The 230,686-nt window shown below is 32.2% G+C and carries 194 protein-coding genes, 2 tRNA genes and 2 riboswitches (2 of these 198 cut by a window edge); of the genes, 96 read left to right on the forward strand and 100 right to left on the reverse strand.

The features are described 5' to 3' along the window. The 8 genes in view from AC1EUV_RS10525 to AC1EUV_RS10560 are tightly spaced (at most 45 nt apart) and all read right to left on the reverse strand, a layout consistent with a single transcriptional unit that may run on beyond the window. Nucleotides 1–447 carry the 5' portion of an acyl-CoA dehydrogenase family protein gene (locus AC1EUV_RS10525; RefSeq protein ID WP_480198666.1) on the reverse strand. Its footprint begins 1,362 nt before the window's first position, so the window shows 447 of its 1,809 coding nt (coding positions 1–447); the start codon lies at nucleotides 445–447; the stop codon falls past the left edge of the window. A 3-nt stretch (nucleotides 448–450) separates the two neighbouring features. Continuing rightward, nucleotides 451–1,362 carry a tRNA (adenosine(37)-N6)-dimethylallyltransferase MiaA gene (gene miaA, locus AC1EUV_RS10530; protein WP_480198667.1) on the reverse strand — a complete coding sequence of 304 codons (912 nt, stop codon included), beginning with the start codon at nucleotides 1,360–1,362 and terminating at the stop codon, nucleotides 451–453. Then, nucleotides 1,352–2,179 (reverse strand): ion transporter, encoded by an 828-nt coding sequence (locus tag AC1EUV_RS10535; protein ID WP_480198668.1) that lies wholly within the window; start codon nucleotides 2,177–2,179, stop codon nucleotides 1,352–1,354. The genes miaA and AC1EUV_RS10535 overlap by 11 nt, the downstream gene beginning before the upstream one ends. 45 nt (nucleotides 2,180–2,224) lie before the next feature. Beyond that, nucleotides 2,225–3,586, reverse strand: a complete 1,362-nt coding sequence (locus AC1EUV_RS10540; RefSeq protein WP_480198669.1) for an exonuclease domain-containing protein — start codon at nucleotides 3,584–3,586, stop codon at nucleotides 2,225–2,227. Then, complete coding sequence (locus tag AC1EUV_RS10545; protein WP_480198670.1) at nucleotides 3,587–4,648, reverse strand: M28 family metallopeptidase; 1,062 nt, start codon at nucleotides 4,646–4,648, stop codon at nucleotides 3,587–3,589. It abuts the gene before it with no gap. A 37-nt stretch (nucleotides 4,649–4,685) separates the two neighbouring features. Next, entirely contained in the window at nucleotides 4,686–5,483 is a 798-nt protein-coding gene (locus AC1EUV_RS10550; protein WP_480198671.1) for an ABC transporter ATP-binding protein, read from the reverse strand. A 2-nt stretch (nucleotides 5,484–5,485) separates the two neighbouring features. After that, nucleotides 5,486–6,514, reverse strand: a complete 1,029-nt coding sequence (locus AC1EUV_RS10555; protein ID WP_480198672.1) for a FecCD family ABC transporter permease — start codon at nucleotides 6,512–6,514, stop codon at nucleotides 5,486–5,488. Nucleotide 6,515: 1 nt separating this feature from the next. After that, nucleotides 6,516–7,676, reverse strand: a complete 1,161-nt coding sequence (locus AC1EUV_RS10560) for an ABC transporter substrate-binding protein (RefSeq protein ID WP_480198673.1) — start codon at nucleotides 7,674–7,676, stop codon at nucleotides 6,516–6,518. A 100-nt stretch (nucleotides 7,677–7,776) separates the two neighbouring features. Next, nucleotides 7,777–7,979: riboswitch (cobalamin riboswitch) on the forward strand. A gap of 90 nt (nucleotides 7,980–8,069) precedes the next feature. On the opposite strand from AC1EUV_RS10560, the gene AC1EUV_RS10565 reads away from it, so the two are divergent. Continuing rightward, complete coding sequence (locus tag AC1EUV_RS10565) at nucleotides 8,070–10,022, forward strand: TonB-dependent receptor plug domain-containing protein (RefSeq protein WP_480198674.1); 1,953 nt, start codon at nucleotides 8,070–8,072, stop codon at nucleotides 10,020–10,022. Between the two features lie 55 nt (nucleotides 10,023–10,077). Here AC1EUV_RS10565 and AC1EUV_RS10570 read toward each other — a convergent pair whose 3' ends face one another. The 6 genes from AC1EUV_RS10570 to AC1EUV_RS10595 are packed head-to-tail and all read right to left on the reverse strand — an operon-like array spanning nucleotide 10,078 to nucleotide 13,898. After that, nucleotides 10,078–10,794, reverse strand: coding sequence for a Dph6-related ATP pyrophosphatase (locus AC1EUV_RS10570; RefSeq protein ID WP_480198675.1), 717 nt, complete (start codon nucleotides 10,792–10,794; stop codon nucleotides 10,078–10,080). Nucleotides 10,795–10,801: 7 nt separating this feature from the next. Further along, nucleotides 10,802–11,281, reverse strand: coding sequence for a thioredoxin family protein (locus tag AC1EUV_RS10575; protein ID WP_480198676.1), 480 nt, complete (start codon nucleotides 11,279–11,281; stop codon nucleotides 10,802–10,804). Nucleotide 11,282: 1 nt separating this feature from the next. Further along, a complete protein-coding gene (locus tag AC1EUV_RS10580; protein ID WP_480198677.1) occupies nucleotides 11,283–11,708 on the reverse strand; it encodes a DUF2147 domain-containing protein in 426 nt (141 codons plus the stop codon). Further along, nucleotides 11,705–12,619, reverse strand: coding sequence for a YihY/virulence factor BrkB family protein (locus AC1EUV_RS10585; RefSeq protein ID WP_480198678.1), 915 nt, complete (start codon nucleotides 12,617–12,619; stop codon nucleotides 11,705–11,707). The genes AC1EUV_RS10580 and AC1EUV_RS10585 overlap by 4 nt, the downstream gene beginning before the upstream one ends. Nucleotides 12,620–12,625: 6 nt before the next feature. Beyond that, complete coding sequence (locus AC1EUV_RS10590) at nucleotides 12,626–13,153, reverse strand: KdsC family phosphatase (RefSeq protein ID WP_480198679.1); 528 nt, start codon at nucleotides 13,151–13,153, stop codon at nucleotides 12,626–12,628. Further along, the gene (locus AC1EUV_RS10595) at nucleotides 13,137–13,898 is read right to left on the reverse strand and encodes a Rossmann-like and DUF2520 domain-containing protein (protein ID WP_480198680.1); all 762 of its coding nucleotides are present in this window, start codon (nucleotides 13,896–13,898) and stop codon (nucleotides 13,137–13,139) included. Before AC1EUV_RS10595 ends, AC1EUV_RS10590 begins: the two co-directional genes overlap by 17 nt. A gap of 107 nt (nucleotides 13,899–14,005) precedes the next feature. Here AC1EUV_RS10595 and ccsB point away from each other — a divergent pair, with 107 nt between their 5' ends. Together ccsB and AC1EUV_RS10605 are read left to right on the forward strand one after the other, a co-directional pair. Then, nucleotides 14,006–17,170 (forward strand): c-type cytochrome biogenesis protein CcsB, encoded by a 3,165-nt coding sequence (gene ccsB / locus AC1EUV_RS10600; protein ID WP_480198681.1) that lies wholly within the window; start codon nucleotides 14,006–14,008, stop codon nucleotides 17,168–17,170. Between the two features lie 4 nt (nucleotides 17,171–17,174). Next, nucleotides 17,175–17,756 carry a glutathione peroxidase gene (locus tag AC1EUV_RS10605; protein ID WP_480198682.1) on the forward strand — a complete coding sequence of 194 codons (582 nt, stop codon included), beginning with the start codon at nucleotides 17,175–17,177 and terminating at the stop codon, nucleotides 17,754–17,756. Here AC1EUV_RS10605 and AC1EUV_RS10610 read toward each other — a convergent pair. From AC1EUV_RS10610 to AC1EUV_RS10650, 9 genes are all read right to left on the reverse strand, one after another. Continuing rightward, entirely contained in the window at nucleotides 17,753–18,211 is a 459-nt protein-coding gene (locus tag AC1EUV_RS10610; protein WP_480198683.1) for a GNAT family N-acetyltransferase, read from the reverse strand. The genes AC1EUV_RS10605 and AC1EUV_RS10610 overlap by 4 nt on opposite strands. Before the next feature lie 29 nt (nucleotides 18,212–18,240). Beyond that, a complete protein-coding gene (locus tag AC1EUV_RS10615) occupies nucleotides 18,241–20,085 on the reverse strand; it encodes a cystathionine beta-synthase (protein ID WP_480198684.1) in 1,845 nt (614 codons plus the stop codon). Between the two features lie 81 nt (nucleotides 20,086–20,166). Then, nucleotides 20,167–20,628 carry a VOC family protein gene (locus AC1EUV_RS10620; RefSeq protein WP_480198685.1) on the reverse strand — a complete coding sequence of 154 codons (462 nt, stop codon included), beginning with the start codon at nucleotides 20,626–20,628 and terminating at the stop codon, nucleotides 20,167–20,169. Between the two features lie 143 nt (nucleotides 20,629–20,771). After that, nucleotides 20,772–21,218 (reverse strand): SRPBCC family protein, encoded by a 447-nt coding sequence (locus AC1EUV_RS10625; protein WP_480198686.1) that lies wholly within the window; start codon nucleotides 21,216–21,218, stop codon nucleotides 20,772–20,774. Continuing rightward, entirely contained in the window at nucleotides 21,202–21,534 is a 333-nt protein-coding gene (locus tag AC1EUV_RS10630; protein ID WP_480198687.1) for an ArsR/SmtB family transcription factor, read from the reverse strand. Before AC1EUV_RS10630 ends, AC1EUV_RS10625 begins: the two co-directional genes overlap by 17 nt. A gap of 109 nt (nucleotides 21,535–21,643) precedes the next feature. Continuing rightward, complete coding sequence (locus tag AC1EUV_RS10635) at nucleotides 21,644–23,068, reverse strand: hypothetical protein (RefSeq protein ID WP_480198688.1); 1,425 nt, start codon at nucleotides 23,066–23,068, stop codon at nucleotides 21,644–21,646. Between the two features lie 540 nt (nucleotides 23,069–23,608). Continuing rightward, the gene (locus AC1EUV_RS10640; RefSeq protein ID WP_480198689.1) at nucleotides 23,609–24,391 is read right to left on the reverse strand and encodes a M12 family metallo-peptidase; all 783 of its coding nucleotides are present in this window, start codon (nucleotides 24,389–24,391) and stop codon (nucleotides 23,609–23,611) included. A gap of 18 nt (nucleotides 24,392–24,409) precedes the next feature. Continuing rightward, a complete protein-coding gene (locus AC1EUV_RS10645) occupies nucleotides 24,410–25,555 on the reverse strand; it encodes an endonuclease/exonuclease/phosphatase family protein (RefSeq protein ID WP_480198690.1) in 1,146 nt (381 codons plus the stop codon). 160 nt (nucleotides 25,556–25,715) lie between these two features. Beyond that, nucleotides 25,716–26,291, reverse strand: a complete 576-nt coding sequence (locus AC1EUV_RS10650) for a nuclear transport factor 2 family protein (RefSeq protein WP_480198691.1) — start codon at nucleotides 26,289–26,291, stop codon at nucleotides 25,716–25,718. A gap of 182 nt (nucleotides 26,292–26,473) precedes the next feature. On the opposite strand from AC1EUV_RS10650, the gene AC1EUV_RS10655 reads away from it, so the two are divergent. From AC1EUV_RS10655 to AC1EUV_RS10670, 4 genes are all read left to right on the forward strand, one after another. Continuing rightward, nucleotides 26,474–27,940: a pyridoxal phosphate-dependent decarboxylase family protein gene (locus AC1EUV_RS10655; RefSeq protein ID WP_480198692.1), complete on the forward strand. Its 1,467-nt coding sequence runs from the start codon at nucleotides 26,474–26,476 to the stop codon at nucleotides 27,938–27,940. A 153-nt stretch (nucleotides 27,941–28,093) separates the two neighbouring features. Then, nucleotides 28,094–29,503, forward strand: coding sequence for an MATE family efflux transporter (locus tag AC1EUV_RS10660; RefSeq protein WP_480198693.1), 1,410 nt, complete (start codon nucleotides 28,094–28,096; stop codon nucleotides 29,501–29,503). A 258-nt stretch (nucleotides 29,504–29,761) separates the two neighbouring features. Further along, nucleotides 29,762–30,910: a trans-sulfuration enzyme family protein gene (locus AC1EUV_RS10665; protein WP_480198694.1), complete on the forward strand. Its 1,149-nt coding sequence runs from the start codon at nucleotides 29,762–29,764 to the stop codon at nucleotides 30,908–30,910. Beyond that, nucleotides 30,907–31,344, forward strand: coding sequence for a GNAT family N-acetyltransferase (locus AC1EUV_RS10670; protein WP_480198695.1), 438 nt, complete (start codon nucleotides 30,907–30,909; stop codon nucleotides 31,342–31,344). Before AC1EUV_RS10665 ends, AC1EUV_RS10670 begins: the two co-directional genes overlap by 4 nt. A 7-nt stretch (nucleotides 31,345–31,351) precedes the next feature. On the opposite strand, the gene AC1EUV_RS10675 is transcribed toward AC1EUV_RS10670, so the two are convergent. After that, a complete protein-coding gene (locus AC1EUV_RS10675) occupies nucleotides 31,352–31,534 on the reverse strand; it encodes a CPXCG motif-containing cysteine-rich protein (RefSeq protein WP_480198696.1) in 183 nt (60 codons plus the stop codon). A 55-nt stretch (nucleotides 31,535–31,589) separates the two neighbouring features. Between AC1EUV_RS10675 and bshB1 the strand changes: the two genes are divergently transcribed. After that, on the forward strand, nucleotides 31,590–32,306 hold the full coding sequence (bshB1, locus tag AC1EUV_RS10680; protein ID WP_480198697.1) for a bacillithiol biosynthesis deacetylase BshB1: 717 nt from the start codon (nucleotides 31,590–31,592) through the stop codon (nucleotides 32,304–32,306). 2 nt (nucleotides 32,307–32,308) lie between these two features. Here bshB1 and AC1EUV_RS10685 read toward each other — a convergent pair whose 3' ends face one another. After that, a complete protein-coding gene (locus AC1EUV_RS10685) occupies nucleotides 32,309–33,541 on the reverse strand; it encodes a mechanosensitive ion channel family protein (protein WP_480198698.1) in 1,233 nt (410 codons plus the stop codon). A 113-nt stretch (nucleotides 33,542–33,654) separates the two neighbouring features. On the opposite strand from AC1EUV_RS10685, the gene AC1EUV_RS10690 reads away from it, so the two are divergent. Beyond that, nucleotides 33,655–33,730 (forward strand) — tRNA-His (locus AC1EUV_RS10690). 119 nt (nucleotides 33,731–33,849) lie between these two features. After that, the gene (locus AC1EUV_RS10695; RefSeq protein WP_480198699.1) at nucleotides 33,850–34,545 is read left to right on the forward strand and encodes a tetratricopeptide repeat protein; all 696 of its coding nucleotides are present in this window, start codon (nucleotides 33,850–33,852) and stop codon (nucleotides 34,543–34,545) included. Nucleotides 34,546–34,594: 49 nt separating this feature from the next. On the opposite strand, the gene uvrA is transcribed toward AC1EUV_RS10695, so the two are convergent. After that, a complete protein-coding gene (gene uvrA, locus AC1EUV_RS10700; protein WP_480198700.1) occupies nucleotides 34,595–37,378 on the reverse strand; it encodes an excinuclease ABC subunit UvrA in 2,784 nt (927 codons plus the stop codon). Between the two features lie 271 nt (nucleotides 37,379–37,649). On the opposite strand from uvrA, the gene AC1EUV_RS10705 reads away from it, so the two are divergent. After that, nucleotides 37,650–38,234, forward strand: a complete 585-nt coding sequence (locus AC1EUV_RS10705) for an RNA polymerase sigma factor (RefSeq protein ID WP_480198701.1) — start codon at nucleotides 37,650–37,652, stop codon at nucleotides 38,232–38,234. A gap of 57 nt (nucleotides 38,235–38,291) precedes the next feature. Next, nucleotides 38,292–38,435: a hypothetical protein gene (locus AC1EUV_RS10710; protein ID WP_480198702.1), complete on the forward strand. Its 144-nt coding sequence runs from the start codon at nucleotides 38,292–38,294 to the stop codon at nucleotides 38,433–38,435. 22 nt (nucleotides 38,436–38,457) lie between these two features. On the opposite strand, the gene AC1EUV_RS10715 is transcribed toward AC1EUV_RS10710, so the two are convergent. After that, nucleotides 38,458–39,120 (reverse strand): endonuclease III domain-containing protein, encoded by a 663-nt coding sequence (locus AC1EUV_RS10715; protein ID WP_480198703.1) that lies wholly within the window; start codon nucleotides 39,118–39,120, stop codon nucleotides 38,458–38,460. A gap of 33 nt (nucleotides 39,121–39,153) precedes the next feature. Between AC1EUV_RS10715 and bcp the strand changes: the two genes are divergently transcribed. Further along, on the forward strand, nucleotides 39,154–39,609 hold the full coding sequence (bcp, locus tag AC1EUV_RS10720; RefSeq protein WP_480198704.1) for a thioredoxin-dependent thiol peroxidase: 456 nt from the start codon (nucleotides 39,154–39,156) through the stop codon (nucleotides 39,607–39,609). A 314-nt stretch (nucleotides 39,610–39,923) separates the two neighbouring features. Here bcp and AC1EUV_RS10725 read toward each other — a convergent pair whose 3' ends face one another. Further along, entirely contained in the window at nucleotides 39,924–41,378 is a 1,455-nt protein-coding gene (locus tag AC1EUV_RS10725) for a TonB-dependent receptor (RefSeq protein WP_480198705.1), read from the reverse strand. An 87-nt stretch (nucleotides 41,379–41,465) separates the two neighbouring features. On the opposite strand from AC1EUV_RS10725, the gene AC1EUV_RS10730 reads away from it, so the two are divergent. Together AC1EUV_RS10730 and AC1EUV_RS10735 are read left to right on the forward strand one after the other, a co-directional pair. After that, the gene (locus AC1EUV_RS10730; protein WP_480198706.1) at nucleotides 41,466–42,227 is read left to right on the forward strand and encodes an MBL fold metallo-hydrolase; all 762 of its coding nucleotides are present in this window, start codon (nucleotides 41,466–41,468) and stop codon (nucleotides 42,225–42,227) included. Nucleotides 42,228–42,243: 16 nt separating this feature from the next. Then, the gene (locus tag AC1EUV_RS10735) at nucleotides 42,244–43,092 is read left to right on the forward strand and encodes a phosphatase PAP2 family protein (RefSeq protein ID WP_480198707.1); all 849 of its coding nucleotides are present in this window, start codon (nucleotides 42,244–42,246) and stop codon (nucleotides 43,090–43,092) included. 95 nt (nucleotides 43,093–43,187) lie between these two features. Here AC1EUV_RS10735 and AC1EUV_RS10740 read toward each other — a convergent pair whose 3' ends face one another. The 5 genes from AC1EUV_RS10740 to AC1EUV_RS10760 form a co-directional block, all read right to left on the reverse strand. Then, nucleotides 43,188–43,820, reverse strand: a complete 633-nt coding sequence (locus tag AC1EUV_RS10740) for a DUF2490 domain-containing protein (protein WP_480198708.1) — start codon at nucleotides 43,818–43,820, stop codon at nucleotides 43,188–43,190. Nucleotides 43,821–43,887: 67 nt separating this feature from the next. Beyond that, the gene (locus AC1EUV_RS10745; RefSeq protein WP_480198709.1) at nucleotides 43,888–44,541 is read right to left on the reverse strand and encodes an alpha/beta hydrolase; all 654 of its coding nucleotides are present in this window, start codon (nucleotides 44,539–44,541) and stop codon (nucleotides 43,888–43,890) included. 58 nt (nucleotides 44,542–44,599) lie between these two features. Further along, complete coding sequence (locus tag AC1EUV_RS10750) at nucleotides 44,600–44,929, reverse strand: DUF4870 domain-containing protein (RefSeq protein ID WP_480198710.1); 330 nt, start codon at nucleotides 44,927–44,929, stop codon at nucleotides 44,600–44,602. A 41-nt stretch (nucleotides 44,930–44,970) separates the two neighbouring features. Continuing rightward, a complete protein-coding gene (locus AC1EUV_RS10755; RefSeq protein ID WP_480198711.1) occupies nucleotides 44,971–46,227 on the reverse strand; it encodes a dihydroorotase in 1,257 nt (418 codons plus the stop codon). Further along, nucleotides 46,224–48,167, reverse strand: a complete 1,944-nt coding sequence (locus AC1EUV_RS10760; RefSeq protein ID WP_480198712.1) for a BatA domain-containing protein — start codon at nucleotides 48,165–48,167, stop codon at nucleotides 46,224–46,226. Before AC1EUV_RS10760 ends, AC1EUV_RS10755 begins: the two co-directional genes overlap by 4 nt. Before the next feature lie 130 nt (nucleotides 48,168–48,297). Between AC1EUV_RS10760 and AC1EUV_RS10765 the strand changes: the two genes are divergently transcribed. Then, nucleotides 48,298–48,792, forward strand: a complete 495-nt coding sequence (locus AC1EUV_RS10765; RefSeq protein ID WP_480198713.1) for a type III secretion system chaperone family protein — start codon at nucleotides 48,298–48,300, stop codon at nucleotides 48,790–48,792. Here AC1EUV_RS10765 and AC1EUV_RS10770 read toward each other — a convergent pair. Continuing rightward, a complete protein-coding gene (locus tag AC1EUV_RS10770; protein WP_480198714.1) occupies nucleotides 48,789–49,607 on the reverse strand; it encodes a sterol desaturase family protein in 819 nt (272 codons plus the stop codon). The two genes, AC1EUV_RS10765 and AC1EUV_RS10770, sit on opposite strands and share 4 nt — an antisense overlap. A 107-nt stretch (nucleotides 49,608–49,714) precedes the next feature. Further along, nucleotides 49,715–52,153, reverse strand: coding sequence for an endopeptidase La (lon, locus tag AC1EUV_RS10775; protein ID WP_480198715.1), 2,439 nt, complete (start codon nucleotides 52,151–52,153; stop codon nucleotides 49,715–49,717). A 248-nt stretch (nucleotides 52,154–52,401) separates the two neighbouring features. Here lon and AC1EUV_RS10780 point away from each other — a divergent pair, with 248 nt between their 5' ends. From AC1EUV_RS10780 to AC1EUV_RS10805, 6 genes are all read left to right on the forward strand, one after another. Beyond that, complete coding sequence (locus AC1EUV_RS10780) at nucleotides 52,402–52,950, forward strand: RNA polymerase sigma factor (protein WP_480198716.1); 549 nt, start codon at nucleotides 52,402–52,404, stop codon at nucleotides 52,948–52,950. Next, nucleotides 52,940–53,482: a hypothetical protein gene (locus tag AC1EUV_RS10785; RefSeq protein ID WP_480198717.1), complete on the forward strand. Its 543-nt coding sequence runs from the start codon at nucleotides 52,940–52,942 to the stop codon at nucleotides 53,480–53,482. The genes AC1EUV_RS10780 and AC1EUV_RS10785 overlap by 11 nt, the downstream gene beginning before the upstream one ends. 29 nt (nucleotides 53,483–53,511) lie before the next feature. After that, nucleotides 53,512–54,621 carry a hypothetical protein gene (locus AC1EUV_RS10790; RefSeq protein ID WP_480198718.1) on the forward strand — a complete coding sequence of 370 codons (1,110 nt, stop codon included), beginning with the start codon at nucleotides 53,512–53,514 and terminating at the stop codon, nucleotides 54,619–54,621. Between the two features lie 27 nt (nucleotides 54,622–54,648). Then, on the forward strand, nucleotides 54,649–55,365 hold the full coding sequence (locus AC1EUV_RS10795) for a head GIN domain-containing protein (protein ID WP_480198719.1): 717 nt from the start codon (nucleotides 54,649–54,651) through the stop codon (nucleotides 55,363–55,365). 373 nt (nucleotides 55,366–55,738) lie between these two features. Then, on the forward strand, nucleotides 55,739–56,203 hold the full coding sequence (locus tag AC1EUV_RS10800) for a hypothetical protein (RefSeq protein WP_480198720.1): 465 nt from the start codon (nucleotides 55,739–55,741) through the stop codon (nucleotides 56,201–56,203). Nucleotides 56,204–56,386: 183 nt separating this feature from the next. Next, the gene (locus AC1EUV_RS10805) at nucleotides 56,387–57,130 is read left to right on the forward strand and encodes a hypothetical protein (RefSeq protein WP_480198721.1); all 744 of its coding nucleotides are present in this window, start codon (nucleotides 56,387–56,389) and stop codon (nucleotides 57,128–57,130) included. A gap of 50 nt (nucleotides 57,131–57,180) precedes the next feature. Here the strand turns inward: AC1EUV_RS10805 and AC1EUV_RS10810 are convergent, their stop codons facing one another. Beyond that, nucleotides 57,181–58,356, reverse strand: a complete 1,176-nt coding sequence (locus AC1EUV_RS10810) for a GlmU family protein (RefSeq protein WP_480198722.1) — start codon at nucleotides 58,354–58,356, stop codon at nucleotides 57,181–57,183. A 94-nt stretch (nucleotides 58,357–58,450) separates the two neighbouring features. On the opposite strand from AC1EUV_RS10810, the gene AC1EUV_RS10815 reads away from it, so the two are divergent. Then, nucleotides 58,451–60,250 carry a M61 family metallopeptidase gene (locus AC1EUV_RS10815; RefSeq protein WP_480198723.1) on the forward strand — a complete coding sequence of 600 codons (1,800 nt, stop codon included), beginning with the start codon at nucleotides 58,451–58,453 and terminating at the stop codon, nucleotides 60,248–60,250. 17 nt (nucleotides 60,251–60,267) lie between these two features. Here the strand turns inward: AC1EUV_RS10815 and AC1EUV_RS10820 are convergent, their stop codons facing one another. The 3 genes from AC1EUV_RS10820 to rpmH form a co-directional block, all read right to left on the reverse strand. After that, on the reverse strand, nucleotides 60,268–60,954 hold the full coding sequence (locus AC1EUV_RS10820) for a hypothetical protein (RefSeq protein WP_480198724.1): 687 nt from the start codon (nucleotides 60,952–60,954) through the stop codon (nucleotides 60,268–60,270). 25 nt (nucleotides 60,955–60,979) lie between these two features. Beyond that, nucleotides 60,980–63,829, reverse strand: a complete 2,850-nt coding sequence (gene carB, locus AC1EUV_RS10825; protein ID WP_480198725.1) for a carbamoyl-phosphate synthase large subunit — start codon at nucleotides 63,827–63,829, stop codon at nucleotides 60,980–60,982. Between the two features lie 148 nt (nucleotides 63,830–63,977). Next, nucleotides 63,978–64,139 (reverse strand): 50S ribosomal protein L34, encoded by a 162-nt coding sequence (rpmH, locus tag AC1EUV_RS10830; RefSeq protein ID WP_480198726.1) that lies wholly within the window; start codon nucleotides 64,137–64,139, stop codon nucleotides 63,978–63,980. Nucleotides 64,140–64,437: 298 nt separating this feature from the next. On the opposite strand from rpmH, the gene AC1EUV_RS10835 reads away from it, so the two are divergent. The 7 genes from AC1EUV_RS10835 to AC1EUV_RS10865 are packed head-to-tail and all read left to right on the forward strand — an operon-like array spanning nucleotide 64,438 to nucleotide 69,919. Continuing rightward, entirely contained in the window at nucleotides 64,438–65,238 is an 801-nt protein-coding gene (locus AC1EUV_RS10835; RefSeq protein WP_480198727.1) for a ParA family protein, read from the forward strand. Further along, nucleotides 65,204–66,100 (forward strand): ParB/RepB/Spo0J family partition protein, encoded by an 897-nt coding sequence (locus AC1EUV_RS10840; protein ID WP_480198728.1) that lies wholly within the window; start codon nucleotides 65,204–65,206, stop codon nucleotides 66,098–66,100. Before AC1EUV_RS10835 ends, AC1EUV_RS10840 begins: the two co-directional genes overlap by 35 nt. Next, complete coding sequence (locus AC1EUV_RS10845) at nucleotides 66,100–66,687, forward strand: DUF5683 domain-containing protein (RefSeq protein ID WP_480198729.1); 588 nt, start codon at nucleotides 66,100–66,102, stop codon at nucleotides 66,685–66,687. Before AC1EUV_RS10840 ends, AC1EUV_RS10845 begins: the two co-directional genes overlap by 1 nt. Continuing rightward, nucleotides 66,688–67,386 (forward strand): 4-hydroxy-tetrahydrodipicolinate reductase, encoded by a 699-nt coding sequence (dapB, locus tag AC1EUV_RS10850; protein WP_480198730.1) that lies wholly within the window; start codon nucleotides 66,688–66,690, stop codon nucleotides 67,384–67,386. A 20-nt stretch (nucleotides 67,387–67,406) separates the two neighbouring features. After that, the gene (lepB, locus tag AC1EUV_RS10855) at nucleotides 67,407–68,984 is read left to right on the forward strand and encodes a signal peptidase I (RefSeq protein ID WP_480198731.1); all 1,578 of its coding nucleotides are present in this window, start codon (nucleotides 67,407–67,409) and stop codon (nucleotides 68,982–68,984) included. Nucleotides 68,985–68,987: 3 nt separating this feature from the next. After that, the gene (locus AC1EUV_RS10860) at nucleotides 68,988–69,602 is read left to right on the forward strand and encodes a WbqC family protein (RefSeq protein WP_480198732.1); all 615 of its coding nucleotides are present in this window, start codon (nucleotides 68,988–68,990) and stop codon (nucleotides 69,600–69,602) included. Next, on the forward strand, nucleotides 69,602–69,919 hold the full coding sequence (locus AC1EUV_RS10865; protein ID WP_480198733.1) for a DUF6122 family protein: 318 nt from the start codon (nucleotides 69,602–69,604) through the stop codon (nucleotides 69,917–69,919). Before AC1EUV_RS10860 ends, AC1EUV_RS10865 begins: the two co-directional genes overlap by 1 nt. Here AC1EUV_RS10865 and AC1EUV_RS10870 read toward each other — a convergent pair. From AC1EUV_RS10870 to AC1EUV_RS10885, 4 genes are all read right to left on the reverse strand, one after another. Continuing rightward, nucleotides 69,909–71,354, reverse strand: a complete 1,446-nt coding sequence (locus tag AC1EUV_RS10870; RefSeq protein ID WP_480198734.1) for an amidohydrolase — start codon at nucleotides 71,352–71,354, stop codon at nucleotides 69,909–69,911. The two genes, AC1EUV_RS10865 and AC1EUV_RS10870, sit on opposite strands and share 11 nt — an antisense overlap. 195 nt (nucleotides 71,355–71,549) lie before the next feature. After that, the gene (locus AC1EUV_RS10875; RefSeq protein ID WP_480198735.1) at nucleotides 71,550–72,305 is read right to left on the reverse strand and encodes a DUF6090 family protein; all 756 of its coding nucleotides are present in this window, start codon (nucleotides 72,303–72,305) and stop codon (nucleotides 71,550–71,552) included. A gap of 117 nt (nucleotides 72,306–72,422) precedes the next feature. Next, nucleotides 72,423–75,329: an FAD-binding and (Fe-S)-binding domain-containing protein gene (locus AC1EUV_RS10880; protein ID WP_480198736.1), complete on the reverse strand. Its 2,907-nt coding sequence runs from the start codon at nucleotides 75,327–75,329 to the stop codon at nucleotides 72,423–72,425. Beyond that, on the reverse strand, nucleotides 75,330–75,668 hold the full coding sequence (locus AC1EUV_RS10885; protein WP_480198737.1) for a tRNA-binding protein: 339 nt from the start codon (nucleotides 75,666–75,668) through the stop codon (nucleotides 75,330–75,332). Nucleotides 75,669–75,711: 43 nt separating this feature from the next. On the opposite strand from AC1EUV_RS10885, the gene AC1EUV_RS10890 reads away from it, so the two are divergent. Beyond that, on the forward strand, nucleotides 75,712–76,266 hold the full coding sequence (locus AC1EUV_RS10890; protein WP_480198738.1) for a thioredoxin family protein: 555 nt from the start codon (nucleotides 75,712–75,714) through the stop codon (nucleotides 76,264–76,266). An 11-nt stretch (nucleotides 76,267–76,277) separates the two neighbouring features. Here AC1EUV_RS10890 and AC1EUV_RS10895 read toward each other — a convergent pair whose 3' ends face one another. The 7 genes from AC1EUV_RS10895 to aroC form a co-directional block, all read right to left on the reverse strand. Continuing rightward, entirely contained in the window at nucleotides 76,278–76,823 is a 546-nt protein-coding gene (locus AC1EUV_RS10895; RefSeq protein WP_480198739.1) for a YfiT family bacillithiol transferase, read from the reverse strand. Between the two features lie 3 nt (nucleotides 76,824–76,826). Further along, on the reverse strand, nucleotides 76,827–77,516 hold the full coding sequence (locus AC1EUV_RS10900; protein WP_480198740.1) for a hypothetical protein: 690 nt from the start codon (nucleotides 77,514–77,516) through the stop codon (nucleotides 76,827–76,829). A gap of 127 nt (nucleotides 77,517–77,643) precedes the next feature. Beyond that, nucleotides 77,644–78,576 carry a peptidylprolyl isomerase gene (locus AC1EUV_RS10905; RefSeq protein ID WP_480198741.1) on the reverse strand — a complete coding sequence of 311 codons (933 nt, stop codon included), beginning with the start codon at nucleotides 78,574–78,576 and terminating at the stop codon, nucleotides 77,644–77,646. Nucleotides 78,577–78,684: 108 nt separating this feature from the next. After that, on the reverse strand, nucleotides 78,685–79,506 hold the full coding sequence (locus AC1EUV_RS10910; protein WP_480198742.1) for a T9SS type A sorting domain-containing protein: 822 nt from the start codon (nucleotides 79,504–79,506) through the stop codon (nucleotides 78,685–78,687). A gap of 12 nt (nucleotides 79,507–79,518) precedes the next feature. Beyond that, nucleotides 79,519–81,135 carry a hypothetical protein gene (locus AC1EUV_RS10915; protein ID WP_480198743.1) on the reverse strand — a complete coding sequence of 539 codons (1,617 nt, stop codon included), beginning with the start codon at nucleotides 81,133–81,135 and terminating at the stop codon, nucleotides 79,519–79,521. A gap of 87 nt (nucleotides 81,136–81,222) precedes the next feature. Continuing rightward, on the reverse strand, nucleotides 81,223–82,299 hold the full coding sequence (locus AC1EUV_RS10920; protein WP_480198894.1) for a PA0069 family radical SAM protein: 1,077 nt from the start codon (nucleotides 82,297–82,299) through the stop codon (nucleotides 81,223–81,225). 76 nt (nucleotides 82,300–82,375) lie between these two features. Continuing rightward, the gene (aroC, locus tag AC1EUV_RS10925; RefSeq protein ID WP_480198744.1) at nucleotides 82,376–83,437 is read right to left on the reverse strand and encodes a chorismate synthase; all 1,062 of its coding nucleotides are present in this window, start codon (nucleotides 83,435–83,437) and stop codon (nucleotides 82,376–82,378) included. Nucleotides 83,438–83,523: 86 nt separating this feature from the next. Between aroC and AC1EUV_RS10930 the strand changes: the two genes are divergently transcribed. Continuing rightward, entirely contained in the window at nucleotides 83,524–83,799 is a 276-nt protein-coding gene (locus AC1EUV_RS10930) for an acylphosphatase (RefSeq protein ID WP_480198745.1), read from the forward strand. Here AC1EUV_RS10930 and AC1EUV_RS10935 read toward each other — a convergent pair. After that, entirely contained in the window at nucleotides 83,796–84,548 is a 753-nt protein-coding gene (locus tag AC1EUV_RS10935; RefSeq protein ID WP_480198746.1) for a sulfite exporter TauE/SafE family protein, read from the reverse strand. The genes AC1EUV_RS10930 and AC1EUV_RS10935 overlap by 4 nt on opposite strands. A gap of 141 nt (nucleotides 84,549–84,689) precedes the next feature. Between AC1EUV_RS10935 and AC1EUV_RS10940 the strand changes: the two genes are divergently transcribed. Together AC1EUV_RS10940 and AC1EUV_RS10945 are read left to right on the forward strand one after the other, a co-directional pair. Beyond that, nucleotides 84,690–84,777 (forward strand) — tRNA-Ser (locus AC1EUV_RS10940). Nucleotides 84,778–85,109: 332 nt separating this feature from the next. Beyond that, on the forward strand, nucleotides 85,110–85,958 hold the full coding sequence (locus AC1EUV_RS10945) for a CPBP family intramembrane glutamic endopeptidase (RefSeq protein WP_480198747.1): 849 nt from the start codon (nucleotides 85,110–85,112) through the stop codon (nucleotides 85,956–85,958). 413 nt (nucleotides 85,959–86,371) lie between these two features. On the opposite strand, the gene AC1EUV_RS10950 is transcribed toward AC1EUV_RS10945, so the two are convergent. Next, nucleotides 86,372–86,851: a GNAT family N-acetyltransferase gene (locus tag AC1EUV_RS10950; RefSeq protein WP_480198748.1), complete on the reverse strand. Its 480-nt coding sequence runs from the start codon at nucleotides 86,849–86,851 to the stop codon at nucleotides 86,372–86,374. Between the two features lie 184 nt (nucleotides 86,852–87,035). On the opposite strand from AC1EUV_RS10950, the gene AC1EUV_RS10955 reads away from it, so the two are divergent. Beyond that, on the forward strand, nucleotides 87,036–87,209 hold the full coding sequence (locus AC1EUV_RS10955; protein ID WP_480198749.1) for a hypothetical protein: 174 nt from the start codon (nucleotides 87,036–87,038) through the stop codon (nucleotides 87,207–87,209). 162 nt (nucleotides 87,210–87,371) lie between these two features. Here AC1EUV_RS10955 and AC1EUV_RS10960 read toward each other — a convergent pair whose 3' ends face one another. From AC1EUV_RS10960 to AC1EUV_RS10980, 5 genes are all read right to left on the reverse strand, one after another. Beyond that, a complete protein-coding gene (locus tag AC1EUV_RS10960) occupies nucleotides 87,372–87,788 on the reverse strand; it encodes a DUF6196 family protein (protein ID WP_480198750.1) in 417 nt (138 codons plus the stop codon). Between the two features lie 5 nt (nucleotides 87,789–87,793). Further along, nucleotides 87,794–88,129 (reverse strand): avidin-fold protein, encoded by a 336-nt coding sequence (locus AC1EUV_RS10965; protein WP_480198751.1) that lies wholly within the window; start codon nucleotides 88,127–88,129, stop codon nucleotides 87,794–87,796. A gap of 66 nt (nucleotides 88,130–88,195) precedes the next feature. Continuing rightward, the gene (locus AC1EUV_RS10970) at nucleotides 88,196–88,693 is read right to left on the reverse strand and encodes a GNAT family N-acetyltransferase (RefSeq protein WP_480198752.1); all 498 of its coding nucleotides are present in this window, start codon (nucleotides 88,691–88,693) and stop codon (nucleotides 88,196–88,198) included. 141 nt (nucleotides 88,694–88,834) lie between these two features. Then, nucleotides 88,835–90,394, reverse strand: coding sequence for a CRTAC1 family protein (locus AC1EUV_RS10975; RefSeq protein WP_480198753.1), 1,560 nt, complete (start codon nucleotides 90,392–90,394; stop codon nucleotides 88,835–88,837). Between the two features lie 186 nt (nucleotides 90,395–90,580). Next, a complete protein-coding gene (locus AC1EUV_RS10980; RefSeq protein ID WP_480198754.1) occupies nucleotides 90,581–91,405 on the reverse strand; it encodes a helix-turn-helix domain-containing protein in 825 nt (274 codons plus the stop codon). A 586-nt stretch (nucleotides 91,406–91,991) separates the two neighbouring features. On the opposite strand from AC1EUV_RS10980, the gene AC1EUV_RS10985 reads away from it, so the two are divergent. From AC1EUV_RS10985 to AC1EUV_RS11000, 4 genes are all read left to right on the forward strand, one after another. Further along, complete coding sequence (locus AC1EUV_RS10985; RefSeq protein WP_480198755.1) at nucleotides 91,992–92,486, forward strand: helix-turn-helix domain-containing protein; 495 nt, start codon at nucleotides 91,992–91,994, stop codon at nucleotides 92,484–92,486. 166 nt (nucleotides 92,487–92,652) lie between these two features. Further along, nucleotides 92,653–95,793 carry a SusC/RagA family TonB-linked outer membrane protein gene (locus AC1EUV_RS10990; protein WP_480198756.1) on the forward strand — a complete coding sequence of 1,047 codons (3,141 nt, stop codon included), beginning with the start codon at nucleotides 92,653–92,655 and terminating at the stop codon, nucleotides 95,791–95,793. A 19-nt stretch (nucleotides 95,794–95,812) separates the two neighbouring features. Beyond that, nucleotides 95,813–97,270, forward strand: a complete 1,458-nt coding sequence (locus AC1EUV_RS10995; protein WP_480198757.1) for a SusD/RagB family nutrient-binding outer membrane lipoprotein — start codon at nucleotides 95,813–95,815, stop codon at nucleotides 97,268–97,270. Nucleotides 97,271–97,284: 14 nt separating this feature from the next. Then, nucleotides 97,285–98,208: a hypothetical protein gene (locus AC1EUV_RS11000; RefSeq protein WP_480198758.1), complete on the forward strand. Its 924-nt coding sequence runs from the start codon at nucleotides 97,285–97,287 to the stop codon at nucleotides 98,206–98,208. An 818-nt stretch (nucleotides 98,209–99,026) separates the two neighbouring features. On the opposite strand, the gene AC1EUV_RS11005 is transcribed toward AC1EUV_RS11000, so the two are convergent. From AC1EUV_RS11005 to AC1EUV_RS11025, 5 genes are all read right to left on the reverse strand, one after another. Further along, a complete protein-coding gene (locus AC1EUV_RS11005) occupies nucleotides 99,027–99,161 on the reverse strand; it encodes an avidin-fold protein (protein WP_480198895.1) in 135 nt (44 codons plus the stop codon). 165 nt (nucleotides 99,162–99,326) lie between these two features. Continuing rightward, nucleotides 99,327–99,689 carry a hypothetical protein gene (locus tag AC1EUV_RS11010; RefSeq protein ID WP_480198759.1) on the reverse strand — a complete coding sequence of 121 codons (363 nt, stop codon included), beginning with the start codon at nucleotides 99,687–99,689 and terminating at the stop codon, nucleotides 99,327–99,329. After that, nucleotides 99,664–100,650: an alpha/beta fold hydrolase gene (locus AC1EUV_RS11015; RefSeq protein WP_480198760.1), complete on the reverse strand. Its 987-nt coding sequence runs from the start codon at nucleotides 100,648–100,650 to the stop codon at nucleotides 99,664–99,666. Before AC1EUV_RS11015 ends, AC1EUV_RS11010 begins: the two co-directional genes overlap by 26 nt. A gap of 37 nt (nucleotides 100,651–100,687) precedes the next feature. Next, complete coding sequence (locus AC1EUV_RS11020; RefSeq protein WP_480198761.1) at nucleotides 100,688–101,752, reverse strand: serine hydrolase domain-containing protein; 1,065 nt, start codon at nucleotides 101,750–101,752, stop codon at nucleotides 100,688–100,690. Further along, a complete protein-coding gene (locus AC1EUV_RS11025) occupies nucleotides 101,739–102,281 on the reverse strand; it encodes a nuclear transport factor 2 family protein (protein ID WP_480198762.1) in 543 nt (180 codons plus the stop codon). Before AC1EUV_RS11025 ends, AC1EUV_RS11020 begins: the two co-directional genes overlap by 14 nt. A 654-nt stretch (nucleotides 102,282–102,935) precedes the next feature. Between AC1EUV_RS11025 and AC1EUV_RS11030 the strand changes: the two genes are divergently transcribed. The 9 genes from AC1EUV_RS11030 to AC1EUV_RS11070 all read left to right on the forward strand — a co-directional run bounded on the left by AC1EUV_RS11030 (nucleotide 102,936) and on the right by AC1EUV_RS11070 (nucleotide 111,108). Beyond that, nucleotides 102,936–103,859 carry a TolB family protein gene (locus AC1EUV_RS11030; protein WP_480198763.1) on the forward strand — a complete coding sequence of 308 codons (924 nt, stop codon included), beginning with the start codon at nucleotides 102,936–102,938 and terminating at the stop codon, nucleotides 103,857–103,859. 89 nt (nucleotides 103,860–103,948) lie between these two features. Next, complete coding sequence (locus tag AC1EUV_RS11035) at nucleotides 103,949–104,593, forward strand: DUF998 domain-containing protein (protein ID WP_480198764.1); 645 nt, start codon at nucleotides 103,949–103,951, stop codon at nucleotides 104,591–104,593. Then, nucleotides 104,590–105,522, forward strand: a complete 933-nt coding sequence (locus AC1EUV_RS11040) for a GNAT family N-acetyltransferase (protein WP_480198765.1) — start codon at nucleotides 104,590–104,592, stop codon at nucleotides 105,520–105,522. The genes AC1EUV_RS11035 and AC1EUV_RS11040 overlap by 4 nt, the downstream gene beginning before the upstream one ends. A gap of 38 nt (nucleotides 105,523–105,560) precedes the next feature. Beyond that, complete coding sequence (locus AC1EUV_RS11045; RefSeq protein ID WP_480198766.1) at nucleotides 105,561–106,190, forward strand: methyltransferase domain-containing protein; 630 nt, start codon at nucleotides 105,561–105,563, stop codon at nucleotides 106,188–106,190. 41 nt (nucleotides 106,191–106,231) lie between these two features. Next, nucleotides 106,232–106,777 (forward strand): nucleoside deaminase, encoded by a 546-nt coding sequence (locus AC1EUV_RS11050; RefSeq protein ID WP_480198767.1) that lies wholly within the window; start codon nucleotides 106,232–106,234, stop codon nucleotides 106,775–106,777. A gap of 255 nt (nucleotides 106,778–107,032) precedes the next feature. Continuing rightward, nucleotides 107,033–108,010: a LuxR C-terminal-related transcriptional regulator gene (locus AC1EUV_RS11055; protein ID WP_480198768.1), complete on the forward strand. Its 978-nt coding sequence runs from the start codon at nucleotides 107,033–107,035 to the stop codon at nucleotides 108,008–108,010. Nucleotides 108,011–108,197: 187 nt separating this feature from the next. Beyond that, a complete protein-coding gene (locus tag AC1EUV_RS11060) occupies nucleotides 108,198–109,124 on the forward strand; it encodes a glycoside hydrolase family 16 protein (protein ID WP_480198769.1) in 927 nt (308 codons plus the stop codon). Between the two features lie 116 nt (nucleotides 109,125–109,240). Next, on the forward strand, nucleotides 109,241–109,963 hold the full coding sequence (locus AC1EUV_RS11065) for a class I SAM-dependent methyltransferase (protein ID WP_480198770.1): 723 nt from the start codon (nucleotides 109,241–109,243) through the stop codon (nucleotides 109,961–109,963). Between the two features lie 284 nt (nucleotides 109,964–110,247). Next, on the forward strand, nucleotides 110,248–111,108 hold the full coding sequence (locus AC1EUV_RS11070; RefSeq protein ID WP_480198771.1) for a TolB-like translocation protein: 861 nt from the start codon (nucleotides 110,248–110,250) through the stop codon (nucleotides 111,106–111,108). 320 nt (nucleotides 111,109–111,428) lie between these two features. On the opposite strand, the gene AC1EUV_RS11075 is transcribed toward AC1EUV_RS11070, so the two are convergent. The 6 genes from AC1EUV_RS11075 to AC1EUV_RS11100 form a co-directional block, all read right to left on the reverse strand. Beyond that, nucleotides 111,429–112,394, reverse strand: a complete 966-nt coding sequence (locus AC1EUV_RS11075) for a Gfo/Idh/MocA family protein (protein ID WP_480198772.1) — start codon at nucleotides 112,392–112,394, stop codon at nucleotides 111,429–111,431. Nucleotides 112,395–112,402: 8 nt separating this feature from the next. Further along, complete coding sequence (locus AC1EUV_RS11080; protein WP_480198773.1) at nucleotides 112,403–113,137, reverse strand: phytanoyl-CoA dioxygenase family protein; 735 nt, start codon at nucleotides 113,135–113,137, stop codon at nucleotides 112,403–112,405. Nucleotides 113,138–113,148: 11 nt separating this feature from the next. Next, the gene (locus AC1EUV_RS11085) at nucleotides 113,149–114,246 is read right to left on the reverse strand and encodes an acyltransferase family protein (RefSeq protein WP_480198774.1); all 1,098 of its coding nucleotides are present in this window, start codon (nucleotides 114,244–114,246) and stop codon (nucleotides 113,149–113,151) included. A 2-nt stretch (nucleotides 114,247–114,248) separates the two neighbouring features. Next, nucleotides 114,249–116,087 (reverse strand): sodium:solute symporter family protein, encoded by a 1,839-nt coding sequence (locus tag AC1EUV_RS11090; protein WP_480198775.1) that lies wholly within the window; start codon nucleotides 116,085–116,087, stop codon nucleotides 114,249–114,251. 290 nt (nucleotides 116,088–116,377) lie between these two features. Next, the gene (locus AC1EUV_RS11095; protein ID WP_480198776.1) at nucleotides 116,378–117,091 is read right to left on the reverse strand and encodes a LytR/AlgR family response regulator transcription factor; all 714 of its coding nucleotides are present in this window, start codon (nucleotides 117,089–117,091) and stop codon (nucleotides 116,378–116,380) included. Next, on the reverse strand, nucleotides 117,091–118,113 hold the full coding sequence (locus tag AC1EUV_RS11100) for a sensor histidine kinase (RefSeq protein ID WP_480198777.1): 1,023 nt from the start codon (nucleotides 118,111–118,113) through the stop codon (nucleotides 117,091–117,093). Before AC1EUV_RS11100 ends, AC1EUV_RS11095 begins: the two co-directional genes overlap by 1 nt. Before the next feature lie 207 nt (nucleotides 118,114–118,320). Between AC1EUV_RS11100 and AC1EUV_RS11105 the strand changes: the two genes are divergently transcribed. The 6 genes from AC1EUV_RS11105 (at nucleotide 118,321) to AC1EUV_RS11130 (ending at nucleotide 131,057) form a co-directional block, all read left to right on the forward strand. Beyond that, on the forward strand, nucleotides 118,321–121,341 hold the full coding sequence (locus AC1EUV_RS11105; protein WP_480198778.1) for a carboxypeptidase-like regulatory domain-containing protein: 3,021 nt from the start codon (nucleotides 118,321–118,323) through the stop codon (nucleotides 121,339–121,341). Nucleotides 121,342–121,359: 18 nt separating this feature from the next. Next, nucleotides 121,360–122,955: a RagB/SusD family nutrient uptake outer membrane protein gene (locus AC1EUV_RS11110; protein WP_480198779.1), complete on the forward strand. Its 1,596-nt coding sequence runs from the start codon at nucleotides 121,360–121,362 to the stop codon at nucleotides 122,953–122,955. Between the two features lie 232 nt (nucleotides 122,956–123,187). Further along, a complete protein-coding gene (gene nagB / locus AC1EUV_RS11115; RefSeq protein ID WP_480198780.1) occupies nucleotides 123,188–125,119 on the forward strand; it encodes a glucosamine-6-phosphate deaminase in 1,932 nt (643 codons plus the stop codon). A gap of 3 nt (nucleotides 125,120–125,122) precedes the next feature. Next, nucleotides 125,123–127,177 (forward strand): beta-N-acetylhexosaminidase, encoded by a 2,055-nt coding sequence (locus tag AC1EUV_RS11120; RefSeq protein ID WP_480198781.1) that lies wholly within the window; start codon nucleotides 125,123–125,125, stop codon nucleotides 127,175–127,177. Between the two features lie 4 nt (nucleotides 127,178–127,181). After that, a complete protein-coding gene (locus AC1EUV_RS11125; RefSeq protein WP_480198782.1) occupies nucleotides 127,182–127,730 on the forward strand; it encodes a LacI family DNA-binding transcriptional regulator in 549 nt (182 codons plus the stop codon). A 51-nt stretch (nucleotides 127,731–127,781) separates the two neighbouring features. Continuing rightward, on the forward strand, nucleotides 127,782–131,057 hold the full coding sequence (locus tag AC1EUV_RS11130) for a VCBS repeat-containing protein (protein WP_480198783.1): 3,276 nt from the start codon (nucleotides 127,782–127,784) through the stop codon (nucleotides 131,055–131,057). Nucleotides 131,058–131,246: 189 nt separating this feature from the next. Here the strand turns inward: AC1EUV_RS11130 and AC1EUV_RS11135 are convergent, their stop codons facing one another. Next, nucleotides 131,247–131,885 carry a Crp/Fnr family transcriptional regulator gene (locus tag AC1EUV_RS11135; RefSeq protein WP_480198784.1) on the reverse strand — a complete coding sequence of 213 codons (639 nt, stop codon included), beginning with the start codon at nucleotides 131,883–131,885 and terminating at the stop codon, nucleotides 131,247–131,249. A gap of 152 nt (nucleotides 131,886–132,037) precedes the next feature. Here AC1EUV_RS11135 and AC1EUV_RS11140 point away from each other — a divergent pair, with 152 nt between their 5' ends. From AC1EUV_RS11140 to AC1EUV_RS11175, 8 genes are read left to right on the forward strand one after another with little or no spacing between them, the layout of a single operon-like run. Then, a complete protein-coding gene (locus tag AC1EUV_RS11140; RefSeq protein ID WP_480198785.1) occupies nucleotides 132,038–134,416 on the forward strand; it encodes a heavy metal translocating P-type ATPase in 2,379 nt (792 codons plus the stop codon). A gap of 59 nt (nucleotides 134,417–134,475) precedes the next feature. Further along, on the forward strand, nucleotides 134,476–134,655 hold the full coding sequence (ccoS, locus tag AC1EUV_RS11145) for a cbb3-type cytochrome oxidase assembly protein CcoS (RefSeq protein WP_480198786.1): 180 nt from the start codon (nucleotides 134,476–134,478) through the stop codon (nucleotides 134,653–134,655). Nucleotides 134,656–134,658: 3 nt separating this feature from the next. After that, on the forward strand, nucleotides 134,659–136,854 hold the full coding sequence (gene ccoN / locus AC1EUV_RS11150) for a cytochrome-c oxidase, cbb3-type subunit I (RefSeq protein WP_480198787.1): 2,196 nt from the start codon (nucleotides 134,659–134,661) through the stop codon (nucleotides 136,852–136,854). 5 nt (nucleotides 136,855–136,859) lie between these two features. Further along, nucleotides 136,860–137,045, forward strand: coding sequence for a CcoQ/FixQ family Cbb3-type cytochrome c oxidase assembly chaperone (locus AC1EUV_RS11155; RefSeq protein WP_480198788.1), 186 nt, complete (start codon nucleotides 136,860–136,862; stop codon nucleotides 137,043–137,045). Further along, nucleotides 137,042–137,881: a cbb3-type cytochrome c oxidase N-terminal domain-containing protein gene (locus AC1EUV_RS11160; RefSeq protein ID WP_480198789.1), complete on the forward strand. Its 840-nt coding sequence runs from the start codon at nucleotides 137,042–137,044 to the stop codon at nucleotides 137,879–137,881. The genes AC1EUV_RS11155 and AC1EUV_RS11160 overlap by 4 nt, the downstream gene beginning before the upstream one ends. Before the next feature lie 23 nt (nucleotides 137,882–137,904). Further along, entirely contained in the window at nucleotides 137,905–139,323 is a 1,419-nt protein-coding gene (ccoG, locus tag AC1EUV_RS11165) for a cytochrome c oxidase accessory protein CcoG (protein ID WP_480198790.1), read from the forward strand. Between the two features lie 3 nt (nucleotides 139,324–139,326). Next, the gene (locus AC1EUV_RS11170) at nucleotides 139,327–139,776 is read left to right on the forward strand and encodes a FixH family protein (protein WP_480198791.1); all 450 of its coding nucleotides are present in this window, start codon (nucleotides 139,327–139,329) and stop codon (nucleotides 139,774–139,776) included. Continuing rightward, the gene (locus AC1EUV_RS11175) at nucleotides 139,777–140,484 is read left to right on the forward strand and encodes a sulfite exporter TauE/SafE family protein (protein ID WP_480198792.1); all 708 of its coding nucleotides are present in this window, start codon (nucleotides 139,777–139,779) and stop codon (nucleotides 140,482–140,484) included. Between the two features lie 6 nt (nucleotides 140,485–140,490). Here the strand turns inward: AC1EUV_RS11175 and deoD are convergent, their stop codons facing one another. The 10 genes from deoD to AC1EUV_RS11225 form a co-directional block, all read right to left on the reverse strand. Further along, nucleotides 140,491–141,189 carry a purine-nucleoside phosphorylase gene (deoD, locus tag AC1EUV_RS11180; RefSeq protein ID WP_480198793.1) on the reverse strand — a complete coding sequence of 233 codons (699 nt, stop codon included), beginning with the start codon at nucleotides 141,187–141,189 and terminating at the stop codon, nucleotides 140,491–140,493. A gap of 37 nt (nucleotides 141,190–141,226) precedes the next feature. Continuing rightward, nucleotides 141,227–142,009, reverse strand: a complete 783-nt coding sequence (locus AC1EUV_RS11185; protein WP_480198794.1) for an ABC transporter permease — start codon at nucleotides 142,007–142,009, stop codon at nucleotides 141,227–141,229. Continuing rightward, nucleotides 142,002–142,709, reverse strand: a complete 708-nt coding sequence (locus AC1EUV_RS11190; RefSeq protein WP_480198795.1) for an ABC transporter ATP-binding protein — start codon at nucleotides 142,707–142,709, stop codon at nucleotides 142,002–142,004. Before AC1EUV_RS11190 ends, AC1EUV_RS11185 begins: the two co-directional genes overlap by 8 nt. Beyond that, the gene (locus tag AC1EUV_RS11195) at nucleotides 142,706–143,938 is read right to left on the reverse strand and encodes a nitrous oxide reductase family maturation protein NosD (RefSeq protein ID WP_480198796.1); all 1,233 of its coding nucleotides are present in this window, start codon (nucleotides 143,936–143,938) and stop codon (nucleotides 142,706–142,708) included. Before AC1EUV_RS11195 ends, AC1EUV_RS11190 begins: the two co-directional genes overlap by 4 nt. A gap of 3 nt (nucleotides 143,939–143,941) precedes the next feature. After that, a complete protein-coding gene (locus AC1EUV_RS11200) occupies nucleotides 143,942–144,229 on the reverse strand; it encodes a cupin domain-containing protein (protein WP_480198797.1) in 288 nt (95 codons plus the stop codon). A gap of 1 nt (nucleotide 144,230) precedes the next feature. Further along, complete coding sequence (locus AC1EUV_RS11205) at nucleotides 144,231–144,671, reverse strand: nitrous oxide reductase accessory protein NosL (protein ID WP_480198798.1); 441 nt, start codon at nucleotides 144,669–144,671, stop codon at nucleotides 144,231–144,233. A gap of 1 nt (nucleotide 144,672) precedes the next feature. Next, entirely contained in the window at nucleotides 144,673–145,263 is a 591-nt protein-coding gene (locus AC1EUV_RS11210; RefSeq protein ID WP_480198799.1) for a hypothetical protein, read from the reverse strand. 104 nt (nucleotides 145,264–145,367) lie between these two features. Next, nucleotides 145,368–147,332 carry a Sec-dependent nitrous-oxide reductase gene (gene nosZ / locus AC1EUV_RS11215; protein ID WP_480198800.1) on the reverse strand — a complete coding sequence of 655 codons (1,965 nt, stop codon included), beginning with the start codon at nucleotides 147,330–147,332 and terminating at the stop codon, nucleotides 145,368–145,370. A gap of 21 nt (nucleotides 147,333–147,353) precedes the next feature. Next, nucleotides 147,354–147,881 (reverse strand): c-type cytochrome, encoded by a 528-nt coding sequence (locus tag AC1EUV_RS11220; RefSeq protein ID WP_480198801.1) that lies wholly within the window; start codon nucleotides 147,879–147,881, stop codon nucleotides 147,354–147,356. Nucleotides 147,882–147,901: 20 nt separating this feature from the next. Then, nucleotides 147,902–148,480, reverse strand: a complete 579-nt coding sequence (locus AC1EUV_RS11225; RefSeq protein WP_480198802.1) for a fasciclin domain-containing protein — start codon at nucleotides 148,478–148,480, stop codon at nucleotides 147,902–147,904. A gap of 111 nt (nucleotides 148,481–148,591) precedes the next feature. Between AC1EUV_RS11225 and AC1EUV_RS11230 the strand changes: the two genes are divergently transcribed. Next, nucleotides 148,592–149,023, forward strand: coding sequence for an RrF2 family transcriptional regulator (locus AC1EUV_RS11230; protein ID WP_480198803.1), 432 nt, complete (start codon nucleotides 148,592–148,594; stop codon nucleotides 149,021–149,023). 1 nt (nucleotide 149,024) lies between these two features. Here AC1EUV_RS11230 and hemN read toward each other — a convergent pair whose 3' ends face one another. Together hemN and AC1EUV_RS11240 are read right to left on the reverse strand one after the other, a co-directional pair. Beyond that, nucleotides 149,025–150,389, reverse strand: coding sequence for an oxygen-independent coproporphyrinogen III oxidase (hemN, locus tag AC1EUV_RS11235; protein ID WP_480198804.1), 1,365 nt, complete (start codon nucleotides 150,387–150,389; stop codon nucleotides 149,025–149,027). Between the two features lie 75 nt (nucleotides 150,390–150,464). Then, complete coding sequence (locus AC1EUV_RS11240) at nucleotides 150,465–151,307, reverse strand: universal stress protein (protein ID WP_480198805.1); 843 nt, start codon at nucleotides 151,305–151,307, stop codon at nucleotides 150,465–150,467. 677 nt (nucleotides 151,308–151,984) lie between these two features. Between AC1EUV_RS11240 and AC1EUV_RS11245 the strand changes: the two genes are divergently transcribed. From AC1EUV_RS11245 to AC1EUV_RS11280, 8 genes are all read left to right on the forward strand, one after another. Continuing rightward, nucleotides 151,985–152,932, forward strand: a complete 948-nt coding sequence (locus tag AC1EUV_RS11245) for a hypothetical protein (protein ID WP_480198806.1) — start codon at nucleotides 151,985–151,987, stop codon at nucleotides 152,930–152,932. After that, entirely contained in the window at nucleotides 152,929–153,825 is an 897-nt protein-coding gene (locus AC1EUV_RS11250) for a TolB family protein (protein WP_480198807.1), read from the forward strand. Before AC1EUV_RS11245 ends, AC1EUV_RS11250 begins: the two co-directional genes overlap by 4 nt. Then, complete coding sequence (gene pafA / locus AC1EUV_RS11255; protein ID WP_480198808.1) at nucleotides 153,822–155,495, forward strand: alkaline phosphatase PafA; 1,674 nt, start codon at nucleotides 153,822–153,824, stop codon at nucleotides 155,493–155,495. Before AC1EUV_RS11250 ends, pafA begins: the two co-directional genes overlap by 4 nt. Before the next feature lie 17 nt (nucleotides 155,496–155,512). Continuing rightward, nucleotides 155,513–156,712, forward strand: coding sequence for an MBL fold metallo-hydrolase (locus tag AC1EUV_RS11260; RefSeq protein ID WP_480198809.1), 1,200 nt, complete (start codon nucleotides 155,513–155,515; stop codon nucleotides 156,710–156,712). Nucleotides 156,713–156,724: 12 nt separating this feature from the next. Beyond that, complete coding sequence (locus AC1EUV_RS11265; RefSeq protein WP_480198810.1) at nucleotides 156,725–158,140, forward strand: serine hydrolase domain-containing protein; 1,416 nt, start codon at nucleotides 156,725–156,727, stop codon at nucleotides 158,138–158,140. Between the two features lie 46 nt (nucleotides 158,141–158,186). Beyond that, nucleotides 158,187–159,305, forward strand: a complete 1,119-nt coding sequence (locus AC1EUV_RS11270; RefSeq protein WP_480198811.1) for a helix-turn-helix domain-containing protein — start codon at nucleotides 158,187–158,189, stop codon at nucleotides 159,303–159,305. A gap of 69 nt (nucleotides 159,306–159,374) precedes the next feature. Then, nucleotides 159,375–161,057: a TPR end-of-group domain-containing protein gene (locus AC1EUV_RS11275; protein ID WP_480198812.1), complete on the forward strand. Its 1,683-nt coding sequence runs from the start codon at nucleotides 159,375–159,377 to the stop codon at nucleotides 161,055–161,057. 66 nt (nucleotides 161,058–161,123) lie between these two features. Then, nucleotides 161,124–162,113, forward strand: a complete 990-nt coding sequence (locus AC1EUV_RS11280; protein WP_480198813.1) for a tetratricopeptide repeat protein — start codon at nucleotides 161,124–161,126, stop codon at nucleotides 162,111–162,113. Nucleotides 162,114–162,499: 386 nt separating this feature from the next. Here AC1EUV_RS11280 and AC1EUV_RS11285 read toward each other — a convergent pair whose 3' ends face one another. The 10 genes from AC1EUV_RS11285 to AC1EUV_RS11330 form a co-directional block, all read right to left on the reverse strand. After that, a complete protein-coding gene (locus AC1EUV_RS11285; RefSeq protein ID WP_480198814.1) occupies nucleotides 162,500–163,930 on the reverse strand; it encodes an alpha-amylase family glycosyl hydrolase in 1,431 nt (476 codons plus the stop codon). A gap of 6 nt (nucleotides 163,931–163,936) precedes the next feature. Further along, nucleotides 163,937–165,598 carry an alpha-amylase family glycosyl hydrolase gene (locus AC1EUV_RS11290; protein ID WP_480198815.1) on the reverse strand — a complete coding sequence of 554 codons (1,662 nt, stop codon included), beginning with the start codon at nucleotides 165,596–165,598 and terminating at the stop codon, nucleotides 163,937–163,939. 6 nt (nucleotides 165,599–165,604) lie between these two features. Next, nucleotides 165,605–167,911 carry a glycoside hydrolase family 65 protein gene (locus tag AC1EUV_RS11295; RefSeq protein ID WP_480198816.1) on the reverse strand — a complete coding sequence of 769 codons (2,307 nt, stop codon included), beginning with the start codon at nucleotides 167,909–167,911 and terminating at the stop codon, nucleotides 165,605–165,607. Then, nucleotides 167,908–168,561, reverse strand: coding sequence for a beta-phosphoglucomutase (pgmB, locus tag AC1EUV_RS11300; protein ID WP_480198817.1), 654 nt, complete (start codon nucleotides 168,559–168,561; stop codon nucleotides 167,908–167,910). The genes AC1EUV_RS11295 and pgmB overlap by 4 nt, the downstream gene beginning before the upstream one ends. Nucleotides 168,562–168,659: 98 nt before the next feature. Beyond that, nucleotides 168,660–169,685, reverse strand: coding sequence for a LacI family DNA-binding transcriptional regulator (locus AC1EUV_RS11305; protein WP_480198818.1), 1,026 nt, complete (start codon nucleotides 169,683–169,685; stop codon nucleotides 168,660–168,662). Nucleotides 169,686–169,760: 75 nt separating this feature from the next. After that, nucleotides 169,761–171,419: a glycoside hydrolase family 13 protein gene (locus AC1EUV_RS11310; RefSeq protein ID WP_480198819.1), complete on the reverse strand. Its 1,659-nt coding sequence runs from the start codon at nucleotides 171,417–171,419 to the stop codon at nucleotides 169,761–169,763. 41 nt (nucleotides 171,420–171,460) lie between these two features. Continuing rightward, nucleotides 171,461–172,897 carry a Gfo/Idh/MocA family oxidoreductase gene (locus AC1EUV_RS11315; protein WP_480198820.1) on the reverse strand — a complete coding sequence of 479 codons (1,437 nt, stop codon included), beginning with the start codon at nucleotides 172,895–172,897 and terminating at the stop codon, nucleotides 171,461–171,463. A gap of 25 nt (nucleotides 172,898–172,922) precedes the next feature. Further along, entirely contained in the window at nucleotides 172,923–173,726 is an 804-nt protein-coding gene (locus AC1EUV_RS11320) for a 3-keto-disaccharide hydrolase (RefSeq protein ID WP_480198821.1), read from the reverse strand. Nucleotides 173,727–173,732: 6 nt separating this feature from the next. Next, nucleotides 173,733–174,299: a gluconate 2-dehydrogenase subunit 3 family protein gene (locus AC1EUV_RS11325; protein WP_480198822.1), complete on the reverse strand. Its 567-nt coding sequence runs from the start codon at nucleotides 174,297–174,299 to the stop codon at nucleotides 173,733–173,735. Nucleotides 174,300–174,303: 4 nt separating this feature from the next. Beyond that, entirely contained in the window at nucleotides 174,304–176,001 is a 1,698-nt protein-coding gene (locus AC1EUV_RS11330; protein WP_480198823.1) for a GMC oxidoreductase, read from the reverse strand. Between the two features lie 241 nt (nucleotides 176,002–176,242). On the opposite strand from AC1EUV_RS11330, the gene AC1EUV_RS11335 reads away from it, so the two are divergent. From AC1EUV_RS11335 to AC1EUV_RS11365, 7 genes are read left to right on the forward strand one after another with little or no spacing between them, the layout of a single operon-like run. Then, nucleotides 176,243–177,214 (forward strand): sugar phosphate isomerase/epimerase family protein, encoded by a 972-nt coding sequence (locus AC1EUV_RS11335; RefSeq protein WP_480198824.1) that lies wholly within the window; start codon nucleotides 176,243–176,245, stop codon nucleotides 177,212–177,214. Nucleotides 177,215–177,230: 16 nt separating this feature from the next. Beyond that, nucleotides 177,231–178,457, forward strand: a complete 1,227-nt coding sequence (locus AC1EUV_RS11340) for a nucleoside permease (protein WP_480198825.1) — start codon at nucleotides 177,231–177,233, stop codon at nucleotides 178,455–178,457. Nucleotides 178,458–178,459: 2 nt separating this feature from the next. Then, nucleotides 178,460–179,605 carry a Gfo/Idh/MocA family protein gene (locus AC1EUV_RS11345; RefSeq protein WP_480198826.1) on the forward strand — a complete coding sequence of 382 codons (1,146 nt, stop codon included), beginning with the start codon at nucleotides 178,460–178,462 and terminating at the stop codon, nucleotides 179,603–179,605. 6 nt (nucleotides 179,606–179,611) lie between these two features. Then, nucleotides 179,612–180,664 (forward strand): sugar phosphate isomerase/epimerase family protein, encoded by a 1,053-nt coding sequence (locus AC1EUV_RS11350; RefSeq protein WP_480198827.1) that lies wholly within the window; start codon nucleotides 179,612–179,614, stop codon nucleotides 180,662–180,664. Nucleotides 180,665–180,672: 8 nt separating this feature from the next. Continuing rightward, nucleotides 180,673–181,956, forward strand: coding sequence for a 3-keto-alpha-glucoside-1,2-lyase-like domain-containing protein (locus AC1EUV_RS11355; protein WP_480198828.1), 1,284 nt, complete (start codon nucleotides 180,673–180,675; stop codon nucleotides 181,954–181,956). A gap of 26 nt (nucleotides 181,957–181,982) precedes the next feature. Further along, nucleotides 181,983–182,708 (forward strand): 3-keto-disaccharide hydrolase, encoded by a 726-nt coding sequence (locus tag AC1EUV_RS11360; RefSeq protein ID WP_480198829.1) that lies wholly within the window; start codon nucleotides 181,983–181,985, stop codon nucleotides 182,706–182,708. A 39-nt stretch (nucleotides 182,709–182,747) separates the two neighbouring features. Next, nucleotides 182,748–184,397 carry a solute:sodium symporter family transporter gene (locus tag AC1EUV_RS11365; protein WP_480198830.1) on the forward strand — a complete coding sequence of 550 codons (1,650 nt, stop codon included), beginning with the start codon at nucleotides 182,748–182,750 and terminating at the stop codon, nucleotides 184,395–184,397. Nucleotides 184,398–184,421: 24 nt separating this feature from the next. Here the strand turns inward: AC1EUV_RS11365 and AC1EUV_RS11370 are convergent, their stop codons facing one another. The 9 genes from AC1EUV_RS11370 to AC1EUV_RS11410 form a co-directional block, all read right to left on the reverse strand. After that, on the reverse strand, nucleotides 184,422–185,729 hold the full coding sequence (locus AC1EUV_RS11370) for an MFS transporter (RefSeq protein WP_480198831.1): 1,308 nt from the start codon (nucleotides 185,727–185,729) through the stop codon (nucleotides 184,422–184,424). A gap of 78 nt (nucleotides 185,730–185,807) precedes the next feature. Next, the gene (locus AC1EUV_RS11375; protein ID WP_480198832.1) at nucleotides 185,808–187,169 is read right to left on the reverse strand and encodes a vanadium-dependent haloperoxidase; all 1,362 of its coding nucleotides are present in this window, start codon (nucleotides 187,167–187,169) and stop codon (nucleotides 185,808–185,810) included. Next, the gene (locus AC1EUV_RS11380; protein WP_480198833.1) at nucleotides 187,156–190,428 is read right to left on the reverse strand and encodes a VCBS repeat-containing protein; all 3,273 of its coding nucleotides are present in this window, start codon (nucleotides 190,426–190,428) and stop codon (nucleotides 187,156–187,158) included. The genes AC1EUV_RS11375 and AC1EUV_RS11380 overlap by 14 nt, the downstream gene beginning before the upstream one ends. A gap of 2 nt (nucleotides 190,429–190,430) precedes the next feature. Next, nucleotides 190,431–193,700 (reverse strand): VCBS repeat-containing protein, encoded by a 3,270-nt coding sequence (locus AC1EUV_RS11385; protein ID WP_480198834.1) that lies wholly within the window; start codon nucleotides 193,698–193,700, stop codon nucleotides 190,431–190,433. A 12-nt stretch (nucleotides 193,701–193,712) separates the two neighbouring features. Continuing rightward, the gene (locus tag AC1EUV_RS11390; protein ID WP_480198835.1) at nucleotides 193,713–194,306 is read right to left on the reverse strand and encodes a hypothetical protein; all 594 of its coding nucleotides are present in this window, start codon (nucleotides 194,304–194,306) and stop codon (nucleotides 193,713–193,715) included. Then, nucleotides 194,290–197,541: a VCBS repeat-containing protein gene (locus AC1EUV_RS11395; protein WP_480198836.1), complete on the reverse strand. Its 3,252-nt coding sequence runs from the start codon at nucleotides 197,539–197,541 to the stop codon at nucleotides 194,290–194,292. Before AC1EUV_RS11395 ends, AC1EUV_RS11390 begins: the two co-directional genes overlap by 17 nt. Nucleotides 197,542–197,761: 220 nt before the next feature. Continuing rightward, nucleotides 197,762–199,366 (reverse strand): RagB/SusD family nutrient uptake outer membrane protein, encoded by a 1,605-nt coding sequence (locus AC1EUV_RS11400; RefSeq protein WP_480198837.1) that lies wholly within the window; start codon nucleotides 199,364–199,366, stop codon nucleotides 197,762–197,764. A gap of 18 nt (nucleotides 199,367–199,384) precedes the next feature. Continuing rightward, entirely contained in the window at nucleotides 199,385–202,384 is a 3,000-nt protein-coding gene (locus AC1EUV_RS11405) for a SusC/RagA family TonB-linked outer membrane protein (protein ID WP_480198838.1), read from the reverse strand. 236 nt (nucleotides 202,385–202,620) lie between these two features. Beyond that, nucleotides 202,621–203,511 carry a carbohydrate kinase family protein gene (locus tag AC1EUV_RS11410; protein WP_480198839.1) on the reverse strand — a complete coding sequence of 297 codons (891 nt, stop codon included), beginning with the start codon at nucleotides 203,509–203,511 and terminating at the stop codon, nucleotides 202,621–202,623. Nucleotides 203,512–203,737: 226 nt separating this feature from the next. On the opposite strand from AC1EUV_RS11410, the gene AC1EUV_RS11415 reads away from it, so the two are divergent. The 18 genes from AC1EUV_RS11415 to AC1EUV_RS11500 form a co-directional block, all read left to right on the forward strand. Further along, nucleotides 203,738–204,964 (forward strand): MFS transporter, encoded by a 1,227-nt coding sequence (locus AC1EUV_RS11415; protein WP_480198840.1) that lies wholly within the window; start codon nucleotides 203,738–203,740, stop codon nucleotides 204,962–204,964. Beyond that, complete coding sequence (locus tag AC1EUV_RS11420; RefSeq protein ID WP_480198841.1) at nucleotides 204,964–206,835, forward strand: trehalase family glycosidase; 1,872 nt, start codon at nucleotides 204,964–204,966, stop codon at nucleotides 206,833–206,835. The genes AC1EUV_RS11415 and AC1EUV_RS11420 overlap by 1 nt, the downstream gene beginning before the upstream one ends. 335 nt (nucleotides 206,836–207,170) lie before the next feature. Beyond that, complete coding sequence (locus AC1EUV_RS11425) at nucleotides 207,171–208,214, forward strand: porin (protein WP_480198842.1); 1,044 nt, start codon at nucleotides 207,171–207,173, stop codon at nucleotides 208,212–208,214. A 19-nt stretch (nucleotides 208,215–208,233) separates the two neighbouring features. Continuing rightward, complete coding sequence (locus AC1EUV_RS11430) at nucleotides 208,234–208,572, forward strand: P-II family nitrogen regulator (protein ID WP_480198843.1); 339 nt, start codon at nucleotides 208,234–208,236, stop codon at nucleotides 208,570–208,572. A gap of 21 nt (nucleotides 208,573–208,593) precedes the next feature. After that, nucleotides 208,594–209,835, forward strand: a complete 1,242-nt coding sequence (locus tag AC1EUV_RS11435; protein ID WP_480198844.1) for an ammonium transporter — start codon at nucleotides 208,594–208,596, stop codon at nucleotides 209,833–209,835. Nucleotides 209,836–210,010: 175 nt separating this feature from the next. Further along, nucleotides 210,011–214,519, forward strand: a complete 4,509-nt coding sequence (gltB, locus tag AC1EUV_RS11440) for a glutamate synthase large subunit (RefSeq protein ID WP_480198845.1) — start codon at nucleotides 210,011–210,013, stop codon at nucleotides 214,517–214,519. A 2-nt stretch (nucleotides 214,520–214,521) separates the two neighbouring features. Next, complete coding sequence (locus AC1EUV_RS11445; RefSeq protein WP_480198846.1) at nucleotides 214,522–215,985, forward strand: glutamate synthase subunit beta; 1,464 nt, start codon at nucleotides 214,522–214,524, stop codon at nucleotides 215,983–215,985. Nucleotides 215,986–215,994: 9 nt separating this feature from the next. Next, the gene (locus AC1EUV_RS11450; RefSeq protein WP_480198847.1) at nucleotides 215,995–218,502 is read left to right on the forward strand and encodes a phosphoenolpyruvate carboxylase; all 2,508 of its coding nucleotides are present in this window, start codon (nucleotides 215,995–215,997) and stop codon (nucleotides 218,500–218,502) included. Nucleotides 218,503–218,692: 190 nt separating this feature from the next. Next, nucleotides 218,693–218,806, forward strand: a riboswitch (SAM riboswitch). Nucleotides 218,807–218,918: 112 nt separating this feature from the next. Continuing rightward, nucleotides 218,919–220,211 (forward strand): O-acetylhomoserine aminocarboxypropyltransferase/cysteine synthase family protein, encoded by a 1,293-nt coding sequence (locus AC1EUV_RS11455; protein WP_480198848.1) that lies wholly within the window; start codon nucleotides 218,919–218,921, stop codon nucleotides 220,209–220,211. Nucleotides 220,212–220,223: 12 nt separating this feature from the next. After that, complete coding sequence (gene thrA / locus AC1EUV_RS11460) at nucleotides 220,224–223,622, forward strand: bifunctional aspartate kinase/homoserine dehydrogenase I (protein ID WP_480198849.1); 3,399 nt, start codon at nucleotides 220,224–220,226, stop codon at nucleotides 223,620–223,622. 4 nt (nucleotides 223,623–223,626) lie between these two features. Beyond that, a complete protein-coding gene (locus AC1EUV_RS11465; RefSeq protein ID WP_480198850.1) occupies nucleotides 223,627–224,796 on the forward strand; it encodes a trans-sulfuration enzyme family protein in 1,170 nt (389 codons plus the stop codon). Nucleotides 224,797–224,811: 15 nt separating this feature from the next. Continuing rightward, on the forward strand, nucleotides 224,812–225,219 hold the full coding sequence (locus AC1EUV_RS11470; RefSeq protein ID WP_480198851.1) for an RrF2 family transcriptional regulator: 408 nt from the start codon (nucleotides 224,812–224,814) through the stop codon (nucleotides 225,217–225,219). A 126-nt stretch (nucleotides 225,220–225,345) separates the two neighbouring features. Further along, nucleotides 225,346–225,969, forward strand: a complete 624-nt coding sequence (locus AC1EUV_RS11475; RefSeq protein ID WP_480198852.1) for a phosphoadenosine phosphosulfate reductase domain-containing protein — start codon at nucleotides 225,346–225,348, stop codon at nucleotides 225,967–225,969. Between the two features lie 3 nt (nucleotides 225,970–225,972). Continuing rightward, a complete protein-coding gene (locus tag AC1EUV_RS11480; RefSeq protein WP_480198853.1) occupies nucleotides 225,973–228,060 on the forward strand; it encodes a HEPN domain-containing protein in 2,088 nt (695 codons plus the stop codon). Continuing rightward, nucleotides 228,061–228,834, forward strand: a complete 774-nt coding sequence (gene cobA / locus AC1EUV_RS11485; protein WP_480198854.1) for a uroporphyrinogen-III C-methyltransferase — start codon at nucleotides 228,061–228,063, stop codon at nucleotides 228,832–228,834. Further along, the gene (locus AC1EUV_RS11490) at nucleotides 228,828–229,406 is read left to right on the forward strand and encodes a precorrin-2 dehydrogenase/sirohydrochlorin ferrochelatase family protein (RefSeq protein WP_480198855.1); all 579 of its coding nucleotides are present in this window, start codon (nucleotides 228,828–228,830) and stop codon (nucleotides 229,404–229,406) included. Before cobA ends, AC1EUV_RS11490 begins: the two co-directional genes overlap by 7 nt. Nucleotide 229,407: 1 nt before the next feature. Further along, a complete protein-coding gene (locus AC1EUV_RS11495; RefSeq protein ID WP_480198856.1) occupies nucleotides 229,408–230,457 on the forward strand; it encodes an NAD(P)/FAD-dependent oxidoreductase in 1,050 nt (349 codons plus the stop codon). After that, nucleotides 230,457–230,686, forward strand: partial view of a 2Fe-2S iron-sulfur cluster-binding protein gene (locus AC1EUV_RS11500; protein WP_480198857.1) — the 5' portion only. It continues 91 nt past the right edge of the window; the window shows 230 of its 321 coding nt (coding positions 1–230); its start codon is at nucleotides 230,457–230,459; its stop codon lies beyond the right edge, outside the window. Before AC1EUV_RS11495 ends, AC1EUV_RS11500 begins: the two co-directional genes overlap by 1 nt.

Genomic DNA, 230,686 nt, shown 5'->3' on the forward strand with positions numbered 1-230,686 from the left:
CACATACGCATCTTTTAAATACTGGTTGCCAAATGATACAATAAGATTTGCAGAACCAGCAGTAAGACCTAAATAACCTGTTACATGATTATTGGCTGCTTCCATAATTAAATAGGCTGCATGAAAAATGCTAGATGGCATTTGTAAACCTCCATCTTCAAAGCTAAATAGACTACTTATTAAGCCCATTTCTCCAGCTTTTTTGAAAATTTCTTCAAATTGAGGATGAATAATGATATTACCATTATCAAAACAAGCTGGCATTTCATCCATTTCTTTAATGAATGGAAATAAGGAATTGTCAGAAAATGTTTTAACCGAATCTATAAATATATCTATTGAAGTCTTATCATATTCACTAAAACGATCAGTTGTAAGTAAATTTTGAATTTTATGTACGTCATATAATAAGAACTTTAGTGTATCTATATCTATGTACTCATTCATTTATCAACTTTTTAAGATACTATCAATATAGTCAATTATTTGTTCTTTGTTGTCTTCATAATCAAACCATCTAATTTCAGTATCTTTTCTGAACCAAGTACCTTGCCGTTTAGCAAACCTTCGCGTATTCTTTTTAATTTCTGATACTGCAAAATCTAAATCCCAAATATTATCTAAGTAATTAAATAATTCTTTGTAACCAACTGTTTGTAAGGAGTTTAATTCTTTGTGTTTATGTAATTCTTTTGCTTCTTCTAATAGACCTTCATCCATCATTAAGTCAACACGTTGATTAATTCGATCATATACAATTTCTCGATCGGCAGTAAGTCCTATTTTTATAAAATTAAAGTTTCTTTTTGATTGCTTGTCTGTTAAAAAAAAAGAGTAAGGTCTACCAGTACCGATACAAATCTCTAAAGCACGAATGATACGCTGATGATTTTCAATATCTATTTTTTCAAAGGTTTTTTTGTCTAGTTCTTTAAGTTGATTTTGTAAAGACGCTATTCCTTCTTTTTCTAATCTATTCTTTAAAGTTTTTCTAATATTGGAACCTACTTTAGGAAAATCATCTAATCCTTTTAAAACAGCATCAACATATAATCCGCTACCACCAACCATAACAACTATATTGTGTTTTTGAAAAAGCTCTTCCAGTTTATTGATAGCATCCTTCTCAAAATGACCAACACTATAATCATCAAAAATTGATCGATCTTGTATAAAGTGATGAGGTACATGACTTAATTCTTCTTTGCTGGGTACTGCTGTGCCAATAGACATTTCTTTATAAAACTGGCGAGAATCGCACGATAAGATTTGAGTATTAAAATGTCTGGCAATTTCTATACTCAACGAAGTTTTGCCTATTGCTGTAGGGCCTATAATTGTAATTAGATATTTATTCTTCATTTAGAATATGGCCACATTTATAGCAAAATTCGGCATTATCTTTATGCCTACCTGCACTACAGCTAGGACAACTCTGTGTGTTCGTATCTACTTCTTTATTACGTGAGTACTCTGCGGTTACAATACCGGTTGGTATAGCTATGATGCCATAACCTAAAATCATGATAAAAGCTGCTATAAATTGCCCAAATGCGGTAACCGGTGCAATATCTCCATAACCAACAGTGGTTAAGGTTACAATAGCCCAATAAACACTGCGTGGAATACTGGTAAAACCACCATCTTTACCACCTTCTATGAGGTACATTATAGTACCTAAAATGATACAAAGTATAACCACAAAAAATAAAAACACAAATATTTTGGCTCGGCTGGCCCTAAGAGCAACCAGCAATCTATTGGATTCGCCTACATACCTAGCCAGTTTTAGTATTCTAAAAACCCTTAAAAGCCTTAGAGCCCTTAATGCAGCTAATGCATGTGTACCAACAAATAATAATGAGAGGTATTTGGGTATTGTCGATAGTAAATCAATTATTCCGTAAAAACTAAATATATATTTAGATGGTCGTTTAACTGCAACTATTCGTGCAATATATTCAATTGTAAAAAGAATAGTAATTACCCATTCAGCACCATTCAAAAAGTTATGGTACTTATTATCAAATTCATCAACAGTTTCTAACATTACAAATACAATACTAGCTAGAATAGCTATTAATAAAATAACATCAAAGAGTTTACCAGCTGGAGTATCTGCTTCGTAGATAATTTCATGGAGTTTAGAACGCCAATTCGGTTTATTGTCTTTTGTCAATGTGTAGAATTAATTTTTTCTAAAGTTATTAAACTCTTTTGAGTTTTAATAATTTATAATTTTTAGTTTTTTATTTTTTCGCAAATAGGTTTTTATAATATGATGCACATCTCTATTATCTTCCATAGGTGTAACCAATGACCTTAAAATATCAATATTATTAATTTGAAAGTTTAAATTAAAATAGCAAATGCCTTTAAAAACACCATTGTCAATTAAAATAGCACTACGTTCATCTACCTCTCGACCTCTATCTATTATAACAAAACTTTTATTTTCAAAGCTGTTTTTTGTTATTACTTCTTGCACTCTGTTATTATAGTCTTCAGTCGACTCTTCTTTAATACATGCTCCATTACACAAATTTATGGTGTAATTAAAACAATTACTTTTAGAAGGATATATGCCAACTAGTTTTTGACAAAGTTCATGTTTTTCGATTGAATTATATAAGAAACTCTTAGCACTTTGTCTATTAGTAAAAGTGGTTATTGGGTTTTTTCTATAACCTACTTTATCAACAGTTAAATTAGTATATCCGTTTTCATCTGTAAAATTATACAATGCATGTGTAAAAATAGTTCTACGTAAGGCTCTATTAAAAACAGGTTTATTATGCTTTATTTCTTCACTTTCCTTTAATAAGGCTACCAATTCACTACCTGTAGTTTCGAAGGTGACAGCAGCAACTTGCAGTTGTATTTTTTTTGATTTATGCGTAGTACTGGTAAAATGCTGATTAATACGTTTACGAATGTTTTTACTCTTGCCAATATAAATAATATCACCATTGGCTTTATGGATGTAATAAATACCTGTAACGGCTGGTAATTCTTCTAGAATTCGCAAAAGTTTTGAATCCAGTTGATTTTTAGGGATGTCTCTAACCGTTTGTGTAAGGATGGTTTTCTGAACATCTTTATCTAATAGCAATTGAAATAACTTAGTAGTGGCAATGGCATCACCATTGGCACGATGTCTATCTGCTACTGGTATTCCTAAAGTTCTACATAATTTTCCTAAACTATATGATTCTAAGTCAGGAATTAGTTTTTTACTCAGCTCAACTGTACAAAGGGTTTGTCTTTCAAATTCAAAACCCAAACGTCTGAATTCTGTCCGTAAAATGCGATAATCAAAATTAGCATTATGAGCAACTACTATACAATCTTTGGTGATTTCTACAATGCGTTTAGCAACTTCATAAAACTTGGGAGCGTTTCTAAGCATATTATTATCGATCCCGGTAAGATTAACCACAAACGGTTGAATCTTACGCTCGGGATTCACAAGACTTATAAAAGTATCTATAACACGATGCCCATCAAATTTGTGGATAGCTATCTCAGTAATGCCTTCTTCATTATACTTTCCACCAGTGGTTTCTATGTCTAGAATAGCATACAATTAATTTTTATCGACTACTATGCGCTTATCTCTATTAGCAATTTCCCAAGCGGTATAAAAGACCAATTTTGTACGTTTTTGTAATAGGTCATATCGAATTTTATCTGCAGTGTCCGTTGGTTTATGATAATCTTTATGTACTCCGTTAAAGTAGAAAATAATTGGAATATTATTCTTTGCAAAATTATAGTGGTCTGATCTGTAATAAAATCTATTCGGATCATTTTCATAGTTATAGGTATAATCTAAATCAAGATTTACATATTTTTTATTCATTTCTTCAGATAAATTATGTAGTTCAGAGCTTAACTTATCTGCACCAATTAAGTACACAAATTCAGGATTTTCAGCATGCTGTTTATCAAAACGACCAATCATATCAATGTTAAGGTTTGCTACTGTTCCATCAAGAGAGAAGGTTGGATTCTCAGTATAATATCTAGAACCGAATAAGCCTTCTTCTTCACCAGTTACATTTAAAAATACAATTGAACGCTTTGGTCCATGACCAGCATCTAAAGCTTTTTTAAAGGCTTCAGCAATTTCTAACACTGCTGATGTTCCAGAAGCATCATCATCTGCACCATTATATATTTTATCACCTTTTACACCAATATGATCGTAGTGACTCGAGATCACAATATATTCATCAGGTTTTTCAGAGCCCTTTATAAAAGCTATTACATTTTCTGAAGCATCTTTAGATTGACCTCTAAAGTATTCTTTTGCAATTGGTTGTAGATAATCTCCATTATCATTGGCGGCTTTTATATCATGCGATTTGTAATAACTTACTAAATACTCGGCAGCCATTTTTTGCCCTTTTTCACCGGTTCTTCTACCTTCAAATTCATCTGAAGCCAACTTGTATACCAACGTTTTTAAATCGTCTTGGGTAATTGTATTTGCATATTTTGTTGCTAAATCTACTTTTGATGTAACGGTGGACTGACTTTGAGTTGTACTAGAAGCATCGTTACTTGTCGTTGTTTGTGAATTCGTTTTTGTTGAGCCACAAGAAATAAAAATAATAATTGAAATAAAGGAAATTATATGTTTCATGAGTTGTTTATTTTACTAAAAAACCAAAAGTAAAAAATTACTCGTGATTAATAATGAATTGTTTTGATTTTGAATCAAATTTAACTAATTGAGAATCGAATAAACTTGAAACTTTGTCACTGATAATTAATTTTTGTGTTTGACCACTTATAAATGAAGTTTCATTCATTAACCATAACTCATCAGAGAGTTGTAAGGCTAATTGCACTTCGTGTGTAGAAATGATGACTGTTTTATTAAATTTTGCCACCAATGTTTTAAGTAGATTAAATACTTCAATTTTATGATGAATGTCTAAATGGGCGGTTGGTTCATCAAGAATAATAATTTCTGTATTTTGAGCTAGTGCTCTGGCTATCATTACTTTTTGTAATTGTCCATCACTTAGTTCGTCACATTTTTTAGTGGCTAACTTCTCTATATTGGTGTTTTTAATAGCGTTATCAATATGTTTTTTATCCGTTTCGGTTAGTGTGCCTATCCAGTTGGTGTAAGGTTGCCTGCCCAAAGCAATCAATTCGTAAACAGTTAAGTTACTTTCTGGAATACGCTCTGTTAATACTAGGCTTATTTGTTGTGATAATGCTTTCGCGGAAGTTTGCTTTAAATTTCTTCCATTAAGTGTAATTTCTCCTGATAATTCATTCTGTACTTTAGATAAAGTTCGTAACAACGTAGATTTGCCAACACCATTTTTGCCTAATAAGCTTACAAGCTTTCCTTTTTCTAAATCTATATTAATATTAGATGCTATGACAAGTTGCTCTCTCTTTGATTTATAACCAATCGATAAATTTTTAGTTTTCAGAATGATATGTTTCTTAACTTCAGTCAAACTTAAAAATGAATTTTGCGTTTTCTAATTAATAGCCAAATTACAATTGGCGCTCCAAAAATTGAAGTTATTGCATTAATTGGTAATGTGTATTCACTAGTTGGTAACTGAGCAATAGTATCGGCAATTAGCATAGCAATAGCACCAATAATTGCAACAGCAGGTATTAAAATTTTATGATTTGAAGTTTTAAAAACCAATTTAGTTATATGTGGTATTGCTAAGCCTACAAAAGCAATTGGTCCAGAAAAGGCTGTGATAATTCCTGTTAACAATCCAGTTGCTATCAAAGTAATATTTCTGGTTTTTTTTAAATTAATACCCAAGCTTTGTGCATAATTTTCACCTAATAGCAAACTGTTAAGTGGTTTTATAATCGTTATTACCATACCAATAGCAAAAAGGAATACAACAAATAATAGTAACAATTCTGCCCAAGATAAATTACCTAGATTTCCGAACCCCCAAAAAATGTATTGTTGTAAAAGTTCTGCACTGCTAAAATAACTCAAAATACTAATTACTGCTGCCGTTAAACTACCAAACATTAAACCTATAATCAATATAGACATGGTATTTTTTAACTTTCTAGCCACAATCATAACAGCAGAAAGTACTAAGAATGCTCCTAAACTTGCAGCCAGTGCTATTCCGAAATTTGAAAAGGCTAATGAAGCTAAACTTCCACCCAATAATGATGTTCCTAAAATTAAAATCGCTACACCTAGGCTAGCTCCAGAACTAATACCCAGTACAAACGGGCCTGCTAGCGGATTTCTAAAAAGAGTTTGCATTAATAGACCACTAATTGACAAGCCTGAGCCCACCAAAATAGCTGTAAATGATTTTGGTAAGCGGTAGTTAGTAATAATGTAACTCCAAGATTCTTTTGTTTCTCCACCAAATAAGCCACTGTAAATTGATTTCAATGGTATCGAAACAGAGCCCAAGCTAATATTAATAAGCCAACAAAGTATTAGGCTTAATAGTAGTACTATAAATGTAAGATTGTATGTTTTTGTCTTACTCAATTTAATCTTGTAGCTTTTCTAAAAAATAAGGTTGATAATCTGGTAACAATTCAGGATGAGCAACTTTTATAATATCTTTTAAAACAATATGTGGCTGAATTGGAGCAAGTTCAAAATAAATAACACCACCATTTTCACCTTTTTTTAATCCGTAGGTGTAGATATTTTTATTTTTAAAAGCACCGAATTGATCATAATGCTGATTTGCTTGTTGCATTTGGCTATAGCTGGTAAATTGCCCTGGATCTATCCAAATATCGGCATGTTGCGCTTTTTCGAACACAGACTCAAAATTTAAAGATAGGCTTCCTTTACCTTTACTATCATACCACATATATGTGGTGTTAGCATCTTTTAAATACTGAGCTACAAAACTATCGCCAGCAGGCACATTCCAGACTTCATTAAATTGTATACCAGATAGTATAGTAGGCTTATTAGTGGCTTTTTTAGTGATTTCTTTTGCTTCATAGTATTCTTCTTCTATATGATTAAAAATGCTGTCTGCTTCTTTTTCTTTATTGAATAAAACACCAAAGAACTTTATCCATTCAGCTCTTCCAAGAGGTGTTTCTTCTAGCCAATCACCATTCAATAAAACGGGAATCCCTGCTTTTTCTATGTTAGCAAACATTTTATTATTACTACTCAAAGCAAAACCAATCACAGCTTGCGGATCTAGTTCTAATAAAACTTCCGTATTAATACTTTGTTCTTTACCAAGTTCAGTAATAGCGCCTTTTTTAATGAGTTCATTGGTCCTTTTGGAAGAAATGTAGTTGAGGTTTGGGAAACCTACCAAACTGGTTTCTTCTTCTAACAATTCTAACATTGGTATATGTGTGGTTGAAGTAACTACTACTTTTTCTAAAGGAGTATTGATGATTTTTTGAATAGGTATTTTAATCTCTAATTCGCTATCCGTAACTTCTTTTACTACTTTATTTTCTGTTAAAATATAAAACTCTTGGGCCTCTTTTGCATTAGGATAGGGTGATTTAATAATTAGTTTTATGTAATTATTAAAATACTGAATATCAAACCCTTTAGCATGTTTTATTAAAGTTTTTTGTTGAGTTTTTATTATTTCTTTTTTTTCTTGTTTACATGAAAAAATCAGAAAAATAGCAAGGAAAAGGAGAAGGATTTTTTGATGCTTCATTTAAAAATGATTTTGACAAAAGTATCAATTTTGTTTAACACCTTTTTCAAAAGCATTCAACAAAATCTAAAATTTATATGGTGGCTATATTTTAATGATATACATTTGCCACGATTTTGGTTTTGAATCCGCGAAAGCGTGTTCAAATTAAAAGGGAATCAGGTTTAATGCCTGAGCTGTCCCCGCAACTGTAAGCTAAATTCACTTTGTGAATGTTTGTTAATAGTTCAACCACTGTTCTAATGAATGGGAAGGAATTAACAAGACGCGAGCCAGGAGACCTGCCAAAACAATATTAATCATCGCTTTCGGAGGAAAAGTATAGGTTTATGATATCACATCATACCCCAACTTTCTTACTGATAGCCCATATTCATTTAAAAAATTTAAACAATGAAAAAAAGGTTATTGTATATAGGAGCTTTACTAACCACAGTTTTAGTAAATGCCCAACAAAAACAGGATTCAACAAAAGTTGTACAATTAGAAGAAGTAGTAGTAGTATCTGATTCTCGATTTCCACTAAAGCGAGAAAATTCAGGTAAAACAATTATTAAAATTTCGCCAGAAGAAATTGAAAGAAATCAAGGTCGTACTGTAGCCGATATTATTAATACAAAGTCAGGAATTACTATTAATGGTAGTTTAGGCAATGCAGGTCAAAATTTAAGCACGTTTTTTCGTGGTGGCCAAAATAGACAAGTATTAGTTCTAATTGATGGGGTAGCTGTAAGCGACCCTTCGCAAATTGAGAATAATTATGATTTACAATTGCTGGCATTAGACCAAATTGAATCAATAGAAATTTTAAAAGGAGCGTCTAGCGCACTTTATGGTAATAGAGCCTCTACAGCAATTATAAATATTACCTTAAAGAAGGCTTCTAAAGATAGAATTAAAGCTAGTCTTGGTACATATATTGCTACAAACAACTCCCAAGACGACTCTCGAATTGATATAACAGATTTTACGCATGTATTAGGCGTAAATGGAACTCTTGGTAAATTCAGTTACTTGACTAATTTTAGTACTAAAAATACAAATGGTTTATCGGCTGCTAATACACCAAATAGCGATGTTAAAAATGATAGTGATAGATTTTCTAAAATAACTACAAATGTTAAGTTAGGATATGAATTTTCGAAGAAATTTGATATTACTTTTTTCGGAAATTATGATAAGTATACCTCAGAATTTGATGATGGTTTTTCTTTTGTAGATCAAGATAATAGCTCAGAAAATGAACAATATCGTTTTGGGCTAGGGGCGAATTATAATTATAGCAATGGAAGTATACATGTTAATGCCGCTATAAATAATATAGATAGAGAATTTGAATTTGAATTTTTTACAGGCTCTATTTCAGAAGGAAAATCATATGTTTTAGATTTATACAATAAATACAAATTCAACAATCAGTTATATAGCATTATAGGTGTAAACTATATTGATAATGAAATAAATACATTTAGCGTACCTTTTGGTGAAACTAATTTTGCACCAGCTATTACAGCAAATAATGCAAATGACCAAATAATTGATCCTTATGTTAATATCACATATTTATCAGGTTTCGGATTAAATCTTAACGCTGGAATACGTTTAAATAACCATAGTGAATATGGAAGCCATGTTGTTTACAATATAAACCCATCATATGTATTTAAATTCGACGAAGCTAATAATTTAAAAGTACTATCCTCTTATAGTACTGCCTATATTACACCGTCACTTTTTCAATTGTTTTCTCCTAGCTTTGGTAACACAAATTTAGAGGCTCAAGAAGATACCACTATAGAGGCAGGTTTGGTTTTGAGTTTAGGGAATAACTTTAGTTTGAGTACGGTATACTTTAATAGGGATCAAGAGAATATTATAGAGTTTGTAACTTTAGATTTTGACACTTTTGAATCTGAATACCAAAATGGTTTGGGGGAATTTAAAGTTAATGGAGTCGAGGTAGAGCTGGAGTCTAAATTAGCTGAAAAATTAAATTTTAATGCAAACTATACTTTTACTGAACGAAAAGATGGGGTTATTTTTCGTGCTCCAAAGCATAAAGCAAATGCTACCTTAGACTACGCTATTAATGATAATAGTTATATATCATTACATTATCAATATACCGGCGTACGTACAGCTACAGCTTTTAATGCAGATTTTACCGAGCGTTTGACATTAGATGATTATAGTTTGGTAAACCTGAATTTTAACCATACCATTATTAAGGATAAATTGAAGTTGTATAGTTCAATATTCAACATTTTCAACGAAGATTATCAAGAGGTTTATGGTTTTTCTACATTGGGTAGAAACTATAGATTAGGATTGAAGTTTGATTTTTAATTGTAAAATGATTTAATTTATAATAGCCTGTTAAATATTAGTTTAACAGGCTATTCTATTTAGGTATTAGGTCACAGTACCAAACACCATACTTTTCTCTTTTGTTAGCTGAAGAATCAGATTTAGGAGCATCATATTCACGATAGACTTTTTCACCTATACTAAAGTCAATAGCTTTTTTGAATATTGGCCCGTCAAAACAAAATGTATGAAATTCTCCATTCTCTCCACAAGGATCAACTTCAGGTGGTAAATTGTCAATAAAATGTTGATCTATAGTTGTGCCTACAAAATCTTTGTCAAAGTATTTTGAACTGGCACTAACTACAATTGTTTTAAAACCTACATCTAAAAACTTTTTAATAAGCTCTGCAGTATCTTTTTTCCAAATTGGAAATACAGCTTTAATCCCCTGTAATTGTAATTGTTTTTCACGGTATGAACGTAAATCTTCTAAAAATATATCACCAAATGCAGCATGTGTAAACCCTTTATTTTTTAGTTTTAAAACAGCTTTTAGCATTATATTCTCATAAATTTCCATGCTTGGCATTTCGGGTAATTCTATAAGGCTCGATTTAATATTTATGGCATTTGTCTGTTCAACTAGTAACTCTTTGCGTAATCCATGCATAGAAACGCGGTTGAAATGTGAGTTAATGGTAGTAACCAACTCATCAACTTGGTATGATTTATTTTTTAATAATTGAAATAGCGCAAGCGAAGAATCCTTACCGGAACTCCAATTAAAAAAGGTTTTGTGCTTATTCAAGATAAACTTATTTCTTTAGTTTATTCTTTATGGCGGTATTTATAAGATTGTAATGTTTACTAGTATCGTGCAGATAATTATAGCTTTCTATCATACCCATTTTCTTGCCATTTACATTAGTCAGAACTACTGTGGGAATGACTTTTTGCCCATATTTATCACTTAGTCCTTGGTTATTGTCTTTTTGCAATTTTGAAATCAAATCTCGCCTTCTGGGCATATTTATTCTTAGCAAGATTAAATTTTTGTCAGCTAATTTTTTAAATTTCTCGGTATAAAAGAAATCTTCATTTAATTTTTTACTAGCTGCGCTATCATCAGAACTTGTAAAGTAGATCAATATTAATTTATTGTCTTTTTTAGCCAAAGTTTGCGCTTGCTCAAAGTCAGATTGCCAATTAAGATCAAATCCTTTTTTCTGGGCATAAATCTGCGAGCCTATTAATAGCGCTATAATAATTACTATAATATTTATTCTTTTCATCATCTTAACCTTCAACTTTATACCAATATTCTGTTCTACCAATTAATGAAATACCAATATAACCTCTCAGTTTCAATTTATTTTTATTCTCTAAAGTTATATAGCATTTATAATACTTTCCGTTTTTAGGATCTAATATTTTTCCACCATTCCATTCGTCACCATCTTTTTTTAATCCGTTAAGAATAACTAATCCTACTATAGGCTTGTCTTTATTCTTTCCTTTACAATTAACGCAAGTTTTATCTTTATCAGCTTCGTTTAATATGCTTAAAATCTTAGCAAATGCTTTACCGTCTTTTTTATAGACTTCTATTATAGATTCTTCTTTACCAGTTTCTGAATCTACAGATTTCCATTTTCCGAAGATTGATTGTGCTTGCGTAGAAATAACTCCTAACAATAATAAAAAAACTAAAAATCGTTTCATTTACATCTTTTCTTTAATCTAATCATAGCGGCGTTCAACTCAAACCCTAATAAAAGGATTATTGAATTTAACCATATAAACAGCATTAAAATTAACAAGGTTCCTATAGAACCATAGAGTTCATTATACTGTGCAAATCGCTTAACATATATTGCAAATATTCTAAAGTTAATTACGATTAGAATAGTTGTTAAAATGGCACCGGGTGAAAAGAAAGAGATTTTTTTACCTTCTTTAGTTCCCAAATAATAAAACATAGCTACTGTTATAAATATCATTAAAAATATAATAATGTATCTACCAGTTTGTATCCAAAAAAGATCATCAGATACATAGCCTTGCTTCATTAAGTTGCCTACAGCAATTTCAAAATAAATAATAACTCCAACTGTTAGAAACAATAATAATGCCAATATAAGTGATACTACTAGTGATACTAAGTATTGCTTTATAATAGATCTGGTTTGCAATTTATGATATGTGTATTCAAATCCGCCAAAGAGTGAATTAATGCCATTTGTCATTAAGAACATTGAGAGAATAAAACCAAAAGATAATAATCCACCATATCTATTCTTTGCAATATCAGCTAGTACGGTATCTACGGCATCATATGTTTTTGGAGGCAATGCTTGATTGACAAACTCCATAAAGATTTGATCAAAATTTTCAATAGGAACGTACGGAATTAAGGTCAATACAAATAAAGCAAATGGGAATAATGCCATAAAAAAACTAAAAGCCACGGCACCAGCTCTTGAAGTAAGTGCACCTTGAACAATACCAATTACATACATTTCTAGAACATCATATAAAGACATACCTTCTAAGCCAGGTACTTTGATTTTTTTAAAAACCTTTACAAACCAGCTTATTACAGGAATCTTCAATAGACGTTCTTCGGGAGTCATGTTGCCTTAATCATATTTAGCATCAAAAGTACTATTCCAATTGTCTTGAACTTTCAGCACTTGTTCAATAACATCACGTACACAGCCATTACCACCTTTCTTTTGAGAAACATACAGTGATACATCTTGTATTTCGGGTACAGCATCTTTTGGGCATGCTGGTAAGCCTACCAGTTTCATTACTGGGTAATCTGGTATGTCATCACCCATATAAAGTACATTTTCTGGTTTAATATTATAGATGTCTAAATATTCGTCTAACTGTTCAGTCTTATTATGAGCACCTAAATAAATATCGGTTACACCCAACCCTTTGAGGCGAGATCGTACGCCTTCATTTGTTCCACCAGAAATAATACAAACATTATAACCTTTATCAACAGCAGTTTTTAGCGCGAATCCATCTTTTGTGTGCATCTTACGTACTAATTCTCCGTTAGGAAAAATAGTAACAGTTCCGTCAGTTAAAACACCATCTACATCAAATATAAATGTTGTTATTTGAGGCATAAGTTCTTTATAACTTTTTTCCATAGGTGTCTTTGATTGATTGAGTTAGTAATTTATATATTTTTTGATGTTCTTCAGATAGCATTGATATATGTGCTTTTATAGTTTTATTATCGTCGCGTTTTGCTGGACCAGTCTGCGCATCTAAAGGATTAATTGTTTCAATTTTTTTTGCGGTTTCTAGAATAAGCGGCTTTAATATTTCGAATGGCACTTTGTTTTCGTCACATAATTCATGCCCGATTTGATATAAATGGTTTGTAAAATTATTTACAAAAACGGCTGCAACATGCAAATTTTTACGTTGTTTAGAATCGATAACATAACTATTATTAGAAATGGCTGATGCCAGTTTTTCTAATAGCAACAGATCATCATTTTCTTCAGCCTCAATACAAATAGGAATTTCATTAAAATCTACTTTTTTGTTTTTAGTAAAAGTTTGTAATGGGTAAAAAACACCTTTTCCAAACTTACCATGTAGTTGGTCCATAGAAATGCTACCCGATGTATGTACAACTAAAGAATTTCTAATACGCAGTTTTGATGAAAATTTAGCAATCTCATCATCAGAAATGGCAATAATATAAATATCAGCTTCTTTTAAATCATCTACATTGCAAGTTGTATCAAGTTTACTACCAATATTTTTTAATGATTTTTTTGTTCTACCATAAACTTGAACTAATTCTACATTTTGCACTTTAGAAAAAGCGTTTGCTAAATGTGTAGCCACGTTTCCAGCGCCCAATAAAACAACTTGAATCATAAGGCGAATTTACATAAGTTTTAGCTATTTAAAAAAGTGTTAATTACAATAAAATCAACGCTTTTTTGAGTAACTTCGCGCTGAATTATTTCAAGGCAATTTGTTTGATGGAAAAACTCAAAAATTTCTTCTTTTCTACGCGGCTTACGGGTGTTTTATTTTTAGTCTTTGCGGCTGCAATGGGTATAGCAACATTTATAGAGAATGATTATGGTACACAGGCCTCTAAAGCACTGGTATATAATGCTTGGTGGTTTGAACTGATTATGATCATTTTTATGATCAATTTTATAGGTAACATATTTCGATATCGATTATTTCGAAGTGAAAAATTAAGTGTCTTAATTTTCCACTTAGCATTTATTTTAATATTGATTGGAGCTGGTATTACAAGATACATCAGCTATGAAGCAATGATGCCAATTCAGGAAGGCGAAGCCACAGATAAAATGCTTTCTGAGAAAACATATTTTACGGCTGTAATTGATAATAATGAAGTACAAAAACAAATAGAAAAGACTTATTTATTTTCACCAGAAATTGGATCAGATGTAGGGTTTGTAGCCTTAGTTTCTAAGTTCTTAAATCTGATTAGAGGAAGTAATGACTTTTCCATAGAAACCGAATTTAAAGGTAAAGATGTAGCTGTAAATTATGTAAACTACATACCAAATGCTTATGAAAAATTTGAAGCTGATAATAGCGGTTCAGAATTTTTGCATTTTGTAGAGTCGGGTGGAGGTTCGCGTCATGATCACTACATTAAGAAAGGAGAAATAGCCAATGTGCACAATGTATTAGTCGCTTTTGATAAGCAAACTCAAGGTGCCATTAATATCCTTTCTAAGAATGATAGCTTATTTATAAATACACCGCACAATGGTAATTTTATGGTAATGGCAACACAACAACAAGGTGTTGTTAAAAGAGATTCACTACAAGCATTCAATTTAAGAGCATTATATAGTTTAGGTAGTATGCAATTTGTTGTGCCAGAGTCTCCAATGAAAGGAAAAATGACAATTGTATCTGGTGATAAAGATGAGCACCCAGATGATTATTTAGAGATAGAGACTATAGTAGATGGGCAGAAAGAAAGCACCTCATTTTTTGGCCGTAAATATTTAAATCAACCTCCAAAAACATTTAGTTTAAATGGATTGAATTTCAGATTAAGCTATGGTGCAAAGCAGCTAACATTACCATTTACTATAAAATTGAGAGACTTTCAGTTAGAACGCTACCCAGGCTCTAATAGCCCTAAGTCTTTTGCTAGTGAAGTAACGGTTATTGATAAGGACAAAACTTTTGACTTTAGAATATTTATGAATAATATTTTGAACCATAAAGGTTTTAAATTCTTTCAATCTAGTTATGACGATACTGGAGCTGTAGAAGAAACACATCTTTCAGTAAATCATGATGCTATAGGTACAACGATAACATATATTGGTTATGTGTTGTTATTTTTTGCTATGACATTTATCTTGTTTTTAAGAGGCACTCGCTTTGCTGACCTTAATACTATGTTAGATAAGGTAAAAGCAAAGAAAAAAACTTTAACAGCGATACTAGTATTATTATCTTTAACTGGATTCGCACAGCATAACCATTCTACAGATGCTCAGATAGATTCTATACTACAAACAGATAAAGTACCGCAAGAGCATGCAGAACGTTTTAGTCAATTGGTGATTCAAGATGCCGGTGGACGCATGAAACCAGCACATACTTTTGCTTCTGAATTGCTACGCAAGGTTAGTAAAAAGGATAATTACAAAGATTTAGATGCAAATCAGATTGTAGTTTCTATGGCTACAAATCCAAGAATGTGGTTGTCTGCCCCAATTATTTATATGACAAAAAATAATACCAAAGCACGTGAAATGCTTGGTGTGCCATTAGATAAAAAGTATTTAAGCTTAACAGATTTGTTAACTGAAAGAGGTGAGTATAAATTAAGTGGAGACTTAGAAAAAGCTTATAAAAAACGTATTAAAAATAAATATGAACAAAGTATTATAAGTGTACACGAACGTGCAAGTCTGTTGTATGGTGTTGTTTTTGGCGAAATTTTTAAATTCTTCCCTCTTCAGGGTGATCAAAATAATAAATGGCATGCTTATGTTGAACACAAAACAGCAGGCTATAAAGGTACTGATTCATTGTATGTAGCTAATATTTTGCCTTTATATGCTGGTGCGCTGCGTGATGCACAGCAGACAAAAGATTATACTAAAGCAAATGAATATTTAGAAAGCATACATAAATACCAGCAGAAGTTTGGTAATGAGGTGATGCCCTCTAAAAGGAAAATTGATTTAGAAATTTTCTATAATAAGTATGATATTTTTAGAAACCTGTTCTGGCAATATATGCTGGCGGGTGTATTGATGCTAGTGTTTTTAATTGTTCAAATATTTAGAGATACTAAATCTTTACGTTTTTTAATCAAGGTATTTAAAGCTATTATTTTTTTATTATTTGTGTATCACCTGATTGGATTAGGTATAAGATGGTATATTTCTGGACATGTACCCTGGAGTAATGGCTACGAATCTATGATCTATGTTGCCTGGGCAACAATGGCTTTTGGTTTAGCATTTGGTAGAAAATCGAACTTAACAATTGCAGCCACAGCCTTTGTAGTATCAATGATATTAATGTTTGCCCACTTAAACTGGATGGATCCAGCGATAGGTAATTTAGTACCAGTTTTGGATTCGTATTGGGTAATGATACATGTGTCTATTATTGTAGCAAGTTATGGTCCATTTACATTGAGTATGATTCTCGGTCTAATCGTGCTAATCTTATATGCCTTAACTAACAGTAAGAATAAAAAGAGAGTCAATTTGCAAATAAAAGAATTAACTATTATTAACGAAATGTCTATAACAGTTGGTTTGGTAATGCTTACTATTGGTAATTTTTTAGGTGGTATGTGGGCCAACGAAAGTTGGGGGCGCTATTGGGGTTGGGATCCTAAAGAAACATGGGCTTTAATTAGTATTATGATTTATGCATTTGTATTGCATATGCGTTTAATACCAGGTTTACGAGGTAGGTTTACCTTTAATATGTTAGCTTTCTTTTCTTTTGCGTCTATATTAATGACCTATTTAGGTGTAAATCATTTATTATCTGGTTTACATAGTTATGCAGCAGGTGAATCTGCACCTATACCATATCAGATTTGGGCATGGTTGGGCATAGGTTTAGTATTTACTATCTTAGCTTACATAAAGAATAAAAAGTTTTATAAAAAATAATCTCATGAGAACCGTTTTAATTACACTTATTATGTTTTCACTTTTATCTTGTTTTAATAAAAAATCTAATAATGATAGCGAAGCTATAGCTGAAAATCTGCAGCAATCGAAGAGTTTACATGATTTTAAAGTGGAAGCCTTAGATGGTTCTGAGTTCGATTTCTCTACCTTAAAAGGGAAGAAGATTATGGTGGTTAATACAGCGTCTAAATGTGGGTTAACGCCTCAATATGAGCAATTACAAGCACTATACGAAGAGTATAAAAATGATAACTTTGTAATAGTTGGTTTTCCGGCAAATAACTTTTTATGGCAAGAGCCAGGGTCTAACACGGAGATCGCTGAATTTTGTCAAAAGAATTACGGTGTAAGCTTCCCCATGATGGCTAAAATTTCTGTAAAAGGTGGCGATAAGCACCCAGTGTATGAGTATTTAACTACAAAAGCTCAAAATGGTTATAAAGATTCTAAGGTAAAGTGGAATTTTCAAAAATACCTAGTAAATGAAAATGGTATGGTAGAAAAGATCATTGCGCCAAAAACATTACCTACAGACAAATCTGTAAAGAATTGGATTAAAAGTTAGTCGATTACTTTAACAAAAAATACTTTATCTACCGGGTTGCTAAGAAAACCATTAGGTAATTTACTTTCAGGTATTTCTATAAATCCATTTTTTTTATAAAAATATTGCGCAGCTTTAAACTGATGCATGGTACCTAGGTATATTTTAGAGATAGCATTTTGTCTACACCAATTTTGGGCCGTTTCTAATAATAACTTAGAAATACCAAATTCTTTACCACGGTAGGCTTTACTAAGCATCATTTTCTTTAAAATGGCATAGTTGTTTACAGTAATTAAGGCAACCGTACCAATTACTATGTTATTACTAATTGCTACCCAATAATTATCTGGTACAATAGGCGTATTTTTAGTAGGGCTTGAGTAAATAGTCTCACTGAATTCTGCTGCAATTTCTTGCATCATCTCATCAATGCCAATTTGATGAACGCTGTTATAGTGTACAATTTTAATCATCTTGCTAGCTAAATTTAGCTAAAAATTACTCAAATGTTTTGAGCAAAACCTAAAAAGACTTTTTTATGAAGTTCGAGATCTAGATCAGGCGAAACTGCTACACGTGCAATATAATCTTTGTCTCCTTCTTTTGTGGTTCCTTGAGTAGAGGTTGCGGGTATGGTCCAATAGCATCCTTTTAACTGTCCGTAGCTAACACAGTATTTGCTTTCATTCGGAATCTTAGTGATCATTAAATTGATCAACTTCAAGTTCAAAGCTCTTTTATACGCCTCTCTTTCTTCGTCTGTGTTTCCTTTTGTTGGTAAGTCTAATGAAAATACCGAAGGCGTAAATCCTTGTGCTGCTAATTCTTCTGAAACAAAATTAATGTTTGCTTCTGGCAAAGTCTTTTGTATAAAATTGACGAATTCGCGTGTGTTGCTATAGGCATCTTTAATTCGTTGAATCATAGAAGGCATTTGACTTGCCAAGATTTCATATTGCAGATCGGTAGCTTCGTTATCGCATAATTCTAAATGCAACGCCATTTTATCTAGCAAAGTGGCTGCTTTTTTATTTGCTACGCAATAACCAGCAGTACATTTTCCCCCACTAGGGAATTTAGAACCACTTACATACGATATCGCTTTTACAGACGAGAGCACATCATCATCGCCTAAAAAAGGCGTATTTGGGCAAAATGTTTGATCTAGAATAAAGACAGACTCAATTGCTTTCTCTCCACTAGCAGTGTAGCGTTTTTTAGCTAAGACTTCCTTTAATTTTATAAGATTAGGTACTTCTACTCTGGGGTTGGTAGGTATTTCTGCAATAATATAGGGTACAGCATCTTCTCTGGCAATAGTATCTAAAATGAGATCGATGCTATCAACCATATCGTAACCACCGTCTACGTGTAGGTCTACAATTGATACATTATCTAAAGTAGCGGCAACACGGCGCGCCTGATCATTAGTACCACCATAACAATTAGGTGGAACCATAATTTTAATAGCCTTATTTGTGTGTTGCTCTTGTGCTTCATGTATAAGACCCATAACAATGGTGTATTGCATCGATAATCCGCTAGAGGCGACGAGCGCATTGCTATCTGTACCAGTAATCTTTTTAATGGTATTTAGCACAAGTGATTTGTTAGCTTTTAGATTGTTTGCCTTATCCTCAACAAAAGATGTATCTGTTAGTTGTTTTAAAGCAATAAGACAATTTGTTGGTGTCATAGCAATGCTTTCTCTCCTTCTTACATGTTGAATTGCCGAAACATACTTGCTGTTTTGTTCGCCATTTATTAGAATTACACTACCTAATTGTGCATTGTAATTCACATAAAAATCTATGTTTACGTTAAGCTCTATGTTGCTAGTAGTTTCTTGTTCTGAAACAAAAATAATACTACCATTAAATGATTCAATATCAGATACTTTATCAATCTTTTTTAACTCAAAACTATAACCGTAAATATTCTGTAGCATTTCGGTATTAAATGCTTCTGGTAACTTGTCTTTATATGCTATTTGAGTCTTTTTGTTAGCCAATGCATTTTCACGTAGCACTGCATAGATAGGTATGGTCTTAGACGAAAAACTAATTACATTTTCTGCATTTGTGTTATGCAGTTTGCCAATGGTCCATTCTAATACACACGATAGCGGATGACCTAAACGGATATAGTCATACGCAGTAGGTAATTCATTTAGCGTAGAAGCATGTGTAATATTGTTGTTAAAAAGCGTTTCAAAATGTTCTAAAAACTGTGTTTTTGCCTGAGCTTCGTTATAAATATCTAATCTATGAGTAGTTAAACGTAACCAGTCTTTTGGTGTTTTTTTTAATACCTCTTTAAGGTAAGCTAGAACTTTTGTATTCTCCATATTCTATACGCATCTATTGGCACGCAATTATACGTAAAATTTAAGAGTTTTAAGGTGCAGTTAATAAAGGTTTGTACTGTTTTATTCATCCTTTATTTTAAGCCATTCTTCGTACGTTACAACTCGTTTCTCTTCGTTTGGTTGCGTTTCTCCGGGCAAGACTCCAATGAATTCAAGGTAATGCCCATCTGGATCGCTAAAATAAATTGAGATTGCCGGCATCCAACAAAACACCATAGGTTGTTCTTTATCATCTTGTAGAAAATTCCAGAAGTTGAGCTTGTGAGATTTTAAAAAATCGACCGATTCGTTTAATATCCATTCTGGATCACATTCAAAAGCAAAATGCCGCAGATCAATTTCTTCTTTAGGTTTTTCCCATAAGCCAAGCATAGCTTGTTTGTCTTTACCAATCCAAAAAAAGGCAGTTCTACGCTCTTCGCCAAAACGACATTGTTTTAAGCCAAGAACTTTAGTGTAAAATTCAATCGAATTTTCTAAGTTCTCAACATATAAATGTGTTTCATATAATCCTTTAATCATTGCCTATTTTTGTTTTCTTTAATGCTATACCATTGTCTTAGTTAAGATTTTCAATGTAAGAATCAAAACATGTAAATTTATACAAAATTAAAAGGTTAACATCGTGTCAAGCGAAGAATTATTACCACTGTTATCTGAAGTTATTACTTTTCTACAAATACCTGCAACCTATCAAATGCTGAGCCCCAGCCGTTATAAATACCTATTTTTTCTTGCTGTATTTTATACGCTTCTGTAGCATGTATTACGTTAAACGTAAAGTTGGTTTTACCATCTACTTCTTCTAAGTGTACTTCTAATTCTACACCTTCGGTCATAGGCTTAAAATCCGCTGAGGTTCTTAGTAGTTTTGGTGCGTCTATTTCTAAATAAGTGCCTTCAGAAATAAAGTCATTACCATCTGGCATTGCCATAGCAAATTTCCATTTACCACCAACGGTAAAGCTGTGTTCTAGCACATGGGTTTTCATTCCTTTTGGGCCCCACCAATTGGCAATATGTTCTGGCTGTGTCCATGCTTGCCAAACGAGGTCTATGGGTGCGTTGAATGTTCTTTCTATGGTTACAACTCTATTATCTGTTTTGCTCATCTGTTTTGTTCTTTAAAGTGTTTAAATAAGTTTCGAAATTGTCTATACGGTTCTCCCAAAGATTTTTATATTGTTCTATCCATAAAAAAGCCGGTAATAGATTCTGTGGTAAAATTTGACAATAGCGTTCTCTGCCTTGTTTATTAAAATCTATAATACCACATTCGTTTAGAATTTTTAAATGCTTAGAAATAGCAGGTCTGCTTACTTCGAATTTTTTGGCAATATCATTAATGGTTAATGATTCTTCTGCTACTAATTCTATAATATCTCTGCGTATTGGGTCTGCAATGGCAGTAAACACATCTCTTTTCATAAATAAGTAACCGTTTGGTTACAAATATATGTGTAACTTTTTGGTTACACAAATTAAATATTAAGAAATGCAGTAAAAATTATTAGTGAAGCATTACCTTTCTCCTTGATTATTCGAGATTTAATAATAGTCTTTTCCTGAGTATTCCGGATAGCATAACTTGTTTATCATCCATAGTTAAACCACCATTTAAATCTAAACGTACTTTAGAAATATCTTTATGCTTTAAAATAATTTTTTGATTCGTTGATCCGTTATCCAGATTCCATTGAAAGTCAACCAAGTTTGCAGTGTTGTTATTCGGGCTGTCGTAGAATATAAAATGCGCTAGGTTATTAGATTCGATAAAATGATGGCCATTTAATCTCATATTTGGCCTTTTAAATTTTGTTATCAATTTCGACGATTTTATAGACATATCATTGTTCAGATGGATAGCAACAATGGGCCCAGAAAAGATATAGCCAGTATTTAATTTTTGAATTAACAGAACACCTAGCGTTGTTGGTTCTGGCAAAGACGTTGCGTATTCAGCAATGAGAACATGCTCTCCATTGGCAAGTGTTTTAAAATTTTTAAAGAGCAATTTATAAGTAGAAAACGGACCAGCAGCACCTTGTAAATAGGATAAATTTATATCTTCTTCTTTGTTCTTTACTATTTCAAGATTATCATCTAATAACTTGTATTTTAGTTTATTAAGGGTATTTTTTCTTGAAACAACATACATGTAAAAAAAGTAATTGCCGTCTTTATTGATAAGAATATCAGAATATGTTTGAAACTTCTTATCACCCTCATCACTATCCGTATACTTTTTAATATCTCCAGATTTAACTGAAAAAACCGATAATACATTTTTATTATCTGTACCTGTAAAAATTAATTTTCCATCATTGGTAAGCAAAGCAGATTTAAGCTTAAAAAAATACGAAGAGTTAAAAGAAGTTTGAACAGTTTCTTTATAAATGCTTTGTAGTCCTTGATCAAAGACTTCAACATTAAAGGCCAGCTTTTTTTCTTTAATTAAAGGTTGTAAAATTGCAAACTTGGTAGAGTCTTTTGAGAAATATATTTCAGGAAATATATAATCGTTTATTTTTTTTGGCTTAGCCTTTTTTGAATTTAGTTGTAAAAGAGTAGTAGTAGGATTCTCATTGCTCAAGTTTTGAGGATTAAGATTAACAAATTTTAATTTTCCACTGGCATCTGTAAAAAAAAGGTTTGGTTTATTACCTAGTTGGCTTACTTTAAATATAATAGTGTCTTTTATATCTCTTACCTGTCTAAGAAGATTATCTTTTGACACTCTTACTAATTGTTGCGGATATTGATTCTGCTTAAATATGTCTACTATAGTTTCTCCCTTTCTTAAAATAATATCGCCATTGTTTAAGCTTATCTTTTCTTTGGCTATAAAATGTCTAATCAATTTCTCATCTTCTAGACCCAAATCATATGTAAAGCTTTGAGAAAGTACACTGGTGATTGATAAGAAAAATAAAAGAATAAATTGGTAAAATCTGAGACTCATAGAGTTGATAAGCTTTGGTTAAACTTTACAATTATACTAAAGAAAATAATTATTACCCAGAATTTTTTTAATCTATTGTATAGTTAAAAATTATCAATATGCTTATATAAAAGCACCCGCCTCAAGCATTTAACTCCTATTTATCCCAAACCTAGAAATGGCTAACAGAGTTGGGTGCCGGAATGTTTAGATGCCATTAGTTAGTTGTTAATTATAAAAAAGCATCCTTCTATAGCATTTAATTCCGATTAACGCATTTTTATAAAGAGGCTAATAAGAAGGATGCGCACCCTAAATAAAAGATGTATTCAGTTTCGTTTTTTGATTGATTTTTGGTTTGCGTTTCTCAAATTTAACTAATAGCAAAGCGCTATCAAAACAGTTCATACAACCAAAAAAATTAAGAATCAAGAGGCTTTTTCCTGTTTTTGTAGGGGCTTTTTCCTGTTTTTATTAACAAAAAAAAGCCGAAACGATAGTTTCGGCCATTTAGCTAAGCTAGGTTCTACGATAGTACCAAGGTACAATGCTTAGCGTAAGTTAAGTTATACATACATCACCAATTACATGATAAGGTAAAAATGTAACAATACGCGTTCCGTTTATTTCGGTTAACTCGCCGCTCCAAACCTTTTGGTATAATGCTTTTAAGTCGTTTCTATCATTATCTGTCATTACAGATTTAGCACCATAATTCATTATAGAAAATGGATTATGCTCGCCAAACTTTACTGAAGGGTACGCACTTTCGCTCAATTCTGCAAAGAAATGTCGTAACCCAAAGATATGCCCAAGCTCATGTGCCATAGTTTCTATGCGCTCTTGTTCACTTTGCTCAAACATTTTGGGATAAATAACCAATTGATGACGCCCACTATCAGGAAAGAATGCACTTGCTAGCGTACAACCTCTATGATCACAATTATCTTGTTTTACTATAATTTCAAAATCCCATGCATCATCTCGCTCGCTAAATTTTATGGGCACTGCATCACCCCATTCAAGTAATCCTTGAGCTAGTAGGTCACGAATGCCTTCCATAGCTAAGTCTGGAAACCTAAAAAAATTATATAAACTAGGGCTAAATCGCCAACGTAACGTAACATTCTCTTTCCATAACGGAATAAAACCTTCTGAGGCATCTAACACTATTTCTAGAGGATTTCTATTCTTTGGTGTTGCATACCCTCTAGAATCGGTATCGCATTTCATTTCTTTTTTACCATACACATGTACAGCCGAGTCTGCCGGTGCATACGGATCATTTTTTCTCCTTACCGAAAAAATATTCTTTTTGCTTTTACTTGATGTTTTTGTTGTCATAATACTAAGATTATTAAGTTATAAGTCTAAATCGATAAATAATAAAGCATGGTCTGAAGCTTGCTCTTTAGATTCTGTCATTTCTACATATGTATCCCAATTTGTTGGTCTTGTTTTTCTAGATCCCCATAATCCCTTTCTAAAAATTTCTCCTCCTGAAAAGAAGGGTAATAAGCTTTCAGAAATAAATATATAGTCTAATCGGTTGTGAAGCCCACAAGCGTTAAAAGTGCCTGGTCTATTTCCTAGATCGAAATTGTTTAATGAGTATACATCAATTAGTGGACTATTATTGTTATAAAGATGCTCAAGATTCTCAGCAGAAACAGTTCCAGTTTTTGGACCTTCATTTAAATCACCAAGCACCACCACATGTTTATTTTGGCTTACAAGTTCTTCAACAATTCTTCTTACCTCTTTTGCCTGTCTTGTTCTTTTAGAGCCACCACCACCAGATTGTGATTTAAAATGATTTATTAACACATATATTGTATTTCCGCTAGGTGTTTTTACTTCATATTGAGGGCAGTCTCTACTAAATATAATACCTGTATTATCTTCTGCGTTTACATTTGAATGTATAGAACCAATGGGGAAATCAGAAGTTGTTAGAATACCAACATCTATTCCGCGTTCATCATTACCATCTACTAGCATAACATGTTTATAGAAGTTATTTAGTAATTCTTTATTAAATCTTACTAAAGATGGTCTATTCTCTGCTTCAACTATTCCAAGAATATTAGCACCAACATCTTCTATTACGCGGGCAGTCATTCTTGTACTTACCTCATTAGTTGGTTCTACTGCTAGCTCTATCCAGCCTATCCAATCATTTCTCCCATTTGCTATAATTTCTAAACTTTTTGTTGTATCTCTAGGTTCTCTATCAAACTTTCCTCTGTTTTTTCTAAGCCATGCCCACTTAGGGTGTTGACTTCTTTTTCTGCGAATAGCATTGTGGTTATTTTTAGTATAAATCTCTAGCTCTAGTAACAATTCTATAATTCTATTTTTATCATTTGTAGTATATGCTAGTTTAGCTATTAAATCACTTACTTCATGATAGCTATCTAAAATAGGTTCGTTAAAATTGACATCTGTTCTAAACACTCTGGGTCTAGCAAATAGATTTTCGACATTGTATGAAGCTATTCGTATCATTTTTTAAATTTTTAATTTCCTAACTAAAATCTGATTTATATGATTGCAAGTCAAGAGGATAAATCCTGTTTTTAATAGGGGGTTTTCCCTGTTTTTATTAACAATATTGCATAAAAAAAGAGGTCAATTTATTTGACCTCTTTTACATTTTTAGTTTATGCTATTCTTTGCTTTCTTGAGCAGTTAGTTGCGCTGCTATCCCATTTACATCAAAATAATCGGTAAACATTACTATTTTACCATCATCATTTACCCAACCTATACCATACCATTTAACACCAATTGGTTTTTGAGTTTCGGTATGTGTAGCTGTCCAAGTACCATACATTCTAATGGCATCTGGAGAAGATGATGCACTTTCTTTTGGGAAAACAGACCCGGAATATACACCACCAACAATAGAATCTTGTAAAACAATACCTTCAGTAAATTTAATATTTTCAAAGTTATCTTGGTACCCTTTTAATGCTGCTAGCAATTCTTCTTTACCCATCCATTTATTACCATTATATGCTGGCGGACTCCATTGTAAGGTATCAGATAGCATCGCTGCTTGAGCGTCTTGATCTTCATTACCATGTGCTTTGAAGAATGAGCGTAGTACCTCAACTTTTTTGTCGAATGCGGCATAATCTGGGGTTGCTACTTTTTCAGTTACCTCTGTTTCTGCAGGTTTTTGGCAAGCTACTAGTGTTAAAATGGCGATAGCCATTAAACTTAAAACATAATTTTTCATTGTTCGATAGTTTAGTTAGTATTTGTTGTGCATTATAAGGTACGAAATTTTTAATAAATAACTTAAAAATCAATGCTTTACATGCTTTTTAAATTAAACTTTCAAAAGATTTTTGTTAGAATTGGTTAAACTTTTTTTGATCTAGTAAAGACTTTTTAACTTTGTTATCAATCACAGAACCTATGAGCACATCTACTAATTATAGTAACGAGTTTCAAAAAATATATAATTCTGAAGATTTTAGATCGCTTGGTCATAAAATGGTTGATCTCTTAGCGGATCAATTAGAACATATTCAAACAGATATGACTGAGCCCGTATATCCGCATCTAGAGCCAGAAGATCAATTATCTTTTTTTAAAGATGATTTAGAAATAAAAGCTGAACCGTTCGACACCTTAAAAAATATTGTAGAACACTCAATACAATTGCAGCACCCTAGATTTATGGGTCATCAAACGGCTAGCCCAGCACCAATAAATGCCTTTGCAGGTTTAATAGCAGATTTTTTAAATAATGGAACGGGTGTATACGAAATGGGACCTGCTTCTAATGCCATGGAAAGAACCATTATAGATTTTACGGCCAAGCATATTGGTTATACAGAAGGCTCTTCAGGTTTTATTACTTCTGGTGGTACATTAGCAAATTTAACTGCATTATTGGCCGCTAGAAAAGCAAAAGCACCAAGCAATGTTTGGGAAGAAGGTCATAAGCAAAAGTTGGCCGTTATGGTTTCTGAAGAAGCTCATTACTGTATAGATCGTTCGGCAAGAATAATGGGCTTAGGTGATGATGGTATTATAAAAGTACCTGTGGATAACGATTTTAAATTGAGAACAGATTTATTACCGAAATATTTAGAAGAGGCAAAGAAAAAAGGATTGCATGTATTTTGTATTGTTGGTTGTGGTGGTTCTACTGCAACAGGATCTTATGATGATTTAGATGCTATAGGAGATTTTTGTAAGATTAATAATTTATGGTTTCATATAGATGCAGCTCATGGCGGAGGTGTAGTATTTTCTAAAAAATATAAGCATTTAGTTAGAGGAATAGAAAAGGGAGATACCGTAGTAATTGACTATCATAAAATGTTAATGACTCCAGCTTTGAATACTGGCTTGGTATTTAAAGAAGGTAGCGAAAGTTATAAGACATTTGCGCAAAGAGCTCAATATCTTTGGGATGCGCCAGACAAGGAAGAATGGTACAATTCTGCTAAGCGCACCTTTGAGTGCACTAAGTCATTATTATCTGCTAGAGCCTATATTATTTTAAAAACTTATGGTACCGATATTTTTGAGAAGAATGTAGACCATCTTTATGCTTCTGCTCAAAAGTTGGCATCGCTTATAACCGACCACCATAATTTTGAATTGGCAATAAAACCAGAAAGTAATATTGTTAATTTTAGATACTTGCCCAATGATGAGGCTACAAATGATGACATTAATACTTTAAACTCATACATAAGAAAGGAGCTGATAGAATCTGGTAAATTCTACATAGTACAAACTATGATTAATGATAAGCGATATTTACGTTGCTCCATTATGAATCCGTTAACATCAGCTAACGATTATTCCGCATTATTGCAAGAAGTTGAAACTATTGCAAAGCAATATTTAGAAGAAAAAGTGAATTAATTATTATGACATTTTATTTTTTATATATTTGTCGCTGATGATTGTTTAAAATACTTCCGAAAATAACAAATTGCCTACCATATTGTGCGCTATTTGTTCCAAATTAAGAAATAGTACTGCTATTTCAATTTCCATATACAATTAAATACAATCATGACATTCCCAAATACAAATACATTTAAAAAATTCTTTCAATATTTCTGGCAAGCTGTAAAAGGTAAAGAACAAAACTTTACATCTGGTAGCATTCGAAAAGCGATCTTTATGCTAGCTATTCCCATGATCCTCGAGATGATGATGGAATCCATCTTTGCTATTGTAGATATTGCTTATGTTTCCCGCGTAAGCGTAAATGCAGTTGCAACAATTGGCCTTACAGAATCTGTTATTACATTGGTATATGCAGTAGCTATTGGTTTGAGCATGGCGGCAACAGCGGTGGTAGCTCGTAGAGTGGGCGAAGATGATATTAAGGGCGCTTCTCAAGCCGCTGTACAAGCTATTATTCTTGGTGTTGGTGTCGCGACCATTGTAAGTGTTATAGGTATACTATATCCTAAAGAGATTTTGGCATTAATGGGTGGTGAGCCAGACCTTATTGAAGAAGGTTATGGCTATACGCAAATATTACTTGGTGGTAATGTAACCATTATGTTATTGTTTCTAATCAATGCTATTTTTCGAGGCGCAGGTAATGCCTCAATAGCTATGTGGACGCTCATCGTATCAAACGGATTAAATATAATTTTAGATCCCATATTTATTTTTGGTTTCGGGCCGGTACCAGCATATGGAGTTGAAGGTGCAGCAATTGCAACTACTATCGGCAGAGGTTCTGCCGTGGTATTTCAGCTATTTATTTTGTTTTATGGCTGGGGTAAAATTAAAATTGCTTTTAAAGATTTAATCATTCGTACCAAGATTATGTTTAATCTTATTAAAGTTTCCCTTGGCGGGATTGGGCAGTTTTTAATCGGTACTTCTAGCTGGGTATTTTTAATGCGTATAATGTCTGAATTTGGTAGCGAAGTATTGGCAGGATATACCATTGCTATCAGAATTATGATGTTTACCATGATGCCTGCTTGGGGATTAAGTAATGCAGCTGCTACTTTGGTAGGTCAAAATCTTGGTGCAAAACAACCTGGTCGTGCAGAAACATCTGTTTGGAAAACAGGAAAATACAATGCTTGGTTTATGGGCTTGGTTTCTGTAATCTATTTAATTTTTGCACCTCAATTATTAGGCTTATTTACCAATGAAACTAAGGTTATTGAATATGGTGCACTTTGCTTACGAATTATAGCAGCTGGCTATGTCTTTTACGGATATGGATTGGTTGTAATTCAATCTTTTAATGGAGCAGGCGATACCAAAACACCCACATATATCAATTTTGTATGCTTTTGGTTATTTCAATTACCATTTGCATATCTAATGGCCATAACCTTAGATTTTGGGCCTTCTGGCGTTTTTTGGGCAATTACTTTGGCAGAAGTTTCCATAGCGATTATTGGTATTCTATGGTTTAAAAAAGGGAAATGGAAAGTTGTACAAGTTTAAAAAAGTAAAGACCCGAAGCAGTCGCTTCGGGCCTTTTAAATGACGGTTTTATAATGTATATGGTTGATTTTACCCTTCTTAATATTACAACCTATTATGTTTAACCGTCTAACAACTAACTAAGAGCAATGCATTTAAACATTGCCAAATTTCTGTTTGTACTTATAAGACACAAGTTATTTAAAGAAGTCACATCTAAATGTCTAAATAAGAATATTCATTTTTGTTTAGTAAATTAGAAGCTCCTTATAATAAATAATGAAAAAGAAAACATTAGGCCTTAATACCATCTGTACACATGTTGGTGGTATTAAAGATGAGCAGTTCGGTGGTTCTGTATCCCCAATTTTTATGGCAAGCTCATACCCGTATATGGATGTTGAGAAAAAGAGATATCCGCGTTATTTTAATACACCAAACCAAGAAGCTGTTGCAATTAAGATTGCTGCCTTAGAACATGCTGAAGCCGCTTTACCATTTACGTCGGGTATGGCAGCTATTAGTACAACTTTATTGACTTTTTTACGAAAAGGAGATCATATAGTTTTACAAAACGAAATTTATGGAGGTACCTTTAATTTTATTATCAAAGAGTTTGAAAAAATGGATATAGAGTATTCATTTACTGATGGTGTAGAAATAGCAGATTTTGAAGCTAAAATTCAAGAGAACACAAAAGCTATATATTTTGAAACACCATCGAACCCATTGCTCACAATAACCGACGTAAAAGGTATTGCAGAATTGGCTAAGAAACACAATCTACTATCGATGATTGACAATACATTTGCTTCGCCAGTGAACTTAAATCCAATTGATTTTGGTATAGATGTCGTACTACATTCTGCTACAAAGTATTTAGGCGGACATAGTGATATTTCTGCTGGTGCAGTTGCTTCTACTTTAGAAAACATTGATAAGATTTGGGAAAAGTCTAAAAATCTAGGTGGTAACCTAAGTGATTTTATGTGTTACCTTTTAGAGCGTAGTATAAAAACATTAGGCATTCGTATGGCTCAGCATAATAAAAATGCTCAAGTGCTAGCTGATTATTTAGAACAACATGTAAAAATTGCCAATGTGTACTATCCTGGGTTACCAAATCATAAAAATCATGCCATAGCAAAAGAACAAATGAATGGTTTTGGTGGTATGTTAGCTTTTGAACTAGATGTTAGTATAGATGCTCTCAAGTTTAAAAACTCACTAAAATTGATAAAGCCATCAATGAGTTTAGCAGGGGTAGAGTCTACAATCATTTTTCCATCTATGGCTTCACATGCATTATTAACACCAGAACAACGAGCAGAGGTCGGCATAAGTGATCAATTGATTCGTTTTTCTGTTGGTATAGAAGATGCAAACGATCTAATACAAGATATAGAACAAGCAATAAATATGTTATGAATTTAGAATTAGTTAAAGCACAAAAAGAAGACATTGATTTTCTGTTTGATCTTAGAATGCAAACCATGTCTGAACATCTTAAAAAAGCAGGAGTTCACCTCTCTAAAGAAGAACATTTATCTAGAATTGATCATCAATTCGATGAATCTTTTTTAGTTATGCAAGCTGAACAAAAAGTAGGTATGCTAAAATTAGCTGAAGAAGATGATAGTTTAGAAATTACTCAAATACAGATATTACCAGAATTCCAAGGTGAGGGCATAGGTAAACAACTACTCGAGCAAACAATTAGTAGAGGTAAAGCAGAAAATAAAGAGATTAAATTAAAAGTGCTAAAACGAAATCCTGCCAAGTTCTTATACTTAAGAAACGGGTTCAAAGTTGTAGGTCAAGACGATTTAGAATTTCACTTGCGACATAATATAGATATCTAATAGCTAATTATTGATCAATATCTTCTGCAGAAAAACCTGCAAATTCTTTATTGTTAAAAGAATAATTTATTTGGATGGGTCTGCAACATACTTCACAATCTTCTATATAAGAGGTGTTTTCTAGAGAAGTATCTAGTAACATTGAAATTTGTTCCCAACAATAAGGACATTGAAAAAAATGCTCGAACATTGTCTTAATTTAGTACCATAAAAATAACATATATTTGGGTTTCTAATTTGATATTATGAAACTAGATATACTTGCTATAGGGGCGCATCCAGATGATGTAGAGTTAGGCTGTGCAGCTACTATCGCTAAAGAAATTTCGTTAGGTAAAAAAGTAGGCATTTTAGATTTAACACGTGGTGAGCTGGGAACTCGCGGTTCTGCTGAAATTCGTGATAAAGAAGCTACAAAAGCAGCGGAAATTTTAGGTGTTTCGACTCGCGAAAATCTTGCTTTTGCAGATGGATTCTTTGTAAATGATAAAGAACATCAATTAGAAGTCATAAAAATGATTCGCAAACACCAGCCAACTATTGTGTTATGTAATGCTATAGAAGATAGACATATTGATCATGGTAAAGGGAGTAAGTTAGTAAGTGATGCCTGTTTTTTATCGGGACTACGAAGAATTGAAACTGAATTAGATGGTAAGCAGCAAGATCACTGGAGGCCAAAGCATGTATATCAGTATATACAGTGGAAAAATTTGCAACCAGATTTTGTTGTAGATGTTTCAGGATTTATAGATAAGAAAATGGAAGCTGTGCAAGCATATAGTTCACAATTTTATGACCCAACCAGTAAAGAACCTGTTTCTCCGATTACCAGTAAAAACTTTTTAGATAGTATTCGATATAGGGCTCAAGATCTTGGTAGATTGATAGGAGTAGAGCATGCAGAAGGTTTTACAGCAGAACGTCATGTTGCTGTTAATAGTTTAGAAAATTTAATCTAGGCTTAAACCTTAGTTGGCAACTCAAAAATTTCCAAATCAAAATATTTTACTGCTGCTAATAAGTGATCAAAGATATCTGCCATAATATATTCGTAATTTTCCCAACGTTTATCAACACTAAAAGCATAAATTTCTATTGGTAATCCTTGTGTGGTTGGTGCTAACTGACGTACCATAATCATCATGTTTTTATTAATACCAGAATGATTGTTAATATATTCTTCAGCATATTTTCTAAAAACGCCAATATTAGTTAAATTTCTTCCATTTAGAAGTAATTTCTTATCTATTTTATTTTCGGAATTGTATTCATTTATTTTGTTCTGACGAGACCTTAGATACTCAGATATTAATTGAATTTCCTCCAGGTTTTTAATCTCACTTTCTGATAAATATTTGATACTATCCATTTTAATATTTAATGACCGTTTAATTCGACGACCTTGTGAATTCGTCATTCCTCTCCAGTTCTTAAAAGAGTCTGAAATCAATGCATAGGTAGGTATAGTTGTAATGGTTTTATCAAAATTCTGAACCTTTACTGTCGCCAACGTAATCTCTGTTACATCACCATCTGCACCATATTTTTCGAAAGTGATCCAGTCACTAATACGTACCATATCATTTATAGAAACTTGTATACTAGCTACAAATCCTAAAATGGTATCTCTAAATACTAGAATAATTATTGCTGAGGCAGCGCCAAGAGCTGTAAAAAAACTTAACACAGATTGACCAGTTAAAATTGCGAATGCCAAAATTAAACCCGCCATCCAAGCGAAAATCATAAAGACCTGTATATAACTGGCTATAGGTTTATCTTTTAAGTTTGGTAATGTTTTTAGATAATCTTTTATTGAATGCAATATGCTTCTAACAATCCATAATGTTAGAATGATGCCAAAAATCTCTAATCCTTTTTCAATGATGTTTTCAGCATAATCAAAATCAGAAAACACAATAGGAACAAATTCTAATGCTAAGATCAAAGGAATAATATGAGCGAAATTTCGAGGCGCTTTATTAGTGATTAAGATATCATCAAAATTGGTTTTTGATTTTTTGGCAATTCGATAAGAAATACCTCTTAATATTCTTCTAACTACATAATCGATTATAAAGATTATCACCAGGCAAATTGCTAATAAGGCAACCATATTAAGGTATTTAGCAGTTGTATCTGCCATGCCTATTTTAATGAGATAATCGTATATAAAATGGGTAAGGTTATTCATAAGATCAAAATTGAATTGCAAAAGTAGTTATAAGTAGTATTAAGCAACAATAATTTTATTTTTTATTTGCCTAAATTTGTAAATAGATTATATTTGCATCCGCGAAAGCACATGGTGGTTGTAGCTCAGTTGGTTAGAGCATCGGTTTGTGGTACCGAGGGTCGTGGGTTCGAGCCCCATCTTCCACCCAGATGGCAAAGCTTCTCAATTGTTGAGAGGCTTTTTTTGTACTCAATTTTATTTATGAAAACTTTACCTTTTAATTTTCAATATTTTAAATAAATTTGCAAGCATTAAAAATTAGGATTATGAAGAATTATATTTTTGGAATTACATTATTACTTACCGTAATTACTATAACTGCCCAAGATCAGAAAGACACTTCGCTTGATAGATTGATTATGAAACAAGCTTTGGCTTATGGTGATAATTCTGTTGCTGTTAATAGTATCTATGAAATCATTGCAAAAGAAGGTGTTACAAGTACTTATAAGGATAGCCTTGCTTATTTGTATTTTAATGGAAGAAGATATTCATCTTGTTTTATGGTTTGTACAGATATTTTAAGTAGAGATAGTGGTAAACAAGATATTTTAGAAATGCAAGCTGTTTCTTTAGAAGGTTTAGGTGCTTATGACAAAGCTGCGCAGTCTTATGCAAAATTGGTAACTAAATCTAATAATAATTACCATGCGTATAAATTGGCGAATATTTATTATTCGATGAAAAAGAACAAGGAGGCGCTAAATGCAATTGAAAAAGCTGAGTCGTTAAATGACACCGGTAAAGTAAAAATATCTACACCCATTAACAAACAACATAGTCAAGAAGTTTCATTAATGTCAGCAATTGCTAATTTAAAAGGATTAGTTCAATTTGCAATGGATGATGTTGCTTCGGCTAAAACAAGTTTTCAGAAGGCAATTAGATTAGAACCTGAATTTGTATTGGCTAAAGAGAATTTAGAAGCTGCTAATGCAGGAAAGAAAAAAGAAGAAAAATAATTATCTGATATTCAAAATGTTAAAAAATCGAAGTGAAAGCTTCGATTTTTTAATGCATTAATTTTTCTTTCAAATATTCAGCTGTATAGGATTCTTTAGATTTTATCAATTCTTCTGGTGTGCCTTCAAAAAGTAATGAACCACCATTTTTTCCTCCTTCTTTACCTAAATCAATAATATAGTCTGCACATTTAATTAAATCAATATTGTGTTCTATAACAATGATTGAATGTCCTTTGCTTAATAAAGCATCAAAAGATGCTAACAACTTCTTAATATCATGAAAATGTAATCCAGTTGTTGGTTCGTCAAAAATGAATAGAGTTTTATCTTTGGTAGTGCCTTTTACAAGGAAAGATGCCAGTTTAATACGCTGAGCTTCACCTCCTGAAAGTGTAGAAGACGATTGTCCTAATTGAACGTAACCTAAGCCTACATCCTGCAAGGGCTGCAATTTGTTAATTATCTTCTTTTGTTCATACTCTTTAAAGAAGGTAATGGCTTCATCTAGAGTTAACCGTAGAACATCGTCAATAGATTTATTTTCGAATTTTACTTCTAAAATTTCCTTCTTAAAACGTTTTCCTCCACAGGTTTCACAGGTTAGGTGTACATCAGCCATAAATTGCATACTAATAGTAACTTTGCCATCGCCTTTGCATGTTTCACAACGGCCTCCATCTACATTAAAGGAAAAATGCTTGGCTTTATATCCTCTAATTTTTGATAATTTTTGAGTAGTAAATAAAGCACGAATATCGTCATACGCTTTGATATATGTTACTGGATTTGAACGACTCGAACGCCCTATAGGGTTTTGATCTACAAATTCAATATTGCTTATGGCTTCATATTCTCCTACTAGTTCTGTAAACTGCCCTGGTTTGTTACCGTAATTAAATAACTTTTTCTGAAGAGCAGGATAGAGTATATCCTTAATTAGCGTACTCTTACCACTACCAGAAACACCTGTAACCACTGTCAAGGCATTTAATGGAAATCGCACATTAATATTTTTTAAATTATTTTCTCGAGCTCCTTTTATCTCTATAAATTTTTTGGAATTTTTTCGTTTTTCTGGAACTTTAATTTGTAAGCTGTTATTTAGGTAATTTGCAGTTAAGGTTTTTTCCTTTAGTATTTTCTTAAAATCTCCCTCCGCAACTAATTCTCCACCAAAAGTACCTGCCTCTGGACCAATATCTATAATATGATCTGCAGCTTTCATAATATCCTCATCATGTTCAACTACAATTACCGTATTGCCAAGATCTCGTAATCCTTTAAGAACTTTTATCAAACGCTCGGTATCTCTAGAATGTAATCCTATACTTGGCTCATCTAAAATATACATAGAACCAACTAAACTACTACCAAGAGAGGTTGCAAGATTAATTCGTTGACTTTCGCCACCAGATAAAGTATTAGATGCTCTGTTTAATGTTAGATAGCTTAAGCCAACGTCAGATAAAAACTGCAAACGATTATTAATTTCTTTCAATAACCTCTTTGCAATGTTTTCGTCATGCTTAGAAACTTTTAATCCGCCAAAAAAATCTAAAACTTCATTGATTGGCATTTCTACCAAGTCTGTGATAGTTCTATCATTAACTTTTACATAATTTGCTTCTTCACGGAGTCGTTTACCATAACAAGTTGTACATTTAGTTTTACCACGATAGCGTGAAAGCATTACGCGATATTGAATTTTATAGGTTTTTTCTTCTAGATGTTTAAAAAATGTATTTAAACCATAAAAGTGATCATTTCCCTCCCAAAGTAATTTCTTCTGTTTATCAGTTAGTTTAAAATATGGCTTGTGAATAGGGAAATCAAATTTATATGCATTGTCAATAAGTGTGTCTTTATATTCCCTAAATGATTCAGATTTCCATGGTACAATGGCATTTTCATAAATTGATAAAGATGTATTTGGTACAACTAGATCTTCATCAATACCGATTATATTACCATAGCCATCACAAGTTGGACAAGCACCATAAGGATTATTAAAACTAAATAAATGTGTATTAGGTTCTAAAAAGGTTATACCATCCAACTCAAACCTATTATTGAATGTTCTTTGCTTAGTATCTGATAGATTTTCTATAATACACTCACCTTTACCTTCAAAAAATGCAGTTTGTACCGAATCAGCTATTCTATTAAAAAAGTCATCGTCATCATTTTTTACAACAACTCTGTCTACAACTAAATATATTGTATCCTTTTGATTTACTTTATAATCACCGATTCTTATAACTTCATCGTTTACCTTGACTCTGGCATATCCTTGTTGTGCTAGTAATTCAAGTACTTTATCTAATTTTCTTCCATTATCTAGAACTATTGGAGCTAATAGGAGTAATTTACTATCAATTTCAAAGTCTTTTATATAACTAATAACATCAGAAACGGTATGTTTTTTAACTTCTTTACCAGAGATTGGTGAAAAGGTTTTACCAATTCTCGCAAATAATAACTTTAAATAGTCATAAATTTCGGTAGAAGTTCCAACTGTAGAGCGCGGATTTGTACTATTAACTTTTTGCTCAATGGCAATAGCTGGAGCAATTCCTTTTATATATTCTACTTTAGGTTTGTTTAATTTTCCAAGAAATTGACGTGCATAAGAAGATAGACTTTCCACATATCTACGTTGGCCTTCTGCATATAAAGTATCAAAAGCCAAACTTGATTTTCCGGAACCCGAAAGGCCAGTAATAACTACTAATTTGTTTCTTGGTATGGCAACATTTACGTTTTTTAGGTTGTGTAATGCTGCTCCTTTTATAATAATATAATCCTTTGGATTTAAGTTATCTATCTTCACGGAAGCCCTTTAAAATAAGAAATAGTTGCAAAGATAATGACTTGTTTTCTGAAAAAAAATTTAACTCTAAATAAAATTTTTTGCAAAAAAACTTGTTTATATAAAAAGTTTGTGTTTATATTTGTCCCGATCGACTCATAGCGATCAAAATTAAAAAAGGAGCTAGTCTCCCCCTAACTTTAAAAATTAAACGCTTATAGTATAGTTCTACTTTTTTATCAAAAATTAATTAAGAAGTCTCATAGCTTCGAAAAATTAAAAAAAGGGAATTATGCAAACAAATCAATTAAACGACAGCGTTTTAGTAAGCAATTACATTAGCGGTAACGAAAGATCATTAGAAATTCTTATTGGTCGTCACAAACAACGTATTTACAGTTTTATTTATTCTAAAGTTCTAGACAGAGATATCTCAGAAGATATTTTTCAAGATACTTTTATTAAAGTTATAAATACATTAAAGAGAGGTAGGTACAACGAAGAAGGTAAGTTTTTACCTTGGGTAATGCGTATTGCACATAATTTAGTAATCGATCACTTTAGAAAAGATAATAGAATGCCAGCATTCAAAAATACTGATGAATTCGATATTTTTTCTGTGTTAAGTGATTCTTCTTTAAATGCTGAGAAAAGAATTATTAAAGATCAAATCCATATGGATGTTCGTAATTTAGTTGATGAATTACCTGAAGATCAAAAAGAGGTATTAATGATGCGTATTTATAGAGATATGAGTTTTAAAGAAATCTCTGAACAGACAGGTGTTAGTATCAATACTGCCTTAGGTAGAATGCGTTATGCATTGATCAATTTGAGAAAAGTTATTGATAAGAATAAAATAATTTTAACTAACTAACAATAAAGTAAGTTTTTCTGCGTTATCTTTTAAAACCCCAACAAATTAAAAGATTTTATGGATAAACTTTACACTGAGGAATTGCTGAATAAGCAATTCAACCCAAAAGAAGAAACTGTTTCATTTTTACTAAACTACTCTAAGTCAATTAAAGTAGTTAGAAACAGAAAAGAGAAACCTATTATGTTTCATTTGAATTAGTTGAAAAAGGCTTCTGAAATTTTCAGAAGCCTTTTTTGATTCTATAATATTCGTTGATTACACTTTTTCTACCCACAGTTTTTGTAATAATATCTTTTTCTAAATCCCATCCTCGTGCTGGACTGTACTCTCTACCGTAATATATAATTTGAAGATGTAAATCATTCCAAATTTCTACAGGAAATAAACGTTTAGCGTCTTTTTCTGTTTGGACTACATTTTTACCGTTACTTAAATTCCATCTATACATTAAACGATGGATATGTGTGTCAACTGGAAAAGATGGTACACCAAAAGCTTGACTCATTACTACCGAAGCAGTTTTATGACCGACAGCTGGTAGTTCTTCTAAAGCTTCTATATTTTTTGGTACTTTCCCGTTGTGTTTATCTATTAAAATATGAGACAACCCGTAAATACCTTTAGATTTCATAGGCGAAAGACCAACAGGTTTGATAATTTCTCGAATTTCATCTACAGACAGTTTTATCATATCATAAGGATTATCTGCTTTTTTAAATAGGAGAGGAGTTATGGTGTTCACTCTGGCATCAGTACTTTGAGCTGATAATAAAACAGCAATTAATAAAGTATACGGATCTTTATGATCTAACGGAATTGGTGGGTTTGGGTATAGTTTACTTAGTATATTAGTTATAAAATCTACACGTTCTTTTTTGGTCATAATTCATATCTTAGCGTAGCTAAAATACAAATAATGACAACATTAAAAATAGGGGATAAAGCACCGGAATTTACTGTAAAAGATAATGCTGGGGTATTAAGAAAATTAGAAGATTATAAAGGAAAAAAACTAGTTTTATTCTTTTACCCTAGGGCAAACACTGAAGGATGTACTTTTGAAGCTTGTAACTTGAGAGATAACTACAAACGATTTCAGTCGCTTAATTACGAGTTACTTGGCGTAAGTGCTGATACAGCTAGAAAGCAACAAAACTGGATTAATAAGCATGATTTCCCGTTTCCATTATTAGCTGATGTTGATAAAGAGGTTATCAATACATATAAAGTTTGGGGGCCTAAAAAATTTATGGGCAGAGAATTTGATGGTATTTATAGAACAACATTTGTAATCGATGAAAATGGTGTTATAGAAGATATTATTACTAAAGTAAAGACAAAAGAGCACACTACTCAAATATTGGATAAATAAAAAGCGAATCAAGTTAAGATTCGCCCTTTTTAATTCGGGGATTTAAGTAAGATCAAGTTTATTTAATTTTTTCTACGCTTGTTAACTCTAAATAACAATAACTGATTAATATTAATTAATTTTTATGTAGAGATAAAACTAAACAGCTATAAACTAGAAATTTGCAATAATCTTTATTTGATGTGAACCTCAAACATTGAAAATTAGAACTTTAAAATCTGTAGATAGCACTTGAACGTAAGCAAATATAGGAAAATATTTTTGCCAGTGTTAGTCTTTAACAGTTTTAGAAGTTTTGTAGATGTGTTGTGAGCTTACTTTTTCCCTACTATGCGTCTACGGGAGAAACCAAATAATCTATGTTCTTTGATAATATCTGGCACACCATCTGGTAACATATCTTCCCAACCTTCTTCTCCTTCGGCAATCATCTTTAATACTTTTCGTGAAAAGATATCAAGAATATCAGGATCAAAATCTTTAATATCTAACATTTTTCCATTGTATTTAAAGAACTTATATAATTCTTTCATACGTGGATGTACTTTTAAATTTTCACTTGTAATAAAGTCACCACTATCTTGATCTTTAAGCGGGTATAAATAAACTTTAAGATCTTTAAAGAATAGTTTACCAAATGCCTCGAGTATACCACCGCTTAAGTGGCGATAGTATTTTTCGTCAAAAATTTGAACTAAATTATACACACCCATAGCCAATGCCATACGCGCCTTTGTGAATTCAGAGAAGTATTCTACCAACTTATAGTATTCCTGAAAGTTAGTAATCATAACTGTCTGACCAAGAGAGCATAAAAGTTCTGCTCTATCTAAGAAGTCTCGTTCATTTATTTTGCCTTCAGCTCTTAAATTTGCTAAGGTAATTTCAAAGATTACTCGACTTTTTTCTTCGTCTACAGTGCGCTCTTGCAAAAACATATCATATGCTTTTTCATACATATCCATGTTAACCTTTGTAACAGGTCTAAAGCTTCCACGTAAAGCGAGAATATTTTTCTTGTACAATTCTTGAGCTGGCAATAAATTATTACCATCAGGCCCAAACATTACGGCATCGGTCATACCATTACGAACCAACTGTAAACTCATCAAACGATTGTCTACATACATAAATCGAGGACCCGAAAAGTTAATCATATCGATCTCAATTTGATCCTTGTCTAAGTGATCATAAAATGATTTCAATAAATCTTTTGGCCTATCATTCATGTAAAAAGCCCCGTAAAGAAGATTCACACCTAAAATACCTAATGTTTCTTGTTGCTGTCTTGCATCTGTTTGCTTAAAACGAATATGCATTACAATTTCGTTATAATCTTCTAAAGGATCTAACTGAAATTTTACACCAACCCAACCATGACCTTTAAATTTCTTTGCAAAATCTATGGTAGCAACAGTATTGGCATATGTAAAGAATAATTTATCTGGGTGTTTATCTCTACTTAAACGATCTTCCATGAGTTCAATCTCATGCGAAAGCATCCTTTTTAATCTGGGTTCGGTTACATATCGCTTATCTGCTTCTATACCATAAATAGCATCAGAGAAATCTTTATCGTAGGCTGACATAGCCTTTGCAATTGTACCAGATGCACCACCAGCTCTAAAAAAATTACGAACAGTTTCTTGACCTGCACCGATCTCCGCAAAAGTACCGTATAAAAACTCATTTAGATTAATTCGAAGGGCTTTTCGTTTAACCGAAGGAATATTTTCAATTTCTTTATCTCCTTTAAGAGTAATTGACATTTTAGTGGTGTTTTGTTTGATACAAATGTACTAACAATGATTAATTTTATTAAATAAATTAGCTTTATTTTTGAGAAATTTTTTTGAATGATTGTTACTTTTTTAGGTACTGGAACGTCACAAGGAATACCGATTATTGGCATCGATCACCCAGTTTGTCGATCTAATGATTCAAGGGATAAAAGGTTACGTAGTTCTATTATGCTTGAATGGAATGATTTTCGGTTTATAGTTGATTGTGGACCAGATTTTAGACAGCAATTATTACGTGAGAATGTAGATAGTATCGATGGTATACTTTTTACACACGAACATGCTGATCATACAGCAGGATTGGATGATATTAGGCCATTTACTTACAAAATGGGAGATGTACCATTATTTGTACCTGAACGAATTACTGACAATTTACAACAACGTTTCTATTATATTTTTACAAGGGTCAATCGATATCCAGGCGCTCCTAGTGCCTCGATAGAAATTCTGTATAACAAGCCCTTTAAACTAGGTGACAAAGAAGTTATTCCTGTTGAATATATGCACGGTAAGATTCCTATTTTTGGATATAGAATAGATGACTTTGCCTATTTAACGGATTTCAAATCGATTTCAGATCAAGAAAAAGAAAAGTTAAATGATCTAGATGTGCTTGTTATTAGTGCATTACGGTTAGAATCACATCCAACACACTTAAATTTAGATGAAGCTTTGGTAATTGTAGCAGAATTAAAGCCTAAAAAGGCATATTTTACGCATATTAGCCATCGATTAGGATTTCACGCTGAAGTAGAAAGAGAGTTGCCAGAAAATGTACTTTTGGCCTATGACGGATTAAAAATTAATGTTTAATTGTTTTTATAAATACATGATTACCAATTTTAAAAATTTAATTGCGATTTTATTGTTGCTATGTGTATTCGTTGCAAATTCACAACAGCAACAGCGAGATAGCTTAGAGAGAAAAACCATTTGGCAGATGATGAAGTATGATGGAAAAACTGCTTTTGGCGGGTTGAAACATGCCTATACACGACCATTACATTGGAAAGGCGATGATTTTTTGAAATTAGGAGGTGTAGTACTTGGTACCGCTATTTTATACAGTTTTGATGAAGAGGGCTCGGAGTATTTTATCAATCAAGAAGAGGACGCACCTCAAATTTTAAAAGAATTTGGTTGGTATTTTGGAGCACCGCAAAACAACTATATGATTTCGGCAGGTATTTATGGATTTGGTTTGTTGACCAGAAATGAAAAAGTTAGACATACAGGTGTTTTATTGATAGCTTCAGCCACAGCAGCTGGTTTTATACAAACAATATCTAAAAATGCTTTTGGTAGAGCAAGACCTACTACTGGGCTTGGTAAAGATGTTTTTGAACCATTTAGTAAAGAAGGTGCTTTTCATTCTTTACCATCTGGGCATGCCATTTTATCATTTACCACAGCACATGCTATTGCCCGGCAATTTGATAATTTATGGGTAAAAGGAGGCATTTATGCTGCAGGTTTGGTAGCACCAGTATCTAGGCTTTGGTCTGGTTCACATTGGTTAACAGATGTAGGTCTTGGCATTGCATTAAGTGTTTTTATTGTTGATAGTATAGATAACTACCTAAAAGATAATAATAAGTACAAGTTTAAAAAGAAAAATAAAATTTCTTGGAGACTGAACGTTACACCCAATAAACTTGGTTTTGTAGGCACTTTTTGACTTTTCGTTTATAGTTTAGATATCGTTGCGTTTTTTTTATTATATCGGTCAATAAACGAAGTTCGTTCAAAAAAAATAGAGAATCAACAATAGTGTTAAATTTTTACCAACAAGTTTACCAACCAGATATTAGTATTTACTTTTGGTTCTAAGTTAATACTATCTTCTTTCCAATAAGTAAAGGATAAAGAATAGGTGTCGTTTATTTTCCAGTTTACACCCGGCATATAACGTACGCGTTGCCATTGCTCAACTCCATTTAAACGAAACCAAGGCTCAATGCCTATAAAAGGCTTTACTTTACCCTTGTTATAGGTAAGTTGAATAACATATCTAATAAAATCTGGGTCTTTACGGTCATTTATATCTAAAGCTAAATGATATCGAATTCTATTATCTATTTTAAAATTTCCTTTAGTAAAACTATAAGCTAAATCTGGCCAAATAAATTGTCTATTCTTTTGATCTGGTATAAACCATGTTCTAGATAGTAATTGAGCAGACCAACCTTTACCTAAGCTATATTTAGCAAAAATATCTATTGAAGCATTTTGAAAGTTTGAAAAGTCTTCATTAAATCGAAAGATAGGTTTAACGTTAAAAGTAATCTTTTCAGAAAATTTGGTTTGCAATTGTACTGAACTCCAGTTGATATTGTCGTTTTGTGCAAAAAAAGTTGTTACACAAAGTAATGTAGATATAAGTAAGTGTTTTCTAATATTTTTCATTTGTAATAATATAAACTTCTCGATACAATTCCGAAAATCATCGAGATCATTTGAAGTGACATTTAGTTTAAATTCGTTTTTCTATCCAGGTTTTTAATGCATAAAAATTTTGAGGTGCTACACCATGACCCACAGGGTATTCTTGATAGCTGTTTTCTATATTCAGATTATCTAAAAATGGCTTGGCTTTTCTACCCCAGTCAACAGGAAGTACCTGATCTACACTGCCATGCGAAATAAAGAAATCTAAATTTTTGAAATTAGTTGCATTTAAATTTTCAGGAAGTAATTCATTATTGATGTAGCCACTTAGTGCTACCACATGTTGTACCTTTTCAGGATAATTTAAAGCCACGGCATAACTTAAAATGGTTCCTTGACTAAATCCTAATAAAAAAGTATTATCATTATTTACGTTAAATTCTTGTTTTATCTCATCTATAAATTTAGCAATTGTTTCTCTTGCAGTTTTTGCTTGAGGGATATCAGAAAATTTTCCATCTGTATTGTCAAAATGTATCTCATACCAAGCATAACTACTGGGCATTAATGTTAGAGGAGCACGTGCGCTCACAATTAATAATTCATCTGGCAATTCGTCAGCAAAAGAAAATAGATCTTGCTCATTACTACCATAACCATGTAATAAGATAAGTAAAGGAGAGTTTTCTATATCTATTTTAGGCTGTCTTACTAAATATTCTAACGATAATTGTTTCATGTTTTAAATAAAAAAATCGCACAATTTGTGCGACCCAAAAATATATGTTTCTAATGTTTTATCCTATTCCTTTAAACCATTCTTGAAATTGATCTCCTAACAAAGGCACACTTTTCTCTTCACCTTGTACCGCGCCAATAAAACCGATAATCCATAAAACTAACAAACTAATGCCAATAACGCTAGAAGCTCCATAGCCAATAAATTTATAAACTACAAAACTATTTACAATAGATAATAAGCTTAACCCAATCATTTGTCGAATATGAAATGCTGCAAAGGCATTCTTTTTGTCATTATTCATAATAAAAGCAACTAATGTGCCTATCCAAGTAATATAGCTAATAATTGCCATTGTTTTACCTTCATTTACAGTTACATTCTCCATTTGTTTTAATTTTGGTTAATTGTGTGTTAAAGATACTAATATTAATTAATAGCTAATTTGTTATTTGCTACAATTCCATAGATTTTACCTTTTAAGGTTTTATTTAAAAATATTGAATTTTTTGATTTTGAAAGGATGTGATCTTCATTAAAAGTATACTCTTCAGAAGGATCAAACAATGTAAGATTTGCCTTTTCTCCTTTTTTAATTGAAAGTGGCTCTAAACCAAATCGCTTTCGCGGAATCTCGCTAAGACATTTCACAGTATCATTTAATTCTAGAATCGAGTTTACAGCACCGAATAGGCTTTCTAATCCTATTGTGCCATCTAATGCATTTTCGAATTCTAATTTTTTATTTTCTATATCGATAGGATTATGATCTGAAGTAATAATTTCTATTGTTCCATCTGAAATCCCTTTTCTCAAAGCTTTACAGTCTTTTTCTGTGCGTAGAGGAGGAGTAACCTTATAATTGGCATCAAAGGTTGCTAATTCATTATCTGTTAAGTTTAAATGATGAGCAGATACACTACAACTCACATCTAAACCTTTCTTCTTGGCTTCTTTTATCAATTTTACCGAGCCGGCTGAGGTAATGGTTGATATGTGCAGTTTCCCACCTGTATATTCTAATAAGAATAGATCACGAGAAATTTGTAATTCTTCCGCTAAAGCGGGATTTCCTTTTAATCCTAATTTCGTGCTGTTATGTCCTTCATTAGCTAGCCCATTATTGGCTATTTGATTGTTTTGAGGATAGCTCAACACCAGTCCATCAAAATTTTGTGTATAAAGTAATGCAATCTTCATCAGATTTGCGTTGTCAATTGATTTGTTGTAATCACCAAAAGCAATGGCTCCAGATTGTTGCATATCATATAATTCTGCAAGATCTTTTCCATCAGAATTCTTAGTTAAACTTGCAATTGGATAAAGGTCAATATTAGAGCTGATTGCCGAATTTATTAAAAATTCAACTGCAGACTTATTGTCTACAAACGGATTTGTATTAGAATTAATGGCTACAGCTGTAAAACCGCTCCTTGCAGCCACTTTTAAACCATTTTTTATGGTTTCTCGTTCTTCGTAACCGGGCTCACCAAATGAAACGCTTGTATCAAACCAACCACATGAAACATGTAAGTTGTCTAGTTTTAATTCTTTGATTTTAGTAGAGTTAGAAATGGTATTAGCTATTTTAGTAATACTACCGTTCTCTATTAAAATATCTTTCCTTTGCCCATTGTGCGGACTATTAGAATCAATAATTGTTGCTGCCTTTATAAGAACATTCATGATTTTAGAAATTTAAGTAAACCTATTTCTATTAGTAAGAATAGTATTGCTAACAATAAAAATGTTTGCCAAAGATTACTTGTTTGATATTCTTTATTTATTGTATTCAATACTTTTTGAACTGAATCAAAGTATGCTGCATTTGACTTCTCTTTAACTAATGACTCAATATCACCATAGTTTAAGTCACTTTCAGTTCTATCGTAATTGAAAGCAATATTCTTAATCAACTGATCTTTGTTTTTCAATTGATAGAAACCGCTTTTTAATGGCTGATCGTTAAGAGTGATTTTTACTGAAGAGTTCCCTATTTGCTGTAAAGGGATAAAACTACCTGAATCATTTGTTATTTGTAAGATGTCATCTTTATTAAGATTAGCTTTTACTTCAATAATACTATTTCTGCCAATAGTATAATTCAACTCAGAATGTTTGTAACTGTTCTTTCCAAAATTATAGAAAACAGGCACAATTAGAGGTGAATTTTTAAAGTTAGAGTTGTCTTTACTAATTGCAGATGACACAAAGTATACACTTCCGTTTTTAACTCTTGACTGGGAAATAAATGGAGACTCGTTTTCGAATTTTAGAATAGACGAGCTATTTCTCAGGGAGGTATTATAATATGATTTTACGGTCGGATATTGAAAATTTTTGATTTGTTTTTCAAACACATTATTTAATATAGGATGTGAGAAATTAATATCAGTAATAGAAACTTCATTTTCTATTTTACTTTTTAAGCTACCTACACCTAGAGTGTTTAATAAAGAATTATAAGAGTTATTATCACTATTGGTATTTGGAATAATTACTAAACTACCTCCATTTTGCAGAAAACTTGATAGGTTATTTATTAGAGAATTCGGTATATTCTCTAACTCATTAAGAATAATCAAATTTTGACCTGTTATATAGCTATAATTTAATTGCTCAAGTGAAGTAGTAACATAATTAAACTCATTTTGAGTATAAATTCTTGATAAATACTCTGTATTATTACCAATTGCAAGCACATTGATTTTATCTGTTCTATTTATTGAAAAATAAAGATTATTATCAAAACTGAGATTAGAATCATCTAGAACTAACCGACCATTAAAAGCGTCGTTATTAGGGACAACAAACTCGATTGTTTCAGTATCTTTTTGGGTAAACTCTAGGTTAGACTTGCCTTGTAAAATAGTATTGTTGAACAAAGAGACACTAGCGTTTTCAATATTAGAATTATAGCTTTTTACTATAACTTTTAACGTTATATTTTCATTATTCTGGCTAGAAATATACACACTATCTATGCTAATATTTCCTTGTCTTACAGGTTTTAATTGAACAAGATTATATGAATTAACACTATCAATATTTATTTCTATATCATTTTGAAAATCAGAAATTAAAACTATTTCATTTAAAGTGTTTTTATCACTTTTTAATTCATTTCTAATTTTAAAGAGTGTGGCATTCACATCCTGTTTTATGGGATGATAATTAAGTTCTAAAAGCTCCTTTTTTAGATCGTCTATAGAAACACTTTTTAAAAATTTATCATTCGTAATTAAGTTGACATTCTTTGTGTCATTAAAATTTTCTATAATATCTTGACTTGCTCTTTTCAATAATTCACCTTTACTACCTTTTGCTTGCATACTATAAGAATTATCAAGGTATATATAAGTATTTTGAACTTCATCTTTTTTAAGATTGCTTAAGTAGGGTTGAGCAAACGCAAAAATCAATCCCGCTAAGGCTAATAAACGTGAGCAAAGAATCAAGAATTTCTTAAGTTTAGAACTTTTACGTGTTTGTAGTTCTACCCGCTTTAAGAATTTTACATTGGTAAATGGAACTTTTTGGAAGCGTCGTAATTGAAATAAATGAACAATGATAGGAATGAGTAGCAAAAATAAAGCGTAAAGAATCTCCGGGTGCTTAAATTGCATTGTTCAAATTGATTTATCAAAAGTAATAATTTAAATAGAAGTACAAAAAGGAAAATGTTAATGTAAAATTAAAACTGTATTTTGGTAAGGAAAACCATATTAAACTGTCGAAATTAGAAACATTTAGAGTATGAAAAACTTTTTATCAATTTCTGTAATTATCTTTCTATCATTTAACTTTAGTACAGTTAAGGCTCAAGAGATGAGTAATGAAAAACTTGGTGAAATTATTTATGTCGTAGCTGATAGCCTTAGAGGTAAAGAAGGTAATTGGCAATTTATGATAAAAGATAGGCTATTACTATGCGTGACTGATCAAAATAATAATAGAATGCGAATAATGTCACCTATAATTGAGCAAAAGAAATTAGCATATACAGATATGCTAAAAGTTATGGAAGCAAATTTTCATTCAGCCTTAGATGTTAAATATGCAATCTCTAATGATCTACTATGGTCAGTTTTTATACATCCATTAAAAGAACTTGATAGAGAGCAAGTCGTTAGTGCCATACAACAAGTTTATACGGCAGCACATACTTATGGAACAACTTATAATAGCACTGGTTTAACTTTTCCTGATAAGAGGAAAGAAAAACTTGAAGAAAAAAAGAAAAAGATCTAGTAATCTGTTTTTATTGAATTGTCGAATGGTACTTTAAATTGATACAATACATCTTCATCTAGACTACCATCTAATACATCTAAACCATACTCTACTTTTTTAGGATCATCGTAAACTAATGTTCCGAAAATACGATCCCAAAAGGAAAATATGTTACCAAAATTGGTGTCTGTCCAAGGTCTTTCAAAATGATGATGGAACTTATGCATGTTTGGTGTTATAAACACAATGCTTAGAGGCTTATCAATCCATTTTGGCATGTTTACATTCGCATGAGAAAAATAGGTAAAAAAGATCGAAGCTATCTTATACACTACATAAAAAGCAAAAGGCATACCTAAAATTACAACCGCAATTAGAGCAAAAACTTCACGTAACACGTAATCACCAGGATGATGACGTGTACCAGTAGTAGCATCTACTTTAGTATCACTGTGGTGGATCATATGGAATTTCCACATCCATTTTACTTTATGAAGTAGATAATGTACTACATACTGAGCAACAAAATCTAAAAATAAAATTGCTATTAATAGTTCAACCCAAATCGGTAAATCGACTAAATATAATAGCCCTAATTGATTTTCTGCTAAGAAATGAAAGACACCTACAGTTGCTAAACCGAATAAAATATTTATTGCTAAACTACATGCTAAGAAAATAAGATTGACACCAGCATGCAACCATTTTTTATAATTAAAATTTACCAGCGGAAACCCACCTTCAAATCCCCAACTAATACTAAGACAAACAAAAATCCAAACTAATTTTTGCCAAGAAGGCATCTGCTCAAAAAATAATAAGAAACTTTCCACTATGCTTCAATTTTCGGTTTTACAAAAGTAACAAATGATTCTAAATACAAAAGCCTGTATTTTAATTAAAATACAGGCTTTTAGAACTTTAAATTTATATGAGATTATTATTTTACTTTTTGCTTTAACAAAGCTATATCTATTACTTCTTTCATAGTATCAACAAAATGGAATTTTAATCCTTTTAGATATTGAGGTTTAATTTCCTTGATATCTTTTTCGTTGTCTTTACAGAGAATTATTTCTTTAATATTGGCTCTTTTAGCCGCTAATATTTTTTCTTGAATACCACCAACTGGCAGTACTTTTCCACGTAAAGTGATCTCTCCAGTCATTGCTAAACGTGATTTTACTTTTCTACGTGTATAAGCAGAAACTAAGGAAGTTAACATAGTAATACCTGCACTTGGTCCATCTTTAGGTGTGGCACCTTCTGGTACGTGAATGTGTACATTCTGTTTTTCCATCTCTTCAACCTTGATACCAAAATCATCTGCATTAGCTTTGATAAATTCTAAAGCGATAGTTGCAGATTCTTTCATCACTTTACCTAAATTACCAGTAATGCTTAAGGCACCTTTCCCTTTAGAAAGAATTGATTCTATAAATAAAATATCACCACCAACACTTGTCCATGCTAACCCGGTAACTACACCAGCAACATCATTATTTTCATATTTATCACGCTCTAATCGCGCAGGGCCTAAGATTTCGGCAATATCGTTATTAGTCAATTTTTTATTATAATCTTGCTCCATGGCAATCGATTTAGCAGCATAGCGAACCACTTTCGCTATCTTTTTATCTAAACCACGAACACCAGATTCACGTGTATAACCTTCAATAATTTTTTCTAATTGAGGTTTAGCAACTTGTAAATCATCTTTTGTTAAGCCATGTTCTTTTAATTGCTTTGGCAGTAAATGTTTTTTAGCAATTTCTATTTTTTCTTCTATAATATAACCATTGACGTTAATGATTTCCATTCTGTCTCGCAATGCCCATGGAATAGAACCCAAATTATTAGCAGTGGCTATAAAAAGCACCTTAGAAAGGTCGTAACCTACTTCTAAATAGTTATCATAGAAAGAAGTGTTTTGTTCTGGATCTAATACTTCTAACATAGCCGAAGAAGGATCACCTTGATGACTATTTGATAATTTATCAATCTCGTCTAAAACGAATACAGGATTTGATGTTCCGGCTTTTTTAATGTTCTGAATCAAACGACCTGGCATAGCACCTATGTATGTTTTTCTGTGTCCTCTAATCTCAGCCTCATCACGTAATCCACCTAAAGACATGCGTACATATTTTCTACCCAATGATTCCGCAACAGATTTACCTAATGATGTTTTACCAACACCAGGAGGACCGTATAAACAAATGATAGGCGACTTCATATCACCTTTTAGCTTTAGCACAGCTAAATGTTCAATTATACGCTCTTTTACTTTGTCTAAACCAAAATGATCTCTATCTAATATTTTTTGTGCTTTTTTAAGATCAAATTTATCTTCGGAATATTCATTCCAAGGTAAATCTAATAATAGATCTAAATAATTACGCTGTATTGAATACTCTGCTACTTGAGGATTCATTCTTTGTAATCTTCCTATTTCTTTAGTGAAAGTATCTGCAATTTCTTTAGACCATTTTTTCTTTTTAGCACGCGCTTTCATTTCTTCAAGCTCTTCATCATAAGAAACACCACCCAACTCTTCTTGAATGGTTTTCATTTGTTGATGTAGATAATATTCGCGCTGTTGTTGATCCATATCTTCGCGAACTTTAGACTGAATATCATTGCGTAGCTCTAAACGCTGCAACTCAACATTCATTTCTTTCAAAGTATCTAAAGCTCTTTGCTTTAAGCTGCTAGTATTTAATAGATCTTGTTTTTTGTCAACACTTAGATTCATGTTAGATGAAACAAAATTTACTAAGAACGAATTACTTTGTATGTTTTTTATAGCAAATGAAGCTTCACTAGGTAGATTAGGATTTTCTTTAATGATCTTTAAAGAAAGGTCTCTAATCGATTCTATAATTTCTTTAAACTCACTACTTTTTCTCTTAGGCTTCTCTTCAAGAATTTCTTTAGCAGTAGCTTTTATATAAGGTTCTGTTTGTATAAATTCACCAACTTCAAAACGCTTCTTACCTTGAATAACAACCATTGTGTTACCATCTGGCATTTTTAAAATGCGCAAGATTCTAGCAACGGTACCAATTTTATGAACATCGTCGGCAGTAGGGTTTTCTACTAATTCATTTTTCTGTGCTACAACACCAATAGTTTTATCACCACTGTTAGCCTCCTTAATTAATTTAATAGACGCATCTCTACCAGCGGTAATTGGTATTACAACTCCGGGGAATAATACAGTATTACGTAAAGGCAAAATAGGCAATACTTCAGGTACATCCTCATTATTAATCTCTTCTTCATCTTCAGGCGTCATTAAAGGTATTAACTCCGCATCTTCATCTAATATATTGTGAAGTGACAAACTGTCAATATTTAAAAATTTTGGATCACTCATAGGTCTTTCTAAGTCAATATGACATTAAACGTTTTATTCTTTAAAATAATATGCATTCATTCTTTTCCTAAAAAATTCATTTTCAGTGAAATACATATTTACATTATTCTTTTCATCTGTTGTAGGACAATTCTTATGCCAATAGATATCAATTAAAATTTATTAACACAATTTAAAAATTGTACATTTATTTTTAGAAAAGTGTAACACTTTATAAACTGTATTGTCTTTCTAACAGAAACGATTCATTGCAAGCTAAAAATCAACATATTACAAACCTTTTGGAGCGCTGTAAAAGCGGTGAGTCTAGTGCCCAATCCGAAATCTATAGGTTGTACTATAAAGCAATGTATAATATAGCTGTAAGGATTTTAAAGGACAGCTTTGAAGCTGAAGATGTTATGCAAGAGTCGTTTCTAGTAGCATTTACAAAATTGGGCACTTTTAAAGGCGAAGTTGCTTTTGGTGCATGGTTAAAGAGAATTGTAATAAACAGAAGTTTAACTCAATTAAAGAAGAATAATAGGTTTGATGAGGTTAAACTGGATGTAATCCCTGAAAAGGTAGAAGAAACTGTTGAAGCTGATTATGCAATGATTAAGGCAAAAGAAATTTCTGAAGCTATTAATCAATTAAAAGATAATTATAGAGTCGCTTTAACGCTAAATCTTATTGAAGGATACGATTACGAAGAGATTGCCGAGGTTATGAATATTACATATCAAAATAGTAGAACAACAATCTCTAGAGCAAAGAATAAATTACGTCAATTATTAGTTGTGAGTTATGAAGGATAATTTAGAAAAAAGATTTAAAGAATTAGAGGGTCAATTCGACTTAGAAGAACCATCAATTGGTCACTTTAATCGATTTGAAGCCAAATTAGCAAGACATTCTAATCAAGAGAATACTGTTAAATGGAACCCTAGTACTTGGAAATGGTTGGCAGTGGCCGCTTCGGTTGTATTACTAATAGGAGTGTGGTTCGGTACACCAACTAATACACCTGGTATGCAATTAGCAGATGTATCGCCAGAAATGGAAGAGACACAAAGCTTTTTTGTTTCAACAATTGAAAAAGAATTACAAGACATTAATTTACAACGTGATGATAATAATAAAGAAATAATAGATAACGCTCTAATACATTTAAAAGAGTTAGAAAAAGAATATAATCAATTAACCTTAGAACTTGAGAATAGTGATCAAGATAAACGAATTATCTATGCTATGATCAACAACTTTCAACAGCGCATTGAAGTTTTACAAACCTTACTACAACAATTAGATGAAATTAACACCTTAAAAAGTGAATTAAGTAACGCTTAATTAACTACCAAACTATTAATTATAAAGTCATGAAAACAATATATATGAAAAAACTATTACTACTTTTAATAATGATTCCAGCGTTAGCAATGGCATATGATTGCCCTAATAGTTGTAACAAACACCATTATCATAAAGGGAAATATGAAAAAAGTAAGACGGTTAAAAAAGAGTTTAGCGTAAATGCCGAAGCATTATTAAAAATCAATAATAGATATGGTAATGTAGATGTAACTTCATGGAACCAAAATCGTGTTGTGATAGATGTTAAGATTACTGTAAGCGGAAACAATGAGGAAAAAATTGAAAAACGCTTAGACATGATTGATGTAGAATTTGAAGGCAGTAACAGCTTAGTATCAGCTAAAACTGTTATTGAAAAAAAGTCTTCTAGTTGGTCTTGGAGCTGGGGTAAAAAAAGCAATGTACATTATAAGATCAATTATAATGTAAAAGTTCCAGTAACTAATAGTGTAGATTTAATGAATGACTATGGTAGTATTTCATTAAATGAAATTAAAGGTGATGCTTCTATCAATTGCGACTATGGTAAGATTACTATTGGTGAATTGCATAGTAAGAATAATAAGATCAATATAGATTATTGTAATTCGTCTACTATTGGTAAAATTAACGGAGGTTCTATATATGCTGATTATTCTAAGTTTACAGTAGAAGATGCTGGTAATATAAAATTGAACGCTGACTATACTACCTCAGTTTTTGAAAATATAGGTGACATGGATTACAACTGCGACTATGGAAGTTTGAAAATTAATAATGGAATAAGTGTTGTAGGTAATGGAGATTATTTAACAACTAGGTTAGGAAGCATTTCTAAAAAAGTGGCAATTCAAGCTGATTATGGGTCATTGCGAATAGAAAACTTAAAATCAGGATTTGATTCTGTTAGTGTAGATGGAGATTATTGCGGAGTAAAGATTGGTGTACCAGATGCCCCTTTTAACTTTGAATTAAAATTAAGTTATGGCGGATTTAAAAGAGAAGATGGTAAATATGAATTCTCTAAACAAATTGTAAAATCATCTTCTAAATACTATGAGGGTTATTTTAAGAATAAAAGCTCAGGTTCTACCATAAAAATTAATTCAGACTACGGAAGTGTAACCTTCCACTAAAACTAAACAAACTATAAATCTAGAACAATGAAAAAACTAATCACATTATTAATAACGATAACATTTGTATTTAATGTTAATGCACAATGGCTTAAAAAGAGAGTTAAAGGCAACGGTAATATGGTTACTAAGACCAGAACAGTTGGTGAATATGATAAGATCGGAATAGGAGGGTCGTTCGATGTTAAATTAGTTGCTGGCACCGAAGGTAAATTAACTTTAAATATTGATGAGAATCTTTTAGAACATTTAGTTACAAAGGTTGAGGATGGTAAACTAAAGATTAAATGGAAGAAAGGTGTAAATGTTTCACACAAAAAAGTGTTGATAACAGTTCCATTTAGAGATATTGAATCTGTAGGGTTGGCAGGTTCTGGTGATGTATATTCAGAAGATGTTATTAAAGCAGATTCTTTTAAAGCCGCTTTGGCGGGATCAGGTGATTTAAAGTTAAAAGTCGACGCAGATCATATTAAATCAGCAATTTCTGGCTCTGGAGATATTCATTTAGAAGGTTCAGCTAATACAGTTAAGGCAGCTATAGCAGGCTCAGGCGATATTGAAGCCTATGGTTTAAGCTCAAAAGATGCTGATGTATCTATTGCAGGTTCTGGCGGAGTAAAAATTAGCGTGAAAGATAACTTGAAAGCCAGAATTTCTGGTTCTGGAAATATTTACTATAAAGGTAACCCGGCTAAACAAGATGTGAGAGTAAGCGGATCTGGTAATGTAAGCTCTAGATAAGTAGCATTAAGTTTTATAAAAAATAAAAAGAGCAGTTTTTAAAACTGCTCTTTTTTTGTACTTAACTATTAATTATTTTAATAGTTTTTGTAACATTTTTTTCTAATTGGCGTCTATATTATAACAATTTGTACTTCAAAAATAACAGTTCAGTTATTCTTTTTTGAAACTCCTTTGAAATTTTCGAAATATTTGTAACGTAATTAAAGACAATTGATTACAATCACTTTTAAAAGTAAAATTTAAAAATATTTTAGATAAAGTGTAACAAAAAATATTATTGATCGTCATATTGTAAAGTACTTGGTAAAACATAGTACTTAAATTAAAAAACAAACAACGAGACAACACATAACCAAAAAACCTAAAAGAAATGAAAAAATTAATTTTATCAAGTATGTTAGTCATTAGTTTTATGACGGCTACTGCAACTCAATTATCAGAAAGTAAATTGTATACAATTAATGATACAATTACAACGATCGAAACTAAAACAACTACAGAAAATTATCCTGTTATAGTTAGTGAAGAAGAACTAGACGAGCCTTTTGATTTTAATACTAAAGATTATTTACCTATTGGTTTTGATGCTACCTTAAGTGTAGAACAAAAGTTCGGTATAGAGTTTGGTATTGTAAATGAAGAAGCAGATGAGCCTTTCGATTTTAATACAAAGGATTATTTACCATTAGCTTTTAACTTGAATAAAGATATTTTAAACTCTATAGTAGAAATATCTGTTAATGAGGCCGACGAACCTTTTGAATTTGATACTAAAAAGTATTTGCGAAAAGATTTTAATCCTAATAAAACGAGTATAATAACCAACGAACTTTAAACCTAATTGAAGCCTCGGTTACCACCGAGGTTTTTTTATTCACATATATTTAACGATAGACCTAGTTATGTGTTAAATAATTCTTAACTATCACTAATTAGGGTAACAAAACAAAATAAACATCGTCTTATAAGTGTAACAATTTTTTAAAAACAAAAACTCAAAATTTAAAAACATACAACCATGAAAAAATTATTTTTAAGCCTTAGTTTATTGATCGCTTTCAGTACTTCGGCACTTGCTATCGAATATGAAACCGATCTTACATTATCAAATAATACAAACAGTGTGCCAAACTATGAAACTATTGATTTAGAGGGTGTTGATGAATGTTTCGAATTTAATACGGCGTCTTATTTACCAAAAGGTTTTGATGCATACCAAGGAATGTTTGAAGAGATAGTTCTTAATGTAACTGATGAAGCTTTTGAATTTAACACCAATGATTATTTACCAGTAGCATTTAATGCTTACGCAGGAATGTTCATAGATTATGGAGTAGCAAGTGAATTGGACGAAGCATTTGAATTTGATACTAAAGAATATTTACCTGTAGGGTTTAATCCTGAGTTAAAATTAGATGAGATTTTTGAAGTAGCTGTAGAAGAAGTAGATGAGCCATTCGATTTTAATACTAACGATTATTTACCTACCAATTTCGATGCATTTAAAGGTTTATACACTGAATATGCTACTTTAGAAGAATCAGACGAAGCTTTTGAGTTCGACACAAAAGAATATTTGCCAGTAGGGTTTAATGCTACTTTAAAATTAGAAACTATTTACGAAGTAGCAGTTGAAGAAGTAGATGAGCCATTCGATTTCGATACTGCTAAATATTTACCTGCTACATTTTATGCATATGCTGGTTTAGATACAGAAGAAAGAATTGAATTTTTAAATTGTATTAGCTTTCCAGCAATCTAGATATTTGAATTATTAAAAGTAAAACTCCGGCAATTGCCGGAGTTTTTTATTTAGAAATTTCTATACTTTTCGGTTAATTCAAAAACATGATTTAAAATATTTTGCTCCGCTTCATTATATTCTAAATGTTTACGTTTCATTACCGCCTTTACTACTTCATTTACTTTATTCATTCTGTAGGTCATAAAACCTGAAGAACCTCCCCAAGCAAAAGATGGAATAAAATTTCTCGGAAATCCACTACCATAAATATTTGCACTAACCCCAACAACAGTACCTGTATTGAACATGGTATTAATGCCGCATTTAGAATGATCTCCCATCATCAAACCACAAAACTGTAAACCAGTTTTTGCAAAACCTTCAGTTTCATAACTCCATAAACGTACTTCTGCATAATTATTCTTTAAATTTGAGTTGTTTGTGTCTGCTCCTAAATTGCACCATTCACCTATTACAGAGTTACCTAAATAACCTTCATGCCCTTTACCAGAATATCCAAATATCACTGAATTATTTACCTCTCCACCAACTTTACTCATAGGCCCAATTGTTGTAGCTCCATAAATTTTAGCACCCATTTTTAATACTGCATCATGCCCCATTGCAAAAGGACCTTTAATAAGGCATCCCTCCATAATAATTGCATTCTTACCAATATAAATAGGACCTTTAGAAGCATTTAAAGTTGCGAATGTTATATCAACACCTTCTTCTAAAAAAATATAATTTTTGCCAATACAATTTACAGTATCTGGTATAGGTTCTGACTTTCTACCATCAGTCAATAGCTCAAAATCAGCTTTAATTGCTTCCTCATTTTTAGAGAAAATATCCCATGTATTTCTTACTTGAAGAATAGTATCAGTAAATTCTATCTTAGTATAAGCATCAAAATCGGTTTCTTCTTGAGCATCGGTAGCAAAAAATGCAATGATCTCTTCGCCTTGTATAATAGCTTCGTTATTTTGAAGTCTTTTTATTTTACCGACTAGTTTAGGATTAGGCAAAAAGGAAGCATTGATCATTATGTTTTCTTCTAGCTCTACCATCGGATATTTTTCTTCCAGATATTCTTCCGTTAAGGTGGTAGTGGTAAAGCTCAGATATTTTTCCCATTTTTCACGAATGGTTAAGATTCCAATGCGGATATCTGCAACTGGTCTTGTATACGTAAAAGGCAATAACGCGTTACGAACAGTTCCGTCAAATAAGATGTAGTTCATTGATTAGCTTTTAGCAAATATAAGTTTTGTAGTTCAATAGCCAAATGTCATATTTATTAATAAATTTGGAAACTTACAAAATCATCTTTTCTCAATGAAAAAACACATTCTTTCTACTCTAGCTTTCTTTTTCTTTGCAACATTAACTTTTTCGCAAACAAATACTATTTATTCCATTTCATTTAATAATGCAACGCATCATGAGGCAACTATAGAAGTAGTTTTTACTAATTTAGAAGATAAGGTGCTAGAGTTGCGAATGAGTCGAACTTCACCAGGACGTTATGCCTTACATGAGTTTATAAAAAATGTATACAATCTAAAAGCATTTGATGCTGATGGAAATGAGCTGAAGGTGACTAGGCCTAATCCTTATCAATGGAATATTGCTAATCATAATGGTTTTGTTAAGGTAGCGTATACCTTATTTGCTAATAGAGGAGGTGGTACTTATTCTCAGATCGATGAAACCCACGCACATTTAAATATTCCAGCAACATTTGTGTATGCTAAAGATTATGAACATCGACCTATAAATATAACATTTAATGTTCGTGAAGACTTGGATTGGAAAGTAGCTACACAATTAAAACACCTAGAAGGAAATACATATTATGCACCAGATTTGGATTATTTAATGGATAGTCCAACAGAGATAAGTAATCATGCTGTAAGGAGTATTAAGATAAATGAGAATGGAAAAGAAAAAACAATCAAATTTGTATTGCATCATAATGGAACAGAAGAGGAACTAGACGAATATTTTGATGGTGTAAAAAAAGTGGTGCTACAACAAAAAGCGGTCTATGGTGAACTACCAGATTTTGATTATGATGAATACACTTTCTTAGCTTGTTATATACCAAATGCTTCAGGTGATGGTATGGAACATCGTAATTCCACAATTTTAACAAGCACACGAAGCTTAGCTAATGGTGGGTTAAAACAAAATATGGGCACCGTATCTCACGAATTTTTTCATGCTTGGAACGTAGAACGTATACGACCACAAAGTTTAGAGCCTTTTAACTATGAAGAAGCCAATATGTCAGGTGAATTATGGTTTGCAGAAGGCTTTACTAGTTATTATGCAAACTTAATATTGTGTCGTGCCGGGTTACTTTCGCAAGAAGATTATATAAAAGGTTTAGCGAGTGGTCTCAATTATGTTTGGAATTCACCGGCACGAAATTATTTTAATCCAGTTGAAATGAGCTATCAAGCGCCTTTTGTTGATGCTGCTCGTTCGGTAGATCCAGTGAATAGAGAAAATACTTTTATATCGTATTATACGTATGGTAATGTGCTAGGATTGGCGTTAGATTTATCGCTAAGAAACCACTATGGGAATAAAAATCTAGACGATTTTATGAAACTTGTATGGAATGTTTACGGAAAAACAGAGATACCATATACTATAAAAGATTTGCAAGAATTGCTAAGTAACTATGCAGGGAAAGAATTTGCTACTGATTTTTTTAACAGTTATATTTTTGATAGTAAAATGCCTAATTATAAAACTTTATTTGTTTCAGTTGGTGTTTCTTTTGAACAGCCTAAACAAAATGAAGCGAGTTTAAGTGCAACATTAAATGAACAATTTATTCTAATTACTAATCCTTTTCAGGGAAGTGCAGCTTACAAGGCAGGATTAGATAATGGAGATCAGATTATTTCTATAAATGATACTACAATTACACCAGATGTAAAACCTTCTGATTTTTTAAAGCAATTTAAACCTGGTCAATCTATAAAAGTTGTTTTTATACGTTTTGGTAAACAAAAGGAAACACAATTAACGTTTGATACTGATAATTCTTATGTAACTTCTTTAGTTGAAAAAGTAAAGAAAAGTATTCAATTAAATAGAGAAAATTGGTTAAAAGAAAAATGAATTAGCCTTTAAAGATTTTAAAGTTTCACAGGTAGTGTTCTCCATACTCCTACTGGGATATTATCTTGTTTTGCAGGAGTCCATTTAGGCATACTTAAAATTAGATTAATCAAGTAAGAATCAATATCTATATTTCCACTTGATTTTGATAAAACAGGTTCTAGAACATTACCTGTGCTATCAATATAGAATTTTATCTTTATAACTGTCTTACCATCTAACTGTCTAATATTTCTGCTCAAATATTTTACGAGCTCATCTTGACCACCTGGAAATTTTGGTTGCACTTCAAATGGAAAATATTGTATTTCGTCACCAGATTCATTCCAGCAAGTACCAAGTATTAGTTTCCCTTTTTTATGGGAATCTTTTCTTTTTACTTTTCCTTCTTTCCAGTATACTACCCTATTTCTTTCCTTTTTCTTGTGGTTATAATTTGATTCAATATATAACTCTCCACTATCATACCAGACACTATGTTTTATAGGTTTCTTTTTCTTATTTGTTTTATAAATGGTTTCATATTTTAGATTACCATTTAGGTTGTAAATTCTCTTAATGTTTTCGTTAGTATTATTAAGTTTAAAGTATAACGCGTTATCTTTTATAGTTTTCTTTTTATTTGAGTCTAAGTAAATGGTATCTTGACTAAATCCAAAATTAACCGCTATAAGTAATGTTATGAAATTTATTAAGTTTTTCATGTGAGTATTTGATGTTCTTTATGTATTATTTACTCAAATACATTTTCCTTCTAGAGTACAACTCGTAAAATTGATCATCTTTAAGATCATCTATAAATAAAATACTTTCACCGGTTGATTTCATTTCTGGTCCTAAACGTTTATCTACATTAGGGAATTTATTGAATGAGAACACAGGTTGTTTGATTGCGTATCCATCTAATTTAGGATTAAAATTAAAATCCTTCACCTTATTCTCGCCCAGCATCACTTTAGTCGCATAATTAACATATGGCTCTCCATAAGCTTTTGCAATAAACGGTACAGTTCGTGAAGCCCTAGGGTTAGCTTCTATAATATAAACTATGTCGTCTTTAATAGCGAATTGTATATTAATTAGGCCAACAGTTTTTAATGCTTTAGCAATCTTTCTGGTATGGTCTTTTAGTTGTTGCATTACAAACTCTCCTAAATTAAAAGGTGGTAGCGTAGCATTAGAATCACCTGAGTGTACACCACAAGGCTCAATATGTTCCATAATGCCAATTATCTGCACATCTTCACCATCACAGATTGAATCTGCCTCAGCTTCTATAGCACCGTCAAGATAATGGTCGAGTAGTAGTACATTATTTGGTATTTTTCTAAGTAGATCTACAACATGCTCCTCAAGTTCTTCTTTATTGATAACGATCTTCATTCCTTGTCCACCTAATACGTAAGAAGGTCTTATCAGAATAGGAAAATCGAGCTTGTCAGCTACAGCCAATGCTTCTTCTGCTGTAGTTGCGGTATCAAATTTTGGGTAAGGTATATTCAATTCTTTTAATAAAGTTGAAAAACGACCTCTATCTTCAGCAAGATCTAATGCTTCAAACGATGTTCCAATAATCTTAATACCATATTTATCTAGTTTTTCAGCAAGTTTCAATGCTGTTTGCCCGCCAAGCTGTACAATAACACCTTCTGGTTTTTCATGCCGGATGATATCGTAAATATGCTCCCAAAAGACAGGTTCAAAATAAAGCTTGTCTGCTGTATCAAAATCTGTTGATACAGTTTCTGGGTTACAGTTGATCATAATTGTTTCGTACCCAGCTTCTTTAGCTGCTAATACGCCATGTACACAACAATAATCAAACTCGATTCCTTGACCAATTCTATTTGGTCCAGACCCCAAAACAATAATCTTTTTCTTATCAGAAACTAACGATTCATTATCCGCGTAAGCGTTCCCGTTAACAATCATATTACTCTCAAATGTAGAATAGTAATACGGTGTTACAGCTTTAAATTCGGCTGCGCAAGTATCTACTAGTTTATATACCCGGTTGATATTAAATTCTTCTCTCTTTTTATAGACTTGACTCTCAAGACAACCCAGCATATGTGCTATTTGACGATCTCCATACCCCTTTTGTTTTGCTTCTAATAATAATTCTTTTGGTAGTGTGTCTAGTCCATAAGTTGATATCTCTTTTTCAATAGCATGTAATTCCTCATACTGCTTTAAGAACCACATATCAATCTTAGTGATTTCGTGTATTTTACTCAACGACATACCAATTTGAATAGCATCATAGATTGCAAAAACGCGATCCCAACTAGCGTTTTTGAGCTTATCTTTTATCTTGTCGTAATCTTTATAACTTTTACCATCTGCCCCAATGCCATTTCGCTTAATTTCAAGTGATTGAGTTGCTTTATGTAAAGCTTCTTGGAAAGATCTACCAATACCCATCACTTCACCTACAGCTTTCATTTGTAGACCTAATGTACGATCACTTCCTTCAAATTTATCAAAATTCCAACGGGGTATTTTTACAATAACATAATCCAAGGTCGGTTCAAATAATGCAGAGGTAGATTTAGTAATTTGATTATCTAGTTCATCTAAACTATAACCGATTGCTAGTTTGGTTGCCACTTTAGCAATTGGGTATCCTGTTGCTTTACTCGCCAATGCTGATGAACGAGATACACGAGGATTAATTTCTATAGCAATTATATCTTCTTTTTCATCCGGGCTTACCGCGAATTGAACATTACAACCGCCTTCAAAATCACCAATAGAACGCATCATATGAATCGCCATATCACGCATTTCTTGGAAAGTTTTATCAGAAAGTGTCATAGCCGGAGCTACCGTAATAGAATCACCAGTATGAATACCCATTGGGTCCATATTTTCTATGGTACAAATAATGACTACATTGTCATTTCTATCTCTAAGCAATTCTAACTCATATTCTTTCCACCCCATCATTGCTTTATCGATCATAACCTCATGAATAGGTGATGCCTCAAGCCCTCTTCTTAATAAATCATCAAAATCTTCAGCTTTGTATACGATTGATGCTCCAGCACCACCAAGTGTATATGATGAACGTATTACTAGAGGGAATCCGAATTCTTGTGCTATCTCTTTTCCTTTTAAAAATGAAGTCGCCGTAGCTTGTGGTGCCATTTTAACCCCAATTTTACCCATCAATTCACGAAATTGTTCTCTGTCTTCCGTGATATTAATAGCATCTATATCTACACCAATAAGCTTAACATCAAAATCTTTCCAAATCCCTTTATTATCAGCTTCTATACAAAGGTTTAAAGCAGTTTGCCCACCCATTGTTGGCAAAACAGCATCAATCTGAGGATGCTCTTTTAAAATCTTAATTATAGATTTTGTTGTTAGTGGCAACAAATACACATGATCTGCCATAGAAGGATCTGTCATAATTGTTGCCGGATTAGAATTTATAAGAACGGTTTCAATTCCTTCTTCTCTTAAAGATCTCAAAGATTGAGAACCAGAGTAATCAAATTCACATGCTTGACCAATAATAATAGGACCAGAACCTATGATTAAAACTGATTTGATGTTATTGTTTTTTGGCATTTTTTACGAGCGTATTTTTAAAATTGAATGCAAATATTTTAATTTTTGGTTTTTGATTTTAAGCGATACAAAAAAACTTATTAAAAAGATATAAAAAAAGGTGTTACTAAATTTAGTAACACCTTTCATACTTATGAATGAATAATCATTATTTTTTCGGTCTCGCTTCAGAAGAAACAGTTAATCTTTTTCTTCCTTTAGCTCTTCTTCTAGCTAAAACTTTTCTACCGTTAACACTAGCCATTCTTTCCATAAAGCCGTGCTTGTTTCTTCTCTTTCTTTTCGATGGCTGAAACGTTCTCTTACTCATTACTTATATCTTTAAAAATGTATTTGTCAATTTTGTATTAACGAAAGTTGCAAAACAGCTCGCTAAAATCGTGCGCAAATATACAAACCTTTTTGTGTTTAGCAAATAGAATTTTTATAAAAATTTTAAAATTATTTTAATGAATAATTTTTATCCTTTTTGGGTGATGAAATTTTGTTTATTTATTATAATTTTTTGGAAATGAATTTGTTAAGAAAGCATCCAGTTTTGTTCAAAACTTCATTTTTATTAGTGCTAAATAATCGTATTTTTACAGCTTAAATTATCATAAAGTTTAATGGGTAAAATTATAGCTATTGCTAATCAAAAAGGGGGAGTTGGTAAAACTACTACTACTGTAAATTTGGCTGCTGCCTTAGGTGTATTGGAACAGAAAGTTTTGCTGATTGATGCTGATCCACAGGCCAATGCAACTTCTGGTTTAGGTATTGAGGTAGAGAATGTAATTTATGGAACGTATCAATTACTTGAACATACTGCAACAGCAAGAGAAGCAATAGTACAGACTAATTCACCTAATGTTGATATTATTCCTGCCCACATTGATTTAGTGGCAATTGAAATTGAATTGGTCGATAAAGATGAACGTGAGTATATGCTAAAGCAGGCAATTGCTCCTGTTCAAGATGAATATGATTACATAGTAATAGATTGTGCTCCTTCATTAGGATTGATAACACTAAATGCATTAACAGCTGCAGACGCAGTAATTATTCCTATACAATGTGAATACTATGCATTAGAAGGTTTAGGGAAACTATTGAATACCATAAAAAGTGTGCAGAAGGTTCATAACCCAGAATTAGATATTGAAGGCTTATTGCTAACTATGTATGATTCGCGTTTACGCCTGTCTAATCAGGTTGTTGCAGAAGTAAAGAAACATTTCCATAGTATGGTATTTAAAACCATTATTCAGCGTAATATACGTTTAGGTGAAGCTCCTAGTTATGGTGAAAGTATTATTGCTTATGATGCAACTAGTAAAGGTGCCGTAAATTATATTAATTTAGCGCACGAAATTCTAAAAAAGAATGTAAATAATGGCGAAAGCAGTAAAAAAGCAAGCGTTAGGTAGAGGATTATCCGCTTTATTAAAAGATTCTGTAGAAGATATCAATTCAATTAAAGATAAAAATGCCGACAAAGTTGTTGGCAATATAGTTGAAATTGATTTAGATTCTATTGAGGTTAATCCTTATCAACCACGTACTTATTTTAATGAGGAAGCATTACGAGAATTGGCAAGTTCTATAAAAGAACTTGGTGTAATTCAACCAATTACTGTTAGAAAACAAGAAAATGGTAAATTTCAACTAGTTTCAGGTGAACGTAGATTTAGAGCTTCTAAATTAATTGGGCTAGAAAGAATACCTGCATATATAAGGCTGGCAAATGATCAAGAAATGCTAGAAATGGCGTTAGTGGAAAATATTCAACGTCAAGATCTTGATCCTATAGAAGTAGCTTTATCTTATCAACGCTTGATTGATGAAATAAAGTTAACGCAAGAACAATTAAGTACTAGAGTAGGGAAGAATAGATCTACAGTTACTAATTATTTGAGATTATTGAAGCTTGATCCAATTGTACAAACAGGCATGCGAGATGGATTTTTGAGTATGGGTCATGGTAGAGCTTTGATTAATATTGAGAATCAAGATGATCAATTAGATATTTACGAAAAGATAATCAAGAATAAATTATCTGTACGTCAAACAGAACAACTGGTTAAAAGTTTGCGTGAAGGTTCAACGACAGAATCAGTTGATGTTTCACCAAAAGAACTGCCAAAATTTATTCGCAAAGGAGTAAAGGATATTAGCGAATATTTTGGGCATAAAGTTGATGTAAAAATATCTGGTAGAGATAAAGGAAAGATAATTATCCCGTTTCATTCTGAAGAAGACTTTAATCGTATAAAAAAATTACTACAATAGTGCTTCAAAAGTCTATTTATAGCATCTTTTTTTTTCTTTTTATTCAATGTGTATTTGCGCAGAGTGATGATGATTTAATAATTAAGAAAGATTCTGTTACAGTAAAGGGAATCATTTTGAATCAAGGTATCGATCCATTATCACCAGCTCGAGCAGCATTTTATTCTGCAGTGTTGCCAGGTCTTGGACAAGCTTATAATAAAAAGTGGTGGAAGGTTCCTGTTGTTTGGGCGGCTATCGGAACTGGTGTATATTTTTACGTCGATAATGATAAAGAGTTTAATCGTTTTCGAGATGCCTATAAGTTAGATTTGGCTAATAGACCACATGAGTTTGATGGAGAAGATGGACGGCCACTATTAACACAAGATGCTTTAATACGATCACAAGATGTATTTAAAAAGAATAGAGATCTATCCTTATTTATTACATTAGGTTTGTATGCCCTTAATATTTTAGAAGCTAATGTTGATGCACACTTGCCAGATAAGGCATTAGATACCAATCTAACGTTACGCCCAGCAGTGTTTACGGAACCTATGACTAATAGAGCTTTGGCTGGAGTCACTTTTAAATATGATTTTTAGATGAAAATAGCCTTGTTTGGATATGGAAAAATGGGTAAAACCATTGAACGTTTAGCAGTTGAAAGAGGTCATGCAATTATAGCTAAAATTGATAAGGATAATCATGGTAGTATAGTTAATGCGGATGTGGCCATAGATTTTAGTATTCCGAGTTCAGCTTTTGAGAATATAAGCAGATGTTTTAATGAAAATGTTCCAGTGATTTCTGGCACTACTGGTTGGTTAAATAGATATGATAGTGTTGTTGATTTATGTGAGCAGAAAAATGGTGCATTTATCTACGCATCGAACTTTAGCCTTGGTGTTAATCTATTCTTTGAATTAAATACACAATTGGCAAAAATGATGTCTAAGTTTGATGCTTATAAAGTACGTATGGAGGAAATTCATCATACACAAAAATTAGACGCTCCTAGCGGAACAGCCATAACATTGGCAGAAGATATTATTAAGAATTCAACTAAAAATAATTGGATATTAGATGTAACAAAAGAAGAAGATGAAATACCAATTGTTGCAAAGAGAATAGAAAATGTGCCTGGAACACATAGTATTTTCTATGATTCTATAGTTGATGAAATTGAAATTAAGCATACTGCTAAAAACAGAGATGGATTTGCTCTAGGTGCTATTGTTGCGGCAGAATGGTTGGAAAACAAAAAAGGAGTTTACACAATGAAAGATGTTTTAGATTTATAGCATCTTATAAATAGAATAGAATGACATTACAAGGTTGGTTTATAATATTTTTAGTAATACAAGTAATTCACTTTTTAGGTACTTGGAAACTATATGTAAAAGCAGGAAGAAAAGCTTGGGAAGCGACAATACCGGTTTATAATGCAGTGGTTTTAATGCAAATTATAAATCGCCCAAAATGGTGGGTAATCTTATTGTTCTTACCTGTAATTAACCTATTTATGTTCCCTGTAATATGGGTAGAAACCATCCGTAGTTTTGGTAGAAATTCTAGACCAGAAACTTTTTTAGTCATTCTAACTTTAGGTTTTTATATCTACTATGTAAATTATATTTTAGATGTAGAATATGTTAAAGATAGAAGTCTAAAACCGCGCTCTAATGCGGGTGAATGGGTGAGTTCTATAGTTTTTGCAATTGTAGCAGCTACATTGGTGCATACATATTTTATGCGACCATATGTAATACCATCTTCGTCTTTAGAAAAAACCTTATTAGTTGGTGACTTTTTATTTGTAAGTAAATTCCATTACGGAGCTAGAGTACCAATGACTACTGTTGCTGCACCAATGGTGCATGATACATTACCAATAATAAAAAAGAAATCATATTTATTTAGTGATGATTTTGAAAATAAAGAATCATCTTGGATGAATAAGTTGCAATTACCTTATTTACGACTTCCTGGATTTCAGAAAATTGAAAGAAATGACATTGTAGTATTCAATCAACCAGCAGATACGTTGTTGGATATGAATGATTTCCATCCGGATAGAAACTATTACAAGCCAATAGATAAAAAAACAAATTTAGTTAAGCGTTGTGTGGCTATCGCTGGTGATTCAATGGAAATTAGAGATGGTTATATCCATATTAATGGTGAGCGTACTACCTATACAGATAGAGCTAAACCTCAATATAATTTTATTGTAAATACCGGTGTTCAGGCAATTAGTCAATCATTACTTACCAATAGATATAATGTTAGAGAGGGTGGTAGAATGCAAGATGGAAATTATTATCTTACATTAACTGATAAAGAGGCTGCTCAGATTGCTAAAAATCCTGCCGTAAAAAGTGTTACAAAGCAATTGCAACCTAAAGGACAAGGGGAAGATTTATTCCCACATGTACCTAGTTTAGGATGGAACATGGATAATTTTGGTCCAATTTATATTCCTAAAAAAGGAGTGACAGTTAAACTAGATAAAAAATCATTGCCTTTTTACAAACGTATAATTTCTGAATACGAGAACAATAATTTGATTGTAAATGGAGATGAAATTATGATTAATGGCAAAATAACTGACGAATATACTTTCAAACAAGATTATTATTGGATGATGGGTGACAACCGTCAAAACTCTTTAGATGCTAGAGCCTGGGGATATGTACCTTTTAATCATGTTGTAGGTAAACCGGTATTTATATGGTTTAGCTGGGAGAAGAATGCTAGCGGTATCAATAAGATACGTTGGAATCGCCTATTTACAACCGTAAAAGGAAATGGTGAACCAACCTCATACTTCAAGTTCTTTTTAATTGCATTAGCAGGGTGGTTTGTATTTGATTATTTTAGAAAACGTAGAAAAGCTTAGTGTTTGTTGTTTTATCCTACTTATTTTTCACCCATTGCTCAATATGTAGCTATTGCTAATTCGGATAAAATTATTTTTGAGGTAGCTGATAATTTTCAAAAGCAAACTTATAGAAATCGTTGTTATATTTTCGGAGCCAATGGTAAGCAATTATTGAATATTCCGGTAATAAAAGCTAATAGTAAGCAGCCTACTAAAGATGTATTAATTGATTATACAGAAAATTGGCAACAGCAGCATTTAAAATCACTTGCTTCGGCATATAATTCTTCGCCATTTTATGAATTTTTTGATTTAGAATTAGAGACTTTATATTCAATGAAGGAAAAATACTTGTTAGATTTCAATTTTAAATGTCATGAATTTATCGCTGAACATACTCAACTAGAAATTACCGATTATAATAAGACCGAAGAATTCGCAAAAGACTATAAAGACGATAGAGATTATCGTTTTTTAGTTGATGCGAAGTCAAAACTGGAATTTGGTTTTGGTTCTTATTTCCAAGTTTTTTCAGAGAAGTATGGTTTTATAGAAAACCTAAGTATCCTTGATTTACTTTTTATGGAAGGTGGTAATACTTTAAACTACTTAGAAAACCAAACGTTAAATATATAATGGAAACCACAAGATTCATTATACATTATGGATTACATTTTTTATTTCCTGGTTTACTAGCTTATTTATTTTTTAAAAAGCAATGGAAACAAGCTTGGATATTAATGATAGCTACAATGTCAATCGATTTAGATCATTTATTAGCAACTCCAATTTTTGATGCCAATAGGTGTAGTATTAATTTTCATCCATTACATACTTATTATGCTTTGATAGTTTATGCTGCCCTTTTCCTGATAAAGAAAACAAGAGTAATCGGTTTGGGGTTACTCTTGCATTTAATTACAGATTATATAGATTGTTTATTTATTTCTTAGCTGGAATAGGAGGAGGGCCTTCAGGTACAATAGCCTTATAGACTGCATCTCCTTTTCTCTCTTTATATTCAGCTTTTACCTTTTCTACCAATTTAGGATTCTCAAAAAGATCAGCCATGGTCATTGCCATTGCTTTAGATGCATAGATCATTCCTTTATGACCGATACTCATGCCACCACAAGCAACAACAGCCCATGAGTGCCAAGGCGTATCTTTTGGTGCTGTAGTAACGCTTAAATTTATATTTGGCACATTCCAACTTACATCACCAACATCTGTAGAACCACCACCAGGATGTTCTTTGGTAGCTTCCATTGGCTTAATAGCACTATCCATACCTACTTGCTTTTTTCCTGTTACTTCTTGAATCTTCTTGCCAAAAGCAATTTCTTCGTCGGTATAAGTAATTGGACCTAACAATTCTAAGTTTTGTTGCATAATTTCTCCACCAGCACGATTTACTAAAACCTCATAGATGCCAGAAATTAAAGATATTTTATAATCTACATTAGCCATAATAGCCGCACCTTCAGCCATTTTTTGTACACGTTCATAAACGGGCATCATACCTTCTCGCTTTGTATCACGTACGCGTACCCATAGCTTGGCATAATCTGGTACAACATTTACTACTTGCCCACCATCTTGTATATGGTAATGTATACGCACAGTAGGTTTTACATGCTCACGATAATAATTAATTCCTGTCGTGTATAGTTCTAAAGCATCTGAAGCACTTCTACCATTCCAAGGATCTCCAGAAGCATGCGCTGCTTGTCCGTAAAATTCTACTTTGAAATCTACTAAGGCTAATGAAGTTTGTACATCGGCTTCAATACTAGCACTTGGGTGCCAGCTAATGTTTACATCTACATCATCCCATAAGCCATTTTTTACCATCCATATTTTACCAAAGAATTTTTCTTCAGAAGGTGTACCAAAGAATTTTATAGTACCTTTTAATTTACCTTGTTCAATTAGTTCTTTTATGGCTATAGCAGCACCTAGACTACCAGCACCAAATAAGTTATGACCACATCCATGACCACCAGCACCTTCTTGTAACGGTTGTTTTGTAGGTTCTGCTTTTTGAGAGATACCAGGTAAGGCATCAAATTCACCTAAAACACTAATTACAGGTTTACCTGTACCGTAAGTAGCTACAAAAGCTGTTGGCATATCAGCTACACCCCGTTTCACTTTAAAGCCATTATCTTCTGCATATTTGGCTAAGATTTCTGCAGATTCATATTCTTCAAAAGCGGTTTCTGCTTTTGCCCAAATTTCATCGGAAATCTGTATAAGGTTTTCTTTATGTTTTTCTACAGATGCTTGAAGTGCAGTTTTAGTTTTTGAAAGTTTCTTTTTCTTTTGCGGAAATGCTAAAAAGCAGCATAGTAAACAAACTGCTAGTAAAAAATGTTTGGTGTTCATTGTATTTGAATTTGAGAAGAATAAAAGTACAAAAGATAATTGAAAATTTTTAGAGATGCTCGCTTATCGGTTTTGTGTATGGCTCGTTACGGAAAATCAGCTATGATTTTCCACCATAACCGAAAGATAGTAAATTGCAATGAATTCCGATTAGGAATTCAGCCGCAATAAGCTATACACGTTGTTGTGCTTTCGTTATTTATTTTTCAGTTCTGGATATCCAACTTCCATAAAACTTATCAATTGCAAAGCCTCATCTTTAAGTTCCTTAAAAAAAGTGGTATTATAATGACAAGTCCTTAAAATGGATAGTAAGTTCTTATATATGACCTCATTATTTAGATACTCTTTGATAAATGCTGATGATAATTTAGAGTTTTGTATTTCATATTTAAAGTCATTCATATTCCCAACCGGAAAATTAGTTCGTCTTAAATCCATTCTAATTTGCAGCGGATATTCTTTAAAGTTAGAAATACGTGTGTCAAAATTTTTATAAAACTTGTCTAATAAGTTAGAAAGTGAATCATTTTTAAGTAAACCGCTTTGACCAGAACTCTTTAGTTTATCAAAGGTGTTTAAGTCCCTTTCTATAATAAATAATCGTCTAGGTTCCCAATGATTTTTAGTAAACAGTACTGTGTCTTTAACTACTTTATTTTTAGATTCAAAAACATTTAGAACATACTCAGTTCCATTATATTGGTCACTTAAACTATTAAGGATTTCATTAATGTTTGATATCTCAATTTTTAAATCTTTATATATTTCTTTTATATACTCTTTAGCACTTTGCTCAATCTTTCTATTTTCATTCCAATTGTTTATTTGTAACGCGATTAAAATTCCAATCACTACAAGTATAATTTCTCCAATAGCATATTTCAAATACTTTCCAGTTTTACCTTCTGAAAGCAATTTTTGTCTAATTTTTCTAAAGAATTTTATCATTGGTTAGTGGTTTGTTATAATGAAGCACAACAGTTGGGATATGATCTTGTTTTAATGAGTTATATCCATCGATAAGCGAAGTTAGCAGAAAACAAGTTAAGAATCAAGCTTAATTATTTAGCTTAAAGCTTCTTTTAAAATAGTAATTGGGTGTTGTACTAAGCGTTTTGTGCCGTCATATATCTGGTGTCTACAGCTAGTACCTGCAGCTACTAAGGCGATATTATTTTCTAGTTTTCGCACTTTAGGGAATAAGGTGTCTTCACCAACTTGCATACTAATGTTATAATGTTCTTTTTCGTACCCAAAAGAACCAGCCATACCACAGCAACCTGTATTTAAAATAGTTGGTTTATAATTTTCCGGAATATTCAACATGGTAAAGGTTGGATGCATATTACTTAGTGCTTTTTGATGGCAATGCCCATGCACTTTAATAGCCTTTGGCTGTTTGGTAAAAGCCTCTTTGCGAATATGCCCTTTTTCGCATTCATTAGCTATAAATTCTTCAATAGTAAGAGTATTGTCAGAAATATTTTTAGCTGCTTTTTTATCATCGGTTAAGCGAAGATATTCATCACGAAAAGTAAGAATAGCCGAAGGTTCAACACCTATGAGCGGTGTGTTTTCGGTAATAAGATCTTTAAAGACTTCAATGTTTTTATCGGCATGGACTTTAGCTTCTTTTAAAAAGCCTTTAGAGATGGCACTACGTCCACTTTCTTCGTGATCTATGATTTCAACTTTATAGCCTAGCTTTTCTAACAAGATCACAGCATCTTTACCAATTTCAACATCATAATAATTGGTAAACTCGTCACAAAACAGGTAAACAGTTTTACTATTGGTTGAGTTTTGTTGCCGCTGATACCATTGCCTCAACGTTTGATTAGCTAGTTTAGGTACAGTACGTTTTTTCGCAATACCCATTATAGATTTAGCAAGGCTAGTATTGTTGATAAAATTGGTGAAACCAGGAAGTTTACTGCCGATTTTATTATACTTAGCATTATTAGCAAATAACTTATTTCTAAACGAATAGCCATTAGTTTCTTGATAATGATATAGAAATTCAGCTTTTAAAGTTGCTACATCTACATTACTTGGGCATTCACTTGCACAAGCTTTGCAACTCAAACAGAGACCAAAGACTTGTTTTAGTTCACTATGATTGAATTTATTGGTCTCGTTAGAGTTGGTTAAGAATTCACGTAAAGTATTGGCTCTCGCTCTTGTTGTATCTTTTTCATCTTTAGTTGCGCGATAACTTGGGCACATGGTTCCACCTGCTTCAGCGGATTTTCTACAATCACCCGAACCATTACATTTTTCAGCTAAACGTAAGATGCCTTCACTATCCGAAAAATCGAATATGGTTTCAACCTCTGGTTCTTTGCGATCAATAGCATAACGGAGATTTTGATCCATAGGTTGTGCATCAACAATTTTACCTTTATTGAAGATGTTGTTAGGATCAAACGCTTTTTTAATTCGTTGTAGTAAATCATAATTTTTTTCACCAATCATTAACGGAATAAACTCAGCACGTACAATACCATCGCCATGCTCCCCACTAAATGAGCCTTTATACTTTTTTACCAGCTGTGCAGTTTCAGTAGTTATTTTTCTAAAGAGTGTTACATCTTCAGCTTTTTTAAGATTTAAAATAGGACGGAGGTGGAGCTCACCAGCACCAGCATGCGCATAATAGACCGCTTGCTGCTGGTATTTATCCATCAATTGAGTAAAATCTTCAATATAATTGGGTAAGTCATTTAAATCTACTGCTGTATCCTCTATACAAGCAACAGCTTTTCTGTCACCAATCATATTTCCTAAGAGTCCAAGCCCAGCTTTACGTAAATCGAGCGCTTTATTTATATCTTCACCATATAGCTTAGGATGATGGTAGCCAAAATTTTGTGTTTTTAAATCGGAAATTAAATTATCTGCCTTTTCCTCCGCTTCAGCTATGGTGTCAGCTTTTACTTCAAGCATTAGTACTGCCTGCGGATTACCTTGTATAAAAAATCGATTTTTAGCCTGTTCTCGATTGTTCTTAGTACAATCGAGTATTACCTTATCCATTAACTCACAGGTATACAAATGATGCTTCATAGCTACTACTGTAGCAACTAAACTTTGATTAACACTTTCAAAGTGTGAAGCCACCATAATACTATGTTGTGGAGGTAGGTTATCTAATTGTAAAGTAATTGCTGTTGAAAAAGCTAAGGTACCTTCACTACCACAAAGTAGTTTGGCTACATTGATTTTAGAATTTTTACCACCAAACAACTCAAAATCTAATAGAGCATCTACAGCATACCCTGTATTACGTCTATGGATAGATGGTTTTGGAAATTGAGTTTTAATTTCTTGTTGTGTAGATTCCTGTGATAATTCTGAATAAAGCGACTTGTAGATTTTTCCTTCTAAAGTAGTTTTTCGTGTTTTCTTTTTAAAATCGTCTGAAAAGATTTCTGAAAAAGTGGCTTCACTACTATCGCTCAAAATCGTTTCAATGTTTAAAACCTTATCCCGTGTAACACCATAACGAATGGAGGTACTACCAGAAGAATTATTGCCTACCATACCACCAATCATACATCGATTTGAAGTAGAGGTATTTGGCCCAAAGAATAAGCCATATGGTTTTAAGAACTGATTAAGATCATCTCTAATAATTCCAGGTTCTACAGTAATTGTCTTTTTTGTTTCATCAAATGCCAAAATTTTCGTGAAGTGTTTAGAAACATCTACAACTATACCATCACCAACACATTGCCCAGCTAAGGATGTTCCTGCTGCCCTAGGGATTAATGTTGTGTTATTTTTATTGGCAAATGCAATGAGTTTTTTTAAGTCCTCAATATTTTTTGGGTAAGCCACAGCCAGCGGTAGTTTTCTATATACTGAGGCATCAGTAGCATACATACTTTTATGTAGCTGGTCAGAGAAAAATTCTCCCGACAAGGTATTAGATAAGTCAGCTAGAACTATGTCATTCGAATTTATAGGCATCTAACTAATTTGTTCGCCATTTTTAATAGCATTAGAAGCTTGTAACAGAACAATTTCATCTTTGTCGTTAGCAACACCTAAAATCAAACATTCACTCATAAAATTTGCAATTTGTTTTGGCTTAAAATTTATAATAGCTGAAACCTGTTTATTTAAAAGTTCTTCTTTATTGTAAAGCTCCGTAATTTGTGCACTAGAGTTTTTAATGCCTAAATCTCCAAAGTCTATTTTGAGCTGATAGGCTGGTTTTCTGGCTTTTGGAAAATCATTTGCTTCTATAATTGTACCTATGCGGATATCAACTTTTGTGAAGTCTTCAAAACTAATAGTATCTGCCATTTATTTTGTAATTTTATAGGATAAATCTACAAATAAAATCGGTATGGCAAGAACACCTTCTAATATGGTTCCGCTAGGAAAAATTGCCCCAGGTTTTACACTTTATGATACAGTTTCTGGGGAGGATCTAACACTTTTTGAATTGCGTGGAGAGACAGCTACGGTAATCTACTTTATTTGCAATCATTGTCCATTTGTAATTCACGTAAACGATGAACTTGTGAAAGTGGCTCATGATTATAGTGATAAGAAAATATCCTTTATTGCTATTTCGTCGAATGATATTAAGAATTATCCTGATGATGCGCCACATTTAATGCGAAAAAAAGCTCAAGAACTAAAATATCCTTTTCCGTATTTATACGATGAATCTCAGGAAGTAGCCATGGCTTATGATGCTGCCTGTACACCAGATATTTATGTGTTTGACAAGAATTTGAAGCTCTCTTATAGAGGGCAATTAGACGATTCTAGACCAGGAAATGGATTGCTTGTTAACGGTAAAGATTTACGTCATGCCCTTGATTGTTTAATAGAAAATAAGGAAAATATAGAATTGCAAAAGCCAAGCATAGGCTGTAATATAAAGTGGAAATAAGAAAAGTAAGATTATTTCCAGCCTTTCCGAATCATTAGGCTTTCTATATGTGCATAATGATGATTGCAATGCCATGCATAAATACCTATGTTTTCTGCTAAACTAACTTCTTCATTACCATCTGGATGAATAAAAGTCTTTTGTAAATCTTCATAAGATAATCCTTTTAAAAGGTAAACCCATTTTGCATGTAAAGAAGCTAAATTATTTAAAGAGAGAAGAATAGGAGCTGATTTTGAGTCATGTAATTCTGCCCAGAGATCTTCATAATAAGCTTTTATAGTCGGTTTATCTTCGGTTAATGACCATTTAAAACGAGTATAACTATTATGATGACTATCACTTACATGATGAACCACTTGTCTAATCGTCCAACCACCATCTCGGTATGGAGTATTTAATTGCTCTTCAGAAAGGTTTTTTACTAAATCACTTAGTCTTTTAGGAAATTCTTCGAGAATAGTTATCCACTTTTTAATATGGATTTCAGTAATACTATTAGGAATTTTCGGTCCGCCGATTGGATATTTAATCTGTTGTAAGGTAGGTTGTTGCATTATTTAATTACGGATGATTCCTAATGTTGCGTTTTGACTTGTTTCTAAATTCCAAGCTTTTGCAGTAATTAGTTTCCCTTTATCATCATAAACTAAAAAAGCCGCTGTATTTGGACCATAACGACCTTGATTTAAAGCTTGAAAGTCAATTCTATTATAGCCTTTGTTCATTTTTAGCTCAATAAAAGCAGACAAACCTAAAAGCATAATGTTGGCGTCAACCACCTTTTCATTTAAAAAAATACGTACACGATCTCCATCGACTAATCCGTGATCTCTAAACTCAATACGAACAAATTTAGTAGAACCTTCAAAAGTACCTAAGTCAGCATGACTATCTAGTTCTTTAATACTGGTGTCTTTCCCATTAAAGTGTCTCTTAACTAATATGTCAGAATCTATATTGCTATTAGAAGACATAGATTGTAAATCCTTTGTTTTTGAAGCTTTGCCTAAGTTAAGATAATAATCAAGACTTTTTAAAGGAACTACTTCTTTCTTTTTTAAACTGAAAATCGGATTTATTTCTTCTTTTTTACCTATAACAAAACCATTTTGACTTTTTCGACCATCTAAGATAGTTTTAAACTCAGAAGTTTTTTTCTTTTTAATAGTGTCATTTTGGGCATAAACTCCTTGAAAAAGAAAAAATGCTAGAGCTATTAATATTATGTTATAGTTTTTTTTGATCATCAAATTTTCTATTGAAGAAGATGCATCAAATATAATGCCTTAATTAATATATAAGACATGCTAAAAGTTAATTAATTACAAAAAAGCCTCAAGAATTTCTTGAGGCTTTTACTATATTTTGGTTTTATTATTTTACATTAACTAACTCAACATCAAATAGAAGAGGAGCATTTGGAGGAATAACGCCACCAGCACCTTGAGAACCATAAGCTAAATTTGAAGGAATTACAAAGCGAGCTTTATCACCAACTTTTAATAATTGAATACCTTCATCCCAACCAGAAATGACTTGACCAACACCAACAGCAAAATCTATTGGTTGCTTACGCTTATATGAAGAGTCAAATACTGTTCCGTCTAATAATTGTCCTTTGTAATGTACGGAAACCATATCACCTTTATTTGCTTTTTTTCCTTCGCCTTCTTGAATCATTTTATAACGAAGTCCACTAGCTGTTTTTTCAAAACCAGCTGAAACCTCATTCAAAGCATCTTCTTGAGCTTGTAGTTCAGCGGCTTCACGATTTGCACGAGAACCTTCAAAAGTTCTAAATGCTTCAATTGCATTAAAATTTTCTGCTAAGTCACCTTTTCGGATAATTTCGAGTGAATCTATAGTATCACCTTGCTGAACAGAGTCTACAATATCTTGCCCTTCTACAACATGACCAAAAACAGTATGTTTATTATCTAACCATGGAGTTTCTACATGAGTTATAAAAAATTGGCTTCCATTTGTACCCGGTCCAGCATTAGCCATTGATAATACACCAGGTTTGTTATGTTTTAAATCTGGATGAAATTCATCATCAAATTGATATCCCGGGTTACCAGTACCGGTACCTTGTGGACAACCACCTTGAACCATAAAATCAGCTATAACGCGATGAAATTTTAGACCATTGTAATATGGCGAACCCTGCGGTTTAGCTTTATTCTCTAAATTTCCTTCAGCTAAAGCAACAAAATTACCAACAGTGCCGGGAGTTTTTTCAAACTCAAGATTTACTAATATCTCTCCTTTAGAAGTATTGAACTTCGCATATAATCCGTTTTCCATGTATCTTATTTATTTTAAGGTTGCAAAGATACTCGTTTCCTTTTAAAATTTAATCAAAAAAGGGCTCTCAATTATGAGAACCCCTTTATCACACAAAACAATTTTTGTTTACTGCTTTAGTACTTTAAAAGTACCTTTCTTTTCACCAATAGCAACATTTACTATATAGGCTCCGGTTGGTAGATTTGTCATTTGCAATTTAGAGTTGACTTTATTTGGTTTTGACTCTAAAAGCTTTTGACCTAGCATGTTATACACTTTTACATCACTTATATTTTCGTTAGCGTTTAAGTTTAAATTATTCTCTATTACGGGGTTTGGATAATAACTAAACCCAGCACTTAATAATTCTTCAACTCCTGCTGTAGCTGTATTTAAAAGCTTATAATGATCGATACCTAAACTCCATGACCTATCACTCTCATCATTATAAATAAACTTAACCTTAAATGCATTGTTTATAAATGCAGATACGTCAATATTATCTACAATAGAATTTTGTCCTGTATTATCTTCTGGACTATCTATATTTGTGTTAAATACGTTTTGCCAAGCGCTTCCGTCCCATACCTCGATCATAAATTCACCAAACCCGAAAAACTCTTGTAAATTATACGTAATTTCTATTCCTAAACTAGATACACTTGTTGCATCTACTGCTGGCCCTTCTAATTCAATGAGACCTGCGTTACTCTTATCTGTGCAACCGTTATCGTCAAAAACAGCTCCACCTGTTGCAAATGATGCTTGCGGAGTACCACTGCCAGGTATTTTAGCTGTAAAACCATATTGCCAAGTACACCCATTCGGTGATGCGTTTGCTGCCCAACCTGTAGGTATGGTAGCTCCATCAAAGCTTTCTTCTTGTAACTGTGCATATATTGATATACAAGTCGCAAACATTAAATATATATGTATAATTTTTTTCATTTTATAGCTTTTTTATTCGTATTCAACTCGTTGTATAAAGACATTCATATTTCCTGCGGCATCGGTTACAATCCATTCTCTAACTAATAAGTTCGCTCTCTTAACAACACATTTGTTATCACCGAGTGATGCATACATATCTATATGTTGTTTATTTTCACCCCCAACTTGTTGACCATTAACAGTCCCTTCATAAGATATCCAAAATCCCATTCCATAATCTCCATAATGATCTCTCGGGCCTATATCCATATGATGATATTCGGTATTATTTAAAAGTATAAGGTTTGAGTTTTTATAATCACCAAAACCTTCTAATTTATTTGACTTGGTAAAATCTACATTTGCAAATCTTCTTTCTGATTCTTGATCATCTCCTTGTAAATAACCTCCTGAAGAAACCCAGGTAGTATAGTCTACTAATTGTTCAAAGAATATTTCAACAATCCAACCTGAAGATGAATCTGAATTATTTACTACACGACCGTGAACTTTTGCGGTACCATCTTCAAACTGTTGAAAGTATCCATTTTCCCAATGATGCCACATATCGAATGGAAAACTATGGAACCATATATTTGAATCTGGATAGGTTGGACCAAAATCTACCCAGCAAGACTCTAAAGCTAAGTATTCATTGTATTCAACAGTTACAGCTGAACAATTATCACTAAAGGTAACTATTGGTAATTGATTTGGGTCTTCAACTAAAGTATGATCAACCAGATTATCAGCAGTAGGTGGTTCTTCGTCAAAATCGATACAGGTGCAAACCACATTTGTTTTTATAGCTCCGCCCATTACCCAAGACTGTCCATTTACTGTTTGACCATTCTTTTTATTTCTTGTATCAATGGTGATTTTAACTTCATTAACACTACCACCGACACCTTCCAATCCTAAATTAAATACTTTTATACAACATTTTCCTGATGGAAAATCATTAATATTTTCAATGATTTCATCTATTTTTCCATCAGATGTTTCTGCGGTAATTTTAATATAGCGCCCATCTGGTGTTAATTCTGAAACTGGTAATTCTATTTTTACATCTCTAGGTCCAGAATCAGTAATAATAGGTATAGTCATTGTCTCAATATTATTATAGCCACTTAAAGCGGTAAAGACACCAGAACTAGATATACCAGTATTCGTTTTTCTAAAAATATAGGCTAAAATTGACTGTGCTTTGTTTTGATTTGTAGTGTTATTGTAATTTATAACTGTGGTTGCTGGTAATTCGGCTCTATAATACCATACATTTGAGCTTCCTCCAGTTGGTATTTCTCGATTTGCAGTATAAGAATTTCCATTACCATCTTCAATTTCTATGGTTTCACCAGGATTATTTCCTTTATAAACTATTTCTACAACAATTCGATCGATGCTTTCTACATCAGTTACCGACAAACTTACAGGAATATTATTCTTTATACCAGAACTTATAAGGTCAACTTCAATACCATCTTTACATGTATATGACCATCCAGGATCACTAATACTAGTAAATGTATTTGATTTTATCTCAATTTTTTTAACCGATAGTTTTTTGTTATCGGTAGCATAAGAGGTTGAGAATGTAAAAATTAAAGCAAAAAGTATTGCTTTTAGAAAGTAGCTTTTCTTCATACACATTTTTATTTACTTAAAAAAGAAATCCCTAGCAGTAAAAACTGTTAGGGAGAACCTTTATAACGCAGACATGTAAAAATTATTTCAACCGAAAAGATTTAATTGGGGGTTTCTATTCTTTTCGAATAACGAATAATCATATGGAGGTAAACACGAATCTGCTAAGAATTTTTTTCTCGCAATATTAAACTGAAGAGCTACTTGTTCAGCAATTTTTCCTTCACCACGCATTCTTTTTCCAAATCTAGAATCGTTTAACTGTCCATTATGGCAATCTTGAATTTGATGTAATATTTTGTTAGCCCTTTCGGGGAATGTTTTCTTGACCCAATCAGTAAAAATATCACCAATTGCACCATTTAATCGAACAATAGTATAAGCAGCTGAAAGTGCACCGAGCTCACTTACTTTTTTTACTAAGTCAAAAATTTCGTGACTATTTATAGCAGGAATAATAGGTGCCATCATAACATTTACAGGAATGCCATTTTCAGAAAGGATTCTGACAGTTTCTAATCGTTTTTTTATGGATGCTGTTCTGGGTTCTAGAATTCTTCGAGTTTCTTCTTGTAATGAAGTGATCGAAATACTTACATGAACTAATTTTAACTTAGCCATTTCAGTAAGAATATCTAAGTCTCTTAAAATCAATGCATTTTTTGTTATAAAACCTACAGGATGTTTATACTTATAAAGAACTTCGAGCATCTTACGAGTAATCTTAAGTTTTTTTTCAATTGGCTGATAGCAATCTGTATTACCTGAAAACATAATAGGAGCTACTTGCCAATTTTTGCTTTTTATTTTTTTCTCTAATAGCTCAGGAGCATTCTTTTTGTATAAGATTTTACGTTCAAAATCTAAACCAGCACTATATCCCCAATATTCATGGGTATTTCTTGCATAACAGTATATACAACCGTGCTCGCAACCTTGATATGGATTCATAGAATAAACCATACCAATGTCTGGACTTCTCACTTGGTTTAAGATGGTTTTTGGGAAAATTTCTATGTACTGGGTCTTATTATTATCTGGGTTATCGCCTTCTTTTTGGCAATAATTAAGAAAGTCGTTCTCTACAGTATGCTGATTTTGTAAAAAACGATTATGTGTGTTGATTTGAGCACCACGACCTTTTATGTAATTGGCGTTTTCGATGCTTAAAATTACATTAGAAATTGATGAAAAGAAAGATAAAATGTTAATTAATTCAACAATATTTTTTGTTGAAAATTTAAGTTCTTCGAGTTTTATCAAGTAAGTAAAAGTCTGCCAATACCATAGCTGCCAATGCTTCAACAATTGGTACAGCTCTTGGGACAACACAAGGGTCATGTCTACCTTTACCATGCATTTCGATAACTTTTCCTTGATTATCTATGGTCTCATATTTTTGAAGCAGCGTAGCCACAGGTTTAAATGCCACTCTAAAATAAATATCCATTCCGTTAGAAATTCCACCTTGTACTCCTCCTGAAAGGTTGGTTTTAGTACTTCCGTCAGAATTAAAGGAATCATTATGTTCTGATCCTTTCATTTTGGTTCCACAGAAGCCACTACCATATTCAAAACCTTTTACAGCATTTAATGTGAGCATTGCTTGCCCTAATCTTGCATGCAATTTATCAAATATAGGTTCACCTAAACCAATAGGCACGTTTTTAATTACACAAGTTATGGTTCCTCCAATAGTATCTCCTTGCTTTTTGATCTCCTGAATTCTTGAAATCATTTTTTGAGCATATTCTTCGTCTGGACAGCGTACAGCATTTGACTCTGTTTTAGAAAGATCTAAATCTTGATATGGTTTTTCAAGGTAAATTTCTCCAACGGAAGAAGTAAAAGCGTTAATACTAATACTTTTTAATAATTGTTTTGCAATTGCACCACCAACAATCCAATTAGCTGTTTCTCTTGCTGAAGAACGTCCGCCACCGCGATAATCGCGAAGGCCATACTTTTTATCGTACGTGTAATCTGCATGAGATGGACGATATGAATCCTTTATATGTGAATAATCCTTAGATTTTTGATTGGTATTTTTTATAATGTAACCTATAGAGGTTCCAGTAGTTTTACTTTCAAAAATACCTGATAAAAATTCTACATGATCTGGTTCTTTTCGCTGAGTAACTATATTTGATTGACCTGGTTTTCGTCTATCTAATTCATGTTGTATGGCGTTTAGATCTAATTCTATTCCGGCTGGACAACCATCAATGATACCACCTATAGCTTCTCCGTGAGATTCACCGAATGTTGTAAGCTTAAAAAGTTTCCCTAAGGAGTTACTCATAGTACAAGATTAATAAACAAAGGTAAAATATAGATGAGCATTAGAAAAGTTTAATTGATTAATTTTGAGAAAACGATATAGAAATAATGAAAACTCATTATAAAATAACGGTTCTGGGTAAGGTTCAAGGGGTGTGGTTTAGAAAGTATGCTAAGAATAAAGCTATTGAGTTAAAATTAAAAGGAATTGTTAAGAATATGGAAGATGGGAGTGTATATTTAGAGGTGGAAGGAGAATCTTCTTCTCTAGAGGTTTTTATTGAATGGTTGTATAATAATGGTTCGCCATTATCTAACGTTACTAATGTTAATTTCACACAAATTAAACTCAAGAATTATGATAAATTCGAAATACTGAGTTAGAAAAACCACAATTTAATTGCCAATATGCTCACGATTATTATTAAAAATATTCTTACAAATCCGTCACCTTTTTTTACTGAAAATCTGCTCATAAACCATCCTCCAGAAGCATTTCCTATAGATAATATTAAGCCGTATTTCCAGTTTATTAAACCGCTTTTTTGAAAAACAATTACAGCCGCTATAGAATACACCAAGGCAACAAACACTTTTACAGCATTGGTTTTAACTAAACTAAGTTGATTTATACTGGTAAGTACCATTATCATTATAAAACCCACACCAGCTTGTATTATTCCGCCATATAACCCGACAAAGAAAAAAACTACAATTCCTAGACATAAGAACTTACCGGTAAGACGTTCTTGTATATCTTTTGTTTTTACTTTAGGTTTTAGCAACATATAAATTACAATAGTAACCATTACACCGGCTAGTATTTTGTTAAAAAGCGCATCGGGTATATCTATAGCAATTGTAGCACCTATTATAGCGCCAATAATAGCAGGAATTGCTAAATAAATACTGAATGGAAATGTAGATACTCCTTTAGACTGAAAACCTTTAACTGCAAAAATATTTTGAACTATGATAGCAATTCTATTAGTTGCATTTGCTACTGTTGATGGCAATCCTAAAAAAATGAGCATAGGTAACGTTAGAAGAGAGCCACCACCAGCAACAATATTTATACAACCAGCTATAAAACCAATTATAACTAGGTAGAATAGGTCAATTGAAAATTCCATTTGAGTTTATTCTTATTAAGAGTAAAAGTATACTTAATTTATAACTTAAATAGTATTAAAAAATTTTAGAATTTACTTTAGCAAGTTAAAAAAGCTTTCTATATTTGCACCCGCATTCAGAGAATATCTGATGAGACTTCTGGAGAAATGGCAGAGTGGTCGAATGCACTGGTCTTGAAAACCAGCGAGGGTCACACCTCCGGGGGTTCGAATCCCTCTTTCTCCGCCAAAACGGCACAAAACCCATCAAATAAAATGATTTGGTGGGTTTTTTATTTTATTTGGTTACCAAATAGGTAGCTTATTTTCCAAATGAATTCAAATTAAATGACTGTCTTAAAATAACAAAATTTTGGTAATCATATTATTACATGAATTTTATTGCTAATTGATTTTATAAAAAGTCGGGGCGAACATTTCTTGCACAGAAAATTATAAGAAGAAATCTAATTCATTGTATTGAAAGTCCCAACTTATAAGTTAAGATACAAAATTGACTTTTCTGAGTAACCTGTAGGCTATTTCATTCGTCATCTGTAAATAAACAATTAAACTCTAATTATGAAAAATCAGTTGCTTACCTTTTTTGGCTTATCTTTTTTTATTACCTGGTCGATTCTTTTTACAATTATTGGTTTTGGACTACCTGAAATACCATATTATATACCGGCTGTATATGGCCCTTCCGTGGCAGCCATTATTCTTATGTTTTATTATTATGGTTCAAATGGAGTCAAGGTGTTTTTCAAACAATTTATAAAAAAAAATATCAAATGGTATTGGTATATTCTTGTCATATTTGGTTTTGGGCTAGTATTCTTTCTGGCAAAAACGCTTTGGTTCTTTGCATCGGGAACACCAATTTCTACTTCTCCTTACTCTATGAATTGGCTTATCATGGTTTTTATTATACAAATTTTAGTTGCAGGTGTTGGTGAAGAATTTGGTTGGCGAGGATTTGCTTTAGAAAGAATGCAACTTTTATACTCGCCACTAAAAGCTAGTATTCTATTAGGGGTTGTTCATTTAGCCTGGCATCTTCCTACATATTTCTTAGGCAATGGAATGCATAATGTCCCTCTTTTTTGGGCAATTTTATACGTAATTCCTTTAACAATTATCTGGACGTGGATTTTCAATGAGACAAAAAGAAGTTTGCTTTTTGGAATTTTATGCCATTCAATGCACGGTATAATGCTTTCCGTCGTCCCTTTTTTACCGCCACCTTCTAAGGTTAAGTTAACACCTAAGTTGTTGTATACCTTTTCTATAGAAGGAGAATTTTTGGGACCCTATTTAATGGTTACTTTTTTACTATGGATAATTACTTTGGTTATAATAACTGCCAAAGGAAAAAATTTAGCCTATAATGAAAAGTCTTACTTAGAACGACTAAAATTGGCGACATAGCCTAATGGTAGAAAGCCCTTGCTAATATTTTACTGATAATTGAGACAATTCAAGTAGAATTGAATAATGCTTTTTTTCGCATTATTATTCTATGGGAAAAAGTGATAATATTAAAACAATTGCTTCAAAAGTATTCTAAAGATTTTTTTGTCGGGTGAGAGGATTAATTAAGATTGTGTAACCTTTATATATAAACATATTAAGCGTTTTAAATAAAATGAGTTCATTTAATTGTACACTAAAGTTAAAAAAGAACTTTTTAAAAACAAATTTTAGTTGTTTTTACTGATTGTAAAGATACAATGTTTTGAGTAAAAGGATGATTCTATATTTCGATCTTTAGTAAGAGCTTAAACTCAAAAAATCGCTTCGCGATTTGAGATGTTTTCCGAGAGGAAAATCCGGAGCAATAATTATACACTTCTTAAGTTAGCATTGGTTTTATCAATTCTGTTATATACATTCGGGTTATGTTTCTCCATATAAAATTCTGGATTAGGTATTTCCGTAAACCCAAACTTTTTATAAAGCCATTCAGCTGTATCAGTTAGCAAAATCCAGCGTCTTAATCCTTGAAGATTTGGGTGCTTCAGTATTTCATTCATTAGCCATTTACTTAATCCCTTTCCTCTATATTCCTTTACAATATAAACATCTCCTAAATATGCAATGGTTGAATAGTCTGAAATTATTCTAGCAAAGCCAATTTGTTTGTTTTTGTGATAAAGCCCAAAATTCAAAGAGTTTTTAATTGATGTTTTCAAAGTATTGATTGGAATTCCGTTAGCCCAATCAGTTTTGTTTGTGAGGAATTTGTGAATGCTTAAAATATCTAATTTATCCTTGTCAGTTGAAATGGTATAATCATTTCTATGTGCTTCTCTAGTTTTCATTTTGTTACATTCAGTTTTTTTAATTAATGACTAAGGTTTGTATAAAAATATTTTCGAGATTAGGAATTTGAAAACTTTCGAATCGTGTCTGAGTTTTATACTTATTTATGTTTTGTTTTTTGTCAAGCTAAAAATATGAATAAGTATTAAACGGAAATCATAAGTAGACAAAAACCTTTGAGTTTTGTCTCAAAATCCACATTGTTTTTATATGTTGTTGGGCATAGGCTTTTTACTGTTTCCTAAATCTAATACCATAGTAATAAAATCACTAACAGATTTACCTAGAATAGCTATTCCAGCATCAAATACATATCCTAGTTTATACCTATCTACAGCAGAACCATTAAGTGCATAATCATTTCCTTCAATTTCTATATTGTACCAATATTTTGTCTACATTCTATTGTCACTTCATTATGACAAAATAGCCATTCTCCTTGGAAATCATTTTTCGTGATAGTACGATATTTAATTTCAGGATTAATTTTCCTAATTTAAGTTATTTAAAGTTGTTCTTTTATGAGCTTTTTAGGTTTTTTATTAATTGTAATACTTCATTTTCTATTTTAATTGGACAACCCCAATAATCAAAAATTCCACCATTGCTCGAGTTTTGACCGCATATAACAAATAAGCCTGATCCTAATTCCTGTTTAATTTTGCTTGCTAACCATCCTACAAACCCGCTATTATCTAAACTGTTTTTAAAATGAAAACTAAATATTTTAAAGTTTTCTGTCAGGTCGTTTTCTGCAGGAACCAAACTACTCCATACTTCATCGTCTTTGACTATGGCTAGAACATGCGGATCATATATAAAACTCTCAATATTAGACTCTTTAAAAAAGTATGGCTTATCAAATACCTTAATAGTGGCAGATTTTAGAACTTTAATAAGTCTATTCTCTGTTTGCTTTTTTGTTTCTTTACTCATGTACATTACAATTCCATAAAAACATTAACTCCTTCCTCGTTCGATTTTTGTGTATTCATTTTGAATTGTTCTTTAAGTATCAACTTACCTGATTTTTCATCAGTAGAAATAATACATAAGGACTCGCCATGATCTAATTGCCCAGTTTTTCTTTGTTGACAGTAAACAAATTGTAATAAATTATCTTCCATTATTCCAATCAAATATCCTTTTTCAATTTTGCCTCCGAAGTAGTCTGCTTTTACCATCATTCCATTTTGATGAAAGCTAAAAATGGTTTCATTATTAACAATTCCGTTTTTTGCTGTTTTTATGACGGTCATTTTAATATTATTTAGCATTTCTTTTTTTTAATCGAATTCTATAAATAAAATGAGCTATTATGAAACTCATTATCAGAAATTTACCTATATGCTGACTTTCAAATTATCCAAATTTGACATAATTTCATCAATACTAACTTTCCAAGCCATGTCTGTCCATATACTATTATCATCTATATAAGATCTGACTTGTGATGTATTAGCAAGATTATTAGCTATTTCTTTCACATCGCACTGTTTGAATCCGAATTTTTTCCAATATGCACCTTTATGTTTGCTAAAGAGATATATACATCTAATGTCTCTTTCATGTAAATGATTTATGAGCAATACAATCAAATTAAAAGCAATGGAATTATTTCTCCAATTTTTAAGTACTGCTGCACTTCTAAGCAACCCAAAACTTCCCTCTAACTCCGCTCCAACCATTCCAATTATTTCTGACTTTAATTGAGCTAAGTAATAGATGCTGTGATTAAATTCAAAACTTATTGTTGGTTTTTGCTTATTTCTAACCAGAAGGTTTTTGAGTTGAAGCTCTTCACTAATTTTGGCAATTCTATATTTAATTTTTGCTTTCATTTAATCTCTATTACAAATAACGGTTAATGTATAGCTAGTTGTGTAACAACTTTATTAATAAAATAGTAGAGAAGATGGGAAATCCACCAAAGTTTAACATTTTTGGAGGTATACGAAGGTAGATTTCATAACAAAATTAAATCAATTTTTACGATCTATAGATATTATCCTTGTACCCTCACCTTCATTTAGTGTATTTGTTTTATTAATTTCTAAATGATTAAACTTCTCCGTAATGCCGGATGGCCACATTACTTTTAACTCTTTTATACGTTTGGACGTATTCAGTCCAAAATGCTGAATAATACTATTATGTCCAAAATATACATTAGATGTAGAGACTAATCTTCTTTGTGTAATATTTTTACTATTAGAAATAATTGTTAGCCAAACTTTACTTCCTATAGCACTGCTATTTGATTTTTTGCCTACTAACTTAAGCTTTATCCAATTGTTTTTGTTGTTAAGGTTATTTTTTAAAAATGAGATATTCTTACCTGGGCCAGGTATAAAGAGGTCTAAATCACCATCATTATCAAAATCACCCACACTGCCGCCACTTTGGTGTTTATTTATGGTATTAAGATCTCCAACTCTTTTACTTTTAAAATTCCCTAAACCATCATTTTCATAATACTTAAGGGTATATGTAGAGTCACTTACCATAATTGCATCTATATCTGCATCATTATCATAATCTCCCCAAAGAGAGGTTGTTGTCATGTCAGAATCAATTACAATAGGCTGGTTTTCTACTTTAATAAATTTTCCATTTTCATTCTTAAATAAGAAGTTTGGACTTGGAACATTTTTATCATTAATAACCGTTGCCCAGTTTGTAATATGTGCATCCCAATCCCCATCATTATCAATATCATGAAATGACCACTGATTTCCTTCAACCAAAGCATTAGCAATATCAACATCAAGCCAACGTTTAAAATTAATTGCCTTTGTTTCAGTATACATATTTTTGTACATCAAATCAACTTTAGACTTACCACTACCCATACCAATAAAAATATCTAGATCATTATCATCATCTAAATCAAATAAAGTGGGTTGCATGTATGTATCTTTTTTAGGTGTACTTATGTCTGTATTTTCAACTTTTTCAAAATCAAAATCAGGAGCTCCTGTATTGATTAGCAAATGTGGAGAAGTTGGGAGTCCACACCAAGGAGCAGCTTGAATCCAATCAGGTCTGGTTACAAAGAGGTCTAAGTTACCATCATTATTAAAATCTCCAAAGCCTGCACATATTCCTGAAATTTTTGGATCGGTTATTTTGCCACTTTTAATCTTTTCAAACTTGCCACCACCCAAGTTTTTATAAAGTGCTCCAGGAAAACCAGCTACATATATGTCTAATAAACCATCTTTATTATAATCACCAGAAGTAATGCTAAACCAATAACCAAGATCGTCAACTAGTGGTGAGTTCGAAAGTTCCTTAAATTTACCTTTATCATTGATATATACTTTATTTTTTCTTTGTTCTCTGCCAACAATTCTATTTATAACAAATAAGTCTAAGTCATCGTCATTATCAATATCAATCCATGCTGAACCTGTCCAAAAATCGTCTAAATTAGTATTTGAAACTGGAGAGTCTATAACCTCTTTGAAATTTTGACAATTTAATTCAGTAACTTTAAGCAAAAGTATTAGTAAGATTAAAGCGTAAATGTTTCTTTTCATTTTTAATAATTTAAAATTTACAGCAAACATAATTGTGCTGAACAATTCTATGTTTACTATATGACCTGCATTAATCTTAAATTATAAGATGACATCAGAAAAGTAAAATTCCTTTAAGGTAAACAACTAATCATAACTCGTTTAAAACCATTTACTTAAAAAAGCTGTGTCTCGCTTGATTTTAATCTATCGATTTTGAGTTTCGATATACTCCTTAGGAGTAGAGCCAACATGATTTTTAAACACGCGATAAAAAGAGCTATTACTACTAAAGCCAGATTCAGAGGCAATTGCAAATAAAGTTAGATGCTTTTTATTAGAATCTAATATGGTTGTTTTCACTTCTTCTACTCTCAAAGAATTTATATAATAAAAGAAATTATTTCCATAATAACTATTTATGGCAGCGGACAACTCGTGTAATGAAATATCTAATTTATCTGCTACATCAACCAATTTTAAATCTGAGATCCTATACATTTTTTGCTCAGACATTAAAAAATTCAATCTTTCAATTAAAGGAATATAAGTATCTTTTGTTTTAAGATATGAAGTGAGTTTCTCTTTAATGGCTGATTCATATTTTATATCATAGCCATGATAAGTAAAATAAAATTGAATGAATATGATAAAAATTACAATTAGTGAAAGCGTATAAGCATCAAAAGTTCTATAATAAAGCTCAAAAATATCTAAAATTAAACATAATAGAAAACTGGTTAATGACACTAATGAAAGTAGTAAGAATAGAATTTGAACTTTCTTATTCCTAAACTTTAGTATATCATCTGAACTATATTCACCTTGAATAATATTTCTTTTGTTTAAGTTTAAGAACCCTAAAAATGAGTATATAGATATATGTAGAACATATAAGTATTGCATAATTTCAATTTCTGGTTTTTGCTTTACTCCATAAAAGGAATTGATAATTTCTAGTTTTTCTGCACTTGTTTTTAAGTAAAAAGGAATACCCAATGACAGCAATATTAAGAAAGGTAATAAATGCATTAGGTGATATCTTTTTATTTTAATAATAGAATGAAAATAAAATAGGGGACCTATTAGGAACAATATAGGGCCGTTTATCCATAAAAAATGTGGATATTCAAAGAAATATCCTTGAATTTCGTAAATAGCAAAAAATAAGCACACTGAAAACAGCATCGCCCCAATAGGCAGATAAATAGGTCTTTTATTTTTTAGTGATCTTATAAAATAATATAAGCCAATATTAAATGAACATATTGCTGCTATTATTATAAAAATTAAATAGATTGTTATATTCAAACTTTTATTTATTAATAGCTAAAAGTACAATTTTTGATTTCTGGTTTACTAAATACACACTTAATATTAGTGTTAATATTTTATTAAATATTTTTTAATCAATTACCAAATTATAATCTAATATAAATTTCAAATTTAATTTAACCAATCTATTATAACTATTTTCTTCTTTTGAAAATATAGTAAAATAGATATGTACTTCTTATATTCAATTATTTTCAAACCATTAATTTTAAATCTTTTAATTTTTGAATGGTTTATCTTATCCATTGCGTTATTTGGTTCTTTTATTTGTATAATAATCTTTTTGAGTCTAAAATATTATAAGGATTCAATTTTAAAAAGTAATGCGTTAACCCCAAATAGAAAGGAGTTAAATAAATATTATAAGACGGGGTTGTCTTTAGAGTTGTCAACCGAGTTAAAAGATGTTTTAGTTAAAATCATGGAAAGTGAATGCCTTTTTCTTGATTCAAGCTTAAACTTAGATGGGCTGGCGAAGAGGTTAAATATTTCAAGAAATCAAACGTCACAAATAATAAATCAGCATTTTAATATGTCTTTTTATGATTTTATAAATAATTATAGAATTGAAGAGGCAATAAAGATATTAAATACAACTTCACAAGAAGACATAAGCTTAACTGAGATAGCATATATGGTTGGTTTCAATAATAGGATAACATTTTATAATGCTTTCAAAAGATTTAAAAAGGTTAGTCCTTCTCTATATATAAAAAACAACGCAAGTACTATCTTGTTAAATAACTCCCGAAAAAAGGTAAAAACCTTCACGCATTAACTAGTTCTCGAAATAAAACTTATTCATTTGTCATACGTTCGCCGAGCATGATTTAGGCCATAAATGTATTAAAAGGTTCCACTAAGCTTTGTTTCATTATGGTTATTTGAATTAATTAATCCTAAAACCCATGTTCGGCTTTTTTTATTAACTCAAATTAAATTTCATGAAAATTAAATTTTACAATTTATGTTTCTTTTTTGTCATGTTTAGTTGTTTTGTAGGTCATGCACAAGAAAGAACAATTACTGGTACGGTTTCAGACGAAACTGGTCCTTTGCCAGGTGTTAGTATTGTTATTAAAGGTACATCTACAGGTACCGAAACTGATTTTGATGGCAAGTATTCAATCAATGCGAATGTAGGTGATGTACTTGTGTTTAGCTTTGTTGGGATGAGTGCTCAAGAAAAAACAGTAGGTGCAGCAAGTGTTATTGATGTAGTGCTAGTTGCAGATAACGTACTTGAAGAAGTAGTTGTTACTGCATTAGGTATTCAACGTCAGGCCAGAGCCCTGGGTTACGGTACAGATGTAGTTAAAGGAGATGATTTAGTAAAAGCTAGAGAAAGTAACATCGTAAACGCCTTACAAGGTAAAGTGACTGGTGTACAAATTACTAATTCTAGTGGTAATGTAGGTGGTTCTTCTAAAATTATTATTAGAGGGGTTTCTTCATTATCAGGTAGAAACAGTCCAATTTGGATTGTTGATGGTATAATTATCAACAACTCTCAAACCGCAGGATCAAGTAGTAATGATCGTATTACTGGTAACAGAGATTTTGCTAATGGTGCTGCGGTTATTAACCCAGATGATGTTGAGTCTATGAACGTATTAAAAGGTGCTGCTGCGACCGCACTTTATGGTTCTAGAGCAGCTGGTGGTGCGATTATTGTGACTACTAAAAAAGGAAAGGCCAGAACAGATGGAAATGCTACCGTTACTATCAACTCAACTGTTAGAATGGATAATCTGTTTAGAATTCCAGATTATCAACAAGAATATGCTATGGGTACTAATGGTACATATAGTGCTGGCTCTACTGGTTTTGATTGGGGTCCACGTATTGTTGGTCAAACAGTACCTAATGCTCCTGTGACAAATGTGCCAGGTGTTTTAAGAGCAGTTAAAGATAATGGTATTAATGATTTCTTTGATACAGGTTATACTTTTATCAACAACTTTGCTGTTTCAGACGCCAATGAAAAGATGGATTATAGATTAAGTTTAACAGCTTTAAATCAAACAGGTGTTTTACCTGGATCTAAACTGAACCGTTATACGGCAAGTTTCAACGCAGGTGTTAGACATAATGATAAACTAGAAACAAGATTTGGTGTTCAATATATTAAGTCCAAGACCGAAGGAACGGGTGCAACAGGAGCAAACGATCCAAACATTATTGGTTTGAGTTCTTTTAGTAGTACATTGGATCAAAATTTATTTGATCCATGGATTGATGCAAGTGGGAACCAAATCAATCACATTGTCGATGATCAAGGGAATTTATCTAATAACCCATTATGGTTACGTTATGAAAATTCAAATGAGCGCGATGACACTCGTGTAATCGCTAATGCTTCTATAACATTCAAACCTTTTAATGGCTTTGCTTTAACAGGTAGGATAGGTGTTGACCTAGGTGATGATAAGCGTTTTATTGAAAATAGTAAAGGTACAATACAGAGATTACAAGGTGATTTCGATTCTGACAATCTTCACAGACAAGAAATTACATCTGATATTATTGCTTCATATACAAGAGATTTAACTGAAGATCTTTCTTTAAATGTATTAGGAGGTTTTCAGTACAATTCTAGATTAGTTGAAAGACAAAGAATTCAAGGAGTCAATTTATTAATACCTGAATTGTTTAGTCCGGCAAATGCTGCACAGACAATTCCAAATAGAGATTTCACAGAAGCAAGGTTAGTTGGTTTATATGGATCAGCAGAATTTGGTTATAAAAACTGGGCTACCTTAACGTTAACTGCCAGGAATGATTGGTCTTCTACGCTACCAAAAGATAATAACTCCTATTTCTATCCATCAGCGAGTTTAGCTTTTGTATTTACAGATGCCTTTGGTATTGATAGTGATTGGATTTCTTATGGTAAATTTAGAGCAAGTTGGGCGCAAGTTGGTAATGATACTCAAGCGTATCAGTTAGATTTTAACTTTTTTCCTGTTACTACGGCTACAGGTCAATATAGTTTAGATTTGAACTTTCCCTTTAATGGTGCTTTAGCTTATAGAGCTAGTACAAGGATCCCACCTTCAAATCTTTTACCAGAAGAACAAACTTCTTATGAGTTTGGGTTGGATATGAAATTATTTAAAGGAAGAATCGGGATTGATTTTGCATATTTCAAAAACGAAAATAAAGATCAAATATTAAGTGTCGCGATTCCGGAGACTACAGGATTTGCAAGTAGAGTTTTGAACGTTGGTCAGGTAAACCAAGAAGGATTTGAAGTTGCTATAGATGCAACACCAGTTAAGATAGGTGACTTTACGTGGAATACTGCTATTAACTTCTCTCAAGTAGAATCTAAAGTTGTAGAATTGACTCCAGAATTACAACAATTCCAAATTGTTTCGGCTTTTAGTAGTGTACAGGTAATGGCCGTTCCTGGTAAAGAGTTTCAATTGTTTGGTTTTGATTTCTTAAGAGATCCTGCTTCTGGTAGACCGGTTATTGATCCTACTACAGGTAGAAGAATACAAAATGGTCAAGCAGAAATTTTAGGTTCAGTATTACCAGATTGGACAGGTGGATGGGTAAATAACTTCTCTTATAAAGGATTTAACTTAACAGCTACTGTTGATGTTAGATGGGGTGGTGTTATGAAATCTTCTACTGTTGAAAATTTACAACAAGGTGGACTTGTAACTGAAACTTTATTTGGAAGAGATGGAGCCTTTATTGATACTGAAGGAGTTATTCCTGATGGAAATGGTGGCTTTGTTGATAACAACGTACCATTATTAAATGCTGAAGACTATTGGACAGCTTCTTTAGGTGTTGGATCTGTAGCTACTCCTTGGGTTTATGATGCTTCTTTTGTCAAATTAAGAGAAGTAGGTTTATCATATACTTTACCTTCTAAAATGTTAGAAAAAACGTTTATCAAAGGTGCAACGTTTGGTGTTGAGGGTAGAAATTTAGCTTTATTATATTCTAAAGTTCCTCATATTGATCCAGAGGCTAGTTTATTTGGTTCTGGTGCTGATGGTTTTGGTATAGAAAGATCGAATGTGCCTTCTACAAGAAGTATTGGTTTTAATGTAAGACTAACATTTTAAATTTAAAAATTAAGAAAAGATGAAAAAATTAAAATTTATAATTTTGGTATCTGCTTTGATGTTTGGCGCATTACATTCTTGTGATAAGACTTTAGACATCAATACAGATCCATTGGCTGCTTCTTCAGCCGATCCGAATGCAGTCTTGCCATATGTTTTCACACAAAACTCGGCAAGAAAAGTAAGTGAGTTAGGGACAAGAATTTGTGATGTTTCACAGTATATTTCTAATACTTTTAATAGTCCAAATAGAGGTACTGTTAGTAGTTTTTTAACTGGTAATTATTGGGCATTATTATATGTTCGGGTAGCTGGGAATTTGTCTTTGGTAAAGGCTGATGCTGCTGCTGCTGGGCCTACTAGTAATAATGTAAATGCTATAGCAACTATTTTAATGGCGAATGCGTTCTATGAAGCCACTAGCATTTGGGAGGATGTTCCATTTTCAGAAGCGCTAAATGGAACAGAGTTTCCTAATCCTCAGTTCGATAGTCAAGAGGACGTTTTAAATGGTGTCGTTGCGATGTATGATGAAGCTATGGCTTTAATAGATGCAATGCCAGCAACTGGTAATTTTAATCCTCTTAATGGTGATTTATATTATGGCTCTAATGCTCCCGCTCCTTTTGGATCATCAAGTGTTCAAGCACAAATAGCAAAGTGGAGAGTTTTAGCTAACTCACTGAAATTACGTACATTAATGATGTTAAGAAGTGGTGGCGCCAATGTTGATGCACAAATTAATACGACTTTAGGCCAACCCTTAATGGAAAGTAATGATCAATCAGCTCTTTTAACTTATACAGGTCAACCTGGTGCTCAAAACGCAATGCTAACTATTATTACTGCATTCTTTGGTCCAGATAATGAGAGTCAAGATATATTTGGTCCTGGTGATCCTATCGATGCATTATTAAATGGTTCAGGAGATCCACGTTGGGATCTTTGGGTAGCAAGAAACAATTTACCTCCTCCTGGTAATGATCTTTTTCCTGATCCAACAACATCTGTATTAAGTAATAATATTATTCGTGCAAACTTACCAGATATGTTGATGATGCCTGCAGAGATTGATTTATATAAAGCTCAATTGGCTTTAGAAGGTGTTGCTGCTGCTGGTGATGCCAACACCAGCTACAGAAATGGTGTTACGAATGCAATTACATGGTGGGCACAAGATATACCTGGACAAACAGGACCTGCCCCATCTTCGGCAGAAATAACCGCTTACGTAAACGGTTTAGCAGCTCCAACTATGAATGATATATATAATCAACAATATTTGGCTACATTCTTACAACCAGTTATGGCATGGAATGTATGGAGAATTAATAAAGTACCTGCTTTAGCTCCACCACCAAATTCAACTATTGGTACGATATTGAGACGATTTGTATACCCACCAGATGAGATAGCAGCGAATCCCAATACTCCAAACGACAAACCGACCCAACAGCCTATGTGGTTTGAAAATTAAAAACGTATTTTAAGATGAAAAAAATAACATATATTTTAATAGCATCGGTTATTTTCTTAACCGGTTGTTCAGAAAATTTTGAACTAAACGATAATGATCAAGATCTAAACGTTGAATTATTAGAAGGTGACTATGTAGCGTACAGTGCAAATGGAGCCAATACTACTACTCCTGCAATAGACGCTAAGGAGGGAGACACTGGTGTTGCATTAAATGTAGAGATACCTACAGGTACAGAAACAGATGTTACCATTAACTTTGAATTTGGTGGTACAGCCATTTTCGGTACAGATTTTACATGTGCTGGATGTACTAGTGCTGGTGGTAGTGTAGTACTTACTCCAGATGATGGTTCAGATCCTCAGAATATTATAGATAATGTAAATATACTTATTGATTTATTAACAGATCAAAATCAAGATGGTAATAAAACATTGACTGTAACTCTTGTAAGTGCTTCTAATGGCCAAGGAGCTGTAAATGTTGGTCGCGGTGGAACGGATCTATTAAGAACTCAGACTGTAAACATTTCTGATATAGACTGTGGAGACGTAGCAGGACTTTATAATGTTACAGGTACAATTTTAGTAGATGACTTTGGTTCTGGTCCATATGCTTATGATGATAGAATTGCATTAGCAGATTGTTCTGTAGAAGGAGAATATAGTATCTCTGATATCACAGGAGGATTATATACTAATGATTATGCGACTGCATATGGTGTTGCTCCAGCTGTTGCTATAATCGAATTTGACCCAACTACTGATGGACCAGTTACTTGGAGTGGTGTTTCAGATCAGTTTGGTGGTTCAGTTATAGAAGATGTTGCTTCTGCAACAGCAAGTAATTATAATGCTGCAACAGGCGTAATTACAATTTATTGGACAGCAACGGCTTATGGAGAGCGTGGAATTACAACTTATACCATTGCTCCATAATAAAAAGCTTAAGTATACATTAAAAAACCATCTCAATTGAGGTGGTTTTTATGAAATTTCAAGTATTTAGTAATATTAAAAAATGTTAGACTTTAATGGAGCAATAAATTAAGGAATAATAAGATAAATATTAAAGACAAGTATTAAGTCAACATTTATTGGCTGACTTAGTGAATAAAAGAAGGAATTAAAATATATCACTTAAATTCTAAAGAAATACTCTTTAAGTCACCATTTATTCAACTCTTTCGAGCTGCCCTACTAAATAGAACTTCTTTACTGTAATGTTCGAATGGAATATCTTTACTTGAATTTCACTACTAAGAAATTTCAAATATGCCATTTCTACTGAAGAACAACTATTTTTAATAAGAAATTTTTTTTCAAAATCATCCAAGAAAACTGTTATAGCATCGTGATAGCCAGATGTATTTGCGTTTTGCTTTCCAATAGAATCATTGTAATCAATAATTTTTTGCCGTACTATTATTAGGCTTTTTTAAAAGCAAAATGCCAATTATACCATATAACAACCATAATGTGAGTATTATGATCCCATTTGCTAATTGGTAAAGTTTTATTCGTAAATTTTTCTATTATTGTATCAATCTCTGACTCTTTCATCGTTTTTAGCATGCTAAAATTTATAATTTAGACTTCCATGAAAATATTAACTCCTGTTTCATTGGAATATTCAGTTGTCATTTTGAAATGCTCTTCTAATTTTAACTTACCAGAACCTGGGTCCTTAGATAATATGTACTCTGACTTTCCATGATCTGATTAGCCAGATAGCCTAAGTTGGCAATAAGTGAATTTTAAAACATTTTTTTTAATAACCCAACCAAATACCCTTTTTCTATTTTACCACCTGAAAATGTTCCGTTGACTATATTTTCTTCTTGTCGAAAATCAAAAAAATTTTCTTCATTAACTATACTGTTATTAGCAATTAAATTGCATTTATCTTTACTTTATTTAACATAATTATTAAGAATTTTAGATTTATAAGTTTTAGATTTTCTCACAAGGTGATGATGGTATTTAAATATTAATTCTATTGGAATAATCGGCAATCTTTCAGTAGAAAATAGGTTGTTTTTCGAATTGATGAATGCTTATTCTCGATAGACAATTTTATCAACTTTAGTAGAAGAAAATTTGATCAAATCTAAGGCTTGTTCTTCGGTAAACCCTTGTTCAACATGCCATTCTAATGTCATCCAACTATGAATATGATCCCATTTTTTGATTCTTTCTAATCCTTTTTTATCAGGATTCGAAATATATTCTGTATGCCCAATGCAATGGAACATTGGTAGCTCATTTATATGACCTCTATGTGAGATATCATTCTGACAAGGATCTAATGAAGAAGGTAATACTCGATGTGTATTTCCTACCAAAATAACTAATAGAAAAAGTACAGATACAGATACCAATATCAGAGATATATTATTTTTTGCTTTCTTGATTATCATTTTTCATAAAATTAAAGATTATTTGTAAAGTTTGTGTACTTGCCTCAATATGCGGCATGTGTCCAATGTTTTTCATTAACTCCATAGTAGAGTTGGGCATTTCATCTACTATTTTTTGTGAGTATTTTGTAGGAATTGGATCATATTCGCCATGTATAACTAATAATTTGTGCTCTAAGGTTTTTAATTTAGGATAAAAATTAAACTCATTGGCCCTTAACTCTTTCCATATCATAGGATTTATTTGGCTCTGGAACTTGGCCGTATTGGCATCTAAATAAAACTTTAAAGTGTCTAAAATGGTACTATCTTTAACATAGGCTTTATATAAAATTCTTGCTTGTTTTTTTCTACTCTCAACAATATTGTTATTATTAATAGCTTTATCCAACACCATATAATTTGTTACATCGGTCTGGGTTAGCCTTTGATTTAAACTATTATTCAAATCTGTTAGAGATTCCATTTCTAAACCAGCTGTACCAATTAGTACAATTTTATCTACTTTCTCTGGATTCTCAAGAGTGTACATTATGCTCAACAATCCTCCCCAAGAAATGCCCAATAGGTTGAATTTTTTGATATTAAGACTATCTGATAATACATTAATATCGTTAATGAATTTGGTTGTGTTTATGTCAGATTCAGTTATTTCAGAATACGATTTCCCTGTTCCTCTTTGATCAAAGAAAATCATCCTATGGTTCTTACTCAAATCTTTTAAATATATATAGTCATGATTGAAATATCCGCCTGGGCCACCATGGAGGACAAAAGTTGGTTCACCGTAACCAACCGATTTGTAGAATAGTTTAGCATTACCAGATTGAACATATCCAGAATCCAATTGTATTTCGATAGTATTCTCTGCTTTAGTTGTTTTTTTGTTACTTTTTTTACAAGAAACGAAACCAATGCTAAGAATATTTAGGTAGAGATAAAGTGTTATTATTTTTTTCATAGTTAATTGAATTGCTTTTCCAAATATCATGGTCTAATTACTCCCATGGTTTTAGAATATTTTCAACTACACGTCTTGTAGCTCTGGATGATTCGAAATTTTGTAATATTAAAATGGTAATATCTTTCTTAGGGAAATATCTCGAGTAACAACTAATGCCTGTTGAACCACCTGAATGCCCAAAATTTTTGTCAATGGTATCTATTGAAAAAATTAACCCTACAAAACTGCTATTTCTAATACTTCGAGGATTTTTTACTTGAGGCGTTAAGACTAATTGTAATAACTTTCCAGAAAGTAGAGTACCATTATTTAGGTACCTATAGAAATTGAGCATATCATTTATGGTACTGTAAGATCCGCCTGCTGGAGTTCCCTTTACACTATGTTCGAAAAAATTGCTTAATATTTTATTCTCATTCTTAAAATACCCAATAGCCCTATTATCAACAACCTCATCGGTTTCATAAAAACCAGAATTTTTCATTTTAGCAACATCGAATACATATTTTTGTACAATTGAATAATAATTCTTATCTTCTAATTGCTCAAGTAGAAGTCCCAATAATAAAACCCCAGTATTACTATATTGAAAAAAATCTCCAGGCTTAGCTGAAAGCTCAAATAATTCCTTTTTTAAAAAATCCTTGGTTACTCTGAAATTCTCTCGGTCATTATAATAGCTGGGATTCGACAAGTAGTTTCCCAAACCTGAAGTATGTGTCATTAGTTCCTTGTAAGTTATAATCTCTAATCCAATTCCTCTTAATTCTTGTGGTAACTGATTTACTATTGGGTCATTAATATTTAAATTGTGTTTATTTAGCAATTTAATTGCAGCTACAACGGTAAAAATCTTTGTTATAGACCCTAGATTAAATTTCGTTTTCTTGTTGATTGAAGATTTTTCTTCAAAATTCTTGTAACCGAATGATTCACAATATAAAGTATCATTACCTTTTTGAACATGCACTATTCCCGAAAAAGAATTTTGGGTATACAATTTTTTAAGTTTACTTTCTATTTCTGGTACTTTTTGAGAAAAACAAGAAGTACTTAATAATAAAAAAATCAGTAGTTGCCATGTCTTAATTTTTGTCATAGTCCCAAAGTATATTTATAATTTTCCATTGATTATTTTCTTTTGCTAAATGGATATGCTCTTTCCATTTTAATGTGGGATACCCTGTATTTAACAAGATGCTTGCCGTATTTTTTGATAAATACAGAACTTCAATCGTATTTTCTTGTTTTTCTAGTTTAAGAATCCTTTTTCTGTTCATCATTTCCTTTAAATATTGCGAGGATATTTCTTGATAGGATAGATCATTGTTAATTCCGCGCTTAGCCATTTTAGAATGGAAGCTTTTCTCCATGGCTTTCCAATCATTTAGAAAAAAATTGGAAATGTAATTAAGAGTAGTTTGGGTAATTATTTCTTTGTCATCACCTGAGCTACTCTGGGCATTAAGAATTGTAGTGAACATGCCCAATAAAATTGTTAGAAAAAGATGCTTCTTTAAAGGATTTTTGTGAAATCGAAAACTTAGAGGCAAGGTTAATTTATTGTGATTCAAAATGAAATAATTATCTACTTTTTTTGATGTAAAATTGTCACTGGCTATGTCCATAAAATATAGATTGGTTTATAAAACTCAAATTTAGGCTTCTGTTAGGTCGATGGGATAGTTAAATAACTATAAATTATACCAATCTATAAAATGAAATAAATAAGAAGTGTAGGACAAGCTTTTATTTAAGATGGAAGATTTTAAGTAGATATTATTTGATATGAATAAAGTTTGAAAGAGGTGAGTAATTCGGTGAGTAGGAAAGTAGGGTATTTGTAATAGTATATTAATCAATAAGTTACAGACAAGGTTCTGATCCCTCTTTCTCCGCTGAAAATGCTATCAAATAGCAACAAAACCCATCAAATAATAGGATTTGGTGGGTTTCTCATTTTAATTAGTTTCATTTATACACAAATGATATGAAACAAAAAGGTGACCTTTTTTAAGTTTTCAATAGGTCACCTAATTCGCCAAGATTCAATGTATTTTAAATAGTAAGTACTTAAGAACGAGTAGTACTATACTTAAGGATAGGTATCATTCTATACTATCGTCTATTTCATATTTAAGCTTATTATGGGAATTTTACAGAAAAATTAAACAAATTGTAACAATTGCTATTCTGCCAAATTTATTTGGAATTTGCTTAAAAAGGTTAATAGAGCCCTTCCAATGAAATAATTGTTGTCAGTAATTAAAAACAAATCCAACATGAAAATTCACATAATTAAATTCTTAGCACTGATATGCATAGCGCAATTCAGTGCTTGTAAAATTGAAAAATCAAAGACAACAGAGGGAGATTCTTCAACTATGGAAACGCTATATTTTGCTCAAAAACCACCTGGTTCAATACCAAAAGTTTTCGCTCAAGATGTAGTCTCGATCAATGGGAGATTTGAAAGCACTATTTCATTTTCTCCAGACTTAAAAGAACTCTATTTTGATTCTAAATATGAGGGTGAGGCATCTCAAATCTATTTTTCGAAAATTGTCAATGGTAATTGGACTCCAATAAAAAGAGCAAATTTTACCAAAGGAAATAAAATAGAAGAAACGCACCCCTTTGTAAGTCCTAATGGTAAAAGGATTTATTTTACCGCGTTTGACTCTATTTTTTTAGATGAACGGATATGGTACGTGAACCGCTTAGAGAATTCTTGGAGTGATGCTATTCAACTGGATTCTCCTTTGAATCAGGATAAAGTGTTTTTTCCAAATCATGCGATAGATGGTGGGCTCTATTATTTCAATTTATCAAAATTTAAAACCTATCATGCCTCTAATGATAACGGTAAATTTATTGAACCACAGGAAGTGGAAATTGATTTTGGGCATCATGCTTTTATTTCGCCAAAAGATGATTATTTATTGGTGACTGCAAAGAACAATAAAGATGAAAATAGAAGGGATAATGATATTTATGTCTACTTTAGGAATCAAGACGGAACATGGTCAAAACCTATGAACCTTGGAACTACAGTAAATAGTAATTTTTCAGAAAAAACACCAAGTGTCAGCCCTGATGGCAGGTATTTGTTTTTTGGTAGAGATGAAAGAGATAGTGAACCTGGTCTATCAAATATTTATTGGGTGAGCACGGAAATTATAGAAAAATTAAGGCCAAAACAATAATAAAATATCGCTAAATAATGTGTCAAGGATTCACTATTTGCGATTTGTGCCACACTAAAAAGAAACACCTTCTTAAATAAAAAAAATGAATGTCTTCAAAAAACTATAGTAAAATAGGAATCGCAATACCAATACTTTTTTGTTCTACATACATCATGATGTCATTTATTCGACCAGAATATTCTATGTACACTAAAGCTATAAGCGAACTTGGTTCTGTAGATGCACCTAGAAAATGGATTTGGAATTTTTTTGGATACATACTTACAGGAATATTAATAGCAATTTATAGCATTGGTCTTTATAACAATATTGCAACTAAAGAATCCAGTAAATGGCCTCTCTATGGAATTTTTTTAAGTGGATTTTTTATGTCATTGTCGGGAATATTCCCTGGAGATTTTGACAATCCGAAATCAATAACAATGATTTTACATTCAATAGGCAGTTTTGGGAGTTATATCTTTTTTTTAGCTGGAGCTTTCTCTTATCCAAAACTTATGATTAAAACCTATTATTGGAAAAGCGCCAAAAAGCCGACATTGATTTTAACCTATCTAACCATTGTTTTTGGAGCCTGGGCATTCATTTTCCCAAATATTCCCGCACTTGGACAAAGAATAGTGTTCTTCATCTATTTTGGTTGGATTTTCTACACTGCAGTTAAACTTTATAACCTAAATAATAATATTTCGAATACTAACTCTATCAAAGGAAAATCATCAGTCAGATGAATAAATACGAATTGAAAAAAGGGAAAATACTAGAAACTCAAAGGCTTAGACTCCGTGAATTTAATATTCATGATTCTAAGTTTATTTTAAGACTGTTGAATTCCCCAAACTGGTTAGAATTCATTGGAGATAAAAATATTAGGACAGAAAAGGACGCCTTAAACTATTTAATTGAGGGACCAATAAATAGTTACAAAAAAAACGGATATGGTCTTTGGTTGGTTGAACTGAAAGATTCTGATGTTCCAATAGGTATGTGTGGATTAGTAAATCGAGAAACATTAGAAGATATAGATATTGGATTTGCCATACTTCCTGATTATTTGAATCTAGGATACGGATTTGAAATAGCGAATGCTACAATGCATTACGCTAAGAATAACTTAAATCTGGATAAAATAATAGCGATTACTGATTGCAACAATATTGCTTCCATTAAACTATTAAATAAAATTGGACTTTCCTTTGAAAGGACATTAGAATTGTTGGATGAGGATAGCGTTCTTGTATTTTCTCCATCCGATAATGCCGAGGATGAAATTGAAATCGGAAAACTAATGTCAGCGTTTTATGGTTTATTTGATAATACCGATGCAAGGGTACCTGAGTTGAATAGGATAAAAGACTTGTTCATAGCTAAAGGTGTTATAGTTAGAAATACCGATGGAAGTACTGAGATATTTAACTTAGAAACCTTCATCGTACCAAGAGAGAAATTATTGACCGAAGGAATACTTACTGATTTTAGTGAACATGAAATCTCACACAAGACAGAAATATTCAGAAATATCGCTCATAGGCTAAGTCTGTATAAAAAATCTGGTAAACGGAACAATGTGTATTTTGAAAGAAAAGGAGTAAAGACTGTTCAGTTCATTAAAGTAAACAATAAATGGAAGATTTGTTCGGTTGCATGGAATGATGATTAGTAAGGTCAATAAGCCGTAATAATGAATAGAAAATGAAAATGAATTCACTAGATATTATAGAGCGTAGAGCATATCGTAAGGATATCAAAGGAGATAGATTCTCTTTATATATTTCGAATTACCCATCAAATGCTAAATATTTGGGATCAAGGATTGGAAATTCAGATCTCATTTTAGCAGAGTTTTGCTGTAGCATAGGAGTTACACTTGAATATCTAGCACCAAGTTTTAAAAAAGTAATTGGTATTGACATTGACAAGGATATTTTAAAAACATGCAAAACCAATTTGGAAGAAGCTGGCTTCATCAATAATGCTGAACTTATACAGGGAGATGTGTTTGATGATGACATATTGAAACATATAAAGGCCGATATTGTTATCTATGACATTCCTTTTTGGTCTTCACATAAGCAAGAAAACCAAGGTGACCTAGTTACCAAAAACCCACCGTTAAAGGAATTAGTAAAGAAAATTCAAGATTATATAACTTTAAATATTATCATTTTTTCACCACCCGAATGGAATTATGAATATTTTGAGAATCAATTAGGAATAATTGAATTTGAACAAGTTTTCATTGACGAGATACATAATAGAAATCAAATTTATATGGGTGATTTGATAAAGCAAATTGGCAAAACAGAAATAAACTTAAAAAGCAAATAGAGACGTAAATAATAAAATGAATATTTTAAAGTAAGGTAAAAATGAAACTTTCTATAACAATTATTCTTCTTACTACATTTCTTTCTTGTGGTGAGAAAAATAAGAATACTAAAGAACTTATAAGTATGAAGAATGAAGAAAAATATATCCGAATGGCAATTAAAATGGCAAAAGAATCAAAGGAAAACGGCAATTTACCCTTTGGATGTATTCTGGTGAATAAACAGGGGCAAGTTATTCTGAAAGGTGAGAATACTATTAATACAGATAAAGATTGTCTCGCGCACGCAGAAATTAATTTAATAAGAGAGGCTTGCAAAAGATATGATTATTCATTTCTCAATGAGTGTTCAATCTATACGAGTGATGAACCATGTCCAATGTGTACTTCTGCCATTTATTGGAGCGGTATAAGTAAACTTGTTTATGGATTAAGTAAAACAGAATATTACAAAATTGTTGGGAGAGATAACCCCAACTGGGTTTTTGAAATGCCTACAAGAGAACTATTTGAAAAGGGAGGTAGGAAAATTGAAGTTGTGGGCCCGCTGTTGGAAGAAGAAGCTTCAGTATTACATTTGGATTGAAACACTAATGAAGAGATATAGATCTTGTATTTGGTCCGAAACAAAACGATAAATTAAGTCTTAAAAGTCAAAAATAAAGTGCACTTAATCCATTAAATTTTTCTCAAAAGGTTCAAGTTGCTAAAGGGTAATGAAGCGTTATGCATGGACCAACCAAACCAAAATTTTATGGTATATTGACAATTACAGAAATGATTTCGGCTTTAGTTAGTATTAATACTTCTAAAAAAAAAGGAAATGATTTAAATTAAATACATGAATAAAAAGGATTTCTTTTTTAATTTCTATAAAATAGCTCGAGAACTAAACAGGGAATTTTCTCTTTCGGCCGCTTTACATAAATCCCTCGAAAAGACCGTTGAATTGCTCGACTTGGAAACTGGCTGGATATGGTTGGCTGAAAAGGACATGAAGTCGGTATATTTAGCAGCGTCTTTTAATTTACCACCTGCATTAAGAGACAAACCGGAACGCCTCTCAGGATGGTGCTATTGTATTGATCGATATCTATCTGACAATATGGAGGAAGCTGCTAATGTAAGCGAGATTATATGTTCTAGATTAAAGGACATTACGTCTGGCACAAAAGATCTAAAGTTTCATGCTACAATTCCTATCATTACGAATGGCCAGAAGGTTGGTTTGATCAACCTTTTGAGTAAAGAGAAACAGCAGTTAAATAATGAGAAACTATCGGTTCTTAATACACTCAGCGAATTAATTGGCATTGTGATTAACAGAACCCGTTTGCAAGAAACTCATTTAAACGATCAAGTCGGGTCTAACAAAACAATTCAAAGTGTGTTAAAGCGAGTATTAGAAATGCGTATGGAAGCATTGTTGGAGGTGCTTAACGAATCTAAAACGCACGTGCATAGAAATAATCAAACAAAATTAATTATTACTATTAACAAAGCTCTCAAGGAGACTGAAGAGCTAAGAGAGCAGGTTGAATTAATACTCACTGAAACTTTTGATCGTTCAGACTACAAAAAAAATGAAAAGGAATTTCGATACCCAACTTCGCCCTTGACACGAAGAGAGCTTGAAGTCTTGACTCTTGTTAAAAGGGGTCATACCAATGCTCTGATTGCAGAAAAACTTTATATCTCCCAAAGCACCGTTAAATTCCATATTACTTCTATCCTGTCCAAGCTCCACGCAAAGACAAGAACTCAGGCCGTAGATATTGCCCTGAAAAGGGGGATAATAAGTGCCGGATTCCTTGATTAATATTTACTACCAATCTAAAGTATAGGCTAATTTCTAATCTAAAGTTTGTTTTCCATAAGCATTTGATATTCGATTTTTGTATTCGAAAATTAAGAGGTAATTGAATAATACTTTTCTTTTATCGATAGCAATATAATTTGGTTTAATTTATCTCGAAACGGTAACACATGATTAAAAGAAAATAAATATGAGTAATACAAAGAGAGTTATATTTTTTTTTATAATAGCGATGGTCGTTATAAATATATACGTGACTTATTTTGGTTCTAAAAATATGATTTCGGCTACTTACCTACTATATAAATATGTAGATATAGGTGCAAATAGGACTAATTTTCAGTTGAGTAATCGATTATTTTCAAAATCTCAATTTAAAAAATTGGTATGGTCTGACGAATTCGATGGTGAAGGCCATATCAATTCAAATAAGTGGTTTCACCAAACTCAACTTCCACCAGGAGGTAGTTGGTGGGGTGGTTTAGTTCAGCATTATACTGATCGAATAACAAATTCATATTTAAAGGATGGCTGCTTAAACCTAGTTGCTAAAAAAGAAGAATTTAGTGATCAGGGCGAAGTTAAGCAATACACTTCTGCAAGATTAAATTCGAAATATGCTTTCAAATATGGACGTGTTGAAGTTCGTGCTAAATTGCCAAAAGGAAAGGGTACCTGGCCAGCAATTTGGATGCTTAGTAAAAATATTGATGAAGATGGTGCATATTGGGACAATAAAGGTTTTGGGACAATAAAATGGCCGAAATGTGGAGAGATAGACATAATAGAACACTGGGGAAAGAATCAAGATTACATATCAAGTGCATTACATAATGGGTCAAGTTCGGGATATGAGGTAGTTAATTTAGGTGGTCAAAAAGTGATCAATGTAACCGAGCAATTTCATACGTATTGCGTAGAATGGTCAAAAGAGAAAATTGTTTTTAGCGTTGATGATGTAGTGCATTATACCTATAATCCATCTGTCAGAAATACAGACACTTGGCCCTATGATTCTGAGCAATATATTTTAATGAATGTTGCAATAGAGTCAGACATTGACTCAAAATTCGTTGAAAGCGCAATGGTGGTAGATTATATAAGAATATTTCAATAACTAACTAAAAAAAACTGAAATAAAAAACATTATAGTTAAATAGAGAGTATAAGGTTTTATATAGAAAAGATAGCCTTTGTGCATAAAAATTTAACCTCCATGATTGAGGCAAATGAATGAAGCAGAATATTTATAACCAAGATAAATTTTTCAATAGTTATTTAGAATTTAGAGCTAATAATAACGGGATAAATAATTGTATTGAATTGCCTTACTTAATGGGTTCAATTAAAAAATTAGAAAATTCTGTTATCCTTGATATTGGCTGTGGATTAGGGCAGCAAGTTCAAAGGTTCGCGAATCTCGGTGCTAAAGAGGTTGTGGGAGTGGACATTTCTAGTAAAATGCTCGAATATGCAAATAGTCAAATAGACTCTGAAAACATTGATCTTATCTGCGAACCAATAGAGGAGTATATTATCGAAAATGAAAAGTTTGATTTGGTAGTCAGTTCAATGACGTTGCACTATGTGAAAGGTTTATTCCAAATCTTCAAAAAGGTTTACCATGGTTTAAAACCTGATGGACAGTTCATATTTTCTCTAGAGCACCCTATTTGTACAGCTCTTCTCAAAAACTGGATTGACACAAAATACGGAAGAATCTGGCCAGTTTCAGGATATGGTAATGAAGGAATTAGAAAACAGGACTGGTTTGTTAAGGATGTCGTGAAATATCATCGTAAGACAAGCACAATTATAAAGTTACTTATCAAGTCAGGGTTTAATATTAAGTCTGTTGAAGAACCAGAACCATCAATTAAATGTTTGAGTAAAAAGCCAGAATTTATTGAGCACTTTGATAGACCACCGGTATTAATAATTAGTTCAGAAAAATAGGAGTTGAATCAAAATTATAATTAATTGCTTCTTGTAAAAACAATTCACATCGATGATAATTGGCGCCTCCATTTTGCTATTCTTTTTTGGATATTAAAAAATTAATACAAACAGCACTTAACATTATATATATCATTTTACCGTTATCGAATATATAAAGATGAATCAAGTAATTCATATATTTACAATAACTCAATAGGGCTAAATTTAAGTGTATACTTGACATTAGAATAATTAAATAAATGAAGAAAATCACAGTTATTATTTTTTTATCACTTTGCCTTATGAGTTGCAAAGAAGAAAAGGTAAGTAGTGAAATGAAGTTTTTAGTGGATGAAATTCCAAATGAAATGCCAATTGAATTTATGAAAGATTTAGTTCCTCCCAATAAATTGATTCATAAAGGAATCTTATCTCCAAACTTAGAAGAATATTACCATACGATTTCAGATATGAACTTTGAGCAATTTGATGTTTTTATGATCAAAAAAGAAAATGGGACATGGTCTAAACCTGAAAAAGCTTTTTTTAATAGTGATTATAGCGACCACGGGATGAGCTTTTCCCCTGCTGGAAGTTCGATCTACTTCAGTTCGACAAGACCTGTTGATATCGATGGAGTTTCACCAACTTGGCATATTTGGAAGTCCGACAAAGTTGAAGGAAGCTGGAATAGTCCTAGGTTTATAGATATTACTAACCTAAGAGATAAATTAGTCTCTCATCCCACGGTTGCAAATTCTGGAAACTTATATTTCCATGTAAGTAATTTGGACTATAGTGAAATGGATATTTATTATTCGAAACAAGAAAATGGTATATTCCATGACGCAGAAAAAGCTTCAATTTCAATGCCTTCCGAAGCTGGTAAATGTACTCCATACATTTCACCGAAAGAAGATTATATAATTTTTGCTTCAATTGGAAATCAGCTCGACTTAATGATAAGTTATAATGACGGAAATGGCGCATGGAGTGATACAAAGAAATTGAGTGATAAAATAAATAATTTTGGGCAAGGAAACCCCTATATAACACCTGATAATAATTTCCTCTTTTTCACAGCTGCCGAACACCCAGAAAAAAGGTGGAAGGTAAATTGGATAAATATTGAATCTGAATTAAAAAATAACAAGCAACAATAATGGCAACAATTACCATAGATCAACTCAAATAGAATTCAAGTTTTTAAAACAGGTGATTTATATTCAAAAAGTCCTTTTAGGTTATAACCCTTAAGTAGTTATATATGAAACGATGTATTACATCAATGCAATTTGAATCAATTAAAAAGTGGGTAATTCGGTGAGTAGGAGAGTTTATATCTTTTAATCACTTATAAATCATATAAATACAGATAAAGTTCTGATCCCTCTTTCTCCGCTAAAACGGCACAAAACCCATCAAATAAAATGATTTGGTCGGTTTTTTATTTTTGATTAATTTTAGATAAATCACACTGTATTTAACTTAAAATTTTATCCATTACCCATGCAGTATGCATTGCAGTTTCTCCTGTTGAAGGGTGTTGTATCATACCGCCTAAATGTTTTTTCATATTTAATATATGATAGTATTGAATATGTTTTGGATTGTCAATATGAATAAAATCTGATTTATCTGCGATTTTTATTTCTATCGGCTTTTCATCAAAAACAGAAAATTCTAATGCACCTTTATTACCAATTATTTCAACAAAATCTTTATTGGTTGCAGCACCAAAATTCCAATAACCAGAGCCTGTTACATTATTTTCATGTAACCATGATGCTGAAATTGAGTCACTTGCTTTATATAATCCCTGTTGATTTACACTACTTCCTTTAGCTTCTTTAATTGAACCTAATAAGTAGGTGAATAGATCTAGCCCATGACTAGCTAGATCATCAAAATAGCCACCAAGAGCTATGTTTGGGTCGGTTCTCCAATTATAATTAGATGAAAAATCTAACGAAAAAGGCTTCGAATACAATGACCAATGAACATGCCTTAGTTCTCCAATTTTAGCTTCCTCTAAAAGCGATTTAATTTTATTAAATCTAGGTAAAGAGCGTCTGTAATATGCAACAAATAGTGGAAGTTGTTTTTTATTAAAAGCATTACAAATAGCTTTACACTCTTCATAACTGGGAGCCATAGGTTTTTCAATACAGCAGATTTTATTTGCATTTGCTATTTTGATTGCATAGTGATAATGGCTATCTGGAGGAGTAGCTATATAGATAGCATTTATATTAGGGTTATTTATTAAATCTTCAGCGTCATTATAGTAAGCTTTTACTTTGTGTCTCTGCGCATAATCTTTAGCCAGCTCTAAGTTTCTTCTCATTACTGCCTCAATTTCAAAACCATCAATTTGTTGATACGCTGGACCGCTTTTAACTTCGGTAACTTTACCGCAACCTATGATTCCCCAACTGATTTTTTTCACAATTGCATTTATAATTTTATGTCTCGATCTCCTGTATGATCATATCCTTTAGAACGTTCTAATTCTATCATTGTTTTTGGGCGATAATTGGTTATTAGTGCCCTTCTATGAGAGTCTGTACTATTTCCTCTACTATAATGAAGCGTATTTCCATGATGAATGACGCAAGACCCAGCTGCTAACTCCACACACACTGAATTGTTTTCATTTCCAATACATTCTAAGGCACCTTTATCACCAACTTGTTTATGAGGTAGGGTTTCTTGTAAGTGCGATTTTGGAGTGTACCACATGCAACCATTATCTTTAAAAGTATTATCTATTGCCGTCCAACAACTAAGAGCTCTTTTATCTGGCATGTTTATCCAATAAGCAGCATCTTGATGCCAAGGTGTTGGGCTGTTAGTCTGTGGAGCTTTATTTATAAGCATATCAAAATCTAGTTCAATATCATTCCCTAATAATGCCTTAGCTATATTCAAGCTACGTTGATGAATTGGTTTAAGCAATAGTTCAGGTAAAACCTTACTCGGAACCATTATTTGTGTGATTTTTTCAATTTTATCTCCAGAATTATTTCCGGACAAATCAGAACGATACCACGAAGCATCAATAATATTATTTAAAAAGTCATTATAGACTTTCTTATAATAATTCATTTCATTCTTATCAATTAAGTTTTCAACTATGAGATAACCCTCATTTCTAAAAAATTCTTTTTGTGTTTTTGTAATAGTTATCATTTTAGAAATAATTAAACTTTAATAAAAATGTTTCGTTTATATAGAAAATATCCTAAGAATAAGTAAAATAAGGTCACAGTAATGGCATATAAAAGCGAGGACAATTTTGCATCAAAAAACGAAAAATTAAAAAAGCTATTATACAACCAAGAATGAACAGTCTCGTTTGAATTTACCTTTATTAAATAAAATACCTTAGCAATAAAGCTAGATAAAAAGTAAATAGTAATTGCATTCATGCCAACTTGCTTAAAAATACCTCCAAATTTTATCTTTTTAATATCTGTTATATAATAGACTAAAGTTAAAATTGATAATGCCCAACCAGTAGCAACTAAAACAAAGCTACTACTCCATATGGCTTTGTTAATTGGAAATTCAATTGCCCACATGTAACCTAAGGCAAGAAAAACTAGTGATAAATACAATAGAGTTAATTCTTTTCTCTTTTTACTTGATGCCAATAACTTTCCAATTAAAATTCCGAAAATTGATGTAGCAATCGTTGGAAAAGTACTCATGAGACCCTCTGGGTCGTAGTCAGTTTTCCACATATGGGGACCTAAAATTTTTGAATCTATATATAACACCCAATTATTTGAAGCTCTTTCAAAAGTTGGTATTATTCCTTCGGGGTTAGGAAAAGGAATATACCCTAAAAATAACCAATATAAAACCAATATAGAAACCGATATTATGAGTAATATCTTCCAATTATACTGTAGAAATAAAATTGCAGAAATGAAAAAGACAATCCCTATTCTTTGAAGAACTCCAGGAATGCGAACAGTTTCTAAATTTGAAAAGAATGGAAAATAGGGTAGAAACCAATTTAAAAGGAATCCCAATCCTACTAATTTTAAACTTCGAATAGTAATCTTTTCAAATGTTTTTTTATCGAGAGTCTTATTTTTGTATGAATAGGAAATGGAGATACCAATAATAAAAATAAAAAAAGGAAAAATAAGGTCTGTTGGTGTTAACCCATGCCATTCCGCATGTAGAAAAGGAGCGTATACATGATTCCAAGTTCCAGGAGTATTTACAAGAATCATAGCAGCGATAGTTAAACCTCTTAATATGTCTACTGACTCTACACGCTGCTTCATTTCTATTCGAAAATGGTAGCTTTTATCTTATTCCACATTCTTGATAGTAAAAAACCAGAAATTATAGCTACCACAGTTAAGGCAATAGCATAATTATAATCCCCATAAATCCAATACCCTGTGGCAAACATAGAACTGTAAATTAAAATCATAGCTAAAATCATAGCTAAAATACCAGAAGGAACACTCCAAGGCTTGGTATCTGTAACAATTTCTTGATTAGCATTTTTAGCATCAGAAATAGTTTTTTTCCATCCTGGGCCGCCTGGTTGAATTTTTTTATAAAAGTCAAATAGTGTTTGATCTTTTTCAGGCTTTGTCATATAAGTTACAGTTAACCAGACAATAGTTGTAATTAAAACTACCATTGGAAATTTAGTATAAGAAGGAAGCATCCCTATAATTTCTATTCCTAGTTCATTATTATGTGTGAATAACCATTCTCCTATTGGAGTAAAACCAAAAATAATTGATACAATTCCAGAGACAAACATTGCAGAAATTTCACTCCAAGCATTAATACGCCACCAAAACCAACGTAAAATAAAAATTAAACCTGTACCAGCACCAAACATAATGATGAATTTAAATAACTGTAAGGCATCTTGTAAGAATAAGGCTAGAAATGCACTTAAAACCATAAGTACCACAGTTGCTAATCGTCCAATAGCTACTAAACGTTTTTCTGATGCATCTGGTTTAATCTGTTGCTTATAAAAATCATTTACTATATAAGACGAACCCCAATTTAGATGTGTAGAAATAGTACTCATATAAGCGGCTACCAAAGATGCAAGCACTAGGCCTAAAAGTCCACTGGGTAACTTCGTGAGCATGGCAGAATAGGCCAAATCATGTCCTAATTTGTCATCTGTTATATTTGGAAAAGCTTCTTGTATACTAGTAATATCTGGAAAGACAACTAATGATGCCAAAGCCACTAATATCCAAGGCCAAGGACGTAATGCGTAATGCATAACGTTGAAAAAGAAAGTTGCGCCAATAGCATGATTTTCATCTTTCGCAGCGAGCATACGCTGCGCAATATATCCTCCTCCACCTGGCTCTGCTCCAGGAAACCAAGAACTCCACCATTGAACAGCAAGTGGTATAATGATTAAAGTTATAAGCATTTCTTTATTATTAAAATCTGGAAATATATTGATCTTATCTACCACATTTGGATGAGTAATTAAATTTTGCACCCCACCAACTTCTGGTAGATTGACACAAAAATATGCTGCTCCAATTGCGCCACCCATTGCTACAAAGAATAATAAAAAATCAGTATATATTACCCCTTTAAAACCACCTAGCGCGCTAAATGTAACTGTAATTAATCCGGCACTAACTACGGTTTGCCATGGCTCTAACCCTAACATAATACTACCAATTTTGATTGCAGCCAAAGTCACTCCAGACATGGCTATAACATTAAAGATGACACCTAGATAAATTGAACGAAACCCTCTTAAAAAACGCGCAGGCTTACCTCCATAACGGATTTCATAAAATTCTATATCTGTAGTTACATTTGACTTACGCCATAATTTTGCATATACAAAAACCGTTAGTAATGCTGTAATTAAAAAAGCCCACCATTCCCAATTACCAGATACACCGTTCTCTCTTACAAGGTTTGTAACAAAATTTGGAGTGTCTGTAGAAAAGGTAGTCGCCACCATTGATACGCCTAGCAACCACCATGGCATACTTCGACCAGAAAGGAAAAATTCTGAAGAATTTTTACCTGACTTTTTAGAAACCCATATTCCTATGAACAGAGTTATTGCGAAAAATGAAATGATAAGTATATAATCTAAAGTACTTAATGATACCATGAAATAGATTTAAGGTTTTGTAATGTAGTAAAATTATTTAGTGTTAAATAAATTATTTCTACGATCGACAATTTTTAGACGTCTAATGTATGATATTTGGGTATAAAAAAATAAACTTATTTAGTTGAGAAATTATTACTTTTATTATGACTTTAAAAATGTTAACTGATTTTTAAATAATGATTTTTATTATAAAATTAAATATAAATTACACAATTTAATAAGAGTAAAAAATCAATTTAAGTTTGTAAATGAAATGGACCTAAATTTTATAGAAATGAAAAGGACAGTTAATGATTTGTATTTAAAATAATTCGTTTCGCTTGATTCAAGTATTTTCTACCTATAGGAATTCGCTTAGAATTTATTTCAACAGAATTTCCTTCAACACTAGTAATTTTGTCTATCGCAATTGTATAAGACCTATGCACTCTTAAAAAGCGGTCATTTGGTAATTCTTCGGTAATACTGGTTAATGATTTATGAGCAAGATAACTTCCAGTTAGTGCGAAGACCTTAATATAATCTTTAAGGCTTTCTATATAGAAAATATCATTATAGACAATCTTAATCAATTTTTTATCCACTTTTAGAAAGAAATAAGAATCTTCATTTGATACTTCAATGTTTTTATTTCCTTTATCTAGATATACCTGTTGGGTAATTTTATTAATAGATTTTAGAAATCGATTGAAAGGTATTGGCTTTACTAAATAATCTAAAACATCTAATTCATAACTCTCAACAGCATATTCTCTATAAGCAGTCGTAATAATAATATTGGGTTTAATTTCGAGAGTTTTAACAAATTCTAATCCATTCATTTTAGACATATTTATATCTAAAAATATCACATCAATATCTTCTTGTTTTAAAGTTTCAATTGATTCAATAGGATTACTAAAAGAAGCAATTAAACTAAAATTATGAAATTCATTCAGATAATTTTTTAGTACTTCTCGTGCTAGAGGTTCGTCATCTATTATTATGCTGTTTATTTTCATTAAATAGGAATACTTAACTCCACAAGATATTTATCGCCAAAGATATTAGTTCTAAGGCTAAAATTGTTATTGTATAATAGCGATAATCTTCGTTTTACATTTTCTATACCTATACCATGCTTAGTTAATACTTCATTTTGGGTATTAAAATTATTTTCGACAATGAATAGGAGTTTGTTATCTTTTTTCTCAAAATTTATATCAACAAATATATCATTATTATTCTTTGCGCCATGTTTAAAACAATTCTCTATAAAAGGTAAAAAAAGTAAAGGGGGTACTTTAATATCATCAATATTACCGTTAATCTGTAAATTAGATTTTATTGAATCACCATATCTAAGTTTTTCTAATTCAAGATAGCTATGTATATAATTTATTTCTTTAGATAGTTTTATTGAAGAATCTTTTGCATCATATAGCACATATTGCATTATTTCTGATAATTTCAAAATTACCTCAGGAGCAATATCAGATTTTTTAATGGTAAGGGCGTATAAATTATTTAAAGTATTAAAGAAAAAGTGAGGTTGAATCTGAGTCTTTAAAAAATTTAATTCTGAGCGTGTTTGTGCTTTTTGCAATTGCTCAATTCTTTTTCTGCCTAAAATCCAATCAGCAGTTATTTTTATTGTTGTTACTACCGCAACATCATATATACCAATTAATAATACAGCAACAATATGATTAAAAGAATATGCCTTTTGAGGAGTTTCAGATTCTGGCCATACATTTTGATTTATTAAATGATATATAAGCTCAGTTCTAATGATATAAAATATAGATAAAACTATAACAAAATTAATTAAATAGCTTATATATTTCTTTTTACTAATGAATTTTGGGAATAAAAAATAAATGTTTACATAGACCAAAATCATACTCATAGTAAAAGTAACTAGATTTGATTTTAATGAATACCAGTAATCTTGATAATAACTTCCCCATCTGATCACATTGAATATAAAATAACTGACCCAGAATATAATGTGATATTTAATAGGTATAGTTTGATTTTTCATTTTAAAAATTGTGTTCAATGTAAATTTAATTAGTCAAATACTTGGGAGTAAAGATAGTATTTAAGATTATTATTTAAAGGATAAGTAGTTACTACGATATAAAATGTCATTCATGGGGAATTTAGTGTTGTTTGCATATTAAATTTTTAATTGTATCTAGATGAGATATACTTTTAGGCGTGATTTAACTAATTAACTAATTTATTTATGAGAAAAATTAAGATACTATTATTTGCAATTTTTTCATTGGTGCTATCAATAAATCTTATGGCACAAGAGAAAAGTGTTTCTGGTACAGTCACTTCGCAATCAGATGGGGCACCATTACCTGGTGTTAGTGTAGTGGTACAAGGTACAAACAGAGGTACACAAACAGACTTTGATGGTAATTATAGCATCAACGCATCTGTAGGAGAAGTGCTGAATTTTTCATTTTTAGGAATGAAAACGGTTTCGGTAACAGTAGGTGAATCTAATACTATTAATGTAGCTCTAGAAGAAGATGCAGCTTCTTTAGACGAGGTGATCGTAACAGCTCTTGGTATTCAAAAATCTAGAAAATCATTAACGTATTCTGCCCAAGATATTAAAGCAGACGAACTAAGTCGAGTTAAGCAAACAAATCCGATTAACAGTTTATCGGGTAAAGTTGCCGGTGTGTCAATCAATAGAAGTGCGTCTGGTTTGGGAGGGTCTGTTAAAGTTACATTAAGAGGTAATAATTCATTGAGAGGGAATCAACCATTGTACGTGGTAGACGGTATTCCTTTGTCAAACCCTACATCTAGTCAACCAACAGATACTTTTGGAGATATTAATGGTGGAAATAGAGATGGAGGCGATGCACTGTCTTTGATAAACCCAGAAGATATAGAATCTTTAACGGTTTTAAAAGGAGCCTCCGCGTCAGCTTTATATGGTAGCTCAGGTCTAAACGGTGTTATACTTATTACTACTAAAAAAGGAAAATCAGGATCTTTTAAAGTTACAGCATCTACAAATTTAACTGTTGATAGTGTTTTAGATGATGCGTTGGTGGATTTTAATGATGAAGCTCAATCTAATGTTGATGATTTTTTCGATAATGGTATTACCAATATAAATTCGGTTTCAATATCAGGAGGAACAGAAAAAGCTCAAACACATTTTTCTTATACAAATGGCTTTAGTTCAGGTATTTTACCAACAAACAAAGTTAATCAACATACAATTAATTTTAGAGAGACTGCTCAACTATTCAACGATAGATTATCAGTGAATGGAAGTGTACTAGCTTCTTCTCAAAAGATCGATAACAGACCAATTTCAGGGTTATATTTTAACCCTCTTGTTGGAGTTTACGGATTTGATACATCGGCAGGGAGATTAGCTGATTATGAGAATTTTGAAGAATTTAATGAAGATAGACTTCTTAATGTACAACGTTGGTTTAGAGGAACATCAGATATTGAGCAAAATCCTTTTTGGATATTAAATAGAAATGTAAGTGAGGATACTAATAAGAAATTATTAACTTCTTTGCACCTTAATTATAAGGTGAATGATTGGTTATCTCTTCAGACTAGAGGAACATATGATGAGTCTCAATTAAGTTTTGAAAGAGAAATATATGCTTCGACTGAAGCAACTTTGGCGCCATTAAATGGTAGATATATTGTCAATAATTTTGATGTTACTCAATTGTATGGCGATATAATGGCGAATATTAACAAAACGTTTAATGATGGTAAGATATCATTAATAGCTAATGTAGGAGCAATTACAACAAGAACTACATCGGAGCGTTTTATTGGTGATTCAGGAACGAATGGCGGTTTGCAATTTGCAAATGTGTTTTCATTTCAAAATTTTCAAGGAAACCCACAAGTAAATTTTACTCAAGTTTCACTAGATAAACGTACAAATTCTTTATTTGCTAGTACAACCATTGGATTTAACGATAATATTTTTATTGATCTTACTGCTAGAAATGATTGGTCATCGGCTCTACCAGATAATAATAACTCATATTTTTATCCTTCAATAGGTGTAACAACAATATTAAGTGACTTATTTAACTTAGGAGATAAAATATCTTACGCTAAATTTAGAGCCTCTTATGCTGAAGTGGGTAATGATGTGCCTGCTAACACATTGTTTCCTAGTAGAAATATTACTTTTGGAGGCGGAGGTGTAAGTGGTTTGAGTAACATAAGACCTTTAAATCCAGAAGATGTAAGACCAGAACAGCAGAGTTCCTTTGAGTTTGGTACTGAATGGAGATTTAAGGATAATCGTTTAGGTATTGAACTAGGCTATTATCGTACGAGTACAATTGATCAATATTTTAATGTTGAAGTTTCTGCTGGTTCAGGTGCTGTTAGACGTGGTGTAAATTCTGGCGATATTGTCAACCAAGGTTTTGAAGGTACTGTATTTGCTATACCGTTACAAACAGATAAATTTAAGTGGACTACTACAGTAAATTTTGCAGCTAATGATAATGAAATAAAAGAGCTTAGTAATCCTAATGATAATGTACAAATAGAGTTTTCAGTATTATCCGCTAAAGGCGTGAATACATTTGCTTCTTATTTGGTTGAAGGAGGTTCTTTTGGTGATATCTATGCTCAAGTAGTGAAAAGAGATGCTAATGGTACACCTGTATTAGATAATGGTGCTTTAATTATCAATGATGAAAATCCTGATAATGTAATAGATGGTCTTGAAAAAGTTGGAAATGCTAACCCTGATTTTACGTTGGGTTGGAATAACTCATTTGAATTAGGAAATTTTACATTGGATTTCTTAGTAGATGGCAAATTCGGTGGTGAAACTGTAGCGCTTACAGAAGCCATTGTTGAAGGTTTGAGTAATAATTCTGCAAGAGAAACTACAAATGGAACTATTGATGTAGTTGACCTGAATGGTAATCCATCTTCAGTTCCTGCTCAACAATATTATGGACTTGCTGGAGGTAGAAATGGCTTTTCTGGTGAGTACGTTTATAGTGCTACAAATGTGCGTTTGGCTGAATTTGCTTTAGGGTATAATTTTAACTTATCAGAAAACTCATTCTTTAAAAGAATTAAAGCTTCTTTAGTAGGGAGTAATTTATTCTTTTTCTATAAAGATGCGCCACATGACCCTAATATTTCTTTAAGTACAGCAGGTGCCTTACAGGGAGTAGATGTATTGGGCTTGCCTTCAACAAGAAGTATAGGTCTTAATGTTAATTTAACTTTTTAAAATTTAAGTATATAAATCATGAAAAGAATTTATAAAAAATTACTGCCTTCATTTATTGCTACATTATTCTTAATAATGTTAAGCACATCTTGTGAAGAAGGATTTGACATTGATCAAGATCCGAGAACGATTACTGATGAACAATTATTGGCAGATTTTCAAAATGTTGGATCTTTATATAAGCCAATTTTTGAAAGTATTTATCAATATGCACCAGCATGGTCATATCAATTACAGCAAAATTTAAATGCTGATGTGTATTCTGGTTATCAAACGAACCCTAGACCATTTATTGCTGGAGCAAATAATACTACTTATTCTTTAGTTGGTGGTTGGAATGGATTTATATGGTCAGTGCCATATTCTAATGTAATGAATAATATTAGTGCTATAAATGAACTTACGGATACTGAAGTACCTTCATTAAATGCTGTTGCATTGATATTAAAAGTGTCAGCAATGCATAGAGTTTCTGATGTTTTTGGTCCTATTGTATATACACAATTTGGCCAATCAGCGACAACAAGTACTTATGATTCACAACAAGAAGTGTATAATGCCTTTTTTGCAGATTTAGATACAGCAGTAAACACTTTAATGGGGGATATTGATGGAGTTCAATTTCAGGCATTTGATTTATCTTATGGTGGAAATTATACACAGTGGGTTAAATTGGCAAATTCACTAAGATTACGTTTGGCTATCAGAATTTCTAAGGTAGATCCTGCAAAAGCTAAAACAGAAGGCGAAAAGGCATTGTCACAATCTTTAGGAGTGATGGAAGCAAACAGTGATGGCTTTTTTGTTAATAGTAGTTTAGATCATCCTTTACAAACAATAGATAATTCTTGGGGAGATATTAGAATGAATGCTTCTATGGAATCTATCTTAGTTGGTTATAATGACCCTAGGGGCAGTGCATACTTTGATCCTTCTGTTGCCACCGGAGATTTAAAAGGAGTAAGAGGTGGTTTACCTTTATTACCAGGTTATGCTGATGAGTTAGCGCAAAAAGCAGATTATATTAATTATTCTGCTCTTAATGATGGTATACATACTTCTAAAGTTCAATTAATGACAGCAGCTGAGGTTAGCTTTTTAAAGGCAGAAGCTGCTTTAAGAGGTTGGGCTGGCGCAGGTGATGCACAAAGCAATTATGAAGAAGGAATTATGAAATCTTTTGATCAACATGGTGCGAGTGGTGCAGCAGCTTATATAGCCGATAACACTTCAACTTTTAATGACTATGTAGACACATTTAATTCAGCAAATAATATAGCTGCAATGAGTGATATTACAATTGCATGGAGTGGCGCTACTACTGACGAAGAAAGACTTGAAAAAATTATTACACAAAAATGGATTGCTATGTTTCCAGAAGGTCAAGAAGCATGGAGTGAGTATAGACGTACAGGATATCCTAAAATTTTCCCAGTAGTTAGTAATCAAAGTGGAGGTACTATAGATACCAATATTCAGATTAGAAGAATTCCATTTGTAGATAATGAATTGGCTACGAATCCAGATGGTGTTGCCAATGCAGTAACTTTACTAAGTGGACCAGACAATGGAGGTACACGTTTATGGTGGGATACTGGAGAATCAAACTTTTAATATTGAGAGTGTTATTAGAATGAATATTTATATGTTTTGTAATATTTGAATTAGTTTAAAAACGGGGAGTTCATTGATACTCCCCGTTTTTTGAAATAATTTTTAAATACAGTTTATTTAGAACAATTAAAATGTAATTGGTTTTTTAGAGAAAGAATAATGCTGTTGGTCGAAATAAATTGAAAACATTAAAACTACCAATTAATTTAGCTAAAATTAAAACAACTATTGAATGAATACTATTGCATTTGATGAAAAAAAAATAGCGTATAGCCCAGCAGGCACATTTGAGGAAACAAGATTTGAAAAAATTCATAATGTCGTTTTTGAGAAATCTAATGAAGCTTCATATATAGTTGCCAAAGAGATTGCCGATCTAATAAAAAATAAGGACGCCAAGAATGAAAATTGTGTTTTAGGCTTAGCAACAGGATCTTCACCTATAAAGGTTTATGAAGAACTAGTTAGAATGCATAAAGAAGAGGGTTTAAGTTTTGCTAATGTAATAACTTTTAATCTAGATGAGTATTACCCAATGGGTCAACAAAATATTCAGAGTTACCATTACTTTATGTATGAGCATTTGTTTGATCATATTGATATTCTACATGAAAATATACATATTCCAGATGGTACAATATCCAATGATGATGTTTACCAATATTGTATAGATTATGAAATGCAAATTAAAGAAGCAGGTGGACTAGATTTTCAGCTTTTGGGTATTGGTAGAACTGGGCACATCGGTTTTAATGAGCCAGGTTCACATTTAAACTCTGGAACTAGAAGTATTACCTTAGATCATATGACAAGAGCAGATGCTTCAACTGCGTTTTTAGGAATAGATAATGTACCTCGAAGGGCAATTACCATGGGTATAGGCACTATTAGAAAAGCTAAAAGAATTGTTCTACTAGCATGGGGTATAAATAAAGCAAAAATAATAAAAGAGACCATAGAGGGCGAAATGTCTTCTGAAGTACCAGCTACTTATTTACAAACGCATCAAAACACAACTTTCATTTTAGATAATGAAGCCTCTTCAGAGTTAACAAGAGTTAAAACACCTTGGTTGGTTTCTTCATGTTTTTGGACAGAAGAGTTGAAGAAAAGAGCTGTTGTAGACCTAAGTGAAAAGTTGAGTAAATCGATATTAAAATTAACAGATAAAGACTATAATGATAATGGGATGTCTAGTTTGTTAACAGAAGAAGGAACTGCTTACGACCTTAATATAAAAATGTTTAATTACTTGCAGCATACAATAACAGGATGGCCAGGAGGGAAGCCTAATGCTAGCGATGAAAAAAGACCAGAAAGAGCAATTCCAGCAAAGAAAAAAGTTATCATTTTTAGTCCGCACCCAGATGATGATGTAATATCTATGGGGGGGACTTTTGATCGTTTGGTAGAGCAAGGGCATGACGTGCATATTGTCTATCAAACATCTGGAAATATTGCTGTTTCAGACGAGGAAGCATTAAAATTTGCTGAGGTGTCTAGCTTGGTTAAGAAAGAAAACTGTGAATCAACAGAAAAAATCATTGAGAGTATAAGATCAAAAAAGAAAAATAGTGTCGATATAATCGAAGTCCGAAAATTAAAAGGTTTAATACGTCGAAGCGAGTCTTTAGCAGCTACACGTTACCTAGGATTGCCAGATGAAAATGTACATTTTTTAAATTTACCTTTTTATGAAACAGGTACTATTAAAAAAAATAAATTGTCTGATGACGACATTGTTATCATGCGCTCAATTATTGAGAAAATAAAACCCCATCAAATTTATGCCGCTGGAGATTTAGCAGATCCTCATGGTACTCATAAAGTATGCTTAGACAGTCTTTTTCTTTCATTAGAAGAACTTAAAGTAAAAGATTTTATGAAAGACTGTTGGGTATGGTTATATAGAGGTGCTTGGCATGAATGGGAAACTTACGAAATCGATATGGCAGTACCTATGAGTCCAGATCAAGTACTAAAAAAGAGGAATGCTATATTTTATCATCAATCTCAAAAAGATGGAGTAATGTTTCAAGGAGATGATTCAAGAGAGTTTTGGGTAAGAGTTGAAGATAGAAATAGATTAACGGCTAAAAAGTATCATAATCTAGGGTTAGCAGATTATGCCGCCATTGAAGCGTTTAAACGATATTATTTTTAATAAATGAAGAAAGCACATTTAGTTTTACTTTTTGTTTGTTTTTCAATCTCTGCATTAGCTCAAGAAGAGTTAATTGAAAAGTATAATTTGATGCCTTGGCCTGAGAGTGTAGAGGATAATGATTATAAATTTTTGATAGATAAAAATTTTACTATAGTAATAAGTGACTTAACTAATAAAAGGATTAATCATGCAACAACTAATTTTTTAAGAAGACTATCAAATAGAACAGGTGTTTTTATTGAAAAAGGATTTGCGGTAACAAATGAAACAGAAAATTCTTACCCTTCTTTAATAATTGATTTTAAAAGGCCTGGAAAATTAATTTTAGGTGAGGATGAATCGTATACGCTAAGCACATTTAATAATCAAATTAAACTGAATTCTAATACGGATATTGGAATACTTAGAGGACTTCAGACTTTATTACAACTTGTAGCATTTGATGATGAGGGTTATTATTTTCCAGGTCTTACAATTAAAGATTCACCAAGATTTGTTTGGAGAGGATTAATGATAGATGTAGCCAGACATTTTCAACCTATAGATGTTTTAAAACGTAATTTAGATGCAATGTCTTATGTTAAAATGAATGTTTTTCATTGGCACTTGACAGATGATCAAGGGTTTAGAGTTGAATCTAAAGTATATCCTAAACTCCATCAACTGGCTTCAGATGGTTTGTATTATACTCAATCTCAAATTAAAGAGATTATAGATTATGCATCTAATTTAGGAATAAGAGTAATTCCCGAATTTGATGTTCCTGGACATGCCTCAGCTATACTTACGGCATATCCTGAATTAGGTAGTAAAGATAATTATGAATACTCAATAGAACGTTATGCTGGTGTTTTTGATCCTACATTAGACCCTACAAAAGAAATCACATATGAATTTTTAGATAATTTATTTAAGGAAGTATCGTCATTATTTCCTGACGAATATTTTCATATTGGTGGCGACGAAAACGAAGGTAAACATTGGGATTCAAATATTAAGATACAAGAGTTTAAAAAGAAAAATAAACTTAAAACTAATCATGATTTACAAACATATTTTAATATTAGACTTGAAAAAATATTAAAAAAATATGATAAAAAATTAATGGGCTGGGATGAGATTATGACCCCAAATATGCCAAAGACTGCTGTCATTCATTCATGGAGAGGCGAGCATGAAGGATTGGGAAAAGGAGGCACCTTAATTGAAGCCGCAAAAAAAGGTTACAATACTGTTTTATCTAATGGTTTTTATATAGATAGGATGCAATCTGTTGTTGATCACTATCTAATAGAACCGATCGGAAATGTAAAGTTATCTAAAGAAGAAGAATCTAGGATATTGGGAGGAGAAGTAACTATGTGGAGCGAATTAGTAACACCATTGACTATTGATTCAAGAATCTGGCCAAGAGCAGCAGCAATAGCAGAGAGATTATGGTCTAATAAAGAAATAAATAATGTTGAAAGTATGTATAAAAGGTTGGGTATTGTCAGTTTTCAACTTGAAGAGTTGGGTATTTCTCATATAAAAAATAAAGATGTGATTTTACGAAATATTACAAATAATCAAGAGGTTAGCTCTTTGGAAGTTTTAAGAAGGATTTGCGAACCATTAAAAATATACTCTAGAAATAAAGGTGGTATAGAATATAAATCATTTTCGCCATTTACTTTATTTGCAGATGCTTGTACTGCAGATGCCCCCGATGCTTTAAGTTTTAAGTTTATTGTAAATAATTATATAAATGAGTCAACAAATAATCATAAGGATAAAATTATTTCATATCTTGATAAATGGATTTTGAGTTATAATAGCTTTAGAACACTAAAGATGAACCCAATTCTCAAAGACTTAAAACCTCATTACGAAAAACTAGCTAATGTCGCAAAGCAAGTAAAACAACTATTAAATTCAGATGTATTGACGAAGCCTGAGCTTTTAAAACTTCAAGGTAACTTAAAGGCTTTAAAAGCTCCTTTTGTTGATGTAGAAATTCAAATTATTAAAGAGATAGAGGAGCTTATAAACTTCTCTAAGAATACTAAAAACTAGGTAAATGACACTTAAAGATATTGCAAGAATTTCTGGATGCTCAATTTCGACAGTTTCAAAAGCATTGAATGATAGCCACGAAATAAGTGAAAAAACAAAGCTTAAAATATCTAAAGTAGTCTCGAAGTATAATTATAAGCCTAATTATTATGCCGCTAATCTTAAAAAGAAACAAAACCTTATTCTCGGAGTACTACTACCAAATTTAAAGGAAGATTATTATTTAAAATTGCTTAATGAAATTATAGAAGAAACAAGTAGATATGGACATCGAGTGATGACATATCAATCTAATAATCAAATATCTAAAGAGAAAAACTATATAGAGCTGTTATCTGATGATTTAATTGATGGGTTAATCTTTTCTCCTGTTGAAGAAGTAAGTTATTTATCAAACGATATTTTTTGTATAGCTCAGAGAAATAATTACCCGGTAAAATTTATTTTTAGAAAACTCAATAATGGAGAAAATTCTTTTGATTCAGGAAAAACCTTGGTTGACGATTTAATTGACAAAATTAAAAAAGGAGAATCTAAATTAATGGTTTTCTAAATTTAAAAATATGGTTTTAGTATGGCGTATCAATTAATTAAACTGAAAATATTGAAACATTTAATAATCAAATACAATATTTATTTAGTACTATTTATTCTTTTCTTATGCTGCCAGAAAAAAAAAGAATCTAAAGAACAAACTCTATTCTCGATTATTGATAAAGAGCACAGTAAAGTAGATTTTATAAATAATGTTAAAGAAGATCTATATTTTAATTTTTTGAATTATCCATATATCTATAATGGAGGAGGTGTAGCTGTGGGTGATATTAATAATGACGGACTAGATGATATTTATTTTACCGCCAATCAGGGGTCTAATAAATTATATTTAAATAAAGGTAGTTTAATATTCGAAGATATTACAAATTCGGCTTCGGTTATTGACGAAGAGGGTTGGTCTACTGGCGTAACGATGGTAGATATAAACAGTGATGGTTGGTTAGATATTTATATTTGTAAATCAGGATCATTGCAGAATCATGAATTAAGAAAAAACAAGCTTTTTATAAATCAACAAGACAATACTTTTAAAGAAGAAGCTGAAAAGTATGGTTTAGATTTTTATGGATTTTCGATACAATCTCACTTCTTTGACATGGATAAGGATGGGGATCTTGATATGTATTTAGTAAATCACAGGGTTGATTTTAGAAATAATATCATTGTTGATACTGAAAGAGATAAGAATATTGAAGATTATGGCTCAGATCAACTCTTTAGAAATGATTTAGGTGAATTTATTAATGTTACCGAGAGTTCTGGTGTGGCTAATAAAGCTTGGGGATTATCGGCCGTAGTAGGAGATTTTAATAATGATAATTGGCCAGATGTTTTTGTGGCAAATGATTTTTATCACCCAGATTATATGTATATCAATAATAAGGATGGCACATTTACAGACCAATCTTTAACAGTTTTCGACCACCTTTCTAATAGTAGTATGGGCTCAGATTACCAAGATATTAATAACGATTTATTACCTGATTTGCTTGTTCTTGATATGTTAGCTGAAGATCATATTAGAGCAAAAAAAAATATGGCTTCCATGAATACAAAAAGCTTTAAAATAATGGTAGAAAACGATTATCATTATCAATATATGGCTAATGTTTTGCAATTAAATAATGGAGATGGAACATACAGTGAAATAGGTCAATTGGCAAGGGTTTCCAAAACAGATTGGTCATGGGCTTCATTAATTGCAGATTTCGATAATGATGGATTTAAGGATATTTTTATCTCTAACGGAATAGAACATGACCTTTCAAATCAAGATTTTAGAGATCAAATGAGGCGTAATATTATGAATAGAAAAAAAGTTACTCTAGAAGAAGCTATTAATATGATGCCTTCTCATAAATTACAAAATTATCTTTTTAAAAATAATGGAGACTTAACATTTTCAAAAGCATCAGATGAGTGGGGAATCAAAGAGAAGATAAATTCTAACGGTGCGGCTTATAGCGATCTTGATAATGATGGCGATCTAGATTTGATCATAAATAATCAATCAGCTATTGCCAGCATTTACGAAAATCACAGTGCGAACAATACCATTTCGTTTACATTTAAAGGAGATAAAAGTAATCCATATGGCATTGGTACTAAGGTAATTGTTTATAGTGATGGTTTAAGCCAATTTCAGCAGCTATATACAGAAAGAGGTTATCAATCTTCACTTGCACCAAAGCTACATTTTGGAGTTAATAATTCTGCAGCTATAGATAGTGTTTTAGTTGAATGGACAGATGGTTCACACCAAATTTTAAAAAATGTTGAATCAAATAAAATAGTTGAGTTAGAATATACAAATGCAAAAAAATACAATCAAGAAAAGAAAAATAATCAAGAACTTTTTTTTAAAATTAATCCCAAAGATCTAGGGATAACTTATATACAAGATGAAAATTTGTTTAATGATTTCGACTTACAATTGTTGCTACCCCAGAAGCAATCTGAATTTAGTAAGCCTTTAGCAGTTGGAGATGTTAATAATGATGGATTTGATGATTTTTTTGTTGGCAACGCTGCTAACACGAATGCTGCATTATATATACAAAATGCAGATGGAAAATTCATTAGTTCCAATGAAAATCTTTTTGAAAAAGAAAAGAAGTATGAAGATACTGATGCCGCATTTTTAGATGTAGATGGTGATGGTGATTTAGATTTATATGTGACATCTGGAGGATATGAAGTAGAAGTAAATAACGAATTGTTACAAGATCGGCTTTATATTAATCAAGGAAATGGTAATTATACTAAATCATTGTATTTACCTATAATGCTTTCTAATACCTCTTCTATAGCCTTTTCTGATTATGATAATGATGGCGACCAAGATATTTTTGTTGGAGGCAGAGTTATTCATGGAAAATACCCTTTAAATGATAATTCTTTCCTTCTAGAAAATCAAAATGGAAAGTTTATAGATGTTACTGATCAAAAAATTAATAACATAGATAAACTGAGATTAGTAAATGACGCTATTTTTTCTGATTATGATGGTGATGGTGATAAAGATTTAATAGTAGTTGGTGAATGGATGCCTATTACAATTTTCGAGAACCAAAACGGAAAATTTTCAAAAAAAGATATATTAGGATTTGATGATATCAATGGTTGGTATATGACAATCAAAAAGATCGATTTTGATGAAGATGGAGATGAAGATTATCTGGTCGGAAATTGGGGTATGAATAATAAATTTCTACCTACTCAAGAAAAGCCTTTACACATTTATGCAGATTATTTTGATGATAACACTTCCTATGATATGGCTCTTAGTAAAGTGTCAAAATCTGGTGATCTTTTACCAGTTAGAGGAAAAGAATGTTCTTCAGAACAAACTCCATATCTCAATAAGAAAATAGGTACTTACGAAGAGTTTGCCATAGCAACACTGCCCCAAATTTATGGTGAAGACAATCTTAATAATGCTACTCACTATATGACCCATAATTTTAAGACAATCCTTTTAAAGAACTCTGGTGGTGGAGTCTTCGAAACTATTGTATTAACTAATGAAGCACAATTTAGTCCATCTTTGAGTTTTGAGGTTTATGATTTCAATAATGATGGATTTTTAGATATTTTTGGTTTAGGTAATATTTATGAGTCTGAAGTAGAGACTATTAGATACGATGCCTCAAAAGGATACGTACTTTTAAATACTAATAATGATTTTAAATTCCTCAATGATACTTCTTATTTTAATGGAGGTGAAGCAAAAGTTATTAGACAAATAATAATTAATAAGAAACCTCATTTTATAATTTTGAATAAAAGAGATAAGTTGACAATATTAAAGCTTAATATTTGAATAGAATACTTGTTATTTTCTGAATTATTTTTCAGAGCTTAAAATATTATTTCGATCGTGTAAAAGAGTTTTTCTAGTTAATAACAAATGGCTACAAATTGTTATAAATAAAAAGTGAATAATTCGGTGACCTATTTGGGTTTTTTGATGAACTCACCGAATTTGCTATATTAATCTGATTATTAGACTTTAACTAAACCCTGTTGAAATTTTAAGTAATCCGGTTTCATTTAAAAGTTTTATCTTTTTACCATCCGAGATTATTAATTCTTTCTTTTTAAACTCTGATAATAATCTAATTGCAGATTCAGTTGCTGTACCAATAACATTTGCTATTTCTTCTCGTGTTAAAACAATATCGATATAGCCTTCGTCAGTTTCACCAAAAGTTTCTTTTAAAAATAATAGTGTATCTGCAAGACGTTGTTTCACAGTTTTTTGTGCCATTTTAGTAATAGAAGCATTTGCATCTTTAAGATCATGGCAAACAGTCTTCATCATATCCATAGAAAATTTAGGGTTTTCTTTTATAGAATCAAAGATGTCTTTTTTTGGGATATAACAAGCTTCCATATCTTTTAAAGCGGTAACAGTAAGTGTAACAGGTTCTTCACTTAGCACAGATCTATAACCAAGCATGTCTCCTCCTTTTATAAACTTTACAATCTGTTCTTTACCATTTTCACTCAATCTAGAAAGTTTACAAACACCAGCCTTTATGCAGTAAACACCGTTTAGAGTATTTCCTTCTCGAAATAATACATCACCTTTCTTAAAAGACATAGAATCTTTATGATCAGACATCTTCTTTAACTCGTCTTTGGTCAAAGACCTGAGTGTGTTAAATTCTCTAATAATGCACTGCTGGCACTTGCTCATACCTAAAATTGTAGTCTATCAAAGATATTTAATTATATGATAAATATCATGTTTTTTGAGAAGATTATATCTGAATTTTGCCACAGGTAATTGAGTAATGTATGGCTTTAAGTAATTGTTATCACTGTGGTGATGATTGTAATGCTGCTGTAATTCATTTCAACGATAAATTTTTTTGTTGCAATGGATGTAAAACTGTATACGAAATTCTCAATGAGAATGAACTCGGCAGTTATTATGATCTTGAGGAATCTCCAGGTAAGATTCCCGAAGCAATTAAAGGAAAATATGACTATTTAGATAATGAGAAGATTGCTGAAAATCTTTATGATTTTAAGGATGATAATGTTAGTATAATAACGTTTTATATTCCTCACATACATTGTAGTTCATGTATTTGGGTATTAGAGCATTTTAATAAACTGAATTCTGCTGTAAGCTCTTCAATTGTAAATTTTCCTAAAAAAGAGGTAAAATTAGCATTCAATAATAAAGAGACTGCCTTAAAAAAAATTGTAGAATTACTTAGCTCCATAGGTTATGAACCTAATATTAACTTAGGAGATAATTCTTCACAAAAGAAAAATGTAAATAGATCATTATTATACAAATTAGCTGTTGCCGGCTTTGCTTTTGGTAACATTATGCTTTTATCTTTTCCTGAATATTTTCAATCCGATGGTTATTGGTTAGAAAAATACAAACCTTTATTTAGATCAATTATCTTTCTAACATCACTACCAGTGGTGTTTTATGCAGCAAATGATTATTTTATTTCTGCATATAAAGGATTAAAACATAGAATTCTAAATATAGATGTACCAATTGCATTGGGTATTTATGTATTATTTTTAAGAAGTGCTTATGAAATACTTTTTAATGTTGGTCAAGGTTATTTTGATAGCCTAGCTGGGTTTGTGTTCTTTTTATTATTAGGTAAAATATTTCAACAACAAACATATAGTTTTCTGTCTTTTGAACGAGATTATAAATCCTATTTTCCAATTGCAGTTACAAAAATTGAAGGAGACAAATCAGAAAAGAATATTTCAATTTATGATGTAAAAAAAGGCGATCGACTTTTAATACGGAATAATGAATTAATTCCGGTAGACGGTATTCTTATTTCTAAGAATACAGAAATAGATTACAGTTTTGTTACTGGAGAATCTTTACCAGTTAGTAAACAGTCTGGAGATAAAATATATGCTGGTGGAAAGCAACTACTTAAAGCTATAGAAATGGAAGTTTTGCATACCATTTCTCAAAGCTATTTAACTCAACTGTGGAGTAATGATGTATTTAATAAAAACAAAACCAGTCAGATAAAGAACTTAACGGATTCTATTAGTAAGCAATTTACGTTAGCAGTATTAATTATTGCATTTTTTTCTGGAGTATTCTGGTATTTTAAAGACGTTAGTATGGTGACCAATGTTGTTACTGCTGTGCTTATAGTAGCTTGTCCTTGTGCATTAGCACTTTCTGCACCATTTGCTCTAGGAAATATGCTTCGCATTTTCGGTAAGCGAAAAATGTATCTTAAAAATACAGATGTAATTGAGAGTCTTTCTAAAATAGACACTATTATTTTTGATAAAACAGGGACAATTACAACAAATAAAGCTAAAATAGTTTATGAAGGAAATTTACTTACTTACGAAGATAAACAGGCTATTAGTAGTGTTTTAAGGAATTCTAATCATCCATTAAGTAGAAATATATATAATTCTTTAACAGAAATTCATCCTTTAAAAGTAGGATCATTTAAAGAAGAGTTGGGTAAAGGTTTACAAGGTGAAGTAAAAGGATGTCTCATAAAGTTAGGGTCATCTAAATTTGTTAATGCACCACAAGATGTTTCATTGCAAACTAAAGTTTTTGTGAGTATAGACAATAAGGTTATAGGGAAATTTATTTTCGAAAATTCATACAGAGGCTCTTTAAAAGGAGTATTTCAAAAATTAAATAAAAACTATAAGCTAGGGATATTATCTGGCGACAATCAAGGAGAAAAAGAAAAGCTTAAAGAAATATTACCTGAATCAACAGAGTTAGTTTTTGATCAAAAGCCTGAAGACAAGCTAAATTATATCAGAGAGCTACAAAAAAATAGTTCTAAAGTGCTAATGGTTGGTGATGGACTAAATGACGCAGGTGCTTTAAAACAAAGTAATGTTGGCTTGGTAATAGCTGAAGATGTTAACGTGTTTTCACCTGCTTCGGATGGAATCATTGACGCATCAAGGTTTTCTAGCTTATCAAGTTTATTAGAACTATCAAAAGCGACCCTAAAGATTATTAAAGTCAGCTTTGGTATTTCTCTGCTTTACAACTTAATAGGTATGTATTTCGCAATTTCTGGACAGTTATCACCAATAATTGCAGCCATTTTAATGCCTTTAAGTTCAATTACTATTGTAGTTTTTGTAACAGCAGCAACAAATATTACAGCTAATAGAAAAAAACACAAAACATGACAATTGTCATAGTTTAACAACATGAGCACATTTAATTTTGTAACAGAATCAGGTATGGTATGGGTGTTATTTATGTTTTAATAACAGTAAGTCTTGTTATAGCAATTATTTTTTTAACTGCGTTTTTTTTGGCAGTCCGTGGTGGGCAGTATGATGATGCTGTTACACCATCTATACGTATGCTTTTCGAAAACAAATCAACTAAAAAAGAAAATTCAAAACCTTTAGATAAATCATAATTTATGGAAATGCAACAATTCTATTATGACAACAAGATCGTTAAAAATTTCTTGTATGCTACTATTTTATGGGGCTTAGTAGGTATGTCAATTGGGCTACTATTGGCCTTTATGTTTTTGTTCCCAGATATTACTAGCGGAATATCATGGTTAAGCTTTGGTCGTTTGCGCCCATTGCATACCAATGCCGTAATTTTTGCTTTTGTTGGTAATGCCATCTTTGCGGGTGTTTATTATTCTTTGCAACGTTTGTTAAAAGCAAGGATGTATAGTGATTTACTTAGTAAACTCAACTTTTGGGGATGGCAATTAATAATTGTAGCTGCAGCCATAACATTGCCTTTAGGTTATACAACTAGTAAAGAATATGCAGAGTTAGAATGGCCAATTGATATCGCTATTGCTGTTGTTTGGGTGATTTTTGGTATTAATATGATTGGTACTATTTTAAAACGTAGAGAGCGTCATTTATATGTAGCTATCTGGTTTTATTTGGGAACCTTTGTTACCGTTGCAGTACTCCATATTTTCAACAGTTTAGAGCTACCAGTTAATGGTTTAAAAAGTTATTCAGTGTATGCTGGAGTTCAAGACGCATTGGTACAATGGTGGTACGGGCATAATGCGGTTGCATTCTTTTTAACTACGCCATTTCTAGGATTGATGTATTATTTCATTCCAAAAGCAGCAAATAGACCAATTTATTCATATAGATTATCAATTGTACACTTTTGGTCTTTAATATTTATTTATATCTGGGCAGGTCCACATCATTTATTATATACAGCTTTACCAGATTGGGCTCAAAATTTAGGAGTTGTTTTTTCAATAATGCTATTAATGCCTTCTTGGGGTGGTATGATTAATGGATTATTAACGCTCCGAGGTGCTTGGGATAAAGTAAGAACTGACCCTGTTTTAAAATTTATGGTAGTGGCTATTACCGGTTATGGTATGGCAACTTTTGAAGGACCTATGCTATCATTAAAAAGTGTAAATGCAATAGCGCACTTTTCTGATTGGATTATAGCTCACGTACATGTTGGTGCTTTAGCATGGAATGGCTTCTTAACCTTTGGTATGATCTATTGGATGGTGCCTAGAATGTTTAAAACTAAATTATACTCAACAAAATTGGCGAATACACATTTCTGGATAGGTACATTAGGAATCATTCTATATGCATTGCCGATGTATGTAGCAGGTTTTGTCCAAGCTTCTATGTGGAAACAATTTAATCCAGATGGAACGTTGGTATATGGTAACTTCTTAGAAACTGTTACGCAAATTATGCCTATGTATTGGATGCGTGCAATAGGAGGTTCAATGTTTATAGTTGGTGCTTTTATAATGCTTTATAACATTTCTAAAACCATTAGATCTGGTAGTAAAGTAGAAGATGAACATGCTGAAGCTCCAGCTTTAGTCAGAATTAAAAAAGGACGTATTGCCGGTGAAACTTGGCATCATGCTCTAGAACGTAAACCAGTTCAATTGACCCTATTAGCAACGGTGACTATCTTAATTGGCGGTATAGTCCAAATTGTTCCAACAATCATGGTAAAATCTAATATTCCAACAATTACAAGTGTAAAACCATATACACCATTAGAGTTAGAGGGTAGAGATTTATACATTAGAGAAGGTTGTGTAGGTTGTCATTCACAAATGATTCGACCGTTTAGATCTGAGGTTGAGCGTTACGGAGAATATTCTAAGGCTGGTGAATTTGTATATGATCACCCCTTCTTATGGGGTTCCAAGCGTACTGGGCCAGATTTGGCTAGAGAAGGTGGTAAATATTCAGATAGTTGGCATTTAAATCATATGAACGATCCACAAAGTACATCACCAGGTTCTATTATGCCAAATTATCAATGGTTGAGTAAGAATAAGCTAGACATTTCACAAATAGAAAAGAAGATGAAGGTAATGGTAAAATTAGGTGTACCATATTCTCAAGAACAAATAGATAATGCACGGTCAAATATGAAAGAGCAGGCAATAGGTATCGAAAAGAATCTATATCAAGATCCTGCCTTTGCTGAAAGCTACGAAGCTTCTAAAAAAAATGCAGCATCTAGTGGACTTGAGTTTACACCAATGAATGAACGTGAAATAGTAGCTTTAATAGCTTATTTGCAACGACTTGGTACGGATATTAAAGTAAAAGACGAACAGAAAACTGCTCAAAACTAGTATTTATGCTAAAGTTTATAAAACATCATATGGAAAGCATGGAAGGCGTTGCCATATACCCGATGATCTCTTTATTGATCTTCTTTATCTTTTTTGCAGTGCTATTCTGGTGGGTATTTACTGCTAAGAAAGAATATATAAAAAAGGTAAGCAATTTACCATTAGATAACGACAATAATTTGACAATATGAAAAATAATTCAACTATAGCATTTTTGCGAGTACTTGTAGTTTTTGCAATTATATTTATTGCAACAGAATACTTTTATAGAACGGGCTCAGAACCTGCTTTTATATCAAATCCATCGATTGCTCTATTTCTTGTTTTTGTATTAATTACACTTCTTGGGATGGAAGGTGTACTATCAGCTACCAATAGTTTAGGTAAATCTGATGAAGAATTAAATTATGGGAAAGATACAAGAGGGCTTAAAGAAATTGTAAAAGATCTTTGGGGAGCTAAGCCTTTAGAACAAGAAGGTGACATGCTATTAGATCATGATTTTGATGGTATAAAAGAATTAGATAATTCATTACCACCGTGGTGGTTATATTCTTTTTATGCAACAATGGTTTTTGCTGTGTTATATATGGGGTATTATCATTTATTGGGTGGCGATACTCAAGAAGATGAATACAACATGCAAATGGAAGAGGCTAGAGTAGCGGTTGCTAACTACAAACGTGCTAATCCGGTTGTACTGGATAAAAGCAATATGAGTGATGCTGATAATTTAGAAGCAGGAAAGAAAATTTTTAGAACTAATTGTGCAGCATGTCACTCCTTTGATGGAGGAGGAGGTATTGGCCCAAATCTAACAGACGATTATTGGATTTTAGGAGGAGGTACAGAAAATATTTACAATACAATTGCAGATGGTGGACGTGATGGTAAAGGAATGATTGCATGGAAGAACAGCCTAAATGCTGAAAAAATGCAGCAGGTAACAAGCTTTGTTTTGAGTTTACAAGGGACAACTCCAGAAAAACCAAAAGAAAAAGAAGGCGAACTCTGGAAAGGTGAGTAGATGGTGTAAAATGTTTGTAAATAATGGGTGAACAAACACAAGAGAATTTTAGAAATACAATTGGAACAATCGATGAAAGTGGTAAACGAGCATGGATATTTCCAAAAAAGCCTAGTGGTAGATTTTATAAATACCGTAGCTATGTAAGTTGGTTTTTACTAGTTTTTTTATTAGCTGCACCGTTTATAAAGATCAATGGGAATCAGTTCTTATTATTTAATGTAATAGAACGTCGGTTTAACATTTTCAGTTTTCCATTTTGGCCGCAAGATTTTCATTTATTGGTGATCTCAATGATTATTGGTGTTGTCTTTATAACTCTGTTTACGGTTGTTTATGGGCGAGTATTTTGTGGGTGGATATGCCCTCAAACCATTTTTTTAGAAATGGTTTTTAGAAAAATAGAATATGCAATAGATGGAGATAGAGGTGCACAAATTAGACTTAAAAAGCAAAAATGGAATGCTGAAAAGATTAGAAAGAGAGTTATAAAACATGCTATTTTTTTTATCACCTCTTTTATTATTGCTAATGTATTTCTAGCCTATTTTATTAGTAGTGATGCGCTCTTTGAAATAATAACTGATAATCCTTTAAATCATATCAGCGGACTGGTATCAATAATCATTTTTACACTAGTATTTTACTTTGTGTTTTCTTGGTTTAGGGAACAAGTCTGTATTATCGCTTGTCCGTATGGTAGACTTCAGAGTGTACTGCTAGATAATAAATCTATAGTAGTAGCTTATGACTACAAGCGAGGAGAAAAAGAAGTTGGTAGAGCTAAATTCAAAAAGAATGAAGATAGACCAGCAACTGGTAAAGGTGATTGTATTGATTGTCATCAATGTGTGGATGTGTGCCCTACAGGTATAGATATTAGAAACGGTACGCAATTAGAATGCGTAAACTGTACTGCCTGTATTGATGCATGTGACTTTATGATGGAAAAAGTTGACCTCCCAAAAGGATTAATACGACTTGCATCTGAAGACAATATTGCTAAAGAAGAGAAACCAACATTTACAGCCAGAATAAAAGCTTATACTGCTGTACTGGTTATTTTACTGGGTGTTATGACAGCAATGATTTTTATGCGTAATGATATAGAAGCGACCATTTTACGCTTACCAGGTCAATTATATACTGCTAAAGAAGATAATAAGATTAGCAATGTGTTTACTTATAAACTAGTAAATAAAACCACAAATGCTATTGATGATGTAGCTATAAAATTAATTTCGCATGAAGGAATTGTAAAATTAGTTGGCGAAGAGAATTTATCAGTGACGAAACAAGAGTTAGTAGAAGGCACACTATTTATAGAAATACCAAGAGCATCATTAAAAGAAAGTAAAGAAAAAATTAAAATAGGAATCTATTCAAATGGAGAGCTAGTTGAAACAACTACTACCAACTTTTTAGGACCAAAAAAATATTAGATCATGAAAGTAAATTGGGGAACCGGAATTGTAATAGCATTTATTCTATTTATAAGCTTTATACTCTATTTTGTTATAACAATGAGTACAAACAAAAAGTATGATTATGATTTGGTTTCTGAAGAGTATTATAAAGATGAACTAAATTATCAAAAAGATATAGATAAATATAAGAATACCAAAGAATTAGGTGTCGAAATAAAATTTAAAAAAACAGATAAAGGTTTAGAAATTAATTTCCCAAATAAATATCAAACAGAAAATATAAAGGGAAATGTGTCCCTCTATAGACCGTCTAACCAAAGTTTAGATACTGACATCCCATTTGTTTTATCTAAACGTACTACATTACTCATACCTGATAATAAGTTGGTAGGCGGTCGTTGGGATATTAAAATTAGTTGGAACGAAAATAATAAAGAATACCTCTATAAAAAAGAGTTTGTGTATTAGATGTTACTATCTGCTGTCATATTAGGATTATTGAGTAGTTTTCACTGTGTTGGTATGTGCGGACCAATAGCTTTTGTATTGCCTATAGATAGAGTTGACAAAACTAAGGGAACTTATCAAACTTTTCTTTATCATCTAGGTAGATTATTGGCTTATAGTAGTATAGGTGCTTTATTTGGTTTATTGGGTAGAGGATTGTATTTGTCTGGTTTTCAGCAACGTTTATCTGTTTTGTTGGGTGTTGTTATGATTGCTATTGTGTTAATTCCGGTTAAAATATTTAATAAATATAATTTCTCAAAACCATTATATAGTCTTATCGGAAAAGTAAAAACGAAACTTGGACTGTATTTAAAGAAAAAATCAAATAAAGCTATTTTTAGTATTGGTTTTTTTAATGGATTTCTCCCTTGCGGGATGGTTTATATGGCATTGGTAGGTGCCGTCGCTGCATCTGAATTTTATTTAGGAGCTGTATATATGTTTATATTTGGTTTAGGAACTATACCGATAATGACGTCAGCTGTATATTCTAAGAACATTTTCTCATTGAATCTACGAAAAAAGATTACAAATGCTATTCCTGTTTTTGTAGTAATTATCGGCTTACTTTTTATTTTAAGAGGTATGGGGCTGGGTATACCTTATGTATCACCTAAAGATGTAAAACTACAAGTACATAATATACCTGTTGAGTGTATAGAATGACTTTATTTAAATCACATTTAAAGCTATTTTCATCATTGTAGAAAAAGAGCTTTCTCGTTCTTCTGCTGATGTAGCTTCCTTTGTAACTAATGAGTCAGAGATTGTTAAGATGGATAATGCGTTTACATTAAATTTTGCAGCAATTGTATATAAACCTGCAGTTTCCATTTCTACACATAGCACACCATATTCTGCCCATTTTTTGTAAGAATCGTAGTCATCATTATAAAATAGATCAGAAGACAATACATTTCCTGCTTTTATAGATATATTATGTTGTTTTGCATATTCTGTAGCTTTCATGAACAAATTAAAACTAGCCGTTGGAGTATAATTTGCATTAGAAAATCTAGTAGTATTAATACTAGAATTAGAAGACGCAGACATAGCTAGTACAATATCTCTAATTTTGACATTTGACTGATATGAGCCACCAGAACCTACACGTATTAAGTTTTGAACACCATATTCATTGATAAGCTCGTGACAATAAATTAACGTCGATGGTATGCCCATACCTGTACCTTGTACAGAGATATGTTTCCCCTTGTAAGTACCAGTATACCCTAACATGCCTCTAACATTATTATATAGAATAGCATTATCTAAAAACGTTTCTGCTATCCATTTAGCACGTAGCGGATCGCCTGGTAATAATACAGTCTCTGCTATTTCTCCTTTTTTGGCTCCAATATGTAAACTCATATATTTTTTATTAATTAATATACGCTTAATAGTATAATTAAAAATCTTTCTTTTTTGATTTATACACAATTCTCCATACAGGCAAAATAACCCAAAGTGTTAAAACAGAGAAGGAGGTAAGCATGCCTAAATTAGTGCCAAAGAATTTTTGAAAAACGGCACCAGTATAGCCGAGTAAAGCAGAAATATCAAGCTTTAACAAGATTAATATTCTAGATAAATCTATAGGATTAAACATTGTTGTAACCAATGAAAACTTATCAAGAGGATACTCCTGTAAAAGTACTAAAGAGATTAAAAAAAGTCCGTCATAGATAACAGCTAAGAATAGCCACAATAAAATAGCATAACCAAAACCTTTAATTTTATTTTCATTAGATAAGGCAATGTTAAAAGCCAATGCAACAAAAATAAATGTCAAAAAAGCGCCTACTAATAATAAGGATAGAAAATTAAAAATTGCGGTAGATTGTATAACTCCGTAAGCTAGAAAAGGTATCCCTAAACCTATTACTAAGCTTAATGAGAGTGAAAGTGAGACGCCAATGTATTGTCCTAGATAAATAGTTGATCTTTTTAAAGGTTGTGCTAACAATAATTGAGTAAACTCACGCGAATTATAATAATACATTACCCCGAAAACTGTTCCGATGAGAGGCGTTAGAACAATAATAATATTCAGTAATGTTATTACGGCCTTAGATGTATCATTATTTAAAAAAAGTAGTACAAAACCTAATAATAGATAAAAAGCAAAATAGACATAGCTCCAACGGCTTCGCATTAGATCGTAAAAACTATATTTTAATATTTTAAGCATGTTGTTCTGTTAAAATAGTAGCGATAGCCTGTTCTAGATTTTGTTTATTGGTTTTTTCTTGCAGTTTTTTAAGACTACCCTTAAAATAGATTTTTCCATCAAGTAAAAACACAATTTCATCTGCTATCTCTTCTACAAAACTCATAATGTGAGACGTGATCAAAATCGTTTTACCTTGTGCTTTCTCTTTTTGAATGATCTCTTTTAGATGAATTAAAGAAATAGGATCTAAGCCTGTAGTTGGTTCATCTAAAATAATTAATGGACTATCAAACATAAAAGTCAGTACTAAGTTTACTTTTTGTTGAGTACCGCCAGATAAATTTCCTAGTTTTTGATCTAAGAATTGTTTCAAACCGAAGAGTTCAACCAGATCTTTATCTGTGGTTGGTTTTGATCGTAAATTCTTAATCATTTTTATCAACTCCTTAACTGTAAGATTGCTGGGGAAGTTTGCTATTTGAGGTAAATAGTCAATTTCATTTCTATACTTATGTTTACCTAAAATGTTGTCATCACCTATTTGTATAGAACCTTTGTTTGGTATGACCATTCCTAAAATACTTTTGATCAAAGTTGTTTTGCCAGAACCATTTGGGCCCAAAACGGCAAAAATTCCACCGCTTTTAATAGTTAAATTAAGATCTTTTAAAACTTCCACCTTACCAAATTTCTTATATAAGTGTTCTATGACAATCATTTCACAGGTTTCATTAAAGGGTTGTTATCCAGTAAATTATCAGGTGTGAAAACAGGAGATACCTTTTCTGAAAAATTTATAATATCTACAAATAGACTTCGTAATAAAACCAATGTTTCTGGTGTTCTGTTCACAATATAAGAGAATAGCTTTACGGGCCTATATGGAACGTCTCCAAATCCATTCTTGTCAAGGTCATAGCCTGTATAAGAGCTCCAGTAGTTTTTATTAAAAGAATTGTCATTGAGTTTGCTATTGTACGATATATCGAAAGCGTTATTCATAAAATTATTATGCTTGAAAATATTAGTATAACATGCTCCTGAAATTTTTACGCCCCAACCATTTCTAACAAAATTGTTATTTGTATAATTCACTCTAGTAGAGCCTTCTGTATATACACCTGTAGTGTTTTGTTTAAATGTATTGTGTTCTATTTCTGCATCATATATTTCTTTAAGCAATAAACCGTAAGACGCTGTACCCCAGTTTTCTGAAAAAGTATTGTTTGTCATATTAATAAACTTAGAAAACATAACGGCAACACCAGAACCATTTTTAGTAAAAGTGTTATCATGATATTCATCATTATTAGAAAACATAAAATGCAAGCCATAGCGTAGATTATTGTAGCTTTTATTATTAAGTACTTTACTTTTAGTCACAAATTCAAAATAGATACCATCGCGTAGGTTATGCAAGTCATTGCCTTCAACTATCATATTAGAGCAATGCCACATATGAACTCCATTGCCAGAACCTGCTTGATCTATTGCCTCACTAGAAATATGATTATTTCTAACCGTTCCGTAATGTGATTTTTCGATAAGTAATCCGAAAAAGACATTCTCTAAAGTTGAATTTTCAATAGTAAAATATTTACTTTTTGAAATATAAATGGCTGCAAAATCTTTAGTATAACTTTGACCTACATTTTTTAAGATTAAACCTGAAATTGAAACACTATCTGATTTGATAATAAGAATATATCCTTTTTTGTTTCCATCAATAACAGGATTGTTTTCACCAATAATTTTTAATGGCTTGTTGATTAAAATATTCTGTTCATTATATATTCCTTCTTTTAAAGTGATTGCTGAATGCGGTTTAGCTATCGAAATTGCTTCTTTTAGTGATGTTATTTCACAAGTTGAACATACTTCAATTTGGCTAAATCCATAATTACTCGATAATAAAAAGCAAACAATAAATATGATAGTCCTAGACATGTATTATCTAATAATTAAAAACTTAGAGTTTTTATTTGCAACCACATAATGCTCTACATGTGCTCTAAAAGAGTAAGTGCTATATTGTTCTAATGTTAGTTGTTCGCTATTTATATAGAAATCTATATTGCCTTCTAACACAACAAGTAATGCTTTTTTTGGTGAAGAATGCTTTGGGAATATTTTACCTTTTTCTAAGGTAATTAATAATGTTTCTGTTGTATCAGTTTTAAATATTTTAGAAACCTGTAAACCATTTACAGTTGTTTCTTGAATTAAGTTTGTATTCATTTTAGTTATTGTAAAAATGTTGTTGTATTTCTATCCAGTCATATATTTTGCCATTATTATTTTCTTTAATAATGTTCTCGGCATTATCTTTAGATTCAAACCCTGTAAGGTTAGCTCCCATAGGACTTTGAATAGAATCACTTATCAAAAAAGTGGCATTGGTAGCATCTATTAACTTTTCAGGTATGGTATAATCAGTTACTAAAAGCAGACTTATTTTTTCTTGATCTCTATTTTCTAAGTCATTAAGCATACATTCTATGGCATCATATTTAAAAGCTTTTCCTTTTTTAGTAACCAATTGAGAAGCATGTGTTTTATCGACAATATTCATTTTGCAAAAATGACATGCATCTTTACCATAGTCAATCTTTTGTGGTTTAACAGAACAAGATGTTGTAAGTATCAATAGATAAACCAATAAGTATATTGACGTTCTCATTTTATGACATTTTTGTTTCTCTTTTACCGAAGAGATAAGCTATTAGTGCTGTAGCTATTCCTAATCCTAAAAAGTAAGCGCCTAATCTAGGGTAGGAATGAGCGGTGAAATTTAAAATGTTCTTAGTACCAAATAATGGTGGTTGAAAGCCCATTTGAGACCCATCAGGATTAGTAAATTTCATAATAGCTTTAGGGTCAAGATTATGACCATAATCATGTTCCCATAGATAAAAATCATATAGTCCTGCTGCACTTAATACTGCCATTAAAATAAACCAATACAAATACCATTTATGATTGAATTTATAAGCGATTATTAATCCTAGAATGGTGGTGATAATAATTCCAGTAGGAAATATTTTAAATTCTGGAATGGCTTCTGGTATATACTTCATCCCTACATAATGGTTCATAAGGTTGATATTCTTAATATCATGCGGATTTGCATCCGCAAAATCATTTATATGAATATTCATTCCCAATGGAGTAGGATATTGTGGAGCTTCTAGAGTAATATTCCATAAAGGAAATAAGAATAATCCTAATGGTAATAAAGCTGCTAGAAACATTAATATTTTAGACTTTTTCATTGTTTGTCTTTTGAAAAGGTTAACAAAAAGGCTGCAATAATTCAAGTTAACGTAATATCATTACAGCCTTTTTTAACTAAAATAATCAAACCATGCTAGGCGAGCTATTCATCGTCTAATGACCACGACAACTCTATATTAGAATTCTTTGGAGAAACTCTAACATAACCTTGCATTTCTTGGTGCAAAGCAGAGCAGAAGTCCGTACAATAGAATGGCCAAACACCCACTTGCTTTGGTTCCCAGATAAACGTTTCTGTTTGACCTGGCATAATTAATAGTTCAGAAGTATTAGCACCTATCATGCTTATACCATGTGGTACATCATAATCCTGCTCTAAGTTTGTAACATGAAAATAAACTTTATCACCTACCTTAATACCTTCAATATTGTCTGGCGCAAAGTGACTTCTAATCGTACTCATATATACATGCACTTCATTCCCATTTCTAGTAACCTTTGTTTCACTCTCGCTTTTTACAGCATACGGATGCTTGTTTTCTTCTAGTTTGAAGAATTTTTTAGAATTAGCTTTAATTATATCAGCAGGAATACCAGCAGCATAATGAGGCTCACCAACAGTTGGAAAATCTAATAACAACTCCATTTTTTCACCAGTAATGTCATACAACTGAGCAGATTGAGTAACTTCCGGTCCAGTTGGTAAGTATCTATCCTTAGTAATTTTATTCATGGCTAAGACATATTTGCCAAAAGGTTTTCTCGAGTTACCCCCAGGAATCATTAAGTGACCAACTGAATAATAGCAAGGCTTTCTATCTATAACTTCCCAAGTTCCAAGCTTCCACTTTACTACTTCAGACGAAATAAAGAATGTTGTATATGCATTTCCTTCTCCATCAAACTCTGTATGTAGAGGGCCTAAACCGCCTGATTTTACCGAACCAGCTAAAGCATCTTCATAATTTATAATTGGAATACCATATGCATCACCATCAAATTTCTTCTCTTCAATAGCTTTTATCATTTTTGAATAAGAATGTACTGTTACATCAGCTGATAATTTACCACTACCAACAATGTATTCACCTGTTGGACTCACATCACAACCGTGTGGTGATTTAGGTGTTGGCAAGAAATAAATTGCACCAGGTACTTCAGCAGGATTTACTGTTAACACTTCTTTCTTCATTGTAGAAGTAGCCATATGCGTGTGTTCATCATACACATTATGAGCATAATTAGCTGGCATCTTTGTACCACCACCATTCCTAACATATTCTTCAATTTTTTTCCAGTTAACAGCAGCTATAAAATCTTTATCATTTTGAGAAGCATTTACTTCTAATAAAGTATGAGATTCTTCTGTATTATAAGTTGTAAAGAAGAACCATCCATGAGAATCACCTCTTCCAGGGTGTGCCTTATCATAATCAAATCCTGGCATTAATATTTGAAAGGCAATCTCCATTCCACCATCTTCTTGATCTACTTCTAAGAAAGTTAATGCCCCTTTAAAATTGCCTTTATATTCTTTAATTGGCATATCTTTTTGAGGAACAGGAACTCCAAAGCGAGTACCAGCTACAACATATTCTGTATTCTCTGTAACATATGACGAACTGTGATTACCCGCACTATTAGGTATTTCAATGATCTCAGTAGTTTCAAAAGTAGTTAAGTCAATCTTAGCAATACGTGGTGTATTATTACCATTAATGTATACATATCTACCATCTAATTCACCATTAGTTTGAGAAATGTCTGGATGGTGAGCATCATCCCAAGGAACGAAGCCATGAGATGTGTTTAACATTGGCTTTGTTTCCTCATTGTAACCCCAAGCTTTTTCTGCATCTTGTGAGAAAACAGGAATTACTTTAAATAATCTACCGGAAGGCAAGCCGTAAACAGCTAACTGTCCACTGAATCCACCTGAAATAAATGCATAAAATTCGTCATGTTCACCTGGTGCTACATAAACTTTTTCTGCAACATTGCCAGATAAAGCACCTTGATTGGTACTATTTGAATTACCATTATTGCCACAGCTAGAAGCTAAAGCTACTATGACAAAAAAAGTCAATAATTTTGCTATTGTTTTCATTATTATATAATTTTTGTTTGGTTATTTTAATGTTCTGAAATATTCTAAAACAGCTCTTGCCTCTTCTTCAGTTAAATTCTGATTCGCCATTGGTGAACCATTAAATTCTATAAGTAATTCTTTGGCCAATGGATCTTTTTGAACCATTTCTTCAGGATTTAAAATCATGTTCATTACCCATTCTGGAGAACGTCTTTCTAAAATATTCTGAGGAGAAGGGCCAATGAATCTTTTATTAGCTCTATGACAAGCAGTACACATTCTTTTGAATACATCTGCTCCTTTTGCTACCATTTCTTGATTTATTTCGGCATCAAGGGTTAAAGATTTAATTGGGCCAACCCCCTTATTGTTTAAATCTACTTTTTCAGAGGCTTTTAGCCCTTCAGAAGCCACCTCAACCTTTGGTTCTTCTTTTATAGGTTCTTCTTTTTTTACTTCTTTTTGTTCAGTTGTTTTAGCTGGTGCATCTTTTTTTGATTTATCACCACCACAACTCGCTAATAGTATTAATGATAATACTAGAAGACCAAATAGTTTTTTTGTCATTATTTTAGTTTTGTATTAAATTATTTATCAGCTGGAACAAGCACATCTCCGATAACATGAATCCAGCCATTACTTACTTTTACTGTTTTTAAAACTTTTGTGCCTCCTACATACAATCCATCATCCTTTTTTACTACATCCAAATATTTACCTGAGGCCATATAAAGCTTACGGCCTTTTTTAGCTTCTTTTTCTAGCTGTGTATCTGGAAAATTGGCAGGAGCTACATGATTTGTAAGAATAAATGCCAATTTTGATTTGTTTTTAGGTTTTAATAAAGTTTCTACTGTGCCTTCTGGAAGCTTATTAAATGCATCATTCACAGGAGCGAATACAGTTAAAGGACCTGCATTTACCACGGCATCTTCAACACCTCCTGCTTCTATTGCAGCTACAAGTGTTGTAAAATCATCTAAGGATTTTGCAACTTGCAATGCATTTGCCTGTGAGTCTTCATCAACCACGGCTGACTGACCTTTGCTTTCCTGCTTTTCAACTTTATTAATCACTTTACTTTGCTCTGTTGTCTGTTCAGACTTTTTACAAGCAATAAGTAGCGAGAGTGACATAATAATTGTTAGTGCTAGATTTGGTTTCATTATCTTATTATTTTTAATTATTGTACAAAGCTATAGCTCACATATCATAAAAAATATGATATTTATCATATAAAAAGATATTTTTATCTTTTTATATTTACATTTGTTATTATGTTGTCAAAATCAAGTACATATGCAATTAGAGGAGTTCTATATTTAGCTCTAAATTCTAACGAAATAAAAAAGTTTAACCCGAGAATAATTGCTAACGAAATAGATGTTCCAGCTCCTTTTTTAGCTAAAACTCTACAATTACTTTCTAAGAAAAATCTTGTTTCTTCTACAAAAGGAAGAAATGGAGGATTTTATCTTAATAAAAATAACAGATTAAACTCTCTAATCTCAGTAGTAGATTGTATTGATGGCCTAGAAAAGTTTCAAAGTTGTATGCTTGGGCTACCAGTTTGCAGTCATGAAAATCCATGTCCAATGCATTACAAACTTGCTCCTTTAAGAAAATCAATGGTAGAGGAGCTTACCAATAAGTCTATAGATGAATTTGCTGAAGATATCCGACAAGGAAAAACACATATCTACTTATAGCTTAAATGGTCATTGAGAATAGTTGTGTATCTGGTTTGTCACGAGTTAATCTTAGATCAAACGCCATACAAATATTTCGTACAAACACTCTAGCGTCTTCTGGTACTAACAGTTCATTTTTTAATAGATAGACCAATTCATCATTTTCCAATTCCTTAAGTCTCTCTAATACTTCTGTTAATTGATTAAATTTTAGATCGTCATTTTGCCATGATGTCTTAAAATGACACATAATATTTAATATATGCTGACGAATAATAAGATCTTCTTTAGTTAGTAAATGACCTTTTGTTATTGGTAATTCTCCAGACTCAACTCTTTTTTGATAGGCTTTTAATGTTTTTTCATTCTGTGCAAAACTATACCGGGAATCACTAATAGCAGACATTCCTAATCCTACCATTAACTGAGTTGGATTAGTAGTATAACCCATAAAATTACGATGAAGATTTGCTGTATTAAAGGCTTTGTATAAGGAGTCTGTTGGCAATGAAAAATGATCCATGCCAGTTTCTATATACCCTAAATTGGTAAGCATATGCTTACCAATTTCATAGAGTTTTCTTTTAAAATCTCCTTTCGGTATATCACTATCACTAAACCCACGCTGACCAACACCTTTTACCCAAGGTACATGTGCATAACTATAGAATGAAATTCGATCAGGCTTTAATTCATTTGTTTTTTTAATAGTATCAATAACGTTAGCAATCGTTTGAAATGGTAACCCAAAAACTAAATCATGGCTAATTGAAGTATAACCAATTTCTCTAGCCCATAATGTTACATTTCTTACATTTTCAAAAGGCTGAATTCTGTTAATTGCTTTTTGAACAGTTTCATTATAATCTTGTACCCCAAAACTAACTCTTGTAAAGCCTAGATTATATAAAATTTGTAGGTGCTCTTTAGTTGTGTTGTTTGGATGACCCTCAAAACTAAACTCATAATCTCTATGTAACTCTACTGAATTTACAATTTCATTTATTAGAATACTAAGATTCTTTGAAGTAAAAAAAGTAGGTGTACCTCCACCAAGATGCAATTCTCTTACAATTGGTTTTTCATCAAACAAATTTAGATATAACTGCCACTCTTTTAATAGTGTTTCTATGTATGGTTCTTCTACTTGATGACGTTTTGTGATGTGTTTATGACACGCACAAAAAGTACATAAGCTTTCACAAAAAGGTAAATGAATATAAATGCTTATTCCTTTTTCTTTATTACTTTCTTTAAATGAAAATTGCAATGATTGTTTCCAGTCTTTGATAGAAATTCCTTCTTTATTCCAATAAGGTACGGTTGGGTAACTTGTATATCTAGGGCCAGGAACATTATACTTTTGAACTAGAGATGTTTTCATTTGAGTTTATTTCCATCAAAAGTAGAGCGGATACTATTGCTATACTATGATATTTATCATATTAAGAATTCACATCTAAATTGATATTACTAATAATGGTACTTGAGTTTGAAAGCCTACCTTTTTAATAACAGGTTCATGAGTTAACCGTTCCCAAAATGTATGTTCATAATTTGTTAAGCATATAATATCTACTTTATTTTCTTTTGAATATTCATTTATTGAATTAGATATGGAAGTATCTAAATCTATTTCTTTATAGTTTACATTATTGGTTCCTAAGTGTTGCTTAATAGTATTTATATTTTGATTCTGCGTTTCACTTAATATACTCTCATTTTTAACATGTAGAATTTCTAAATTAAGATCATGAATTAATAAAAGTTCTAGTAAAGGTTTTAACTCTTGACTTTTAAACAATTGCTTTAAGTCTGTTGCAAAGCTTACAAGCTCTGGTTCTCTAAATTCAAAATCTTTTGGGACAGCAATTATAGGGCATTCAGTTATATTTTTAATTAATGCCATAGCATTACTACCCATTAGCACTTTTTTTATTCCGCTGGCACCAGTTGTACCCATAACCACAAGATCAATATTCTCTTTTATTATTAACTCTTTTGAAACTGAAACAATACTTCCATGAGCAGAAATTGTTTTATACTCATGTTTGTCATTTAACAAATTTTCTTTTAAATGATTTTCTATTTTTTCAAGGCCCTTTAAAGAGTCTTCTTTTAAAATATCATATAGTTTTTTTGTAGCCCCAGAGTGAACAGAGGTGTTTACACTGCCAGTATTAACCTCGAATGTATTTAAGATGTAGAACTTGCATGGGATATCATCATAAAGACGAATTGCATATGTAAGTGAATCCCAAGCATTATCTGAAAAGTCTGTTGGTATTAATATTTTTTTCATGTTTTATAGTTTTAAACTCATTCTCAAAGTTCGTTTTTGATGATGAAAAAAAATATGATAAAAGTCAGTTAAACAAATAAGCGTATTTACTTGAGGTATATTCTATAGGTACTATTATTGTATAATAAACTCTAATGAAATTTAAACTATCAAAAAGAAGTAAATAGTGTCAAATAAAAGGTGAGTAATTCGGTGAGTAGGTGAGAAATGTGTTTGTAATTAAATATTAATCAATTAGTTACGAACAAGGTTCTGATCCCTCTTTCTCCGCTGAAAATGCTATCAAATAGCAACAAAAGCCTACAAATAATATTATTTGTAGGCTTTTTCATTTTATTCAGTTCTATTTATACACAAATAATAGCAAATAAAAGTTAAGTAATTTAGTTAACTTTTTTTTTAATATAATCCTTAAGGCTAATTCGCATATCCTAAATTTCTAGATCTGATGGTCCTAGAATTATTTCTAACTCTATAATTATAGATTCAACTTCTCTCATTTAAAACGTCATTTTTTATTGACTTTATGGATTCTATTTGTTAAGGATTAGTTAAAGTAAGAATAAATGGATATAATTTGAATCGCCTTTTAGTCGGGATAATTATTTCGGATTAAATATTTCGGATTTTGATTCAAATTTGATTTTACAACGGTATTTACAAAATGAAAAGACATTATGAAAAAAATATTAATTCTATTATTGGCACTCATTTTTCTTTTTTCATTAGATGTTATTTCACAAAATCAAGAGAAGAACGTCAAAAAAGTAACTAATATTGAGACTTCATATCCTTATTGGTCACCTGACGAAACCAAAATCGTATTCCAGTCAAATAGAAATGATAATGACACTGAAATTTACACAATGAACACTGATGGGAAGAACATTAAGCGTTTAACTTTTGCTAAAGGTTTTGATGAGACTCCTATATGGTCTCCTAATGGAAAAAAAATTTTATTCGCATCAACAAGAGATGGAAACTATGAGGTTTATATTATGGATGCAGATGGTAAAAATCAGAAGAATCTTACAAATCATCCTTCTCATGATGGTCATCCAAATTTTTCTCCAGATGGAAAGCGAATTATTTTCCATAGTACTAGGGATATGCCAGACAGTACATATAAAGGGAATCAATTTACAAGACACATAAACCATGAACTTTATGAGATGGACTTGGATGGCAAAAATGTTAAGAGAATTACACATTTTAACGGATGGGATACTTATCCTGATATATCGCCAGATGGGAGAAAGATTGCGTTCAGACGGAGAATAGATACGGATATGGGCATCCATAATTCAAACTCTGAAGTATTTATAGCTAATCGTGATGGTTCGAATGCCTATAATTTGAGTAAATATCCAGATCATGATGGGTGGCCAGCATGGTCTCCTGATGGGAAAAAGATTGCTTTCGCATCTGAAAGGGAGAGATACAATGAATGGCAGATCTATATCATAAATATTGATGGCACAGAGCTTAAACGTATTACTAATTTCGATAGTCAGGGCGGCTATTTTTCTAAACCTCAGTGGTCAAAGAATGGCAAAAGAATTTTATGCACAAGAACTAAGGATGGAAATGTAGAAATATTTATAGTTCAAATTCCTGAAAAATGATTAAAAAGATTTTCATCTGCATATCGATTTCCTCTTCATTAATATTTCATAGTCAAGAAAATAATGAAAAAGCAATTATTAAAACAATAAATGCTTACCCTTCTTTATCTCCAGATAATTCAAAAATCTATTTTCACAGTAATAGACTTGGTAATAATGATATCTATATGCAAGAAATAGCTACTAGTATTATTAAACAGCTCACCACAAATTCTGCAAATGATAGAACTCCATCTGTCTCTCCAGATGGTAGCAAAATAGTATTTGTTTCTACAAGAGATGGAAACTACGATGTTTTTATGATGGATAATGACGGAAGTAATCAGGTTAACTTAACTAAGAGATCCAATGTTAAAGATATTCATCCTTACTGGTTTCCTGATGGTAAATCAATCATTTTCAACTCAACAAGAGGAGGAAAAGATTATGATTTATATTCAATGGATGTTTTCGGAAAAAATATTAAAAAACTTAGAACAAATCCTGGTGAAGCTACACATGCTCAAATTTCGCCAGATGGAAATAAAATTGTTTTTAGAAAATTCTATAGGGATGAAACAAAACAGGTGAATTCTGAAATTGTGCTTTTAAACCTCAAAACAGAGAAAGAAAGTAGAATAACAAACCATCCTAGTATTGATAATTATCCAGGTTGGTCAAATGATGGAAACTATATATTTTTTTCGTCCAATAGGAATGGTAAGAATAATTATCATTCTAGCATTTATGGTCATAATCTAAGCACAGAAGAAACCTTTCAACTCACGCTTCCATTATCAAATCAAGAAGATACCACTCCAATAATTAATAAGGGTGGCAACCTAATTTACTTTAGTAGATGGGTTGCAGAACAAACAGTTAGCATCTATTCTCAAAAAATTAACTTAAAATGAAAAAGCAACTTCTAATTACCATTTCATTACTAATCATCCATACAATTTGCTTAGGGCAAGAAAAAAATGATGCAAAAAAAACAAAATTAGTTGTAGGTATTGTTGTCGATCAAATGCGTTTTGATCAACTTTATAAATACTCTGATCGTTATTCGGAAAATGGATTCAAAAGGTTAATTCGTGAAGGCTATAATTTCAAGAATATGCACTACAACTATATTCCTACTGTAACCGCAGCAGGTCATGCATCAATTTATACGGGAGCAAGCCCATCAATACATGGTATAGTAGGTAATAGTTGGTATAATAGATCAATTGGTGATGAAATAGATAATGTCACCGATTCTACTTATACTATTGTCGGATCAGGAAAAGTGAATCTAAAAGGTATCTCTCCCAAAAATTTAATGAGTAATACCATTTCTGATCAAATAAGGATGCATAATAATTTTAAATCAAAAGTTATTAGTATATCATTAAAGGATCGCGGCGCTGCACTTCCTGGAGGTCATACAGCTAATGGAGCTTACTGGTATGATTGGCAAACAAGTCCTGGTAATTTTGTAACGAGCACTTACTATATGCATGAGTTACCTGAGTGGTTATCAAATTTCAATGAAGCAAATAAACCGAATAAATACTTGAATAAAGTTTGGAACCCTTTATATCCTATTTCCTCATATTTAATGAGCGCAAAGGATAATAATCCTCATGAGCGAAATTTAAGAGGTAAGGATAGCCCAACATTCCCATATGATTTCAAAAAGCTCAGGGAGATTTATAAAAAAAGGAATGCCGAATATCAGTTGATGTGGGTCACACCTGATGGCAATTCAATTTTAACTGAACTCGCATTACAGGCAATGAAAAATGAACATTTAGGAAAAGATAAATTTACCGACTTAATAAATATTGGCTATTCTGTACCAGATATAGCTGGACATATGTTTGGACCACAATCTATAGAAATTGAAGATATCTACCTTAGGTTAGATAAAGAAATAGAAACCTTACTTAATTTCTTGGATACAAATGTTGGTAAAGGTGAATATCTTTTATTTCTAACTTCAGATCATGCAGCCATTCCTGTGGCATCATACTTAAAAAAACATCGCTTACCTACGGGAATTGCTAGAATCAAGAGATATAAGAAGTTATTAAATGATTATTTAAAAGAAAAGTACAACCATGAATTAATTTCTCATTTTGATGGAGAACAAGTCTATTTAAATAGGAAGAAAATAAAATCTCTTGGATTATCTCTGAGAATAATTCAACGAGAGGTGGTAGAATATTTAGTAAATTTAGAAGGGGTCAAAACCGCAATAAGTGCTCATATGCTTTCTAATAATCAGTTTAATGGTGAAAAAGAATTCTTGCAGAAGGGTTTTTATTATAAAAGATCAGGAGATGTTATCTTGATATTCGATCCAGGTTATATTCAATCATCGAACTCAGAAATAGCTGTGAAAGATGTAAAAGGTACAACTCATGGGTCAGGTTACGCTTATGATACACATGTGCCAATGCTCTGGTATGGTAACAACATCCCCGTTGGAGAGTCAGTGAGGAAGGTGTCAATCACGGATATAGCATCAACAATAAGTTTAAAACTTAACATTCAATTACCTAATGGAAATGAAGGGAAGCCACTATTTGAATTATTCTAAATTACAGTGAAAATTTTATGAAGAAGTTATATATAATATTTATTATTTTAATAGTTCTCAGCAATAAAACAAACGCTCAAAAAAGTATAGATGAAAGAAAAATTATCCAAACATGTACTAACTACCTTGAAGGATTCTATCAAGGTGATAGTAGTAAGATAATTAGTAGTATCAAACCTTCTCTTTATAAGCTCGGTTATTGGAAAAGTAAAGGAAGTAACTCTTATACCAGTGAAGGAAATATGACTTATAAAGGGGCGATTAACTATGCAAATAACGTTTTAAAAAATAAAAAATTTGCCAAGCCAGAGGCTCTTAAAAAGGTTGAAGTCCTTGACATTGGCAATCATATCGCTGTTGCTAAAATAACTGCCTGGTGGGGTATTGATTATGCACTTTTATCTCGAAAAGATGACACATGGATTATAGAGGAAGTTCTATGGGAGGGGCCCTTAGAGAATAATAATGATTTATCAATTTCTTATTTGGGTAATATGGGGATTTTAATATCACATACAGAAGGTGCAGTGGTCATTGACGGATTTCATAAGAAATATAGATCTGAATATGTTTATCCAAGCGAAAAAGCAGTAAAAGAGATTATTACTGGCAAGTATAGTAATCACAAGGCTCCTAACTTAGCACTAATTACTCACAAGCATTGCGATCATTTTGATCCAGAATATTATAAACTCTTTTTACACCATAATAAGGAATCCTTAATAGTTGCACCAAATCAGGTTGCCAATTTAATTAAGGCAAAAATAAGTGATGATAAAATGCTCAGAGGTATAAAACCAATAACCTATGATGACAAAGAGCATTTGGTTTCACATAACGGTATAAAAGTAAACGCATTTAAATGCCGACATATTAACCCTTCTCGTCATGCAACGATTGAAAATATGGCATATATAATTTATTTAAACAATTTTTCAATTCTACATTTAGGTGATACTTCATGGGACATGTTGATTGATGATATGAAAGAAAAGCAAATATCAGAAATGAATCTTGATGCAGTTATTTTACCTTATTGGATGTTAATTGAGCAAAATTCAATTGAAAGAATTAATAAGCATATTAAACCAAAAAAAATTATTGTTACTCATATCCCACCTAATTATAGTGGCAATAAACTCTCAGAGTTGGTTAAGAATCAAACGAATATAATATTATTTACAAAACTATATCAGCAAATAAAACTTAATAAATAACAGATTATTAATATGAAAAAAATACTCAATTTAACTTTAATTCTATTTGCTTTTAACACTAATACCTTAGTCTCTCAGTCATTTGCTGATGATTTCAGTGCAATCGACAAATTACTAAATAAGTATATCAATGAAAGTAATATACCTGGTTTGTCAATTGCAGTTTCACATAAAAATAAAGTGATATGGAATAAGAATTATGGATATGCCAATCTCGAATATAATGTTCCTGTTTCTGATTCAAGTAAATTTAGAGTAGCTAGCGTTTCAAAGCTATTTACAGGAACTGCTATATACAAACTGTATAAACAAGGAAAAATACGATTAAACGATAAAATCTCTAGATACTTAGATTCAATCCCTAAATCTTGGGAAAATATCACAATTCAACAAATTGCTCATCATACAAGCGGTATAGGGCATTATATAGATATTCCAGATGCTTTGGACATTACTCAGTATAGTTCCTCGGCAGAAGCAATAAATAAATTTAAAAACAGACCTCTATCACATAATCCAGATGAAGGAATAACCTATTCTAGCTATGCCTATTCGGTATTGGCTGCTGTAATTGAAAATGTTACTGGAAAACCGTATTTGACCGCTATGGAAGACTTGGTTTTCAAACCCTTTAATATGACGAATACAGTAGCTGATAATCAAAAAACAGTAATTAAGAACCGAACAGGTTTCTATCAATATGGCACTAACAGAGAACCTGAAAATGCACCATATATAAATTTAAGTGGTAGATGGGCCGGAAGCGGTTTTTTATCTAATGCAATAGACTTATCTAAATTTGGAGCAAGTCACACATTTAGCTCAAAATTATTTTCGAAAGAAGATTTGTTGAAGCTCACTTCTCCTTACAAAACCATCAAAGGCTTTACAAGCAAAGAAGGTATGGGCTGGGGGCAACGTAAAGGATGGAATAATAGGCTTACTTTTTGGGGTGATGGCAAAACACCAGGTACGACTACTGGTTTATTAGTATATCCTGAACATGACCTTTCGATAGCAATAGTTTGTAACATGAGAAGTGCACCTTTAGAAAGAGGGGAATTTCAAATGTTGGCGAAAAGATTAATTATACAAATTGAAGGCAAACAAGTTAAAGAATTAGAGAATGAAGATTTTGGAAAATATGTTTTAAATATTTCTATGGGTAACAACTCACTAGAAGGTGAAATTGTACTCAAAAAAGGGAGTAATGATCTAGGATACTTTGACTTCAAAGGTTTACAAAAATTTACAATTATCGATGCTTTTTGGGAGGAAGATAGTTTATGGGTTTATGCTTTAAGTGGAGGAAAACAGCCAGTACCATTAGGGATTTTACCAATTCGCTTATTAAAGCTAAATAATAATTACACCGGGCAGTTCTATAGAATTGATGCCAACGTTTCAGGGGAAAAGCAAAAAAATTAATCTCTTTTACGCTATTGTAGTAATTAAAATTTATTAATTTGATTTTATGGATAAGTTATGGCTTATATTGTTCAGTATAGGTATTGCTCAAGGAGTATTTATTATAACAGCTTTATCGCTTTTAAAAAACAGAAAAGCTCTTCCGTTAAGAATACTAATAGCTCTTGTCATATGTTATTCATTATTATTGCTACCAGAATTATTAATTGAACTTTTCTCTATCAATAGTATTGTAAGGTTTTACAGAGTTGGAGAAACGATTCCACTGCTGATAGGGCCTTTATTTTTATATTATACATATGCGGTTATTGACAAAAATTATAAAATATATAAAACAAACTTAATTCACCTAATACCTTTTGTGTTTTTTAGTCTTCTGTTTCTTCCTTTTTATTTAAAAGATGTTCAATATAAATTAAACTATATTGAATGGAGAAGTAACAATAATATTCCTTTGAGGGTTGCTTTATTTAGCTGGTTTAAAGGTATACATTCAGTAGTATACCTGATATTCAGTTTTGCCGTAGTAAAGGGTTTTAGGAGAAACATCCAAAGAAATAAACCAACACCTTTTAATGTTAATCTTTTTCAAAAGCTTATTTTTTTTCAACTAGTTGTGATAGTTATAGTATATATAGCTTTTACTTTACAATTTTTTGATAAGTCTGTTGCAATTGAAGCAGATAAAATTGGCGCAGCCTTAATAACGTTTAGTTTATATATATATGCCTTTACTGTTCTCAAGGCACCTAAAACTATAATTCCAGATATTGAAATTGATACAAAAAAATATGAAAAATCTTCTTTGGACGAATATTCTGCTAAAAAACTTTATGAGACGATTATAAATTATTTTGAAAAGAATAGACCTTACTTAAATTTAAACTTGAAGTTAACCGATTTGTCAAAAGAAACATCTATTCCTTCACATCAAATTTCAGAACTTCTAAATCAATACAAGGGTACCACATTTTCCGATTTAGTAAATACTTATAGAGTAAAAAGTGCTGAAAAAATGTTATCAGATCCAAAATATAAGAAGTTGAAAATCACTTCAATAGGATACGATTCTGGGTTCAACTCTAAAACAACTTTTTATCACTGGTTTAGAAAAATTAATAATATGACACCTGCAGAATACCAAAGACGCCATTTGGAAGGTTGACATAATTATCTAGACTTTTTTAAAGAAAGAGACGCTTTATTTTTAGGCCGTATTCTAAATATTTATAACATGCTTAAAAATATTCTTTTCGTTATTATTTTCTTTACCTCTTTATCCATTAACTCTCAGCCGATCCTACATTTAGCAGAAAAAGCATATAATTCTAAAGATTGGAAAAAAGTATCAAAACTATATCAAAGTTTAGTTGAAAAATCACCATATAATGGGGATTTTTACTATAGAATTGGCCGGGCATATTTTATGCTTGAAAATTATGATAACTCAAAAAAGTACTTTAATGAAGCCCTTAAGAATGGTATTTCTACCAATGATGGATATGCATACTATTATTTGGCAAGAATTGAGGCTAAATTGGGGAATGAGCAGGGAGCCTTTAATTTACTATCAACTACAATTGACTATTCACCTGATTATATAAATATTGCTAAAAGAGAAGATGATTTTAGAAAATACTTTTCTTCAAAAAACTTTAATGACCTTCTTGGTTTATCGGTTTCAATCAAAAATAATTCCTCTCAAGCGTGGCAAGAAGAATTACTATTCTTAAAAAATCGAATGGAAAAATCTCACTACGATATTTTTCACCATACAAGTAAGGGAAAATGGGATTCTATAATTTCAAATCTTCATAAAAGCATTCCAAATATGAGTACGAATCAAATAATGACTAAGTTTTCTGAAATAGGAGCTCTTGCTATGGATAGTCATACATATGCAAATCCGATGTTCGGTAATGCACTAAACTACACTTACAATATGCTGCCAGTTGAGTTTTATTTTTTTAAAGATAAATTATTCATTAGAGCTGCTTCTAAAGAGTACTCCAATATTGTTGGGCAAGAAGTTTTAAAAATTGGAGATTATAAAGTTAATGATATATATCAAATGTTTAATGAAGTACCGGTTACTGGTCTCGATAATAGTTTTCAGCTTAAATGGCAATTACCCTGGTTTTTAAGAGCACCCGAATTATTGAAAGGGAAAGGTGTTTTAAAAGATCCTAGTTCAGTAAAATTAATTTTGAAAGATAGTAAGGGAAGAACAATTACATCTAATTTAAAGCCAAGTACAAGAATGAACCCTTCAGTGATGTCCAGTATAGCAACAAACGAATGGTATCATATGAATTCCAGTTCAAAGAACCCTATCCCTTTATACTTAAAAAATCCAAATGTTACTTTTTGGAGTACTTATATTAAGGAGTCCAAATTGGTTTACGTGCAGATAAATAATATGAGGGATATGGAAAATGAATCCATGGATGAATTCACTTCTAGGTTTTTAGAAAATGCTGACGACAACAAAGCAAGGGCATTAATCTTAGATGTGAGGTTGAATAATGGTGGTAACGCTCACCTGGGTCGAGCTTTGGTGAAAAAACTTTTAAAGTCGGATTATAATGAGAGAGGAAAGTTATTCATTATTATTGGCCGAAATACTTTTTCAGCTACTATGCCACCTATTGCTGCATTAGATAAATGGTCTGAGGCTATTTTTGTAGGTGAACCTACTGGTACTCGTCCCAATTTTATAGCTGAAGGGAATATGTTTCAACTGCCATATAGTGGCATGTATGCAAGTGTTTCAAACAATTATTGGCAGGGAGGATTTAATTCTAATGACAGTAGAAAATGGATAGCCCCTGAATTAGGTGCAGAGCCTAATCTTAAAGATTATATAAATAATGTTGATCCGGCAATAAACGCTATTTTGGACTATTTGAATAATTAAAAACAATGAGATGAAAAACGAAATGTTATTCAATGTTAATGGTTCAATTTAAAAGGAAATCGCAAAATGAAAGTTTTGTCAAAGGCATTTTTATTTTCAACAATTTTTTATTTCTTTTCTAATAATCTGTTAAGTGCACAGTTAGAAATCAATAATATTCAATCGATAAGAGAAAAAACAGAAAAACTTAGGTATAAAGGAAAATTAGATAAGGCTATTTACATTTTAGAAAAGGAAATTATTAAGTTGAGAAACAATAATTGTAAATCGTCTACATTGGGATATTTAAAAAATATTTTGGCGGATGTAATTATTAGAAAATCATTTCATCAGAATAAACTTGATGATAGATCTTTAAAACTTTATCAGTATAATATTGATCATTTTGAAATAAATAATGATAGAATACTTTTGGGTGATGCTTTATATGGAAAAGGCTATTTTAAGTTTAGGAAAGGTGAACAATTTTGGAATAGCGCTATAGATAACTTAAAGAAATCATTAGAAATTAGAGAAATACTTAATGATTACGAAGGTATTTCTGAAGCATTAAATATTCTTGGAGTTATAAGTTTAAGACAAAAAAAATTTCGATCTTCTGAAAATTATTTAAATGAATGCTTGAAATATTCAAAAATAAGTAGGTCAAAATTTATGGAAGCTGAAGCAGAAAGACATTTAGGTTACTTGAGTATTTTTCAAAACCATAATGATAGGGTTCTTATTCATCTTAAAAGGTCATACAAATTACGCAAAGATATTGGCTATATAGATGGAGCAATTTTTGGAGCAATTTCATTGGCGCAGGTATATTTAAGAGATGAAAAATATGTCGTTGCCACGCCTTTACTCAAATATGCCCTTAGAAAAGCAAAAAAAATTAATTCTCCAATAGGTATTCTCAGGACAGAATGGGAGCTTGGGAATATGTACCATAAACAAGGACAAAATAAAGATTCATTTAAGAGTCTTACTAGAGTTATCGATTTGGCAAAAAAGCTTAATAATGATTCTTTTTTAAAGAGAGCTGAATTATTACTTTCAAAGGTAGAATAACATCATTTTTTTATTCAATATTATTCTCAATTCTGATAAAAATACTTTAATCATAAGAAAGAACTATCACCAAAATAATTTGATTTCTTTTTTTATGTTGTTCAAAGGATTGTATATGCCATTTTTTAACAAATTACTACAAATTAAAAGTGAGTAATTCGGTGAGTAGGAGAGGATAAGCGCTCTAATGAATTGATTAATAGTGGTTTACAGTTAGGGTTCTGATCCCTCTTTCTCCGCAAAAACGGCAAAAACATCTACAGATAACACTATTTGTAGGTGTTTTTCATTTTATTTAGATATAATCAACATCAAAAAAGTAAGAGGTTGTTTGGGTTATTTTAGTTTGTGGATTTTCAACATTAGTTTATTGGATTGATAATAAATTAATTTTTCAAAAGGATATTATACTCCCAAGGCTTCAAGCTAATTTTTTCTTTATTTAATTCAATTTTAAAATTATTCATGTAGTCTAAATAACTTCCTTTTATAGTATTTTCGATTTCAACTGGTTGATCAGAAAAGTTAGAAATATAAATAATTTCATTTCCGTTTTTACTTCTGGCAAAAGCAATAACTCTATCATTTTTAGTGCTAATATTTCGATAAGAGGCGGCTTGTTTTCCACTATGTAGAGCAGAAGAAGTATTTTTTAATTTGCCCAATTTTTCTAAAATAGGCCATATTTTTCCCTTTGTTTTCGGAATTTGATCTTTTTCAAAGAATTTTAATTTATGGCTTAAATCATATTCCTGCCCCGAATAAATTAAAGGCATGCCAGGAATCAGATATGTTAATGCTAATACTGCTTCAGATGCTTCACCATATCGGTCGGTAACAATCCCATTCCATGAGTTTTCATCATGATTTGTTACAAAATTCATAATGATGTCATCATCTTCATAGGTAGAGTCAATGTAAGTCATTAAGTTATAAAATTCATCAACAGATTTTTCACCCTTAGTTATATCTTTCATTAAGTGATGCAGTTTCCAACCATATTCCATTTCAAACAAATCATTTCCTTTCATAAATTTTGGATCATCATTTTCAGCAAGCATAAAGACTGCTCTTTTAGATCTAAGTTTAGTAATTGCTCTTTTCCAAAAATCTACAGGTATAGGTTCTATATGATCACATCTAAATCCGTCAACTTGCTCCTCAACAACCCAGTACAACATATCTTCTATCATTTCATTTTGCATATTTGTATTGGTATAATCTAATTGAGCGACGTCTCCCCAACCTTTAGAGGTACCATCTGTGTTTAAAGGATCTGTAATTTCTCCGTTATCATTTTTCGCATAATATTCAGGGTGGTCTTTAAGCCAAACATGGTCCCATCCTGTATGATTAGGAACCCAATCTAAAATTACATAAATATTATTTTGGTGTGCAGTTTTAACCAATTCTCTAAAATCTTCTATAGCACCAAACTCGGGATTTACTTTTTTATAATCTGATACGGCATAATAACTGCCTAACATTTTAGCACGTTCTGCTCCATCTTCAATTAAATGTGCAAAATCACCTCCGGTAGCTTTGCGCTTGGTTTCAGAAATTGGATTAATTGGCATTAGCCAAATAATTTTAACTCCAAGTTTTTTAAGTTCGGGAATATCTTTGGTAAATTCATCAAAGGTTCCTTCTGGAGAGTATTGGCGAATATTAGCCTCATAAATAACAGCAGATTCAATTACTTTATCGGAAATTGGAGTTATTTTTTTTTCTTTTTTAGGTAATTTGTTTTCTTTTTGGACTTCTTTACAGTTAAAAAATAGCACTATAACTAACGATAACAGAAATATTTTTTTCATAACCATTTATTCAACTGATTCTAATAGTACAATATCAAAATCAGAATTGATTATGACACTTTCTTTTTTTACAGTTACAATTTGGTCACTATATGAATCACGGACGACTGTTCCATCTTTAAATACGCTTGTCGTTTGTATTATTTTTTTACCTATAGGTAGATTTAAACCAACTACAACAGTATCATTGAAATCATTTTTTTTCCAAGATCTAGAGAACACGTAAGGCGTTTCTGAAATCATGTTATGAGTTCCTCCACCAATTGCAGGATGATTATGTCTAAACCTGCCTAATTTTTGCCAGTGCTTTAGTAATTTTTGAGTTTCTTTATTTGAAGCAATATCTTCCCAATTCATTTTAGAACGTAAAGTGGCGTCACCATTTGTACCTTCTATAATTAATGGACGAGCAGACTCATCTCCATAATATATTTGAGATGCTCCTGGGGCAAGTAAAAGCCTAATTGCAGATTCATAGGTTTTCTTTCTTTCTTTATCAAAAGGGCTGCCATCATCATGTGAGGTGAGATAGCTTAAAGTACCATGGTCACTAAGCTCATTATTTAAAATGCTATCATATTTATAAAAAACTTCTTCATATGATTTGTTCTCACTAGATCGTAAATCAAAATTGATCAGCGCATCAAAACTATCATTAAAATAATCTACTTTCTTATCGCCAAAATCGTAAAATTTATTTGAATCGATGCTGTAATTGTATACTTCACCTACTAGATAAAAAGGGGTGTTATCTAACACCAATTCAGGATTGTTTTTTTTCCATTCGTCAAAAGCATTCTCACAAACATCTTCAAATTCTTCCCAAACATTTTCTTCTGTGTGCTTCACGGTATCTACACGATAACCATCAATACCGAAATCGGTAATATAATCTGAAAGCCATTTCATAATGTAAAAGCGTGGTGCACGAGGATATCCTGTCTTTTCAAAAAAAGCATCTAATTCTGACATCTCCTGCTCATATCTTCCTTCTTTCTTCCATTTTTCAACAAGTTGAGGAGGTAATTCAACAGAATCATTACTTTCGGTTTTGATATCAGGTAGGTTTTCTACCAGTGTACACTTAATTGTGTTTTCATAAGAATCAAATGTACATTTAGGTGAAGTTCTCACCCAAGATTCTGGCCATACGGTATCTTGATTAGTTACTGGACCGGTATGATTAATAACCGCATCTAATAAAATTCTTATACCATTTTTATGTGCAATTTCTACAAGCTCATTTAAGTCTTCTTTAGTGCCAAAATTAGGGTCAATTGTTGTCCAATCTTTGGCCCAATATCCATGATAACCATACGTGTAACCCGTACCCTCGTCGGTACCATCATGAATTTGCTCAACGATTGGTGTCAACCAGATCGCATTAACTCCTAAATTATTAAAATAACCCTCTTTTATTTTTTTGGTTATTCCTTTAATATCTCCTCCTTCAAACCCTCTTAAAACTGCCGTCTCTTTTGTTCTTTCAAAGTTTACATCATTATTTTCATCTCCATTATTAAATCGATCGGTCAATAAGAAATAAATGCTAGCAGCTTCCCATGTAAATGGTATAGACCGTGTCTTTTTTTCAACAACTTTCTTTTGTTTATTACATGAAACAAGTATTAGAACTAATATAATTAAGAGTGGTTTTATTATTTTCATTTTATGTTAATTTAAATGAACTTGATTAGTGTCTATTAGCAGTTCTTTATCAGTAAGAAGCAATTTAATTGGTTGACCTTTTAAGAGATTAAATTCGGTCTCTTGTTTTGAAACCTTAACTGAAAGAATGTTACCCCTAAAATTTATTTTAAAAGTATAGCTCTTCCATTGCTCAGGAATTTGAGGATTGAAATAGAGCATATTATTCTTAATTCGCATACCACCAAAACCTTCAAGGATACTCATCCAAGTACCCGCCATAGAGGTAATATGTAGCCCTTCTTCGACTTCTTTATTGTAATCATCTAGGTCTAAGCGAGAAGTTCTCAAATAAAACTCATATGCTTGTTCCATTCTACCCAATTTCGCTGCCTGAATACTATGTACACATGGAGATAGTGAGCTTTCATGTACAGTGAAGGGTTCATAAAAATTGAAATGACGTTCTAATTCTTCAAAAGTAAAATGATCTTCAAAAAAGTAGAAACCTTGTAAAGTATCGGCTTGTTTAATATATGGTGAACGCAGAATACGATCCCAACTCCATTTTTGGTTAATTGGTAGCTGTGATTTATCTAGCTCTGAAACTGTAATCAGCTCTTTGTCTAAAAAATCATCTTGTTGTAAGTAAACCTGGTGTTTTTCTGAATACGGAAAATACATTTCATCAGCAACTTTCATCCATTCATATGTCTCTTCACCTTTTAGATTCGTATTAGAAATTATTCGTTTGAAATCATCAGGATGATTATGCTTAACGGTGTTAATACATTCAACAGTATATTCAATACACCATTTTGCAATATAGTTAGTATACCAGTTGTTATTTACGTTGTTTTCATACTCGTTTGGGCCAGTAACCCCCAAAATAACATACTTATTTTTATTCGTAGAATAACTTGCTCTTTGATGCCAGAAGCGAGCGATACTGATTAAAACTTCCAACCCTTTTTCAGGAATGTAACTGAAGTCTCCTGTATAACGATGATAATTGTAAATAGCAAAAGCAATAGCTCCGTTTCTATGAATTTCTTCAAAGGTAATCTCCCATTCGTTATGGCATTCTTCTCCATTCATGGTAACCATAGGGTAGAGGGCAGCACCATTACTAAATCCTAGCTTTTTAGCGTTTTCAATTGCCTTGTTTAAATGGTTGTATCTATATTCAAGTAAATTTCTAGCTACTTTCTGATCTTTAGTTGCCATATAAAAGGGTAGGCAATAAGCCTCAGTATCCCAATAGGTACTACCACCATATTTTTCGCCGGTAAAACCTTTTGGTCCAATATTTAAACGCGGATCAGTTCCTAAATACGTTTGGTTTAGCTGAAAAATATTAAATCGAATAGCTTGTTGAGCCTTTATATCACCTTCTATGATGATATCAGCCATGTGCCAAATATTTGCCCAAGCTTTTCTCTGTTTATTGAGGAGTTCTTCAAATCCTAAATCTGTCGCTTGATCAAGCACATTCTTTGCAGTTTGAATTAACTCGGTTTTATTATGGTATCTATCAACAGTATAACCTCCAAACTTATGAATAGTAAATGTTTCTCCTTTATTGATAGATATTTTATAAATAAAACTGATTTTGTTATCCGTTTTAACTACTTGAGGATGCAATCCTACATTTTGACGATTTACAAAACACTCAGACTGCATAAAAGTAGAGGTATGAAAATCGGTTTTTAAAGTTTGTGTTTCAATAAATGCCTGATTGTTTTCAACCGCTAAGTTTGAAATATTCCAGAACTTGTCATCCCAATTAGAATCTTCATTTTTAATACCCGCATCTATATAGGGTGTAATCACCAAATCAGTATTAGTGTTTAAAGGTGTTACGGAATATTCTATAGCACCAACTTCATCAATATCTAAACTTAAAAAACGTTTTGTTTCTACCTGAATTTCATTATCATTTTGAAGTGTTAACTTAGAGCTTCTTGCTAGCCAACCTTCTTTCATGTTTAATTCACGCTTAAAGTTTTCTACTTTCTTACAAGTAGACAAATCTAACTGCAGGCTATTAATATTAATATCGATTCCGATCCAACTAGGTGCATTTAACACTTTTGCAAAATATTCGGGGTAGCCATTTTTCCACCAACCAACCCTGGTCTTATCAGGATAGTAGACTCCTGCTATATAGCTGCCTTGAAAAGTATCACCAGAATATGATTCTTCAAAATTTGCACGTTGGCCCATAGCACCATTGCCAATGCTAAAAATACTCTCTGATGATTTTACGCGTTCCGCATCAAATCCTTCTTCTATAATACTCCACTCATCTGGAATTATATAATCTTGGTTCATTTTTTAATTAATTCGTCAATAAAATTTAATGATATTTCAGTAAAATTTTTAAATGTATAATTAGCTTCATTTAAAACATGATTATCACCAATTCCAATTGAAATCATTCCAGCAGTATTAGCAGCCTCTATGCCTGCCACTGAATCTTCAAAAACGATACATTTCTCAGAAGGAACACCTAATTGTTTAGCAGCGATAATAAATACCTCTGGATCTGGTTTAGCTTTACAAACATCATTGCCATCAACAATAGTGTAAAATTTGTCATACAAGTTAACTTTTCTAAGTATGTTTCTAGCATTTTTACTTGCTGACCCCAATGCAATGGGTTGATTATTTTTATCTAAATAATTGAGAATTTTAGGAACGTCTTTTAATACTTCATTCTCATCCATTGTATCAATATAAGTTAGATAATCATTATTCTTCTTGCCCATTAATTCCATGAAAAAATCTTCAGAAATAGTTTTGTTACCCCAATCTAATATCTTTTGTAAAGATTGTACTCTACTAACTCCTTTTAATTGTTCATTTTGAAGCTCTGAGAAATCAATGCCTATATTGTTTGCTAACTTTCTCCAAGCTAAAAAATGGTACTTTGCTGTATCAACAATAACGCCATCTAAATCGAAAATAAAACCTTTTATCACTAATTTGAAATTATAGTTTGGCTAAAATATGTTTTATTAGAAGTAAAATTAGAATATAATAAATAAAAATTTTTAACTCGAAAACGATTAAGCAACTATTATCTAGTTGATTTTCTAGGCTTTAAATTAGTTGAAATAACCTTTTTTTGAAATCCTACTTGTGAATCTTTGTTTTCAATTCTTTGTATTAAAAGCTCTACTGCTTGTTTTCCCATTTCAAAACCATGCTGTACTAGGGCAGTTAATGGGGGTGAAGAATACTTTGAGATAACCCCATCGGTAAATGTTATTATGCTTATATCATTTGGTACATTTAATCCTTTGTTATTTGCCATTTGTATTGCGGCACTAGCATATATTTCACCATTGGCAGCTAAAATAGCATCTGGGTAATTATCCTTATTCTTAAACATAGAACCTACGAGTTCTTCAATATAATCTTCTGACTCAATTTCAATTATAAAATCGTTGTTTACTTGAATATTATACTTGTCTAAAGCTTTTAAGTATCCTTTCTTTCTTAAATGACTAATGTTTAAATAACCTGGATGTGTAATAAGAGCTATTTTTTTACAACCAGATTTTATTAAGTATTCTGTTGCAGTAAAGGCTCCACCTTCATCATTTATAATTACTTTGTCGCAATTTACTTCTTCGATTATTCTATCAAATAATACTACTGGAGTTTTTTGCTGGATTAATTTGTTTATATGATTATAATCCTTTTTTTTCTGTGTTCCACTTGAAACCGAAATTAAAATCCCATCAACGCTACCTTCAATAAGCATATCAATATTCAATAATTCTTTTTCATAACTTTCATTTGATAGGCAAACCATTACATTGTAACCTTTAGAGTTCGCAAACTCTTCTATCCCTCTTAAAACGGTAGAGAAAAAGTGATGAACTATTTCTGGTATGATAACACCAATTACATAAGTCTTTTGATGTCTTAATTTTAATGCAAGAGTATTTGGTCTATAATTATAATACTTGGCATATGCCTTTATTCTATCTTTCGTTTCTTGACTTATTTCATGACTATCATTAAGCGCTTTAGAAACTGTAGAAGTAGAAACGCCAAATTCTTTTGCAATATCTTTTAGTGTAATCTTTGATTTCATCCAGGGCTAAGAAATTTCGCCCCAAATTACGAAAGATTCCGTAAGAAATAAGTTAAAAATTAAAGATTAACACTACTAACTATTTAATATAAAAATTTTTGATTGCCAGGGTGTTAAAGAAAAATTCACAGAGAAATTTTCAGTATTTGTTTTTAAAAGCCTATAATCAGATTGGTTTAAGTGTGATTTCCAGTTAGTGTTGTCATCACTAAAATTTAATAAAATTAGAAATTTTGAACTATCATTCCAACGTTTATAGGCAAATATATTTTTGTTCTTAATATCTAGGCACTCATAATCACCATAAATAAGTGTTAGATTCTCTTTTCTAAATTGAATCATCGACCTATAATAATTTAATATAGAATTTGGGTCATCCTCTTGATTAATTACATTAATAGATGTATAATTATCATTAGTCTTTAACCAAGGATCGCCATTTGAAAAACCTGCATTTATCTCTGTACTCCATTGCATAGGTGTTCTTGCATTATCTCTACTAGTTGAATGAACTTTTTTCAGAAATTCATTCATGTCTTCTCCTTTCTCCTTTGCTTCATTCCAACTATTAATGGTTTCTACATCATCATAATCTTCGATGCTTGGGTAAGCAACATTTGTCATACCAATTTCATCACCTTGGTAAACAAATACAGTACCCCGCATTGTAAACAATAAAGTTGCAAGAAGTTTAGCAGACTCCACTCTATATTTCTTGTCGTTACCAAAACGTGAAACCATTCTTGAAAAATCATGATTCCCCAAAAAAACACTTCCCCAACCTCCATTTTTTAGTCTTTCATCCCATTTGTTAAATACATCTTTAAAATCAACTAAATCATAAGAAACGGGATCATATTTACCTCCGGGACCGGAATCAATAAACATATGTCCAAAATGGAAAATCATGTCTAACTCTTTACGCTCTTCATCAACATACAATGGGCCATTATTTAAATCAATGCCGGGTCCCTCCCCAACAGTTACAGCATCATATCGACTTAAAACAGTAGTATTTAATTCTTTTAAATATTGATGAACTTTAGGACCATTTGCATAATACTTATTAATGATTTTATTAAAGTCGTTTAGCTTAGTATTATCAAAATTCTCACCTTTAGAAATAAGTGAAACAACATCCATTCTAAAACCATCAACTCCTTTTTTAAGCCAGAATTCAACAACATCCTGAAGCTCTCTTCTTACTGATGGATTATCCCAATTAAGATCTGGTTGTTCTTTGGTGAACAAATGTAAGTAGTACTCACTTGTGTTTTCATCATATTCCCATACATTTCCACCAAAAAAGGATGGCCAATTATTAGGAGCATTACCACTGTCGGTAGATTTCCAATAATAATAATCTCTGTATTTGTTTGTTTTCGATTTTCGAGATTCTTTAAACCAATAATGCTGATCTGATGTATGGTTAAGTACTAGATCCATCATTAGTTTTAGGCCTCTGCTATGTACTTCGTTTAGAAATTTTTCAAAAACTTTATTGCCACCGTATATTTCGGCAATATTTCTATAATCACTAATATCATATCCATTATCCTTGTCAGGAGATTCATAAATAGGACATATCCAGATCATGTCTACTCCTAAAGATTTTATATAATCTAGTTTTTCGATGATGCCACTCAGATCGCCGACACCATTTCCAGTTGAATCTTTATAAGATTTAGGATAGATTTGATAAATAACACTTTCTTTCCACCAAGTTTTCGTCATAAACTTGTATTAAATTAAAAAAATAGCTGTTTTGATGATGATTATAGACTCCAACCTTCTCTATATTCCCTTTTTACAAATTGATTGGCGGCATCAAAATTGGTAATCTGCATGTTGATACCATCCCATAATAACTTTTTTCTACCAGGATAATCGTACCTTCCATCATTTCTGGGTGTTCTTACCAAATAACTTCTAATTGCTAAGTTACCCATCAATATAGACTCTGTTAGAGGACCAGCAAAATTGAACGATGAGGTTAATGCTTTGTGTTTTTTGCTACCATAACCATCTTTACATGCTTCAACCCATTGTATTTGATGTCCGTTTTCAGGAAGTGTATTCTCCTTTTCTTTAAAAGTGAGTAATTCTCCAGAATTTAAATAAACTTTAGGAGTTCTTCCATAAGTTCCACAAGTCATTATACCTTTTTCACCTATCATAATAACACCATTGGTACTATTATTATCTCCAATTGGATGATCAGCAGGAATTAATGAAGGACGGAATGGCCTTAGACCACCATCCGTCCAAGTCATGGTTAATTTGGTAGGATTTTTAGCTGTCGCTGGAAATTTTAATTGTGTTGTTGAAGATGGTGGACAAGATTCTGGTAAATACTCAGGAACCCAGTCGCGTGTATATATTGCTCCAACACTACTTTCAACTTCTGTAGGATAACCAAGGCCTAATACTCTATAGGGAGGATCCATTAAATGACATCCCATATCGCCTAAAGCACCAGTACCGAAATTCCACCATCCTCTCCATTTAAAAGGATGATAAAGGGGGTGGTAATCAACCATTTTTGCAGGACCAATCCAAGCATCCCAATCAAGACCATCCATCATTTTTGGTTTATCTGTTGGAGTGGGTATTCCTTGAGGCCAAACAGGTCTATTTGTCCATACATGTACTGTATGCACATTGCCTATCTTCCCTTCATTAAACCAATTAATCATTTGTTTTACACCTTCACCAGAAGCTCCTTGATTACCCATTTGCGAAACTACTTTATAATTGTTTGCAGCTTCTGTTAATTTTCGAGCTTCATAAATATTGTGAGTTAGAGGTTTTTGAACATAGACATGTTTACCTGATTGCATAGCAGCCATAGCAATTACTGCATGAGTATGATCTGGCGTAGAAATTGTTAATGCATCAATTTCTTTTAGTTCATCTAATAATTTTCTAAAATCTTTGTACTTTTTTGCTTTTGGAAATTTTTTAAAAGCATTTGCAGCCATGTTCCAATCAACATCACAAATGGCAACAATGTTAGAAGCGCCATTGTTATATGCGTTAACCACATCGGAAAAACCTTTTCCCCCACCTCCAATGGCAGCAATATTCAACTTATCACTAGGTGGAATAAACCCTTTCCCTAAAACATGCCTTGGAACTATACTTATTCCTGCAAAAGCAATTGCGGACTTTTTAATAAAAGATCTTCTAGAAGTATTTTTTATTTCATTCATAAGAAAATAGATTTATTATTATGTATTATTTTAATTCAAGTAATTCGATATTCTTAAATTCTATAGGGTGACTTTCACTCTGTAGAGCGATATAACCTGTATCTAGAGACTGCTTTTCTCTCAATTTCCAGTTTTTATTTTTTGGTAAGTATTCGCCACCTATAATCGGTTTTGAGTATCGCATAACTTCTATACCATTTATAGAATGTGTTATTAAAGAATCATTTAAAACTAATGCTTCCATTTTTATCCAACTGTCATCATAAAAAGTTTTAGAAGTAGAATTAATACAATGATCGGTAACTACATTATTTTTAATAGTAACATGAGTTCCTGGAGTGCAAAGATTTGCAGTTGGTCTGTCTTCACCTTGTATAATACCACCTAGAAATTGAGCCTCTAATGATACTGGAAAACCTTGATTTATTTCCATGCTTTCAGGCGATTGTGAATGCAACATAACACCACTATTTTTTGTTGCCCAAGATTCACCTTTAGGTGCCTGTTCGCCAATGAATCTATATTCTAATCTTAGCCTATAATTTGTAAATGGAGTTTTATAAAAGATATGACCATATAATTCACCAAAATCATCGTAGTTATCATAAGACACTTTCAGAATACCATTTTCAACTCTAAAAGTGTTGAGAGCATTTACACCAACTTTATACCCTTTAATTTTAACTCTCCAGTCGTTGAGATCTTTTCCATTAAAAAGTTGTATCCAATTTTCAGATACTATCTTTTCCTTTTGTCCTTTAGGTTTTTCTTTACAATTTAATAATGAAAATGATAATAATAGCAGTAGTATTGACAGCCTAGTTTTCATATTTACCTATTGTAAAGACCAAGCTTTACCACCCGTTGCATCATCTAAAGAAATACATGCTTCTAAAACACCAGGTATTGGATCATAAGCTAAGATTTCCATACCTACTTTTCTACTATTTCTATATCCCCAGATAGAAATTCCTCGTAGCCCCAATAAAGCTTCATAGACAGTTTTTTCTTCTTCATTTTCTTGAAAAGCCTGTATTTGTTCAGGCGAAGCTTTTAAATATTTTTCCAACAGCTTGTCATAATTACCATTAGAAGCTTTCATAATAGCCGATATTGATTTCTTGAAGTTTTCTTGCTCCTCTTTACTCGCCACTTGCGATACATATTTATCAATAAATTCAGGAACGTTTACTTCTACAGCACTTGGAATATCACCTGTGCTTGGCAAAATTATACCTACTAGGGTTTTAATCGCCTGTCCTTCTTTTGGAGAAAAGAATTCTGGCACCCAATCTATTTTTGGGTCACTTTTACAGCTTTGCAATAAACTTATAACAGAAGGCGTAGCTACAACTAAACCTAGTGACATACCTAATCCTTTAAGTGCTTCTCTTCGTTTCATATTATTAAGCTTTCATTTTTTTAAATTGTTTAGCTGCATGATTAGCGGCTCTGGCAGTTAAAGCCATATAAGTTAATGAAGGGTTTTGACACCCTGCAGATGTCATACAGGCACCATCAGTAACATAAACATTTGGAACGGAGTGTATTTGATTGTTGCCGTTCAAAATAGAAGTTTTTGGGTCTCTCCCCATTCTTGCTGTACCCATTTCATGAATACCTAACCCTGGTGCGCCGGGACTATCCATAGGTTGTATATCTTTAAAACCAGCTTTTTTAAACATTTCCATAGCTTGTTCTATCATATCCTTTCGCATTTCCCATTCATTTTCTTTCCATTCTGCATCAAAGGTAACTGTAGGTAATCCCCATTCATCTAATTTCTCATAATCAAGAGTCATTTTATTTTCATGATATGGTAAACATTCTCCGAATCCCATAAGTGTCATAGACCAATCTCCAGGTTTTAGAACGGTTTCTGTTAATTCTGGACCATAACCAGCTTCAGCAACATATTCCGAAACGCCATTTCTACCAGCACCGCCTTGATAGCCATATCCTCTTAAAAAATTAGTTTTTGACTTATCATCTCCTAAATTTCTAAAGCGAGGTAAATATATACCACCTGGTCTACGCCCTTTGTAATATTTATTTTCATAACCATCAAATTTGGCAGTTGCACCAGCCTTAAAATGATGATCCATAATATTATGTCCTAATTCACCAGAATCATTTCCTAATCCATTAGGAAAACGCTCAGATTTAGATTGCATTAGAATTGCAGTAGTAGGTATAGCAGAAGCACAACAAAAAATAATTTCAGCATTAAAAATTATTGTTTCTTTCGTTTCGCTATCTATTACTTTAACTCCAGTAGCTCTTTTTTTAGAATCATCATAGATAATTTCATGAACAATTGAATTTGGTCTCAATGTCATATTACCCGTTCTTTCTGCAGCAGGCAATGTAGAGGAATTACTACTAAAATAACCCCCGAAAGGACATCCTCTTATACATCTATTTCTATATTGACATTTTCCTCTGCCTTCATATTGTTTATCACTCGTTATATGTGCTACTCGACCTACAGTTAACACCCTGTCATCATAATTTTCTCCTATATTTGACTTTAGATGTTCTTCTACACAATTCATCTCTATAGGAGGTTCAAATTTACCATCGGGTAACTGAGGAAGACCTAAATTTTCACCACTTACTCCTATATATTCCTCGACTTTATCATACCATGAAGCCAAATCTTTATAACGTATAGGCCAGTCAACTGCTATACCATCTTTTTTATTTGCCTCAAAATCCAAATCACTTAATCGGTAACTATGTCTTCCCCACATAATGGAGCGTCCACCAACATGATAACCACGCATCCAATCGAAGCGCTTAGTTTCATTATATGGATGTTCGACATCGTCTACAAACCAATGCTTACTTGACTCTCTTGTGGTATATCCTGTTCTACTTTGTTTAGTTTGCCTTTCTTTTGTTTTTTGTGTAATTGCATCTACGCCTGGTTCAAAATCCCAAGGATCTTTATTCATGGTTAGGTAATCATGTATGTGTTTTACCATACGACCTCTTTCAAGAACTAACGTTTTTAATCCATTCTCGCAAAGTTCTTTTGCAGCCCAACCACCACTTATACCAGTTCCGATTACTATTGCATCATAATTTTGTTCTAAATTCATAAAGTATTAATAGATAATTAATAAAAAATAAGCTTGAATTTTGATATATTGTTATTTATAAAAAATATAATATAAAAAATTACTAATTGTTAAGTATAAAATTAAAGAATAATATAAATAAAAGTACTTTTTTAAATTCCATTTATCAACACTACACCGATTTAGTATTTCAAAAAAGAACCTATTAAGCATAATTTAAATTAAAAATTATAAATTTAGGCTAATCAAAATTAACTGATAAATGAAACCCAGCTACTATTCTAATTTAGGGAGTATTACTATATTAACAGTTTTATTACTTTTTTCATGTAAGAATGTAAAAGATAAAAATGTGGAAAATCTTCAGGTAAAACAAGAGACTAAACCTTTTTTTAAATTATCATTAGCTCAATGGTCATTACATACTCTAATAGAGAACGGAGATTTGGATCCATTTGATTTTGCTAAGGAAGCTAAATCTTTGGGATTTGATGCTGTAGAATATGTAGATCAATTATATATAAAGGAAATTGATAGTATTGGATTTGATGCCGTAATCGAGCGATTAAAACAAGAAAGTGAAATGCATGGTGTTAAGAATGTATTAATTATGGTCGATGAAGCAGGTGATCTTGCTGACCCCGATTTAGAAAAGAGAACCGAATCTGTTGAAATGCATAAAAAGTATGTCGATGCTGCGGCTTATTTGGGCTGTCACGCTATTCGGGTTAATACCTTTGGTACAGTAGACCCTGATGAATGGCAAATAGCGGTAAAAGATGGTTTAGAAAAACTCTCAAAATATGCAGCCACTAAAGGCATAAGTATATTAGCAGAAAACCACGGATGGTTTTCTTCAGATCCAAGATTACTCATGCCTGTTTTGGATGAAATTAATTTAGACAATTGTGGAACTTTAGCAGATTTTGGTAATTGGTGTATCGATCGAAAGGATGGTGAAGACTGGGGTGACTGTTTAGAAGAATACCCAGATAAATACGAAGGATTTCAGCGTTTAATGACAAGAGCTCAAGCAGTTAGTGCTAAGGCTTATGCTTTTGATGAAAAAGGCAATGAAACAACAATAGATTTTAATAAGATGTTGCAAGCTGTTAAACATGCAGGTTATAGGGGTTATGTAAGTGTTGAATATGAAGAAGATGGGCCTGGGGAAAGAAAAGGAATTCAAACCACTAAAGAACTATTATTAAAAACGGCTATAGAAATTAACTAGCGATAACAAAATTTTCATGAATAAATCTACTCAATTTCGCCTTTCCTTTATGATGTTTCTCGAATTTTTCATTTGGGGAGGTTGGTTTGTAACTTTAGGTTCTTTTTTAGGTAATAACCTAACTGCTACAGGTGCTGAAACGGCAATGGCATATTCTACACAATCCTGGGGAGCTATTATTGCACCATTTATTATTGGGCTGGTGGCAGATAGATTTTTTAATGCCGAAAGAATTTTAGGTGTACTCCATTTGTTAGGGGCTGGTGTAATGTATTTAATGTCTCAAACCACAGAATTTAGCATGTTTTATCCTTATGTGTTAGGATATATGATTGTTTATATGCCAACATTGGCATTGGTAAATTCGGTGTCATTTAATCAAATGAATGATCCTGCGAAGCAATTTCCTCTAGTTCGAGTTTGGGGAACTGTAGGTTGGATTGTTGCAGGGCTTACTATCAGTTTTGTTTTTAAATGGGACGCTATAGAAAATATAGAAAAAGGAATGCTTTCAAACACATTTTTAATGGTAGCAATCGCATCTGCCATATTAGGTATTTTTAGTTTTACATTGCCAAAAACACCACCTAAAGGAAAAGGTGAGAAGGCAAGCATTTCTGATATTTTGGGTTTAGAAGCTTTAGGCTTATTAAAAGATCGAAATTTCTTAGTTTTCTTTTTATCGTCGGTGTTAATTTGCATTCCTCTAGCATTTTATTATCAAAATATTAGCCCTTTCTTAACAGAATATAAAGTTGAAAACTCTACAGCTTGGGCTTCTCTTGGCCAGATTTCTGAAGTAGGATTTATGTTACTTTTACCTTTCTTTTTTAAAAAATATGGATTTAAGAAAACGATACTTTTCGGTATGTTAGCCTGGGGTATTCGATATTTATTATTTGCTTATGGAAATGCAGGTGATCTATTCTTTATGTTGATTTTGGGGATTGCCTTACATGGTATTTGTTATGATTTCTTTTTTGTTTCAGGTCAGATTTATACTGATTCTAAGGCAGGAGAGAAAGTAAAGAGCGCTGCTCAGGGCTTAATTACTTTGGCTACATACGGTGTCGGAATGTTAGTAGGATTCTGGGTTGCGGGTCAAATAGTGGATAAAAGCTTAATTGCTGAAGGAATTCATAGTTGGAAAGAGATTTGGACGTTCCCTGCAATTTTTGCAGTGGTTGTGCTGATATTATTCGCATTGTTGTTTAAAAATGAAAAAATTGAATATAAAGGATAACTATGAGGAAACTTCGGATGGGCATGATAGGTGGAGGTATTGGTTCTTTTATAGGCGATGTACATAGAAAGGCCGCTTCTATCGATGGACAAATAGAGTTGGTTTGTGGCGCTTTTAGTAGTTCAGCCGAAAAGTCTATTACTTCGGGTAAAGAATTATTCCTTCCTAAAGAACGTTGCTATGAAAGCTTTGAAGAGATGATATTAAAAGAAAAAGAACTTCCTTCAGGAGACAGAATGGATTTTGTATCTATAGTGACCCCTAATCACATGCATTTTGAACCGGCGAAATTAGCTCTAGAGAATGGGTTTCATGTGGTTTGTGATAAACCAATGACATTAACCATTGAAGAATCTAAACAGTTGGTTGATCTTGTAAATTCAACAGGGTTGTTCTTTACGCTCACACATAATTATCCTGGTAATCCGATGGTAAAACAAGCGAAAGCTATGATTGCTAATGGAGATATAGGAAAGGTGAGAAAAGTTCAAGTTTATTATTTGCAAGGATGGTTAGCTACTTCTGTTGAAGAGACTGGTCAAAAACAAGCAGCTTGGAGAGTTGACCCTTCAAAATCAGGTGTTGGAGGAGCTTTAGGAGATATTGGAACTCATGCTGAAAATTTAGTTGAATATATAACTGGCTTGAAAATAAAGGAGCTGGCTGCTGACTTAGGGCGATTTGGAAAGGGGCGAGTGTTAGATGATGATGGTAATTTATTACTTAGATTTGAAAATGGTGCAAAAGGCACCATGTCGTTTTCTCAAATTGCTACTGGAGAAGAGAATAACTTATCTATTCGTGTTTACGGAGAAGAAGGCAGTTTAGAATGGCACCAAGAAAATCCGAATGAACTCATAACTCGCTGGTTGAATGAACCTAAAAAAATCTTTACCCCAAATGGTAATGAATTATATCCTGAAGCACAGGAAGTATCTAGAATTCCATCAGGTCACCCTGAAGGGTATTTAGAAGCTTTTGCCACGGTTTATCGAAATTTTGCAAAGCAATTAATAGCTCAAATAGAAGGCAAAAGTATACCTGTTACAGATAATCCTAATGTTGAAGATGGATTACGAGGAGTTCAGTTTATTCATGCAGCTGTAGAAAGTGATAAAAATAATGCAAGCTGGATACAATTAAATTAATTGAATATGAAAACTATTAAAGGACCTGCTGTATTTCTTGCTCAGTTTATGGATGAGAGACCTCCTTTTGATTCTTTAGAAGGTTTGTGCAAATGGGCAGCTGACCTAGGCTATAAAGGTATTCAAATACCTACATGGGAAACTAGATTAATAGATCTGAATCTTGCGGCTGAAAGTAAGTCTTATTGCGATGAATTGAAGGGAAAAATCAATTCATATGGTTTAGAAATAACAGAATTGTCAACTCATTTGCAAGGACAACTGGTTGCTGTTCATCCGGCATATGATATCATGTTTGATAATTTTGCACCAGATGAGGTGAAAAATAATCCTAAGGCACGTACAGAATGGGCAGTGCAAACAGTTAAGAATGCAGCTACAGCAAGTAAGCATTTAGGTTTAAATGTTCATGCAACATTTTCTGGTGCATTATTATGGCACACGTTTCACCCTTGGCCACAAAGACCACCAGGTTTAGTAGAAATGGGTTTTGAAGAACTTGCCAAGCGTTGGTTACCAATATTAAATCATTTTGATGAGCAGGGTGTAGATGTTTGTTATGAAGTACACCCAGGAGAAGATATCCACGATGGTGATACATTTGAACGTTTCTTGGCTGCCACAGGAAATCATAAACGAGTAAATATCTTATATGATCCATCTCACTTTGTATTACAACAATTAGATTATATCGAATATATTGACCATTACCATGAATTTATTAAGGCTTTTCATGTAAAAGACTCTGAGTTTAATCCTACAGGGAAAAAAGGAGTTTTTGGAGGTTACAACGATTGGGTTGACAGAGCTGGTAGATATCGATCTCCAGGTGATGGACAAGTAGATTTTAAAACCATCTTTTCTAAATTAACACAGTATGGCTGTGATGTTTGGGCCGTAATGGAGTGGGAGTGTTGTATTAAAAGTCCTGATCAAGGTGCACATGAGGGCGCTAAATTTATACAAGATCATATCATTGAAGCAACAGAAAAAGCCTTTGATGATTTTGCTGGTGGAGAAATGGATAAAGAAAAATTAAAGAAAATACTAGGTATATAATTTAACATATGGTAAGAACTGTCAATGCGCTTATACTATTATTACTTATTGTACTGAGCTGTAAAAAAGAAAACAAAGAAAGAACTAAGGTGAAAGATAACAAAGGTATTTATGAAGCAATATTTATAGATATAAATAACACGCAGGTTGATACTACCATTAATGTTAATGCAGAACAGTTTTATAAAAGACTCCCTAATATCAATTTAACTTCACGTAACCAATTCTGGGGAGAAAAATCGAATTTTTTACTTAGGGGTATAGGAGTGTTGAAGATTGAAGAACCGGGAGCGTATTATTTTAGACTAACTAGTACAGGAAAAGCAAAGCTTCAGTTAAATAATGTTGACTTAATCGTTCATAATGATTTTCATGAGAAAGCATCTAAAGAAGGTCAAAGAAATTTAAAAGAAGGTATAGTAGTTTTTGATTATGAGTATTTCCCTGGTAGTTTTGAGCCGCATTTAGTACTTGAATGGTCAAGAGATGGTGAAACGTTTGAGGTAATTCCAGATGAATATTTTGAAAGTTCTGAACAAGGAGTTACCAAAGTATATGTTGATAATAATACTTCATCAGAATTATTAAATGTGCTTACATCTGAAGAAAAATCTGATGGTTGGAAACTGTTGTTTGATGGTGAAACACTCAATGGATGGCATACGTATAATAATCCAGGAACTATAGGAAAGAAATGGGTGGTTGAAGATGGTTCATTAAAATTTGAGGGTTATCCTAAATATTTTACTTACTACTTGGCAGGAAGAAAATTTGATTATGGTACTGAAAATAAAGAACTAGATGGAGGTTTAGATATTATTACTGACGATTCTTTCGAAAATTTTGAATTAAAATTAGAGTGGAAAGCGTCAAAATATGGTAATAGTGGTATTTTTTATACCGTTCAGGAAATTGATGAATATGATGAAGGGTGGAAATCCAGTCCAGAAATGCAGGTATTAGATGATCAAGGGCAGAAAGATGGTCTAATTAATTCTCATAGAGCAGGCGATTTGTATGATTTAATTGCCTCTTCTGAAAGAAAAACAAAAGCTCATGGAGAATGGAATAAAGTTAAGATTATAAAGAAAAATGGGGTTGTTGAGCACTGGTTAAACGGAACTACGGTTTTAAGATATGATACTAATTCTTCCTATTGGCAAGAGATGATTGAAAATAGCAAGTTTGCAGACTACAAAGAAAACTTTGCAAAAAAAGGTCCGGGAAAAATTGGTTTACAAGATCATGGAGATGAAGTTTGGTTTAGAAATATTAAAATTAAGGAACTGTAATTGATTTTAACGAACAGTAATTTGCTATGAAAAATGTAATAATTATTTTATTGTTTGTTGTTTTGATAGCATGTAATAAGCGATCAAAGGATACTGACAATAATGATGTTGTAGATAACAAAATAGTAAAAGATGAGTGGATTATACTTTTTGACGGTACATCCACTAATCAATGGAGAGGTTATTTATCTGACACTATTTTTCCTGAATGGAAGATAGAAGGCGATGCATTAAAGTTTACACCAAGTGACAAGGCAGGCAAGAATATTATCACTAAAGAAACGTATACCAATTTTATATTGTCTCTTGAATGGAAAATATCAGAAAAAGGTAATAGTGGTATTTTTTGGAGTGTTTATGAAGATGAAAAATTCCCAGAAGCTTACCAAACGGGCCCCGAAATTCAAGTTTTAGATAATGCGAGTGACTATTCTCAATCAAATATAAATTCAAAGCATCTTGCAGGTTCTTTGTTTGATATGATTACATGCTCACCAGATTTAATTAATCCTACTGGCGAATGGAATAAGTGTGTTTTAAAAATAGACCACAAAAGCAATGTAGGTTCTGTTACCATGAATGGCAAGCAAGCTTTTACATTTGCCGTTCATGGTGATGAGTGGAATAAAATGGTTTCAAATTCTAAATTTAAAGATTGGGAAGGGTTTGGTAAATATCAAGAAGGGCATATAGGCTTGCAAGATCATTCAGACGTAGTCTGGTTTAGAAATATTAAAATTAAGAAACTCTAAGTTTTTGATTTACAAGATTAACTAATACAAATATTAAATATGCTATCTATAATTACATTTTTTGCTTTTACCATCTTAGTTGCTGTAGTAGCTTGGTATGCTACTCGAAAAACAGACGAAAGTTCTGCAGATGGTTATTTTTTGGCTGGTAGGAGCTTAGGAGCTGTAACTATAGCAGGATCATTGCTTTTAACGAATTTATCTGCAGAACAAATTGTAGGGTTGAATGGTCAGGCATTTTCCGAGGGTTTAATGGTAATGGCATGGGAAACATTGGCAGCAATCGCTATGATTATTGCCGCAGTTTTTCTATTGCCAAAGTATATGAGTTCTGGTATTACTACGATTCCAGAGTTTATAGAAACACGTTTCGATGCACAGACTAAATCATTATTATCAATGCTATTTTTATGTGCTTATGCAGTAGTTTTATTGCCTACTATTTTGTATTCAGGCTCTTTGGCGTTTAGTACAATGTTTGACTTACCTAATCTTTTAGGTCTATCAAATTGGACTGTGATTTGGATTTGTGTATGGAGTATTGGTATTATAGGTATTGTTTATGCCATCTTTGGGGGGTTAAAAGCAGTTGCTGTTTCTGATCTTATTAATGCAATTGGACTTTTGATAGGTGGGTTATTAATACCCGTTTTTGCGTTGTTATTAGTTGGTGATGGTAGTATTAGTGACGGGTTAAGTTCTTTGTGGGTTAGTCACCCTAATAAGTTTAAAATGGCTGGTGAAATAGATTCTTCTATACCGTTTCATACAGTTTTTACAGGAATGATGTTAGCTCAAGTATATTATTGGGGTACTAATCAATCCATTTTACAGCGTGTGTTTGCTGCTAGAAGTCTAAAAGAAGGTCAAAAAGGTATGATGTTAGCAGCTTTTATAAAATTTATTATTCCTATAGTTGTTGTACTGCCGGGTATTTTAGCATGGCATATATTTGAAGGTCAACTTGATAATCCAGATGAAGCATATCCTGCCCTTGTAAGAAAAGTTTTACCTACAGCTTTTCTAGGTTTTTTCGCTGCGGTTTTATTTGGTGCTGTTTTAAGCTCGTTTAATAGTTTACTAAACAGTAGTGCTACTTTATTTGGTTTTGATTTATATAAACATTTTAATAAAGGAGCTAATGAGTTTCAAAAGGTAAAAGCGGGCAAGCGTTTTGGACTGTTTTTAGGAATTATTTCTATGTCTATTGCTCCTTTTATTATTTATGCACCAGATGGATTATTTAGTTATATACAATCTTCTTTAGGAAGTTTGAGTGTTCCAATTTTGGCGGTTGTACTTGTAGGTATGTTTACTAAGAAAGTGCCGGCCATTGGTGCCAAAATTGTACTTACTCTAGGGGTTTTACTTTATTTAGTTAGCCTTATTGGATTAGAGCCATATTTTAGGGATTCGGCTGTAGCAGCAGCTGAAGCAAGTGGGATTACCAATATAAAAGAGCTGAGTATTGTAAAAGCAAAGGCCTATCCTCACTTTTTAGATGTTATGGGTATTTTGTTTGTTGTAAATATTCTAATAATGCTTGTTGCAGGATGGTTAAGACCTAAGAAGAATGAGTATAAACCTAAAGTTACTGATGCTGTTGATATAACGCCTTGGAAATATGTCTATATAGCAGGTGCAATAATAGCCTTGCTGGTACTAAGTACCTATTTTATTTTCAGCTAAAAGAGAAAGAAATTAAAAAATCTTTTATCTACTTTCTGACTTTATATTTAATCTCGTTGCCAAAATCGCAGCTAGAGTAAAGAAGGCACCTGCAAATAACATTGCATTAATTGCATTTCCACCAAGTAAATATTTATAAATAGGGCCAAAGGTTAAAGTTTCTATACCCATAGGGATAACTATCATCATATTTAAAATGCCCATATATACGCCTCTTCGTTCCTGAGGTACTACCTTTGAAACCATTGTATACGGAATACCCATCATAGCTGCCCAACCTATTCCGAATAATATCATTGGAACTAATACTAATACAGGATCGGCTATAAATGATATTGAGAATAATGCAATGGCCGTTCCCACTAAGCTTAACGCATATATTTTTTTACCACCATATTTAAGAGTCAAAGGTACTAAAGCTAGCGCTACTACCATAGTAACTATATTATAAGTAAGACTCATTTGAGCAGCTTGAGATGCGGCTTCTGAGGTAGAATACCCTAATGTTAGTTTAAACAAAGGCGTTATATATTGCCAATAAATAAATAACGCATACCATTGAAATAGGTAAACTGCACCAATTTTCCACATAAAATTTGGCATTTTTTTTATAGCATCGGCAATTTCTTTAAACGGCTTACCAATTCGTACACTTAATGTCTGACTCTTATTATGATTTATTTCGGCAAGCTCTTCATCACTTGGAGGAATTTCAGGAGTTTTAAGAACAGACCAAAGAATTGTGGTAATTGAAAGAATACCACCTATATAAAATGAATAGTACAACCATTTAGGGATAGATCCTGCTACTTCAACTGATTCATCACCTAGCAATTTTTGAAATAATACAATGGAACCGTTTGCTAAAAGAATACCTGCACCTACAAATAGGCTCTGCATTTGATAACCTAAGCTTAGCTGTTTCTCAGGTAATTTATCACCTACAAATGCACGATATGGTTCCATAGCCATATTATTACCAACATCTAATATCCATAATAATCCTACCGCAAACCATAGAACAGGGCTAGTCGGAAAAGCAAATAAGCATAAACTACCTATTATAGCCCCAATTAGAAAATAAGGTTTACGTCTTCCCCATCGAGTTGACCACGTTTTATCAGACATTGCACCAATAATTGGCTGAACTACCAGCCCAGTTACCGGACCTGCTATGTTTAGAATAGGCAACATTTCTTCAGATGCCCCTAGGTACAGAAATATTGGGTTAATAGCGGTTTGTTGTAATCCAAAACTGTATTGAATTCCTAAAAACCCAACATTCATATTAAGTATTTGCCAGAAAGATAACTTGGGTTTAGTGATTTTCATTGAGTTAGGTTTTTTTAAAAGTAGGAATTTTTATTCAAAAGGTACCTTAGACTATTAAACATAATTTTTTAAAACGAATTAGTTCTTAGCCGTCTGTAATTCATTTGAGATAAAATCACCTACTTTTTGACCTTGTGTTACACCTTCATCGATGGCCATCCTGTAATGAATTCCTCCATAAAGTCTTGAAATTGCAGCTTCTTCAGAGGCATGTTTAAATGACTTAAAACTTCTCATTGGTAAGCCATATTCTAATTCGGTAGTATCGTTAAAATGAAAATTGTCACCGTATAAATCTGTTAAGGTAACCGCTGCAGCACGTGAGATTACAGAGTGCCCGCTTGTGTATTCAGGAAATGGAGGTGTTTGTAATAAAGGAACCCATTCTTCATCTAAATGTTGATTAATTAGTGTTTCAGGGCGTACAACGAGACTGCGCCATTTTTCATCCCAACAACTAATAAAAGCATCAAATAGGGCGATAGAAACGTTAGTGTAGGCGTTAATGGTGGCTTCAAAATCACTTTTTGCCTGTCGTGCAGCTATGGCAGTGATTCCTATCCAATGACCACCAGGTGTGATTTTTTTTGTGGCGAACATGGCATGTCCTTTATGATGAGAGACATATGGATTACAATCCCAAAAACTCGCAATTTCTTTACTTTCTTTATTTTTGCCTCTTCCTTCCTCATAAACTTCCATTAACTGTTTTTGAAATTCACTTCCTTTCTTAAGATTAAATTCAACAGGTGGGACAGGAGGGAACTGATTCGCAGAATCTAAAACAACGGTTCTGATCTTATTCCAATGAGGCTCGATTCCATCCATATAATCGGGCGGAGTCGGCTTCCAAAATTTATCTTCTTGTTGAATAGTATATTTCGGATAGGTCCTTGTTTGGTCATATAAATCTGTTTTAGCCCATTTTAAAATATGCTGTGCAACCTTCTCTCCATACATGCGAGAAGCATCAAGTACCTTGGTAGGAAGCCCTTCTTTCTTCAAGACTTCAATGGTTGAATTCTGAAATTTAGTGATTCTATCTTCTGAAAAAATAAGCTGCTTTCCAACTATGGTATGTGCATAAAAAGCTGCAAGTTGAAAATTTATATCTTCAGAATCAGGTTGGGGGATAGCATTTAAACCAGATAGCTGACCAACAAGACTATTATATTTATCGGATTTTGCCTGTTGCATTACCGAATATGCAGCGATATTAGGATACATGTATACTCTAGAGGCTACTGGTGGAGAAAATATATCGTAAACGATAACATCGGTTAATTTCTTAACGGCGGAATGAAATAATTCTGGGTCGTTAAGTGTTGATTTGTACTCTTCACTCTTTTTACAACTTATACCAAGTAAAATCAGGACTAAGATAACTAATGGAATTCGTAACTTCATAAGACTTTCTTTCTTATCATTAATTAATTTCAAAAATATAGGATTTATCATTATTTGCAAGTATCAGAAACTTATTTTTTGCGAGTTTAACAATTCTTCTAGCTTCTAAATTCGAAGGAATATTCATATAACTCTCATGTAGAATATCATTACCTTTTATTTTTAACACCCCACCAGAATTGGCGGTACTTTGCCCCAATTCATTAATATAACCTTTGAAGTTTCCAACGTAAAGAATCTTTTTCTCTTTATGCTCATTTGTTTGAATAATCAAATCTTCTATAGAGCTCTGCTGTGCTTCAAAAGGTAATGGTTTACCCACAAATGTACTATCTGTATTGAAATATACCATTGAACGTAACTCCGAAATGTTTTTAGATTCCAAAATTTCTGCTTCAGAAACACCTACCAAATCTTGAATCGTCTTGACCTTCGAAAACTCCGAATAACTTAAAAACTTCTTTTTTAGCGACGGTATTTGACTGGCAAGATTATCTTTTGAAGCAAATGGAATATAGTCGTCATAAAAATTGTGAAAAATAATAGGGTCGACCTTTTGATTATTATCGAAATCATCTAAATAAAGTTTAATCGGTTTTTCTTTTGATGCCTTCCATTTAAAATTTAACCCAGAATTACCGGCAACAATATCAGGTTTGCCATCTTTATTGATATCATCAACCAATACAGTATTCCACATGCCAGAAGTATTTTCTAAACCATAGATTTTTGTTTGATTCTCAAATTTTAGATCCCCTTTGTTAATTAAGACAGTTATTGACATCCAATCTCCAACAATAATCAAGTCTAACATTCCATCGCCATTAAGATCGGCCCATTTACTATCGGTAATCATACCTAATCTAATTTTACTAAGTAGGGCAAATTCTCTATTTTTGTTGTTTTTAAGGATATAACTAAATGGAGATAAACCATATCCGCCTGGTATTGAGCGATTACCTATAAATAGATCATCGTAACCATCACCATCTAAATCACCCGAAGTAACACTTCCTCCATTAGTTTTTATCAATGTTTTTTTAAGCCTTGTAAAGTAACCGTTTCCATCATTAATATAAATGCGATCTTCTAGTTGAGGGTCATTTTCGACTTTGTCACCACCACCACTCATTACATATAAATCGAGATCTCCGTCATTCTCAATATCAAACACTTCAATATCAATATCTTCATAAATGATATCTTTAATATAGTCTCCTTTTTTATTTTTACTGTACAGACCATTTTTCTCTTGTATATATAAAACAGGAGATTGATATCTAGCATTGCCTATAAATATATCGTCAAGACCATCATTATTAAAGTCGGCCACCACTGAGGATGGACCTTCTGTAGAAATTTTTTCAGGTATTAATGGCTCGTTGTCATAATCTAAATAATTATTTTCAATATGAACAAATGGAAATAATTGATGTTCTCTGGCATTAAAACGATTTTTTATTGATTCTTTGACCGAAGACTTTTTTTCAATAATGTTTAAATTATTTACGGTAATTTGAGTCTCAATCTGTTCTGTTCCGTCTAACCACAATATTTTTAGCGAATCAATGTTGACTGCCGAGCCTAAACCTATATGTAGTTTTCTTGTTGAGCTTGATTGAAAACCCTTGGTGGTAATTAATTCTCTATAATATGTATTATCATTGGCATATAGAAATACTTTCGACCCATGTGTATTTGGTGTGAGTGAATCTCCTTTTAACAGAATGCTCACATGAACGTTTTTTAATGATTGATCACTGTCATTTCTAAGAATTAGCGCTTTTTGATTTATTGTATTGACCACTAAATCAAGATCACCATCATTATCAAGGTCACTATAGGCAGCTCCATTAGAATAGGAGGGTAGCTGACCTGCGCTTTCAGTCAACCTGTCAAAACTAAGATCTTTATTGTTTTTAAAAACAATATTAGACAAATTTATAGTTGGCATTTCGTCTATCAACTTTTTCTCAAGTTCGTTTTGTTTTGTTTGGTCATATTTGGCAAAATTGGTATTGCTCAAGAAGTTAATATAGTTAAGATCATTTGGCCGTTTATAAATACCGTTTGTAACGTAAATATCATTGTAACCATCATTGTCAAAATCTTGTATTAAAGTCGACCAACTCCAGTCAGTTGCATAGGTGTCGGTTATTAGCGCCAGTTCTGCAAATGACCTATCATCTCTTTGTATTTGTAATGTGTTCCGAGCATACTGCATTTCAAAACCAAAATTCTTCTTTATCTGGCTTACCTTGTCAGAATCTTCACCTCCCGACTTTAACAAGATCTCATGATCGAAAGGCATCATGTCTAAGGTGAAAATATCTGGTTTTGAATCATTATTAAGGTCAGCAACATCAATACCCATTGTAAATCTTGTAGTATGATCTATGTATTCTGCTATCGATTCTTTAAATGACTTGTTACCTTGATTAATAAAGAGATAGTCATTCTCATGAAAGTCATTACCTATATAAAGATCCATAAGACCATCGCTATTAATATCTGTACTAATTACTGCCAAGCCATACCCTAAAGCACTACTATATAATCCTGAAGATTCTGTGACATCTTCAAATTTGCTAATTCCTTCATTTAATTTGTTTTCATAAAATCTATCTCCTGAAAGAGAATCTTTTGTCTTACGTCGCCTAATATCACCATAACTTCTAGGGGTGTGAACGGCATGATTTAATAAATACATGTCTAGGTCACCGTCGTTATCATAATCTAGAAACGCAGATTGTGTTGAAAACCCTGAAAAATCCAAACCATATGATTTAGCCGACTCTATAAAAGTAGAATTGCCGTTATTTATATAAAGTCTATTTGTTGTTTTCAACGATTTATAATTACCTACCTTGGAAACATAAATATCTAACAAACCATCATTATTAACATCTTCCATAGTCACGCCTGTTGACCATGTTGAATCTACCGAAATACCGGCTTCTTCAGTAATATCTCTGAACTTTAAATTACCAAGATTTAAATAGAGTTTATCACTTGTCTGATTTGATGTAAAATAAATATCATCTAACCCATCATTATTGATGTCTCCCAATGCAACTCCTCCTCCGTTATAGTAGTAGAGAAATTCGATTATGTTCAGGTCATCTTTATAAAACAGGTCATTTGAAAAATGAATACCAGTACTATCAGCAGGTAGCTGCTCAAAATAAATCGAAGCTTTCTCAACAGATTTTTTTACCGTATTTTTTGAGCATGAAAGAGCACATGCACTTACGAATATTAAAAAGAATAAACTAAAATAAGTTCTTGACATCGCTAGTAGTTAAAAGTTAAGATTGAGTCTCTATTTCTAGCTACTATTACCTTTTTATCAGATAGTATAATATCTCTGATTTCACCTTTTATGGAAAAACCGTTTCCATCTTTGTGATTTTCGAATTTTAATTGTCCTAAATTTTCCAAGTATACGCCATAGCTGGCATCGTATCTACCCACTTCGGGTTTTACATTATAAAGGTTACCACCTAATATGATATCTTGATCACCATCTTGATCAAAATCATCTGTTGCAATAGCATAAATTGGAGTGAATTGAGCTTCACTAGGCAGGTCTATGATGTCAAAATTTAAATCACCGTTATTAACTAAAATAATTGAGGACAAAGTTGTTACCTGCAATTTTTTTGCTTCGCTTAATTGATCTGAACCAAACATAGATATAATATCGGCGTTTTTGAACGACTTATAATCTGGAAACTTCTTTTTTAATGATTTTATTTGATCTATCAGATTATGGCGTAGAGCGTAAGGATAATCTTTTCCATCCTCTGCCTTAAACGTTAGTATCGGGTCAATAAATCCGTTCTTGTCGAAATCATTTGTATATAAAGTTATGGGCTGCTCTTTTGAAGCCTTAAATCGGCTATTTAAACCATGGTTGCCCAAAATAAAATCTAGGTCACCATCACCATCAATATCAGATTTATGAATGGTATTCCACCATCCTTTTAAATTCGACAAGGAGCTATCTTCCTTTTTATTAAATATTCCGTTTTCGTTTATAAATAATTCAACTCCCATGAATTCGCCAATAACTATAAGATCTTCATCGCCATCATTATCAAGGTCATGAAACGTTGCATCTGTTATCATTCCTAAATTTTTTAAATCTTTAGCACTTGTTTCGGTTATCTCAGTAAAATTACCTTCACCATCATTTTCTAATATAAAGCCTGATCCAGGAACTCCATATTTCAAAGGAATGGTACGCTCTCCTACAAAAAGGTCTAAATCACCGTCATTATCTATGTCGGATGCACTTACAATAGAAGAACTGTGGTATGAATTTTTAGAGGGTAATTTTTGATCAGATAATTTAAAATTACCATTACCTTCATTTAAATATAATCTGTCTAAAAACTCAACGGCATATTGCGAATATTCAACCCCGCCACTACATACGTAAAGATCTAAATCACCGTCACCATCAGCATCAAAAAATAGACTTGCCACATCTTCAGAATTTTTATTCTTTTCAAAGTCAACTTTCTCTGAATGTGTATAGCCCATTGAACTACCAAGTAATAATTCTGCTGAAACACCTTTCGCGCCTCCAATAAAGAGATCTTTAAAACCATCATTATTGATGTCTGCCATTGACATGGTAGGACCTTCTGTACTACACATATGATTTAATAACCTATCTCTGTGAAAATCAACAAATATATTTTCATTGTGCTTATAGCTAATACCAGAATTGCTCTTTTCAAAAATATTTGATTTTGGTTTTTCGATATTTTCATCAATCTCTATTCCATCACTTTCGCTCAAAAAAATAGTTTTGTTTACTTCAATATTTTTTAAAATTGTTTGTTTTTTAGATGGCCATAAAATCTTAATTGTTACCGGTTCATCAGTGGGTAGACCAATATTAATCCTAGGGTCCATGCTCGACTGAAATCCTCGAACTGGCTGATTTTCAATAAGTATATTGGTTTGTTGAACTTCTATTGTTGCCCCAACTGCAAAGGTGTTTTTTCCTTCACCACTAAGAATTACCTTAAGATAATTTGAATTTCCGGTATCATTAGTTGTATTCTTATAAACGAATGACTCCATATTTAGGTTATTGACTATTATGTCGAGGTCACCATCGTTATCCAGGTCGCCGTATGCTGCTCCATTGGAAAAACTTTCGGTCCATAAACCTGATTTGGCGTATTTGTCAAATTTTAAATTCCCAAGATTTTTATAGGCATGATTTTCTATTTTTCTAGAAGGAATAATATCAATAAGACGTTTATAGTCAACTTTATCGTTAGCAACAATCGATTTGATTACTTCTTCATTAGAAATGTATTGTAAATAATCTTGATCCGTCAGGTCTTTATATATGCCATTGGCAATGTATAAGTCTTTATATCCGTCATTATCCATATCGAAAAGAAGGGCACCCCAACTCCAATCTGAGGCATCAACACCACTCATTCTTCCAATTTCACTAAAAGAATTATTTTGATTATTTAATTGAAACGTATTTCGTGTAAACTGATGATGGTACCCGTTTGTAACCTTTAATTGATATTTGTTCCAATCTTCAAAAGTAGTAACCGTTTTTAGACGCTCATATTCAGATGGAAGCATATCAGTCACAAAAATATCATTATAGCCATCATTGTTTATATCAGCCATGTCTGCGCCCATTGAAGCTCCACTTGTAGCTGTAATTTGACTTTCTAATTGTTCAGAAAAAGTACCGTCCTGATTATTAATATAGAGATAATCTCTCTCAAAAAAATCGTTAGAAATATAAATGTCCTCCCAACCATCATTGTTCACATCACCCACAGTTACACCTAAACCAAAACCAACAACACTACCATAAATGCCTGCTTTCTCACTGACGTCGACATACTTTCCATTAACATTCTCCATTAGTTTATCACCTCCTAATGCATCTCGTTTTGGCCGCTCATTTCTTCTTAAATCAAAACTTCCAATAGCTTGATATGAATTATTCAAAATATAAACATCTAGATCCCCATCTTTATCATAATCGAAAAAAGAAGCATGTGTAGAAAATCCTTTGTCGTCTAAATTATATTCTGCTGCTCTTTCTGAAAAGGTGAGGTCTTTATTATTAATAAATAATTCATTATGCTTATTCTCGCCATTGATATCACCTGAATTACAAACATATATATCTAAATAACCATCTGCGTTAATATCAACCATAGTTACACCTGTAGACCAAGGTTTTGTACCTGCAGTTTTCGATTGTTTGGTAATATCTTCAAAATTGAAGTTGCCTTTATTTAAATATAATTTATTTTTCTGCTGATTCGCAGTGAAATAAACATCTGGAAGATTGTCATTATTTATATCGCCTATAGCTACACCACCACCATTATAGAAGTTTCTGTATTTGTATACATTAAATTCATCTGAATAGGTTAATGTGTTTAAAAAATCAATACCTGTTTGTGACTTATCTAATAATTGAAAAACTTCATTTCGAGTTTCTTCCTTCTTACATGATACACAGAGTATTATTAATAAAACTACAATTAGATTTCTATAATTCATATTACCAAACTTTTAATTTAGGTTTTTATTAAACCTTAAATCATCAATTCTTGCATTTAATTCTCGGTTATTTTCTAGAGGTTCAATAATTATTCTACGATTTCCATCAATTTTAACAAAAATGTCTTTTTTGCTTTTTTTTAGAGTAACATGAATGAAATTATTGCCTGGATACCATGCCATTATAGAATCTTTTATTATAGGTACTAATTTATCAGAATGTAATTGTTTATTCCATAGAGACCATGCGTCATAATAGAACTTCATATCTACCCCAGTCATTATTTTTTCATCATTAAAAATGCCATAGAATAGCATTGTAATTTTTTTTGTTACATTATTATTATCTTTATTTGGAAGATGATATTCCACAAAATTATTTTCTGGTCCTTCTTTAATAATTTTATTTTTATTTAATTTCCAGCAGAGATCATAAAATTGTTGTCTAGTATGCCCGAACTTCATTCCGAAAAAAAGAGAATCGTTGATTTCATTTTTACTCATTTCTTTTTTAACTAATTCTGCATATCTTGATCTTGTACAACTAATGGTTGTAAAGATAATTGCAAAAAATACGAAAGCTTTAAAACTAATTTTGATATTCATAAAAACCCAAATCATCATTGTTCTTTGCCACTATTAAAGTTTTATTATTTAGCCACTTTAATTCTCTTATTTGTCCTTTTATTTTTAAAGGATAAATTTTTGACTTAACTCTGTCAGCAAGATTCATTAATACCCACCCTTTTGAAGCATCATATCTTCCAAACTGTGGTTTCACCATGTATTGATTACCACCAAAGAATAAATCTAAATTACCGTCCTTATCAATATCTGAATAACTAATTGTATAAACAGGGGAATATTGAATTTCATTAGGTAATTTTTCTGCGATAAACCTTTTTTGATTATTGTAAAAGATTGTACTTTCTAGCATATTTAAATCAAGAAAAAAAGCCATATCTATAATTTCTTTTGAAAATATAGATTCAATATCTGCATTTGCATAATCTTTATAATATAACAGTTTCTTTTTTAAAGCTGGTATCTGCGATATTAATTCATCTTTGTCAACAATTGGATAATATTTATTGCCAATTTCTTTGCAAATGATTTGTTCACTAAACCCATTGCTGTCAAAATCAGAAATATACATCCTCATGTTTGAGTTAAAAAAATTATTTAGCCCTAAATTTCCAGCCACAATATCTTTGTCTCCATCATTATCAACATCTACTAATTCAATGGTAGACCAAAGCCCAGAAGTTTTACCAAGTCCATATTCAATGCTCTTATCAGTAAAGGATGTTCCGTTATTTATAAAAAGTTTAATAGGCATCCATTCTCCTGAAATAATAAGGTCTTGCTTTCCATCTTTATTTATGTCTATCCAAGATGCATCTGTAATCATTCCTATATTCTTGAGTTCCATAGGTTGTATTACTTTAAAAATTCCTTTGCCATTATTTTTTAACAGATAACCTGAACTTGGTTGGCCATATAAATTTGTTTTATAGCGTTCGCCTATAAAAAGATCAAGATCTCCGTCTTTATCAAAGTCAGATTCAGTAATTACCGATGTACTTATGGGGTGTGGAAATTTAAACGCTTGTTCAGATTTAACAAAATTATTGTTTTCGTTAATATAGTAACTATCATTAAGTAATATTGAATGAGGAGAAAATGCCTTACCACCATGACCAATATACAAATCTAGGTCACCATCATTATCACCATCAAAAAATAATGCATTTGTATCTTCAGAACCACTATCTTTTCTAAAAGGTTCCTTAATTTCAGAGTACCCTGATGGTGAGGATAAATATAATCTTCCAGCTTGATTTTTTGCACCTCCAATAAAAAAATCGTTTATCCCGTCCTGATTAACGTCGGCACAAGCTAATGCTGGCCCTTCATTGCTAAACATTTGAGGAAGTAAGCGTTCATTATTGAAGTCGATATATTTATTTTCCTTATGAGTATACTTTGCAATGTTATGAAGCCTTTTAAATTCAACCTTTGTTTTTTTATTTCCTGTGTTGAAAATTTTATTATCTACCGAAGGATATTTTATGGCATGAAGTTTATTTGTTGCAAAATTTGTGTAAACAGAAGATATACCATCTGGCCATTTTATCCAAATAGAATCTATTAATTTGGCTTTACCAACACCAAAATGAATTTTAGAAGAAGTAGAACTTTGAAACCCTTTTGATGTATAGTTTTCACTATAACTTTTTTTGCTTTTTCCATATTTAATAATCACTTTTGTGCCTAAGGCATTTGGATTATTGTTCTTTTGAGATAGTTTTATGGTTATACTTCGATTAGACAAGGTGTCAGTTTTATTTTCATAAATAAACGATGGCATGTTAACATTGTTAACAATTAAATCTAAGTCACCATCATTATCTAAATCGGTATATACGCTACCATTACTAAAACTCGGTGTATCTAACCCCCAATTATTACTTACTTCTTCAAATGTAAATTCCCCTTTATTGAAGAAAGTTGCATTGGATAAAGCTTTTGATGGCATAGCATCAATTAATTTTTTAAGAACTTCTTTTTCATTACTATTTATTCTATTTCTTATGGTTTCCGCATTAGCTTCATAGGTTAAATAGTCTCTGTCTAGTAAATCTTTATAAATACCATTGCTTACAAAAATATCTTTTAGCCCGTCGTTATTCATATCAAATATAAGTGCGCTCCAACTCCATTCGGTAGCAGCAACTTTCGCCTGCCTACCGAGTTCTAAAAACGTATCATTGCCTAAATTTCTTTGTAGAGTATTTCGAGAATATTGATTAAAGTAACCTTGACGCTTAGCGACTTGTTGTTTATCCCAAGACTCAAAAATGGTTTTCGTTTTTTGTCTTTTTAAAGATCTAGGTAACATTTCTGTAACAAAGAGATCGCTATTTAAATCATTGTCTAAGTCAGCAAAATCTGCGCCCATAGCTCCCATAGAAATAGATTCTAGTCGATCTTCTAACTCTTCATTAAAACCTTTATTAGTATTATTTATATATAGGTAATCTTTTTCAAAAAAATCATTTGAAACAAAAATATCTGTCCAATCATCATTATTAAAATCTCCTAAGGTAATACCTAAGCCAAATCCAATTTTACTCGAATAAATACCAGCTTCTTGGGTAATATCTGTAAATTTTCCATTATCGTTTCTAAAAAACTTATTACCACTACCTGTCTCATCTGGGATTTCTCGTTGGTCTTTAGCCAAATCAAAATTTCCAATTGACTTAATTGAATTATTCAAGATATATGCATCTAAATCGCCATCTTTATCATAATCAAAAAAAGCTGCTTGTACAGATAATCCAGTTACATCTAAACCATATTGCTTCGAGGATTCTGTAAAAGTAAGATCTCCATTGTTGATAAAAAGCTCATTATGACGATTATTACCACCAGGTTTCCCTGATTTACAAACATATAAATCAAGAAATCCGTCTGCATTTATGTCGACAAAAGTTGCTCCTGTAGACCAAATATCTGAACATGATACACCAGCCTTAATAGTTATATCTTCAAATTTCCAGTTTCCTTTGTTTAAGTATAACTTATTGTCTACCATGTTCCCAGTAAAGTAGATATCATCAAAACCATCGTTATTTATATCTCCAATGGCTACACCACCACCATTATAGAAATTACGATAAACATAAGGGTTAAATGCCTCGTCGTACACCAAGTTATTCTCAAAATTAATACCTGTTGAAGTTTTTTTTAATTCAAATAAAGGATTGTTTTTATAAGAATTATTGTTACATGAAAACAACAATGAAATTAATAGTATGTAAAATAAATTCTTCATTTATTTCTTATCTCTAAAGATAAATTTTATGATGTCTAATGTATATAATTTTATATATAATTCTTTGAAATAATTTCATAAAATTCAACAAAAAACAGTATCCATTTATGTTATAAATTTAAACTAGTAATTGGTAGTAGTTTTATAATATTTCTGCTAACAATAAAAGAAGGGCTATTCAAAAGAATAACCCTTCTAGTAATATAATACTTAATTCAAATTAATATCCTGTATTCTGAGTTAAACTACCACCTGAAGCATCAATTTGATTCTGAGGTATTGGGAAAACTGTTCTAAAAGAATCATTATTCGTTTTTTCCCACCAAGAATCACCCCATTTACCAAACCTAATTCGGTCTGTTCTACGGCTAGATTCTTGGAACATTTCTCTACCAAGTTCATCAAAGAAACTATCTTCAGTAACAGTAATTGGAGTTAATCCTGCTCTTGCTCGAATAACATCTACATCTGGTGCAGCTGCACCCCAACTTCCCGCTGCTCTTGCTCTTGCCTCAGCTCTCATTAAATAAACTTGACCAAGTCTAATTATCGGATAATCGTTGTTCATATCTGGTCTACCAAATAATTGAAAGCTAAACTTTTTAGCACGCGCACCACTTTCTCTTGATGAATTTGGTTCTAATTCATTAATTGCAGGTGTATAATTAACAACTAAATCAGGGTCATCGGCAGCAAAATCTAATAAAGCTCCTCCAGTAAAATCGGTTTGAGGTCCAGCCAGAAAGTTAGCTGTTTTTCTCTCATCCGCATTATCATAACTATTGTAAAATTCTTCTAGTACTTGATATCCATTCCAAGGCTGAGCATCTAAAGCGAATGTTAATTGAGAACTATAATGTAAATTCATTTGTGAAAAGTTCATGCCACCCGCACCAGTTTCATCATAATAAATTGACCAAATCATTTCTGGATTAAACTGATTATTTGGCGCAAATACAGCCGCATAACCACTAAGTTCTACTGGATCTGAAGCAACATCTGGTCTTTTAGCAAGATTAGTTATTGTATAACTAGCATCACTCAACATATATGGGCCATTATCAATAATATAACTAGCCGCCCAATCTGCCTCTTGATAATGAGCAGTACCTGTATATACTTCAGCATTTAAATACAATTTTGCTAATAACCCCAAAGCGGCAAATCTATTTACTACATAGGGTTGAGCTGCATTGCCTAAATCACTTCCAGATAAATCCATGCTGTTGGTTACGGCTGCAATACCCAAAGCATCGAGTAGTTCACTTTCTACAAAATTAAAGACATCAACTCTTGATGATTGTGGAGGGTCTGCAGCATTTTCAGTAACTAGTTTTACTCTACCGAATAAATCTAATAGACGCCAATAATGGAATGCTCTAATTACCTTTGCCTGTGCTATTTCACTTGCTGATAAACTACCTCCTAAAGCTAAATTCACCTCACCAATGCCTCCATAAGCATTGTTCCAAGTTCCATCTAATGGTCCACTTGCAGATTCAAAAGTATGTCTATGCATACGTAACCAAATACCTCCATCAAACCAGTCACCACCTTTTTGGCCAATAGCCATTTCATCTGATGATACAGTTTGTACTGAGTAATAACTGCCATGGCCAGCAGATCCGTCTCTTAATTTATTATAAGAAGGTACCAAAGCTCCTGATGGAAATACTCCACCATCAGTGGCACCATCTAATACTGTTACTCCTGAATCTGAAAATTCAGTTGTAAATTCATCTTCTAACACTTCATCTAAATCAGTACACGAATATGCCAAAGTAAGCATACTGAAAAAGAATGTTATTTTTACTAAACGATTCATGTTTATTGAGTTTTTTAATTAAAAGTTAATGTTTACACCAAACGTAAATGTTGTAGACGAAAAGTAATTATAACGTCTATCAATACCTGGAGCCAGCACATTCGGATTAACAAAATCTGGTCTACTACCATTATCTGAATCCCCAAAATCTTGTAATGCGGGTTCAGGATCTGCGCCTGTATAATCTGTAATTGTAAACAGATTTTGACCACTTAAGGATAGTCTTATATTTTTTATATAACTATTGTTAAGATCAAATTTATAACCAACAGAAAGGTTATCTAACTTAAAGAAATCTGCCTTTTCTACATAATAAGAGCTAAATTGAGCTGTTCGAATATCATCTCTTGCCAAACTTGTGTTAATAAAGTTATATGAAGATTGAGAACCAATTCTAGGCTCATAAAATGCACGGAATGCGTTTACCAAACTATGTCCAAACGCTCCTCTAAAGAATGCATTGATATCCCAATTACCAATGGTAACTTGATTTGTCCAACCAATTTCAAAATCAGGAAAACCTTTACCAAGTACTGCAAAATCAGCGTCTTCTGCTAAAGCATTACCTTGGTCGGTTACCAAATTACCATCTCCGTTAACGTCTACTAATATTGGTGATCCATTGGCATCAACCTCGCCAGAGAATACTGGCCCCCAAATTTGTCCAACTTCTTCACCTTCTCTTACTAAGATCATGCGTGTATCATTTTGTCCAGGAGCTCCTAAATTCGCAGTTGTTCTATCCCCACCAACATTTTTCTCTAACTTAGTAGAATAGGTAGAAAATATAATTCCACTATTATAATTTATCTTATCATTTTTAACAACATCGTAATTTAAACTTAACTCAATACCCTTTGTATTTAATTCGCCAGCATTTTGCCACTGAGTTGGGAATCCAAAAACAGCCGCATCTACGTTAACCTCCTGTATAAAATCAACAATATCTCTATTATAAATATCTAATGTTGCTGATAAACGATCTGTAGCAATTTCAAAACCTAAATTAAGTTCTCTTTTTTCTTCCCATCTTAAATCTGGGTTTGGAGCTCGACTTCCTAAACCAGTAGCGGCAGAGCCAAATCCATTTGCTCCATTACTTATATTAAATGTAGTTTGAGATAAACCGACCTGAGGTGGAATAGCGCCAGTAACACCATAACCCAATCTTACCTTTAATAAATTGAAATTATCCAACTCTAGATATTTGTTTAGATCAACACCAACAGCTGCGGCAGGGAAAAGTCCCCATTGTTCATCTGCACCAAATCTACTAGAACCCTCACGTCTAAGAGATGCGTTTAAATAAATAGCATCATTTATTGTAGCATTAGCACGTGCAAAAAATGCAATAATTCTGTCATCGTCATTTCTACCACTATTCGCAACAATACGACCAGCATCTAATAGATCTTGAGACACTTCTATTGCATCGCTAAAGTCGAAATTTACGCCAGGAGGAAAATCACCTATTTCAAAAAACTTTTCGTTAAAATCTGTTTCTTGCCAAGAATAACCTGCAGTGAACTTTAAGGTGAAATTGTCACTGAATGATTTATTCCAAGTTCCGAATAACTCAAATGTTGTACTTTCTTTTTCCTTATCTTCAAAATTGGCTAATCCCTTCCTAAAAGGACTCAATGCATTACCTCTAAAAAATGTGGTTGTAGGATAATATTCTCTATCAGCATTCTTTTCATTCTGTTGTCCAAGGCTCAAATTAGCCGATAACTCATCAGTGAAGTTATATCTCAAATCTATACTATAATTTAGAATACTACGTGATCCAAGGTTTTTACTTTGTTCTGCAATTGAAACCGGATTAAAACTATCGAATAATCCTAAAGTTTCGAAATACCCGCCAAATTGTTGTGAGTTAAAGTCAAATGGCGCATCAACTCCAAATACAGGTGCAGTTGGATTATATAAAACAGCATATCTTAAAGCTTCATTAAAACCAAAATCACTATCACGCTGTGTTAATGCTGCATTAAAATCAACCTTTAATTTATCATTTAATATTTTACCTGATAGCTTAGCTCTAACATTTACTTGTTCAAAACCCGAGTTTATTAATATACCTTCGGTGTCTCTATAGTTAAGAGATACACGATAATTAGCTCCTCCATCACCTCCTCCTACGGCAGCTATATTATGAACTTGCGTAAATGCAGTTCGCGTAACTTCGTCTCTCCAATCTGTACTACTACCTAGATCGGTTCCTCCTACGGCTAGAAACTCATCCCTATTCATAATGTCTATTTCATTTGCTATTGAAGCTGCAGAAAACTGACCATTATAGTTTACTGAGAAAGGTTGTCCCGATTTACCGGATTTAGTTGTAACTAAAATTACACCACTAGAACCTCTAGTACCATAAATAGCCGCAGCAGACCCATCTTTTAATACCGTAATATTTTCAACATCACTTGGGTCAACATTATCGAGCGATTGCCCTAAAACACCATCGATTACAACAAGTGGTTCTGTATTACCACCAACGGTAGAAAGACCCCTTAAACGAATTGTTCCGCTTGAATTTGGGTCACCACCTTTGTTATAAACACTAAGTCCAGCTACTTTACCTTGAAGTAATTGAGTAGGCTCAGAGATAACACCTTGATTAAAATCTTCGGTACCAATACTGGTAACTGCCGTTGTAATTTCTTTTTTGACTGCAGTACCATAACCAACAACAACTACTTCATCTAGTGCTTGAGCATCAACTGTAAGAACTACGTTAATTTCGGTTCTACCACTTACAATCTCTTCTTTAGATTGATAACCTATAAAACTAAAAACCAAGGTAGCGTCTGATGGAACATTACTTATAGTATAATTTCCATCAAAATCAGTTTCAGTACCTTGAGAGGTACCTTTAATAATAACGCTAACCCCTGGCAGAGGTCCGTCTTCACCTGTAACCGTACCGGTTACAGTTTGTTGTGCAATTAATGCACTAGAACATAAGACAAAGCATAAAAATGCTAGCAAATGCATACGTAATTTAACTTTCATAATTATTTAAATTAGTTAATTTTTGAATTTAAGATTATTTATGTTTGTAAAAAACTTAAAATCAGCTGTTTGCAATTAACGTGAAGTTAATTTTACTTTAACTGTTTTACTTAAATTCTTAAGTTTCAGGTAATGAAGCTACAAAAAATTAACTATTAATTAACTTTCTTATAATAGACGAAACCGTTTTCGTGTTAATAAGTTTGCTACGAAAACCTTTTCGAAAGCCAAGTTTTTTAATTACCAGAATGATTAATAATTTCCATAACTTCTTTTGGATTGATTTTAGGGTTAGCTCCTTCTTTGGAAGCAACCAAAGAACCCATTACACAAGCGTAATTTAATGCCTCTTCAGGCTGAACTTTACTTATGAGCTTTGTTATAAGGGCTCCAAGAAATGAGTCACCTGCTCCAACTGTGTCAATTACCTCAACAAAGTAACCTTTATTTCTGTAAAAAACATCATCTATAAGTAAAATAGCTCCATCTTTACCTAACGTAACGCAAAATTGTTGGGTTTTGGTTTTGGCTGCTAACCATTTAATCATTTCTTTAATATCGGATGAGGCTTTACCTAAATTGTTGCATAGTTCAACTAATTCTTCATCATTACACTTTATAAAGTCTGCTTTCAACATAAGTTCGAGCAACAAGTCTTGGGTATAATGAGGTGGTCTAAGGTTAACATCAAATATTTTATACTTGGCATATTCTAGTAATCCTAATAACGTTTTATTTGATACCAAATCTCTACAGACCAAACTTCCAAAAATAAAAGCATCAGATTGTTGAACTACTTTAATTGCTTCTTGAGTAATTTCGATTTTATCCCAGGCAGTAGGATACTTTATTTCATAAGATGCCGAACCTTTATTATTAAGAATGACATTTACAACACCAGTTTCGTATTGCTTATCTATTTGTATATTATTTATATCTAATCCGTTCTTGCAAAGATATTTTATAAGATTCTTTCCATTAACATCATCTCCAATCCTGCTTATTATTGAAGACTTTATACCAAAGGAATTTACTCTTAATGCTGCATTTAACGGCGCGCCACCAATTTTTTTATGATTAGGAAAAACATCCCATAACACTTCACCAAAACAAACTACATTAATCATTTTTTATAAGCTCAATTTTAAAAATATATTCTAAACAAGTAAAGAAAAATTAAATTTAGCGCTATTTAAACTATAATCCCAAGATATTTCTCAACACGAAATCGGTGTATATTCTTGGTTAAGATGCACATAATTGCAAATTCATCTTGTAAACCCTATTTTTACTCAATAAGAGAGTAAAGGTTTTTAATAAGCCTTATGAATCTACTAACCAAATACCATACAGATGAAAAACCTTGGCATTAAAGCTTCAATTTATATCAATTATTTTGTATTCGCTATTTTGTTGAACAGTGTTGGTATCGTAATTGCCAAATCAATCAATGTTTATGGTGTAAGTGAATCGCAAGCATCAGTTCTTGAGGCTTATAAAGATCTACCTATTGCAATCGTCTCTTTTATCATCGCTTCCTTTCTGCCTAGGTTTGGATACAAAAAGGCTATGCTTACTGGGCTTGCAATTGTATTTGTTGGGTGTCTATATATGGTTTTTGGTAATTCTTTCTTTCATACAAAGGTTTTATTTTTGTCAATCGGTGTTAGTTTTGCTTTAATTAAGTTATCGGTATATTCTTTAATAGGGATTATTACAGATTCAAAAAAAGAGCACTCGTCATTAATGAGTTCTGTAGAAGGTTTTTTTATGGTCGGTATTGCAATTGCCTATTTTTTATTTCCTGCATTTTACTCAGACGATCCTAATTCTTGGCTTAATGTCTATTATGTATTATTAGTTTTAATCACTGCTTCTTTTATTTTTCTATTATTTTCAAAAGCTGATTATGAAGTAGAAGTCACCGGTTCTAATTTTAAGGAGGATATTATGTTTTCTTTAAAACTTATCATTATTCCATTGGTGTTGGTTTTTTTAGTTTCCGCCTTCCTTTTTGTAATGATTGAACAAGGTATTATGACGTGGCTTCCAAGATTTAATGAAAAGATTTTTATGTTTTCAGACACATTAAGTGTTCAAATGGCATTCATTTTTGCGCTTTCATTGGCACTCGGTCGATTTTTAGCAGGTTATCTGACAAAGAAAATTTCTTGGGTTTATTTAGTAATTATTTGCGTCATTATTTCTGGTGCTATTTTGCTTAGTGTCCTTCCACAATTAAAAGCAGACGTCAATTCGTTAGACGAAATCTCATCTTTGAGTGACGTACCGTCACTAGGATTCATCTTGCCGTTAATAGGATTATTTATCGCGCCCATTTACCCTTTATTAAACTCGACGGTTTTAAGTTCATTACCTAAAAATTTGCACTCACCTATGTCGGGGCTTATCATTATTTTTTCTGCTCTAGGAGGAACTATTGGTTCTAGAATTGTTGGAGAATTATTTGAAAGTATTGGTGGAGCAAATGCTTTTTATTTTTTACTAATTCCGATGGTATTGCTCATTATTTTTGTTTTACTAATTGATAAATTATCAAAAAAAGAAATTCAGATTTAATGAACATTTTTAATATAAATGTTGAGCAGACACTTCAACTTCTTTTAGAACAAGAGGATACAGATGGTGATAAGAAAATTACATCGGAAGATATAGGACCAAAATCATTTTTATTAAACGATATATCTACTGATAAACAACTTAAAATAGAAGGAACTTACCATTTATCAAATTTATTACAAGAGCTTGTTCTTGCAAAAGAAGATGAAAGAACGACAATAGATTTAAACCTCATTTTAGAGGCGCCTGTTATGCGTTTTAAACGAATGATTGAGAACTATTATTGGGATGGTCTTACAAGAACGATTGATGAAAAGGGTTTAGAGAAAGTATTGGCTGATGAAAAGTCGAGCGACTCAATTCAAAGAATTTATGTGCCATTTAAAGATGCCAAGGCCTTAGAATACTATAATGGTTTAAGGGATAAGTTTTCAATTCTTGAAGTCATTCAACTTCCGAACTATTGTTCACCGGAACACGTCTCAAGTATTAACGATAAACCTGGAATTCTATCACTTAAATTAGAAGAAAATAATGGAAAGTTAAATGGTGTTCCTTTTGTAGTTCCAGGAGGACGTTTTAACGAAATGTACGGATGGGATAGTTATTTCGAATCAATAGGATTGTTACTCGGGCCTAAAAAGCATTTAGCAAAAGCGATGACTGATAATTTTCAATATGAAATTGAGCATTATGGTAAGATATTGAATGCAAATCGTACTTATTATTTAACACGCACGCAGCCACCATTTTATAGCTCTTTGATCAGAGAAATTTATGAAGCTGAAGTTCAAGGTGCTGATCTCAATTGGCTGTCATCACATCTTAAAACGGCCATTAAAGAATATGAAACTGTTTGGATGGTAGAAGGGAAACGTTTAACCAAAAATGGCTTAAATCGCTATTTGGCTGAAGGTATTGGTTTGCCGCCAGAAGTTGAAGAAGGTCATTATGATTCTATTTTGAAAGCCCATGCTGAAGAAGCAGGTATATCAATCAATGAATATGAGCATTCCTACTATAATCGTACAGTTAAAAATGTGGCATTAGATGAATACTTTGTTCACGATCGAAGTGTACGAGAAAATGGGCATGATACCTCATATCGACTTGAAGGACGATGTGCCTATTTAAATTGTGTAGAACTGAATACTTTTCTATTTAAATATGAAACAGATTTTGAATTTCTCATAAGAACTTATTTTAAAGATTCATTTACTTGTAACGGGAAAGAATATACCCCCAGTTATTGGTTTAAAAAAGCTGATAAAAGAAAGCAGTTAATGAATCAATATTTATGGAACGATAATGACCGTTGTTTCTATGATTATGACATTGATGAAGAAAGTCAAATTCCATTTATTGCCGCTACCTCGCTAGTGCCGCTCTGGGCCGGAATTCCAACGCAAGAACAGGCCGAAAAATTAGTTGAGAGCATACTTCCAAAGCTTCTTTGCTTAGGCGGTATTGCCGGTTGTACCGAAGAGGCGAGAGGTCCAATTTCAAAAGATAGACCTGCCCGCCAATGGGATTATCCGAATGGATGGGCTCCACATCAAATGATGATTTGGAAAGGACTATTAGCGTATGGTTTTATTAACGAAGCTAATGAATTAATATATAGATGGTTATGGATGATCACTAAGAATGCAATTGATTATAACGGTACAATTCCTGAAAAGTACAACGTTGTAGAAGCTACTCATAAAGTGTTTGCAGAATATGGTAATGTAGGAACCGATTTCGAATATATTACACGTGAAGGTTTTGGATGGATGAACGCGTCATATATTTATGGTATAGAATTGATATCGCCTGAGTTAGTTGAAAGTTTAAATAACTTAGCACATCCTAATAAGGTTTTTAGTTAACTAAATGTTCTATTAAATATGGCTCAAGGGATTCATTTGTCTTCTATTTCTAAATTATAATCTTTCATTTTTAACTGATATTCACCCTTCTCTTTTAATTTTTTTTCGAAAAACTGCATTTTTATGATATTCTCAAAAATAAACTTATTGAATGTCAACCCCTAATATTTGATAGGTATAATTGCATTAAATTATTATATTATAAATTTTAACCCTATAAATTTAATAGTATTATTTAAAAAATATGTTATAATTTGATCGATACCTCTAGTAAAATTTGTTAATAACGAATTTTTGTTGAAATATTTGCAATGAATTTTAAAAAACATTGCATTATGATCAAAATCAAACCCTTATTAATTACAGCCGCATTGGTATGTAGCTTTAATGTTCTTGCACAAGAAGAAGAAAAAAAAGAAGAGAAAAAGAAATTTTCACTAACCGGAAGTGTCGACGCTTATTATAGAACCAATTTTAACGCACCTAACGATGAAGATGCCGTTGCTCCGGGTTCATCATTTGCTAATTTACCTGGTTTCTCACTTGGTATGGCAAATGTAATCGCTCAATATGAAGGTGATAAAGTTGGTTTTGTAGCCGATTTGGTCTTTGGACCTCGAGGTGAAGATGCCGTATTTGCGTCACCATTTTTAAGACCAGGAGGAAGCTCAAACATTGTAAATCAATTGTATGCATATTGGAATGTGAGCGAATCTGTAAAACTAACCTTTGGTAATTTCAATACCTTTTTAGGTTACGAAGTAATTTCGCCAACAGGTAATTTTAACTATAGTACCAGTTACTTGTTTTCTTATGGCCCTTTTAGCCACACAGGTTTAAAAGCAGATTTTACATTGTCTAATGATTTTAGTTTGATGTTGGCTGTTATGAATCCAACTGATGCTACTGAATTTAATCCAAATGGAAATTATGCTTTTGGAGCACAGTTAGGTTACAAAGGTCAGTATCTTAACTTTTTAGCTGATGGAGGTGCTTTCGAAATTGATTTCACAGGAGGTTTCGATATCTCGGATACTTTTTACTTAGGTGTTAATGGAGCTTATTTTGATGGCGACGATGACGATCCTGGTTTTGCAGGTGTAGCATTGTACCCTCAATTAACCACTTCAGATAATTTTAAAATAGGCTTAAGAGGAGAATATTTTGTTGAAGATGGCGCTTTTGGAGCTATAGGTACTGGTCTCGAAGATTCTAGTGTCTTCACAGCGACTCTAACAGCGAATTATAAAATTGGAGGTCTAACAATTATTCCTGAACTACGCTTAGACTCCAGCTCCGATGATTTTTTTCTAGACAGTGATTTAGAAGCTCAAAAAAGTCTTAGCTCATTTGTTTTGGCAGCAGTGTATGCATTTTAATTAACTCAATTATAATAAAATGAAAAAAGTAGAAGCAATTATTAGAAAATCCAAATTCAGTGCAGTGAAAGAAGCATTGCATAATGTTGGTGTGAACTTCTTCTCATATTGGGATGTTACCGGGCTTGGTAATGAAAAAGAAGGACATGTATATAGAGGTGTTTCCTATAGCACTAGTGACATTCAAAGAAGGTATTTATCAATCGTAGTAAATGATGATTTCGAAGATGTAACAATAAAAGCCATTCTTTCTGCTGCGGCTACCGGCGAAGTGGGCGATGGCAAGGTCTTCGTATCAGATATTAATGAATGCTACAGGGTAAGAACAGGAGAAAAAGGAAGTGAAACTCTAAAATAAATCAATTAATCAAAAAGAATTATGGAATTATTAACAATAAATAATGTATGGATGATGCTGTGTATAGCACTCGTTTTTTTCATGCATCTTGGTTTTGCCTTTTTAGAGATTGGATTAACCAGACAAAAGAATACTATTAATATTTTATTTAAAAATGTATTTATTATAACAGTTGGTTTATTAACCTATTGCTTAGTAGGTTTTAACCTCATGTATCCTGGTTTTGCTGAAGGATCTTCTGGTTTCTTTGGATTTGCCGGATTTGGTTTAGATGCCCCATTAACTTCAGAGGGAGGTTTAGACTTGGCATACAATGAAGGATATACTTATTGGACAGATTTCCTTTTTCAAGGAATGTTCGCTGCTACTGCTGCCACTATAGTTTCTGGTGCAGTGGCAGAAAGAATGAAAATTGCGCCATTTATGATTTTTACTGTATTATATGTAGGTATTATTTACCCACTGGCTGGTTCATGGAAATGGGGAGGTGGTTTTTTACAAATGCGCGAAACACCATTTTATGATTTTGCAGGCTCAACTTTAGTGCACTCAGTTGGTGGCTGGGCAGCAGTGGTAGCCGTATGCTTGTTAGGGTCTCGTATTGGTAAATTTAAAGACGGTAAACCTCAGGCAATTCCAGGTCATAATATTTCGCTAGCAATGGCTGGTGTAATTATTTTGTGGTTAGGTTGGTTTGGCTTTAACGGAGGTTCTGTTTTATCTGCAGATCCTACCTTAACTTCATTAACATTAGTAACTACATGTTTAGCTGCAGCTGCAGGAGGTGTTTTTGCGTTTATAGTATCTACATTATTGTATAAAAATTTAGATATAACAATGTTCTTAAATGGTATTTTAGGTGGCCTAGTTGGTATTACTGCTGGTGCTGATCAAATGAGTCCTTCTGATGCAATTGTCATTGGAGCTGTTGCTGGTGCAATTGTAGTTTTTGCAGTAAGTTTTATCGATAAATTAAGATTAGATGACCCTGTTGGTGCTATAGCCGTACATCTAATATGTGGTATTTGGGGAACACTTGCTGTAGGTCTTTTAGGAAATTTAGCAAGTGGTGCTCAATTTGTTAGTCAATTGATTGGTGTAGCTTCATACGCTGTTATATGTATAGTTAGCTCATTCATAATTATATACACTTTAAAGAAAACTGTGGGAATACGTGTTAGTGAAAAAGAAGAACTAGAAGGTTTAGATAAACATGAGCACGCTATGAATGCATATCCAGACTTTAGAATGAATGAGCATTAAAAAATATGAATGCTAAAAATTACTTTTAGAATTTGATAATTTCATCCCCTTAATTTTGTCAAATTAAGAAAAATGCAATGATATTTTAAATTCATTGCATTTTTTATATCATTATTTTATTTTAAGATGTGAATAATATAGCTTTGTTTGGAATTTGATATAAATAATTCAAAAAATGAAAGACCAAGGATTGTATTTAAATGAATTTGAGCGAGATAATTGTGGAGCTGGATTTATCTGTAATTTAAAAGGAAAAAAATCTAACAAAATCATTCATGATGCATTAGAGATTTTAGTAAAACTGGAACATAGAGGCGCGGTTAGTGCAGATGGTAAGACAGGAGATGGAGCGGGTATCCTTATTGATATACCTCATGAATATTTCAAGAGGGTTTGCAGTTTCGATTTGCCAAAATCAAGGGAGTATGCCGTTGGTATGGTATTCTTGCCAAAGAAAGAGAATCAAAGAACTTATTGTATTAAAGTTCTAGAGGAAGAATTAGAACGACAAGGTTTAAATACTCTTGGTTGGCGTTTTGTGCCAGTTGATAGATCTGTTTTAGGAGAAGTGGCTGCGCGAACCGAACCATATGTACAGCAAGTCTTTGTTGGTAAAGGTAGCAGTATAACTGACATGCAATTTAAAGCCAAGCTTTTTGCGGCGAGAAAAATTGCTGAAAATAAAATTGCAAAATCTAAAATAGCCGAAGCGAGTTATTTTTATCTACCTAGTCTTTCAACAACAACTTTAATTTATAAGGGGCTCTTAGTGCCCGAAGATATAAGTCGATATTATACAGACTTACAGCAACCCGATGTAGTTACTCGGTTGGCACTAGTGCATCAACGTTTTTCTACAAATACTTTCCCTTCATGGGATCTGGCACAACCTTTTAGATATATGTGTCATAATGGTGAAATAAATACTTTAAGAGGCAATGTTAGTAGAATGAGAGCTCGTGAAGAATTGATGGAAAGCGAACTTTTTGGTGATGACCTCAAGGAAATCTTTCCAATTATTCAAGATGGAAAGTCAGATTCTGCCTCAATGGATATGGCTTTAGAGCTATTGTTAATGACGGGAAGATCACTGCCAGAGGTAATGATGATGATGGTTCCAGAAGCTTGGGAAAAACATCAAACCATGAGTGCTGATAAAAAAGCTTTTTACGAGTATAATTCATGTATAATGGAACCTTGGGATGGTCCGGCATCAGTGCCTTTTACAGATGGTGATTATATAGGCGCGTTGTTAGATAGAAACGGATTACGTCCATCGAGATATACAGTTACCAAAAGTGGTAATGTGGTGATGTCTTCAGAAATTGGAGTATTGGATATCAAACCTGAAAATGTAGTAAAGCATGGAAGATTGGAGCCAGGTAAAATGTTCTTGGTTGATATGAACGCTGGAAGAATTATAGAAGATGAAGAAGTTAAAAACTTAGTTGTTTCTAAGAATTCTTATAAAAAATGGATAAATGAGTACACATTGCCGTTGGCAAAGGTGCCTTATACTAATAATAAATGTGCTGTAGAACTAACAGATTATACTACGCGCTTAAGAGTTTTTGGTTACACCCACGAAGATATTTCTACTATCGTTACCCCAATGGCCGTAAAAGCTAAAGAAGCTATTGGCTCTATGGGTACAGATACACCTCTGGCTGTTTTATCTGATCAACCGCAATTATTGTATAATTATTTTAAGCAACTTTTTGCACAAGTTACCAACCCTCCACTAGATGGTATTCGCGAAGAGATAATTACGGACATTAGTTTAGCAATTGGAGGTGATAGAAATATCTTTGATATAGTACCAGAACAAGCTAAGAAATTACGTATACAAAATCCGGTAATTTCTAACGAAGATCTAGATAAAATTAAGAATATTGATCATCCAGATTTTAAAGCAGCTTCTATTTCAATTTTATACAAGGTTGAAAAAGGGGTTAACGGACTAGAAGCAAGATTAGATACAATATTAAAAGAAGCAGAAAAAGCGGTAGATAGTGGAGCTAATATTATCATTTTATCTGACAGAGGTGTAAACGAATATTTTGCTCCAATTCCTGTTTTGTTAGCATGTTCGTATTTACATCATACACTAAATCGATTAAAAAAGCGATCTAAATTCGGTATTGTTCTAGAAACAGCTGAAGCTAGAGAGCCACATCATTTTGCAACACTTTTTGGATACGGAGCCAGTGCAATAAATCCCTATATGGTAAATGAGATTATAGAAGATCTAGTTGATAAAAAAGTCATTAAAGATGTAACTACTGAAGAGGCTATAGAAAATTTCAATAAAGCTATTGGCAAAGGTCTGTTGAAGATTATGAATAAGATCGGTATTTCAACGCTACATTCTTATAGAGCTTCACAAATCTTTGAAATAGTAGGTTTAAAACAATCATTTACTAAAAAATATTTTCCATATACACCTTCTAGAATTCAGGGTATTGGAATCTATGTTTTAGAAAAAGACATTATAAAAAGACATCGAAATGCTTTTGCTAAAAAAGCAATTCCTCAAGTATTAGATCTAAACATTGGGGGCGATTATAGATGGCGTAGGAACGGAGAAAAGCATATGTTTAATCCAACCACAGTTTCAAAATTACAGCAGGCGGTTAGAAGTAAAAGTAAACAGAGTTATGCAACATATGCAAAAGAAATTAATGAGCAAAGCAAAAATTTAATGACTTTAAGAGGATTGTTCGAGTTTAACAACTTAGATCCAATTCCAATTGAAGACGTTGAACCATGGACTGAAATCGTTAAGCGATTTAAAACTGGTGCTATGTCTTATGGGTCAATTAGCCAAGAAGCTCATGAGAATCTGGCTATTGCCATGAATAGAATTGGAGGTAAAAGTAATTCTGGTGAAGGAGGTGAAGATAAAAGGCGTTTTAAGAAGTTACCAAATGGTGATTCTAAAAATAGTGCTATAAAACAAGTTGCTTCTGGAAGGTTTGGTGTAACGAGTAATTATCTCGCCAATGCCAAAGAAATACAAATTAAAATGGCTCAAGGAGCTAAACCTGGTGAAGGTGGTCAGCTCCCTGGAGAGAAAGTACTCCCATGGATAGCTGAAGTTAGAAATTCTACTCCTTACGTAGGTTTAATATCGCCACCACCGCATCATGATATTTATTCTATTGAAGATTTAGCACAACTCATTTTCGATCTTAAGAATGCTAATAGAGAGGCTAGAATAAATGTGAAACTAGTATCAAAAGTTGGAGTTGGAACTATAGCCGCAGGTGTTGCAAAAGCAAAAGCAGATGTTATTTTAATTTCAGGTTTTGATGGTGGCACAGGAGCATCTCCACTAACTTCTTTAAAACATGCTGGATTACCTTGGGAGCTTGGAATTGCCGAAGCGCAGCAAACATTAACACTTAATAATTTAAGAGGTAGAGTAGTGTTAGAATGTGATGGGCAACTAAAAACGGGGCGAGATGTAGCTGTAGCGGCTTTGTTAGGGGCCGAAGAATTTGGTTTTGCTACAGCACCATTGGTAGCGTCTGGTTGTATTATGATGCGTGCATGCCATCTTAACACTTGTCCAGTAGGTATTGCCACACAAGATCCTGAGCTTCGTAAAAACTTTAAGGGTACACCAGAACACGTAATTAATTTTATGTACTTCGTTGCCGAGGAGCTGAGAGAAATAATGGCTCAACTTGGTTTTAAAACTTTAAAAGAGATGATAGGGCAGACGCATAAAATAAATGCCAATCCCGCTATTGATCACTATAAGGCGAAGGGAATAGATATATCTTCTATTCTTTATCAACCTAAATTTGTGAAAGATACGCCTCTATATAATGTTGAAAGTCAAGATCATCATTTAGAACATGTTTTAGATATGAGGATTCTTAAAGATGCTCAAAGGGCAATTCAAGATAAGTCCAAAACGAGTCTTAAGTATGTTATTCAAAATACAGATAGAGCAGTTGGAGCTATTTCTAGTAACGAAATATCTAAACTTCATGGTGGTAATGGATTACCAGATGACACTTTAGAGTTGAATTTTAATGGTTCAGCAGGTCAAAGTTTTGGAGCATTTGCAACAAGAGGATTAACATTAACAGTAGATGGTGAAACAAATGATTATTTGGGTAAAGGTTTGTCGGGTGCTAAAATTATTGTTAGAAAGCCAAAAGAAGCCGATTTTAAAGCCGAAGAAAACATTATTACTGGTAATGTAAGTTTTTATGGAGCTGTTGCAGGCGAAGCCTACATAAATGGTATTGCTGGTGAACGTTTTGCTGTTAGAAATTCTGGAGTTACCGCTGTAGTAGAGGGTGTTGGAGATCATGGATGTGAGTATATGACTGGAGGTAAAGTGGTAATTTTAGGTAAGACCGGAAGAAACTTTGCTGCAGGTATGAGTGGCGGAATTGCTTATGTATATGATAGAGAAAACCAATTTAAAAATGGCCTGTGTAATTTAGAAATGGTGGAACTAGAACAATTGACTGAAGAAGATAATATGGAGCTTAATAAATTGGTGAAAAACCATAAAGACTATACGAATAGTGATTTAGCCAAAAGATTATTAAATGATTGGGATACTGAAATTGATAATTTTATTAAAGTTTTCCCTGTAGATTATAAAAAAGCTCTGGCTCGTTTAGCCAAAGAAAAAACTCAAGTAGAACAGTTAATAGCATAGTTATGGGAGAGTTAGGAGGTTTTAAAAGATATAAAAGAGAAGGCGAAAAGAACAAAGTAGTAAAAGCTCGAGTTCAACACTATAAGGAATTTACTGTTCCATTAAAAGAGGATGAGATCAAAAAACAAGGGTCTCGCTGTATGGATTGTGGCATTCCATTCTGCCATAGTGGTTGTCCTTTGGGTAATTTAATCCCAGATTTTAACGATGCTGTTCATAAAGGTGAATGGCAATTAGCTTCAGAGATTTTACATTCTACAAATAATTTTCCTGAGTTTACTGGTCGTTTATGCCCTGCACCCTGTGAAAAAGCATGTGTTTTGGGTATTATTAATGATCCTGTTTCTATTGAAAATATTGAGAAGAATATTGTAGAACGCGCTTTCGCTGAAGGGTGGATTCACCCACAACCACCAAAGAAACGGTCTAGCAAGAGAGTTGCAGTAATAGGATCAGGCCCAGCAGGAATGGCTGCTGCTCAACAATTAAATAGAGCAGGGCATGCGGTTACTGTTTTTGAAAGAGATGATGCCATTGGAGGCTTACTTCGTTATGGAATTCCGAACTTTAAATTAGAAAAAGAAATTATAGATAGAAGAGTAAAAATTCTTGAAAAAGAAGGAATTACATTTAAAACCAATGTGAATGTTGGGGTGAATTATGATGTAGAAAATCTGGATAATTTTGATTCAATAGTACTTTGTGGGGGAGCAACTGTGCGAAGAAGCCTTCCTGTTAAAGGTATTGAAAGTAAAGGCGTTGTACAGGCAATGGATTTTTTAACTAGACAGACCAAAGCATTATATGATGAAGAGCTAGAAGGAGAAGTTATTAGCGCAAAAGATAAACATGTTATAGTAATTGGAGGAGGAGATACTGGCTCAGACTGCGTTGGAACTTCTAATCGACATGGAGCCAAATCTGTAACTAATTTTGAAATTATGCCTAAACCACCGATTGGTAGAAGTGAGAGAACTCCTTGGCCTTTCTGGCCTTTGCAATTAAAAACGAGCTCTTCGCATGAAGAGGGTTGCGATCGTAATTGGCTAATTAATACAAAAGAGTTTGTTACAAATAAAAAAGGTGAGTTAACCGCTTTGAAAACGGTCGAAGTTGAGTGGAAAATTGAAACAGGAAAGCGGCCAGAATTAATAGAAAAGCCAAATACTGAGAAAACATGGCCTTGCGATCTAGCCTTATTAGCATTAGGTTTTATTGGCCCCGAAGCAACATTGGCTGATAAGTTGGGTATAGAAAAAGATGAACGCTCTAATTATAAAGCTGAATATGGTAAATATCAAACCAATGTTCCTCATATTTTTACTGCTGGAGATATGCGTAGAGGACAGTCTTTAATAGTTTGGGCAATTGCTGAAGGCAGAGAAGCGGCAAAAGCAGTTGATGAATATTTAATGAATACTTCTTATTTGCCTATTAAAGGTCAAGGAGATTTAATAGGGGCTTAATTTATATTAATGGATACCAATAAAAAATACGAGATATATAACAGCATGTTTTTAAATCTGTCTTATCAAGATTCTAAAAACATAGGTCATTTACTACCATTACTGAGTGAGTTTGCGAAAAAACGCCTCGAAAAAAGGATTGCTCCAATAAAGATATTAGATGAATTTATTAAGAATCATCCTGACACCATTGGTGGAGATAAATTGGCTTTTATGTTTGGTGTTGTTCAATACGTAGAAAGGCAAATTGTACTTTTTGATAGTATAGAAGATTCTTCAAAACCAAAAGAATTAGAAGATGGTGGATTTTTACGTGTTTTAGATATTTTTTCTCAAACCAATATTCAGTCTAATAAACAAGAACTTCTCGATAAGTTAAACGATTTTAAAGTTCGTATAGTTTTAACCGCACACCCTACTCAATTTTATACACCAGCAGTTTTAAATATTATTGGAAGGCTAAGGGAACAGATAGTTAAAAATGATATAGAAAAAATAGATGTATTATTGCATCAGTTGGGTCTAACTTCTTTAATAAATTCTCAAAGTCCAACACCTATAGATGAAGCACATAATATTCTTCATATATGTCGCTATTATTATTATAATGCACTTGGTGATTTATACTATTATTTAAACTCAACTATTGATGGATTTGATAATTCTGAATTGGTAACCTTAGGTTTTTGGCCATGCGGAGATAGAGACGGTAATCCGTTTGTAACATATCAAAGTACAAAGGATGTGTCTAATGCTTTACGAATGACCTTAATGAAATGTTATTATCATGACATAAAACGATTATCATCAATAATGACATTTAAAGGTGTAGATAAACTATTATTTAATTTAAAAGAGAAACTCTACAAAGCAATGTTTGACCCTGAATATCTGATTACTTATTCAGAAATTTTAAGAGCATTAAATAAAGTAAAAAAATATATTATTGAAGACTATCAAGGTTTGCATTTAGATGAGCTAAAAAAAGTTCAATTTAAGGTTAACATATTTAAAAATCATTTTGCTTCCTTAGACATTCGTCAAAATCATGATGTACATGAGCAAGTTGTAACTTGTATTCTGAAAAATGCTGGATTCATAAAAAAATCATTAAGCGAGTTGACTAAGAATGATCTTATAGAAATACTTACAAAAAAGAAGGTTAAAGTTAAAGTTAATCCAAAAGCACCTGCTATTATAAAAGATACTATAAAAAACATTGAGCAGCTAAAAGAATTACAAGATAGAAATGGTCAGTTAGGCTGCCATAGATATATTATTAGTAATTCAGAAGATATTTATTCAGTACTTTTTGTTTTTGGGTTAATGCGATGGATTCATAAAGATGATATGCTAGATTTTGATATTGTCCCTCTTTTTGAAACTATGAATGGAATGCGTAATTCAGAAGATATAATGACGCAATTATTCGAAAATGAGCAATATAAAGCTCATTTAAAGAAAAGAAAGAATAGACAAACCATTATGCTTGGTTTCTCAGATGGCACCAAAGATGGTGGCTACTTAAAGGCGAATTGGTCTATCTACAAATCTAAAGAAACATTAACGGCTGTATGTAATAAGTATAAAATTGAAGCAGCTTTTTTTGATGGTAGAGGAGGGCCTCCAGCAAGAGGGGGTGGTAAAACACATCGTTTTTATGCTTCTCAAGGAAGCTCTATTGCTAACAATGAATTACAATTAACAATACAAGGGCAAACAATAACTAGTACATATGGAACAAAAGATAAGTTTCGCTTTAATGCTGAGCAGCTTATCACTTCTGGCCTTTATAATTTTTTACATGGAAAAGACTCATTAATTTCTTCTGATAACAGGATTCTTATTGAAAGATTAAGCGAATTAAGTTTTAATAAGTATGGCGAGTTAAAGAATCATAAAAAGTTTTTGCCATATATAGAGAAAATGACAACGCTTAGGTATTATACAAATGCCAGAATAGGAAGTAGACCTAGTAAGCGAAATACAGATGAAAGGTTGAAACTCTCTGATCTTCGAGCTATATCCTACGTAGGTTCTTGGAGCCAGTTAAAACAAAATATTCCAGGCTATTTTGGTATTGGTACTGCAATTGCTAAAATCAAATCAGAAGGAAATATAGATGATGTTAAGAAACTTTATAAAAATGTTCCCTTCTTTAAAACATTAATTGATAATAGCATGATGTCTTTAACAAAGTGCTATTTTGAGTTAACATCATACATTAAAGAGATTAAAGAATTTGGAGACTTTTGGCAATATCTATATGATGAATATGAGTTGTCTAAAAAAATGATTTTAGAGATTACTGATTCTGAATCTTTAATGGAACACGAAAAGAAATCTAAGAGGTCTATTGAAACACGAGAAGAAATTGTATTACCACTTTTAATTGTACAGAATTACGCTATTCAGAAGTTATTATCAGAAAAAGATCCAAATCTTATTAAAGCTTACAAAAAATTAATTGTAAGATCTCTTTATGGAAATATTAATGCAAGTAGAAATTCTGCTTAACTAATTTTATAGATTTTTTCACAATGAAAATATTTATATATCAGTATAGTTAGTAATTTTTAGGATTTATTGAATTAAGAGTATTATTTAATGACTTATTGATAAAAATTAAAATAAATAGTTTAAAAATTTGGATATTAATTTTTAATAATTGAATATTTGTACTCACAAAGTTCAATTACTTACTGAAATGTTATCAAGAAAGGTGGAGGGATTAGACCCTTTGAAGCCTTAGCAACCCTTTGTTCTATACAAAGAAGGTGCTAAATTCTACTTTAAGCTTAGGCTTACAGATAGATAACCAAACGAAATTACTCTTAGTAATTTCTTAAATTTTCTTATAACATTTTTCTATTAAGTACGCCTAATGGTGGATTTGACTTTTGATTATTTATTAATTTTTAAAAGTAAGAAAAATGAGTACACAAAAATTCGCAACCAACGCGTTGCACGCAGGACACGATGTAAAACAAACATCCGGCACAAGAGCGGTGCCAATCTATCAAACAACCTCGTATGTTTTTAATGATGCTGAGCATGCGGCTAATCTTTTTTCATTAAAAGAATTAGGTTTTATTTACACAAGACTTAACAACCCTACTAATCAAATTCTACAAGACCGCTTAGCTGCTTTAGAAGGTGGTATTGGAGCTGTAGTTTTTGCCTCTGGGACTGCTGCTATTTCAACAGGTTTACTAACGTTATTGAGGGCTGGTGATCATATTGTTGCTTCTAGTAGTTTGTATGGAGGAACATACAATTTATTAAATGTTACGTTGCCTAGATTAGGTATTACAACAACATTTGTTGATGCTTCAAATCCTGAAAATTTTACTGAAGCAGTACAAGAGAATACAAGAGCTTTTTTCGTTGAATCTTTAGGGAACCCGAAATTAGATGTATTAGACCTAGAGGAAATTTCAAAGCATGCAAAAACAGCCAGAGTTCCTTTTATAGTAGATAATACGGTTGCAACTCCTGCACTTTTGAATCCTATAGAACACGGAGCTAATATTGTTATCCATTCACTAACCAAATATATCGGAGGTCAAGGTAATTCTTTAGGAGGTGTAATCATAGATGCTGGAACTTTTGATTGGTCGAGCGGAAAGTTTCCTGAATTTACAGAACCTTCAGCAGGATACCATGGATTAGTATATCATGAGGCTTTAGGGGCGGCATCGTATACATTCAAGTTAATTTTAGAAGGATTACGTGATTTTGGTGGCGCATTGAGTCCAACAAATGCCTTCAATATTATTCAAGGATTGGAAACATTAGAAGTTAGAATCAAAAAGCACAGTGAAAATGCGCTAGAATTGGCAAAATGGTTAGAACAACAGGATGAAGTGACTTGGGTCAATTATCCAGGATTAGAAAGCAGTCAATATAAATCATTATCAGATAAATATTTACCAAAGGGCCAAAGTGGGATTGTTACATTTGGGGCCAAAGGAGGTTATGAAGCGGCAAAAAAGATTGCTAATGAAACCCAGTTATTCTCATTGCTAGCAAATATTGGTGATACAAAATCATTAATAATCCACCCAGCTAGTACAACACACCAACAATTATCAGAAGAACAACAAAACGATGCGGGAGTTTCGCAAGATTTGATTCGATTGTCAGTAGGGTTAGAAAATATTGAGGACTTAAAGGCTGATTTAAAGGCTATTTTTTCTAATATTTCTAAAGAAGTAGTTGCCTAAACTAGCGCAAAATTGAAAAGTAATTTATTTCATATTAATATTGATTATACTACAGAGAGTAATGCTCAATTTGAGAATATTCGATTAAGCTATCAGCTTTTTGGAAAAGAATTGGGTACTGCTCCAGTGGTATTAATTAACCATGCCTTAACAGGAAATAGCAATGTAGCTGGAGAAAATGGTTGGTGGAAAGAACTTGTTGGTGAAAATAAGGTTATAGATACAAAACAGTATACAGTGCTATCTTTTAATATTCCAGGTAATGGATATGATGGTTATGTAATTGATAATTATAAAAAATTTGTTGCCAGAGATATAGCCGGAATATTTTTACAGGGTTTACATAAGTTAAAAATTAATGAATTATTTGCAATCATTGGAGGCTCATTAGGAGGAGGAATTGCTTGGGAAATGGTGGTATTAAAGCCGAAAATAGCAAAACATTTAATTCCAATTGCCACCGACTGGAAATCTACTGATTGGCTTATTGCTAATTGTCAAATTCAAGAGCAGTTTTTAGTAAATTCAAGTAACCCTGTTCATGATGCGCGTATGCACGCCATGTTATGTTATCGAACTCCAGAATCATTTAAAGAACGTTTTCAGCGATCTAGAAATGAGGAGTTGGAAATTTTTAATGTTGAAAGTTGGTTATTGCATCATGGTGAAAAACTACAGGAACGTTTTCAGCTTTCGGCGTATAAATTAATGAACCAGTTATTAAAAACCATTGATGTTACAAGAGGTTTAGAAGAAGGCGCATCCATCTTAGATACTATCCAAGCAAACATTCATATAGTTGGTGTTGATTCAGATTTGTTTTTTACGGCAGAAGAAAATAGAGAAACGCAAAAACAATTGGCACTATCGAACGATAATGTTACCTACAATGAGATTACTTCTGTACATGGGCATGATGCTTTTTTAATAGAGTATCAGCAATTAGAAAAAATTATTGCACCCATATTTAATAAAAATTCAAAGAATAAAAGAATGAAGATTTTAAAATTTGGAGGAAAATCATTGTCTAATGATGGAATTCATAATGTGATCTCTATTATAGAAAATAAGATAAATGATGGAGAGCATATAGCAGTAGTTGTGTCCGCTAGAGGAAGTGCAACGGATGTTTTAGAAAATATTTTAAACAAAGCTGCTAAAAATCAAACGTATATAGAGCAGCTGGACGCGTTTAAAAGAGAGCAAACTTTGTTGACGCCACTGTTAGATTTTTCGTCAGAATTTTCTCGTTTAGAGAACCTGTTTGAAGGCGTAAGTTTATTAAAAGATTTTAGTACCAAAATTAAAGATGAAGTATTAGCACAAGGAGAATTATTAGCTATAAAAACTATTTCTGAATTACTGCGTCAAAAAGGAATCGACGCAAAAGCAACTGATGCTAGATCATTGTTAAAAACAGATGAGAATTTTGGTAATGCGCAGCCAATTATAGAAATTTCAAAAGAAAATGTAAAAAAACATTTTAAGCAATTTAATGGAACAACTGTTAATATTGTTTCAGGTTTTATTGCGTCGAATTTAAAAAATGAAACTACAACATTAGGTAGAAATGGAAGTAACTATACAGCTTCTTTACTTGCTAACTATTTAGATGCAGAAGAATTACAGAATTACACACATGTAGATGGGATATACACCGCGAACCCCGATTTGGTGGCCGATGCAAAAAAAATCAAAGAATTATCATTTTCTGAGGCAAATGAATTAGCCAATTTCGGAGCGACTATTTTGCATGCGAAAACGATCATTCCTTTACTAGAAAAGAATATCAATCTAAGGATACTTAACACATTTAATCCAAATGATGAAGGTACTTTAATTACATCCAAACCAAAGAATGATGGAATCAAATCTATTTCTGTTCAAGAAAATGTTGTTTTGATAAATTTTGAAGGAAGAGGTTTATTAGGTAAAGTAGGAGTTGATGCAAGAATTTTTAAAGCGCTAAGTACACAAAACATTAATGTAAGTATTATTTCACAGGGTTCATCGGAAAGAGGAATAGGACTTGTGGTTGATGAAGAAGTAGCAACAAAAGCAGTTGTTGCTTTAGAAAAAGAGTTTGAAAATGATTTTTACACAAAAGATGTGAATAAAATATCAATAATAGATAATGTAGCAGTAATATCAATTATTGGGTTAGACCTGAGTAAATTTCATTTGTCTTATAATGCTCTGATAAAAAATCAAATAGTTCCATTATTATTTAACAATACAATTACAGGTAAAAACGTAAGCCTTGTAGTCAATAAAAATGAATTACATAAAGCGTTAAATGTGATTCACGGTCAAGTTTTTGGTATCGCAAAGAAAGTGAACATTGCTGTTTTTGGTAAAGGATTAGTGGGAGGTACGTTAATAAATCAGATTATTGAAAGTGCGGAATCTATTTTAGATAGAAGAAAAATTCATCTAAATATTTTCGCCATTGCAAATTCTAAAAAAGTAGTGTTAACTAAAGAAGGAGCAACCTCAAACTGGGAATCTGACCTCGATAAAAATGGGATAGTGAGCAATAGCGTAGAAGAAGTTATTACGTTTGCGAAACATCACCATTTGGAAAATTTAATTGCTATTGATAATACGGCAAGCTCAGATTTTGTTGAAAATTACATTCCTTTGATTGAAGCTGGTTTTGATTTAGTTTCGTCAAATAAAATAGCAAATACACTTTCGCATACATTTTATAAAGAATTGCGTGAAAAACTGAGGTTTTACAAAAGGACTTATCTCTACGAAACAAATGTAGGTGCAGGTTTACCTTTGATAGATACGATACGCCTATTACATGAGTCAGGTGAAAACATTACAAAAATTAGAGGTGTTTTTTCTGGAACTTTGAGTTATATTTTTAATCGCTTTTCTGCAGACGATATTCCATTTTCGCAAGCTTTACAAGAAGCTATCGGTAAAGGGTATACTGAGCCAGACCCTAGAGAAGATTTAAACGGTAATGATGTTGCTAGGAAGTTATTGATCTTAGCAAGAGAATTGGATTTAGAAAATGAATTTGAAGATATTAATATTGAAAACTTAATTCTCCCTGAATTAAGAGATATTTCTTCGAAATCTTTTCTGGACGATTTGGAGAAAATGAATGATTTTTTCAGGTACAAGAAAGAATCTCAAGATAAGAATCATGTATTAAGATATGTTGGTGATTTGTCAGGAGATTTGTTTCAATCAAAAGGGAATTTAGATGTGAAATTGGTATCTGTACCTAAAGACGCTCCTTTAGGATCTTTAAAAGGTTCAGATGCAATTTTTGAAATATTTACAGAGTCTTATGGAGAGCAACCTATTGTTATTCAAGGTGCAGGAGCAGGTTCTAAAGTAACCGCTAGAGGTGTGTTTGGAGATATATTACGATTAGCAAAAAATTACAATTAAAATTATGAGTAAACAGTTTGAAACAGATGCTATTAGAACGCAAACAGAGCGTTCGCAGTTTTCTGAACATTCCACACCTTTATATCTGACATCAAGTTTTGTATTTGATGATGCCGAAGATATGAGAGCATCTTTCGCCGAAGAAAAAGAGCGTAATTTATATAGCAGATTTTCGAACCCTAATACTACGGAGTTTGTAAATAAAGTTGTTACCATGGAAAGCGCTGAAGCTGGTTATGCCTTTGCTACTGGCATGGCTGCTGTATTTTCAACTTTTGGAGCGCTATTGAACGCTGGTGATCATATAGTTTCTTGTAGATCTGTTTTTGGTTCTACACATAGTTTATTCACTAGGTTTTTACCGAAATGGAATATTGAAACAAGTTATTTTAGAGTAAATGAAACTGATAAAATAGAAAGTTTAATAAAACCGAATACTAAAATTTTATATATAGAGACGCCTACCAATCCAGCGGTTGACATTGTAGATTTAGAATTGCTCGGAGAAATTGCCAAAAAGCACAAGCTATTGTTTGTTGTAGACAATTGTTTTGCAACGCCATATCTTCAGAATCCTATTAAATTTGGAGCTGATTTGGTAATTCACTCGGCTACGAAGCTAATGGATGGACAAGGAAGAGTTTTAGGTGGAATTACTGTTGGTAAAAAGGAATTGATCCATGAAATTTATCTTTTTTCAAGAAATACAGGCCCAGCAATGTCTCCGTTTAACGCATGGGTATTGTCTAAAAGCTTAGAAACTTTAAGTATTAGAGTTGAAAGACATTGCGACAATGCATTGAAAGTAGCACAATCTTTAGAAGAGCATTCAAATGTAAATTTAGTGAAGTATCCATTTTTAAAATCGCACCCTCAATTTCAGATTGCTTTAAACCAAATGAAGTTAGGAGGAAATATTGTGGCTTTTGAAATAAAGGGCGGGGTTGAAGCTGGGCAGAAATTTTTAAACGCCATAGAATTATGTTCTTTATCTGCAAATTTGGGAGATACTAGAACAATAGTTACCCATCCAGCATCAACCACACATAGTAAGTTAAGTATAGAGGATAGACTAGAAGTCGGTATTACCGATGGTTTGGTTAGAGTATCGGTTGGTTTGGAATATGTAGATGATATTATTAATGATTTAAAAAATGCGTTGAACAAAATATAATGTTATTTTTGTTTAATGCTTTCGAAGAAAACGAAATATGGTTTAAAGGCATTGGCTTTTATTGCACGTCGAGAACAAGGTGTTCCTGTGCCAATGGGCGAAATTGCTGAAAGTGAAAACATCTCTCATAAATTTTTGGAAAGTATTTTGTTAACACTGCGTAAATCAGGGTTTTTAGGATCAAAAAAAGGTAAGGGAGGCGGAGTTTATCTTATCAAAAAACCTAAAGATATTCGTATGGTTGATGTAATTCGGATATTAGAGGGGCCTATAGCTTTAGTACCATGTGTAAGTCTTAATTTCTACGAGAAGTGTGATGATTGTCTAGATGAAGAATCATGTTCTATAAATAGACTTATGATAGAGGTAAGAGATAGTAACTTAGCTATTTTTAGAAACAGAACACTTCTAGACTTGATGTAATATCATATTCGCAAAAATTTTAAGTAAATTTTATTATTTCTTTATGTGTTTTTTAAGAATAAGAATATACATTTGTATAATAATCCTATTAATCCTATAGGTTTATAAATTTTAAAATTAAACTATATGTTAGAAAACATTGATATTGATTTTTGGAATAAAAAATTAAGAGATAAAACTCCAAATGAAATTATTGATTGGGCTTTGCAACTATCAGATAAAAAGATAGTTACAACTAGTTTCGGTAAGTATTCAGCAGTATTGCTTAGCACTTTTTATAGAAAAGATAAAGATATAAACATCATATGGTGTGATACCGGATATAATATTCCAGAAACATATGATCATGCCTTCTATTTGATGAATAGGTATGAATTAAATGTGCATACATATGTACCATTGCAAACTAAAGCTTATACCGAATATACTATCGGATTACCCACAATTGAGGATGAAAATCATACAAAATTTACAGAAGTTGTCAAGCTAGAACCATTTAGAAGAGCTTTAAAGGAACACCAACCAGAAGTATGGTTTACAAATATTAGAATTAGAAAAACTGAACTTAGAAGTTCAAAAGATATCTTGAGTTTTAGTAAGGAGGGTATTTTAAAAGTAAGTCCTTTTTATTACTGGACAGATGATGATTTAGATGTTTACCTGGATGAAAATAATTTACCAAAGAACAGTACATATTTTGATCCAGTAAAAGCGCTGGAAACTAGAGAGTGTGGCATTCATTTACAATAGATTATGCAAAGTTTTAGAACAGAAATAGAAAATCCAATAATTGAAAAAGACATTATAGAATTAGCAAATAAAATTGAGCTATTTCATAACGGGAAAATTGACGAAGAGAAATTTCGTAGCCTTCGTTTAGCCCGTGGTGTGTATGGTCAACGTCAGCATGGAGTACAAATGATTCGTATTAAATTACCATATGGTAAAGTATTAAGTAAGCAATTACGTAGGATTGCCGATGTTTCAGACAAGTATTCTCGTGGGCGCTTGCACATTACCACGCGTCAAGATATTCAAATTCACTATGTAGATTTAAATAGAACTCCAGAATTATGGGCAGAATTAGAGCGTGATGATGTTACGCTTCGGGAAGCATGCGGGAATACGGTTCGTAACGTAACTGCTAGTGAAACGGCAGGTATTGATACTAACGAACCTTTTGATGTGTCGCCATATGCAGATGCATTATTTAAATTTTTCCTACGAAATCCTATTTGTCAAGAAATGGGCAGAAAATTTAAAGTTTCTTTTTCATCATCGGATGAAGATACGGGTTTATCGTATATGCATGATTTAGGGTTCATTGCCAAAATAGAGGATGGTATACGAGGATTTAAAGTAATGCTTGGCGGTGGATTGGGCTCACAGCCTAGGCATGCAGATACTCTATATGATTTTTTACCATCAGATAAAATAATTCCAGTAATGGAAGGTGTTTTACGTGTTTTTGATCGCCATGGAGAGCGCAAGAGTAGAGCAAAAGCAAGGATGAAATTCTTAATCAAAGATATTGGTTTGGATGCTTTTAAAGCCTTAGTAGAAGCAGAACAAAATGCAATTAAATTTAAAACTATTGCAATAGATGCAAATGCTTATCAGGCTTCAGTTCCCGTACATGTAGAAACTCCTAAAATAGAAATTAAAGATCATAAAGCTTTTGAATTGTGGAAAGCAACAAATCTAATTCAGCAGAAACAAGAAGGTTTTGTAGCCATCGGTATTAAAGTTTTATTAGGAGATTTTTATACAGACAAAGCAAGATTACTCGCAGATTTGGTAGAAAATTATGCAGCGGGAGAAATTAGATTGTCGCTGCGTCAAAATATTGTGATTCCATTTGTAAAGAAAGAGTTAGTTCCATTTTTCTTTCTAGAATTAGGAAAATTGGGTTTTGCAAATCCGGGGTATAATAAAGCCGTAGATATTACCGCTTGCCCGGGTACAGACACTTGTAATTTAGGAATAGCAAGTAGTACGGGTATTGCAGAAGAGTTAGAACGTATTATTAAAACTGAATATCCCCAATATTTAGAGAATAATGATCTTGTTATTAAGATTAGTGGATGCATGAATGCTTGTGGTCAGCATAATATGGCAAATATTGGTTTTCAAGGAATGTCAATTCGCACAAAAGATAAACTGGTAGTACCAGCATTACAAGTATTACTAGGTGGAGGTAATTTAGGGAATGGTAAAGGTTATTTTGCAGATAAAGTTGTAAAAGTGCCAAGCAGAAGAGGGCCTGAAGCATTGCGTAGAATTTTGGATGATTTCGAAACCAATGCTGGAGAATTAAATTTCTTGAACTATTATATTGAGAAAGGAGAAAAGTATTTCTATGAAATGCTAACAGATCTTTCGAATATTGAAAATCTTACTCAAGAAGATTTTATCGATTGGGGTTCTGAAGAAAAGTATGTCAAAGCTATTGGTATTGGTGAATGTGCAGGTGTTGTCATAGATTTAATAGCGACTTTATTCTTAGAAAGTGAAGAGAAAATAGAAAAAGCGAAAGAGGCTTTTGATGATAACGTTTATTCAAACGCTATTTATCATGCGTACAGTTCTTTAGTAAATTCTGCTAAGGCAATGTTGCTATCAGAAAATAAGAAGACCAATAATCAAGCAAGTATTATTAAGCAATTTAACGAATTATTTGTTGATAGCAACAGGATAGAATTAGGGGCGTCTTTTTCTGATATTATTTATCAGATTAAGCAATATGCTCCAAGTAAGGACTTTGCTATAAATTATATACAAAGTGCAGAGCAATTTTTGCAGACTGTTAAAGAGTTTAGAGAAGTTGAACTAATAAAATAAATGAAGATGAAAATACCAAAGCTTACGGTTGTAGGAGCAGGACCAGGAGATCCGGATCTAATTACATTAAAAGCTATTAAGGCATTAAATTCAGCAAATGTTGTACTATACGATGCGCTAATAAATAATGATTTATTATCCTATGCTCCAAAAAATGCGGAGTTGATTTTTGTAGGGAAGCGTAAAGGGTGTTATAGATATCAACAAGAACAAATAAATGAATTGATAGTAAGTAGAGCAAAAAGTGATGGGCATGTGGTGAGGTTAAAAGGAGGAGATCCTTTTATTTTTGGTAGAGGAGCCGAAGAAATAGAATATGTGTCTAAATTTCAAATAAAAACAGAAGTAGTTCCAGGTATATCATCCGCACTTGCAGTGCCTGCTTATCAGAATATTCCACTAACAAAACGCAATAGTGCTGAAAGTTTTTGGGTGATTACCGGTACTACTAAAGATCATAAGCTTTCTAAAGATATTCAGTTAGCTGCTCAATCTAGTGCAACGGTCGTTATTTTAATGGGAATGGGTAAACTACCCGAAATCATTAAGCTTTTTCAAAAAGAAAATAAGCATGATTTAGCTGTGGCTATTATTCAAAATGGTACAACACCTCAAGAACAAATAGGTATTGGCACAGTAGATACAATTATGGGTGTAGTTGTTGAAAAACAACTAAGTAATCCTGCAATTATTGTATTGGGTAATGTTGTAAATCATCGTACTAGTTTATTGCAAATTCAACAAGAAATTCAATTAAAAACAGCATTATGTTAGAAGGTAAAAATGAATTGTATCCTATTTTTTTAAAAGTAAATCAGCTTAATGTATTAATTGTCGGTGGTGGTAAAGTCGCTCATGAAAAATTATCCTTTCTTTTAAAGTCTAGCCCTAATGCTCGTGTGGCATTGTTAGCGCTAGATTTTTCTAAAGAAGTGATTGAATTGGCACGTAAACACAATATCATCTATATGATAAGACCCTATTCAAGTAATATTTTACATAAACAACATATTGTTATAGCCGCTACAAATGATAGAGAAGTCAATAAGCAAATTTATCATGATGCAAAGACAAAGCAATTACTGGTAAACGTTGCCGACACGCCGGATTTATGTGACTTTTATCTTGGCGGAATTGTGACAAAGGGAAATATTAAAATTGCAATTTCAACGAATGGTAAATCACCTACAATGGCAAAACGTTTGCGTCAATTTTTTGAGCAAATAATTCCTGATGAAATAGATGATTTGGCTTTTAATCTTAACAAGTTTAGAAAGACAATAAAAGGTGATTTTAATAGAAAAGTAAATACATTAAATAAGTTAACAGAAAGTTTAGTTAGGTAAAATGATAAAAACAGATATATTAATAATTGGAGCGGGTCCTACGGGGTTATTTACCGTTTTTGAAGCGGGTTTACTAAAACTAAAATGTCATTTGATAGATGCGTTACCACAGCCAGGCGGTCAATGTTCAGAAATCTATCCAAAAAAACCTATCTACGATATTCCCGGATTTCCAGAAGTACTAGCAGGTGATCTCACTAAAAATTTACTAGAGCAAGGCAAACAATTCGAACCAGGTTTTACGTTAGGAGAACGTGCAGAAACTATCGAAAAGCTAGAAGATGGTTCTTTTATTGTAACGACTAATAGAGGAACAAAACATCATGCTCCTATAGTTGCTATTGCAGGTGGTTTAGGGTCCTTTGAACCAAGAAAACCGCAATTAGATAATCTGGCAAACTTGGAGGATAAAGGGGTAGATTATATTATAAGAGATCCAGAAAAATATCGAGATAAAAAAGTAGTGATAGCTGGAGGAGGTGACTCGGCGTTAGATTGGAGTATTTTCTTAGCAGATGTTGCCTCTGAAGTAACATTAATCCATAGGCGAGGTGAATTTAGAGGTGCATTAGACTCGGTTGATAGAGTTCAAGAATTGAAACTTTTAGGTAAAATAAACCTAATCACTCCAGCTGAGGTTACAAAATTGAATGGAGAAACTAAACTAAAAGCTATTTCAGTAATTAGAGAAGGGGAAGAAGAAATTATAGATGCAGATTATTTTATTCCGCTATTTGGTTTGTCACCAAAATTAGGTCCCTTAAGTAATTGGGGGTTGGAAATTGAAAAGAATGCCATTAAAGTAGATACGTTTGACTATCAAACCAACATTCCTGGTATTTATGCTATTGGTGATGTAAATACCTATCCAGGTAAATTAAAATTGATTCTCTGTGGTTTTCATGAAGCTACGTTAATGTGCCAATCTGCTTATAAAATAATTAATCCGGGTAAGAAATATGTATTAAAATACACAACGGTTAGCGGTATTAACGGTTTTGATGGAACTCGCAAAGAAGCTCCAAAAGCAGTAATAAAAGCAATTGTATAGTGAGAGATGTTAATATAATCATAAAAGATAGAAACGGTGTAATTCATGAGGTGTTAGCACCGACAGATATGGCAATGAATTTAATGGAAGTATGTAAATCTTATGAACTTCCAGTTGAAGGAACTTGTGGCGGAATAGCTATGTGTGCATCTTGTCAATGTTATGTGTTATCTGATCATGATTTACCTGAGAAAGAAGATGAAGAAGAAGCAATGTTATCCGAGGCGTT

Source organism: Maritimimonas sp. 2304DJ26-3 (assembly GCF_056591635.1).

Excerpts from the sequence above, each read along its gene's own strand:
- AC1EUV_RS10885 (WP_480198737.1), bottom strand. The coding sequence starts at position 75,668 with ATGGCAGATACTATTAGTTTTGAAGACTTCACAAAAGTTGATATCCGC.
- AC1EUV_RS10710 (WP_480198702.1), top strand. The coding sequence starts at position 38,292 with ATGGATAAACTTTACACTGAGGAATTGCTGAATAAGCAATTCAACCCA.
- AC1EUV_RS11090 (WP_480198775.1), bottom strand. The coding sequence starts at position 116,087 with ATGGTATCATTAAGTACTTTAGATTATATACTTATCATTTCATTTTTC.
- AC1EUV_RS11000 (WP_480198758.1), top strand. The coding sequence starts at position 97,285 with ATGAAAAAAATAACATATATTTTAATAGCATCGGTTATTTTCTTAACC.
- AC1EUV_RS10905 (WP_480198741.1), bottom strand. The coding sequence starts at position 78,576 with ATGGAAAACGGATTATATGCGAAGTTCAATACTTCTAAAGGAGAGATA.
- AC1EUV_RS11340 (WP_480198825.1), top strand. The coding sequence starts at position 177,231 with ATGAATAAATCTACTCAATTTCGCCTTTCCTTTATGATGTTTCTCGAA.
- dapB (WP_480198730.1), top strand. The coding sequence starts at position 66,688 with ATGAAAATAGCCTTGTTTGGATATGGAAAAATGGGTAAAACCATTGAA.
- AC1EUV_RS10730 (WP_480198706.1), top strand. The coding sequence starts at position 41,466 with ATGATTGTTACTTTTTTAGGTACTGGAACGTCACAAGGAATACCGATT.
- AC1EUV_RS11490 (WP_480198855.1), top strand. The coding sequence starts at position 228,828 with ATGTTAGAAGGTAAAAATGAATTGTATCCTATTTTTTTAAAAGTAAAT.
- AC1EUV_RS11280 (WP_480198813.1), top strand. The coding sequence starts at position 161,124 with ATGAAAGTTTTGTCAAAGGCATTTTTATTTTCAACAATTTTTTATTTC.
- carB (WP_480198725.1), bottom strand. The coding sequence starts at position 63,829 with ATGCCAAAAAACAATAACATCAAATCAGTTTTAATCATAGGTTCTGGT.
- AC1EUV_RS11030 (WP_480198763.1), top strand. The coding sequence starts at position 102,936 with ATGAAAATTCACATAATTAAATTCTTAGCACTGATATGCATAGCGCAA.
- AC1EUV_RS11060 (WP_480198769.1), top strand. The coding sequence starts at position 108,198 with ATGAGTAATACAAAGAGAGTTATATTTTTTTTTATAATAGCGATGGTC.
- AC1EUV_RS10675 (WP_480198696.1), bottom strand. The coding sequence starts at position 31,534 with ATGTTCGAGCATTTTTTTCAATGTCCTTATTGTTGGGAACAAATTTCA.
- AC1EUV_RS10685 (WP_480198698.1), bottom strand. The coding sequence starts at position 33,541 with ATGAATAACCTTACCCATTTTATATACGATTATCTCATTAAAATAGGC.
- AC1EUV_RS11290 (WP_480198815.1), bottom strand. The coding sequence starts at position 165,598 with ATGAAAATAATAAAACCACTCTTAATTATATTAGTTCTAATACTTGTT.
- AC1EUV_RS11085 (WP_480198774.1), bottom strand. The coding sequence starts at position 114,246 with ATGAAGCAGCGTGTAGAGTCAGTAGACATATTAAGAGGTTTAACTATC.
- lon (WP_480198715.1), bottom strand. The coding sequence starts at position 52,153 with ATGAGTGATCCAAAATTTTTAAATATTGACAGTTTGTCACTTCACAAT.
- rpmH (WP_480198726.1), bottom strand. The coding sequence starts at position 64,139 with ATGAGTAAGAGAACGTTTCAGCCATCGAAAAGAAAGAGAAGAAACAAG.
- AC1EUV_RS11070 (WP_480198771.1), top strand. The coding sequence starts at position 110,248 with ATGAGTTGCAAAGAAGAAAAGGTAAGTAGTGAAATGAAGTTTTTAGTG.
- AC1EUV_RS10545 (WP_480198670.1), bottom strand. The coding sequence starts at position 4,648 with ATGAAACATATAATTTCCTTTATTTCAATTATTATTTTTATTTCTTGT.
- AC1EUV_RS10650 (WP_480198691.1), bottom strand. The coding sequence starts at position 26,291 with ATGAAAAATTATGTTTTAAGTTTAATGGCTATCGCCATTTTAACACTA.
- AC1EUV_RS11065 (WP_480198770.1), top strand. The coding sequence starts at position 109,241 with ATGAAGCAGAATATTTATAACCAAGATAAATTTTTCAATAGTTATTTA.
- AC1EUV_RS11170 (WP_480198791.1), top strand. The coding sequence starts at position 139,327 with ATGAAAGTAAATTGGGGAACCGGAATTGTAATAGCATTTATTCTATTT.
- AC1EUV_RS10615 (WP_480198684.1), bottom strand. The coding sequence starts at position 20,085 with ATGGAGAATACAAAAGTTCTAGCTTACCTTAAAGAGGTATTAAAAAAA.
- AC1EUV_RS11275 (WP_480198812.1), top strand. The coding sequence starts at position 159,375 with ATGCTTAAAAATATTCTTTTCGTTATTATTTTCTTTACCTCTTTATCC.
- AC1EUV_RS11055 (WP_480198768.1), top strand. The coding sequence starts at position 107,033 with ATGAATAAAAAGGATTTCTTTTTTAATTTCTATAAAATAGCTCGAGAA.
- AC1EUV_RS11155 (WP_480198788.1), top strand. The coding sequence starts at position 136,860 with ATGCTAAAGTTTATAAAACATCATATGGAAAGCATGGAAGGCGTTGCC.
- AC1EUV_RS11200 (WP_480198797.1), bottom strand. The coding sequence starts at position 144,229 with ATGAATACAAACTTAATTCAAGAAACAACTGTAAATGGTTTACAGGTT.
- AC1EUV_RS11105 (WP_480198778.1), top strand. The coding sequence starts at position 118,321 with ATGAGAAAAATTAAGATACTATTATTTGCAATTTTTTCATTGGTGCTA.
- AC1EUV_RS10935 (WP_480198746.1), bottom strand. The coding sequence starts at position 84,548 with ATGGAATTTTCAATTGACCTATTCTACCTAGTTATAATTGGTTTTATA.
- AC1EUV_RS10915 (WP_480198743.1), bottom strand. The coding sequence starts at position 81,135 with ATGAAGAAAAGCTACTTTCTAAAAGCAATACTTTTTGCTTTAATTTTT.
- AC1EUV_RS10735 (WP_480198707.1), top strand. The coding sequence starts at position 42,244 with ATGATTACCAATTTTAAAAATTTAATTGCGATTTTATTGTTGCTATGT.
- AC1EUV_RS10805 (WP_480198721.1), top strand. The coding sequence starts at position 56,387 with ATGAAAAAATTATTTTTAAGCCTTAGTTTATTGATCGCTTTCAGTACT.
- AC1EUV_RS11390 (WP_480198835.1), bottom strand. The coding sequence starts at position 194,306 with ATGAATATCAAAATTAGTTTTAAAGCTTTCGTATTTTTTGCAATTATC.
- AC1EUV_RS11355 (WP_480198828.1), top strand. The coding sequence starts at position 180,673 with ATGGTAAGAACTGTCAATGCGCTTATACTATTATTACTTATTGTACTG.
- AC1EUV_RS11015 (WP_480198760.1), bottom strand. The coding sequence starts at position 100,650 with ATGAAAAAAATAATAACACTTTATCTCTACCTAAATATTCTTAGCATT.
- nagB (WP_480198780.1), top strand. The coding sequence starts at position 123,188 with ATGAATACTATTGCATTTGATGAAAAAAAAATAGCGTATAGCCCAGCA.
- AC1EUV_RS10820 (WP_480198724.1), bottom strand. The coding sequence starts at position 60,954 with ATGAAAAACTTAATAAATTTCATAACATTACTTATAGCGGTTAATTTT.
- aroC (WP_480198744.1), bottom strand. The coding sequence starts at position 83,437 with ATGAGTAACTCCTTAGGGAAACTTTTTAAGCTTACAACATTCGGTGAA.
- AC1EUV_RS11310 (WP_480198819.1), bottom strand. The coding sequence starts at position 171,419 with ATGACGAAAACTTGGTGGAAAGAAAGTGTTATTTATCAAATCTATCCT.
- AC1EUV_RS11020 (WP_480198761.1), bottom strand. The coding sequence starts at position 101,752 with ATGACAAAAATTAAGACATGGCAACTACTGATTTTTTTATTATTAAGT.
- AC1EUV_RS10655 (WP_480198692.1), top strand. The coding sequence starts at position 26,474 with ATGAGCACATCTACTAATTATAGTAACGAGTTTCAAAAAATATATAAT.
- AC1EUV_RS11475 (WP_480198852.1), top strand. The coding sequence starts at position 225,346 with ATGTTAGAAAACATTGATATTGATTTTTGGAATAAAAAATTAAGAGAT.
- AC1EUV_RS10880 (WP_480198736.1), bottom strand. The coding sequence starts at position 75,329 with ATGCCTATAAATTCGAATGACATAGTTCTAGCTGACTTATCTAATACC.
- AC1EUV_RS10725 (WP_480198705.1), bottom strand. The coding sequence starts at position 41,378 with ATGTCAATTACTCTTAAAGGAGATAAAGAAATTGAAAATATTCCTTCG.
- AC1EUV_RS10620 (WP_480198685.1), bottom strand. The coding sequence starts at position 20,628 with ATGATTAAAGGATTATATGAAACACATTTATATGTTGAGAACTTAGAA.
- AC1EUV_RS10640 (WP_480198689.1), bottom strand. The coding sequence starts at position 24,391 with ATGACAACAAAAACATCAAGTAAAAGCAAAAAGAATATTTTTTCGGTA.
- AC1EUV_RS10875 (WP_480198735.1), bottom strand. The coding sequence starts at position 72,305 with ATGATAAAATTCTTTAGAAAAATTAGACAAAAATTGCTTTCAGAAGGT.
- AC1EUV_RS11420 (WP_480198841.1), top strand. The coding sequence starts at position 204,964 with ATGAACATTTTTAATATAAATGTTGAGCAGACACTTCAACTTCTTTTA.
- AC1EUV_RS10610 (WP_480198683.1), bottom strand. The coding sequence starts at position 18,211 with ATGATTAAAATTGTACACTATAACAGCGTTCATCAAATTGGCATTGAT.
- AC1EUV_RS10740 (WP_480198708.1), bottom strand. The coding sequence starts at position 43,820 with ATGAAAAATATTAGAAAACACTTACTTATATCTACATTACTTTGTGTA.
- AC1EUV_RS10625 (WP_480198686.1), bottom strand. The coding sequence starts at position 21,218 with ATGAGCAAAACAGATAATAGAGTTGTAACCATAGAAAGAACATTCAAC.
- AC1EUV_RS10590 (WP_480198679.1), bottom strand. The coding sequence starts at position 13,153 with ATGGAAAAAAGTTATAAAGAACTTATGCCTCAAATAACAACATTTATA.
- pafA (WP_480198808.1), top strand. The coding sequence starts at position 153,822 with ATGAAAAAGCAACTTCTAATTACCATTTCATTACTAATCATCCATACA.
- AC1EUV_RS10765 (WP_480198713.1), top strand. The coding sequence starts at position 48,298 with ATGAAAAACTTTTTATCAATTTCTGTAATTATCTTTCTATCATTTAAC.
- bcp (WP_480198704.1), top strand. The coding sequence starts at position 39,154 with ATGACAACATTAAAAATAGGGGATAAAGCACCGGAATTTACTGTAAAA.
- AC1EUV_RS11220 (WP_480198801.1), bottom strand. The coding sequence starts at position 147,881 with ATGACAAAAAAACTATTTGGTCTTCTAGTATTATCATTAATACTATTA.
- AC1EUV_RS10865 (WP_480198733.1), top strand. The coding sequence starts at position 69,602 with ATGGAAACCACAAGATTCATTATACATTATGGATTACATTTTTTATTT.
- AC1EUV_RS10910 (WP_480198742.1), bottom strand. The coding sequence starts at position 79,506 with ATGAAAAAAATTATACATATATATTTAATGTTTGCGACTTGTATATCA.
- AC1EUV_RS11430 (WP_480198843.1), top strand. The coding sequence starts at position 208,234 with ATGAAAAAAGTAGAAGCAATTATTAGAAAATCCAAATTCAGTGCAGTG.
- AC1EUV_RS10665 (WP_480198694.1), top strand. The coding sequence starts at position 29,762 with ATGAAAAAGAAAACATTAGGCCTTAATACCATCTGTACACATGTTGGT.
- AC1EUV_RS10970 (WP_480198752.1), bottom strand. The coding sequence starts at position 88,693 with ATGAAAGCAAAAATTAAATATAGAATTGCCAAAATTAGTGAAGAGCTT.
- AC1EUV_RS10660 (WP_480198693.1), top strand. The coding sequence starts at position 28,094 with ATGACATTCCCAAATACAAATACATTTAAAAAATTCTTTCAATATTTC.
- AC1EUV_RS10890 (WP_480198738.1), top strand. The coding sequence starts at position 75,712 with ATGGCAAGAACACCTTCTAATATGGTTCCGCTAGGAAAAATTGCCCCA.
- AC1EUV_RS10585 (WP_480198678.1), bottom strand. The coding sequence starts at position 12,619 with ATGACTCCCGAAGAACGTCTATTGAAGATTCCTGTAATAAGCTGGTTT.
- AC1EUV_RS10900 (WP_480198740.1), bottom strand. The coding sequence starts at position 77,516 with ATGATCAAAAAAAACTATAACATAATATTAATAGCTCTAGCATTTTTT.
- ccoN (WP_480198787.1), top strand. The coding sequence starts at position 134,659 with ATGGAAATGCAACAATTCTATTATGACAACAAGATCGTTAAAAATTTC.
- AC1EUV_RS11495 (WP_480198856.1), top strand. The coding sequence starts at position 229,408 with ATGATAAAAACAGATATATTAATAATTGGAGCGGGTCCTACGGGGTTA.
- cobA (WP_480198854.1), top strand. The coding sequence starts at position 228,061 with ATGAAGATGAAAATACCAAAGCTTACGGTTGTAGGAGCAGGACCAGGA.
- AC1EUV_RS11370 (WP_480198831.1), bottom strand. The coding sequence starts at position 185,729 with ATGAAAATCACTAAACCCAAGTTATCTTTCTGGCAAATACTTAATATG.
- AC1EUV_RS10810 (WP_480198722.1), bottom strand. The coding sequence starts at position 58,356 with ATGAACTACATCTTATTTGACGGAACTGTTCGTAACGCGTTATTGCCT.
- AC1EUV_RS10950 (WP_480198748.1), bottom strand. The coding sequence starts at position 86,851 with ATGAAAACTAGAGAAGCACATAGAAATGATTATACCATTTCAACTGAC.
- AC1EUV_RS11445 (WP_480198846.1), top strand. The coding sequence starts at position 214,522 with ATGGGAGAGTTAGGAGGTTTTAAAAGATATAAAAGAGAAGGCGAAAAG.
- AC1EUV_RS11455 (WP_480198848.1), top strand. The coding sequence starts at position 218,919 with ATGAGTACACAAAAATTCGCAACCAACGCGTTGCACGCAGGACACGAT.
- AC1EUV_RS11395 (WP_480198836.1), bottom strand. The coding sequence starts at position 197,541 with ATGAAGAATTTATTTTACATACTATTAATTTCATTGTTGTTTTCATGT.
- AC1EUV_RS11110 (WP_480198779.1), top strand. The coding sequence starts at position 121,360 with ATGAAAAGAATTTATAAAAAATTACTGCCTTCATTTATTGCTACATTA.
- AC1EUV_RS10835 (WP_480198727.1), top strand. The coding sequence starts at position 64,438 with ATGGGTAAAATTATAGCTATTGCTAATCAAAAAGGGGGAGTTGGTAAA.
- AC1EUV_RS11080 (WP_480198773.1), bottom strand. The coding sequence starts at position 113,137 with ATGATAACTATTACAAAAACACAAAAAGAATTTTTTAGAAATGAGGGT.
- AC1EUV_RS10715 (WP_480198703.1), bottom strand. The coding sequence starts at position 39,120 with ATGACCAAAAAAGAACGTGTAGATTTTATAACTAATATACTAAGTAAA.
- AC1EUV_RS11450 (WP_480198847.1), top strand. The coding sequence starts at position 215,995 with ATGGATACCAATAAAAAATACGAGATATATAACAGCATGTTTTTAAAT.
- AC1EUV_RS11345 (WP_480198826.1), top strand. The coding sequence starts at position 178,460 with ATGAGGAAACTTCGGATGGGCATGATAGGTGGAGGTATTGGTTCTTTT.
- AC1EUV_RS10945 (WP_480198747.1), top strand. The coding sequence starts at position 85,110 with ATGAAAAATCAGTTGCTTACCTTTTTTGGCTTATCTTTTTTTATTACC.
- AC1EUV_RS11415 (WP_480198840.1), top strand. The coding sequence starts at position 203,738 with ATGAAAAACCTTGGCATTAAAGCTTCAATTTATATCAATTATTTTGTA.
- AC1EUV_RS11025 (WP_480198762.1), bottom strand. The coding sequence starts at position 102,281 with ATGGACATAGCCAGTGACAATTTTACATCAAAAAAAGTAGATAATTAT.
- AC1EUV_RS11325 (WP_480198822.1), bottom strand. The coding sequence starts at position 174,299 with ATGAAACGAAGAGAAGCACTTAAAGGATTAGGTATGTCACTAGGTTTA.
- AC1EUV_RS11190 (WP_480198795.1), bottom strand. The coding sequence starts at position 142,709 with ATGATTGTCATAGAACACTTATATAAGAAATTTGGTAAGGTGGAAGTT.
- AC1EUV_RS11045 (WP_480198766.1), top strand. The coding sequence starts at position 105,561 with ATGAATTCACTAGATATTATAGAGCGTAGAGCATATCGTAAGGATATC.
- AC1EUV_RS11260 (WP_480198809.1), top strand. The coding sequence starts at position 155,513 with ATGAAGAAGTTATATATAATATTTATTATTTTAATAGTTCTCAGCAAT.
- AC1EUV_RS11380 (WP_480198833.1), bottom strand. The coding sequence starts at position 190,428 with ATGTCAAGAACTTATTTTAGTTTATTCTTTTTAATATTCGTAAGTGCA.
- AC1EUV_RS11335 (WP_480198824.1), top strand. The coding sequence starts at position 176,243 with ATGAAACCCAGCTACTATTCTAATTTAGGGAGTATTACTATATTAACA.
- AC1EUV_RS11400 (WP_480198837.1), bottom strand. The coding sequence starts at position 199,366 with ATGAATCGTTTAGTAAAAATAACATTCTTTTTCAGTATGCTTACTTTG.
- AC1EUV_RS10785 (WP_480198717.1), top strand. The coding sequence starts at position 52,940 with ATGAAGGATAATTTAGAAAAAAGATTTAAAGAATTAGAGGGTCAATTC.
- AC1EUV_RS11285 (WP_480198814.1), bottom strand. The coding sequence starts at position 163,930 with ATGAAAAAAATATTTCTGTTATCGTTAGTTATAGTGCTATTTTTTAAC.
- AC1EUV_RS11175 (WP_480198792.1), top strand. The coding sequence starts at position 139,777 with ATGTTACTATCTGCTGTCATATTAGGATTATTGAGTAGTTTTCACTGT.
- AC1EUV_RS10595 (WP_480198680.1), bottom strand. The coding sequence starts at position 13,898 with ATGATTCAAGTTGTTTTATTGGGCGCTGGAAACGTGGCTACACATTTA.
- AC1EUV_RS11350 (WP_480198827.1), top strand. The coding sequence starts at position 179,612 with ATGAAAACTATTAAAGGACCTGCTGTATTTCTTGCTCAGTTTATGGAT.
- AC1EUV_RS11240 (WP_480198805.1), bottom strand. The coding sequence starts at position 151,307 with ATGAAAAAAATATTAATACCAACAGACTTTTCAGATAATGCTTGGGAT.
- AC1EUV_RS10980 (WP_480198754.1), bottom strand. The coding sequence starts at position 91,405 with ATGCATTTATTACCTTTCTTAATATTGCTGTCATTGGGTATTCCTTTT.
- AC1EUV_RS10560 (WP_480198673.1), bottom strand. The coding sequence starts at position 7,676 with ATGAAGCATCAAAAAATCCTTCTCCTTTTCCTTGCTATTTTTCTGATT.
- nosZ (WP_480198800.1), bottom strand. The coding sequence starts at position 147,332 with ATGAAAACAATAGCAAAATTATTGACTTTTTTTGTCATAGTAGCTTTA.
- gltB (WP_480198845.1), top strand. The coding sequence starts at position 210,011 with ATGAAAGACCAAGGATTGTATTTAAATGAATTTGAGCGAGATAATTGT.
- AC1EUV_RS11050 (WP_480198767.1), top strand. The coding sequence starts at position 106,232 with ATGAAACTTTCTATAACAATTATTCTTCTTACTACATTTCTTTCTTGT.
- AC1EUV_RS11360 (WP_480198829.1), top strand. The coding sequence starts at position 181,983 with ATGAAAAATGTAATAATTATTTTATTGTTTGTTGTTTTGATAGCATGT.
- ccsB (WP_480198681.1), top strand. The coding sequence starts at position 14,006 with ATGGAAAAACTCAAAAATTTCTTCTTTTCTACGCGGCTTACGGGTGTT.
- AC1EUV_RS10975 (WP_480198753.1), bottom strand. The coding sequence starts at position 90,394 with ATGAAAAGAAACATTTACGCTTTAATCTTACTAATACTTTTGCTTAAA.
- AC1EUV_RS10630 (WP_480198687.1), bottom strand. The coding sequence starts at position 21,534 with ATGAAAAGAGATGTGTTTACTGCCATTGCAGACCCAATACGCAGAGAT.
- AC1EUV_RS10670 (WP_480198695.1), top strand. The coding sequence starts at position 30,907 with ATGAATTTAGAATTAGTTAAAGCACAAAAAGAAGACATTGATTTTCTG.
- AC1EUV_RS11040 (WP_480198765.1), top strand. The coding sequence starts at position 104,590 with ATGAATAAATACGAATTGAAAAAAGGGAAAATACTAGAAACTCAAAGG.
- AC1EUV_RS11035 (WP_480198764.1), top strand. The coding sequence starts at position 103,949 with ATGTCTTCAAAAAACTATAGTAAAATAGGAATCGCAATACCAATACTT.
- AC1EUV_RS10965 (WP_480198751.1), bottom strand. The coding sequence starts at position 88,129 with ATGCTAAATAATATTAAAATGACCGTCATAAAAACAGCAAAAAACGGA.
- AC1EUV_RS10635 (WP_480198688.1), bottom strand. The coding sequence starts at position 23,068 with ATGAGTCTCAGATTTTACCAATTTATTCTTTTATTTTTCTTATCAATC.
- AC1EUV_RS10870 (WP_480198734.1), bottom strand. The coding sequence starts at position 71,354 with ATGAACACCAAACATTTTTTACTAGCAGTTTGTTTACTATGCTGCTTT.
- ccoG (WP_480198790.1), top strand. The coding sequence starts at position 137,905 with ATGGGTGAACAAACACAAGAGAATTTTAGAAATACAATTGGAACAATC.
- AC1EUV_RS11365 (WP_480198830.1), top strand. The coding sequence starts at position 182,748 with ATGCTATCTATAATTACATTTTTTGCTTTTACCATCTTAGTTGCTGTA.
- lepB (WP_480198731.1), top strand. The coding sequence starts at position 67,407 with ATGACATTACAAGGTTGGTTTATAATATTTTTAGTAATACAAGTAATT.
- AC1EUV_RS10895 (WP_480198739.1), bottom strand. The coding sequence starts at position 76,823 with ATGCAACAACCTACCTTACAACAGATTAAATATCCAATCGGCGGACCG.
- AC1EUV_RS11210 (WP_480198799.1), bottom strand. The coding sequence starts at position 145,263 with ATGAAAAAGTCTAAAATATTAATGTTTCTAGCAGCTTTATTACCATTA.
- AC1EUV_RS10795 (WP_480198719.1), top strand. The coding sequence starts at position 54,649 with ATGAAAAAACTAATCACATTATTAATAACGATAACATTTGTATTTAAT.
- AC1EUV_RS11295 (WP_480198816.1), bottom strand. The coding sequence starts at position 167,911 with ATGAACCAAGATTATATAATTCCAGATGAGTGGAGTATTATAGAAGAA.
- AC1EUV_RS11265 (WP_480198810.1), top strand. The coding sequence starts at position 156,725 with ATGAAAAAAATACTCAATTTAACTTTAATTCTATTTGCTTTTAACACT.
- AC1EUV_RS11435 (WP_480198844.1), top strand. The coding sequence starts at position 208,594 with ATGGAATTATTAACAATAAATAATGTATGGATGATGCTGTGTATAGCA.
- AC1EUV_RS11125 (WP_480198782.1), top strand. The coding sequence starts at position 127,182 with ATGACACTTAAAGATATTGCAAGAATTTCTGGATGCTCAATTTCGACA.
- AC1EUV_RS11410 (WP_480198839.1), bottom strand. The coding sequence starts at position 203,511 with ATGATTAATGTAGTTTGTTTTGGTGAAGTGTTATGGGATGTTTTTCCT.
- hemN (WP_480198804.1), bottom strand. The coding sequence starts at position 150,389 with ATGAAAACATCTCTAGTTCAAAAGTATAATGTTCCTGGCCCTAGATAT.
- AC1EUV_RS10760 (WP_480198712.1), bottom strand. The coding sequence starts at position 48,167 with ATGCAATTTAAGCACCCGGAGATTCTTTACGCTTTATTTTTGCTACTC.
- AC1EUV_RS11095 (WP_480198776.1), bottom strand. The coding sequence starts at position 117,091 with ATGAAAATAAACAGCATAATAATAGATGACGAACCTCTAGCACGAGAA.
- AC1EUV_RS11465 (WP_480198850.1), top strand. The coding sequence starts at position 223,627 with ATGAGTAAACAGTTTGAAACAGATGCTATTAGAACGCAAACAGAGCGT.
- AC1EUV_RS10645 (WP_480198690.1), bottom strand. The coding sequence starts at position 25,555 with ATGATACGAATAGCTTCATACAATGTCGAAAATCTATTTGCTAGACCC.
- AC1EUV_RS11140 (WP_480198785.1), top strand. The coding sequence starts at position 132,038 with ATGGCTTTAAGTAATTGTTATCACTGTGGTGATGATTGTAATGCTGCT.
- AC1EUV_RS10995 (WP_480198757.1), top strand. The coding sequence starts at position 95,813 with ATGAAAAAATTAAAATTTATAATTTTGGTATCTGCTTTGATGTTTGGC.
- AC1EUV_RS11480 (WP_480198853.1), top strand. The coding sequence starts at position 225,973 with ATGCAAAGTTTTAGAACAGAAATAGAAAATCCAATAATTGAAAAAGAC.
- AC1EUV_RS10815 (WP_480198723.1), top strand. The coding sequence starts at position 58,451 with ATGAAAAAACACATTCTTTCTACTCTAGCTTTCTTTTTCTTTGCAACA.
- AC1EUV_RS10705 (WP_480198701.1), top strand. The coding sequence starts at position 37,650 with ATGCAAACAAATCAATTAAACGACAGCGTTTTAGTAAGCAATTACATT.
- AC1EUV_RS11100 (WP_480198777.1), bottom strand. The coding sequence starts at position 118,113 with ATGAAAAATCAAACTATACCTATTAAATATCACATTATATTCTGGGTC.
- AC1EUV_RS11405 (WP_480198838.1), bottom strand. The coding sequence starts at position 202,384 with ATGAAAGTTAAATTACGTATGCATTTGCTAGCATTTTTATGCTTTGTC.
- AC1EUV_RS11185 (WP_480198794.1), bottom strand. The coding sequence starts at position 142,009 with ATGCTTAAAATATTAAAATATAGTTTTTACGATCTAATGCGAAGCCGT.
- AC1EUV_RS10750 (WP_480198710.1), bottom strand. The coding sequence starts at position 44,929 with ATGGAGAATGTAACTGTAAATGAAGGTAAAACAATGGCAATTATTAGC.
- AC1EUV_RS11010 (WP_480198759.1), bottom strand. The coding sequence starts at position 99,689 with ATGATAATCAAGAAAGCAAAAAATAATATATCTCTGATATTGGTATCT.
- AC1EUV_RS11250 (WP_480198807.1), top strand. The coding sequence starts at position 152,929 with ATGATTAAAAAGATTTTCATCTGCATATCGATTTCCTCTTCATTAATA.
- AC1EUV_RS10575 (WP_480198676.1), bottom strand. The coding sequence starts at position 11,281 with ATGATGAAAAGAATAAATATTATAGTAATTATTATAGCGCTATTAATA.
- deoD (WP_480198793.1), bottom strand. The coding sequence starts at position 141,189 with ATGAGTTTACATATTGGAGCCAAAAAAGGAGAAATAGCAGAGACTGTA.
- AC1EUV_RS10605 (WP_480198682.1), top strand. The coding sequence starts at position 17,175 with ATGAGAACCGTTTTAATTACACTTATTATGTTTTCACTTTTATCTTGT.
- AC1EUV_RS10565 (WP_480198674.1), top strand. The coding sequence starts at position 8,070 with ATGAAAAAAAGGTTATTGTATATAGGAGCTTTACTAACCACAGTTTTA.
- AC1EUV_RS10800 (WP_480198720.1), top strand. The coding sequence starts at position 55,739 with ATGAAAAAATTAATTTTATCAAGTATGTTAGTCATTAGTTTTATGACG.
- AC1EUV_RS10840 (WP_480198728.1), top strand. The coding sequence starts at position 65,204 with ATGGCGAAAGCAGTAAAAAAGCAAGCGTTAGGTAGAGGATTATCCGCT.
- AC1EUV_RS10990 (WP_480198756.1), top strand. The coding sequence starts at position 92,653 with ATGAAAATTAAATTTTACAATTTATGTTTCTTTTTTGTCATGTTTAGT.
- AC1EUV_RS11425 (WP_480198842.1), top strand. The coding sequence starts at position 207,171 with ATGATCAAAATCAAACCCTTATTAATTACAGCCGCATTGGTATGTAGC.
- AC1EUV_RS11315 (WP_480198820.1), bottom strand. The coding sequence starts at position 172,897 with ATGAATGAAATAAAAAATACTTCTAGAAGATCTTTTATTAAAAAGTCC.
- AC1EUV_RS10695 (WP_480198699.1), top strand. The coding sequence starts at position 33,850 with ATGAAGAATTATATTTTTGGAATTACATTATTACTTACCGTAATTACT.
- AC1EUV_RS11305 (WP_480198818.1), bottom strand. The coding sequence starts at position 169,685 with ATGAAATCAAAGATTACACTAAAAGATATTGCAAAAGAATTTGGCGTT.
- miaA (WP_480198667.1), bottom strand. The coding sequence starts at position 1,362 with ATGAAGAATAAATATCTAATTACAATTATAGGCCCTACAGCAATAGGC.
- AC1EUV_RS10745 (WP_480198709.1), bottom strand. The coding sequence starts at position 44,541 with ATGAAACAATTATCGTTAGAATATTTAGTAAGACAGCCTAAAATAGAT.
- bshB1 (WP_480198697.1), top strand. The coding sequence starts at position 31,590 with ATGAAACTAGATATACTTGCTATAGGGGCGCATCCAGATGATGTAGAG.
- AC1EUV_RS10930 (WP_480198745.1), top strand. The coding sequence starts at position 83,524 with ATGAAAACTCATTATAAAATAACGGTTCTGGGTAAGGTTCAAGGGGTG.
- AC1EUV_RS11205 (WP_480198798.1), bottom strand. The coding sequence starts at position 144,671 with ATGAGAACGTCAATATACTTATTGGTTTATCTATTGATACTTACAACA.
- AC1EUV_RS11270 (WP_480198811.1), top strand. The coding sequence starts at position 158,187 with ATGGATAAGTTATGGCTTATATTGTTCAGTATAGGTATTGCTCAAGGA.
- AC1EUV_RS10790 (WP_480198718.1), top strand. The coding sequence starts at position 53,512 with ATGAAAACAATATATATGAAAAAACTATTACTACTTTTAATAATGATT.
- AC1EUV_RS11470 (WP_480198851.1), top strand. The coding sequence starts at position 224,812 with ATGCTTTCGAAGAAAACGAAATATGGTTTAAAGGCATTGGCTTTTATT.
- AC1EUV_RS10960 (WP_480198750.1), bottom strand. The coding sequence starts at position 87,788 with ATGAGTAAAGAAACAAAAAAGCAAACAGAGAATAGACTTATTAAAGTT.
- AC1EUV_RS11195 (WP_480198796.1), bottom strand. The coding sequence starts at position 143,938 with ATGTCTAGGACTATCATATTTATTGTTTGCTTTTTATTATCGAGTAAT.
- AC1EUV_RS11120 (WP_480198781.1), top strand. The coding sequence starts at position 125,123 with ATGAAGAAAGCACATTTAGTTTTACTTTTTGTTTGTTTTTCAATCTCT.
- AC1EUV_RS11245 (WP_480198806.1), top strand. The coding sequence starts at position 151,985 with ATGAAAAAAATATTAATTCTATTATTGGCACTCATTTTTCTTTTTTCA.
- AC1EUV_RS11385 (WP_480198834.1), bottom strand. The coding sequence starts at position 193,700 with ATGAATTATAGAAATCTAATTGTAGTTTTATTAATAATACTCTGTGTA.
- AC1EUV_RS11160 (WP_480198789.1), top strand. The coding sequence starts at position 137,042 with ATGAAAAATAATTCAACTATAGCATTTTTGCGAGTACTTGTAGTTTTT.
- AC1EUV_RS10755 (WP_480198711.1), bottom strand. The coding sequence starts at position 46,227 with ATGAATGTTCTTATAAAGGCAGCAACAATTATTGATTCTAATAGTCCG.
- AC1EUV_RS11230 (WP_480198803.1), top strand. The coding sequence starts at position 148,592 with ATGTTGTCAAAATCAAGTACATATGCAATTAGAGGAGTTCTATATTTA.
- AC1EUV_RS10580 (WP_480198677.1), bottom strand. The coding sequence starts at position 11,708 with ATGAAACGATTTTTAGTTTTTTTATTATTGTTAGGAGTTATTTCTACG.
- ccoS (WP_480198786.1), top strand. The coding sequence starts at position 134,476 with ATGGGTGTTATTTATGTTTTAATAACAGTAAGTCTTGTTATAGCAATT.
- AC1EUV_RS11225 (WP_480198802.1), bottom strand. The coding sequence starts at position 148,480 with ATGAAACCAAATCTAGCACTAACAATTATTATGTCACTCTCGCTACTT.
- AC1EUV_RS11320 (WP_480198821.1), bottom strand. The coding sequence starts at position 173,726 with ATGAAAACTAGGCTGTCAATACTACTGCTATTATTATCATTTTCATTA.
- AC1EUV_RS11330 (WP_480198823.1), bottom strand. The coding sequence starts at position 176,001 with ATGAATTTAGAACAAAATTATGATGCAATAGTAATCGGAACTGGTATA.